Below are 227,392 nucleotides of genomic sequence, written 5' to 3' on the forward strand. Positions count from 1 at the left end.
CGGCTTCCGGTCCAGCCTGCAACAGGCGCTGAACATCAAGCGCCGCGAAGCCGGAGCGGTGGACGCCATCTTGGCCGAAGACATGGCCGACTTCCCCGATCAGAACCTGGCCGAAGCGATCCAGCGCCTGCCCGGCGTGACCATCGACCGCGTGAACGGCCAGGGCACCACCATCTCGGTGCGTGGTTTGGGTTCCGATTTCACCCGCACTCGCATCAACGGCCTGGAAGCCCAGGCTGCGTCTGGCGGCAACCGCAACCGCAGCTTCGACTTCTCAATGTTCGCGTCCGAACTGTTCAACAGCATCAAGGTTCGCAAGACGCAATCAGCCGAGATCGAAGAGGGCTCGCTGGGTGCCACGGTCGATCTGCAGACGGGTCGCCCCCTGGACTTCGGCGGCAGCGGCCTGAACTCTGCCTTCTCGGTGCAGGCCTCCTATAACGACCTGTCTGAAAAGACCGTGCCCCGGCTCGCCGGCCTGCTTAGTTGGTCGAACGAGGACCGCACCTTCGGCGCCCTGATCTCGGTCGCCTACTCCGAGCGTTCGCCCATTCTGGGCAGCTTCAACACGACGCGTTGGCAGTCTGGCGCGATCAATCCGCCCATCCCCGCCGGCAAGACTCGCGCCGACTATCCCAACTACCCCTACGGCCTGGGCCAGAACTTCGCGAGTTGCATCCCCTGCACCACAACGGCGCAGCGCGACGCCCTGCTCAGCGCCTATTACCCACGCATCCCGCGCTACACCTTGGGCAATACTCAGGAAGATCGCCTGGGCATGACGGGCGCGCTGCAATGGCGGCCGAGCGACCGAACCGAGGCCGTGCTGGACGTATTGTGGTCGCGCTTCAACTCGGAACTGGAAAGCCCGAACATCGAGGCCTGGGCTTTCAGCCGCGCCAACGTCAACAACGTAGTGGTGCGCGACTACGCGATCGACGCCGAGAAGAACATTCTGTCGTATGGCGTCTTCGACAACATGCTGGTTCGCGCCGAGAACGGCTTCACGCGCAACGAAAGCAACTTCTATCAGGCGTCGCTAAACGTGCGCCACGACTTCACCGATCGCATCCACGGCAATTTGAAGGTTGGCGCCAATCGGTCGGAAGCCCGCACGCCGCTGAACGTCGCCTACGCCTTCGAGGCCGCGGGCGTGAACGGCTACACGTTCGACTTCCGAGAGAATGATCGCGCGCCGCGCATCAATTATGGCTTCGACGTCACGTCGGGTCAGCGCTTCACCCTGGTCAATGCGACGCGCAGCAATGGCGGCGGCAACTTCGATAACAAGGTCGGCGCGGGCTCTCTGGCCTATGACTGGTCCGACTCGCTGACCTTCAAGGTGGGGGGTGAATATCGCACCTATGGCTTCGAGACCTTCGGCCTGACGCGCACCAAGACCAATCCGACCGGCGCGGATCGCTTGACGGGCGTCGACAGCATCGGCCGGGTCGTGAGCATCGGCGATGGGGTCAAGGCCGGCGCGGGCTCCGACCTCAGCTTCATCGCCCCGGACATCTCGAAGATCGCGAACTTCCTAAGCTTCTATGACGATCCGCTGGTGGCCAACCGCAGCGAGCGCGAGGTGGACGAAACGGACAAGGGCATCTTCGTTCAGGCCGACTTCAACACGACCGTCGCTGGCATGGTCCTGCGCGGCAACGCCGGCATTCGCTACGCCCAGACCGAGGTCACGGCCAAAGGCTGGCAAACCATCGCAGTGGGGACGCCGCCGGTCACGACCTATGACTATGTCACGACCGACAACGACTATGACGACGTCTTGCCGTCCTTCAACCTGGCGCTTGAGCCGCGTGACGACGTCGTGATCCGCCTGGGCGCCGCCAAGGTGATGTCCCGTCCAACCCTCGGCGATCTGACCCCGGGCGGCAGCGTCTCACCGACCACCCGCACAGTCTCCTACGGAAACCCGCTTCTCGACCCGTTCCGCGCCACCAACTACGATTTCTCCGTCGAGTGGTATTTCCAGACTGAGGGCCTTTTGGCCGCCGCCGTCTTCTACAAGGATATCGACAGCTTCATCACATCCGAGACGGTTGGGATCCCTTACAACCAGCTGGGTCTGCCCAACGAACTGCTTCAGGGCGCTGCAAGCCCGACCGATATCTTCCAGGTCACGCGCCGCCTAAACGGCGAAGGCGGCGCGCTGAAAGGGATCGAAATCCAGTATCAGCAACCCTTCACCTTCCTGCCCGGCCTTTGGTCCAACTTCGGCTTCACCGGAAACGTCACGTGGGTTGATTCCGAAGTCAGCTACGGCACGGCCGGCAAAAACCGCCTGACGGGCCAGTCGAAGAACACCGCCAACGCGACCCTGTATTATGAGGATGGCCCGTTCCAGGCCCGCGTCTCGATCGCACAACGCAGCCAGTATCTGCTGTCCTTCCCCGGCGCGAACGGCAACTCCGAAGAAGGCGTCAACGACACCACCAATGTCGATGCCTCCATGTCCTACGAGTTCACGCCGAACCTGACCTTCTCGCTCGAAGGCATCAATCTGACGGACGCCTACAACGACCGTTACGTCGACGTGACCAACCGCGTGTCCGACTACCGTCACACCGGCCGAGAGATCGCCGTGGGATTGCGCTGGAAGTATTGAGCTTCCCTCCCTGACGCCTCCAGCGTGACAAACTAAGGGCCCGGAGCGAACAGCTCCGGGCCTTCTTTTCCAGGTCAAGCGTGTAATGGTCGGAGTAAAATTCTTTTCTGTAGCAGGTTGGTATCCGCAACCAATCAAACACGAGGGTCGGCGTGCGCCAGCACTGTATATTCATCTACACGCGAAAATGTGAACTTTTACAACTTACCAACTTCACTCGTCAACCTGTGATAAGCTTTTTTCGGTATTGCCGCACCCTCTTACTCCGTTCAAATGAAGAAACGGAGGAGTTGCAATCTGAGTATTTCGCACAGCTCAACAGTAAACCAGACCCAGAGGGTGTGTCGCTTCATGCGCGTTTCAGGAGGGCCAATCGAAACGCAGATGAGCCGCAGCGACGTCCAAGTCGTTAGCAACTACTTGCGACAGCAGTGGTCATCAACACTAGGGCACGCTTGCACCAACGCTGGAGGGCGAATGAGCCGAATAGGTTTCAAGGCCACATTCCACTCGAAATTCAGGATCGAGTGTATTCGTCGGCAAACCCCGCACCGATTCAAAAACTGTTCGTAAAAATGCAACGTGGCGGACAGAGAGCCCGCAGAACGCTCGTCCAACGTTGTGCCGGATCGTCCGAATTCTTTTTAATAACTGTTGTTTATTCGGAATTTCGTCTGTGAGCGTCCACCGCCGTTGCTAGCAATCCAACCGGTTGTTTTAGGGTCGGACTTAGGGCCACGTCGCCCTCATGAGCACAACAAATCGCCTTACCGCACTCGCCGCCAAGTCCCTTGGCAATGGTTTTCACAATGATGGCAAAGGCCTCTACCTCCGCGTCGCTGAGCGTCGAAAAAGCTGGGTGTATGTGTACCAGTGGGAGGGACGTCGCCGTGAGATGGGCCTCGGCAGCTTCTCCGATACGTCATTGGCCGAAGCGCGCACTAAGTGCTCAGCCGCACGGGCACTGGTAAAATCTGGCGTTGACCCGCTAGCCAAGTCCGGCCAGCAAAGCTCCGCACCCTCGTTCAGCGCGATGGCTGAGAAATTCATCGCTCTTAAGGGCGGTGGCTGGCGCAACGAGAAGCATCGTCAGCAGTGGTCCAACACTCTCAGGGACTATGCGAAGCCGATTGCTGACACGCCGGTTGATGCCATCACCACCGAAGACGTGCTCGCATGTCTGGTGCCCATCTGGAAGGCGAAGCCAGAGACCGCATCACGGGTACGGATGAGGATCGAGAACGTTCTCGACGCAGCAAAGGCTCGTGGTTATCGGTCGGGTGAAAATCCGGCTACTTGGAAGGGGAATCTCGCCCATCTTCTGCCCGCTCGCTCCAAACTCAGCCGGGGGCATCAGCGCGCTCTCCATTACGACCACGTCCCTGCTTTCATGCAAAGCCTCAGGCAGCGTCAGGGCGTAGCCGCAAAGGCGCTGGAATTCACCGTTCTGAACGCGGTGCGTACATCTGAAACACTCAACGCCATGTGGTCTGAGTTCGATCTGGACGACAAGGTTTGGACCATTCCTGCCATCCGTACGAAAACGTCCACGCAGCTTCGCGTCCCGCTGACTGACGACGCCGTTTTGATACTTCGGGAGATGCGGGCCCTAGGTAGTGAGTGGGTGTTTCCTGCAACCTCGCTGGAGGGTCCGCTCTCCATCAACGCGATGCGTTCTGTGGTGATCCGCATGGGAATTGGAGAACAGGCGACAGTCCATGGCTTCCGTTCGTCCTTCCGGGATTGGGCAGGAGAGACCACCGACTTCCCGCGAGACATTGTCGAAATGTGCCTTGGACACGCAGTCGGTAGTGCCGTGGAGCGCGCTTATCGCCGTGGTGATGCTCTGGATCGGCGTAGGGCAATTATGAAGGCTTGGGCCAACTTCCTCGCCAATCACGAAAGAGTGATAGTTCCCATTGAGACACTAAGTATCTGATTGTACCTCGGAAAAACAACACGAAGCTAACTATCTGACTTAGTTGAGTGCTAAATAAGTCTCTGATTGTCCAACGAAAAAATGTGGCTAATCGGGTTGGTCCTCCCGGCGCAATCGTGCTCCCGGATTTGACTGGACCAACAATGACGACAAATACGCGCCTCAGCCTCTACAAGCTTTTCCGTGACACAACTGTATGGGTAAGCTTGTCCGAAGCAACCTATGACCATATTCTTGAATGGCTTGATCGCCACAAATCTGCACCTGACAACAGGAATGCAGTAAATGATCTCTATGAAACCCTTATCTGGTTTCCGACGGCTCACGCAGGGAGGGTCTGGGTGCCCCTTGGGCATATCATGCGGATGCTCGATCAGCTTGAACTGCGGACGCCAGCTAACGCCGTTGCGCACCCCAACATCACATTGGGGCGAAGCTTGCGGGGGCATGAAGGCACGCTGACCGGAACTGACGTGCTCACTATCAGGCTCGCCGCCATCTCTCGGAGGCGCGGTCAGTGAGCAGCATTGCACCAACCCATTCTCTGACGCTGACCATCTCTGAAGCGTGCGCCTACATGCGCGTCAGTCGGTCCACGATCTACAACCTTGCCAAGGACAATAAGCTGCCCATCCGCAAGGTTGCCGGACGCTCTCTGATTCTTCGCAGTGATATCCACTCCCTGCTGGGGGTGGGCTCATGATCAGCAGCGTAAACGAAGGCGATCTCACCGACACGACTGAATATCGTTCTCCGGTGCTGAGGGTTGTCTCGGCACCCAAACCGGGGCTTCTCTCTCTGTGCGCTGAACTTTACGCACTGATCAGAGCGGCTCATCCTCCGCGCAAGAAGCCTAGGCCTTCAGATGACGAAGCATTTCGGCAATCCCTCCTCGCGTTCGTGGACGCCATTGCAACATTTGCACTGCTGCGTGTTCGTCCCTCCAAAGTCCTAAATGTGGCATTTGGGTTCGGTAAGTACACGGGGTCCAAAATCAGCGCAGTCCACCTTAAGAATATTAGGGAAGCGATGGAGGCTTTTGGCCTTATTGAGGTGGAGCCGCATTTCTTCGACGACACCGGCAAGAAACAGTCCTATGCGACGCGCATTAAGCCAACGCAGTCTTTCGAGGTGCTTGCTCGGTCTCATGGCGTCGAACTGCCCTCGCTGTCGCCTCCAAAGCTGACCTACAAGGTCCATAAGCAGGAACATGGACTGGGCGCGGTGCCTGATGACGTGCTGGCGCTGGACGCCGTCCTTCAACGGTACAATGAGTTCACGCAGCAGTTTCGACTGACGCTGCCTGATGAGGCGTGGAGCGCCCTAGAGGCCTACATGATCGTTGCCGACTCGACGGGCAACACAACGAAGCTGCACTACGGCTTCGACGAGCGCCGCATCTTTTTGACACGCATCTTCACTGAAACATGGGAGCGCGGGGGTCGGATGTATGGGGGCTATTGGCAGGGCATGCCGAAACGCTTCCGCAATCAACTGCTGATCGACGGCCAGCCCACAATCGAACTGGACTATAGCCGCCTACACCCCACGATGCTCTTTAATGAGGTTGGGATGGCATTGCCTGACAATTTGGACCCTTACACGGTCCCCGGTTTCAATGTGGAGCTAGCGGGTGCCAAACAGACTTTCAATCGCCTCTTGAATCACGACAAGCAAATCACGTTCATTAAGGCCGAGCAGGGCGAGTGGTTTGATGATGCCAAATCATTCAATGCCTATCGCGACGCCATGGTTGATCACCTCGCGCCTATCGCGCACTATTTTCGAAACGACAAAGGGGCTCAACTTCAGAAGAATGACAGTGAGCTAGCCCTGAATGTCATTATGCGATGCATGAACGAGAACATCGCAGTTTACCCCGTACATGATAGCTTCATCGTTAGGCACGATAACGCTCCACGTTTGAAGCTAATTATGGAAGAGGAATATTTCACATTGATGGGATTTAGTTGCTTGGTAAAGTAAGCTAAATCCCGTTCCTTACCGTTTGCATAACTCTAGGCAATCGCGGCATTCGCTTATGCGTAGAGCTAGTGTGTAAGGCGTAGTAGCGAGAGTCCAGACTTGCTGTCCTCCATTATTAGCAGCCGTAACTATTGCAATAGTTGCAATGGAATAAGCATCTTTACCGTGCTAGATCGATTTGCATTGTGACAGAGCGTTTTATGAGTGAAGCCAAGACTGAACTCACTGTCCTAACAACCGAAATAATCGCCGCCTACGTTGAAAATAACCGGGGCGGGGCCGATGCCTTGCCGACTCTCATGAGGGCTGTGTACGGCGCTTTAAATGGCCTTGGCGTGGGCGTCGCGGGGGGCGAGGTGGAGCAGCCGAAGGCAACTGTGCCTCAAGTCCGGAAATCCATCACTGATGCTGGTTTGATCAGCCTCATTGACGGCAAGACGCATCAGACCCTCAAACGACACATCGGCCGTCTCCACACGACGCCGAGTACTATTGGACTCGCTACGGCCGTTTTGCCGACCAGCCCCACGTCGCCCCTGCCTATGCCGTTCGGCGCTCGGAACTAGCGAAACCTATTGGTTTGGGGGACGAAGTCGCGAGGGGCATTGATGTCGCGCCACCTAGGCTGACTTGTTAGATATCTGAGGGCTGAGACTCCCGAATGTGTCACAACCATGCTTAGCTCGTTCGGCAACTTTGGAGATTCCATGGCTACGCTCAGCGGTTCTGTTGTCGAAAGTCTATCGTCGGAAGGTCAGCTTCGGCTCGTCCGGTTCGAAATTGATGGACTGTTTGGCGGACCGAATTTGGTCATCGGGCTTCCCACGCCTGAAGATGACGATCCCAACCCCCAGATCATGATTTTATCGGGCGCAAACGGCGCAGGTAAGACAACAATCCTGAAAATGATCGGCGGAATGTTGGGGCTCGATTTCGAGATATGTCGGCAGGTTCCGTTCAACAGGGCGTCTCTGACGCTTTCGAATGGTGAGAGCCTCGTTGTCTATAAGAATCTCGACTTGCTCGAAGGGTTTGCCCGGGATGATGTTCGTTTGCGTAGAGCGTGCCTTCATATTTCTTACGGCAACTACTCCAGCTACTTAGGTAACAACGGAGTTGAGAACCAAGATTTTGAACCTAACGTCACTCGTTTTAGAAGCAGAGTGCTACCTATTTTGGCTGGCGTTAAATATGATCTTTTAACTGTAGATCGCGCTGCTGACCCGATCGAGGAAGAGCGATACTACAATCCAGCAAGACGTAAAGAACGCGTTGAAAGACCGCATCTCGCTTTACGAGTAAAAGGGTTTCTGTCTGAAGCGCAAGTCGACTATAGAAAATTTTTCAGAGCAACTGAGCTTGACTTGTTGCCACGCATATTGAAAGCGATCAGATCAAATGCCGATATACCTACTCAAAAAGCGCTTGTTGATCGCATAGAGGCTGTCCGTCGCCGTGCGGGGGACATGCGTCGATACGGCCTACAAACCGATTTGCTAGATATTCAGGCCCTATCTGACCTATTAAAGGACGAGAAAGAAGCGCAGGACTTAAAGGTCATATCGACATACGTCGAAATGCAGGAGAGCGTCAATGAAGAGCGTGAACTTATTGCTCGGCGCGTCATAGCATTTGAGGATATTATGGATGATTTTTTGACTGGCAAGTCCATTAGGGTGGACGCCAATCAAGGTATCATTATCACGACATCTATGGGTGTTGAAATTTCCGAGAAGCAACTAAGTTCTGGAGAATATCATTTCGTATACATGATGGTCTCAGCATTGCTCTGTCAGCGAACAGGAAGCGTAATTGCCATAGATGAACCTGAACTTTCGCTGCATGTGTCTTGGCAGAGGAAGCTCGTCTCCGCGCTTGCGAAATGTGCTTCAGGTGCGTCACCATTATTCCTTTTGGCTACCCACTCAATCGCAATATCCGCCCAACATCGATCGTCGGTGTACGAGATTTCGTCCATTGATTAGTCGCTGGAGTACCGAAGAATTATTTCACGAAATGCATGCTGACCCGATGCGGGTTGTTATGTTTGTCGAAGGAAATAAGGATGAAAGATTTTGGCTGAGGGTAGTTCCTATTATCGAGCGAAGAAATGCTGTTGTTTATACAATAGATAATGTCAGTATATTTGTGGATGCTGGCGGACAGAGAGAGCGGCTAATTAAGTTGGCTGAACTCGTATCGGAACAAAATTTGTCCCACCGGTTTCTATTTTTCGTAGACGCCGACTTCGATAGATTTACTGGACGTGCGCTCCCAGACAGCGTCATTATGACTGATTTTCGGGATTTGGAATCTTATGGCCTTGTCGATCATTGCACCGAAACTCTCTGCAGGGATCAGTTCGCAAAGCCCGATGCGTCCATTCAGGAGTTACGCGAACTGGTTGACGAAGTCGGACGCGCGCTTGCCGCCGTGCGACTTGCGTCACATCGCAATGGATTAAATCTGCCGTTCAGCGAGACCTTTAAAAGGGATGGCGGTAAGCGTTTCTCAGTTAAGGTCGCCGGATCGCCCGCCATGCGAAGGCTTGAAATACCCCGTCTGATCGCTGGCCTTCTGAATCCCCATGGAAGAATGGCAGACGCCCACGAAGTTACACGGTTTGTGGACGCTGAAGTTCGCGCAACATCACTCATGGATTTGAAAGACGTTGTGCATGGAAAGGATCTTTGCGCTATCCTTTCTTGGTATTTCGAAACGTCTTTCGATGTCGCTCAAGCCCTTCTTTTTGGCGCGATTTATGCCGATCTACCTCGATTACGTCTATTGCCTCGGCTCGCCGATACCGAAGCATGGGTGAGACAGTGAACCGCAGTTGAGTATTTGCAGCACACTCTTAGCGTTCATCTTTTAGCGCACTACACCGTGCTGCGAAATGCAGCCATCAGTTAGGCCTGACGGAGCTTCTCAATGCGCTCATGATCGAGTGGTCATGGCCGCGAACTCGTCATGTGAGGCTAGAAATTTTGTCGCCATCAGTCCTTCTGCCAGAAAGGGCCGGGGGGGGGCAAGATGGCTGAAACTCGACAATGTCATCAATCCAATGCCTCAGGTGAATCGAAAACGACCGGTTTCGATGCAGTCAGCCCGTATGTATCGTAAAATAGCTTGCTACCGGTTTCGATACATGTAGGATTTCGCTACAGATTTTCGATACAGGAACACAGCGATGAGCCGCGTCTTTGCCTACCTACGCGTCAGCACTGCTGATCAGACGACGGACAATCAGCTACGAGAGATCGAAGGCGCTGGCTTCAGCGTCGCGCCTCAACGAGCGGTATCGGAAACAATTTCTGGGTCGGTTGCCGCTGCCGAACGCCCGTCCTTTTCGAAGCTGCTTGACCGCCTTGAAGAGGGGGATGTGCTGCTCGTCACGAAGCTGGATCGATTAGGCCGAAATGCCATGGACGTAAGGTCCACTGTGGAGCGCTTAGATCGTTCGGGAGTGCGGGTCCACTGCCTCGCCCTAGGTGGTGTCGATCTGACCAGTGCAGCGGGAAAAATGACAACGTCTGTTATAGCGGCCGTCGCGGAGTTTGAACGCGATCTATTGGTGGAGCGGACGCAAGCTGGACTAGCGCGGGCAAAAGCAGAAGGACGAGCTTTAGGACGGCCCTCGGTCCTTGGGGGAGCCGAGTTGGCGGAGATAAAGAAACAACGCGAATCGGGGGCTTCACTGGGCGTATTAGCGAAAGCGTACGGCGTGACTCGCTCCGCAATCCAACGGGCGGAGAAGCGCGCAGTGGTGATTGGTGGCCCTAAGAGCGGGACTGCAATAGCGTAAGCGAAAATAGTGCAATCGCTGGCTGCGGCTGTTAACATCCCGGTTCCGTGAGGGTCCGGTATCGCCAATGAATAAAGCGGTCTGATGCCTATTCGAAAATCAAAACGTTGAATTAGAGGGGTTCTGAGGTTGGCTGAGAAGAAGCGGGAAGAGGCAACCTGTAGCTTTCATTCATTTGTCCGAGAAAAGCGGATAGACGATAATAATAGCGAGCAAATCCCATTTACTGCGGATGATTTCGCATCATTTTGCGACCACCTCATGTCCCAGCCAGAAGTGGACCTCCGAGATGAGCAAACACGCAATCGCATAAAAACGTCTCTGTATGCTCCTGTAGAACATTGTGAAATTATAGACGACAGGACGATCTTTGGTCGTTTCCGCGCGCCATATACGGGGCATTCGTATGAAAACACTGACGTGGGAGAGGTCCCGGAAAGCAGTGTGAGCTTGCGACCATTTTTCTTTATCGCGTATTTTGCGGAAGATGGTAAAATTTACGTAGGTAGCCAGTATTTAGGAACATTCGGAGGTTGGGGTAAGTTAGAGCGGACACTTCGCTCATTTTTCCCAAAAGACCACCGGGTAGTGTCCTACGCGTATAGGCACAGTGCTAGCTCGTATGCCGGGGCAAAACCAAAAGAAGTGCGCGTGAATTTCTCTCGTCGCCCCAGGGAAATTACTGGTAAAGCAGCGTTTGGGCAGCGCGGCGCGATGACATTCAAACAAATGTCAAATGAGGATTCTACGTTCAAAATAACTGTCACGGAAAGCATTCTTGCTAATATCGGTAAACCCACGGCGGTGATCAAAAAAGCTGTTTCAGACATGCTTTCGGATAATGAAATGCTGTCGCTACGTCAGGAAGATATCGAAGATTGCACTGTCGTGGCCACGGTAGACGGCAAAACAACGACCATTAACGTCATCGAAAGCGGGCATTTCGCGACCAGATTTCCTCTGGGTATAGTGGATTATATCAAAGGCCATCCAGACAAGAATAAGGCCAAGGCAGCAATGGCCGCGCTTTTGGACAGTCAAATCATATCGCGCTCTGAACGTGTTTAACGCCCGTCAAATTATTAGCGACAATAATTCGACCTTCTATGACTACGATAGTCAAAAGAAGAAGAGCCAAACCGCGCGCCTGATCGTCTGGCTTTTGTTGGCCCTCGGTTTGTCATTGGTATTTGCGGAGGTATCTGACAATTTTCTAGCCGGTTTTCTTGCCGTTCAATCGATACTCCTCGGCTTTACCGTAAATGTGATGTTTTTCTTGCTGGGTCGGAGGCCAGTCAGCGGGAGCGCGTCAAGTTCTCGTGAGTCAAAAGAAAGAAACAAGAGGTTAGCCCGGTTATACAAGGAGCTTTTTTACAACGTTTCTTACTTCAATCTGCTGGCAATTTATTCCATCATAGTTACAGCTATTAATCTTATGCCATCGCCAGAATTTCCAGTATTTAGTGAAAATGTTCCGTACATTCGAGCATTCTCAGACTGGGCCATGAAGTCTGATGCGATGGGGGGGCTTGCTGCATTCCTTCGGCATTTTGGGATGTTTGTGTTTTATCTTTTGGCTATTGAAGTGGTCTATTCAATTGCACGCGTAATTGGCCGCACGTCGTTTTACTTTGAGCGTACATTGGTTGAGACGCGCGGAGCGGAAACAAGCGATAGCAAATAGCCGCACGTAGTGCGCTGCCAACCGACGTGGCTACCGAGCCGGGGTTGCAAGAAGCGCGGTTGGCGATACGCCGAGTGCTTCACTGATCCGGGCGAGAACTAACAAGCTCGGATTGCGCTTGCCTCTTTCAATCCCGCCTAAATAGGTCAGGTCAAGTTCAGCTTCAAACGCAAGTTGCTCCTGCGTTAGCCCTCGGTCCTGCCTGAGAGCCCTAACATTTTTCCCTACCACCGCTCGCCAATCCATTTACAGGACAGGCCATGATCGGGCTTATATGCAACAGGGACTATATGCGACATGGACGGATTTGATGGCTTTGATTTCAATCGCTGCTGCGGTGTTTGCTTTTAGTGGGAGTGTCCAATCTCCTGCCCCTGTACAGCTAGTCGGACCGTGGAGCGTCCGGATTACACAGGACACTTTCACGCAAGAGGCCGTATGCGAAGTCTGGCAAGGCGACCCTTCGACCGGCCGCTACATCATCGTGAACGAGAACCGACACGTAAGAATAGGAAAGCTGAGAAATCCGCTTGCGGCTCAGTACCGGGTAGATGGCGGCACGCTTCACAACGCGGGTTACGAGATGTTCGGCACGGCATGGCACCGTGGAATAGACGTCAATGCCCGACGAGGTGAGGCCACGGTGAACGATTCAGTGTTTAAGCTGGGTAGTTCGCTAGCAATTCGCAGTGAGCTTGACGAGCCCGTTCTGACGTTCGACGTGAGCCAATATAGCGAAGTTCTGACCAAATTGCGCCAAGCCCAATGCCCGAACTCAGAATACGACTGAGGGGCTCTAGGGGAGGCGCTAGATACTAAAGTGCCGTTGCTCTCGCAGAGGAAACGATCTGTTTGCTGGTCTGTTCTAGCCTGACCTGATGCCCAGACGCAGAGTAATCCCGCCATTCCATAGGTCAAACTCGAGTGAGAGCGGGTTTAGAATGCGGAAGGACCGCTCCGGCCGATTCGTCAGTGCAATCTTTGCAATGATGACTGTGATTGTCGTGGCGGTGCTCCTTTGGCCTTCGCCCGAGCCCATCCAGATGGCAGGCGGCGAACCTCACTCCGAGAATGCTTCCCCTCTCGAAAAATCAGACAACCGGTTCTCCTGTCGGGTGGCGTATGTGAACGACGGTGACACGTTCAGGTGTGAGGACGGCACTAGGGTTCGTCTTCACGCCGTTGCCGCTCGGGAGAGCGACGAAACGTGTTCGCCGGGTCATCCTTGTCCACAAGCGTCGGCAGCTTCGGCGACCGCAACCCTGAGGGCTCTAGTGTCAGGCCACAGGCTCTCCTGTGAGGAAACAGGCACTAGCTATAACCGCATCACTGCCATCTGCTGGACGCCGTCAGATCAGGAAGTTAACTGCGCCATGGTTCGCAGCGGGACCACCGTGGTTTGGGATCGTTTCAATCGCCAGCGCGCGATCTGCGTCTGAGCCGCTTATGCACAGCAAAATACGCCCTTAGGGCCACGCTTAGGGCCGATACATCACGCCGATTTAAGTACTTGAAAATGCAATGCAATAGAGAGCAGGTGGCGGACAGAGAGGGATTCGAACCCTCGGTAGGCTTTCACCTACACACGCTTTCCAAGCGTGCGCGATCGACCACTCCGCCACCTGTCCGTTTCACGCTGCGTCTTGCGCGCCGCCGGAGGTCGATCCGGCGGGAGGCGGGCCTGATAGAACACACTCGCCCCCTCGGCAAGCGCCTGTCGCATCCCCATATGGACTTCAACGCCATTTTCCGATGAGAGAGCCGCAAATGCTGTTCAAGAAGACCGCCGAAATGCCCACGCCCGAGACCGCCCTGCCCGGCCGCGCCGAGCCGCTGGACACCGATGTGAACCACTATGTCAGCGGCCATCCGCTGAAGGGGCCCTATCCCGACGGCTTCCAGACCGCCATCTTCGGCATGGGCTGTTTCTGGGGCGTGGAGCGCATCTTCTGGCAGTTGCCGGGCGTCTGGGTGACCTCGGCCGGCTATTCCGGCGGGATTACGCCCAACCCGACCTATGAGGAAACCTGCACCGGCCGGACGGGTCATACCGAGGTGGTCAAGGTCGTGTTCGACCCGAGCGTCATCACCTACGCCGAACTGCTGAAGACCTTCTGGGAGAACCACGACCCGACCCAGGGCATGCGCCAGGGCAACGACATCGGCACCACCTATCGCTCGGCCATCTACACGCTGAACGCCGAGCAGCAGGCCGAAGCCGAAGCGTCGCGCGACGCCTATCAGGCCGCCCTGACCCAGGCCGGGCGCGGCACGATCACAACCGAGATCGAGCCGGCGGGCGACTATTTCTACGCCGAGGGCTATCACCAGGGCTATCTGGCCAAGAACCCGGCCGGATACTGCGGCATCGGCGGAACCGGCGTGGTCTGCCCGATCGGCGTCGGCGTCGACGCCTGACCCCTGCGACGGCCGCCGGGTTTCAACCGGCGGCCAGTCGGCCTATGGATCGGCGAAAAATGGGAGCGCTCATGTCCGCCTTCGTCCATTCTGACGAGATCCGCAGCCGGTTTTCGGCCGCCCTGTCCGCCATGTACCGGGCCGAAGTGCCGCAATACGGCGACCTGCTCACGCTGGTGGCGGACATCAATGCGCAGACGTTGAAAGCCGATGCCGGCGGTGCAGACCGGCTGGCGGCGTCCGGCGAACTGGCGCGTCTGTCAGAGGAACGCCACGGCGCCATCCGCGTCGGCACGGCCGATGAACTGGCCACGATCGCGCGCGCCTTTGCGGTGATGGGGATGGAGCCGGTCAGCTATTACAATCTGGCTCCCGCCGGGGTGCCGGTCCATTCGACCGCCTTTCGCCCCGTCGATCAGGCGGCGCTCGCGTGCAATCCGTTCCGGGTCTTCACCTCGCTGCTGCGGCTGGAACTGATCGAGGACGAAGCCTTGCGTGCGGAGGCGGCCGAGACCCTGGCCCGCCGCGACATCTTCACCCCCGGTGCGCGTGAGCTGATCGAGACGGCGCAGGCCGCCGGCGGTCTGGACGAGGCTCAGGCCGATCGTTTCGTGTCCGAACTGCTGGAGACCTTCCGGTGGCACGCCCAGGCGACCGTCAGCGCCGAGACCTACGAACGGCTGGTCGCCGCCCACCGACTGATCGCCGACGTGGTCAGCTTCAAGGGGCCGCACATCAACCATCTGACGCCGCGCACGCTGGATATCGACGCGGCCCAGGCGGCCATGCCCGCGCGCGGCATCAGCCCGAAGGAAACCATCGAGGGTCCACCTGGCCGCGCCTGTCCCATCCTACTTCGCCAGACCAGCTTCAAGGCGTTGCAAGAGGCGATCACCTTCCCCGGCGCCGACGGCCCCACGGCGGGCGCCCACACCGCCCGCTTCGGCGAGATCGAACAGCGCGGCTGCGCCCTGACCCCCGCCGGTCGCGCCCTGTATGACGAGGCCCTGGCGAAGAAGGACTTCTCCGCCCTGCCCGACGACTGGGACGCGCTTCGCCGTGCAGACCTGGCGTGGTTCCGTTATCGCGCGACGCCTGAGGGTCTCGCCGCCCGCGCCGAGACCGCCGATCTGGACGCCCTGATCGCCTCGGGCCACGTCGTCGCCGAACCCATCACCTACGAAGACTTCCTGCCGGTCAGCGCCGCCGGCATCTTCCAGTCCAACCTGGGCTCAGAGGCCCGCGAAACCGCCTACGCCGTCGATCCCGCCAAGGCCGATTTCGAACAGGCGCTGGGCCGTCCGGTCCAGGACGAGATGGCCCTGTACCGCGCCGAACAGGACGCCTCGATCGCAGCGACGCTGAGGGCCTTGGGCCTGACGGAGACGGTCTAGTCCCTTCAACCGGATGCGGGGCTGGCGGCGCCCCGCGTCCATCCGGCGTCTTGCCTGATGCGCAGACGCGGATCATAGACGCGGCCGTGAACCCATCCGCTTCCCCGACCCAGCGCCGTTACGATCTCGACTGGATCCGGGTCGGCGCCTTCGGCCTGCTGATCCTGTATCATGTGGGCCTGGTTTACGGGGTCTATGACTGGCACATCCACAGCGCCCACACCTTCGAGTGGATGCGTGAGGCGATCCTGGTCACCAATCCCTGGCGGCTGACCCTGCTGTTTCTGGTGTCGGGGGCCGCTCTGCGGTTCATGACCTTCCGGCGCACCCCGCGCGAGGTCGCCCGCGCCCGGTTCGAGCGGCTGGTCCCGCCCCTGATCTTCGGAGCCCTGGTTCTGGTGCCGATCCAGTCCTGGATCGAGTCGATGGACAAGGGCGGCTGGCCCGGCGGCGTCGTCGGCTTCGTCGCCTGGCTGGGTCATGAGTTCGGCTGGAGCGGTCTCGCCGACGGCGTGCCGGTCAACCATCTGTGGTTCATCGTCTATATCGCCGTTTACAGCCTGGTCGCCGTCGTCCTGTGGCGTCAGCCCGGCCTGATCGAGCGCTTGGGCAATGGGCTGGAAAAGGCGCTGACAGGCCCGCGTCTGCTGATCCTGCCGATCCTCTATCTCTTCGCCATCCGGTGGCTGCTCTTTCCCTGGTTTGGCCTGACCAACACCCTGCACAACGACTGGTATAATCACGCCCTATCGCTGGTCGCCTTCCTGTTCGGCTTCAGCATCGTGGGGCGCGAGAGCCTGTGGCGCACGATGGAGCGCTATCGCTGGATCGCCCTGGCCCTGGCGGCCGTCGCCCTGCCGATCATGATGGTCCAGGTCTGGCATCCCGGCGCGCGGGCCTTCTGGGGCGTGCCCAAGGCCGCCGTTTACGGCGTCGACCAATGGGCGGTGATCGTCGCCATCCTGGGCTTCGGCTATCGCCATCTGCGCGACCGAGGCGGCCCCGCGCTCAACTATCTGACCCAGGCGACCTTCCCCCTCTATCTGGCGCACCAGACGGTGCTGGTCGCGGCCGTCTGGATCATCCGGCCGGCGAACCTGCCGGCGCCGGTCGAACTGCTGTCCCTGATCGCCGTCACCTTCGTCGGCAGCCTGGCGATCTATGAGGTCGTGCGTCGCATCCCGGCCATTCGCCCATTGTGGGGGCTGAAGCCGCTGAACGGCCGGCCTTGGCCGCTGGACCTTCAGGCCCTGCTGAAGCCGCAGCTTCGCTATCACCGTCGTCGTCGTCTGCTGGGCGTTGGCGTCGCGGCCCCGCTTCTGGCCCTGACGGTGGTCGCCGTAGCCATCCTGGCCTACCCCGGCTTCAACAATGCCACCCAGTATCTGAGCGAACTGGGCGGGGCGACGGCCAAGGCGCCGATCATCTTCAACGGCGGGGTCTTCGTCGCCGGCGTCATGGCCGGGCTGGCGGGGATCGGCTTCGGCCTGGCCATCTACGCCCTGACCGGCGCGCGGGTCGCGGCCTGGGTCATTGCCATCGTCTTCATCCTGGCTGGCGGCGGCATGTCGGCCTCGACCCTGTGGCCCTGGCCCGATCCGCGCCACATGGTCATTAACCTGGCCCTGGGCATTCAGTTGGCGCCGATGCTGCTGCTGTGGGGCCTGGCCAAACGCCGCGACCTGCCGCGCCTGAAGCTCTTCCTCGTCGTCACCTTCGTCGTCATGGCGATCCTGACGGTCCTGACCAAGCACCTCGTCTTCCCCGGCACGGTCAATGACGCCAACGTCGGCTGGTGGGAGCGCCTGTACGCCATCGTCCTGGTCTGCTGGGTAGGGGTTGCAGCCTGGGTCCTGGATCGTAAACTGCTGTCGGTCGCCACGGAGTCGCCGCACGGTCGCCCGGCTGCCGCCGCGTTCGACGTTCCGGCCTGACTTCACCCCCACATTTTTTGGTTTCATCAACATTGCGTGATTGAAAATCGCGCGAATGTGATCGATTATGCAGGTCGTGTTGCAGTGCAGCACTCCGCGTCGTCCCCAGCCCTCGGGACGACATCCGGTTCACTCGGGGGCGTCCAGAGCGGCATGAACAAGCTGGCGATCCGGCCTGTCGAACAGGCTGAAATCGAGACGACGATCCACGGCGCGCAAACGCCGAGCTGGTCGTGGCTGCCCGACGAGGCGCCGCTGGCCATGCCGGTTCAGTCCCTGTCCGCGCCCGACGCCGTCGCCGACGTGACGCCCGCGACCTCGCCGCGCACGGTCGCCACGCGCCGCCTGGCCCTGCTGGCCGGCACCATCGTCCTGACCGGCCTGTCGGCCATCACGCCCTTCTACCTCTATGCCCGCAAGGGTTGGGACGGCACCGAGATCCTGGCCTTCGGCCTGTTCATGGTCTTGATCACCGCCATCTCCTGCTGGTTCGTCAGCGGCCTGATGGGCCTGTTCGTCATGCTGCGCGGCAAGGATCAGGCGGACCTCGCCTTCTCGCCGCATCCGCCGATGCCGCGCACCCGCACCGCCCTGCTGATGCCGCTGTACAACGAGGACGCCCGCTCGTCCTTCGCGCGCCTGTCCCAGATCGATTCCTGCCTGGCGCGTCTGGGCGCCTCGTCGGCCTTCGACATCTTCGTGCTGAGCGACTCGACCAAGGAAGACGCCGCCGCTGCCGAGCGTTCGGTCTTCCAGTCGTTCCGCATGGCCGCCAACTCCAAGGCCTTCTATCGCCGCCGCAACGACAATGCCGAGCGCAAGGCCGGCAATCTGGCCGAATGGGTCCGTCGTTTCGGCGGCGCCTATGAGAACATGATCGTTCTGGACGCCGACAGCACCATGGCCGGCGAGACCCTGCTGCGCATGGTCGACGCCATGGAGCGCAATCCCGGCGTCGGCCTGATCCAGACCGCCCCGGTCATCATCAAGGCCCGCACCATCTTCGCGCGCGTGTCGCAGTATTCGGTGCGCCTGTATGGCCGCGTCGCCGCTGCCGGCCTGGCCTACTGGACCGGTTCGGAGTCCAGCTACTGGGGCCACAACGCCATCATCCGCACGCGCGCCTTCGCCGCCTGCTGCGGCCTGCCGCATCTGAAGGGCAGGAAGCCCTTTGGCGGTCACATCATGAGCCATGACGTCGTCGAGGCCGCCCTGATGCGCCGCGCCGGCTGGGCCGTCCACGTCACCGCCTCGCTGGACGGATCGTGGGAAGAGACCCCGCCGTCGATCACCGACTTCATCCGCCGCGACCACCGCTGGTTCCAGGGCAACCTGCAGCACCTGGGCCTGATCACGGCCAAGGGCCTGTCGCCGATGAGCCGCCTGCAGCTGCTGATGGGCTGCATGGCCTATCTGTCGTCGCCCCTGTGGCTGGCGTCGCTGATGGTCGGCCTGTTCATCCAGATGTTCTATCCCGTCGACTGGACCAGCTTCTTCTACATCCTGAACCCCCAGTTCACGCCCTTCATGCTGGCCTCCTTCCTGTCCGGCGTGCTGCTGATCGGGCCCAAGTTCATGGGGGCCGCCCTGGTCCTCAGCCGTCCGGCCGAGCTGCGCGCCTTCGGCGGTCGTCGCGCCATCGCCAAGGGCATGGCGGCCGAGATCGCCCTGTCGGCCATCCTGGCCCCCATCCTGATGGTCGCCAACACCAAGGCCTTCATCCAGATCGTCTCGGGCCACGACACCGGCTGGTCGACCCAACAGCGCGAGGCCGACGGCCTGGCCTGGTCGGACGCTTTCCGCGCCATGCGCTGGCAGATGATCGCCGGCGTCGGCTTCCTGGTCCCGCTGGCCGTTCGTCCCGACCTGGCCACCTGGTTCGCCCCGATCGTCTTGCCGCTGCTGCTGGCCGCGCCGATCACCGTCTGGACCTCGCGCGTCCGCTCGGGCGACAAGCTGGCGGCCAAGGGCTATCTGGTCACCCCGGTTCAGGACGGCGTCAGCGTCTCCCCGGCCGTCCTGCACACGCCGCGCTCGCCACTGCGTGCGGTCGCCGGCGGCGTCCTGGCCCCCGTCGCTGCGCCTGCGATGGTCCCGGCCCGCGCGCCCGAGCGGTAATCGACCGATGCGTGGCGGCCACAGTGTCGCCACAACCGCTACGGCGGCGCTCGACGAAAACGCCAATCGGCCGCACTCTACTCCCCTGACCTTTGCGGGGAGACGTGATTCCATGGCCAAATCCACCGGTTCCGACGCCAAGCCTGACCTTCGGCTCGTCGCGGCCGAGGCCGAGATTTACGACCTGATGAAAGCGCCTGAAACCACCGCCGATCGCGTCAAACGCCTCCAGCTCGAAGCCCACGCCCTGGCGCTGGAAGAGATCGAAGGCCTTGAAAAGCTGTTGCTCGAAGCCGCCGCCAAGGCCAAGGCCATCGCGGACGGCGGCGACGCCTATCCCGTCGGCGCGCGCGAGATCGCCTCGCGCCTCGCCGCCGATCTGCCGACCAAGGCCGAGACCATCAAGACCATCGTCCACCGCGTCGGCTAAAAGCCGAAGCGGGGCCGTCGGAACGACCCGCCCGCCCGTCCGCTTTCCTGAAGACCCCCATCTTCAGGAGACGACATCCATGGACGACCGGACCCACGCGCGCGCCGAAGACATCGCCGACCAGGAACGCGCCATCCAGCGCGAAATCGACGCCAAGGACAAGGAGTCCGGCGATGACAAATCCTCCGGCGCGATGCAGGCCGGCGCCCGCCCCTACCCCGAACCGCCCTTCCCGAAACAACACCAGACCAAGCCGGGCGACGAGGCCGCGCTGGATCCCGCGCCCCTGTATGATGCGCCCTTCTGGAAGGGGTCGGGCAAGCTGGACGGGTTCGCCGCCCTGATCACCGGCGCCGATTCCGGCATCGGCCGCTCGGTCGCCGTCCTCTTCGCGCGCGAAGGCTGCGACGTCGTCATCTGCCATCTGGACGAGGACGCGGACGCCGAAACCACCAAGGCCGCCGTCGAGGCCGAGGGTCGCCGCGCCGTGGTGCTGAAGGGCGACGTCTCCGACCCCGCCTTCGCCGAGATGGCGGTCAAGGCCACGCTGGACGCTTTCGGCCGGCTGGACGTCCTGGTGCCCAATGCCGCCTTCCAGGAGCACGTCCCCGCCTTCGAGGACCTGACCTACGAGCATTTCGACCGCACGTTGAAGACCAATCTCTACGGCTATTTCAACATGACCAAGGCGGCGGTCCCGCACATGAAGGCCGGCGGCGCCATCGTCATGACCGGCTCGGTCACAGGTCTGATGGGCAATAAGGATTTGCTCGACTATTCGCTGACCAAGGGCGGCATCCATGCCTACGCCCGTTCGCTGGGCACGCATCTGGCGCCGCGCGGCATTCGCGTGAACGTCGTCGCACCCGGCCCGGTCTGGACCCCGCTGAACCCCGCCGACAAGGATGCCGAGGCGACCTCGAAGTTCGGCGCCGACACGGTGATGAAGCGCCCGGCCCAGCCCGAGGAGATCGCGCCCGCCTACGTCTTCCTGGCCTCGCCCCAGATGTCCAGCTTCATCACCGGCGAGATCCTGCCGATCATCGGGGGCTACGCCGGCGGCTGAATCGAAACCGCCGCCCTGCGATCGCAGGGCGGCGGCATCGCCTAGGCCAAGACGTCGTCGTAATCGGGATGCCGCTTGTGCCAGGCGACGGCGTAGCTGCAGCGGGGGAACAGCTTTAGCCCCGTCTGGCGCGCATGATCGGCCAGCGACTGCATGAACCGCCCCGCCGCGCCTGATCCGCGCAGCGACGGCTCGGCCTCGACATGCAAGATGATCCGGGCATCGCCCTTCACGGCATAGTCGGCCCAGACCAGGCCCGCGCCCTTGTCGTCGTCGAACGCCTGTTCAAACCGGTTGTCGCCTTCGACGTCCTTGAACTGTCCCATCGGGTTCTCCTTTGACGGATCAACAGCCAAGGCCGTCGGGACGTTCCGTCAGCGCCAGATCGGCCCTTAGATCGGCTTGTCGTTCAGCAGGTTCAGCAGGCCGATCACGCTCTTGATCGTGAACCAGACGCTGAGCAGGAACCAGACCAACAGGAATAGCAGCAGGAACGGAATGCCGATCAGCACCACCGACGCCACGGCGCTGACGAAGATCCCGACCCAGGCCGCGATGGTCCACCAGAAGACCGACCAGAACAGCCGGATCTGCGCCTCGATATGCTGGCGCGCCAAGCCCGTCGCCGTCCCGCGCGTCACATAAGACACCACCAGCCCGATCAGAACCAGCACATTGGCGCTGGGGATCGACAGGATGAACAGGGCCCAGGCGATCAGCGCCCCGACCTTGCCCTCGGACGGCTGTCCGGCGATGAAATTGGGTTCGTTCGTCATCGTCGGTCCTTCAGAACAATAGGCTGCGGGGGTGAGGAACGGCCTGCCCGCTCTTCAGTTTCAGCACCCCGAACGCGCCGCGCGCCAGAACCCAGATCGCCAGGGCGAACAGCACCAGCACACCGATGTTGACCACGATCAGAAGGGCACCGACGACCGCCGCCCCGACCGCGCCCACGATGGTGCGCTGCTGATAGACGGCGTGGCTGTGCTCCAGCTGATCCGTCGCCCCGTCGCGCCGCATCACTGCCAGCAGGGCGACCAGGCACGACACGCCCAGCGTCGGCACCGCCAATAGGATCAGCACATAGATCGCATACAGCCGCATCGGCACGACCGGGGCTTCGCGGCCCGAATCCTGAAGTTTGGGGGCGGTCTCTGCCGTCAGACGCTGGCGCACCGCGCGCACGGCCGGCGCCGGCTCGGCCTCGACGGGCTTCGGCTCGGACCGGGGCGGAAACGGCGCCGTCGGCCGCGTCGTCGGGCTAGACCGGTCGAAAGGCCCCGGCCCCGGCTCGGGCGGATCAAACAGGTCCGGTTCGGGCTCGTCTCTGGGAAACGGCTCCGGCTGGCACTCACGCGCACGGCCCGCCAGCGACGCGGGCGAGACGAAGCCGACCTCGGCGTCATGATCGTGGTCGTGATCGCGGGGCGCTGCTGGGTCTTTCGGATCGCCGGGTTCGGCCATGAACAACGCTTCTGTCACGCCGGACGCCCGGCTGGAATCTGCCGACGACAATGGCGGTCGGCGCGGCGCGAAGCAACCGCCCTTACCGCCCCAGCACGATCTCGCAGCCCGGCGCCGCCACCGCCGCCAGGGCGCCCGGCTTTTCGATCCGCACCGTGGCCCGCTGCACCCGGCCGTCCTCCAGGCACGCCCGCGCCAGCCGTTCGGCGAAGGTCTCCACCAGCCCCACATGCCCCTCGGCGGCGATGGCGCGCGCGGCGTCGGCCACGGTCTCATAGTTGATGGTGTCGCCCAGACGCTCGATGGGGCGTGGCGCCAGCTCCAGCGTCACATCGATCACCAGCCGTTGCAGCCGCCCCTGCTCGTGATCATAGACCCCGATCCCGGCCTCGACCTCCAGCCCGCGCACGAACACGCTCAGCCGCTCGAAACGCAGCGGCCCGAAACGCAGCCGATCGTCCGCCGGAACCGGCGTCGCCAGAGGAGAGGAAACCACGCGCTACTCCTGGATGTCGGGGGTGCGCCAGGCCAGGTGCTGGCCCCCGTCGACGGCGATCATCTGGCCCGTGACCATCCGGGCGTCAATCAGCCACAGCACCGCCTCGGCCACCGCCTCGGGGCTGCCGGGCGTTTCCAGCAGGGTGGCGCGCGCCTCGGCGGCGAATTCTTCGGGTGTCTGGTGGATGGACGGCAGGGTCGGCCCCGGCCCCACCCCATTGACCCGGATGCCCGGCGCCAGCGCCTGGGCCAGGGTCTGCGTCGCCCACCACAGGCCGTTCCGCGACAGGCTGTAGGAAAAGAAGCGCGGATCCGGCTTCAGCACCTTCTGGTCCAGCAGGTTGACGATGGCGCCCTCGACGGCTTGCGCCGCGAACGCCTCGGCCAGCACGATGGGCGCCCTCAGATTGGTGTCGAGATGCAGGTCCCAGCTGTCGCGCGTCAGGTCTCCGATCCGGTCGTCCTCGAACACCGAGGCGTTGTTGACCAGCACGCTGACCGGCCCCAGCGCCTCGACCGCCGCGGGGATCAGCGCCCGCACCTTGGCCTCGTCCGTCAGGTCCGCCTGCAACAGGCACGCCCGCCGCCCCAGGCCGGCGACCTCGTCGGCCAGGGTCCGGGCGTCGTCGCCCGACGCATGATGATGGATCGCCACGTCGAACCCGGCCTGGGCCAGCTTCAGACAGATGGCCCGCCCGATCCGCCGCGCCCCGCCCGTGACCAGGGCGACGCCCCGCTCAGAGCGAGCGGCCGCCTCAGTCAACCCGACCGAACTCGAACACGTTGAACGCCGCCAGAACGGCGATGAAGCCGAAGATGATGCCGAGAGCCAGCATGGAATGCTCCTGTTGTCGGTCTTGGCTTAGAGCGGGATGGGGCGGGGTTCAAGCGGGGGGTGGTTGTGGAAGATGGAGTTGAGGAAATTGAATCTACGAGAGAAGACCGGATCCTGCCGTTTTTAAGAGCGCGGTGTGGGCCTTCAGCGTTGGCACACGCTACAGGCGCATGTAGACAGCCTAAGGGAAGATCACTAAGTTCCTGTTTTGTTCTATACCGAGGCTGAACGATGAAGCGGTGGGCTTCTGTGATCGGGGTGATGGTGCTGTGTCTAATAGCTGGCGTCGTTGGAGCCGCGACAACGAGGCAGTTTGGCACAAGCGCCTATACAATGTCGTACGCGGATTTCATCTCAGTCATGCTGACTGCGATCTCGCTGCTGATGGCGCTGCTGGCCTTCTTCATCGCAATCCTCGCTTTCATCGGATGGAACTCGATCAGCGGAAAGGTGGCATCTGAGGTTAGTCGCTTTCTTGCCGACGGCTTCAAAGATGGTGAAACATTGCACCGGATGGTAGTCGACCAGGCCAATCGCGCGATGTACGAAGGTGTGTACACCGTAGACACAGATTTGAACGAAGAAGACACAGAAGTTAACGAGGCGTCTCGCCCCGAGGGCAAGCAATGAACAATGACCTTTGGAGCCGAATGGACCCTGAGGAGGCTGCCGTGGTCAGAAAATACACGGCTAGTCATCCGGTTCGAGTGGGTGAGCTTGCATCTGAGCTCGGACTGAAAGTCTTTAAGTCGCCATTGGCGCCCAATGTGTCAGGACTGATCCAGCCCGACCCATCCGGGAACGGCTATGAGGTTCGCATTAATAAGTATGAGGTTCCCGAGAGGCAGCGGTTCACGCTGGCTCACGAGATCGCTCACTTCCTCATTCACAAGAATGATATCAAGTCGGGTGTCGTCGATAACGTGATGTATCGATCGGCTTTGACGTCAAGAAAGGAAGCGGAAGCCAACCGACTCGCCGCTGATATAGTGATGCCGGTAGCCGCTGTTCGGAAAGAACTCCACGCGCACGGCGGGGTCGCGTCGGAAGATGTCGCATCACAACTTGCAAGCGCGTTTAAAGTGTCGCTTCCTGCGATGAGGGTTCGGTTGGGAGTCGCCTAAGGGCGAAGGTCTATGCTCGCAGGAAAGACTTATGCGCCCGTCCTTCACGCGCGGAATGTAGAGATCAAGGCGCTTTTGGAACTCCCGGACGCCACAAAAGACCTAATCTTCCCACTTATCGTCGGGCGCCCTTGGCCAAATGCCAAGCATCTCGGCATGACGTGGCGAAAGATCCAAGCCGCGCTTGGCTCGCGCAGGTTCGCGTTAGATCTCGACCCATTTAAGCGTCATTCAGGTTCGACTTCGCCTGCTGCGGCGGAGTTTGATCGGCTATTTGATCCCGCTGAAGGGTTCCGTGCCTACTTCGAAGAAGTGGCGTCTATCGATTCCGCAATTCCTACGCTTCAAATCCATCCAGAGGTAGGACTGGCGGACCAGCTAGTTCGTGCTCGTGAGCTTGATCGCGGCCTGGTGCTGCGTCTGCAACATGGTGTGACGCACGATCCAGTGACGTTAGTTCGCGACGTGATGAGGAACTTTGAAGACCTAGCGATCTTTATCGATTTGGGGTGGTCGCCTGACCTACTTTCCAGGGAGCTTTGGGCGTCGTCGATCCTTGAGGCGGTTGCGCAAGAGGAATCTGAGCGAGAGTTAGTTGTTGCTGGATCGAGCTTCCCAGACTCTTTCCGGTCTCTAGAGAGGGATGAACGTACAGCGGAGGAGAGGCTGGTTTTTGACAATCTTGTGCGTCGTCACAACTCAGTCGCCCTGACTTACGGAGACTGGGGCAGTACTCGCTTGCCCAAAGAACCTGTTCCGATGGGCTCGATACCTCCTCGCATTGATCTTCCCAATATGCGCGAGTGGATATGTTTTCGCAGGAACGAACAGGAGACATTCCAAGAGATTGCCGCTCGGGCTGTTAAAGACCGGGCTTGGCCTTCAGACCTTCTGATTTGGGGAACTTACCAAATCGCTGCAACGGCAGAAGGTGTGCCTGATAGTATAAAGGGGCAAACGAAAGCTGCTGCTGCGCGCGTGAACATCCATCTCCATCAGCAAGCGCATTTCGGATCGAGCGGAAACTTCTCCGACAGAGATGAACCATTCTCAGATGACTTCTAGCCCCCCTCGCCGGGAGCGAGAGTCTCCCCTTCCCTACCGTCCCCAAAGATGATCGAACGTCCAGCCAGACACTAAGGAACGGCGACGGACACACCCATGACCTGGCGCATCCACGTCGAGCCCTTCACCCGTCCGCTCTTCTTCGCCTGGTCGCGGCTGACGCGGGGCAAGACGTTGGGCGTTCGGGCGGTGGCGGTGGATGCGCGCGGGCGGGTGCTGATGGTGCGGCACACCTATCTCAAGGGCTGGTGGTTGCCGGGCGGCGGGGTGGACCGGGGCGAGACGACGCACGCCGCCGTGATGCGCGAACTGCGCGAAGAGGCCGGGCTGGTCGCGCGCGGGGTGCCGCGCCTGATCTCGATCCATTCCAACGAACGGTTCTTTCCCGGCGATCACGTCGCCGTCTTCCGCATCGACACCTTCGATGTGGGCCAGCGCACCAGCCACGGCGAGATCGCCGAGATTGGCTGGTTCTCGCCCTCCGCCCTGCCCGACGACGTGAACCGGGGCTGTCGCGCGCGCCTGGCCGAAATCTTCGACGGCGCCCCGGTCGATCCGGACTGGTGAGACGGAAATCGCCCCTCGCTCCGTTTTAGAACGGTCAAGCCTGTTCGGAAGGATCGCACCATGCCTCTCTCGCGTCGCCTGGCCCTTATCGGCCTGGCCGTCAGCGCCACCCTCCCCGCCCACGCCCTCGCCCAGACCCGCAGCGATCGTCGACAGGCGCCCACCGGCCCGGCCGTTGCGCCCGCCCACACCTTCACCTTCGGTCCCGATCCGCTTCAGGCCTACGATCTTTACGCGGACAGAGGGACGGGACCGATCCTGATGTTCGTACACGGCGGCGGCTGGTCACGGGGCGAACGGACCAATGTCGCCACCCTGCCTGACTATGCTCAGCGCCACGGCTTTACTCTGGCCTCGACCAGCTATCGGCTCGCTCCCGCCGTCAGCGCGCGCGAGTCGGCCCTGGATGTCGCCGCCGCTGTCGCCGATCTGAAGCGCCGCCTGCCCGGACGGCCGGTCTATCTGCTGGGCCATTCGGCCGGGGCCCATCTGGCCGCGCTGGTCGGAATCGATCCCGAATACCTCGGCGCAGTCGGGCTGAAGCCCTCGGATCTGGCGGGTGTGATCCTGCTGGACGGGGCCGGCTATGACGCCACGGCCCCGCGCGGGACCGGCCCGGTCGATCAGTGGCTGGGCCGAACATATGATCAGGCCTTCGGCGATCAGGCCGCCGCCTTGTCGCCTACTCTGCTTATCCGCCCCGGCGTGGTCTATCCGCCCTTCCTCATCTTCCACGTCACCCGCCGGCAGGATTCGACAGCCCAGAGCCGCGGGCTGGCTGAGGCCCTGATCCGGGTCGGCGGCCGCGCAGAGGTCGTTGCCGCCCCAGACGACAGCCACATGACCATCAAGCGCGACTTCGGCGTCGCCGGCGATCCGGAAGGGGAACGCGCCGCCCGCTTCATCCGGGGGTAGCAATCGGCGAGCGCCATGCTAGCCAAGGGCCATGAACCCGTCCCTGCTCGCCATCCTCGTCGTCATCCTGGCCGGCGGCGCCACCGCGCTTCAGGCCCCGACCAACGCCAAGCTGGCGACCGCCGTGGCCTCGCCGGTCAACGCCGCCTTCATCTCCTTTGCGGTCGGGACCACGGTGTTGGGGATCTTGGCGGCGATCCTGCACATCCGGCCGGACATGGCCGCGACGCGGACGCTGCCTTGGTATGCCTGGCTGGGCGGGGCCTACGGCGCCTGTTTCGTGGTCGCCGCCGCCTGGGGCGTGCCGCGCCTGGGCGTGGCCATGACCATCACCTTGATGGTCGGGGGCCAGCTGTTGCTCAGCCTGGCGCTGGATCATTTCGGGGCGCTGGGCGTGCCGCGCCAGCCGCTGAACATCGGCCGCATCGCCGGGGTGGGGCTTGTTCTGGCCGGCGTCCTTCTGGTCCGGCGCTCTTGACCCTATATCGGGCGCGATGACCGAGGAGACGCCTGATTCCCAACTGAAAGCCGCCGCCCTGATCGCCGACGAGGCGCGCCGGGCGCCGGACAAGCCGGGCGTCTATCGCATGTATGGCGAGGACGGGTCGTGCCTGTACGTCGGCAAGGCCAAGTCGCTGAAGAAGCGCATTATCCAGTATGCGCAAGGGCGTTTCCACACCCAGCGCATCGGCCTGATGGTGTCGCAGACCCGGTCGATGGAGCTGGTGGTCACCGCCACCGAGACCGAAGCCCTGCTGCTGGAATCCAACTTCATCAAGAAGCTGAAGCCTCGCTTCAACGTGGTGCTGCGCGACGACAAATCCTTCGCCGAACTGATGATCCGCCGCGACCACCGCGCGCCCCAGGTCAGGAAGCATCGCGGCGCTCACACGACGCCCGGCGACTATTTCGGCCCCTTCGCCTCGACCTGGGCGGTCAACCGCACGCTGAACACCCTGCAGAAGGCCTTCCTGCTGCGGTCCTGTTCCGACAGCGTCTATGAGACCCGCACCCGCCCCTGCATGCTGCATCAGATCAAGCGCTGCTCGGCGCCGTGCACCGGCCTGATCAGCCTTGAGGACTACGGCGAACTGGTCACCGAGGCCGAGCAGTTCCTGCGCGGCAAGTCGCGCGCCGTCATCAGTCGCCTGTCCAAGGAGATGCAGGCGGCGTCCGACGAGATGGACTTCGAACAGGCCGCCCGCGTGCGCGACCGCATCCGCGCCCTGTCGGCCATCGCCATGGAGAACTCCGTCAGCGCCGACAGCGTGGCCGAAGGCGACGTCTTCGCCCTGCATTCCGACGGGGGCCAGGCCTGCGTGCAGGTCTTCTTCTATCGCGCCGGCCAGAACTGGGGCGGCCGCGCCTATTTCCCGCGCGTGGACAAGACCGACACCGATCCCGAGATCCTGGCCGCCTTCCTGGGCCAGTTTTACGAGGACAAGCCGATCCCGCGCCTGATCCTGTCCAACGTCCGCCCGCACGAGCTGGAACTGCTGGAAGAGGCCTTCTCGATGAAGGCGGATCGCAAGGTCGAGATCGTCCGCCCGATGCGCGGCGAGAAGCTGGCCCTTGTCGACCACGCCCTGACCAATGCGCGCGAGGCTCTGGGCCGTCGCCTGGCCGAAAGCTCCGCGCAGGGCAAGATCCTGGACGAGGTGTGCGAGGCCTTCGGGCTGGAGAGCCGGCCCGAGCGGATCGAGATCTACGACAACGCCCACATCCAGGGGACGAACGCAGTCGGCGGCATGGTCGTCGCCGGCCCCGAAGGCTTCCAGAAGTCGCAGTATCGCAAGTTCAACATCCGGGGCGAGGATCTGACGCCCGGCGACGACTACGGCATGATGCGCGAGGTGATGCGCCGTCGCTTCTCGCGCCTGGTCAAGGACGAGGAAGAGGGCGAAGACGTCGTCCGCCCCGACCTGCTGCTGATCGACGGCGGCGCGGGACAGCTGGCCGAGGTGCTGGCGGTCATGGCCGATCTGGGCGGGCTGGACGACATCACCGTCGTCGGCGTGGCCAAGGGGCCGGATCGTGACGCGGGAATGGAGAAGTTCTTCATGCCCGGCAAGGCGCCCTTCATGCTGCCGCTGAAGTCGCCGGCCCTCTACTATCTGCAGCGGCTGCGCGACGAGGCCCACCGCTTCGCCAACGGCGCTCACGCCAAGCGTCGCTCGATGGACATCAAGAAGAATCCGCTGGACGAGATCGAAGGCGTCGGCCCCGGCCGCAAGAAGGCCCTGCTGCACGCCTTCGGCTCGGCCAAGGGTGTCAGCCGCGCCTCACTGGCCGACCTGGTCAAGGTCGACGGCATCAACCAACCCCTCGCCGAACGCATCTACGCCTTCTTCCGTAAAAGCTGAGCCGGAGCTAAGACACCGACCATGAGCGACATCGAAGACGAACTGACCGCCGGCTATCGCCGCTTCCGCGCCGAGCACTGGCCGACGGCCCGCGCCGAGTACGAGACCCTGGCGACAAAGGGCCAGAAGCCGCACACCCTGATCGTGGCCTGTTCCGACAGCCGCGCCGATCCGGCCCTGATCTTCGACGCCAAGCCGGGCGAGCTGTTCGTCGTGCGCAACGTCGCCAATCTGGTCCCGCCCTACGAGCCGGACGGCAAGCTGCACGGCGTGTCGGCGGCGCTGGAGTTCGGGGTCAAGGTGTTGGGCGTTAAGCGGATCGTGGTCATGGGCCACGCCCACTGCGGCGGGGTCAACGCCATGATCAACGGCGCCCCAGAAATCGTCGCCGACTTCGTCGCCCCCTGGATCGCCCAAGGCGCGCCAGTCGTCCAGCATGTCGCCGAAACCGTCGCCCCCGACCAACTGGAGCGCGCAGCCGAAGAAGCCATCGTGCGGCTGTCGATCCGGAACCTGCGCACCTTCCCCTGGATCGCCGAGCGCGAAGCCAAGGGCGAACTTCAGCTCAGCGGCCTGCATTTCGGCATCGCCGAGGGCGCGCTTACGGCCCTGACCGACAAGCCCCGGTTCGAACCGTTGGATTGAGCGGCGAACCGTGTCACACCCGGCGCGTTGCAACGGACATGACGATGACCTCCGCCCACCGCGCCAACCCCATTCCCAACATCCTGACCGGGCTGCGCCTGGCGGCCGGGGTGGTGATGTTCGCCATGATGGCCGGGGCCGCGCCGGGCGCGCTTGAGGCTTGGCTGTCGCCGGAAACCCAGGGGCGGTTCAGCGTCTGGGCCTTCTGGATCTTCGTCATCGCCGCCTCGACCGACTGGGTCGACGGCTACCTCGCCCGGCGCTGGAACGCGACCACGCGCTGGGGCGCCATTCTCGATCCCATCGCCGACAAGGTGCTGGTGACCGGCGCCATCCTGGGCGTCCTGGCCTCGGGTTCGCTGCCGGGCATCGCCCTGCCCTGCGGCCTGATCCTGTTCCGGGAATTCGCGGTTTCAGCCCTGCGCGAGACGATGGCCGGCCGCATCGAACTGCCGGTCACCCTGGCCGCCAAGTGGAAGACCACGGTGCAGATGGTGGCGCTCGCCGCGCTTCAACTGACCCTGCTGTGGGGCGCTCTGGGCCTGCAGAACGACGACGGATCGCCGCTGGCCTGGCAGCCGGCGTTCGAATCCTTCGCCATCTTCCTGATCTGGTTCGCCGCCATCATCACCCTGTGGACCGGCTGGCAGTATTTCAGCGAAGCCCGTCGCCAGATGCGCGACCTTTAGGGCCGTAGCGTCAGCCCGGCCGGCGTGGCGGAAAAGGCGGAAAGCCGGCCCAGATAGCTCATGCCCAGCAGGGAGTATTCCAGCCCCTGCTCCACCACCAGGGCCTCGACCCGGTCCACCCGCGCGCCCGCGACCGAGATCGTCTTCAGCTGAACCGGCGCGGCGCGCACGACGCCCGATGCGGTCTGGACCCTGCCGGTGAAGGCTTCGGGTTCGGGATCGACGCCCAGCCTCAGGGCGTCGGCGCGCGTCAGGGCGACCACGCTGGCGCCGGTGTCCACCAGCACCCGCACCGCCTTGCCGTCGATATTGGCCTCGGCCCAGTAGTGGCCGTCCGCGCCCTTGACCACCTGGGTGTCGGTCCCGGAGGCGCCCACCGCCGTCTCGACGACGGGCGTCGCCGCCTGGGCCATGCCGTCGCCTTCCAGATGGCGGATCGTCAGAGCCGTGCCGAACGACGCCATGAGAGCGAAGCCGAGGACGACGACAGACTGGGTATCGATGCGAACCATGCCTCTGTCTTAGAGGCTCGGCGTTTGGATGGGGTGAAACGACGTGGCTGACGAAAGCTTAAGCCGAGAACCGCGCTAGCCCAGCTTGGCCGGATCCACCTGACCACGGCGCGACGGCAGCTCAGCCATGACCGCCGCGCGCTCGGCGTCGCTCAGCGACCGCCAGCCGGCGATTTCCTTCAGCGTGCGAAAACAGCCGAGGCAAAGGCCGCTCTCGCCATCGACTGCGCACACCATGACGCAGGGCGTGGCGATGGCCTTGGGCGGTCCGGACCGGCTCGGGGTAGCTGCGCTCATTGTGACACAGTGGCGAAAATCACTCCGACTCCTGATGAATAAAGTTGCAAATTCACAAAACTGTCTTATATCGGCTGATGACGCGAAACGACTGACGGTGGAATCCCATTGGTACGACGCGTCTCTTTTCATCGTTCTGCGAAAGGAGACGCCAAGATGAACGATAAGGAGCGTAACCTCCAACACGCCATGATGTCCTTCGCCCTTTGGGGCGGGATGCTGGTCAACAGTCGGCATATGCCGTCGAACTCGGGCCGGGTGGTCAGCCATCCGTCCAACTTCGTACCCTATACGATCAAGAAACGCTGAAGGCCCGCTCGGCCCTCAGCCTGAAGAAGCCCCGGTCCCGCCGGGGCTTTTGCAATTCCGGGCTTGCCTGACGCGGCGTTCGCGGTCGATGACGGGCGCGAAGACGGAGACGATGCATGGGCCTGATCACGGAAGAGAAGCGGGGCGCGATCCTGATCTGGACGCTGGATCGCGAGGCGCGGCTGAACGCCCTGCCCGACCTGGGCGACGGCGACGAGGTCGCGGCGGCGTGCGAGCGGGTCAATGCCGATCCGTCGATCCGCTGCGTGGTCCTGACCGGCGCCGGGCGGGCGTTCTCGGCCGGCGGCGATCTGACGGCGATGCGGGACGGGCGCGACCTGTTCGAGGGTTCGGGCGCCGCCATCCGCGAACGCTATCGCCGCGTCGTCCACCGGATCGTGCGGTCTCTGTATGGGCTTGAGGTTCCCCTGATCGCCGCCGTCAATGGACCGGCGATGGGCCTGGGCTGCGATATCGCCGGTCTGGGCGATATCCGCATCGCGTCTGAGCGCGCCAGCTTCGGCGTGCCTTTCCTGAAGCTGGGCATCATTCCCGGCGACGGCGGATCGTGGCTGCTGCCGCGCAACATCGGCTATGCCCGCGCCGCCGAACTGCTGTTTACCACGCGCTCCATCGATGCCGCTACGGCCGCCGAATGGGGGCTGGTCAACCGCGTGGTCGCGCACGACAGCCTGATGGACGAAGCCCTGGCCGTCGCCGCCCAGGTCGCGGCCCAGCCGCCGCAGGCCCTGCGCATGGCCAAGACCCTGCTGCGTCAGGGTCGCGACACGACCTTCGACCAGATGCTGGAGATGTCGGCGGCGATGCAGGCGCTGGCCCACCTGACCGAGGACCATCAGGAAGGCGTCGCCGCCGTGCTGGAAAAGCGGCCGGGCAACTTCACCGGCCACTGATCCGAAGTACTATTTCGTCTTCATCGCCTCGTTGGGCCCGACGCCGGCGGCGACGGCGCGTTTGGCCCCGGCGGTCTCGCCCGGCTTCATGAACTTGACCAGCACCCGCTGTCCGATCAGCAGGGGCGCATCGCCGGCCGAAGCGACCACTTCCACCACCCGCTCGTCGCTGCGCTGCGAGGGGTCGTCAGAGGCCAGTTTGCGCGCGCCGAACACGGCGGCCCGACGCATGACGGCGCCGATATAGACCTTGCTGGCGTCGCCCTCGGGGCTGATCTCGACGGCCTGGCCGTCGGTCAGGTTCGGCAGGTCGCTTTCGACCACCTCGGCGCGGACGATGCGCGGCGCGTCGGGTTCCAGATCGAACATATTAGAGACGTTCAGGGTCGAGGCGCCGGCGCCGGGGTTGGCGTAACGGCGCACGATCCGGCCGTTGGTCGGGGCGCGGATGACCGTCAGTTCCTGATTGTAGCGGGCCTGATCCAGCTGAGCGCGCGCGGTCTGGACGGCGGCGACCTGCGACCCCAGGCGGGCCTGGGCGGTGGCGATGGCGTCCTGGGCCTGGTCCATGCGCTGGGCGGCGACGAAGTTGGTGGCGACGAGGCGTTGCAGACGCTCCTGCTCGCGCTGGGCGGTGCGGATGTCCACGCGGATCTGGGCCAGTTGGCTTTCGGCCTGGCTGACGGCGGCGGCCGCGGCCTGCACCGCCAGACGCGCCTCGTCGTCTTCCTGACGGGCCAGGATCTGACCAGCGACGACGCGATCGCCTTCCTGAACCAGAACATCACGGACGATGCCGCCGCGACGGGCCGCGATCTGGATGATGCCGCCCTCGACGTCCACCTTGCCGTTGGCGATGGCCGCATAGGGGCTGTCGACCTTGGCAGCCTCCTGCTTGGCCTGTTCTTCCTTCTTGGTCTTGGCGGCGGACTGGAACAGCATGAAGCCGACCGCCAGCACGATCACCAGCAGCAGGCCGATCCAGGTGCGTTTTTTCTTCAGAAAGCCGGGCATTGGCGTGTCGTCCTAAGGGAAATCGTCGTGTCGGTTAGTGGGACGCCAGGATGGCGTTCGGATCGGGGATGCGGCGCTGGTCGTCCAGGATCTTGCCGTCCTCGATGTGGATGACCCGGTCGGCCCAGGCCTCCAGGCGTGGATCGTGGGTCACGCAGATGACGGCGGCGCCGTGTTCGGTGGCGGCGCGGCGCAGCAGCTTGATGACCACCTGCCCGTTTTCGCCATCCAGGGCCGAGGTGGGTTCGTCGGCGAACAGGATCTTGGGATCCTTGGCCAGGGCGCGGGCGATGGCGACGCGCTGCTTTTCACCGCCCGACAAAGCCGCCGGCCGCTGGTGCAGACGGTGGCCCAGGCCGACCTCTTCAAGGGCGATGGTGGCGCGCTTCTTGGCCTGGCCCGCGGTCAGCCCCTGGAACTTCAGCACCGTCTCGACCTGCTGAAGCGCCGTCAGCGCGGGGAACAGGTTGAAGCCCTGGAAGATGAAGCCGCAGTTATCCAGGCGGAACTTGTCGATCCGACCCGAGGACAGCTTCCACAGATCGTCGACGTCCAACGCATCCACCCGACCCTCTTCAGGCTTCAGCAGGCCCGACAGGGCTGCGATCAGGGTGGACTTGCCCGAGCCGGAGGGGCCCATGACCATGGTCAGGTCGCCATGCCGCGCATCGAAATCGACGCCCTTCAGCACATCCACCCAGGCCTTGCCGGACTTGAACCGCTTGACCAGGCTTTTGGCCTCGATGGCGAAGTCGCCGTGCTTGCCGTGAACCTTTGTATGAACGTTCATCGCAGCAGGTCCGCCGGTTGGCTGTTCTTGAGGATGCCCAGCGACAGCAGGCCGGACACCATGGCGATGGCGATCAGGCCGATGCCGACGATGATCAGCAGCGACAGCGGCAGGGCGATGATCACCGCCCCCATCATCGCCAGCAGCGACACCAGCCAGGTCAGGACGATGGCCGCGATGACGCCGACGACGCCGACCCAGAAGCTGAGCTCGACCACGATCCGACGCAGGGACCCCATGCTGACGCCCAGGGCCCGCAGAGAGGCGAACTCCTTGATGTTGGCCATGATGGCGCCGCGCAGGGTCTGCCAGGTGATGGCCACGCCGATGATGATCCCCAAGACGACGCAGCCGCCGATGATGATGACCAGGATGCCTTCCTCGAACATGGCGCCGGCGTTGGCGTCGGCCAGTTGCTGCTTGGTCCAGGCCTTCCACTGACCGGCGCCCATGGCGTTCAGCTGGGCCACCACGATGGGCGCGCGGGCCGGATCACGCAGCTTGACCATCAACGGACCGACGCGCGGACCCGTGTCGGCCTGGCCCAGCATCCGCAGGGTGTCGCGCGACATGACCACGCCCGGCTGCATCATATTGGGATAGCCGCGCGTCACGCCGACGACGGTGACGGTCTGGCCGTTGTACAGGGCCTTGTCGCCCAGCTTCACGCCCAGGGTCGTCAGGGCCGTCTCGTCAACCGCCACGGTGTAGGGTTGGCGCAACGCATCGACCAGTTCCTGCGAATAGTCGGTCGGGATGGTCACCGAGCCAGGACGGGTGTCGATGATGCTGGCCTGAACGAACTTCTGACGCGGCGCGCCCTGCGAAGCATTGTCCGCCTGGCTCTTGGTCGGATCGACGTTCTTGATGTTCTGGAAGGTTCCGCCGGCGCCGTCCAGCGGCATGACCTCGACCACCTCAGGGTGATTGTAGGCCAGGGGGATGAATCGGCGCGGCACGCCCGACGGCCCGCCGATCAGGCTCTTGGCGCCGGGCTGCATGATGAAGATGTCGGCGTTCGACCGTTCGATGGTCGCGGTGAATCCCTTGCCGATGCCGATGAAGACGCCGGTCATCGCCAGGACCAGAAGCCCCGACAGGGCCAGGGCCATGACCGCCGCCATATAGCGACGCCACTCGAACAGCAGTGTTGATAGCGCAAGCGACATTGTCGTCGATAAACCCCCGGTACTTGCGCCTATCTGACCGTGCGCCCCCTCACCGCCAAGTTAAATCGGGGTAAGGCTTGTGAACCCTTGTCATTGCGAGTTCGAAATCAGGGGATTAAGGGCCTTACAGCCTCTTGGCGCCCGCCCTTCGTCGGCGCTAGTTACAACATAACAGATGGGACAGGCCGTCCCACGCTCTGGGAAACACGCCTTCATGTCCTTGCCCTCGCTTCGTCTCACCGCCTCTCTGGCCGCGCTCGGCGCCGCCACCGCCGTCCTGTCCGCGCCCGCGACCTCCGCGCGCGCCGACGAGGGCATGTGGACCTTCGACAACTTCCCCATCGCCACAGTGAACGAGAAGTACGGCACCAACATCGACCAGGCGTGGCTTGACCGCGTGCGCAACGCCGCCGTCCGCCTGCAGGGCTGCTCGGCCTCGCTGGTGTCGAACGAAGGCCTGGTGCTGACCAACCACCACTGCGTCGTGTCGTGCGTTCAAGACCTGTCCACGGCCCAGAACGACTACGTCAAGAACGGCTGGATGCCCGCCACCCGCGAGGAAGAGAAGAAGTGCCCCGGCCAGACGGCCGAGATCCTGACCGACATCGTCGACGTCACCGACCGCGTGACCGGCGCCGGCGCCGGTCTTGAGGGCGCCGCCTTCGTCCAGGCCCGCGCCGCCGAGATCGACAAGATCCAGAAGGAGACCTGCGGCGACGATCAAAAGCTGACCTGCCAGGTCATCAGCTTCTACCGCGGCGGTCAGTATAAGCTCTACAAGTTCCGCAAGTATGACGACGTGCGCCTGGTCTTCGCGCCCGAGTTCCAGGCGGCCTTCTTCGGCGGCGACCCGGACAACTTCAACTTCCCGCGCTACGCCCTGGATGCTGGCTTCCTGCGCATCTACGAGGACGGCAAGCCGGTCGCCACGCCGAACCACCTGACCTGGAACGCCAATGCGCCCAAGGAAGGCGACGTCACCTTCGTCGCCGGCAACCCCGGCTCGACCCAGCGCCTGCTGACCGTGGCCCAGCTGGAAACCCTGCGCGACCAGCAACTGCCGATCAGCCTGATCCAGACTTCCGAACTGCGCGGTCGCCTGCTGGAGTATTCGACCACCGGCGAAGAGGCCAAGCGCGTCTCGGTCGATCCGATCTTCGGCCTGGAGAACGGCTTCAAGGTCAACTACGGCCAGCAAGGCGCCCTGACCGACCCGGCCTTCATGGCCACCAAGCGCCGCGAAGAGCAGGAGCTGCGCCAGCGCGTCGCCGCCGACCCGGCCCTGGCCCAGCGCATCGGCGATCCGTGGGCCGATCTGGAACGCGCCTCGACCGCCCAACGCGACCTGTATCTGCCCTATCGCCAGCTGGAATCGGCGGCCGGTCAGCGCTCGTCGCTGTACAGCTACGCCAAGGCCATCGTCCGCGCCTCCAAGGAACGCGCCAAGCCCGTCGCTGAACGCCGCGCCGGCTATTCGGACGCCGACATCGCCGCGCTGGGCCGTCGCCTGGCGACCGAGACGCCGATCTCGAACGACCTGGAGAAGATCTATCTCGACTTCTGGCTGTCCAAGACCCGCGAATATCTGACGGTCGACAATGCGAACGTGAAGGCGCTGCTGGGCAAGGAAAGCCCCGAGCAGATCGCGGAGCGTCTGGTCGACGGCACGCGACTGGCCGATCCCGCCTTCCGCGCCCAAGCCTTGGCCATGACGCCGGAACAGTTGGCCGCCTCGGGCGACCCGCTGATCCAGTTCGTGCTGGCCAACGACGATGCGGCCCAGGCCGTCCGCACCCAGTGGGAATCGGCGGTGTCCGGCCCGACCAGCCGCGCCGGCGAAAAGATCGCCCAGGCCCGGTTCGCGGTCTATGGGACCAACCTCTATCCCGACGCGACCTTCAGCCTGCGCCTGTCCTACGGCCAGGTGAAGGGCTGGACCTATCGCGGCGTGACGGTCGAGCCCTTCACCCAGATCGGCGGCCTGTACGAGCGCAACACCGGCGCCGAGCCCTTCAACGCGGCCGAGGACTGGCTGGCGGCCGAGGGCAAGGTCAACAAGTCGACCGTCTATGACTTCGTCTCGACCAACGACATCATCGGCGGCAACTCGGGCTCGCCCGTGATCAACGCCAAGGGCGAAGTCATCGGCGCCGCCTTCGACGGCAACATCCACTCGCTGGGCGGAAGCTTCGGCTACGATCCCGAGCTGAACCGTACGGTGACGGTCTCGACCGCCGCCATCACCGAGGCCCTGCGCAACGTCTACAACCAGCCGCGCCTGCTGCGCGAACTGGGCGTGCGTCGCTAAGACGACAACGAAGAAGTCTCCTCCCCGCTGCGCGGGGAGGGGGACCGCGAAGCAGTGGAGGGGCTCTTCACCAACGCACGATCGCCTGTAAAGTGCCCAAGAGCCCCTCCGTCACGACGCTGAAGAAGCGCCGCGCCACCTCCCCGCCATGCGGGGGGAGACCTAAAGGACACCGCCCATGCGCCCTCTTCTCCTCGCCTCCGCCGCCGTTCTCGCTTTCGCCGCCGCCAGCTCGGCCGGCGCCGAGGAAGGCATGTGGACCTACGACAACTTCCCCATCGCCCGCGCCAACCAGACGTTGGGGACCAATATCGATCAGGCCTTCCTGGATCGGGTGCGGCTGTCGTCGGTGAAGTTCGGCGGCTGCTCGGCGGGGGTGGTGTCGGGCCAGGGTCTGGTGATGACCAACAACCACTGCGTCGCCACCTGCGTGGCCAACCTGTCCACGCCGCAACAGCAGTACGGCGAGACGGGCTTTACGCCCAAGACGCGTGAGGAAGAGCGCAAATGCCCCGGCGCCACGGCCGAGATCCTGACCGACATCTCCGATGTCACCGAGCGGATGCACAAGGCCGGCGAAGGGCTTGAGGGCCAGGCCTTCACCCAGGCGCGCGAGGCCGAGGCCGGGCGGATCGAGACTGAAGCCTGCGGCAACGATCCCAAGATCCGCTGCCAGGTCGTCAGCCTGTACCGGGGCGGCCAGTTCAAACTCTACAAATACCGCAAATACAGCGATGTGCGCCTGGCCTGGGCGCCGGAAGACCGCGCCGCGACCTTCGGCGGCGATCTGGACAACTTCTCCTTCCCGCGCTTCGCCATCGATGCGGCCTTCATTCGCCTGTACGAGGACGGCAAGCCGGTCGAGACGCCGATCCACTTCGCCTGGAACGCCGACAAGCCGACCGAGGGCGAGGCCGTCTTCATCACCGGCAATCCCGGCGCGACCCAGCGCCTGCTGACGATGGACCAGCTGGCGACGATCCGCGACGTGGTCCTGCCGCTGGATCAATTGATCGCATCGGAGCTGCGCGGTCGTCTGATCCGCTATTCCGAAGAGGGCGAGGATCAGGCCTTTATCGCCATGGACCCGATTGTGGGCGTGGAGAACACCTACAAGCGCGGCCTGGGCCGGATGCGCGCCCTGACCGACGCCCAGTTCATCCAGGCCAAGGCTGCGGCCGAGGTCGACTTCATGCAGCGCTACGCCGCCGCCAACGGCAATGGTCCCGATCCGTGGGGTGCGCTGGAAGCGGTCCAGCCCATCGCGCGCGAACTCTATGCCCCGACCGCCCTGCTGGAAGGCGGCACGGGCCTGGGCACCACCTCGGTCGCCGGCGGATCGCAGCTGTTCCAGTGGGCCAAGGCCATTGTGCGCGGTGCGCAGGAACGGGCCAAGCCGTCGGACCAGCGCTTGGCCGAGTTCGCCGACAGCCGTCTGCCGGGCGTCGAATCCGGTCTGTTCGCCGAGCGGCCGACCTATCCCGAGCTGGAGCAAATCCGGCTGGAATGGTGGCTATCCAAGACGCGCGAATGGCTGACGGTGGACAGCCCCTATGTGCGCTCCCTGCTGGGCAAGGAAAGCCCCGAGGCGTTATCGGCCCGCGTCGTCTCGGGCACCAAACTGGCCGATCCGGCCGTGCGTCGCGCCCTGTGGACCGGCGGCCTGGCGGCGGTTCAGGCGTCGGACGATCCGCTGATCCAGTATGTGCTGTCGATCGACGCCGACGCCCGCGCCGTCCGCACGGAATGGGAGAACAAGGTTAAGGCGCCGACCGACCGCGCGTCGGAACAGCTGGCGGCCGCCCGCTTCGCTGCCTATGGCGACGCCGTCTATCCCGACGCCACCGGCACCCTGCGCCTGACCTATGGCAAGGTCGAAGGCTCCGACGTGCCGGGCCAACGCTTCGGCGCCTTCACCACCTTCGCCGGCCTGTGGGACCGCGCCACCGGTGCCGAACCGTTCAAGGTCGCGCCCAAGCTGATGGCCGCCAAGGATCGGATCGATCCGAACGCGGTGATGGACATGGCCGTCTCGACCGACACGATCGGCGGTTCGTCCGGGTCGCCCGCGGTCAACGCCCGGGGCGAGATCATTGGGGCCAACTTCGATTCCACCGTCCTGACCCAGCGCAACGCCTATGGCTACGATCGCAACACCAACCGCAGCGTGATCGTCACCACCCAGGCCGTCACCGTGGCCCTGCGCGACGTCTATGGGATGGATCATCTGCTGACGGAGCTGGGCGTCAGCCGGTGACGCAGATCGCCATACGCGCGGCGACGCCCGACGACGTCGCCGCGCTGCATCCGCTGATCGAGCGCGCCTATCGCGGCGACACCGCCAAGGCCGGCTGGACGCATGAGGCCAACCTGCTGTTCGATGATCGCACCAGCGCGGCGGAGCTGTCGGCCCTGATCGCCGATCCCGACCGGGTCATCCTGCTGGCCCATCGCGACGGTGCGCTGATCGGCTGCGTCCAGGTCGCCCGCACCGGCGATGACCTGGCCTATCTCGGCATGCTGACGGTCGAGCCGACCTTGCAGGCGTCCGGCCTTGGCCGTCGTCTGCTCGCGGCCGCCGAAAGCGAAGCGGTCGCGCGTTTCGGCGCGCGCCGGATGGAGATGACCGTCATCCACCGCCGAACCGAATTGATCGCCTGGTACGAACGACGCGGTTACGCCCCGACCGGCGAGACCCGCCCCTTCCCCGTCGATCCGCCCCGGCCCGAGCTGGATTTCGCGGTGCTGGAAAAAGCGCTCTAGCCGCCCTTGCAAAACGGACAGTCGTGTCCATTTACGCGCCTCACCATGACGCGCCCTGCCGAAAAACCTGTCCGCAAGGACGCCGCTCTGAACCGGGCGGCGGTGCTGGAGGCCGCGCGCGCGGTCTTCGCCGACCAAGGGCTGGATGCGCCCCTGGATCTGATCGCCGAACGGGCCGGGGTTGGGCGCGGCACCCTGTATCGGCACTTCTCCGACCGCACGGAACTGGCCTTGGCGGTGCTGGAGGCCGACGTCGCAGACCTGGGTCGACGCACCGCCGAACAGGGCGATGATCCGCAGGCCTTCTTCTGGTTTCTGGACCGGCTGGCCGAGGACATGGTGCGCAATGCGGGACTGGCCGGCGTCGTGCGGAACGTGCGGTCGCCGGATGCGCTTACCCCCTTGCGGCAGAGCTTGATGGAGGCGGGCGCCGCACCGCTGAAGCGGGCCCAGGCCGCCGGCTTGGTGAGGGAGGATCTGCGGCCGATGGACATCCGTTTGATCGCCACCCTGCTGGGCGCCGGTTTTCAGGGCGCGGACGAAGCCGAGCGCCAGGCCGTGTCGCTGCGCACCCGCGCGCTTGTTCTTGACGGCCTAAGACCGCGCGGGGAGCCGCGCTGATGGCCCGCAACAACTGGCACCTGCCCTGGGAACAGTATGTCGAGACGCTGAAGCCGCACGAGCGGCCGATGATGCCCGGCTCGCCCGCTACGCCCGATCACGCCTGGCCGATGCGGATTCAGTACGCCCTGACCGGCCTGCTGGTCGCCATGGTCGGATCGCTGGGCAACGCCGCCGTCACCGCCAACATCCAGAACCTGCAAGGCTCGCTGGGGATCACGATCACCGAGGCCGCCTGGCTGCCGGTCGTCTTCGTCATGACCAACGCCTGCATGAACCTGATCCTCGTCAAGTTCCGGATGCAGTACGGCCTGCGCCTGTTCACCCAGATCTTCCTGGGCGCCTTCGTGCTGGTCTGCGCCGCCCACCTGTTCGTCGACAACTACCAATCGACCCTGCTGGTGCGGGCCATCGCCGGCATGGCGGGCGCGGGGCTGAGCAGCCTCGGCTTTCTCTACATCATCCAGGCTTTCCCGGCGGCGCATCGGCTGAAGGGACTGATTATCGGCATCGGCCTGGCCAGTTTCGCCGTGCCGATTTCGCGCCTGGTCATGCCCGGCCTGCTCCAGCTGGGCGACTGGCGCGCCTTCTATATGTTTGAGCTGGGCCTGTGCCTGGTCGCCTGGGGCGCGGTGCAGGTGGTCAAGCTGCCGCCGTCCGAGCGGCTGCGCGTATTCGACCGGCTGGACTTCCTGACCTTCGCCCTGTTCGCGCCAGGCGTGGCCCTGTTGTGCGCAGCCCTGGGCCTGGGGCGGATCGTCTGGTGGACGCAAGCCGCCTGGATCGGCTGGGCCTTGATCGGCTCCGTCATCCTGCTGACCGCCGCCTTCTTGGTCGAGCACAATCGCAAGAACCCGCTGATCAACACGCGCTGGCTGACTGGGCCAGACCTGCTGCGCCTGTTCGGAGCGATCCTGCTGATCCGCATCGTGCTGTCGGAGCAGACCTCCGGCGCGGTGGGCTTCCTGACCGTCGTCGGCCTGGGACCGGATCAGCTTCACGGCCTGTTCGTCGTCATCCTGCTGTCGATGATCGCCGGCACCCTGGTCAGCGCCTTCACCCTGAACATGGAGAAGCTGAACAAGCCGATCGCCATCGCCCTGGCGCTGATCGCGGTCGGCGCCTGGATCGACAGCCATTCGACGGTCCTGACGCGCCCGGCGCAGCTGTATTTCAGCCAGGCCCTGATCGCCTTCGCCTCGGCCATGTTCATCGGCCCGGCGCTGATGATCGGCATCGTCAAGGTGCTGACCCAGGGCAAGCAGAACCTGATCAGCTTCATCGTCATGTTCAGCGTGCTTCAGAACGTCGGCGGTCTGGCGGGATCGGCCCTGACCGGGACGCTGCAGATCATCCGCGAGAAATACCATTCCAACCAGCTGGCGGCCGGGATTTCGGCGCTGGACCCGCAGGTCGCCTTGCGGCTGCGTCAGCTGTCGGGCGCCTATGCCTCGACGATAACGGACCCCGCTCTGGCGAACGCCGAGGGCGCCGTGCTGCTGGGCCGACAGGTGACGCAGCAGGCCAATGTGCTGGCTTACAACGACGTCTTTTTGGTCATCGCCGTGATCGCGGCCCTGGGCTCCGCCTGGGTGACCGTCACCCACCTGCGGCCGCGCTGGAAGGCGCGCCGCGACGCCAAGAACAACAATGCAGACGCTGCGGTCCAGAGCGCCGCCGTCGCCGCCGCCGACTGAACCGAGACCCACAATGACCGACGCCGCCCCGCCCGCCCCCGCCTCATCCGCCCCCGCCGCCCCGCAAGCGCCCGCCGCTGCTCCACCTGCGCCTGCGCCGAAGAAGAACGTCATGTGGACCGTCATCGCCGCCGGTGTCGCCCTGCTGGGCGTCCTGATGGTGCTGTACGCCTGGCAGTTGCCGCCCTTCCGGGGCGCGATACAGCGCACGGACAACGCCTATGTGCGCGGCCAAGTGACGATCATCAGCCCGCAGGTGAACGGCTATGTCGTCCAGGTGCCGGTCCAAGACTTCCAGACCGTCCAACAGGGGCAGTTGCTGGCCCAGGTGGACGATCGCATCTATCGCCAGCGGCTGGAGCAGGCCGAGGCCAGCCTGCACTCGGCCCAGGCGGCCCTGTCCAACTCGGCCCAGACTCAGGCGTCGGCACGCGGATCGGTGGCCCAGCAGCGCGCCTCCATCGCCGCGGCCGAGGCGACGCTGACACGGGCTCAGGCTGACGCCAACCGCGCCCGCACCCTTAAGGCCGGCGGCTGGGTCGCCCAGGCCAATGTGGACGTCGCCGAAGCCGCCCTGCGCAGCGCCCAGGCCCAGGTCGCCCAGGCCCGCGCCGCCGAGGGCATCGCCCAGACCGGCGTCACCTCCGCCGTCGTCGGCCGCGACAGCCTGGCCGCCGCCGTCGAGAACGCTCAGGCCGCCGTGCGTCTGGCCCAGATCGACCTGGCCAACACCCGCATCGTCGCCCCCCGCGCCGGCCGTCTGGGCGAGATCGGCGTGCGTCAGGGCCAGTATGTGACGGCGGGAACCCAGCTGATGGGTCTGGTGCCGGACGTGGTCTGGGTCACGGCCAATATGAAGGAGACGCAGATGAAGAACATTCGCGTCGGCCAGCCGGTCGAGATCACGGTGGACGCCTTGGGCGGTCAGACCCTGCGCGGCCATGTCGAACGCATCGCCCCCGCCGCCGGGTCGGAGTTCAGCGTCATCCGCCCCGACAACGCCACCGGCAACTTCACCAAGGTGGCCCAGCGCATCCCGGTCCGCATCCGCATCGATCCGAACCAGCCCGCCGCGGAGCGTCTGGCGCCGGGCATGTCGGTGGTGGCGAAGGTGAATACGGCCGAGTGATTTAGGATTGTAACGAACGACCGAGACCATACCTGGGGTTGCTATTGAGCAATCCGCGATATAGGTCCCCGACTTCCAAAGGGGAAATATCTTGGCCGAAGAACTAGCACGCCATGCACTCAAACTCCGGTTCTCAGGAGCTACGGTCGATAAGCGCGGATTAGATTTGTATGACGGGTCCAGCTCTTTCTATGGATTTGCCCAAGCCATCCAGATTGCCGCCCACGCCTTCATGACGAAAGAAATTGTCACGCGTGCAACCGCACTAAGAGGAGCCGAGATTTATTTCGAAGCACCGCGACGGGGCAGCGTCCTAATCGACATTATAACAGTCATTGAGAAATATCCGGCAACAGCAGGCGTCGCAGGCGCTGCATTCTACGACTTCATGAAAATCGCTTTCTCGAAGGCTGTAGGAAAACTGAACGAAAAAGCAGAAAATCCTGCAATTCAAAAATTGGAGATTGATGAGACATTCTTCGATCAACTCGCCGAAACTTTGGAAGGCAGTCTTAGGCGCGCGCATAGAGCGATAGATCGAGGAGTCGATCAAGTAACACTCGAAAGGCCGCGCTCAGTCCTAGTGACATTTGATAGCTCAACGAGCGAATGGGTGAACACCCGCGACGAAAACCCCGAGGTTGAAGAGTTCACCGGCAACATCACTCGCTACAATGCGATCAGCGGGAATGGGCGAGCCTACGTGCGGGAGTTAGAAAAAGTCATCCCGTTTCGCCCAAGCGAAGCATTCCCAGCAAGCAAGCGTGGGCATTTGACGTGGTCGTTGCATGGCAACACGATAAAAGCTGGAAAGGAGCTTCGGTTTTGGGCGTCCAAGATCGAATCCGCTCGGGGTGAGGCGAAACGTCTTATCTTGGAGGATGTCGCTCAAGGTTAGAGGCGGTAGGAACTGGTATGCCGCCGCCGCGCTACCTCTCACATCAAGGGAGATCCTCATGGACCGTGAACAGACCGAAGGCCGGGAGAAGAACGGCGCCGGTCCGGCCGGCAAGCCGGACGCTCTGACCTCCGACAAGGCTGCCAAGGCGGTCGGTCAGGCCGAGCGCCAGAGCGCGGGACCGGACGGCCCGGATGCCGCTGAGATCGGCGACACGTTCAAGCGCAAGCCCTGACGCCGGATCAGGCCGATCGCGGCGACAGACTGGCGGCGAGCAGATGCACGTCGTGCGCCCGCATCCGCTCGAAATTCCCCAGCCCCAGGGCCAGGGCGCGCATGATCTCGGTCTGGCGCGTATGTTCGGGATGGGCGGGCAAGGACGGCTCCGCCCGCGCCAGTTCCGCATCCAGTTCGGCCATCATATGAGCCAGGATTCCGTCGTTCATCTGATCCTCCATCACACCGCCGACCGCCGCAGACCGTTAGAGCATGAATGGAACAAATGCAGAACACCCAGACAGTCGCCAAACTGTGGACGAACGAAAAAGGGCCGGGCGATGCATCGCCCGGCCCCCTTGTTTCAGCATCGCGACGCGATCAGCTGTCGGCTTGCCAACCCCCGGCCAGGGCGCGGAACAGGGCGATCTGATAGGTCGTGACCAGGGCGTCGGACTGGGCCAAAGCCGCGTCTGCCGCCGCCTGGGTGCGTTCGGCGTCGAGCACCAGCAGGAAGCTGTCGGCGCCGGCGTTGAAGCGCAGGCGCGACAGGTCGGCGGCGCGGGCGGCCTGGTCCCTGGCTTCGGTCAGGGCCGCACGGCGGTCCAGTTCGTTAGCGTAGTTGGACAGGGCCGTTTCCGTCTCCTGCAGGGCCGTCAGCACCGTCTGGTCGAAGTTCGCCAGGGCGGCGTCCGAACGGGCGCCGGCGGCCTTGATCTGGGCGCGGGCGGCGAAGACGTTGGGGAAGGACCAGCTGATCAGCGGACCAAAGCTGAAGCGGAAGTTCTGGTCGTCGCCCAGTTCATCCGAATCCAGCGCGGTGGATCCGAAAGAGCCGCCCAGGCTGATCTGCGGAAACAGGTTGGCGGTCGCCACGTTCACGCGCGCGGCGGCGGCGGCCAGTTCGGCCTCGGCCTGGCGCACGTCGGGACGGCGGACCAGAAGCGCGGCGCCATCGCCGACCGGAATAGGCTGGCTGAGCTGAGGCGGACGCACGCAGGCGGCGGCGGCCTGGCTGGCCTCGGCCGGGGTGCGCCCGGTCAGGGTCGCCAGGCGGAACAGCGCCTCGTTACGGGCCGCGCGCAGGGTCGGCAGGGTCGCCGCCGTCTGGGCCAGGGCCGCGCGGGCGCTGGCCACGTCTAGCCCCGTGCCCGCCCCGCCGTCGAGCAGGGTCTGTGTCAGATTGGCGGTGTTGCGTTGCAGCTCCAGCGTCCGTTCGGCGACCGCGATCTGCGCATTGGCCGAGCAGGTGTCGGCATAGGCGCGGGTCGTCTCGGCCGCGACCGTCACCTGGACCGTGGCCAGGGCGGCCTCGGCGGCGCGGGCGTCGGCGCGGGCGGCGCGGATGGTGGATTCCACCCGTCCGAACAGATCGACCTCATAGGCCGCCTGAATGCCGACGTCATAGGTGTCGATCTCGGGCGCATCCTCCCCGGCGGGCAGGCCCTGAACCGTGGCGGCCGAGGCGCGGCTGCGCTGGGCCTGGGCGCTGGTCGTCGTGGTCGGGAAACGGCCGACGCGGGCCTCTGACAGCGACGCCCGAACCGCGCGCAGATTGGCGAAGGCGGCCTCGAGCTGGTTGTTCTCGGCGAAGGCCTGCTGGATCAGGGCGTCCAGCGTGGGGTCTTCGTACAGCCGCCACCAGTCATCGCGCGCTGCGGCGGTCGAGACGGTGGGACTGGCCGAGCCGACGAAGGCGCCTGTGCCGGCGACGGGCAGGTCGGCGACCGGTGCCTTGGGCCCGACCGCGCAGGCGGCCAGCAGGGCGCTGGAGGCTGCGGCGGTCAGGAAGCTGAGGGTCTTGTTGCGGGTCATCAGATGTCCCCTCCCCGGCCGGTCGCGGGCGCAGGCGCGTTCGGATCGGTCAGGTCGCTGGTTTCGTCATAACGCACGGGCCGGTCCGAAGGACGGTCAGGCGTCGGGGTCGGTTTCTTGCCTTGCGGCAGTTTCGAGGACAGCCAGCGGCTGACCACATAGAAGACCGGAGTGAAGATCAGGCCGAAGAAGGTCACGCCCAGCATGCCCGAGAAGACGGACGTGCCCAGCGATTGCCGCATCTCCGCCCCCGGCCCAGAGGCCAGCATCAGCGGCACGACGCCGAGGATGAAAGCGAACGAGGTCATCAGGATCGGACGCAGGCGGGTCTTGGCCGCGGCGACCGCAGCCTCGAACCGGTTCATGCCCTGCTCTTCTTCGGCTTGTTTGGCGAACTCGACGATCAGGATGGCGTTCTTGGCCGCCAGGGCGATCAGAACGACAAGCCCGATCTGGACCAGAATGTTGTTGTCCAGGCCGCGCAGGTTCACCCCGATGATGGCCGCCAGCAGACACATCGGCACGATCAGAATGACCGCCAGCGGTAGCGTGAACGCTTCGTACTGAGCCGCCAGCACGAGGAAGACGAACACTACCGCCATCAGGAAGATGACCGTCGCGCCGGAACCCGCCGCCTTCTGCTGATAGGCCAGACCCGTCCATTCGTAGGAGAAGCCCTGCGGCAGGGTCTGGGCGGCCATGGTTTCCATGACCTGCAGCGCCTCGCCGGAAGAGACCCCTGCTGCGGCGTTGCCCTGAAGTTCGGCCGCCGGGAACAGGTTGTAGCGCACGATCCGCGCCGGGCCGGAATCGTTGACCAGATTGGCCACCGACCCGATCGGCACCATGGCGCCCGTGGACGACTTGGTCTTCAGATTGGCGATGTCGGCGATGTCGTCGCGCGCCGTCGGCTCTGCCTGCGCCGTCACCCGGAAGGTGCGGCCCAGCATGTTGAAGTCGTTGACGTAGGACGAACCCAGATAGACGCCCAGGGTGTCGAACACCGAGCTGGGTTGGACGCCCAACATCAGCGCCTTGTCACGATCGACGTCGGCGGTGATGCGCGGCGAGGCCGTGTTGTAGGTCGAGAAGACCTGGCTGACCTCAGTCGGCTTCTGGGCGGCGGCGCCCATCATGGCGAAGGTCGCGCCTTCCAGCGGACGATAGCCGGCGCCTTCGCGGTCCTGGATCATCATCGAGAAGCCGTTGCCGGTGCCCAGACCCTGGACCGCCGGCGGGGCGATGACGAAGATCTGAGCGTCCTCGATCTGTCCGGTCGCCTGGGTGATGGCGCCGGCCAGGGCCGTGGCGGCCTGTTCCTTGGAGCGTTCCTCGAAGCCGTTCAAACGCACGAAGATGGTGGCGGCGTTGGAGCCGAACGAGAAGCTGGAACCATCCAGACCGGCGAAGGCCACGGTGCCGTCCACCCCGGAAGTGCCCTGTATGATCTTGGTGGCGCGTTCCATCACCGCCTGGGTGCGGTCCAGAGATGCGCCGGCCGGCAGTTGGATGACGCCGATCAGGAAGCCCTGATCCTGTTCAGGAATAAAGCCCGAGGGGGTATCCACCAGACGCCAGGCGGTCAGGCCCAGCAGACCGGCATAGATGATCAGCACCAGACCGACCGTGCGCACCAGACGCGCGGTCAGGCGGCCGTAACGATCCGACAGCCAGTCGAAGCCCTCGTTGAACTTCCGCCCGGCCCAGCCGCCATAATAGACGACCGTGCCCAGGACGCCCGGCTTGCGAGCGTGCTCGTGATCCTTCTTGTGCGGCTTCAGCAGCAGGGCGGCCATGGCCGGCGACAGGGTCAGGGACACGAACAATGAGATGACTGAAGCCGAGGCGATGACGACCGCGAACTGGCGATAGAAGATGCCGGGGATGCCGGGCACGAACATCGTCGGCACGAACACCGACACCAGCACCAGGCCGATGGCGATCAGGGCGCCGGACACCTCCTGCATCGATCGATAGGCTGCCTCCTTGGGACTGAGCCCCTCCCCGATGGCCCGCTCCACGTTCTCGACCACGACGATGGCGTCATCGACGACGATGCCGACCGCAAGGACCAGGGCGAACAGGGACAGGGAGTTGATCGAATAGCCCAGCGCCAGCTGCACCGCGAAGGTGCCGACCAGGGCGACGGGAATGGCGACGATGGGGATGATGGCCGCGCGCCAGGTCTGCAAGAAGACCATGACCACGATGATGACCAGGATGACGGCTTCGACCAGGGTGTGCTGCACCGACTCCACCGAGGCGGCGACGAACTCGGTCGGGTTGTAGGGCACGTCCACCTTCATGCCGGCGGGCACTTCGGACTTCAGAGCCTCGACCTCTTTCAGGACGCGGTCGGCGGTGCCAAGGGCGTTGGCGCCCGGCTGCTGAACGATGGCGATGCCGACGCCGCGCTGGCCGTCAAAGAAGCCGCGGATGCCATAGTCCTGGGCGCCCAGTTCGATCCGCGCCACGTCGCGCAGATAGGTGACGCGGCCTTGGGCGTCCGTCTTCAGGACGACGTTGGCGAACTCATTGGGATCGCTGAGACGGCCCTGAACTTGGACCGGCAGCTGGAAGGCGGCCGCGCTGTTGGGGAACGGCGGCTGGCCGATGGAGCCGGCGGCGGCCTGGACGTTCTGGGCGCGCAGGGCGGAAACGATCTCGGGGCCCGTCAGACCGCGCTCGGCCGCCTTGGCCGGGTCGATCCAGACGCGCATCGAATAGTTGCCGCCGCCGAACACCTGAACCGCGCCCACGCCCTCGATCCGCAGCAGACGGTCCCGCAGCGTGGAGTTGGCGTAGTTGCCGACATAGTCGTTATCCAGGGTGCCGTCGGGCGACGTCAGGCCCAGGATCATCAGGAAGCCGCTCTCGGCCTTGTTGACCACGACGCCGGTCTGGCGAACCGCCTCTGGAAGGCGGGGTTCGGCCAGGGCCACCCGGTTCTGAACAAGCACCTGAGCGGAATCCAGGTCTGTGCCGGGCTGGAAGGTCACCGTGATGGCCACCGCCCCGTCCGATGTGGACGAGGAGGAGATGTAGAGCATGTTCTCGACGCCGTTCACCTCCTGCTCGATGGGGGCGGCGACGGTTTCGGCTAGGGTCTCGGCCGAGGCGCCGGGATAGGCGGCGTTGATGGTGATCGTCGGCGGCGCGATCTCCGGATACTGTGACAGCGGCAGCAGCGGATAGGCGGCGATGCCGATGATGGAGATCACCACCGCGATCACGGCCGCAAAGATCGGCCGGTCGATGAAGAAGCGGGAGATGTTCATGGCTTAGCCGGCCGGCAGGCTGTTGGCGAAGGAGGCGCTGGACGCGGGCGCCGCCTGGGTGACGGGCGCCTGGGACGCATCGCCGGCGACGGGTTCGATCTTGCCGTTCTTGGGCGTGACCTTGGAGCCCGGCTGGGCGGCGCGTTGCAGACCCGCGATGATGACGCGGTCGGTCGGAGCCAGGCCCGAACGAACGACGCGCAAGCCCTGCACGATCGGGCCGAGCTGGACGGCCTTGTTCGTCACGGTGCCGTCGGCGTTGACCACGGCGACGGTGCGGCGGGCTTGATCGGTGCCGATGGCCGAATCCGGGACCAGCAGGGCGTCATAGGCGCCGGCGCCCGCGACCTGGGCGCTTCCGAACATGCCGGGGCGCAGGAAGCCGTCGGCGTTGGGCAGGATGGCGCGCAGACGGATCACGCCCGAGGCGGTGTCCACGGCGTTGTCCGAGAAGTCGAGGCGGCCGGTGTGCTTGTAGGTGCTTTCGTCCTGCAGGCGCACATTGACGACCGCGCCCTGATTGGCGCCGCCCTGACGCAGGTATTTCAGCAGGACCGCTTCCGAGCCGTCGAAGACGAAGTGGATCGGGCCGCCCGAGATGATGGTGGTCAGGATGTCGCCGGCCGACGAACCGCCTGCGATGACGTTGCCCGGATCGACGCGGCGGTCGGACACGCGACCCGAGGTCGGCGCGGTGACGCGGGTGTACTCCAGGTTCAGACGCGCATTGCGGACGGCGGCGTTGCCGGCCGCCAGATTGGCCTGGGCCGCATCGACGGCCGCCTTGTTGGAATCATACTCGGCCTTGGACACCGCCTGCGAGGCCAGCAGGGCCTCGCTGCGGGCCAGGTTGGCGCGGGCCAGCGACAGTTGCGACTGGGCTTGGGCCACCTGAGCCTGAGCCTGGGCCAGGGCGGCCTGGGCCGGGCGCGGATCCAAGGTGAACAGCAGCTGGCCCTTTTGAACCATCTGACCGTCGCGGAAGTGAACCGCCTGGATATAGCCGCCGACGCGGGCGCGCACATCCACGCTCTCGACTGCTTCGAAGCGACCGGTGAACTCGTCCCAGTCCCGCACCTGCTGCTTCAGCGGCACGGCCACCGTCACGGGCGGCGCGCCTTGCGCCGGCGCCTCTGCCTTTGGGGAACAACCATAAAGCGCACCCGTCACCATGACGGATACCGCCGCAATCTTCAGCCCGCGCATCTGCGCATCTCCCTGTCGGAGGTAAATCCCTGTCGTGCGGACAGAGGCCGATGGGGAGTCGGCCTTGTCAACGCGTGGTGACTTAATGGTCGGAGCTGTGGCGCTTGTCAACAGGCGTTGACAAAGCCATATGTGATCTACGGTTATTGTCTGTGGAGTGTCATCACCTTGTTATGTCCCGGCCCACGCCCGAGAAACGCCGCCGCCACGCGCACGGCCATTCTCGATGCTGCGCGCGAGAGATTCGCGGCCGAGAGCTATGACGACGTGGGCATGCGCGACATCGCCCGCGATGTCGGCGTCGATGCGGCCCTGATCAGCCGCTACTTCGGCTCCAAGGACGACCTGTTCTTGGCCGCGCTGGACAGCTGCGGCGACGGCAGCGCCCTGATGCAGGGCGAAAAGGCCGACTTCGGCCGGCGCGTGGCGCACGAGATCGTCTTCGAACCCAAGAAGGCCGAAAAGCTGAAGGGCATGTCGATCATGCTGCGCTCCATCGGCTCGGCAAAGGCGTCGGAGATGGTTCAGAACACCTGCACCCAGCGCTTCTTCGGTCCGCTGGAGGAATGGCTGAGCGGGCCGGACGCCACCGTCCGCGCGCGGCTCCTGGCCGGCTTCATCATGGGCATGTCGGTCAGTCGTGAGCTGGGCGGCGGCAGCTTCAACATCGAACCCGCCCAATGTGAGGAAATGCGCGACCGACTGGCGCCCATTCTTCAGTCCCTGATCGACGGCTGATCCCATAGCCGAAATGAAAAAGGGCGCGGAGGCTGACCTCCGCGCCCTTTGTCTTGTCTGGCGACCGGCTCAGTGCGAGGCGGTCGAGGTCACTTCGGTACGCGCCTTGGTGCGGATGCAGCCGATGGCGAAGATGGTCAGGCCGACGTAGCCCAGCATCGGCACGATGAAGGCGGGCTGAAGCTTGCCGGCCGCATCGGCGATATGCGCCGCGACTTGGGGCAGCAGGGCGCCGCCGATGATGCCGAACACCAGCAAGCCCGACGTCGCAGAGGTCGGGGCGGTCGAGCGCTCCAGCGTCAGGGTGAAGATGGTCGGGAACATGATCGAGTTGAACAGGCCGATCGACAGGACGGCATAGGCCGCCGTCGGGCCGCCGATCTGGCTGACGGTCAGGCACAGGACGGCCGCCGCGACGGTGCAGAAGGCCAGAACGATGCCGGGGCGAACCTTGGTCAGGACGAGCGAGCCGATGAAGCGGCCCACCATGGCGCCGCCCCAGTACAGGGCGACCATCTTGCCCGCCGTCTCGATAGGGGCGTTCAGGATGTCGGGGCTTTCCAGGAAATTGGTCAACATGCCACCGATGGCGACTTCGGAACCGACGTAGAGGAAGATGGCCAGGGCGCCGAACACGGCCCACGGCGACGACAGCGCCTTCAGCGGCGAGACCGCGTTGTGGAACTCCGGCGCCGCTGCATTGATCTTCTTCCGGGCCGTGAAGATGAAGACGGCGATCAAGGCGAAGAAGGCGCCCATGCCCAGGAAAGCCATGTCGATGCTGCGCAGCGACTGGGTGCGGGTTGCGGCGGTCACCACGGCGCCGGCGGCGAAGACGCCGCCCGTCAGCAGGACGTGCGAGCCCAGCCACGGACCGACCGTCGTGCCCAACGAGTTGAAGGCCTGCGACAGGTTCAGTCGGCTGGAGGCGCCCTTGGGGCTGCCCAGTTCGGCAACCAGCGGGTTGGCCGCGACCTGCAGAAGGGTCACCCCCGAGGCGATGACGAACAGAGCGATCAGGACGCCGGGATACCAGTCGGCTGCGGTGGCGGCCGGCACGATCAGACAGCCCGCGACCATGACGATCAGGGCGCCGATGATCGAGCGGCTGTAGCCCAGTTTGCTGAGGACCGAGGCCGCCGGCAACGACATCAGCCCGTAGGCGATGAACCAGGCGAAGGTGGTCAGGAAGGCCTCAGCGTTGTTCAGGTCGAACACCCGCTTCACCGCCGCGATCAGCGGATCGATCAGCGAGGTCGCAAAGCCCCAGGCGAAGAACAGCGTGGTGACATAGGCGAAGGCCAGGCCCGCGCCCTGGCGTTTTCCGGTGTCCGGAACGGTCATGAATGATCCCCCAGTGAAATCGAACGGCCGCGCTGTGGTCGCGCGGTTCTCATCCTGCTTGGTTCGGCCATCGCGAAAGGCGCGTCCAGCCGAAAAGAGTGCTCTGTAACGAAACTTTTCCGCCGAGCAGGGTCGCAGGCAAAGAAAAGGGCCGCCTCGCGAACGCGGCGGCCCAAGTTTGCTCAGAAGAGAGGGGAAATCAGAACTTGTAGTTCAGCCCGACAGCGAAGGTGCGGCCGTAGTGCTGATAGTCGATGGTCCGGCGCTCATCGCCGTTCTCGAAGGTTTTGAACGGCTCGTCGGTCAGGTTGTTGACCTGAGCCAGAACCGACAGGCCTTCCAGCGGACCGGACTGGAACTCATAGCCGACCTGGGCGTCGACGACCGTTTCCGCCGCGACCGAACGCAGTGTGCGGCCGTTGCCGAAGCCGGCGACCTCGCCCAGATAATCCGAGCGATAGCGGGCCGAAATCCGCGATTGGAAGCCGTAGCGCTCATAGTAGAGCGAGCCGTTGATCACGTTCTCCGACAGACCCGGCAGGGCGGTCGGGGCCTGGGTCGGATCGGGCTGAACTTCGCTGTCCGTGGTCGAGGCGCTGAACTGGGCGCCGAAACCTTCCAGGGCCGGATGGAAGATGTCGAACGGCGCCGAGATCGACAGTTCAAGGCCCTTGATCCAGCCGCCCTCGCCATTGTCAGGCGCGCCGACCAGGCCTTGGCGCAAGGCTGGCTCGGGGTTCGTTGGCGAAATCACGCCGATCGGATAGCCGGTGAAGTCGAAGATCTGATTGCGATTAAAGACGTAGCTTTCCAGGTTCTTGTAGAAAGCCGCCAGCGAGATGTAGCCCTTACGGTTGGCGAAATACTTCTCGAACGACACGTCGATCACGTCCGCGATGTACGGCCGCAGTTCCGGGTTGCCGCCGCCGCCGCCCCAGGGGGAACGGTTGATGTCGGTCGATTGGGCCAAGCTGGGGTTATAGCTGTAGTTTCGCGAGGCGCGCATATCGTCCATGCGCGGACGGGCCAAGGTGCGCGAAACTGCCAGACGCGCGAACATGTCCTCGCCGGTTTCCAGGATGAAGTTCGCGCTAGGCAAAATCTCCAGATATTCGTCGCCGCCCGTCACCGCGATGGTCTCGGAGACGCCCGGTCCGACCTGCCGCGCCGAGAAGCCGCTGGAGCTTTGGTCGGTATAGACGAACTGCATGCCGACGTTGCCGGTCAGGGCCCGGCCGAACAGGTTGTGATCGATGTTGGCGCGGACGTAGGCGGTCGAGACCTTTTCCGTCACTTCCCAGTTGCCGGCCGTGACGTCGGCGTTCGGGTTGCGGACGCGGTTCAATGCGCCGCTATTGACCAGGCCGAGAGCGTCGTAGCTCAGCACGGCGCTGATGCCGAGATAGCCAAGGTCGGTCGGGTCCAGCAGGAAGGCTGAAGGCACGGTCAGATCGCCGCCGCCGGGGACGCCGAGATAGAACTGGTCGTTGACGAAGCTCTTTTGACGCTCGGTGTAGTTGGCGCCGAAGTCGATCGACTTAAACGGGCTCTGGTGCAGTTCACGCGTCACAGAGAAGCGAGCGGCCTTGATCTCGTCCTCGATGGACGGCGTGTTCATATAACCGGCCTGACCGCCAGGAATGACGTCGCCGCCCCAGCCTTGCGGGCTGGTGATGCGGATCAGGTTCGGATCGGCGTAGTTCAGACGGCTGGTGAAGCGGGTCACGCCATCGTCGGTCAGTTCAAAGCCCAGAGTGTCCAGCGCGCCGTTAACGTTGCGGCCGGTGCCGGCGTTGGTTTCCAGGATGATGTCGTTACGCTCGACCTTCGAATAGCTCAGGTCCAGGTTCGCCGACCAGTCGTCGCTGAGCGTGAACTCGGTGTTCCAGCCCAAGGCGGTGATGTTGCTGTCGCGCTTGTTCAGGTCGTTGCGGACCACACCCTTGATGTTGTCCCAGGTGCCGGCGACGATCAGGCCGTCCTGGACCGTGTAGCCAGGGCGCAGCGCGGGGCCGGGACGGCAGACCGCCGACGGGACGTTCACGGTGCAGTCACCAGAGGAACCACCCCACGCCAGCGGGAATTCGATGCCGCGAAGGACCTGGGTGTTCTTGAACTCGGAATAGAAGGCGTCGATCGTCGAGTGGATGCGATCGTTCGGGCGCCATTCCAGCACGCCCATATAGCCGTCGCGCTCCAGCTCCGACGACATCACATAGGGCTTCACACCGCCGGTCAGCAGATTGCCGTCCGTGTAGTTGGGATAGCCCCAGGCGTTGAAGCGCTCTGACTGATAGGGCGAACTCATGTGGGCGTAGCCCAGGGCCACGCCCAGCGTGCCGTCCAGGAACTGATCGATATAGGAGATGGTGTAGCGGTCGCCGTTGTCGGTCGTGCCCGAGTTCAGGGCGCCCAGCTCGTTCCACTCATGACGATAGTTCAGAGCGATGGCCTGACGGCCGTATGCTAGCGGGCGAACGGTGCGCAGGTCGACGGTGCCGCCCAGACCTTGACCAATCAGAGCCGCGTCCGGGGTCTTGTAGACGACGACGCTGTTCAGCAGTTCGGCGGGGAACTGGTCGAACTCGACGCCGCGGTTGTCGCCGGTGGTGACCAGTTCGCGCCCATTCAGCAGGGCGGTGGTGAAGTCGGGGCCCAAGCCACGGATGGAGATCGCCTGGCTGCGGCCGTCGAGGCGCTGCATGGTCACGCCCGGCAGGCGCGCCAGGGATTCGGCGATCGAGACGTCCGGCAGCTTGCCGATGTCTTCGGCCGAGATGACTTCGACGATCGAGGTGTTGTTGGCCTTGGCCGAGATCGCAGCTTCGATCGAACGACGAATGCCGGTGACGACAATCTCATCGACCTGCGTCGCCTGATCGTCGGCCTGCGTTGTCGCGGCGGCGGTTTGTGCGTGGGCCGAGCCGACCGCCATCAGGGCGGCTGCGCCGAAGGCGACGCCGGATAGCAGGCGTGCGCGCCGGTTGAGACGTTGGAACATGGTCATCCTCCCTGGGGCTGACCGCGATTCTGAACGTCGCGATCTGAAGCCGTCGCAAAAATATGCAAATCTTTTGGAATGTTGCAAGCAGTTAATGCGGGGGCCTGATTTCCGTCGCACTTGACGCCGGTTCATAGCTTGCCAAGGCACCGGAATGTGCGGTCTCGCGCTGTGTTTATGACGCATCGCAGCATTTCACCGACGCGTTGACAGCCCCGCACATTGCTGCAAAATCTTGCAAATCGATCTGGAAGGCTTTGCACTTTCCAGACGCAAGGGAGTGAGCGTCATGGCGAGGGGATCCTCCAAAGGGGCCGGACTGCACGCGGCGATGGCGGCGGCGGCCCTGCTGAGCGGCTTTGCAACGCCGACGACGGCGCAAACGCGCCAGGCCGAAGACGCCCTGTCAGCCCTACGTCAACGCCTTCCTCAGGACGAGGTGATCTACTTCCTGCTGCCGGATCGCTTCGCCAATGGCGATGCATCGAATGACCACGGCGGTTATACCGCTGACCGGCTGAAGAGCGGGTTCGATCCGGCCGATACCGATTTTTATCATGGCGGCGACCTGGCGGGGGTGACCCAACAGCTGGACTATATCCAGGGCCTTGGCGCGACGGCGGTCTGGCTGGCACCCGTGTTCAAGAACAAGCCGGTGCAGAGCCATGGCGACTACACCGGCGCGGCGCACCACGGTTACTGGATCACCGACTTCACCGCCGTCGATCCGCACTTCGGCGACGAGGCTGCGATGCGCGCCCTGGTCGAGGCAGCCCATGCGCGCGGCATGAAGGTCTATCTGGACATCGTCGCCAACCACACCGCCGACGTCATCCAGTATCGCGAATGCCCGGAGGGTCGCTGCGCCTATCGCAGTCGCGCTGACTATCCCTACACCCGTCGCGGCGGCGTCGATGGCGCGCCGATCAATGAGGGCTTTGACGGTCGCGACTTCTCGCGCCTGACCCAGCCCGACTACGCCTACACCCCCTATGTCCCGGCGGGCGAGGAGAACGCCAAGGTTCCGGCCTGGCTGAACGACCCGATCCACTATCATAACCGGGGCGAAAGCACCTTCACCGGCGAAAGCAGCCTGGACGGGGACTTCGCCGGGCTGGACGACCTGCTGACCGAGGACCCGGTGGTCATCCAGGGCATGATCGACATCTTCGGCGGCTGGATCGACAAATACGGGATCGACGGCTTCCGCATAGACACCGCCCGTCATGTGAACCCGGGCTTCTGGCAGGCCTTCATCCCCGCCATGATCGCCCGCGCCGAGGCCAAGGGCATCCCGAACTTCCACATCTTCGGCGAGGTCTATGATCCTGATCCGGCGGTGACGGCGCGGTTCACGCGGGTCGACGGCTATCCGGCGGTGCTGGACTTCCCGTTCCAGAAGCAGGCGACCGATGTGGCGTCTGGCAAGGTCGGGACCGACGCCCTGGCCAAGCTGTTCGACGCCGACACGATCTATGACAAGGGCGCCGAGACCGCCGCCATCCTGCCGACCTTCCTGGGCAACCATGACATGGGCCGGGTCGGCTTCTTCGTGAAACAGGCTAATCCGAACGCCGACGACGCCGAGGTGCTGGCGCGCATCAAACTGGCCCATGCCCTGATGATGTTCAGCCGGGGCGTGCCCACGCTCTATTACGGGGATGAACAGGGTTTCGCGGGCGCGGGCGGATACGGGAACTCGCGCCAGGACATGTGGCTCAGCCGCACGCCGGTCTATGCGAACGAGACGCCCGTTGGCGGTCGCCAGCCGGCCTATTCCACGGACGCCCCCCTCTACCAGGCGATCGCAGAGATGACCCGCATCCGCGCCGAGGAGCCGGCCCTGCGACGCGGCCGTCAGGTCGTGCGCGCCTATGGCGACAAGCCCGGCCTGTTCGCCCTGTCGCGCGTCGGCGAGGACGGATCGGAGATCCTGGCCCTGTTCAACAGCTCGACTACGCCCGTCGCCGCTCAAGTCGAGGTGGAGCCCGGTTCAATGCGGTGGCAAGCTCTGCGCGGCGATTGCGCACCCGAATCCTCCGCGCCCGCCAGCGTCGCCGTTCGCGTGCCCCCCCTCGATTACCTCGTCTGCAAGAGCGTGCCGTGACTGCCCTGCCCCTCGATCTTTCCGCGGCTGACGCCGCCCCCGCATTGGCGCACGACTGGTGGCGCGGCGCGGTGCTGTATCAGATCTATCCGCGCAGCTTCGCCGACTCCAACGACGACGGCGTCGGCGATCTGAAGGGGATCACCCAGCACCTCGACCACGTCGCCTCTCTAGGCGTCGACGGCGTCTGGCTGTCGCCCTTCTTCACGTCGCCGATGAAGGACTTCGGCTACGACGTGTCGGACTACTGCGACGTCGATCCGATCTTCGGCACATTGGCCGACTTCGACGCCCTGATCGCGCGCGCCCATGCACTGGGGCTGAAGGTCGTCATCGATCAGGTCTTCTCACACACCTCGGACGAACATCCCTGGTTCACCGATAGCCGCGCCAGCCGCAACGGTGACCACGCCGACTGGTATGTCTGGGCCGACGCCAAGCCGGACGGCTCGCCGCCCTCGAACTGGCAGTCGGTGTTCGGCGGCCCGGCCTGGACCTGGGACGCGCGGCGCGGCCAGTACTACATGCATAATTTCCTGGCCTCCCAGCCTCAGCTGAACGTCAGGAATCCAGCGGTTCAGGACGCCCTGATCGCAGCGGCGCGGTTCTGGCTGGATCGGGGGGTGGACGGCTTCCGTCTGGATGCGATCAACTTCGCCATCCATGACCCGTCCCTGCGCGACAATCCGCCGATCCAGGACGGCAAGAAGCGCACGCGGCCGTTCGATTTCCAGGACAAGATTTACAATCAGTCCCACCCGGACATCATCGGCTTCCTGAACCGCATCCGCGCCCTGACCGACAGCTATGAAGGCCGGTTCACGGTGGCGGAGGTCGGCGGCGATCACGCTGACCGCGAGATGAAGGAATTCACCGCCGGGAACGACCGCCTGCACTCAGCCTATGGCTTCCTCTATCTCTATGCCGATACGCTGAAGAGCGAACTGATCGGCCTCGGTGACGGCATGTGGCCGGATCAGCAGGGCGAGGGCTGGCCGTCCTGGACCTTCTCCAACCACGATGCGCCGCGCGCGGTGTCGCGTTGGGCCCAGGGCCGGGACGAGAAGGCCTTCTCGGAAATGGCCCTGCTGTTGCTGATGTGCCTGCGCGGCAATGTCTTCGTCTATCAGGGCGAAGAGTTGGGCCTGCCTCAGGCCGAGGTGCCGTTCGAGCGGCTGGTCGATCCCGAGGCCATCGCCAACTGGCCTGAGACTCTGGGCCGCGACGGCGCCCGCACGCCGATCCCCTGGGTGGCCTCGGCGCCCAACGCCGGCTTCTCGACGGTCGAGCCCTGGCTGCCGGTCGATCCGCGCCATCTGTCGCTGGCCGTGGATGCGCAGGAGGCGGACCCGACCTCGATCCTGCATGCCGCGCGCCGCATCATCGCCCTGCGTCAGGCCCATCCGGCGCTGCGGACCGGCGGGTTGGAGATCGAGAGCGCGGGCGACCTGGTGGTCTTCCGCCGGTTCGAACGGGCCGAGGGCGGCGAGCGTCTGCTGTGCGTGTTCAACTTGGGCTTCGAGGCCGTGGACTGGTCTGCGCCTGCCGGCGCGCGGCGGATCGCGGGGGTCAACTGGACCGAGGCGGACGAATCGACGCTGAGGCCGCTGGCTGGCCTGATCTTCGCCGACGCCGGATGACGGGTTCAGCCGCCGCAGGTCTCGCGAACGATCAGCTCGGTCGGAACGCGCTCGGAACGGCCTGCTGCGGCGCCGCCGTGATCCAGCAGTTTGGACACCATCAACCGGCCGGCCTTCATCGTGTCCTGGGCGATGGTGCTGAGCGCCGGGCGCGAGTAGCGGCTGAACGGCACATTGTCGAAGCCGATGACCGAGACCTGGCCCGGCACCTCGACGCCGGCGTGCAGCAGCGCCCTTACGGCTCCGAGCGCGATCTGATCGGACGCAGCCACGACGCCATCGAAATCCAGCCCGCGTCGGATCAGGGCGTCCACGGCGGCCTCGGCGGATTCGACCTCGAAATGCGCAGGCACGATCAGGTCGGCGTCCACGTCCAGCCCGCTCTGGCTCAAGGCGTCCAGATAGCCGCGATGCCGCTGCATGGCCTCGGGCGGATCCAGATCGCCCAGGAAGACGATGCGCTTTCGCTCCAGCCGCGCCAGATGCAGGGTCGCGCGGCGTCCGCCGGAGATGTTGTCCGAGCCGATGGAGCAATAGTCCTGGTCGGGCAGTTCTGCGCCCCAGACGACGAAACGATGGTCGGCGTCGACCAGACGGTTGAAGGCCGAATGCAGGCTGGATTGGCCCAGGAAGATCACGCCATCCGCCCGGCTTGTGTTCAGCGCCGCCGACAGCTCGTCATAGTTGGCGGGCGAGATATGGCTCATCAGCAGGTCGCAGCCGCGTTCGCGCGCCGCCTCGCCAACCCCAGCCAGAAGCTCCAGGAAGAAGGGGTCGCTGAGGCGCCCTTCGCGCCCCTGCGGGCGCGGCACCACCAGGGCGATGGTGCCTTGGGCGCCGATCGGGCCGGCGGGCATATGGCGGCGGAACGGATAGTCGTGTTCCTTGGCCAGCTTCCAGATCGTCTGTTTGGTGCGATCGTTGACGGCGGGGCTGTCGTTCAGGGCGCGCGAGGCGGTGGCGATGGACACGCCGGCCAGGCGGGCGATGTCTTCGAGACGGGTTGTCTTGCGGCTCAAGGTCGCGGGTCCTCACAGCAGCATGGTGAAGCTGCAAAATTTTCTGCAAATATTTCAGCCACCGTTCGCGGCGGTTGGCAAGAGGCGGCGTAACGGAGTTCCCATGATGCAGCGCAGATCCTTCCTGGCCCTTGGCGGCGTGTCGATCCTGGCTCTGGGGGCGACGGGCGCGCGCGCCCAGACCGCGCCGAACCATGCCCGCGCGTCGTCGCCCGGCGGCGTGCTGACGGTCGAGGCTTTCACCGACAACGACGGACGGCCGATGTATTCGGTGCTGCGTCAGGGCCGGGTCGTGGTGGCCCCGTCCAAGTTGGGTTTCCTCCTGACCGACGCGCCGGCCATCGAGCGCGGCCTGGCCCTGACGGCAGGGCAGCCGGTCACGGTCGACGACACCTGGGAGCAGCCGTGGGGCGAGCGGCAGTTCATCCGCAACCACTACAACGAATGGCGCGTCGCCTATGCCGAGACCGGCGGCCTGCGACGCCGCGTGGACGTGGTCTTCCGCCTGTACGACGACGGTCTGGGCTTCCGTTACGAGTTCCCGCAGCAGGCTGGCCTGACCACCGTCCGCATCGGTTCGGAAATCACCGAGTTCAATCTGGCCGAAAACGGCGAGGCCCTGTGGTGCCCGGCCTGGGAATGGAACCGCGAGGAATATCTCTATAGCCGCACGCCCATCGATGCGGTCGGCAGCGCCCAGACGCCAATGACGGTTCGGGGCCAGTCGGGCCTGCACGTCTCGATCCACGAGGCCGCCTGCATCGACTATGCGGGGATGAACCTGCGCCGGTCGGAGGAAACGAAGTTCCGCGCTCAGCTGACGCCGGGCCTCACCAATGCGGCGGTGGTGCGCGCGGCGCCGTTCAACACGCCCTGGCGGACCCTGCAAATCTCCGACAGCGCCGCTGGCCTGCTGGATTCCAGCCTGATCCTGAACCTGAACGAGACCAACAAGCTGGGCGACGTCAGCTGGTTCAAGCCGATGAAGTACGTCGGCGTCTGGTGGGAAATGCACCTGGACCTGAAGACTTGGAACTCCGGGCCCAAGCATGGCGCCACGACCGAGAATGCGATCAAACACATCGACTTCGCCGCCAAGCACGGCCTGGGTGGCGTTCTGGTCGAAGGCTGGAACAAGGGCTGGGACGGCCAGTGGTTCGCCAACGGCGCGGACTTCAGCTTTACCGAGGCCTATCCCGATTTCGACATCGAGGCGGTCTGCGCCCACGCGCGGTCGAGGGGCGTGCAGCTGATCGGCCACCACGAGACCGGCGGCAACGCCTTCCACTATGAGCAGCAGCTCGAACCGGCCATGGCGCTTTATGAGCGCCTCGGCGTCCATTCGGTGAAGACCGGCTATGTCGCTGATGCGCAAGGCGCCCGCGTCGCCGGGCCAGACGGACAGATGGTGATGGCTTGGCACGAGAGCCAGGCGATGGCCCAGCACCACCTGCGCGTGGTCGAGGCCGGCTATCGCCACAAGGTCGCCGTCAACGCTCACGAGCCGTTCAAGGACACCGGCCTTCGCCGCACCTATCCAAACATCATCAGCCGCGAGGGTCAGCGCGGCATGGAATATTCGGCCTGGGGCAATCCCGGCAATCCGCCCGAGCATGAGCCGAACCTGGTCTTCACCCGCCTCTTGGCCGGGCCGATGGACTATACGCCTGGCATTTTCGGCATGGAGACGCGCAGCCCCGGCGGCGTGCAGACGACCTGGGCCAAGCAGCTGGCGCTTTATGTCGTGATCTACAGCCCGATCCAGATGGCGGCGGACCTGCTGGTCAACTACGAGGCCAACCCTGGCCCGTTCCAGTTCATCAAGGATGTGCCGGTCGACTGGAGCGAGAGCCGCACGCTGGATGCCGCCTTGGGCGACTATGTCGTCACGGTTCGCAAGCAGCGCGGCACGGATGTCTGGGCCCTGGGCGCCGTCACCGACGAGCATCCTCGCGTGCTGAAGGCCCCGCTCGACTTCCTGGACGCCGGCCGTCGATATCGGGCCGAAATCTATCGCGACGGGCCGGACGCCGACTATCGCGGCAAGCGCGAGGACATCGTCATCGAGCAGCGCGAGGTCACGTCGTCTGACACCCTGACCCTGGCGCTGGCCCCTGGCGGCGGTCAGGCCATCCGGTTCGTGCCGGTCGGCCGGGCGCGACGCGGATGACCCTTCTCTCGCACCGCCCGCGCCTGTCCGGCCTGGCGATCTGGAACATGTGCGTCGGCTTCTTCGGCATCCAGATCGGCTTCGGCCTGCAGAACGCCAACACCAGCCGGATCTTCCAGACGCTGGGCGCCGAGGTCGACAGCCTGGCGATCCTTTGGATCGCCGCGCCGCTGACGGGTCTGCTGGTCCAGCCGATCATCGGTCATTTCAGCGACAAGACCTGGACCCGGTTCGGGCGTCGCCGCCCCTATTTCCTGGTCGGGGCCATCGCCACCACCCTGGCCCTTATCGCCATGCCCAACAGCCCCAGCCTGTGGTTCGCCGCGGCCATGCTGTGGATCATGGACGCCTCGATCAACATCACCATGGAGCCGTTCCGCGCCTTCGTCGGCGACAACCTGCCGGAGGAGCAGCGCACCGCCGGCTATGCGATGCAGAGCTTCTTCATCGGCGCCGGCGCGGTCTTCGCCTCGGTCCTGCCGTGGCTGTTATCCAACGTCTTCGACATCGCCTCGACCGCCGAGGCGGGCGTAGTGCCCCTGTCGGTCAAGATCGCCTTCTACGTCGGCGCCGCCGGCCTGTTCTCTGCCGTGCTGTGGACGGTGCTGTCGACCAAGGAATACAGCCCCGAACAGGTCGCGGCCTTCGAACGCGCCCGAGACGACGCGCCGACCGCGCCCGTCGAGGCCGAAGCGCCGGCCCGCAGCGTCCAGGGCTGGATGACGTCGGGCCTGGTGTGCGCCGTGCTCGGCGGACTGGGTTTTGTGCTGATCGGCGCGCTCGATCTGGAGAAGGAGCTGCTGATCCTGGCCGGCTTCTTCGCCGGGTTCGGCCTGCTCCAGATCGCCGTCGGCATGATGCAGCGTCGCCGCATCACCAACGCCGCGACCGAAATCCTGAACGACATCTTCCGCATGCCGGAGACCATGCGCGGCCTGGCTGTCGTTCAGTTCTTCAGCTGGTTCGCCCTGTTCGCCATGTGGATCTACACTACTGCGGCCGTGACCCGCGTCCATTACGGCGCGACGGACACCACCTCAGCCGCCTACGCCACGGGCGCGGACTGGGTGGGGGTTCTGTTCGGGGTCTATAACGGCGTGGCGGCCCTGGCGGCCTTCACCCTGCCGGCCATCGCCAAGCGGGTCGGACGCAAGGCGACCCACGCCCTGATGCTGATGCTCGGCGCCGCCGGCCTGTTCGGCGTCTTCGCCATCCGCGAGCCGGGACTGCTGTGGCTGCCGATGATCGGCGTCGGTTTCGCCTGGGCGTCGATCGTCTCCATGCCCTACGCCATCCTGTCGGCGGCGGTGCCGGACCGGAAGATGGGCGTCTATATGGGCGTCTTCAACATCTTCATCGTCGTGCCCCAGCTGCTGGCCGCGACGGTTCTGGGCCTGATCCTGAAGACCCTGTTCGATGGTCAGGCGATCTGGGCCCTGGTGCTGGGCGCCGTCTCCTTCGTCCTGGCCGCCGCCAGCGCGCTGATGGTCAAGGAGCATCGCGGATGAACCGTCGGGGTCTTCTGGCCCTCATGGCCGCCCTGCCCTTCGCCGGCGCGGCGCGCGCCGAGGGCGCCCTCGCGGGCGGACGGCTGGTGCGGCATGAGGCGGTCGCGTCGGCCCATGTGAAGGCGCGCAACGTCTCGGTCTGGCTGCCGCCCGGATATGAGGCGTCCGACGCCGCCTGGCCTGTTCTCTACATGCACGACGGCCAGAACCTGTTCGATCCGGCCACGGCCAACTTCGGCGAATGGGGCGTGGACGAGCATCTGACGCGGCTGATCGAAAGCGGTCAGGTGCGGGCGCCGATCGTGGTGGGGATCTGGAACACCGACCTGCGGCTGAGGGAATATGTCCCCGCCGACCTGATCGCCGCCCTGCCCGCCGACATGCGCGACGAGGTCCAGGCTATCTACGGCGGTCCGTCCTTGTCCGACGGCTATCTGCGGTTCCTGGTCGAGGAGTTGAAGCCCTTCATCGACAGCGCCTACCGCACCCTGACCGGCCCGCAGGACACGATGATCGCCGGCTCCAGCATGGGCGGCCTGATCTCCATGTATGCGGTGATGAAACGGCCGCAGGTCTTTTCCGCCGCCGCCTGTCTGTCCACCCATTGGCCGCTGAAGGTCGAAGGGCTCGAGCCCGGCACGACGCTGGACGCCTGGCGCGCACGCCTGGTCGCCGCCTGGACCGGCGTGATCGAACGCGGCCTGCCCGAACCGGGCGACCACTGCTTCTATTTCGACCGGGGCGACGAGACGCTGGATCAGTTCTACGCCGTCTTCCAGACCCAGGTGGATCAGACCTTCCGCCGTCGAGGCTATGGCCCCGGCGATTTCCGCAGCCTGGTCTTCCCCGGCGCCCAGCACAATGAAGCGTCCTGGAACCAGCGCCTGGACGTGCCTTTGACCTTCCTTCTTTCCCCCGCCCCCACGCGCAACCCGTGAGGACCACAATGCGTCACTTCCGTACCTTCTGCCTCGCCGGCGCCGCCGGCCTGGCCCTCGCTTCCGCCGCAAGCGCCCAGTCGGGCGTCGCCCCCGGCGCGCCCGGCGCACCGCCCGTCTGGTCCAGCGCGGCCAAGACCGGCGCCGGCGCATCCTACGAAGCCTATGTCGATGGCCAGTATCGCGACGGCGGCCCGACCGGCGCGGTGTCCAAGGTCTGGTATTCCATCGCCGACGGCGTCCTGACCGAGACCATGTACGGCCTGATCCATGAGGCTCAGATCAAGGCGCTGCGCTTCGCCGGCTTGACCCAGGACGGTCTGGTCGTCGAAGGCGACGACACCACCAGCCGCACCGAATATCTGCATGTCGATGCCCAAGGGCGTCCGCTATCGCCGGCCTATCGCGTCACGACGCACGACAAGAACGGCCGCTTCGAGATCGAAAAGCAGATCTTCAGCGATCCCGACCGCAACGCCCTGGTGCTGCGCGTCACCATCACGGCGCTGAAAGGCGATGTGACGCCCTATCTGATGCTGGAGCCGCACATCGCCAACACGGGCGTCGACGATCGCGGTCGGGTCACGCGTGACGGCTTCCACGCTTGGGAAGGCGACACCCACCTGTTCCTGAAGCCCAGCCAGGCCTTCGAAAAGGCCAGCGTCGGATTCGTGGGGACGTCCGATGGTCTGACCGATCTGAAGGACGGCAAGCTGGACTGGACCTACGCCTCGACCGGCGATCAGGCCGGCAACACCATGATGACCGGGGCTCTCCCGCGTCTGCGCCAAAGCCGCCGGATCACGCGCGACTTCGTCATCGGCTTCGGCGCCAGCGAAGCTGAGGCGCGCGCAGCTGCGGACGGTTCTTTCGCGACTGGTCTGGACGAAGTGCTGGCCCGCTTCAACGGCGAGGGCGAGCGCGTCGGCTGGGAAGACTATGTCGGCTCCCTGACCGAACTGCCGCGCATCGCCGAACAGGCGACCGACGGGGGCAAGCTGGCCTACGCCTCGGCTCTGATGCTGAAGGTGCAGGAGGATCGCACCCATGCGGGCGCCCTGATCGCCAGCCTTTCCAATCCGTGGGGCGACACGGTGGACGCGTCGAAGTCCTCGACTGGCTACAAGGCCGTCTGGCCGCGTGACTTCTATCAGGTGGCGATGGCTCTGGCGGCGCTGGGCGACAAGGAGACGCCGCTGGCGGCCTTCAACTATCTGCCGCAGGTCCAGGTCGGCCCGAACACGCCCGGCAACACCGGCGTCGGCGGCTGGTTCCTGCAGAAGACGCACGTGGACGGCGAGCTGGAGTGGGTCGCGGTTCAACTGGACCAGACCGCCATGCCGATCATGCTGGGCTATCGTCTGTGGAAAATGGGTTGGCTGTCGGACGCCCAGATGACGGAACACTATCGGTCCATGCTGAAGCCGGCGGCCGACTTCCTGGTCGACGGCGGCAAGATCGGGCTGATGTGGAATGACGCGGAGATCAAGCCGCCCTTCACCCAGCAGGAACGCTGGGAAGAGCAGCAGGGCTATTCGCCGTCCAGCACCGCCGCCGTGGTCGCGGGCCTGACTGTGGCTGCCGAAATGGCGCGCGCCTCAGACGACGCCGCCGGCGCGACGCGCTACCAGATCGCGGCCGACAGCTATGCGTCCAAGATCGAAGAGCGGATGTTCACCACCAACGGCGACTTCGGCGACGGCCGCTACTTCATCCGCATCTCTCAGAACGAGAACCCGAACGACAAGGCCCCGATCGGCGCCGCCAATGGCCAGATTGCGCCGGCGGAAGACCGTGTGGTGGACGGTGGCTTCCTGGAACTGGTGCGCTATGGCGTGCGCAAGGCCGACGATCCGCACATCCTGTCCACCCTGCCCGTCTATGACGATCAGTCGCTGGAGCCGCTCTATCGCGTCCGCTACGACTTCGGTCCTGAGGGCGACAAGACGCCGGGCTGGCGCCGTTATGGCGTCGATGGCTATGGCGAGGACCATCTGACGGGCGCCAACTATGGCGTCGGCGGGGAGATGAGCCCCGGTCAGCGCGGTCGTGTCTGGCCCTTCTTCACGGGCGAACGCGGTCACTATGAGCTGGCCCGCGTCAGCGTGAACGGCGCCCCCTCGGCCGCCGACATCGCCGCCATCCGCCAGACCTATGTGCGCGGCATGGAGCGGTTCGCCAACGGCGGGCTGATGCTGGCCGAACAGGTGTGGGACGGCGTCGGAAACCCGACGGCCAAGGACTACGCTGTGGGTCAGAATACGGACTCGGCGACACCATTGGCCTGGACCCACGCGGAATATCTGAAGCTGCTGCGGTCACTGGCCGACGGCAAGGTCTGGGACAGCTACGACCCCGTCCACGACCGCTACGCCCGCTGATACGAAAACGGCCCCGGAGATCGCTCTCCGGGGCCGTTGTTATTGAGTCTAGCCGGATCAGAAGGCGAACTTGACGCCCGCGACCACCCGGTCTTCAGCACCGGGAACGCCCTTGATGTCTGTGTCGTGATAGCGGACGTCGAAGCCGATGGCCGGATCGATGGCGTAGGTTACGCCAACGTTCCATGTCGCATAATCGTCACTGACGTCCAGAAATTGCTGACCTACCGCCCCGGAAATCGTTACCTTTTCGATCGGCGAAAACGCGCCGTTCAGTTCGACGTACGTCGCCGCTTCATCGACGCCGAAGAAATCCGGTGAGTAATAGACCGCCGCCCCGAACGTAGCCGGACCGATGGCGCGCGAGGCCGCCGCTTTGAACTCAACGTAGTTGTAATCTGCACCGTCAGGCTCCTTCGGATAAAGGTAGCCGATCACCCCGAAATCAAGCGCGTAGCCGGCGGCCTCGGTGCGGTACCCGCCGTAAGCATCGACCTCCGCGCCCGTGTCGTCACCGAAATCGACGGTGGACGCCCAAGCCCCGGCATAGAAGGAACCATAGGTGGCGTCTACGCCGCCCTGGATTGCAGCATTCTCGCTCGTCTGGCTAAAACCACGGAATACGTAGTCGCTGACCAAGCCGACGTTTGCCGACAGCTTGAGTTCCTCAGCGGACGCCGGAGCGGCCAGACAGATCAGGCCTGTGGCGAGAGCGGCCGCCGCCGTGCGGATCATGGAATTCTTCATAGTCTATCCCCTTGTTGGACTTGATCTCTTCAGGTCGAAACCGGGCGCGGGTTTGGGAGCCGCGCCCGATCTCAGCTCAGTGTTCCAGCGCCTCGCCATGCAGCGAGGTGTCCAGACCGGCGGCTTCTTCCGCTTCGCTCACGCGCAGGCCCGTGGTGAACTTGCAGATGAACAGGATGATCAGGGTGCCGACGGCGCTGTAGACGATGGTCCACAGCAGGCCCAGGGCCTGGGCGCCGACGTTGGCGCCTTCCGACAGGCTGTTGATCGCGGTCGTGGCGAACACGCCGGTCAGCAGGGCGCCGATCAGGCCGCCCGCGCCGTGGATGCCGAAGGCGTCCAGGCTGTCGTCGTAGCGCAGCAGCTTCTTGATCCACACCGACGAGGCGTAGCAGGCCGGACCGGCGATCAGGCCGATGATGACCGCGCCCTTGGGGTCGACGAAGCCGGCCGCCGGGGTGATGGCGACCAGACCGGCGACGACGCCCGACAGCATGCCGATCAGCGAAACCTTCTTCTTCTCGATATATTCGACGACCTTCCAGGTCAGGGCGGCGGCGGCGGCGGCCAGGATGGTGTTCAGCAGCGCCACGCCCATCAGATCGTTGGCGGCGCCCGCCGAACCGGCGTTGAAGCCGATCCAGCCGACCAGCAGCAGCGAGGCGCCGATCATGGTCAGGACGGGGTTGTGGGCGGTGATTGCCTCTGTGCCATAACCCTTACGGCGCCCCAGGAAGATGGCGCAGACCAGGCCCGCGACGCCAGAGTTGACGTGAACGACGGCGCCGCCCGCGAAATCCAGCACGCCCGCCGAACCCAGGAAACCGCCGCCCCAGACCCAGTGGCAGATCGGCGCATAGACCAGCAGCGACCACAGGGCGGTGAACAGCAACAGCGCCGAATATTTGAACCGCTCGGCGAAGGCGCCGGTAATCAGCGCCGGGGTGATGATGGCGAAGGTCATCTGGAAAGAGATGAACAGGAATTCGGGAATGCCCGGCAGCAGGGCGTTGGCGGTCTTCAGCGACACGCCGTTCAGGAACAGCATGTCCAGGCTGCCGATGAAGGGCTGAAGGCCGGCGCTCTCGTTCTTGCCGAAGGCCAGGCTATAGCCCGCGATGAACCATACCAGGGACACCACGGCGAAGACGCCGACGGACTGGGTGATGGTGGCGATGACGTTCTTCTTGCGCACCATGCCGCCATAGAACAGCGCCAGACCGGGGAGGGTCATCAGCAGAACCAGGGCGGTCGAGGTGCCGAGCCATGAGGCGCCGGCGCTGTCCAGCTCAAGCGCAGCCTGGTGGCCGAGCAAGGCGGGCGCGGCGTCCTGCGCATTGGCCGCGCCGGCCGCCATCAGACAGAGTGTGGGAAGAAGGAGCGCAGCCGCTCCCGTAAGTCGTTTCGTGGTCTGCGACATGAGCTAGTACCCCCTATGCAATTTCGCAGTTGCGAAGATTTTACCGCATTTGCGATAGGCGCAAGGGGCTAGACCGTGAACGGCGCAACTTTCTTGCAACGGTCACGAAGAAAAAGATCAGGGCCGCACGATCCTTCGATCGTGCGGCCCCTTATCGGATTCGCCATGCCGAAAAAGCCAAGCTCAGCGTCAGAATTTTCAGCGTCAGTTCAAGCCGTCAGGCCCAGTGCATCTGCACCCGGTGCGCGGCCGCCCAGTGGATGGCGCGGATGGCGTCGATGACGGCTTCGGTCGCCGCTCGCGTACCCAGCGCGCCGCCCAGATCGGCCGTCACGGCGCCGGCCGCCAGAACGGCGGCGACGGCGGCCTCGATGGAATCGGCCTCGTCCTCCAGCTTCAGGCTGTGACGCAGCAGCAGGGCCGCCGACAGGATGGTGCCGACTGGATTGGCCAGATCCTGACCGGCGATGTCCGGCGCCGAGCCGTGGATCGGCTCGAACAGGCCCGGCCCGCCCGCGCCCAGCGACGCCGACGGCAACAGGCCGATGGAGCCGCCCAGCACCGAAATCTCGTCCGACAGGATGTCGCCGAACATGTTTTCGGTCAGGATGACATCGTAGTCGCGCGGCTTGCGGATCAGGTGCATGGCCATGGAGTCCACCAGGGCGTGCTCCAGCGTGATGTCGGGGAACTCCTCGGCATGGATGCGGGTCACGACCTCGCGCCACAGACGGCTGGTCTCCATGACGTTGGCCTTGTCGACCGAGGTCACCTTGCCACGACGCTGTTGGGCGGTCTGGAAGGCGGCGCGGGTCACCCGCTCGATCTCCGGCACGGTGTATTCGCACAGGTCGGTGGCGCGATCGGCGGTGCGGGTCTTCTCGCCGAAGTAGACGCCGCCGGTCAGTTCGCGGAAGACGATCAGGTCGACGCCCTCGACGATCTCCTTCTTCAGCGGCGAGCGGTGCGCCAGCACCGGCGACACCTGCAACGGCCGCAGATTGGCGAACAGGCCCATCGCCTTGCGGATCGCCAGCAGCCCCTGTTCCGGACGCGCCTTGCCGCCATCCCATTTCGGCCCGCCGACGGCGCCCAGCAGCACGGCGTCGGACGCGACGCAGGCGGCGCGCGTGGCCTCGGGCAAGGGCTCGCCCGTCTCGTCGATGGCCGCGCCGCCGATCAGATGCTCGGCGAACTCGAAATGGTGACCATAGAAGTCGCCGATGACCCGCAGGACATCGCGCGCGGCCCGTGTGACCTCCGGTCCGACGCCGTCGCCGGGCAACAGGACGATGTTGTAGATCTTGGTCGCGGCGGTGCTCATCTTACGGTCTCTTTCGATCGCTCGTAGGCTTCGATTTCAGCCATGTTTGCTTGCAGCCAGCCGAGGGTGTCCACCCCGTCCAGCAGGCATTGGCGGGCGAAGGATTCGACCCCGAACGGCACGGGTTCGGCATTGCCGCGCTGGATCTGATTGGCCTGGAGGTCGATCGTGACCGGCTGGTCCGGCTGCGACGCCAGATCGTCCCAAACCGCTTGGCTGACGACGATGGGCAGCAGGCCGTTTTTCAGCGCATTCGATGTAAAAATGTCAGCGATCTCGGTCGAGATCACCGCCCGGAACCCATAGTCCAGCAGCGCCCAGGGCGCATGTTCGCGCGACGAACCGCAGGCGAAGTTCCGGCCCGCCAGCAGGATGCGATGCTCGGCCGGATCGATCCGATTCAGGGCAGCCTCGGGCTTTTCCGAGCCGTCGTCCTCGTAACGCCAGTCATAGAAGGCGGCCTTGCCCAGACCTTCGCGCGTGGTCGTTGTCAGGAAGCGCGCCGGAATGATCTGGTCGGTGTCGATATTGGCCTGGCTCAGGGTCACGGTCTTGGAGGTCAGCACCTGGAAGGGTTCAGACATGCTCGACCTCCTTCAGATAGACGCGCGGATCGGTCAGCACACCGGCGACCGCCGTCGCCGCCGCCGTCGCCGGGCTGGCCAGGATGGTGCGGGCGTCCTTGCCCTGACGCCCTTCGAAATTGCGGTTCGATGTGGATACGGCCAGTTGGCCCGGCGCGACGAAGTCGCCGTTCATGGCGATGCACATCGAACAGCCGGGAATGCGCCATTCGGCCCCGGCGGCGATGAAGACTTCGTGCAGCCCCTCCGCCTCGGCGTCGCGACGCACGGCCTCGGACCCCGGCACCACCAGCATGCGCAGGCCCGGCTTGACCTTACGGCCGCGCAGCACCTCGGCGGCGGCGCGCAGATCGGGCAGGCGCCCGTTGGTGCAGGATCCGATGAAGACCACATCCACCGGCTGGCTGGTCGTCGCCTCCCCGGCCGTGAAACCCATATAGGCGATGGCCTTGCGGTCTGAGTCCGACTGCGGCTGCGGCACGGGCGAGCCGATCGGCGCGCCCGCATCCGGCGTCGTGCCCCAGGTCGCCATGGGTCGGATGGCGGCGCCGTCGAGGGTCACTTCCTTGTCGAAGACCGCGCCTGCATCCGTCGCCAGTTTCAGCCATTCGGCGCTCGCCGCCTCATAGTCTGCGGGGACGTGCTTGCGTCCGCGCAGCCAGTCGATGGTCGTCTGGTCCGGGGCGATCATGCCCGCCCGCGCGCCGGCCTCGATGGACATGTTGCACAGGGTCATGCGCCCTTCCATGTCCAGCGACCGAACCGCCTCGCCGGCGTATTCGATGACATAGCCGGTGCCGCCGCCAAAGCCGATGGCGGCGATGACCGCCAGGGCGACATCCTTGCCCGAGACGCCGGGCTGCAGCTTTCCGTCCACCGTCACCCGCATGGCCTTGGCCTTGCGCTGCAACAGGCACTGGGTCGCCAGCACATGGCCGACCTCGGACGTGCCGATGCCGAAGGCCAGGGCCCCGAAGGCGCCGTGCGTCGCCGTATGGCTGTCGCCGCAGACCACCGTCATGCCCGGCTGGGTCAGACCCAGTTCCGGCCCCATGACATGGACCACGCCGCGATCATCCGAATCCCACCCCGCCAGCGGCACGCCGTGGGCGGCGCAGTTCCGCTCCAGCGTGTGGACCTGGGCCTCGGCCTGGGCCGTGACGTAGGGTTTCAGCCCGTTCAAACCCGCCGGCAGGGTCGGAGTCGAATGGTCTAGGGTCGCATAGGTCCGGTCGGGACGGCGCACCTTCAACCCGCGCGCCTCGATCTCGCTGAAGGCTTGGGGGCTGGTGACTTCGTGGACCAGATGCAGGTCGATATAAAGCACGCCCGGCGTGTCGGCCGTTTCCGACCGCACGACGTGGGCGTCCCACACCTTGTCGAACAGGGTCTTGGGATCAGGCATATTGGGCCACGATCTCGGACACGCCGTCGACGCGGTCGATGATGGCGATCAGTTCGGCGTCATTGATCTCGCCGATCTGATCCGCGCGCGACTTGAAGCCGGCGACCACCGCCGCCAGACGCTCGCCCTCGATGGGACGGCCGATGGTCTCGGCGCGCTTGGCGATGGCGTGACGGCCCGAATGCTTGCCCAGCACGAACCAGCTGCCCTCGAACCCGACGTCCTGGGGACGCATGATCTCATAGGTGCGGCTGTCGGCCAGCATGCCATGCTGGTGGATTCCCGCCTCGTGGGCGAAGGCGTTGATACCCACCACCGACTTGTTTCGAGCAATGACCGTCTCGGTGATCTCGCACAGGATCTTGGAGGCGCGCACCAGATGACGGCTGTCGGCGCCGGTCGTGACGCCATAGCGGTCCTCGCGGACCTTCAGCGCCATGATGACCTCTTCGATCGAGCAGTTGCCGGCCCGCTCGCCGATGCCGTTGATCGCGCCCTCGATCTGACGCGCGCCGCCTTCGACGGCGGCCAGGGAGTTGGCGACCGCCATGCCCAGGTCGTCGTGGCAGTGGGCCGAGAAGATCACGTGCGGATGCCGCTTCTTGATCCGTGCGGCCAGGGCGCGATAGGTTTCGCGCACCTCTTCCGGGGTCGCATAGCCGACGGTGTCGGGCACGTTCAGGGTGCGCGCGCCGGCGTCGGCGGCGGCCTCCAGCACATCGGCCAGAAACTCCGGCTCGGTGCGGAAGGCGTCCTCGGCCGAGAATTCGACATCGTCGAACAGGCTGCGGGCGTATTCCACCGACCGCACGGCCGTCGACAGCACCTCATTGGTGGACATCTTCAGCTTGGCGGAACGGTGGATCGGGCTGGTGCCGATGAAGGTGTGGCACCGACGGTGCGACTTCGGCGCCGGCGCCAGGGCGCGGAAGGTGGCGTCGATGTCCTTCTCGTTGGCGCGCGACAGGGAGCAGAAGATCGGGCCCTCGACCTCGCCCGCCACGCGGCGGATGCAGTCCTCGTCGCCGGGCGAGGCGGCGGCGAAGCCGGCCTCGATGACGTCGACGCCCAGGTCCCGCAGAACCTGGGCCATCTTCACCTTGGCCTGGGCGGACATCGAGAAGCCCGGAGCCTGTTCCCCGTCGCGCATCGTCGTGTCGAAGACGATGACGCGGTTGGGATCGGCGGCGATCTCCTCTGTGCGGGATACGCCCGATACGCGTACGCTTTCGGGGGTAATCATCACGCGGCCTCGGATTGAATAATGTCGTGGCTGATGCGGCGCACGCCGAACAGCCGGTCGATCTGGCGACCCAGGTTGTCCATGCAGCGGCCCGCGTCGCGGCCGCGCACAGTCAGGGCGATGCGGCGGAAGGCGCCCTCGTCCGCCAGGGCCATGCCGTCGATGTGGAAGCCGCGGCGCTCCACCAGACCGATGAGACGCTGAAGCGAACCGTCCGCACGGTCGATCTGGATGTGGATCGTGTTGCTCATCTCAGGAGCCCTCCATCATTTCAGCGTTGTTCTTGCCCGGCGGAACCAGCGGCCAGACATTGTCTCGGGGGTCGATGACCACATGGGCCAGGCAGGGACCGTCGGCAGCCAGCAGGCGCTGGATGCCGTCAGACACCTGATCGCGGCGATCGATGCGGAAGGCCTCGATGCCGAAGGCTTCGGCGACCTTCACGAAGTCCGGGTTGTCGGACAGGTCGATCTCGGAATAGTTCTCGGCGAAGAACAGCTCCTGCCACTGGCGCACCAGGCCCAGCGAGGAGTTGTCGATCAGCACGATCTTCAGCGGGATGCCGTAACGCTTCAGCGTCGCCAGCTCCTGGATATTCATCATGAAGCCGCCGTCGCCGGCGATCGTGACGACCGTCGCCGAAGGATCGGCCAGCTTCGCCCCGATGCCGGCGGGCAAACCAAAGCCCATCGCGCCCAGACCGCCCGAGGTGATGTGGGCTTCCGGCTTGGCGAAGCGGCAGTGCATGGCCGCCCACATCTGATGCTGGCCCACGTCGCAGGCGGCGACGAAGTCATCGCCCGCCGCTTCCGAGATTTCCTTCAGCAGGGCGGGCGCATAGACCCCCTCGCCCGGCGCATCATAGCGGTGAACGCCCGCTTTGGCCGCACCGGCGCAGTCGTCGGCCCAGGCCTGAATGTCCAGCGCCGCGCCCGACCGCATCCGCGCCGTCAGCGCCTCAATGCCTTCGCGCAGCTCGCCGACGACGGCGACATTGGCGCTGCGCAGTTTGCCGACTTCCGAGGCGTCGATGTCGAAATGGACGATCCTGGCGTTGGGCGCGAACTCGGCCAACTTGCCTGTCGCGCGGTCGTCGAACCGGGCGCCGACGACGATCAGCAGATCGCTGTCCTGCACCGCATGGTTGGCGGCGCGCGTGCCGTGCATGCCCAGCATGCCCAGCATGCCCGGCGCATCGGTCGGGATGGTGCCCAGAGCATTCAGCGTCGAAACTTGAGGGATGCCAGTGGCGGCGACGAAGGCGCGCAGGGCCTCGGTCGCGCCGCCGATCTTCACCCCGCCGCCGATATAGACCAGCGGCTTCCTGGCGGCGCGGATCGCAGCCTCCGCGGCGGCGATGGCGTCGTAATCGACGCGGGGCGTCTCGTTGGGAATGGAGAAACCGTAGTCGTCGCCGGTCGTCTCGAACTGCACGTCCTTGGGCAGGTCGACCAGAACCGGGCCGGGGCGACCCGAGGCGGCGATATGGAAGGCTTCCTCGATCGCGGCAGGCACCTCGGCGGCCGAGCGGACCAGGATCGAATGTTTCACGATGGGCAGGGTGACGCCCAGGATGTCGATTTCCTGAAAGGCGTCGGTGCCCATCAGGCCTTGGGCGACATTGCCGGTGATGCAGACGATCGGCACCGAATCCATCATCGCATTGGCGATGCCGGTGACCAGGTTGGTGGCGCCAGGGCCGGAGGTGGCCATGCAGACGCCGACCTTGCCGCTCTTCCTGGCATAGGCATCGGCCGAGAAGGCCGCGCCCTGCTCATGGCGGACTAGGATGTGCATCAGCTTGGAGCCAGCCAGGGCGTCATAGACTGGCATGATGGCGCCGCCCGGATAGCCGAACACCACCTCCACCCCCAGCCGCTCCAGGGTGGAGACCAGCAGACGCGCGCCCGACTGGGGAGCGGTCTCGGCTGAGGGTTTGAAGGCGGCGGCGGTCATCAGGGTCATCCGGTCGTTCAGGCGGCGATCAGGCCGCTTCGGCCTTGGGCGTGTTCAGCCAGGCCATGCGTTCGCGCAAACGCGCGCCGACCTGTTCGATCTGGCTCTCGCGGTCCGCCTTCAGCCAGGCCTCGTATTGCGGCTTGCCGGCCTCGTTCTCGGCGATCCAGTTGCGCGCAAAGGTGCCGTCCTGAATCTCGTCCAGAATGGTCTTCATGCGGGCCTTGGTCTCTTCGGTCACGACGCGCGGGCCGCTGGCGACGGCGCCGTATTTGGCCGTCTCGGAGATGAAGTGGTGCATCTTCGAAATGCCGCCTTCGTAGAACAGGTCCACGATCAGTTTCAGCTCGTGCAGGCATTCGAAATAGGCGATCTCGGGCTGGTAGCCGGCCTCGACCAGGGTGTTGAAGCCCTGCATGACCAACTCCTTGGCGCCGCCGCACAGGACGGCCTGTTCGCCGAACAGATCGGTCTCGGTCTCTTCTCTGAAGGTGGTCTCCAGCAGGCCGCCGGTCGCGCCGCCGTTGCCCTTGGCGTAGCCCATGGCCCGGTCGCGCGCCTTGCCGGTCGCGTCCTTCTCGACGGCGAACAGGCTGGGCACGCCGCGGCCGCGCTGGAACTCGCGGCGGACCAGATCGCCCGGTCCCTTGGGCGCGACCAGGATCACGTCCATGTCCTCGCGCGGGGTGATGCGCTCGTAGATGATCGAAAAGCCGTGGGCGAACAGCAGGGCCGAGCCCTCCTTGGCGTTCGGCTCGATGATGTCGCGATAGACGTCGCCCTGAACCATGTCGGGGGTCAGAATGGCGATGATGTCGGCGCCCTTGACGGCCTCGGCCGGCTCGGCGGTCGGCACGCCGTCGGCGGTGGCGTGTTTCCAGCCCGTGCCGCCGTGACGGACGCCGGCGACCACGTCGTGGCCGCTGTCCTTCAGGTTCTGCGCATGGGCGCGGCCCTGCGAGCCATAGCCGATGATGGCGATGCGCTGGCCGGCGATGGCGCCCGGCTTGATGTCTTCGTTGGTGTAGATGGTGATGGCCATGGTGGGTCAGGCGTCCTGAGCAGCAGCGGTTTTGTGAGACGCCGGGACTTGGGCCGGCGGCGGGTTGGGGATGGTGACGGCGCCCTGGGCGGCCGAGGCGACCGAGGCGCGGTATTTGGCGAAGACACCTCGCGCCGGGCGGACTACGTGGGGCGTAAAGCCCGCCCGGCGCGTCGCCAGATCGACGTTGACGTCGATGCGGCGGTTGGTGACGTCGATGGTGATGCAGTCACCATCGCGAATGAGAGCGATCGGACCGCCGACGGCGGCTTCCGGCGAGACGTGTCCGGCGACGAAGCCGTAGCTGGCGCCCGAGAACCGGCCGTCGGTCAGCAGCGCGACATTGTCGATCCTGCGACCCTTCAGGGCGGCGGTGACCTGCAGCATCTCGCGCATGCCCGGACCGCCCTTGGGCCCTTCGTAGCGGATGATGATCACGTCGCCCTCGCCGACCGATCCGTCCTGAACGGCGTGGAAGGCGTCTTCCTCGCTGTCGAAGACGCAGGCCGGACCCTCGAACGTATCGACCTTGTGACCCGTCAGCTTGATGACCGCGCCTTCGGGGGCGACATCACCATAGATGACGGCGAAGCTGCCGCGATCCATCACAGGGGCGTCAAACGTCGTGACAACCACTTGGCCGGGGGTCTCCTCGGCCTCGGCGGCCTCGGCGAACAGGCTGCGGCCGGTGACGGTGGGGGTGTTCACGATCTTGCCCGCCTCGGCCATCCGCTGGGTCACCAGACGGGTGCCGCCGGCGGCGAACAGGTGCGAGGCCAGAAAGCGGCCGCCCGGCTTCAGGTCGCAGATGACCGGCGCCTCGACGCAAGCCTGGTGGCAGTCCTCAACGCCGAACTCGACCCCGGCCTCCGCCGCGATGGCCGTCAGGTGCATGACCGCATTGGTCGACCCGCCCGAGGCCGAGACGGCGACGGCGGCGTTCTTCAGGCTGGCGCGGGTGATGTATTTGCGGGCCGTGTCGCCCGAGAAGACGCGCTCGACGATCAGGCGACCGCAGCGCTCGCCCTCGGCGGCCTTGTTCGGATCGACGGCGGGCACGTCGTTGGCGCCCATCGGCGAGATGCCCATGACCGACAGGGCCATGGCCATGGTGTTGGCCGTGAACTGACCGCCGCAGGCCCCGGCACCGGGGCAGACCGCCGTCTCGACCGCCTTCAGACCGGCGTCGTCCAAGGCGCCGGCCGAATGGGCGCCGATGGCCTCGAACACTTCTTGGACCGAGACCTCCTTGGTCCCGATCACGCCGGGCATGATGGTGCCGCCGTAATAGACCAGGCCGGCGATATCCATACGCGCCAGGGCCATGGCCGCCGCCGGGATCGTCTTGTCGCAGCCGACGATGCAGACCACGCCGTCCAGCTGATGGCCTTCGATGGCCAGTTCGATCGAGTCGGCGACGACCTCGCGGCTGATCAGCGAGGCCTTCATGCCCGCCGTGCCCATCGAGATGCCGTCGGTGACGACGATGGTGTTGAAATCGACCGGATAGCCGCCCGCCGCGATGATGCCGGCGCGCACGTCCTTGGCCAGTCGGTCCAGATGCATGTTGCACGGCGTGACCGTCGACCAGGTGTTGACGATGCCGATCATCGGCTTGTCGAAGTCGGCGTCCTGCATGCCGGCGGCGCGCAGATAAGAGCGGGCGGCCGCCCGGTTCGGGCCAGCCGTCACCGCCGCGCTGCGCGCATTGGGCTTTCTGGGCTGGGAGGTAGAATTTTGCGTCATCGGTCCGGTTCGTTTCGAACCGCCGCGCACTAAAAACCCCGCTTCCTTTCGGAGGCGGGGTGGTGCGAGGCGATCCTGAGTGTGTCTAAGGTCAGGTCGCGTGCATCCACGCCGCTTGCGTAAGCAGGCCGAGAAGTACGAGGGTAATAAGGAATACGGGGCTTTCCAGGCCGACCGGCGCGCGAACAGCTGCGACCGCCTTGGCGGTGCGTCCCTTCGTCATGTCGCGCGTCATCGTGGCCACGGGTGGCTCCCTGTTCTGACGCCAAGAAACCATAGCCGCTGGAGTCGCACAACCCCTGTCGCAATAATTTTGCGCGACGAAAGCAAAACGATCGAAAGAAGGGTGTTTCTTGCCGCCGCTACATTTGGGCGGCCGACGAAGCGTAACCGTCCATCACATCATGTTACGCGCACGGGGTTGAAACCCGTCCGCGACCGCTCCATTGAGACGCCAACCTATATGTAGCGCACAACACCCTACCGTTCAGAGGAGCTTCCCATGACCGTTCGCGTCGCCATCAATGGTTTCGGCCGCATTGGCCGTCTGGTCCTTCGCTCGATCATCGAGCACGGCCGCACGGACATCGAGGTGGTGGCGATCAACGATCTGGGTCCGGTCGAGACCAACGCCCACCTGTTCCGTTACGATTCGGTCCACGGACGCTTCCCCGGCACGGTGACCTCGGGCGAGGACTGGATCGACGTCGGCACCGGCAAGATCAAGGTCACGGCCGAGCGCGATCCCGCCAATCTGCCGCACGCCGAGCTGAAGGTGGACATCGCCTTCGAATGCACCGGCATCTTCACCTCCAAGGACAAGGCCAGCGCCCACCTGAAGGCCGGCGCCAAGCGCGTCCTGGTTTCGGCGCCCGCCGACAACGCCGACAAGACCATCGTCTACAAGGTCAACCACGAAACCCTGACCGCCGACGACATCGTCGTGTCGAACGGCTCGTGCACCACCAACGCCCTGGCCCCCGTCGCCAAGGTGCTGAACGACCTGTTCGGCATCGAGCGGGGCTATATGACGACCATCCACTCCTACACCGGGGACCAGCCGACGCTCGATACGATGCATAAGGACCTGTACCGCGCCCGCGCCGCGGCCCTGTCCATGATCCCGACCTCGACCGGCGCCGCCAAGGCGCTGGGCCTGGTCCTGCCGGAGCTTAAGGGCAAGCTGGATGGCTCTTCGATCCGCGTCCCGACGCCTAACGTCTCGGTCGTCGATCTTAAGGTCGTCGCCGGTCGCGAGGTCACGGTCGAAGAGATCAACGCGGCGCTTCAGGCCGCCGCCGACGGTCCGATGAAGGGCGTCCTGTTCACGACGACCGACCCGCTGGTTTCGCACGACCTGAACCACATCGCGGCCTCTTCCACCGCCGCCCTGCCCCAGACCCAGGTCGTCGACGGCAAGCTGGCCCGCGTGTTGAGCTGGTATGATAACGAGTGGGGCTTCGCGACGCGCATGAGCGACACCGCGCTGCAGATGGCGAAGTTCCTGTAGGATCGCAAAAGTCTCCTCCCCACACCGGGGGGAGGGGGACCACGAAGTGGTGGAGGGGCTCTTTCCATCGCACCGAACTTGGGGCCAAAGCCCCTCCGTCACGGCGCAAGCGCGCCGCGCCACCTCCCCATCGCTTTGCGACAGGGAGGAGACAGGAAACGATCATGACCTTCCGCACTCTCGACGACGCCAATGATCTCGCCGGCAAGACGGCTCTGGTCCGCGTGGACTTCAACGTCCCGATGGAGGGCGGCAAGGTCACGGACGACACCCGTCTGCGGGTCGCCCTGCCGACGATCCAGCGCCTGCGCGACGCGGGAGCCAAGGTCGCCCTGCTGGCCCATTTCGACCGCCCCAAGGGCCAGCGCGTTCCGTCGATGAGCCTGAAACCCGTCGTCCAGCCGCTGGAAGAACTGCTCGGCGCCCCCGTCCGCTTCGCCGACGACTGTATTGGTCCCGACGCAGTCGAGGCCATTCGCGATCTTGACGCCGGCGGCGTGGTCCTGATGGAAAACGTGCGCTTCCACGCGGCGGAAGAGGCCAATGATCCGGTCTTCGCCCAGAAGCTGGCGGATCTCGGCGATCTCTACGTCAACGACGCCTTCTCGGCCGCCCACCGCGCCCACGCCTCGACGGAAGGCGTCGCCCACCACATCCCCGCCTATGCTGGCGAATCCATGCGCCGCGAACTCGATGCGCTCGAGGCGGCGCTCGGCAATCCGCAGAAGCCCGTGGTCGGCATCGTCGGCGGCTCCAAGGTCTCGACCAAGCTGGACCTGCTGAAGAACCTGGTCGGCAAGCTGGACACGCTGGCCATCGGCGGCGGCATGGCCAACACCTTCCTTTATGCGCAAGGGATCGATATCGGCGGCTCGCTGGCCGAGAAGGATATGGCGGACACGGCGCGCGAGATCCTGGCGGAAGCCGAGGCGAAGGGCTGCGACATCCTGCTGCCCGTCGATGTCGTGGTGGCGACCGAGGTCAAGCCCGGCGCCGACGCCCGCACCGTCAAGACAGGCGAAGCCCTCTCGACTGAAGACAAGATCCTGGACGCCGGCCCCGACACCGTCGCGCGCCTGAACGCCGCCATCGACGCGTCCAAGACCCTGATCTGGAACGGTCCGCTGGGCGTGTTCGAGGTCCCGCCCTTCGACGCCGCCACGGTCGCGGCCGCCAAGCACGTCGCCGATCGCACCCAGGCCGGCGCCCTGATCGCGGTGGCGGGCGGCGGCGACACGGTTGCGGCCGTCGGCCATGCGGGCGTCGCGGCGGACCTGACCTTCGTCTCCACAGCCGGCGGCGCCTTCCTGGAATGGATGGAGGGCAAGCCTCTGCCCGGCGTCGAGGCCCTGCGCGCCTGAAGGCTCAGCGATGCAGGCGGATCACGCCTGCATCCTGTCTTCGAAATCGGCGTTGAAACGGCTGTAACACGGCGTGACTTCACGCTGTCCGGCGTCTAATCTCTCGCCCAACCAAAAAGACTATTCTGCTCAGGAGACTACCCCATGGCGCGCATCACGCTGCGACAGCTGCTCGACCACGCGGCAGAGAACGATTACGGCCTGCCCGCCTACAACATCAACAATATGGAACAGGGTCTGGCGATCATGGAGGCGGCCCACGAGGTCAACGCCCCCGTCATCATCCAGGCCTCGCGCGGCGCCCGGAACTACGCCAACGACATCGTTCTGGCCAAACTGATCGACGCCCTGGCCGAGCTCTATCCGCACATCCCAGTCTGCATGCACCAGGACCACGGCAACGGCCCAGCCACCTGCGCCACTGCCATCCAGTACGGCTTCACCAGCGTGATGATGGACGGCTCGCTGGAGGAGGACGCCAAGACCCCCGCCTCCTACGAGTACAACGTCGATGTCACCCGTCGCGTCACCGAAATGGCCCACGCCTGCGGCGTCTCGGTCGAGGGTGAACTGGGCGTGCTGGGTTCGCTGGAGACCGGCATGGGAGAGGCCGAGGACGGCCACGGTTTCGAGGGCAAGCTGGATCACTCGCAACTGCTGACCGACCCGGATCAGGCCGTCGATTTCGTCGCCGCCACCAAGGTCGACGCCCTCGCCATCGCCATGGGCACCAGCCACGGCGCCTACAAGTTCACGCGTCAGCCGGACGGTGAAGTCCTGGCCATGAACGTGATCGAGGAAATCCACCGCCGCCTGCCCAACACTCACCTGGTGATGCACGGCTCGTCGTCGGTGCCGCAGGATCTGCAGGACATCATCAACCAATATGGCGGTGAAATGCCCCAGACCTGGGGCGTGCCGGTCGAGGAAATCCAGCGCGGCATCAAACACGGCGTGCGCAAGGTCAACATCGACACCGACAACCGCATGGCCATCACCGGTGCCATCCGCAAAGCCCTGATGGAAAAACCGGGCGAGTTCGACCCGCGCTACTATCTGAAGCCCGCCAAGGAGGCGATGAAGAAGCTCTGCATGGAGCGCTACCAGCAGTTCGGCTGCGAGGGTCAGGCGTCCAAGATCCGCCCGCTGTCCACCGCCCAGATGGCCAAACGCTACGCCTCGGGCGACCTCGATCCGTCCTTCCGCGGCGCCGCCGTCAAGGCCGCCTAGGACCGTCGTCTAGACCGGGTGACGGCCGCTCAGTTCGCGCCGCACCCGGCGAACGTCCCATTCCGCCTGATCCAGCGCGTCGCGTGCCTCTCTAGCATTGCGACGCGCATCGCGGATTTCGCCTCTGACCTCTTGAATGCGGTCACGAATGCGCTCCCGCTCTTCGTCCGTCAGGCCTTCGCCGCGCAGTTCGCGTTCCTTGGCTTCCAGCTTGTCTTCGCGGTTCTCAATCCGGGCCTCTGCGCTGTTCAAGGCGCTTTCCGCCGTCTCGTAGGCGTCCTCGACCTCATGCAGCAGGCGGCCGTCACGATAGGCCGGCAGAAACGCCTGCTCCTCCTCCGGCCGACAGACGCCATAATAGGTATTGCCCGCCCGCCCCTCCTCCCAGCCGCGCTGCAAGGTGCAATAGGTCCGCAAGCCATCCTCACGCGCCGAGCCATAGGCGGCTGAATTGGGTGCGATCTGAAACTTGGCGCAGGCTTTGGCGTGGTCGTCCAGCCGCGTCATCGGATAGCCCGACGCCCCGTCCGCATAGCCCTTCTCGCCCCAGGCCCCGGCCAGGCATTCGTCCTTGCTCATGGTCGTGCAGCTGCTCAGCAGCGCCGCCGCGGCGAACGCTCCCCCAGCGATCATCAACCGCTTCATCGGATGTCCCCTACGCCCCCAAGCTTGACTATCGCCTCACCCGCGCCCCTCGCGCAAGCGACCGGTCGTGCTAGGGAGACGACGTGTCCGCCCAAGATCTGATCGACGAAGACGAAGACCCCGCGACCGGCGACCCCGCCGAGGTGCTGGAGGCCCGCATCGACGCGGCCGGAGTTCGCCTGGACAAGGCCCTGGCCGGCGCCTTCCCCACCCTGTCGCGCGCCCGGCTCCAAGCCCTGCTGGCCGAAGGCGCCGTCAGTCGCGATGGCGCGGTCCTGACCAGCGGTTCCGCCAAGGCCCAACCCGGCCTGTACGCCGTCGCCCTGCCGCCCGTCGCGCCGGCCACGCCCCAGCCTCAGGCCATCCCCCTGATCGTCCTCTACGAGGACGCCGACCTCATCGTCATCGACAAACCTGCGGGCATGGCCGCCCACCCCGCGCCTGGCACGCCGGACGGCACCCTGGTCAATGCCCTTCTAGCCCATTGCGGCGACAGCCTCTCGGGCATCGGCGGCGTCGCCCGCCCCGGCGTCGTTCACCGACTGGACAAGGACACCTCCGGCGTCATGGTCGCCGCCAAGACCGACCGCGCCCACACCGGCCTCTCCGCCCTGTTCGCTGCGCACGACATCGAGCGGACCTACATCGCCCTGACGCGCGGCGCGCCGTCGCCCGCGATCGGCCGCATCCACAGCCGCATCGGCCGCTCCACCGGCGACCGCAAGAAAATGGCGGTCCTCAAGGCCGGCGGTCGCGAGGCCATCACCGACTATGTCGTTCAGGCGACCTTCGGCGAGCCCGCGAAAGCTGGGGGTGCCCCCATGGCCGCGCGCGTCGCCTGCACGCTTCACACCGGCCGCACCCATCAGATCCGCGTCCACCTGTCGTCCAAGGGCGCGCCGATCCTCGGCGACGCGACCTACGGCTCAGGCAGTCCAGCCATTCCCGTTCGCACCGCCATCGCAGAAGCGGCCCTCGAGCGTCAGGCCCTCCACGCCGCCGTCCTGGGCTTTGTCCATCCTGTCACGGGCGAGGCGCTTCGCTTCGAGACCGCGCCGCCGTACGACATGCAGCGTCTCGAAACACGGCTCGCCGAACTCTGAACAGCCGCCCGTGTAGGCAGGTCTTGAATAGCAACTGACAAAGTTCTATATAGGACGTCGATCGGCGCGAGTGGCACCAGGGCCTCGGTCACGTTTTCGTGTGACGATCCGCCTCTAAAAATGGCGGCAACCCATCGCTACTTCACCGGTTGAGGGGTGAGACGTCGGCGCACACACCGTGGCCGATGACGAAGAGCCCGCTCGTTCAAGACGGTCGGAGGGACCTGTATATGGCTGCCAATAGTACGCTCGCGGTGATGTCGCCTGAACAAGGCCTGTCGCGCTATCTGACGGAAATCCGCAAATTTCCGATGCTGACCAAGGATGAGGAGTTCATGCTCGCCAAGCGTTGGTCTGAGCACCAGGACCCCGAAGCCGCCCACCGTCTCGTCACCTCGCACCTTCGTCTCGTGGCCAAGATCGCCATGGGGTATCGCGGCTACGGCCTGCCGATCGGCGAAGTGATTTCCGAGGGTAACGTCGGCCTGATGCAGGCCGTCAAGAAATTCGACGCCGATAAGGGCTTCCGCCTGGCGACCTACGCCATGTGGTGGATCCGCGCCTCGATCCAGGAATACATCCTGCGCAGTTGGTCGCTTGTGAAGATGGGCACCACCGCGGCGCAGAAGAAGTTGTTCTTCAACCTGCGCAAGGCCAAGAGCCAGATCTCGGCCTTCGAGGAAGGCGATCTGCATCCTGAACACCTCGCCGCCATCGCCACCAAACTGGGCGTGACGGAGGAAGAGGTCACCAACATGAACCGCCGTCTCGGCGGCGACGCCTCGCTGAACGCCCCTTTGCGCGCCGACGGCGAAAGCGAGTGGCAGGACTGGCTGGCCGACGACACGGCCGTGTCTCAGGAAACCCAACTCGCCGACGACGAGGAAAAGGGCATCCGCATGAGCCTCCTGCAAGAGGCCATGGAAGAGCTGACCGACCGTGAGAAGCACATCCTCACGGAACGTCGCCTCAAGGACGATCCGGTCACGCTGGAAGAACTCGCCGGCCAGTATGGCGTCTCGCGCGAGCGCGTGCGTCAGATCGAGGTCCGCGCCTTCGAGAAGCTGCAAAAGGCCATGCGCGCCGCCGCCGAAGAGCGGAACCTGGTCGACGCGTGAGCAACTCGGTCCGCTGCGCCTTCAACGGCGCGGCGGACCATTCATCACGACGCGCGCGCCACCGGCGCCGCTTCATTGGCCGCTCTCGCAGCCGTCACCACCGTGCCGATTGGCTGGGCCAGTCCCGCCTTCGTCACCTGACCGCTGGCCACATAGGCCTGCAATGTCGCCACAGCCATCGCCAGTCGGGCGTCAGCCGTCTTGATGGCCAGACCGTTCAGCGTCTCGGCCTGCTGGCGAATGGCGCGCGTCGCCTGCGACGGATCCTGCTCAAACTGCGACATGGCCGAAACCAGGATTCGCGACGCCTGATCGCGGATTTCGGCAGGGCCGCCTCCAGCCGCGCCATCGCTGCGGCGCTTGCGAGCGCCTGAATATTCACCTGAGTTGAACCGGCGACGATCCGGCCCGACGTAGCCGACGGCCTCGATCCAGGGTCGCGGCTTCAACGTCACATTCTCGACCCGCTTGAACAGGTCGCCCGTCGTGAACGGCTTTCTCAGGAACTCGTGGATGCCGGCGTCGCGCGCGCCCTTGATCGCCGCAGCAGTCGCCTCGCCCGTCACCATGATGATCGGCGACATGCGGCACGACATGCTGGAGCGCCGAATGCGCCGCGCCAGCGTCTCGCCGTTCAGCTTGTCTCCGGACCGTTCTGTGAAGATCACGCCTGGCTCGACGTCGCGCAGCAACTCCAGCGCCCGCTCCTCGTCGCCCTCGGAATAGACCTCGCGCGCACCCATGCCCTTGACGATGTCCGTCAGCAGTCGCGCCGACGACAGATTGGCGTCCACGATGACCACCCGACGAAGCGAAGGCTCCATGCGGCTTATGGTTCTGGCGTTTGCGGCGAACACATCAGACTCCGAAGTTGGAGCCATTATCCTTACCGCCCACGGGTTAAGACCTGTTGAATAGGTCTTTCTGCGTAGTCCACCGCCTCACGCCGCCCCCTCCAGGGCCTCAGCCCTGGAACGGATCGCGCATCAGAATGGTGTCGTCGCGCTCGGGGCTGGTCGACAGCAGCGCCACCGGCGCGCCGATCAACTCCTCGATCCGGCGCACATATTTGATGGCGTTGGCGTTGATGTCCTTGAAACTGCGAACCCCGGCGGTGCTTTCGCTCCAGCCTTCCAGCTCCTCGAACACCGGCTCGGCCGCGCCCTGGGCCTTCAGGCTCGACGGCAGATAGTCCAGCACCTCGCCATCGACCTTGTAGCCGACACAAATCTTCAACGTCTTCAACCCGTCCAGCACGTCCAGCTTGGTCAGGGCGATCCCGTCGATGCCGTTGATCGCCACGGACTGGCGCACCAGCACGGCGTCGAACCAGCCGCAGCGGCGGGCGCGGCCGGTGTTCACCCCGACCTCGCGGCCAACGGTCGCCAGATGCTCGCCGACCTCATCATCCAGTTCGCAGGCGAAGGGGCCCTCTCCGACGCGCGTGGTATAGGCCTTCACGATGCCCAGCACATAACCGACGCCGCGCGGACCGATGCCCGAACCCGCCGCCGCCTGGCCGGCCACCGTGTTGGAGCTGGTGACATAGGGATAGGTGCCGTGATCCACGTCCAGGAAGGCGCCCTGCGCCCCTTCAAACAGCACGCGCTTGCCGTCCTTCTGCGCCTGATCCAGCACACGCCAGGCCGGTTTCACATAGGGCAGGATCTTCGGCGCGATCTCCAACAGAGACGCCAGCAGCGCATCGGGATCGATCGGCTCCAGCCCCAGACCGGCGCGAAGCGGATCGTGGTGCGAGCGCAGCCGATCGATCTTGACCTTCAGATCGTCTTCATTGGCCAGATCGCAGACCCGAATGGCGCGACGCCCCACCTTGTCTTCATAGGCCGGACCGATGCCCCGCCCGGTCGTGCCGATCTTGGCGCCCGGCGCGCTGGCCGCCGCCTCGCGCGCCACGTCTAGCGCAGGGTGGATGGGCAGGATCAGACAGGCGTTGTCCGCAATGGTCAGGATCTCAGGGCTGATCGCCACGCCCTGGGCGGCGATCTTCTCGATCTCGCCGACCAGATGCCAGGGATCGACGACCACGCCGTTGCCGATGATCGACGGCTTGCCCTGCACGACGCCCGAAGGCAGCAGCGCCAGCTTGTAGACCTTGCCGTCCACGACCAGCGTATGGCCCGCGTTGTGACCACCCTGGAACCGCACGACCATGTCGGCGCGGTTGGACAGCCAGTCCACGATCTTGCCCTTGCCCTCGTCGCCCCACTGGGCGCCGACCACCGCTACGTTCGCCAAAACCGTCTCTCCGCACTGGAATGCGGGCGCAGCCTATAGCGAGGGAATCGTCTTATGTCGTCCCGTCAGGCGGATTTATCCGACTTCGCCGACCGCTGTCTCGAACGCCCATTCCAGCCAGGGCAACGCCGCGATCACATCGGCCGTCTCGACCGTGCAGCCGCACCATAGCCGCAGGCCAGGCGGCGCATTGCGGTGCGGCTCCATATCGAACACGGCCGCTTCGCCTTCCAGCAGGGCCTTGAACCGCATGACGAAGGCCTTTTGCGCCTTGTCGTCCAACGCGGCGATCCGCGCATCGGTGAACTTCAGGCAGACCGAGGTCGTCGATCGTATCTCCGGCCGATCCGGCAGGAAGGCGATCCAGTCTGTCCGCTCCATCCATTGCGCCAACGCGCCGTAGTTGGCGTCGGTCCGCCGGATCAATTCGCTCAATCCGCCGATGTCCTTGGCCCAGCCCAGGGCGTCGATCCAGTCTTCGATTGTCAGGATCGAGAAGGTATTGATCGCCACCCCGTCCGCCAGCGCCCGATCGAACCGTCCCTCTCCGTCGGTCAGCCGCAACAGCTTGGGAATTGCCCGATCCGGTCGGAACGTGTCCAGCCGCTCGACCGCGCGCGGCGACAGCACCATCACCCCGATGCCCGCCTCGCCGCCCAGCGCCTTCTGGAAGCTGAAGGTCACGACATCCAGCTTGTCGAACGGCAGCGGCATGGCGAAGGCGGCGGAGGTTGCGTCGCAGATCGCCAGCCCCTCGCGATCGTCGGCGATCCAGTCGGCGTCCGGCACGCGCACCCCCGAGGTCGTGCCGTTCCACGGGAAGACCACATCCTTGGACCAATCCGCCTGGCTCAGGTCCGGCAGCTCGCCCCACGGCGCCGTCAGAGCCTCGGGCTCCAGCCCCAGATGATCCTTCACGTCCGCCAGCCAGGTGAGGCCGAAATTCTCGAACGCTGCGACCTGCACCGGCCGCGCACCCAACATCCCCCACAGCGCCGCCTCGACCGCGCCTGTGTCGGAACCCGGCGTATAGAGCATCACATGGCTGTCGGGCACTTCCAGCACTTCGCGCGTCAGCCGAAGGCCATGCGCGAACCGCTCCACCACCTCTGGCGCGCGAATACCGCGTCCCAGCAAATCGGACGGCAATCCGCCCAGCGCATAGCCCAGCCGCTTCGCCGTCGGCCCTGCCGAAAACCACGGCCGCGCCGGCTTCACATCAGGCTTCGTGCTCATGCTCTTTTCCTTTGGCGCAACCGCGCTTCACGCGGCTTGAGCGCGCTCACCGCCCCGGCGTATAGGGCCGCTTGGCCCGCCAATCCTCGGCAAACTGGGTCAGTTCGGCGTCCGGCGCATCCGGCAGCGTCACCATTACCCGCGCCAGCAGATCGCCGCGCCTGCCTTGCGCAAACGCGCCGCGCCCCTTCAGCCTCAGCACCTTGCCCGAGTTCGATCCGGCCGGCAGCGTCATCTGCACCACGCCCTCCGGCGTCGGCACTCGCACCTTGGCGCCCAGCACCGCGTCCGGCACCGACACCGGCAGATCCATCGTCAGGTCCGCCCCGTCGCGCTTGTAGATCGGATGCGGTTCGATCCTCAGTTCGATCAGGGCGTCGCCGTTCTCGGCCCCACGCCCCGGCGATCCCTGGCCGCGCAGACGGATCGTCTGGCCTTCCGACGCGCCCTTGGGAATGGTCACGTCCAGGGTGCGGCCGTCCGAGAACTGGATCCGCCGCGTCGCCCCGGCGATGGCGTCTTCCAGACTGATGTCCAGCGTCGCCTTCACGTCCTGGCCGCGCGAGGTGAAGTCCCGCGCGCCGCGCTGACGCCCGGCCCCGCCGAACATGCCGAACAGGTCGTCCAGATCAACGCCTTCGAAGTTGGCGCGGCCGCCCGGCCCGCCGCCTTGTCCGAAGGGATTGCCGCCCTGGCCGAACGGGCTGCCGCCGGCGCGACCGCCCCCGCCGAAGCCGCGATACTGTTCGTTGCCGTCGCCGTCGATCTGGCCCGCGTCGTATTTGGCGCGCTTTTCCTTGTCGCCCAGGATGTCGAAGGCCGCCGTCACCCGCTTGAACTTGTCCTCGGTGATCTTGTCGCCGGGGTTCTTGTCGGGATGCAGCTCCTTTGCGAGCTTGCGATACGCCTTCTTGACCTCGTCCGCGCTCGCGCCCTTCGAAACGCCCAGTTCCTTGTAGGGGTCGCCTGCCACGTCCGTTGTCGCTCCAGCTGAAAAAGGTCGAGAGGCCGTCAGTTAAGCCATGCCCCGCCCCGCGCAAAGGGCTGGACCCGCCCTATTTCGTCAGACCCGCCGGATTTCCGCATCCACCTCTGCTTCTGAGCCCCACCCAAACCCCTCGCCCCACTGCGCCACGGCGATCCGCGCCGTCAATGTGACGCCTTCTGGGAAGTCCCCCGCAGTATATGATGCCGACACGCCCTCGACCTCCATCGTCCTCACCACGATCTCCCCATCCAGTATGCGCAGCCGGAACCGCATCGGATCGACCGTTGTCGGTTCCCCATCCCAGCCGTCGCCGAACAGCCGCACGCGCGGCGTCCATCGGATCGCCAGACCCTCGGCCGACGTCTCGACCGTCAGGCCAGACGGCGACCACGGCCGATCATGCACGCCCCTTGCCACGAACAGAGCTTCGCTGAACCCCGCACCGCCCGGCGCCGCGCCAGCCGGTCCCGCCCGACAGACCAGCGGCAGTCCTCGCTCGCCCCGCCCGATCTCCGCGCGCGCCAGCCGGTCGTCCAGAAACACCACGACCGCCCCCGCCCCGGCGCCCGCCCGCATCTCCACCTCGGTTCCCTGCTGCCCGCGCAACAGACCCGTCAGCCGCCACGTCCCAGGCCCGACCAGCGCCGCCGACCGATACTGCACGATCTCCCAGCCTACAGCGGTCTCGACCGCCAGCACATTGCCGCCGCCCAGCACCGCCGCCTCGACCGCGCTTTCCGGCGCCTCGCCCTCGACCCGCACCACCACCGCGTTCGCCTCGTCCCAGCGGTGCCGCACGCCCGGCCCCAGCGCGTCGACCAGCACCCCGACCGTCGCCGGCGTCTCGACATCACCCCTCGCCGTCAGGGTCTCTGCGGTCGGCCCCGCATGCAGCCGCATCGTCCGCCAAGGCTCCGCCGCCACGGCGATCAAGGGCCGCGCGTCCGCCTCGCTCCCGATCAAGGGCGGCAGGTCCAACACTTTCAGGAACGGCGCCCCGATCACCGCCGGCGTGTCGCCCCCGCGCCAGACGCCGTCATCCTCGACTGCCCGCCGGGCCGTCACCGGCTCCAGCACTGCCGACGGCGTCTCGTCCGACGCGACCCGCATCACCCGCCAGTCGTCCGATCGACCCTCCAGCCGCACCCCGTCCCCCGGTTCCAGTTGCAAGGCTTCCAGCGGCCCCAGCGCCAGCGTTCTCGCCTCCACGCTCTCGCCGTCCAACGCCCGCTGCGCCGCCGCCGTCGCCAGTCCGCCGCCGCACACAAGCGGCAAGTCCAGATCGACCCCGCCTGCCGTCGCCGCCGCATCGTCAGACCGCACGACCACCGCCCCGGTCTGATAGTCCGCCGTCTCGTCGATGAACCGCACCCGCGCCTCGCCCGCCCTGGGCTCCAGCGTCCGCGTCGCCGTCTCCGCCGCCCTGCCATCGGGCAGAGCCAGTGCCTCGCCCGCGATCTCGACCACCGTCTCCACCCGCCCCAGCACGGCGACCTTCCCGTCCCGCTCGGCCGCCACGGCGTCGAACGTCGCCAGCAAGGGCTCCAGCGCATCGCGCGTCCGCATCGGCCGGTCGATGACATAGCCGGCCGCCGCGCCCCCGACACCCTCGATCGCCACCTCGTCCGGCGACAACCCGCCTCGCGCCAGCACCGCCTCGATCAGATCGCGCCCGTCGCCGGCCAGCCGTCCGTTCAGCCAATGCCCGGCGCGCCACGCCCCGGCGTCGGCCCAGACATCACCCCGCGCGGGAAACGCCGGATAGGGCCGCGCGTCCCAGCACCAGGCGTCCGCCGCCTCCAGCATCCGCCCGCCATAGACTGCGGACACCGGATTGTTCTCAGCCGTCGCATAATGCCCCAGCACCGCCTCCAGCGCCGCCCGCTGCACGGCATCGTCGCGCGCGCCGGTCGATCCCGGCGGCAGGCGGCTCTCGCTGCTCTTCGCATCCTGAAACAGGTTCGGCGCATTGCCGCCCCGGTCCACCGCCGCGCAGCCGAACTCCGACAGCCGCACCGGCTTCATCCCCGGAATCCAGGCCGTCGATACAGCGCTCCGCACCCCGCCCGGTCGGTCATGGTGCCGGTTCGACCACCAGCCTTTCAGGTCCTTGGGCCGAAATACCCAGTCCTCGCCATGCGCCCCGTCGACGATGGGCGTTCTCACCTGCCCCGCCCGATCCGCCTCGCTGGCGTAGAACCAGTCGAACCCGTCGCCGCCCGCGACGCCCGCCGCCAGATAGGCCGGGTCCGCCGCGCTGCCGAAGGTCGCCGCATCTACCCCGCCGTCGCCCGCCTTCCAGTCCGTCAGGGGCGGGTACCAGTCGATCGACACATGATCGATGTTCGCATCGGCCCACAGCGGATCCAGATGGAACACCACCTCCCCGCCTGTCTGCCGCCCGAAATATTCGCTCCAGTCCGCCGCATAGGATAGTTTCACGCTCGGCCCAACCACCGCCCGACACTCCGCCGCCAGCGTCCGCAACTGATCGACCGCCGGAAAGCCCCCGGCCGCATCCCGCGTCCAGGTCACGCCCCGCATCTCCGACCCAATCAACAGGCCGTCCGCCCCAGCATCCGCCGCGATCCGGGCATAGTGCAGCGCCATCCGCCGCAAGCCCCAGTCGTCCGGCCCGCCGAACAAGGCCGCGATCTCCGCCGTCGCCCCGGCTCCGTCCACGCCCGCCACCCGTCCACGCCACGGATAGGCGAGGCAGTCCATGAAGACGAACGGATACAGGGTCACCTCAAGCCCCCGCGCCTTCAGCTCGCGGATCGCCTGACGCACGCTGTCGTCCGAAGGCGTCCCGCCATAGGCCGGCGCCCCATCGACCTGACTGACCTGATAGGCCTCATCGCGCGCGACGCCCGCCACGGACCAGACCAGCGGTTCGGTCGGCTTCTCGCGCCGCTCCACGCCCGGCCGCACCCGACAATGCCCGGCCCTCAGGTCGCTGCCGAACCACCCCGCCACCAGACTGACCCGCTTCAGGTTCGGCAGTTGCGCCTGAAGTTGATCCAGCGACACGACCAGGTCGGCCCGGCCCTCCCCATTGTGCACATTCTCCGCCGTCGTTCGCGTCAGTCCCTCGCGGCGCACCACCGCCTCGGTCGCCAGGGCGAACTCCCCCGCGCCGGGGATCAGACACACGCCTTCCAGCAGGTCCTCCAGCCGCGTCGTCTGTCCTCGCGGTCGCCGGAACACCTCGAAACTCAACTGCGGAACCCGATCCCCGAACGGCCCCAGCGGCAGGTCCTCGAACACCACATAGGCCGTCCCGCGATACGCCGGCGCATCCCCCTCGACCGCCTCGATCAGCGGGTCCGCCGTCTGGTCCTCGCCCCCGCGATGCACCCGCATCACCACGCCGGTCATGTCCATCAGCCGCCCGTCGGCCCAGACCCGCCCGACCCCGTCGATCTCGCCCTCGCAAAGCGCCACGGCGAAGCTCAGCGAATGGACATAGTCGACTGTCTTCGGACCGCCCTTGCCCGCACGGCCCTTGGTCTTGCCTTCCAGGAACCGCGCCGCCCAGATCACCTGACCCGTCACCCGCGCCCGCCCGAACACACAGGCCATCGGCGCCCCTTCCGCCGTGCCCTGGACCTTCAGTGTCTCCAGCCTGGGCCCCACCTGCCGCGCCGGACCCAGCGCGCCCACCACGCGATTGTCGATCGCCCGCCCAAGGGTCGCGCCGATCACCCGCCCGACCGGCCCGCCGACCGACTGCCCGACCGCGCTCAAAACGACTTGCGCCATCTACGCCTCCAAAAATCCTCCCCCGTTCACGGGGGAGGGGGACCACGAAGTGGTGGAGGGGGCGGACGCACCTCCGGCCTCTGATCCTGCTTCACCAAGACTCGTAGGACTTTCGCCCCCTCCACCACGCTGCGCGCGGTCCCCCTCCCCCGCTTCGCGGTGGAGGACAGGGAACCGGAACACGGCCGCCAGCCGTCTTCGCCACCACACGCCCATCCAGCTCTCGACCACCGCCCGTCCCCAATAGGCGTGGATCATCCTCGGCTCCGGCCCGCCGACGTCGCTCAGGATGGCGCAATGCTTCACCGCCGCCCCCGGCGACATGCGAAACAGCAACACATCCCCCGACCGCATCTGATCGACCGCAACCGGCCGCATCCACCGCCCCGCCGCCTCCAGCAGCGTCTCGCGCCCGCCGACTTCGGCCCAGTCGACCGAATAGGCCGGCAAGACCTCGGGCTCCTCGCCCACCACCTCGCGCCACACCCCGCGCACCAGTCCCAGACAGTCCGCGCCCACACCCTTCACGCTGGCCTGATGCCGATAGGGCGTGCCGAGCCAGGACCGGGCGGACATCACCACCGCGCTCCCGCTCACCGGCGGCTCCCGCCGTCGTTGCGCGCACTTCCGGCCGGATAGGCCGTCAGGAAGTCGTCCCCCGGCACATCCGGAAATCCGCGAAAGTTCGCCCCATTCCCGAACGTCCCGACACAGGTCGCCCACCGCTTGTCGCAGACCCGCCCCGCCGCCTCCGCGACCCCGCACCTCTGGTCCCCCAACCGCGCATCGCACGTCCGCCCATAGGTCCGCCCGACCACCCGCTCGAGCTTGGCCAGTGGTCCCTCAAGCTCGGCGACGAAACCATCCCCCTGACGTCTGATCCGCACCAGCGCTCCCGCCCACAGCCGCACCTTCAGATCCGGCCGCATCCAGTCCAGGCGCCACAGTTCGACCGTCGCCGCATCCAACAGACCCGCCGCCACATCCGCTTCCGTGATCGCCGCGTCGTCCAGCACGCCCGCCGCCGAAACCGACCCCGCCGCCAGCCCGACCGCGCTCTCGCCCGCCCCCGCCGTCCAGCCGCTCGCCGCCCGACAGACGACGCCGGCCACCACCAGGTCCCGGTCGTGATCGGTGAACCCCATCACCACGCCGTCGGCCCGCTGCAACCGCCAGACATGGCACAGCGTCGCCGCCCCGCTCTCGATGCGGGCGGCCATTTCATTCGGTATGTCGCGCATGGCTCAGACCCGAACCTCGATCAGCGGAACGGCCGCCATCCGCCCGGCCTCAAAGCTCTCCAGCGTCGTCTCGATCCGGTCCGAATCGAACCGCACCGGCGTGTCGAACCGAAACCCCGCCGTCACCGTGACACCCGCCTCCGGCGCGCGCTCCAGCGTCACCCGCCCGGTTGCGAAGTCGACCGCAAAGGCCGTCGTCTCGACACCACCCACCGCAACCCGCACCGATCCCTCGACCGGCTTGGCGACCGGCCGCTCCACATCGCCGTAGCGCTTCACCAGATCGAACGCGGTGCGCGTCCCATCCCCGACGCCCAGCACCTGATCCCCAGCCGAGACCACCCCGACCGGCGCGCACGATTTGCAATCGGCGAAGTCCTTGAACCGGAACCCGTACAGCCGCCCCCGCCGCGCCTCGAAGAAGGCGACCAGTTCGGCCATGTCGTCCAGCGATCTCAGGTTCGCCCCGATCAGATACCGCCTGCGCCCCAGCGCCCAGGGCGTGGAGCGCCGCTCGAACCCTGACGCCAGCGTCGTGATCTCCGTCCGACGCTCCACCCCGCCGGTCGAACCGAACGCCAGCCGCGCGGGCAGGCGCACCTCATGAAAGGCCATGCGAACCTTTCCTCCCTTTCACTTGTTCACTGATCGTCGCTCGTTCATGGTCGCATTGCGGCCAGCTTCGGCCGCATGCCCAAGGGGAGCGACACGTTTGCGCGGCGAGATTCTCAGCTACGACACCACCACCGGAATCGGTCTGATCAGCGGCGACGACGGCGCCCGTTACGACTTCACCTCGGCTGCGCTGCAATCGCCCGCCGTGCCCGCCGCCGGCGTCCGCGTCGACTTCGTCCCCGAAGGCGCCGCCGCCACCCAGATCCTGATCCTGGCGGGTTCGCCCACCACCACCGGCGTCGCTGGCGGCTACGCCAGCTCGACCTCGACCGCCGTCGCCGGCTTCGACTGGCAAAAGCTGTTTCTGTCCTTCGAGGGCCGCATTCGCCGCAGCCATTTCTGGATCGGCTGGCTGATCCTGCTGGGCGTCAACGTCGTCATCAGCTGGATCCCAATCATCAACCTGTTTGGCATCGTGCTGATCTGGCCGAACCTGGCCATTTCGGTGAAGCGCCTTCACGACATGGGCAAGACCGGCTGGCTGATCGCCATTCCCTGGGTCGGCTCGGTCATCGCCTTCGTCGCCGGCTTCGCCATGATGATCGCCGGCGCCGTCGCCAACGGCTATGCCGAGGACTATTACGAGAGCAATCCCGCCGCCGTCTTCGCCCTGATGGGCCCGGCCATCGGCCTGTTCGCCATCGCCGGCCTCTTGGGCTTGGCGTTCCTGATCTGGATCGGCGTCGTGGACAGCCAGAAGGGCGAGAACCGCTTCGGCCCGAACCCGAAGGGCGAATAGGCCTCATCGCCTGACCGACCTCAGCGCCGCCCCGTCCTCGACGGGGCGGCGTTTCTACATCCGCCTGGCGCCCAGGCTGACGGCCCGCGCCAGCATCTGGGCGATCTGCGCCTCGGACCGCAGCAGGGCGGGTGCCCCGCCGTCCACCGCCACATTGACCGTCACGCCCCCGCCGCCGACCGGCCCGATCTCGCCGCCCGTCGCCGGTCGAAACACCTCCGGCCCGCGCTCGCCGACCAGATAGGCTGCACCGCCCAGCACCGGCCCGCCGTCCGCCCGCGCCCCGCCGAAGCTGGACATCACCGACTGGATCGCCGCGCTCAGCCCGCCACCCTGCGATCCCGCCGCCGCATTGACCGCATTCAGCACCGCCCGCGCCAGTTCGGCCAGCGACACCTCCCCGTCCGCCGCCGCCCGCGCCAGCGATCGCGTCAGGCTGTCGCCCGCCCGCCCGAACGCCGCCTCGATGGCGTCGGCCGCCTCCTGCGCCGGCGCCTTCAGCGCCTCCAGCGCCGCCCCGGCTTCGGCCGCTCTCAGCGGGACCTGATCGATCCCGTCCCGCCCGAACTCATCCGCCATCCGGCCAACCTTCCATCAATCGCGCCAGCCCGTCGCGCCCTAAAGGCGCCGTCCCACGCGGGACTTGCGTCAACATCCGCCACTCCTTCAGCGACAGCCGCCAGAACGCCTCGGGCGCCACGCCCATCGTCGCCGCCAGTCGCAACATCTCGCTCCAGGGAGTCATCGTGCGGCGGCCGCGAACGCCTGCGCCACCGCGACCGCCGCCTCGCGCGGATCAACTGCCGCCACCTCCGGCTCGACCTCACCGCCGCCGCGCAACACCGCCGCCAGCACGATCATCAAATCCCGCGCCGACAGCGTCTTCATTCGCTCGGCGACCGCCGCCATCCCCTCTACGCCCAGCCCCGTCTCGATCTCCGCCAGCGCCCCCAGCGTCAGACAAGCTCGACGCCGCGCGCCGCCCAAGATTACCGCCGCCTCACCCCGCGCGCCGTTCATATCGCGCTGAACCCGATGGCCCCGGCGCTTGCCAGGCTCAGCGCGAACGTCGCCTCCCCCTCGTGCTCGCCGGCGTATTCCAGCGCCGCTACCAGGAACGGCCCCTCCAGCACCCCGAAGTCCGGTACGATCAGCCGCCACCGTTTCGCCGCCTGATCGAAGAAGGCCTCGCGCACCAGCGCGTCCGACGCCGCATCGCGAAAGATGCCCTGCCCCGACACCGCCGCCGACTTGACGCCTGCGCCGGCCAGCAGCTCGCGCCACCGCCCGGCGCTGTCGCCGTCGGTCGCATCCACCGTCTTGGCGTTCAGCGAGATCGTCCGCGCCCTCAACCCCGCCACCGTCGTGAACACGCCCGGAGACGCCACTGGGGCGCCCTCGATCTTCAGCAGCATGTCCTTGCCGGCCTGTGCCGTCATTTCTGTCTCTCCCTCTCGTCGTGAATTGTGACTCGTGACGGGTGATTGCGCGCCGGCGGGCGTCGTCGCCACTCACGACTCACGCGTCACCACTCACCTCTTCCGTCACCGCCCTCAGCCGCACGACCGCATAAGTTCGTCGCCCGTCGCCCGCGCGGAACACGTCCGCAAACGTCGCCCTCAGGGTCGCCGTCCGCACCCCGTCGGCCTCCAACACGGCCTCGTGCAGACAGGCCCGCACCGCCGCCGCCACCGCCTTGGCCTCTTCCGATCCCGCGAATCGCGACACGCCCGTCAGGGTCAGCTTCTGTTCAACCCCGCCCCCGTCCGCCGCCACCGGTCGGCTCTCGCACCGCCCGATCAACAGATGCGGGAACGCTGCCTCTTCCGGTGTCCGATCGAACACTCGCCCGCCCAGCAACGCCTGCACCGCCGCATCCCCCTTCAGCGCCCCCACGACCGCCTTCTGCAGCGCGCTCTCATGATCCCTCATCGCACCCGCTCCAGATCCAGCTTCGCCCGCCCCGGCCGCACATCCTCGACCGAGACGATCCGCCAGTCCGCCCCGCCGAACCTCAGCACGCGCCCGACCGTCAGCCGGGCATCCGCCCGCGCCTCCGCGCCCATCGTCTCGACCGCCCGCCTTTGATCGCCCTCGCCGCGTTCGGTGCGCCGACGCGCCCCGCACTTCAGCCAGGCCGACCCCACGGCCTCGAACGACACGCTGCGCCCGCCGTAAGGCGTCTCGGCCTCCACCGGCTGAAACAGCTCCGCCAGGATCCTCATATCGGCGCTCAAGTAGGCCGAAGGCCGATAGCGCCCAGTCAAAGTCGCACCACGCGGTATGGCGCGATCCAGCCCTCCACCGGCTCGATCTCCACCGCCTCACCCCGCTCATAGGCCCGCAGCACCAGCATCAGGATCGCCAGCCTCAGCGGCGCCGGCGAGGTGGACGTCAGGCTCAACCCGACATCCCCCTCCACCTTCGCCTGCGCCGCCGCGATTAGGGTCTGGATCAAGCCGTCCTCGACCTCATGCTCGACCCTCAGAAACAGCTTCGCCTCCGCCACCGTCACCGGCTGCGCCATGGCAATCTCCATTGTCAGAAATTCCGTCTCCTCCCCATGCAATGGGGAGGGGGGACCACGAAGTGGTGGAGGGGCTCTTCAACGCCCGCAGAGCCCCTCCGTCACGGCGCAAAGACGCGCCGCGCCACCTCCCCGTCGCTGCGCGACAGGGAGGAGACGACCGGATCAGCTCACGCTGAACCTCATCACCTTGATCGCGTCGAAGTTCTGCACCCCGCCGCCGACGCGCTTGGTCGTGTAGAACAGCACATAGGGCTTGGCCGAATAGGGATCGCGCAGCACCCGCACCCCGGCCCGATCCACGATCAGATACCCCCGCTGGAAGTCCCCGAATGCGATCGACAGACTGTTGGCCGCCACGTCCGGCATGGTCTCGATCTCGGTCACCGGATAGCCGAGCAAGGAAGCCGTCTCGCCCAGCCGCGTCGCCGGCTGCCAGATGTAGTTGCCGTCCGCGTCCTTGAACTTGCGCACGGCCGAGACCGTCTTTCGGTTCATCACGAACCGGCCGTTCGGTCGGTACTGGGCCTTGGGCGCATAGATCAGGTCGATCAGGCGATCCGCCGGACTGGTCGCCGCAAAGCCGCCCGCCGCGCCCGACGCGACAGAACCGATCTGGCCCCAGGTCTGGCCCGCGTCCGCCACAGTCGGATAGGACAGCAGACCCTTGGGCTTGTTCACCCCATCGCCGTTGATGAAGGCCTGGGTCTCCTGCGCCGCAAAGGCGTCCTCGACCTCGGCCGCCAGCCATTCGTCCAGATCGACCATGGCGTCGTCCAGCAACGCCTGCGTCGCCGCCGGATTGGCGTAGAGATCCGCCGACGGAAACTCCAGCAGGGCCAGGGTCGCCGGGTCCGTCTCGGGCCGCGCGGCCGTCTCCGCCACCCAGCCGCAGGCCACGCCCGCCGTCGACACCGGCTTTCTGAACACGCCGGCCGCCACGGTGCGCACCGTCGCGATCTCGCGCATCGGACTGGCCGCCATCAGACGCCGCTCGATGGCCCGCTCAGTCTCATACGGCACGACATAGCCGCCCGAGGTCGCCCCGCCCGACAGACCCGCCTTGACCTCCAGACCGCCCGCCAGATGAGGAGACTGACCCGTCTTCAAATAGCCGTCCCATGCCGCCTTCGCCTCTGGCGCTGACGTCGGCTCGGCAAGTTCGCCTCCAATCACCGGACGACGGCTCTGGCTCATCACCCGATCCAGTCGCGCCTGGGCCGAGACGACCGCCTGATCGATGCGCGCCACCTTCTCCTCCAGCAGCACATCGGCCGCCGCCTTCTTCTCGATCTCGCCCAGCCGGGCGTCGTTCGCCCCTTTGAACGCCTCGAACGCCGCCATCATCTCGCGCACGACATCGCGCGCCTCGGGCTGGCCCGAAGCCTGTTTGGTCTCTTTCATGGTGTCTCCGGTGAATGCGTCCCTAGACGACGCGACGATCCGGGCCTGCGCCCGAAACCTGTGATTGAACGGCTGGCAGGCCCGCGAAACCGTGCTACCGATCCTGCTCTCTCGAGGATCGCTTCACATGCTCACGCTTGCTCTGGCCCTTTCCGGCGCGCTTCTGGTTCAGTCGCAACCTGATGTTTCCAAACTGCCTCCCGAACAGGCGGCGCAAGTCAGCCAGGTCTTTGGCGGCATGACCCGAATGTTCGAGACGCTGGGAACCTGCGAGCGTCAGTTCCCGCCCGAAGTCGGCGCGCAGGTGCGAGCGGCGCTGGCGAACGAAACCGACCCGCAGAAGCGTGAGGCCTCGGCCTTCCTTCTGGCGGCCTATGACAAGGGCAAGGCGTCTGAACGGGCGACGACGATCACTCAGGAGCAATGCACCGCCGAGATGCAAGCCATCACCAACGAAATGCAGGCGCTCAAGGCCGAGATGGAAAAGGCAGTGGGCGCCCAGGCGGACTGACGCCCCATGTCCCACCTGACGCCCCTCGAAAGCGCCGTCATGGACGCCATGATTTGGCAGATGGGCGACAGCGTGCCGGATCTCCGCGCCCAGGTCGCCGCCAGTTCGCCGGGCCTTCGTCGCAACACCGGCGCCGGCCTCTATTCCCAGATCGTCGTCGATGCGGACCGCGCGATCGCCAACCCGGACGCCACCGGCCTGTTCGGCACGGTCCATGTCATGGTCGCCGGCCTGCCCGACCCCGTCGGCTTCCAGATCGAGCTGCGCCAAGGCCGGCTGACGGCCCTGCATGGCCAGAGCTATGGCCAGGACACCCGCGCCATCGACTTCTCGACCACCGCCTTCGAAGAGGTCTTCACCGTCGACGAAGCCGGCCGCTCGATCCTGTTCCGTCCCGCCCGGCGCACGCCGGACCCGATCCCGCCCAGGCCAAAACCCGCCCGACCGGCCGCTGCACCCGCCGCCCAGGCCACGCCGCAAAAGCAATCCAGACCCGCGCCCCAACCGGCATCCAAGCCCTCCGATCACGCCCTGCCGTCCGCCGCCACCTCGCCGGGCCTGGCCGAGATCATCGCCGGCCTGTCGAACCCCACGGCCTCGCGCGGCGGCCAGCTGGCCCTGGTCTATCTCGGCGCCTATGCGCTGGCGGCCGTCTTCATCCTGTTCGCCAACCTGGTGCTGCACGTCGGCTGGATCTTCGGCCTGGTGCTCGCCGGCTGGGCCTTGCGCTATCTCCACGGCAAGAAGGGCCGCGCCCAGATGGCCGCCCTCGCCGAAACCCTCGACCGCAATGGCGCTTTCCAGGCCCTCAAGCCAAACTGAACCGCGCCCCCGGCAGCATCGGAAACGTCACCAGCGACACCTCCCACAGCTCGACCGCGCTCAGCACGCGCAGCCGTCCCTGACGCCGGGCCCGCGCCGTGCGGTAGCCGATCGACAGCCCATCCAGCGCCCCGGCTCGGCTCAACGCCCCGGCGAACCGCGCCTCGGCCGACCAGTCCTCGATCCGACCGCGCACGAACAGGCCCCGCGCATCCTCGACGATTTGCTCCCAGACCCCGACCGGCGCCCGCGCATCGTGCTGGTTCAGCATCCGCACGCCCTCGGCGCCCGTCTTGGCCAGACTGTCCGCAAACGCCCCCGCCTGCACCACGTCCCCGTTCAGATCCGCCACGCCCCACAGCGAGGCGTAGCCTTCGATGGCCAGTGCGCTCATTTCCCCTCCAACCTACGCTCGATCCGCTCCACCGCCGCCGCCGTCGCCTCGCCTTGGACCTCTAGCCGCGCCAACCGTTCGGCGACCAGCCTCTGCTCCCCGACCCGCTGCTCCAGCGTCGCGATCCGCGCCGCGGCGCCCCCGGCCCAGACCAGGCCGCCCACCGTCTGCACCACGACGGCGATCAGCAGCGCCGTCGGCACGCGCCGGATATAGTGTTCGGTCATGCCCCCAATCCCGCCATCCGCCGACGCTCTTCGTCGGTCAGGAAGCTCGCCGCCTCCAGCCGCGCCCACAGGGCGTCACGCTCGGGCTGCAGCGCCGAGACTGCATCCAGGTCCGCCCGGATTTCGCACCCCGCGAACCGCTCGCCCAGCCAGCCCGTCATCGCGCCCGCCGCCTTTCTCACCAGCGGGATCACCGTCTGTCGCCAGAAGGCCGCATTGGCCTCGCGATAGTTGGCGTAGGTCGCATCGCCCGGTATCCCCAGTAGCTGCGGCGGAACCCCGAACGCCAGGGCGATCTCGCGCGCCGCCGCATGTTTGCCCGCCGTGAAATCCATTTCCGCCGGCGTCAGGCTCAGCGGCTTCCAGTCCATCCCGCCTTCCAGCAGGATCGGCCGCCCTGCGTTCGCCGCCCCGGCATAGACGTTAGACAGCTGATCCTTCAGCGCCTCGAACTGCCCGTCCGTCAGCCGCTCGCCGTTCCTCGCCCCATAGACCAGCGCCCCCGACGGCCGCGCGGCATTGTCCAGCAGGGCCTTGTTCCACGCGCCCGCCGCATTGTGCGCGTCCACCCCTTGCGCCGCCGCCTCCAGCGGCGACAGCCCGTACCAGTCGTCCAGCGGGTGCCACAGCTTCAGGTGCATCACCGGCGCCCAGCCGTCCGCCGCCCGCCCGATTCGCACCGACCGTCCGTCCACGGAATAATCCCACGCCTCGGGCCAGCCTGATCGGCCCGGAACCACCTTCACCCGGTCGGACCGCAGCGCCCACAGCTCGTCCGGCGCGCCGTCCCCGTCCGCATCGCCGGTCGCCTCGACATAGGCGTTGCCCGACACCTGCAGCGCGCCATAGACCGCCTCCATCAGCTCCGCCCCCGACTGCTCGGGATTGGGCCGACGCATCAGTTTCGCCAGCGGATGCGCCTCGTCGCGCGCCCCGTCCACGAACACCGCGAACGGCGCAGCCGCCGCCGCCTCTGCGATCATGCGGATGCAGCGATACGCCACGGCATTCCTCTGATACCCCTCGCGCGCCAGGCTGGCATAGTCGTTGGGCGTCCACCTGGGCCGCCCCACCCCCGACAAGGCGATCACCCCGCCCGCCCGGCTTTTCTTCGCCTCGGGCGCGCCCACGCGCCCCGTCTGGCCGAATGGCCACCGGATCGAAACCATCGCAGTCTCCTCAGATTTCTTGTCCCTTCTCCCAGTGGGAGAAGGTGGCTCGAAGAGCCGGATGATGGTCGTTTGGCGGGCCAATTCGCACCATCTGCCCCTCACCCTTTCGCGTTGACCGATCGCTATGCTCTCGGACGCTCAAGCCCTCTCCCGCCGGGAGAGGGACGCATAAATTTCAGAAGCGGCTGCTCCACCAACACATGCACGACCGCCCCCGCCGCGAGACTGGCGAGCACCGTCACCACCACCACCGCATCCCCCGGCAGGGCGACCATCCCGCTCTCGAACATCCGCCCCAGGGTCCGGATGACCAGCACATGGACCAGATAGATCGAGTAGGACGCATCCCCCATGAAGGCCGCCGCCCGCGCCAGCCGCCCCGGCGCCCGATCCGTCCGCTCCATCCGCACCACGCCGAACGCCAGCAGCGCGCTGGGCAGACCCCAGACCGCTGCCCGCCTCAACCCGTTCCACGGATCGTTCAGCGCCCGCACATCGTCGATGCCGCCATAGCCAAAGACCAGGCTCAACCCGAACCCGACCAGCGCCAGACCGACCGCCCACAGCCCCAACCGACGCGGCGCGAACCGCCACGCCGAGGCGATCCCGACGCCCAGCAGGAACTCCAGAATGATCGGCGCGCCCCAGAACCTCAGAACCGGCGCCGCCACGACCAATCCGACCGCCAGCATCACTGCATAGGCTTCGACCAGCCCCCAGCCGACCTGCCGGCCGCCCGCCATCGCCCTGCCCGCTATGGCCAGGCCGAACCCGGCGTAGAACAGCATCTCGAAACACAGGGTCCACCCCGGCCCCAGCGCCGGAAACGTCATCTCCAGTCCGCTGAACGGCCAGAACAGGAACGTCGCCGCCGCCACGTCCGCGCTCAGCGTCCCGCCCCGCGCCATACCGATCAGGATCGGCAGCGACAGCAGCCAATAGATCGGCGCCACCCGTCGAAACCGCCGCCACAGGAAGGCCCCGGCCGCGCCCACGCCCGTCTGACCGCGCGTCGTCGTGGCGATGATGAAGCCGCTGATGACGAAGAACACGTCCACGCCCACGGCGCCGAAATTCTCCAGCGTGCCGCCGCCCACCGCCGTCTCCAGCCCCAGCCGCGTCCCGGCCAGATCCACGGCGTGCGTGACGACCACCGCCGTCGCCGCCGCGAACCGCAGCGCCTGCACCCCGTAGAACCGCTCCCCCATCCGCCACGGTTACCATTGCGCGAGCGCGCGCGACAACCTCAGATCATCACACGCGCCCGCACCGCCTCGGCGATCCTCGCCTGGCCCGCCGCATTGGGATGGACGGAATCGAACATCAGCCCGCCGGCGAAACTGCCGCCGAACAGGGCCGTCCCGTCGATGGGCGCCGCCAACCCTCGCGTCGCCGCCACCTCGAACAACGCGTCCCGCAACGCGGCTTGCGCGGCATAACTCGCCTTGCCCTGGGCCGGATCCGACGGACATCCCGTCATCAGCAGCACGTCCCCTGTCGTCAGGCACCGATCCACCAGCGTCCCCAGCCCGGCCTTATAAGTCGCGACCGCCGTCCCCGCGTTCCAGTCGTTGATCGTCAGACACACGACCGACAGATCAGGCGCCGCCGCCAGGATCGACCCATACGCCCGGTACGGCTGATCCGTCGTGCTCCAGTCCGCGATCCTGGCCCCGCCCCAACCCGCATTGATCACCCGCGCCCGGCGCACGTCCGACCGTCCTGCGACTCCGCCCGCGATGAACACCGCCCCGCCCGAGGCCCAGCGCACGCTCACCGGCCCGGCGGTCTCGGGAAACGCCACGGTCGCAACCTCCATCGACGCCGCCTTGGTGGTGCTCACCGTCGCCCGCACCACCCCGTCCGTCTCGACCGTCAGCACCCCCAGCGCCGTATTGGTCACGGCCCACAGATCGAACCGATCGACCGGCCCGTTCGGCTGAAAACTCCAGACGCCCGTCGACGACGCCGCGCCCGAGAACAGCTTGCCGCCCATCCCTGTCAGGGTGTTGACGCCCCACCCGGCCCCCAGCGTCACGCGCGGATCATAGGCGGAGTAACCCCCGCTCGCCCCGTCCGCCGCCCCAGCGCCCGCGACCGACGCCGCCGAGGCCGGCAGGCCCCGACCAGTCATCATCGCCGCCAGCCGCTCGGGCCAGGCGCTCGCCCGACCGTTCGGCGTCCAGCCGCCGGAGACCGCACCATAGCCTTGGGTCACGCTGTCGCCGATGCACAGCAGCCGCGCCTCGCGCCCGCCCGCCTGCATCGTCCTGACCGCCGCCGACCAGACGGGCAGGTCGGGCGCGGCGAACCGCGCCCTCCCCAGAACCCCGCCCGGCGCCGCCGTCGCCGCTCCGATCTCGACCCCCGACATCAGTCGAAGGCCGCCACGATCTGCGTCGCCGTCGTCCCGGTCGCCAGCACCCGGCGAACCTGTACCGGCAACCACCCCACCGGATGGTTGGCGAAGGTCACGACATCACCGTCCTCGGCCCCGACCGTCAGCACACGGACATTGCCCGCCCCGCCGACGTACAACGCCTTGGCGTAGGTCGTCAGATCGGCCGCGTCGCTGGCCGTGACCGCCGCCGCGCGCCTCGCCGGCCCGCCCGCGTCGCGCCCATGGTTCAGCAATCCGTCCCGTTCGGGAATGGCCGGCATATCGTCTCTCCTGTCGTTGAAATCTTGAGGCTCTAAAGCCCCCGCAATCGCGGTCCCGCCGACTGCGGCCCCAGCATCAGCCGCGTGATCGCCCACACCAGGGCGTCGGCCCGATCCGGGCTGGGTCCGCCCTCGCTGCCCAGCGCCAGCATCTCTTCCTCCAGCGCCGGGAAGGCGTCGCAGTGGACCACCCGCCCCTGTTCATAGAGCAGGGCCACCGGCTCGGCCCGCGCCGCCTTGGACCGCGAGGCGTGGACCATCTCGATCCGGCAGGGACACGCGCTGATGGCCAGAACCGAGCGCACCATGTCGCCGCCCTGATTGCTCTCGGCGACCACCTCGTGCGCGCCGAACTCGCGTGCGGCCGCGCTGACCGCCCCGCCCCAGCTCTGGGGCGAGCGTCCCTGCACCGTCCGGTCGGCCAGCACGAAGGCTTGGCGACCTTTTCGCCCCACGACCACGATGCCGCAGGCGTCTCCGGTCGCGGTCGCCGGCGGATCCACCGCCACGACGATCCGGTCCAGTTCGGCCGGCCGCGCACCCCTGGCCCGTTTCAGGTCCGCGATGCGGAACAGGGCGCCCTCCCCCTCGACCACCACACCTTCCAGTTCCTGCGCCGCCAGCCGCGTCCCGCCATAGACGTCGTTCAGATGCGCCAGAAAGCCGGGCGACAGGTTCTGCGCGTTCAGCGCCGTCGCCGCCCGTTCCGTCACCGTCCCGGCCTCGGCCATCAGTCGTCTCAACGCCGGGATCGGCCGGGGCGTCGTCGTCACCGCCAGCAGCGGCTCTTCCCCCAGCCGCAGTCCGAATCTCAGGTTCGACAGCACCAGCTCCGGTCGTCGCCAGGCGCAGAACTCGTCCGCCCAGGCCGCATGAAACTGCGGCCCCCTCAGACTGTCTGGATCCTCGGCCGAAAACGCATAGGCGGCCGACTGATTGCCCCACACCAGCCGACGCCGCCCCGCTTCCCAACGCGGCCGGTCGCCCGGCTCCGCCAGCGCCTTGATCCCCGACGCCCCCTCCACCATCACCTCGCGCACGTCGTGCAGGGCGGGGCCGACCAGGGCCAGGGTGATGCCGGGCAGCTTTCGCGCCATCTTGTCGATCCAGACCGACCCGGCGAAGGTCTTGCCCGACCCCCGTCCCCCCAACAGCAGCCAAGTCCTAAGGTCGAGGTCACGCGGCTTGTGTTGGTGCTCCAGCAGCCGCGCATGATTGCGCTTCAGCCTTAGCGCGCGCCCGCTCAGCTGCTTCAGCATCCTTTCTCTCGATGATGCTGTCGATCCGCTCGTATTCGACGAGCAGTTCTCTTCGGATTCGCTCGTCTTCGGCGGGGTCGTAGGTTCGTCCACCCATCTCGTCCTCTTCGTTGTCGCTCAGGCACAGCAGTCGCATCGCCTCGACCGCCTTGGCCGACCGCGCGATCACCCCGATCTGGCGCGCGACCTTTTCGGCGACGGCGGCGTCCTTGACGTCCGTCTCGCAGACGCTCTTGGCCGTCTCTTCGATCTTGCCATTCATCATCAGGAACAGGGGCTCCATCCACCCGGCGCAGGACGCAGCCGTCTCGCGCGCGCCGCCGCAGCCGCCCTCTTCGTCATCCCGATTTCCCGTCATGCCCAAACCATAGCGGACCAGCGTCCTCAGGCCGGAAGAACGCCCACATAATTCGCCAATGGCTTGTTTTCGCAGCCTTTCAACCAGCGTCATTGCGCTGGCTAGGGGGTGCTACCCTATCGCTCCCGGCCCCGTTCGACCGTCCATTCCGGCGCCTCGAAGTCCAGCGCATCTTCCGGCTCGGCCAGCGCCAGCTCCGAAATCGTCTGGCCCCGCACCGACACGCCCGCCGTATGGACCGTCTCGCGACTGCCCGAGATCAGATGATGCCATTTCGCCAGCGGCCGCCCCTCGTGCAGCCGGCGATAGGCGCACGACTTGGGCATCCACTCCAACGCCTCGATGTTTCCGGGCGTCAGCTTGATGCAGTCCGGCACCTGGGCCTTGCGGTTCGCATAGTCCGAACAGGCGCAGGCGTTCGGATCGAACAGCTTGCAATGCACCCGTGTTGGAATGACCTCGCCCGTATCCTCGTCCTCGAACCGGATCACGCAGCACAGCCCGCACCCGTCGCACAGCCCCTCCCACTCTGAAGGCGACATCTCGGCCAGGGTCTTGGTTTCCCAGTAGGGCTGCATGGCGCGCCTCATACGCGCCGCGCCGCCGCTTGTCACAGCCTCAATGCCCGACCGTCTTGGAGAACAGGTTGATCACCACCACTCCGCCGACGATCATCGCCAGCCCGACCATCGCCGGCAGGTCCAGCCTCTGGCGGAACACCACCGTCCCGATCACCGAGATCAGCACCACCCCCAACCCGCTCCAGATCGCATAGGCGATCCCCACCGGCATCTGCCGCAAGGCGATCGACAGCAGGTAGAACGCCAGGCCGTAGCAGACCGCCATCCCCGCCGTCGCCCAGGCCCGCGTGAACTGCTGCGAGGCCTGCAGCATCGTCGTGCCCGCGACCTCCAGCGCGATGGCGCCCAGCAGCGCGGCCCAGGTAAGCGGGCTCACAGATCGTTGGCCGTGATCGTGTGCCCTGGCGTCAGCAGACACAACAAGGCCTTGCGCTGCTCGGTCGAGACGTGATGCATCCCGAACAAATCCGACACCCACAGACCATCGGCCAGAAGGCGCAGCATCAAGGCGTCGTCGGCTCCGACGGGATCCTCGGGATCGTCGATCTTGATCCGGTCCATCCAGGCCTTCCAGCGCAGAACCAGGCTGGGCTCGATGGCGAAGGCGGCCAGAACAACACGGCCGATGCTCACGTCCTGCGGCGTCACCGGCTCATTGACCGTGACCCTCAGATAGGCGCGGGCGCTTCGACCATAGGGTTCGGGATCACGCGCCGCCTCCGCAAGCACGCTGTCGACATGCATGGCCCCCAGATGATCGACCATGCCTTCCAGCAGGGCGGTCTTGCTGGGGAAGTGATGCAAAAGCGCGCCCTTGCTGACACTCGTGCGCGACGCAACGGCATCCAGGGTGAAGCCTGGCGCCCCCAGTTCGGCGGCGACTTCCAAGGCCTTTTCGATGATCTCGGCGCGGGTGTCGTCAGGCGCGCGGCGGCGTGTAGTGCTGTCCATTCGCGTTACATACCAACCGGACGGTAACTGTCAAATGTCAAAGGTCGTGGCGGTTCGCCCGGCCCTCCTCTATATGGCCGCCCATGGCAGCCAGACCCCCTCTCGTCGCACTCAAGGACGTCCGTCTTCAGGACGGCCAGCGCCCCCTCTTCGACGGCGTCGACCTCGCGGTCGAACCGCGCAGCCGCGCCGCCCTCGTGGGGCGCAATGGCGCGGGCAAGTCCACCCTGATGAAGGTCGTCATGGGCCTGATCGAACCGGACAGCGGCGACCGCTCGATCCAGTCCGCCGTGCGCTTCGCCTATGTGCCGCAAGAGCCGGTCATCACTGGCGAAACTCTGCTGGACTATGCGTCATCGGGCGAGGCCGAGACCTGGACGGCCGAAAGCTGGCTGGAGACCTTCGGGCTAAATCCGGCGAAGTCGACCCAAGGCCTGTCCGGCGGCGAAACCCGCCGCGCGGCGCTCGCCAAGGCCTTCGCCGAAGAACCCGACCTGCTGCTGCTGGACGAGCCGACCAACCACCTCGACATCCTGGCCATCGAACTGCTGGAGAACGAGCTGATTCAGGCCCGGTTCGCCCTGCTGGTCGTCAGCCACGATCGCGCCTTCCTGAACCGCGTCACCAACACCGTCCACTGGCTGGAAGGCCGCCGGGTCCGCACTCTGAACAAGGGCTTCGTCGAGTTCGACGAATGGTCCTCCAAGGTGCTGGAGGAAGAGGCCGAATCCCTGCGCCGCCTGACCAAGACCATCGAGCGCGAGACCGCCACCTTCTACTCCTCCATCACCGCCCGCCGCAGCCGCAACGAGGGCCGCGCCCGCTCACTTCAGGCGCTGCGCGCCGAACGCGCCGAGAAGATGAAGGATGTGCCGCGCGAGCTTTATCTCGGCGTCGATTCCGGCTCGACCTCGGGCAAGCTGGTCGCCGAGATCAAGCATGTCTCAAAGGGCTTCAACGGCCGCACCCTGTTCAAGGACCTGACCACCCGCATCATCCGCGGCGACCGTCTGGGCATCGTCGGTCCCAACGGCGCGGGCAAGACCACCCTGGTCAAGACCCTGCTGGGCGAACTCGTCCCCGACGAGGGCACGGTGCGCATGGGCGCGAACCTCGAGCCGGTCTATCTGGATCAGTCGCGCGAGGGGCTGAAGTCGGACATGACCCTGTGGGACGCCCTGACGCCGGGCGGCGGCGACAGCATTCTGGTGCGCGGCGTTTCCAAACACGTCGCCGCCTATGCCAAGGACTTCCTGTTCTCCGAGGCCCAGTTGCGCCAGCCGATCTCGACCCTGTCGGGCGGCGAGCGCAACCGCCTGCTGCTGGCCAGGGCGTTGGCGAAGCCCGCCAATATGCTGATCCTCGACGAACCGACCAACGACCTGGACATGGACACGTTGGACAAGCTGGAAGAGCTGCTGGAGGGCTATGACGGCACCCTGATCCTGGTCAGCCACGACCGCGACTTCATCGACCGCCTGTCCACCTCGACCCTGGCCCTAAACGGACGGGGCGACATCGTCGAGACCCCCGGCGGCTGGACCGATTTCATCCGCCAGAACCCCGGCTTCCTCCAGCCCGGCGCGAACCCCCGCCCCCAGGACAAGGCCGCCGCCCAGCGCGCCGCCGAGGCGCCGCCGCCCGCCGTCGCCCCCAAGAAGACCGCCAAACTTTCCTTCAAGGACGCCCACCGCCTCAAGGAGCTGGAAGCCCTGATCGACACCTTGCCCGCGACCATCGCCAAACACGACGCGACCCTGGCCGACCCCGGCCTCTACGCCCGCGACCCCAAGGCCTTTGACGCCGCCATGAAGTCCGCCGAGAAAGCCCGCGCCGAGCTGGAATCCGCCGAACTGGAATGGCTGGAGCTGGAAGAGAAGAAGGCGGCCTTGGCCGGGTAGAGACCGAACGGCTCGTCACTCTGGCGAGGACGGCTTTAGGGCCTAACCCTGACTTTCCGGATCCCCGGGCGGCGTCTTCGCCGCGCCCCGGTTCTGCATCACGCTGACGGCGATGCAGGCGACCAGGCCGAACGCAAACCACAGGCCGAACTTGCCCGTCAAAAGCCCGATCAGGCCAAAGATCAACAGGACGCCGAAGGGGGTGAGCCGTTTCATGGGGCGGACGATAACCGGCTTTGTCGTGGCTGACGAGGCTGCGCCAAAGGCCCGGACTTGAAACCAAACCCGCCGCTGCACACTCAAGCTTCATGACCCTGCGCAGCCATCTCGTCGAATTCGCCCCGCCCCAGCAGGCGGCGGTGCGGCGGACCAACGCCGTCCTCGCCCGCGCGCCGCGTCTGCGCACCGACGGCTGGCGGATTGACGCCGGCCAGCGGCTGTCGCTGTGGCTGGACGCGGCCGCCGGGCGGGGCACCACCCCGCGTCTCAGGAAGCGCGGCGTAACCGTCGAGATCGTCCACACGGACGGCGACCACCCCGTTCCCTTGCGCATCCTGCATCCGACGGGCACGCCGCGCGCCGTCATTCTGGACATCCACGGCGGCGGCTGGGTGCTGGGCAGCGCCGGGCTGAACGACCGACTGAACGCCCATCTGGCGCATCACGGCTTCTGCGTCGTCTCGGTGGATTATCGCCTGCTGTCCGAGCGGCGTCAGATCTATATCGACGCCGCCATCGCCGACTGTCTGGCCGCCGCCTATTGGACGGTCACGAATGTCGATCGACTGGGCGCCTCAACCCTGTTTCTGGCGGGCGAATCCGCCGGCGGACATTTGGCCGCCCTGACCGCCGTCGCCCTGCGCGACCAGGGGCTGATCGACCTGGTGAAGGGCTGCGTCTTCACCTATGGCGTCTTCGACTTGTCGGGCACGGAAAGCGTGCGCTCTGCGGGGCCAGAAACCCTGCTGTTCAATGGCCCGACGATGCAGGCCGATCTGGCGCGTCTGGCGCCGGATCGCGACGAGGCGGCCTTGCGCCAGCCCGACGTCTCGCCCCTGTATGCCGACTTGACCGGCCTGCCGCCCGCCCTGTTCCTCGCCGGCGAGCAGGACCCTCTGTTCGAAGACAGTCTGTTGATGGCCACGCGCTGGGGTGAGGCGTCGGACGCGGACCTGATCCGTGTGCCCGAGACCCCGCACGGCTTCCTGCATTTCGGCGGCCCGGCCGCGCGCGGCGCGCGCAAGGCGATCCGCACCTGGCTGAACGCCCGCCTCTAGCTCGCCTCGATCAGTTCGCGGATCCGACTGCCCAGCGCCTCCATGGCGAACGGCTTGGTCATGACGTGCATGCCGGGATCCAGGTGCCCGTTGCCGACCACCGCATTCTCGGCATAGCCGGTGATGAACAGCACCTTCAGGTCCGGCCGATCGATCCGCGCCGCATCCGCCATCTGACGCCCGTTCATCCCGCCCGGCAGACCCACATCAGTCACGAGCAGGTCGATCCGCGCGCCCGATTGCAGCAGCTTCAGCCCCGCCACGCCGTCGGACGCCTCGATGCACTGATAGCCCAGTTCATGCAGGATTTCGGCGACCAGCATCCGCACCGTCGGCTCGTCGTCCACGACCATGACCGTCTCGCCGGCCTGGGCGCGCGGGGCCTGTTCGACCTCGGGGATCAGATCGGCGTCGTCCACCTCGCCGAAGTGGCGCGGCAGATACAGGCAGATCATCGCCCCCTCGCCCGCCTCGGAATAGATCCGCACCTGCCCGCCCGACTGGCGCACGAAGCCATAGATCATCGACAGGCCCAGGCCCGTCCCCTCGCCCAGCGGCTTGGTGGTGAAGAAGGGCTCAAACGCGCGCGCCGCCACCTCCGGCGCCATGCCCGTGCCGGTGTCGCTGACGCAGATGGAGACATATTGGCCGGGCTCCAGATCCTGGGCCTTGGCCGTGCGCGCGTCGATCCAGCGATTGCCGGTCTCGATCGTCAGACGTCCCCCGCTCGGCATGGCGTCGCGCGCATTGATGCACAGGTTCAGCACCGCGTTTTCCAGCTGGTGCGCGTCGATCAACACGGGCCACAGGCCAGCGCCGGCGACCACCTCGACCTCGACGCCCGGCCCGGTCGTGCGCCGCACCAAATCCTCCATCCCGCGGATCAGGCGGTTGGGATCGGTCGGCTTGGGATCCAGGGTCTGACGCCGCGAGAAGGCCAGCAGCCGGTGCGTCAGGGCCGCCGCCCGTTTCGCCGCCCCCTGCGCCGCCACCGTGAACCGCTCCACCTCGGCATGACGCCCCTGCGCGATCCGGTTGGTGATCAGTTCCAGGCTGCCGCTGATGCCGGCCAGCAGATTGTTGAAGTCGTGGGCGATGCCGCCGGTCAGCTGTCCGACCGCCTCCATCTTCTGGCTTTGGCGCAGCGCCTCCTCGGCCTGCATCAGGGCGCTGGTGCGTTCGGCGACCTGTTCTTCCAGCGTCTCGTTGAACCGCGCCAGTTCGGCCGATTGGCGGCGCAGGTCCTCGATGTCGGTGTTGGACCCGACCCAGCGCAGGATCCGCCCCTCTTCGTCATGGACGGGCTCGGCCCGCACCATGAAGGTGCGATAGACGCCGTCGTGGCGGCGGATGCGGAACTCGTTCTCATAGACCTGGCCGCTGGCCAGGGCCTGGACCCATCGCTCGGACGCCCAGTCCAGGTCGTCCGGATGAACGATCTTGCCCCACCCGGTCGTGCCGTCCAACGCGCCCTCTGCAAGGCCGGAGTAGGCATAGACCTGGGGGTTGAACCAATACAGCGACCCGTCCGCCCAACTGGCCCATATCTGGATCGGCGTGGCCTGGGCGAAGACCCGGAACTGGGCCTCGCTGTCGCGCAGGGCCGCCTCGCTTCGGGCGCGCTCGGTCGCCGTGCGAACCCGTTCGGCCACCTCGCGCATCAGGCGCAGGTCGCTGTCGGTATAGTGACGCGCCGTCGCATGGTTGACGAACACCATCGCCACGACCCGCCCCTGTTCCATCAGCGGCATGTTGACGAACGACCCGGCGCTGATGGCCTTCAGAGCCTCGGCCGTATCAGCCGTGCGCGGATCGAGGGCGACGTCGTCGATCGCCACCGTCTCGCCGCGCTTGATGTCCTCGATATAGGACCCGTAGTCGCGGAATGACAGGACGCCGGCGATGCTGCTCACCCCCGGCTGGTTGAAGTCGCGGGCGATGGTGATGGTTTCGGCGACCGTGTCCACCGTGCCGTATCCGGCCCGGCTCACGCCCATGGTGCGGGCCAGAACCTGGGCGGAGGCCTGGGCGATGTCGCCGGCGTCGGTCAGGTCGCGGATCGCGTCGTTCAGCTCCAGCAGCGCGTTCTGACGTGTCTCGCTCTGTTTGCGCTCGGTGATGTTGTTGAACAGGATAGCGACCTGCCACGCGCCCGGCTGGCCGATCCGCAGCGCCTGAACGTCATACCAGCGACCAAAGATGTCGGCCGGGTTCTCGAAACGGACCGGCTCGCCCGTCCGCGCCACCCCGCCGTAAAGATCGAACCAGTGCTGCTCCAGCCCCGGCGCGATCTCGCTGACCCATTTGCCGTAAGGGTCGACCAGGCCGGTCATCTCCTCGAAGGCCTTGTTGCCCTCGACGATCCTGTAATCGACGGGCCGATCGGCCGCGTCGAACTTCATCTCGATGACGCAGAAGCCTGTCGCCATCGCCGCGAACAGGGCGCCGTATCGCGCTTCGCTCAGCGCCAGCGCCTGGTCCGCCCGGTGGCGATCCGACACATCCATCCCCTGGATGAATACGCCCCAGACCCGACCGTCCGCCTTCAGCGGCTGGAAGACGAAATCGACGTAACGGTCCACGACCTCGCCGCCCGGCTCGGCCTGAACGGCGTACAGGGCGCTGTCGGCCCGGTGCGCCTCGCCGCTGCGGTAAACCTGGTCCAGCAGATCCAGATAGCCTTGCGCCACCGCATCGGTCAGCACCTCGCCCACCGTGCGCCCGATCACCTCGCGGTGGCCGATCACCTTCTGGTAGTTGGGATTGGTCAGCTCGAACCGATGGTCCGGCCCCGTGACCAGCGCCATGAACCCCGGCGCATGGGCGAACATCTGGGCCAGCTGGCTGCGATTGATGCCGATCGACAAGGCGTGGTCAGAGCCGGTGTTGGACAACGAATTCCCCCAAGGACTTTTGTCCGTTGATCACAGAACCCAAAGCGCGCCGCACGGTTGCAGCGCAATGTGTCCGACGCCGGACATAGCGCTCTATCGCCGCGTTTCTGTGGACAAGACAAGACGCTGATCCGCAATCGCGAATTTGATCCGTCCACCGATGTTCACAGGCTTGTCCACCGCCGCCGGGCCAATCGTGCACATCGGGGCGAGTTCGGGCGCTTGCCTCATAGCCGGTTTGGTCCGAACGTCAACAGGCCAAGGGACACGGGGCAGCGGAAATCCAGGGAGACCTGGACCTCCAGCGAACCGGCCCGGCTCTCCGACCCGGCGCTTCGGGCGATCTTCGGATCGTAACGTGCGACAGGCGGGATCCAGGCTCCAGCCCTCGACGGTCTTCGGATCGACGACAGACAGGAGAACCGGATCGGGATCGACGGACGACGCGGACTAAAATGCCGCGGAACGCCGAAGACCAGGAGCGCGACAGGATACAGCCGACCGCCCTTTCGGGTTCGCCCGAAACGACGCTGACGCCGAGGTCCAGACCCGAACGGCCAAGTCCAACCCGGACTTGGCGAGGGGACGAAGAGCACGGGTCCGCCCGCACGCTTCGTCCCCTCGCTCAATTGTGGCGCCGACGACATGAAGTCGCACTAGACAGCCGCTGCGCCAGATGCACCCCTGAGGTGCAGTCGGAGACACCCATGCGCGCGATCCTGTTCGGCCTCGGCCTGACCCTGACGATTAACGCGCCCGCGTGGGCGCAAGCGCCGGTCGTGCGCCATCAAAGTGCGACATCGCCGGATCAGGCCGTGTTTCGGATACCCTCGACCGACATCCAATGTGACGGCCAGGCGGTTCAGCCGACCTATTCCGACGACCTTCGCTTGGAAACCACCGGCCCATCTCGACGGGATCGGACGGCCGTTTCCCTGCTCTTCAGCGTCGATGACACGGGTCGCACCTTCGACATTCGCTCGCCTCAGACTACGACGCCCGGTCCTATCCGTGTCATCATTCCGACCGATATCGCCTCGCAGCAAGAACAGGCCGCCCTCGCCGCCTGGCGCTTCGAGGGCCCTCGTCGTGACTGCATCCTAACGATCCGCTACGCCTTCCAGCCCCTCGTGGAGGCGACGACCAGCGATCTGCTGCGATATTTCGCAGTCACGAGGACCCGCGGCCCCATCCGCGACGCCGTGGCTGCTCGTCTCGCCGGGCCAAACGCCAACTGCGGAGGAGAGCGCAGAGGCGGTCGCGCCCCTCGCGTCGTCAGCTATCCGGACTACAAGATCGGACAGCGTCCACCGCCAGGCGGCCAATCCTGGACGGTCGTTCGCTGGGACGTCGAAGCCGATGGACGCGCCGTCGATGTCGAGACCTTGGGTTCAGCGGGCGATACGGCCTTTGACGCCGAAACGCGACGGGCCGTATCGGAAACCGTGGTCGAGAGCGGAGGGCCCCTGAAAGGATGCGTGTTCAACTTCTATCGCAACGGCGAAAACTTACCTGCCCCGGTAATGCGGCAGATCAGCGACGATCCACTGCAGAATTGCCCCCCCGAAGTCGGCGCGCGCTTCCAAGCTCGCGCGGCGTCCGAAACCTACCCTCAAGCTTTCAGGGATCGCGGAATCGAGGGTTGGGCGCGTGTGCGCTTCGATCTCACCAGCTGGGGTGAGGTGGGCAACGTAACGCTCATTGACGCCCAGCCTGCTGCCGCATTCGGCGACGGCGGCGTTCGCCTCGTTCGTACTGGTCGGGCCGACTCCGGGTTCGACGCGGGCATTCGCTGTGTCGCTCCCATCCGCTACGTCCTTTCCCAAAGTCCCGGCTCCTAGGCCTCCTCGACATCAGACAACGCGGCCGACTGACGCCCCGCCTTCCCAAGGCCCCTATCGCCCCGTAAGTCAGGGGCATGAGCTTGTTGGGGAATCGCCTGCTGACCCGTCGCCGTGCGCTGATCGCGGGCGGGGCGGCTGTGGCGGCGGGGGCGATCGGGCTTAGGGCCTGCGGGCGGGCCGAGGCGCCGGTCGACGAACAGGGTCGCGTGCGGCTGCGTTTCGCCACCGACTGGCGCGCCCAGGCCGAACAGGGCGGCTTCTATCAGGCCCTCGCCAGCGGGGCCTATGAGAAGCGGGGGCTGAACGTCCAGATCGTCCAGGGCGGCCCCGGCGTGAACGTGCCGCAACTGCTGGCCTCGGGCGCGGTCGAACTGGGCATGGGTTCCAACAGCTTCATCCCCCTGAACCTGGTCGCGTCCGGCGCGCCGGTGAAGGCGGTCGCCGCCTTCTTCCAGAAGGATCCGCAGGTCCTGATGGCCCATCCGGACGAGGCGTTGGAGACCATCGCCGATCTGGCTGGCCGGCCCTTCCTGTTGTCCGAGGCCGGGATCAGCACCTTCTGGGTCTGGCTGAAGGCCAAATACGGCTTTACCGACGAGCAGCTGCGCCCCTTCGCCTATGACCCCGCCGCCTTCATCGCCAATGCGCGGGCGGTGCAGCAGGGCTATCTGACCAGCGATCCCTACGCCATCGAACAGGCGGCCGATTTCGATCCGCGCGTCTTCCTGCTGGCCGACGAGGGCTATCCCTCCTATGCCGCCATGGTCCTGGCGCCAAACGCCTTCGCCCGCGACAATGCGGCGGCGCTGCGCAGCTTCATCGCCGCCTCGGCGGAAGGGTGGCGCGACTATATTCGGGGCGACGCCTCGGCCGCCGACGCCCTGATCCGCAAGGACAACCCGGACATGACCCAGGCTGTGCTGGATCAGGCCCGCGAACGCCTGCGCGACTACGCCATCGTCGATGGCGGCGACGCGGCGCTTTACGGCCTGGGCGCCCTGACCGAGGAACGCTGGCAGGCCTTCTTCGACGTGACCTCGAAAGCGGGGGTTTACGAGGCCGGTCTGAACTGGCGCGACGCCTTCACCGACAACTATCTGCCCGGTCGCGGCTGACACGCGGTCGTTGTCGAATCCTGGCTTCACATTAGCGCGGGATTAAGGGTCCGAGCCCTAGTGTGTGCGCTGGAATTCCTCTCCGGAGAGCCGCCGTGCGCCGCGCCCTCGCAGTTTCGATCGTCCTGACCGCCGTCAATCTGGCGGCCGGCGCCGCCGTGGCGCAACAGGCGCCGACCAACGCGTCGGGTCTGCGCTACCTGTCCTGGCCCGGCAAGCCGGCGGTCGCCGCCCGTGCGACCCCGACGCCCGCCGTCATTCAGGCCGAGGCGCCCGCCCCGACCGTGACCGCCGCCAATCGCTCCCTGCCCGGCGCCATTCCCCTGGCCCGCCTGTCGCCCGCGCCTTCGGTCACCCCCTCGATCTCCACGCCGCGCAGCAACGGCCTGACGCCCGCCAGCGCCTGGATGCCCCAGCGTGCCCCGACGCCGGCCGAGCCTGCGCATAGTGCACCCGTAGAGGCCGCACCCGTAGAAACCGCACCGCCGCAGGCGACGGCGACGCGCGTCGCGCCCTCGCCCTATGTTCCGGAACAGCAAGCCTCCGCGCCTCAACCTGAGCCTGAACCTCAGAGGCAGGCCGAGCCGGCGCCCATCCCGCAACAGGCCGCGCAGGCCGAGCCGCAACCCGCGCCCCAGCAGGCTCAGGCGGCCGTCGCCGATCCGATGGCCCCGCGCCGCGACGCCCCCATCTATCGCCTGCAACGGCCCCAGGCCGGCGCGCCGCTGGACGCCGCCGCCGTCGCCGCCAGCGGTCAGGCCGCCCCGACGCCCACAGCCGGCGACAACAGCGCCCGCTACTATTCGGTCCACCGCCAGGCCGGCCGTCACCCCGACGCCATCCCTGCGCCGCAGCAGACCTACCTCGACGCCCTGCCCGTCCAGATGGCCCAGACGCCGCAATCCAGCGACCTGGCCCAGCCGGACGGTCCGCCTGCCCTGATCCGCAACGCCAACGGCGCCCTGCGCGCCGTGCCCCAGACCGAAGCCGACAACCTGCCATGAACGATCGCGCCGTGATCGAACCTGCCGAGATCAAGGGCTCGCGCCTGCCCGAACTCATCGCCCTGGCCAGCGAGGAGTCCAGCGAGAAGCGTCGTCTGCTGCTGCGCGAACTGACGGCCCACTTCTTCGGCGCGCCGGCGCCCAACGCCAATGAAACCGCGCTCTACGGCACGGTGTTGGCCAAGTTGTCGGCCGAGATGGAGGTCGCGGTCCGCGCCGAACTGGCCGCCCGTTTCGCCCAGGCTCCCAACGCCCCCCACAGCCTGATCCGCCGTTTCGCCGACGACGAGATCGAGGTCGCCGAACAGGTTCTGCGCGCCTCCACCGTCCTGACCGACGAGGATCTGATCCAAGTCGTGCGCAAGCGCAGCCAGGGCCATCTGCGCGCCGTCTCGGGCCGCGCGACGGTGTCCGAGGCGGTTTCCGACGTCATCGTCGAGCACGGCGACGACGACACCTTGAACACCCTGCTGCGCAACGACGGCGCCCAGCTGTCGCGCGCCGCCTCCGAAACCGCCATCGAGCGCGCCAAGGCCAATCCGGCCCTGCACGCCGCCACGGTCGAGCGCCAAAGCCTGCCCGCCGACCTGCTGAACGAGATGTATTTCGTCGTCGAGGCGCGGCTGCGTCACCAGATCCTGGAACAGAACGCGCGCATGGATCCGGCCCTGCTGGAGGCGGCGCTTGCGGCCGGCCGCACCCGCGTCGCCACCGACGACGGCGCCCTGCCCGCCGACTATGCCGAGAACCTGGCCTATATCGACGAGCTTCAGGCCGCCGGCCAGCTGACGCCGCAGACCCTGATCCGCTTCCTGCGCTCGAATGGTCGCACGCCCTTCCTCATCGCCCTGTCGAAGCTGGCCGACATCGACTTCCACACCGCGCGCGGCATTGTCGAGCGCAAGGACCTGGACGCCCTGTCGGTGGTCTGCAAGGCGGCCGACATGGACCGCGCCGTCTATCTGACCTACGCCGTCGCCGTCCTTGGCGCCGAGGACAATCCGATGGGCAAGGCCGCCGCCTATGGCCGCATGTACGGCGAACTGACCCGCGACGCGGCCCTGCGCACCCTGCGCTTCTGGCGCATGCGCCGGACCGCCCAGGCGGCCTGAAGCAGTAATGATTTCTCCCTCCTCCCTGCGGGGGAGGGTGGTCGCGCAGCGACCGGGTGGGGCGGCCCGGCACGGGCGCACTCATCAGATCAAAGACAAATCCGTGGGACGTCTCCCTGCCGTCCCCACCCGGCTGCGGCTGCGCCTCAGCCACCCTCCCCGCTACGGGGAGGGAGAATGCTCGTGCGCCCCAAAAGAAAAACGCCCGCCTCCTGATGGAAGCGGGCATCTCCAGACCGAAAAACCTCGGCTTATTTCTTCGCGCGGGTTCCGGCGGCGCGGGCGGGTTTGCGGCCGCCCTGGCCCAGACCCATCGACTTGGCCAGTTCCGAACGCGCCTTGGCGTAGTTCGGGGCGACCATCGGATAGTCTTTCGGCAGACCCCATTTGGCGCGGTATTCTTCGGGGCTCATGTCGTATTTGGTGCGCAGGTGACGCTTCAACGACTTGAACTTGCGGCCGTCTTCCAGGCAGATCAGGAAATCGGGCGCGATCGACTTGCGGATCGGCACCGCCGGTTCCTTGGGTTCAGGTTCGGCCTCGACCGGACCGTTCGACACACCCGACAGGGCGGCGTGAATATTGGCGATAAGCGCAGGCAGGGCCTCTGCCGAGACCGAGTTATTGCCGACATAGGCCGACACGATGTCTGCGGTCATCTCCAGCAGTTCGGGCTTATCTTCCATTATCGGCTTCGCTTTCCTGATTTATTGAGTTCGGCTGATTCTCCAACCGAACGACCCCAATAGCGTCATAGGGTTGTTTCGCCGTGAAAGCAAACACGCGTATAAGCGGTGCGATATGCACGTCTATGCATTCGACTTTAGTGATCAGACCTATCGACCGAAGTCTTCGGCCAGCACCATCATCGCCGCCCGCTCCGGCGCCGAATATTCATCGACGGCGTCATCCTCACCGTCGCGAATGGCGCGCAACAGCGTGGGCGTCAGGGCCGACGACAAAGACCAGTTCCAGTAACGCAGCACCGTCTGGGCGCGATCGACGGCCAGCATTTCATAGGTGATCTGCACACGCTCCCAGTCGGGATGGATCTTGCCGTCCGCCGTCGTTTCGGGCCGCCGCATCGAGCGCCATAGATTGGTCAGATCGACGCGCGACATCCCGGTCGCCTTGCACAGGATCGCCAGCGGCTCGCCGCCGGGATCGCCCAGAAGCTTGGCCCCCGTCAGCGGCTTGATCCCGGCCAGGAAGGCGATCTCGGACGCCGTCTCGCGCGTCAGGCCATCGCTGGCGGCGACCATGACGGCGTGTTCCAGATTGTCGAACGGGCTCTTTTCGATGGCGGCGCGATTGCGCTGGCGGCGCTCGATAAACTGAAGCGCCTTGCGCGCGACAGGATCGGACCAGCTTTCGTCATTGGCGATGACGAAGACGTCTTCCGACGCCTCCTGCATGACTTCGCGCGATACGGCGAACCGTTGCAGGATGGTGCGGCGATCCTCGGGCGCGCACCACCAGAACATGACATAGGCGCCCGAGGGTCTCAGCTCGGGCCGTTTCAGCAGGGGGCTGCACAGGCTCGGCGACTGGCGGCTCAGGCCCACCACCGTCTCGATGCCCAGCTGCGACAGGCGGGCGGTCGTGTTGCGCAGCACCGCCTCGATCACCTCCATCTCGCCGAAGGAGAACAGGGTCTCGGTCACGATTTCCGACAGGCCCCGGCGCACGGCCAACAGCATCCGATGTTCGAAACTGGCGTCGCGCGCACAGCCGACGATGTCCGCATCGCTCAGCGAGGCGCATTGTTCGATCAGCAGGCCGGCGATGTCCGGATCGTCGCGCAACAGGATGCGCGCCACGCTGTTGGGCAGTTCGGCCAGCGGGGCCAGACGTGCAGCCACGCGCTTGCGCTCATCGTGCGAGGCCAGCCGCAGCATCTCGACCAGCAGGTCGCCCGTCACCGCCCGCTCGAAGGCGTTGATGCGGCTGGCGGGCAGCGACACGACGTCGGCCAGACGCTTCAGCAGCGCCCGGCGCGCACGCAGCGGCGGCGGCGTCGCCTCTTCCCCGATCATGGCTGCCAGATCGCCCATCCCCCCACCTTAGAAGCGAGCGGTTAACCGGGCGTGAGCCGGATCAGCTCTTGTTGACCACCACCACGATGGCCAGGATCACGAAGGCGATGACCGCCAGCACCCGCGCGATCCACGGCGCGGCGACGAAGACGCCTAGGACGGTGATCCCGCTCTTGACCGCATCGGGTCGTGTCAGCGCCTCCTTGAACGTGCCCGACGGCCGCGCCGCGTCGCCCACGATCGGATGGCCGCAGTTAGGACATGCGACGGCCGCCTCAGACACCTGACGCCCGCAGGCGGGGCAAGGGATCAAGGTCATGCTCAGCCTCCCGCGCGTGGCGTGATGCGGATCTCGACGCGGCGGTTCTTCTGGCGCCCCTCGGGATCGTCGGAGCCGTCCGGCTTGACGTTGGGGGCCACGGGGCTCCGCTCGCCAAAGCCCTCGGCGCCCAGGCTGCGCCCGGCCTCGCGTTGCAGCCGCGCCGCCACCGCACGCGCGCGGCGCAGAGACAGGCCCTCGTTATAGGCGTCGTCGCCCTTGGCGTCGGTATGGCCGCCGATGCTGACCTGGGCCTGCGGATAGCTTTTCAGCAGTTCCGCCGCCCGCGTCAGGGCCGGCTCGGCGTCCGTCCGGATCGTCGCCTTGTCGAAGTCGAACAGAACATCGGCCGGCAGGTCGATCACGATCACCCCGTCGGTACGCCGCGCGTTCAGTTCGCTGAGCAGGCTGCGGGTGGTCTCGACCCGTTCGGGCGCGACCTCGGACGAGACGAACACGCTTTCCAGCGCGCTTTCCGGCCCCGACTTGGCGAAGGTGGACCGGGGCGCGGCCATGTCCTTTTCGAAGGTTGAGCGCAGGCCGATGGCGCTGCCGCTCATCAGCCGCACCGTCAGGGCCGAGGCGACGCAGGGCGTCAGTCCTGCGGCCAACAGCGCCGCCGCCATGGCGGGCGCGTGTCGTCCCGTCATCCGGCCGCTCCGTTCGTCGGGTTTTGGGCGGCCTGGGCGGTCAGCGGAATGGTCATGCGCAGGAACGGACCGATGATGCTGTCCGACGTCGAGCCTTCGTTAAATACGACCGAAATCTGGTTCACGCCGGCCGGCACCGCGCCCATGAAGACCAGGCGGCCGTTCATGGTGTCGCCCTTGACGATGTTCATGTTCGGATTGCCCTCGGGCGGCTTCAGACGCAGCTTCTGGCCGTTGGGCAGTTCGATATAGGTGGCGTTGGTCGCCATCTGCACATTGTTCGTCATGTCGCTGGCGAACGAGATGCTGACGTCCAGGATGGTCGCGTCTTCGGCCAGATCGACGTTCTTGACCCGCACCGTGGCGCCCACGTCGGTCACGCCCTGCACATTCACCGGCACATTGCGGATCTGGCGCGGCTGGGCGGTGACGGGGGTGTTGGCGGCGGCGGCGGCCTGTTGCTCGGGCGACATCGACGGATCGACCGCCGCCTTGTCGTCATTGTTGGAACAGGCGGCGAGCGCCAGGGCCGAGACCCCGGCGACGGCGATCAGGCGAAGTGCGGCGACAGACATGAAACGCTCCGGCGTTGTTGATCCGCCGCGCGTCGCCCCTCATCCCAAGCGGAGCCGCACGCGCGTCCGTTATCGAACACGCGAACGGCCTAAAGGCTCCGCTTACAAGCCTTCAAAAAGGGCCGTGGACAGGTAGCGTTCGGCGAAGGACGGGATGATCACCACGATGGTCTTGCCCGCATTCTCTTCGCGCGCGGCGATGCGGAAGGCGGCTGTCAGGGCCGCGCCCGAGCTGATGCCGACGGGGATGCCCTCGACCCGCGCGGCCTTGCGCGCCATGTCGAAACTGTCGTCGTTGGACACCTGCTCGACCCCATCGACCACCGACGGATCATAGATGGCGGGCACGAAGCCGGCGCCGATGCCCTGGATCTTGTGCGGGCCGGGCGCGCCGCCGGACAGCACCGGAGAGGCCTCGGGCTCGACGGCGATGAACTGCACCGACGCCTTCTTCGCCCTCAGCGCCTGGCCGACGCCCGAGATGGTGCCGCCGGTGCCGACGCCGGCGACGACGATGTCCACCGCCCCGGCCGTGTCGTTCCAGATTTCCTCGGCCGTCGTGACGCGGTGAATGGCGGGATTCGCCAGGTTCTCGAACTGCGACGGGCTGATCGAGTTCGGCGTGGTCGCCAGCAGTTCCTGCGCCCGCGCGATCGCGCCCTTCATCCCCTTTTCGGCCGGTGTCAGCTCAAGCCGCGCGCCCAGCAGGGCCAGCATCTTGCGCCGCTCGATCGACATGCTTTCGGGCATGCACAGCGTCAGCTTCAGCCCCTTAGCCGCCGCCACGAAGGCCAGGGCGATGCCGGTGTTGCCGCTGGTCGGCTCGATCAGCACCGTGTCCTGATCGATCTTGCCCGCCTCCTGCAACGCCTCGACCATGGCCACGCCGATCCGGTCCTTGACCGAGGCGATCGGGTTGAAGAACTCCAGCTTGGCCAGAACCGTCGCCTTCGTATCGTACTCCGCCGACAGACGCGGCAGACGCACGATGGGCGTGTCGCCGATGGTGTCGACGATCGAGTCATAGACCTTGCCCCGGCCCTTCTTCAGGTGGCGGGACGCGTCATAGCTGAAGTCGGTCATGGAAAAGGTCTCCTCGAATGCTGGCGCACAACAGATAAGGCCTTGCCGCCCCACGCAAGGGGTGACGCGCGATGATTTCTGCGAACGACCGTCAGAACCCTTTACCTAAAGCCAGCCGGCGGCCCGCAGATTGGCCACCCGTGCGCGGGACACCGGCGCCGTCAGACCACCAGTCAGGGCCATACGCAGGTTACGGCCGTCCTCGACGACCCCGACGATGGCCGCGCGCGCCACCCACCACGAGCGATGGGTCTGAAGCCCCTCGACGCCCTTCAACGCCGAGACGGCCTGCGACAGCGACATCAGAACAAGCTGCGAGCCGCGCGTCGTGTGCACGCGCACATAATGGTCCTCCATTTGCAGGCAGATCAGGTCGCGCCCCAACCCGGCGGGCAGGGTGCGCGCGAAGCCCGGATCGCCTTCATCCGATCGCGTCGCCGTAGCGGACGTCCGCATCCGCAACAGGGCGTAGAGCGCTACATAGACGGCCCCGATCAGCAGGGCCTGCCCATACCATTCGACCCAGCCGACACGCTGGCGAATGCCGGGCCACAGGACCACGGCGATGATCCGGCTGATCACGGCGGTCGGCCCGCTGGCGACGACGATCAGCATGGGCAGCCAGAACCGCATGGACACGCGTCTGCGGCGCATCCTGGGCCAGGCCCAGCGGATCGCAGCGCCGAACACCGCGCCGCTGATCACCAAAACCGCCGTCCAATAGCCGATCCGCACCGCCAGCCCGTCGTTGAAGAAGCTGCCGAAGGGACCGACCGCGCCCAACACCGCCCCCGTCAGGGCGCAGGCCGCCAGATCGACGGCCCAGGCGCGCGGCGTATTCAGTCTGTCAGCGGCGTTCTGCGTCATCGTCCCTTCCCTCGTCAGCCCACTATCGTCGAACCCTTCGCCCGTCCACGCACCCGTTCGCCCATTGGCGAAATGCGGCTGGCGTTCGCTCGGTCTCGCCCCGAACAGCGGGTCGTCTCGACCAACGGAAACCGACATGCCCCATCGCTCACCGCCGCAAAACCTGATCGCCGGCTTCGGCCTGGCCCTGATGCTTCTAGCCGGCGCCGCCTCGCCCGTGCAGGCGACCGCGCCACAAGCCGAAGGCCCGGCGCGCGCCCAGATCGATCCGCAGGCGCCCGATCAGGTCTTCACCTTTCCCGGCGGACCGGACGGCGCGGTCGAGGCCGCAGTCTGGCTGCCGGCGCGTCCCGCCGATGGCCGGCCCGCGCCCCTGGTCGTCATCTCGCACGGCAACGGCGGCGGCTTGCGCAGCCATGCCGACACCGCCAGAGCCCTGGCCGACGCCGGCTTCGTGGTCGCCGCCCTGACCCATCCCGGCGACAACTATCGCGACATGAGCCGCTCCACCCAACTGACCAATCGCGCGCCCCAGCTCAGCCGCCTGATCAACTATATGACCGGCGACTGGCGCTCGCGGCCGGGCGGCGTCGCCGTCGATCCGAACCGCATCGGCGCCTTTGGTTTCTCGGCGGGCGGGTTCACGGTCACCTCGGCCATCGGCGGGGTTTCGGACGCGGCGGCCATCGGCGACCATTGCGAGGCCCATCCCGGCTTCTTCGCCTGCCGTCTGCTGGACGTGATGGGGATCGACCTGTCGACCTGGCGTCCGCGTGCGAAGGACGACCGGATCAAGGCCGCCGTCATCGCCGCCCCGGCCCTGGGTTTCTCCTTCACGTCCGACAGCCTCGCCGCCGTGCGCATTCCGGTTCAGCTGTGGCAGGCGGGCGCCGACGACATTCTGCCCGCGCCCTACAACGTCGAGCCGATCCGCGATCATCTGGGCGCCGCGCCCGAATACCACCGCGTCGAAGGCGCAGGTCATTACGACTTCCTGCCGCCCTGCTCTCCGGCCCTGGCGGCCGAGGCGCCGCAGATTTGCACGCCGACGCCACACTTCAACCGCGCCGATTTTCACAAGGATCTCAATCGCGAGATTGTCCGCTTCTTCCAGCGAACGCTGTAGCGCCGCGGGGACCGGCCTAGGCGAAACAGATACGGATGACCATGGCTCTTGCCGCCCCACGCAAGGGGTGACGCGCGATGATTTCTGCGCAAACCTTTCAGAGCGGCTATGTCAGCCTATATGTCGCCGTCGCGCGAACCGAGATTTCCGTCCTTGCCCCACACCCGCCCGCCCTCCGACCCCGGCCTGACCCCGGAGATCGCCGAACTGGTCGCCGAGGTGTGGGCCGACACGGCCTCTCAGACCCAGATCCAGATGGACGATCCGGTCGCGCCCAAGGTCGAGGATGCGCCGACGCCCGAGACCCGTTCCATCGCCGACGAGCTGCGCTATCGCCTGAAGCAGCAGTCGCTGCTGGCGCGCTTCGGCGAGGTGGCCCTGCGCGAACGCGATCGTCAGGCCCTGCTCGACGCCGCCTGCGTGGTCTGCGCCGACGGCTTGGAGACGCCCCTGTCCAAGGTGCTGATCCACAATGAAAGCCGCGACCGGCTGGTCTTGGTCGCCGGCGTGGGCTGGAGCGGCGAGGTCGAGGGTCACGCCTCGCTGGGCGTCGAGCTGGATTCGCCGGCCGGCTACGCCTTCCAGACCGGCAAGCCGCTGATCTCCAACCATCTGGAGAACGAACAGCGCTTCCATACGCCCAAGCTTCTGGCCGACCACGGCGTGCGGCGCGCCATCAACGTCCTGATCCGGCCCGAACTGGACGGCGAACCCTGGGGCGTGCTGGAGGTCGACAGTCCAGACGAGGGCCAGTTCGACGCCCGTGACGCCCTGTTCCTGGACGCCTTCGCCGCCGTCGTCGGCGCCGCCATCGCCCGCCAGCAGACCGAGCAGCGGCTTCTGGCCGCCATCGAACATCAGGCCCTATTGACGCGAGAGGTCAGTCACCGGGTCAAGAACAGCCTGTCTCTGGTCTCCAGCCTGCTGTCGATGCAGGCGCGCGGCGCGGCCTCCGACGAGGTGCGCGCCGCTCTGGCCACGGCCGGATCGCGCATCCAGGCCATCAGCGAAGTCCACGACCAGCTGTGGCGCGGCGCCGACGTCCAGACCGTGATCCTGTCCGACTTCCTGTGCCAGCTATGCGAGGCCATCGACGCCGGCAGCGACCGCCATGTCGTCACCTGCGAGGCGTCCGATGCGCCGCTGGGCGCCGACATCGCCATCCCGCTCGGTCTGATCGTGAACGAGCTGGTCACCAACGCCATCAAATACGCCTATGGCCCCGAGGGCGGCGGCGTCTCGGTCACCGGCCGCATCGCCGACGGACGCCTGACCGTCACCGTGGCGGACCAGGGCAAGGGCTTCGACCTGATCGCCGCCCGCAGCGACCGCAGCCTGGGCATGCGCGTAATCGACAGCCTGGTCCGCCAGATCGGCGGCACGATCGAGAACCGAACCCAAGGCGTCGGCGCGATCCTGGTGGTCGAGGCCCCGGCGACCTAGCGCTCCAGCACCGCGCGCCCCGGATCGAAGCCGACGACCTCGCGGATGACGATCATGCTCTTGAAGCCGCGCACGCCCTTTTCGGGGACCAGTTCGCGGATGCCGAAGGCTTCATAGTCCTGCATGGAGCGGACGGCGACGGTCAGCAAATAGTCGGTTTCGCCCGTCACGTCCCAAGCGCCTTGCACCTCCGGGCTGGCCTTCATGGCGCGCTGGAAGGCGTCCATGACCTTACGATCCTGGGTGTTCATCTCGACCTGGACATGCAGGACGATGCGCGGCTCGACCCGGGCGGGATCAATGACGGCGACGTCGGCGGCAATGACGCCCTCGGCCCGCAGGCGACGCAAGCGGCGCAGGACGGCGGATTCCGATAGGCCCACCGCCTCGGCCGTCACCCGCGCCGGCTCCAGATTGTTGCGCCGGACCCGCATCAGCAGCTTATGGTCGAAATCGTCGAGCGTGACGAAATTCGTCATTACAGGGTCTCCATTGACGATTTCCGTCGCATTCAAGCGGAAACTCGCCGGGAAGCGCAAGCGGCGTTACGCTAGCTTTACGCCATGACGTCGCTGGCCCTGAAAACCCATCTGAACTCGCCGCTGGCGGCGCGCCTGATCCCCTATCTGGCGCTGTTTGCGGGCATGGTGACGCTGGCGTGCGGCACCTCCTTCGCCAAGACCCTGTTTCCGGTCATCGGGGCGGAGGGGACCTCGGCCTATCGCGTTGGGATTTCGGCCGTTCTTCTGGTCGCCGTCTTCCGGCCCTGGCGGTTCCGCCTGAACCGCGCGGACCCGGGGCGCCATCGCGCTTTACGGCGTCGTGCTGGGGGCGATGAACCTCAGCTTCTACATGGCCCTGCGCACCATTCCGCTGGGTCTGGCCATCGCCATCGAGTTCATGGGGCCCCTGACCCTGGCCCTGATCCATTCGCGTAAGCCCATCCATTTCGCTTGCATTGGTCTGGCGGTCATCGGCTTGGGCCTGCTGTTGCCGCTGAAGGCCGGGGCCGGCGCGCTGGATCCCGTCGGCATGGCGCTGGCGGCCTTCGCCGGCCTGTGCTGGGCGCTGTACATCGTCTTCGGCAAGCGGCTGTCGCACCTGCACGCCGGTCAGTCGGTGGCGCTGGGCATGAGCGTGGCGGCCATGGTCGTCGTGCCGTTCGGCGTGGCCCATGCGGGCGCCGCCTTGCTGAACCCCGCCATCATCCTGGCGGGCGTGGCGGTGGCGATCTTCTCCAGCGCCCTGCCGTATTCGCTGGAAATGGTCGCCTTGCGCAGCATCCCCAAACGCACCTTCGGCGTGGTGCTCAGCGCCGAGCCGGCGGTCGGCGCCCTGGCAGGGCTTGTGATCCTGCACGAGCATCTGACCGGCCAGCAATGGCTCGCCATCGCCGCCATCGTCGCCGCCTCGGTCGGCGCGATCGCGACGACGCGGGATGCGAAAATCGAGCTGGAGCCGAGCGCGCCCTAGAACTCTTCCCAGCCCGCGTTCGATGCCGCCGCCGCAGCCGCGCCGCCGCTGGCGAAGGCCCGGATGCGGGCGCGTTCGCGGGCCAGGGGGACGGGGGCGGCGGCCTGCGACAGGTCATGGATGCGGGCCTGAGCCGGCGCTTCGCCCGTCTCGAAGCGTTCGACCAGCAGGGCCAGTTGCTCGGTCTCGGACTTCAGGCTCATGGCGGCGGCGGTCGTCTGTTCGACCATGGCCGCGTTCTGCTGGGTCACCTGATCCATTTGGTTGACGGCCGTATTGACCTGGCTCAGCCCCGTCGCCTGTTCCTGAGCCGAGGCGGCGATCTCGCTGACCAGGGCGTCCATCTCCGCCACCTTGACCGCAATGGCCGACAGGGCGGCGCCGGTCTCGTCGACCAGCTTGACCCCTTGCGCCACCTCCTGGCCCGAGGTGGTGATCAGGGTCTTGATCTCCTTGGCGGCTTCCGCCGAGCGCTGCGCCAGAGCCCGCACTTCGGAGGCGACGACAGCGAAGCCGCGCCCCGCTTCGCCCGCCCGCGCCGCCTCGACCCCGGCATTCAGGGCCAACAGATTGGTCTGGAAAGCGATCTCGTCGATCACCGCCGATGATGTCGCTGATCTGGGTCGAGCTGCGCTTGATGCCGTCCATGGCCGCGATCGCCTGGCGCACCACCTCGCCCGATCGGTCCGCCTCGGCGCGAGCGCCCAGGGCCGCCGCGGAGGCCTGTTTGGCGCCGTCCGCGCTGCGTTTCACCGTGGCGGTGATCTGGTCCAGCGCCGCCGCCGTTTCTTCCAGACTGGCGGCCTGCTGTTCGGTGCGGCGCGACAGGTCGTCGGACGCGCTGGAGATTTCGCCCACCCCGCCCCGCAGACCCGACACGGCCCGCAGCGCCTGGCCCATCGTCTGGCGCAGGCTTTCGACTGCGGCATTATAATCGTCGCGCACCCGCACATGGTCGCCCTTCACCGGCGCATCAATCCGCGCGGTCAGGTCGCCGGCCGACAGCTTGTTCAGCACCCCCGCCAGAGCGTCGACCAGCAGGGTCTGGGCGCTTTCCGCCTCGACCCGTTCGGCCTCGCGGCGCGCGGCTTCCTGCTCGTCGGCGGTGATGTCAATCGCCAGTTTGATCACCTTCACCGGCCGCCCGTCGGGGCCGAACACCGGATTGTAGGAGGCCTGCAGCCACACCTCGCGCCCGCCCTTGGCCAGCCGCCGGAACTTGCGCGCCAGGAACTGACCGGCGTTCAGCTCGCGCCAAAAGGCGGCGTAGTCGGGCGAAGCCGCCTCGGCCGGGTCCATAAAGGTCCTGTGGTGGGCGCCCCGGATCTCGTCCAGACTATAGCCCATCGTGGTCAGAAGGTTCTGGTTGGCGTCGATGATGGTGCCGTCCAGGTTGAACTCGATCACGGCCTGCGACCGGCCGATGGCGGCCATCTTGCCGTCCAGATCGATCAGCCGATCCTGCATGTCCGATGACTTCGGTTTACGCGCGAACATAGGTTGCAACCTCTTCGCTGTCGGCCGGCCCCCGCCCGCCTCGGTTGCAAGATTAGCCGCCTAATTAGTTGAAAAACCGTTTCACGTTTGAGTTGCAATCGAGACGCAGTAATCGCGGCCTTATCCCCCGCGTTGCAGCAGCGCTTCATCGGTCGTTAACCACGTTGCCGCATCTGTTGAGACCTGTTCCTGGGGTCTGATTTTTGCGCAATCTCGTCGCCGCCGTCGAAGCGATCGATCCGCTGGTCGTGACCGGCAAGGTCGCGGGCGTGTCGGGCCTGCTGATCGAGTCGCGCGGCGGCCTGTCGCGCCTCGCCGTCGGCGCCCGGGCCGAGATCGGTCGACGCGGCCACGATCCCCTGCCCGCCGAGGTCGTCGGCTTTCGCGATTCCAAGGCCCTCCTGATGCCCTTCGGTCCGGTCGAGGGCGTGGCCCCCGGCGCCGATATCCGCATCATCGATCAGGCCGCCAGCGTGCGCCCGACCACCGCCTGGCTGGGCCGCATCATCGACGCTTTCGGCCAGCCGATCGACGGCAAGGGTCCGCTGCCCCAAGGCCCCGCCCCCTATCCTTTGCGCGCCCCGCCCCCGCCCGCCCATTCGCGCGGCCGGGTGGGCGAGCGGCTGGATCTGGGCGTGCGGGCCATGGATGTCTTCACCACCACCTGCCGGGGCCAGCGCCTGGGCATCTTCGCCGGGTCGGGCGTGGGCAAGTCGGTGCTGCTGTCCATGCTGGCCAAGGAGGCGACGTGCGACGCCGTCGTCGTCGGCCTGATCGGCGAACGCGGCCGCGAGGTGCGCGAGTTCGTGGAAGAGACCCTGGGCGAAGAGGGGCTGAAACGCGCCGTCGTCGTGGTCGCCACGTCGGACGAACCGGCCCTGAAACGCCGTCAGTCGGCCTATATGACCATGGCCATCGCCGAATTTCTGCGCGACCAGGATCTCGAAGTTCTGTGCCTGATGGACAGCGTCACCCGCTTTGCGATGGCCCAGCGCGAGATCGGGCTGGCGGCCGGCGAGCCCCCGACCACCAAGGGCTACACCCCCACCGTCTTCACCGAACTGCCCAAGCTGCTGGAGCGCGCCGGTCCCGGACCGATCCGGCCCGACGGCACGACGGCGGCGCCGATCACCGCCCTGTTCACCGTGCTGGTGGACGGCGGCGACCATGACGAGCCGATCGCCGACGCCGTGCGCGGTATTCTGGACGGCCACATCGTCATGGATCGCAAGATCGCCGAGCGCGGGCGCTTCCCCGCCATCGACGTGTTGAAGTCCGTCAGCCGCACCTTGCCCGGCTGTCAGACCCCGCCCGAGCGCGAGTTGAACAAGCGCGCCCGCCAGTGCCTGAGCGCCTACGCCAATATGGAAGAGCTGATCAAGATCGGCGCCTACCGCACCGGCGCCGACCCCATCGTGGACCGGGCCATCGCCCTGAATCCGGCGCTCGAAGATTTTCTGGGACAAGACAAGGACGATGCGACGCGTCTTTCCGATTCCTTTACCCGGCTGGAAGCAATCCTGAACCAAGGCATGATCAGGGAGTGATGATTTAGATGACCGCTTGGGCCCAATCCCTGATCCGCATCTCCAACTATGAGGTCGAGACGCTGCAGAAGCGCTTGGCCGAGATCGCCGAACGCCGCGCCGGCGCCGAACTCCGCATCGCCGTGCTGGACGCCGAGGCCGAGGGCGAACGCAACCGCGCCCGCATGGACGCCGAGGCCGGCATGATGCTGGGCGCCTATCTGAACGGCTGGAAATCAAGGAAGGCCGCCGCCGAAGGCGACCTGTCGGTGCTGGACGCCGAGGAAGCCGGCGCCCGCGACGCCCTGACTGGCGCCTTCGAAGAGCTGAAGAAGTTCGAACACGTCGCCGAAACCACCAGGCTGAACCAGCTGATCGCCCTCGCCAAGCGCGAAACCGCCGCCTTCGACGAGCTGGGCCTGCGGAAGCGTGCGGTCTGACGACCCGCAGCCTTCTACGTCTGCCTTCGCTGGAGGGAGACGCATGACGCCGACCCGCCGCGGTATCCTCGCCGCCCCGCTCGCGCTTGCCGCCTGCGACCGCTTCGCCTCGGCGGAACCGTCGCCGCCCAACGTCCCCCCGCTGAAGTCCATCGCCCCCGCCCCCTTCGGCACGGCGATCAAGGCCAGCCAGATCGACGACCCGGACTGGGTCTCGCTGGCCCGCGCCAACGTCTCCCAACTCACGCCCGAGTGGGAGATGAAGATGGAGTACATCCTGGCCGACGGCCTGGACCGGCCCAACTTCGACCGCTCGGACCGTATCGCCGCCTTCGCCCGGGCCGAGGGCATGGCGATGCATGGCCACACCCTGATCTGGTACGCCCAAGGCCAGGAGGCCTTCGCCGGCCTGTCGGGCGCCGGCTTCGACCGCGCCTTCGACGGCTATATCGCCACGGTCGCCGGCCGCTATCGCGGCAAGGTCCGCAGCTGGGACGTGGTCAATGAGCCGATCCTGGACGACGGGTCGGGAATGCGAGACTGTCACTGGTCGGCGCGATACGGCCACGACGGCTATATCCTGCGCGCCTTCGAAAAGGCCCGGATCGCGGATCCTGACGCCATCCTGTTTCTCAACGAATACAATCAGGAGAGCGTGCCGGCCAAGGGCGCGCAGTTCCTGAAACTGGTCGAGCGCCTGCTGAAGGCGGGCTGTCCGCTGCAGGGCCTGGGCCTGCAATCCCACCTTTGGATCGACATCCCCGAGGGCGTCATCGCCGCCTATATGCGCGAGATCAGCCAGTTCGGCCTGCCGATCCATGTGTCGGAGCTGGACTGCACCCTGCGCACCGAAAACCGTCTGGACCTCCGTAGTCAGGCCGACCGGATCGCGGCCCAGGGCGCGCGCGTCACCGAACTGGCCTCGGCCTTTGCGGCCCTGCCCAAGGCGCAGCAGTTCGCCTTCACCGTCTGGGGCCTGCGCGACACCGACAGCTGGTATCGTCAGGGCGACAAGGACGACGGCCGGGACAAGCCCCTGCTCTTCGACAGCTTCGGTCGCCCCAATCCGATGGCGGCCGCCCTCGCGGCGGGCTTCAAGACACCCGCCTGACGACAGGCATCTGAATACGGAAACGCCCGGCCGTCTTGCGACAGCCGGGCGTTCCTGTGCGAACCGGAGGGGGCGGCCGGTTTACTTCTTCTTGGCGGTCACGGTCGCCGGCGCCTGGACCGAGGTCTGGGCCTGGGCTTGATGACCCCGGCGGTGCGCACGCGGGGCGCGGGCCGACGGCGCAGGGGTCGTCGCCGAAGCGGTCGCGGCCGGACGGGCGGTCATGGCGGTCGAGGGCGCCGGGGTCGTGCCGGCGAAGGCGGCGCCGCTGGTCAGGGCGACGAAGGCGACGGCGGAAACGGCGGCGGCGGTGCGGAAGGATTTCATGTCGATGTCTTTCTTTTGAAGGTCGAAGTCTCAGGAGTGTCGGGGATCCTGCCGGCCGGGGACGCCGGCAGGACCAGCAAGGCGTCGGGCCTTACTTCTTCTTGGCGGGCGTCACGGCGCGATGGGTGCGGGCGTGGCTGACCCGATGATGCGCACGGGCGGAGGCGGCGGGGCGGGCGTGAGCGCCCGACGACGGGGCCGAAGGCGTGCCGGCGAAGGCTGCGCCGCTGGTCAGGATCACCAGGGCGGCGGCGCCGAAAGCGGCGGTGGAACGGAAGGACTTCATGGCGGGTCTTTCTGTGTGTTTGGCGTCCGGCCTCGTGTCGGACAGTCACTGTTTCGGACCCGCGTCCGGCCGGTTCGGGGCCGGTCGGTGTCGCCGCGTATCGTCGGCGAAGAGAGTTGTGTCAGACTGTATCCGCCGCGCTTTAGCCATGAGACAGGACGACAGATCGCACGTCTTGCCGCTCGCCGAACGCCAATGTCCCAGACCTCCTCCGCCCCCGTCCTTCTGGTCGTCGACGACGACCGCGAGATCCGAAACCTGTTGTCCGACCATCTGGAACAGCACGGGTTTCGCACGGTGAAGGCCGCCGACGGGCGAGCCATGAAGGCAGCGCTGGAGGCCGGGCCGGTCGATCTGGTGGTGCTGGACCTGAACCTGCCGGACGAGGACGGCCTGTCGCTGTGTCGCGGCATTCGGGCGGCGTCGAAAACGCCGGTCATCATCCTGACGGCGCGCGGCGATCCCATCGACCGCATCGTGGGGCTGGAGATGGGCGCGGACGACTATATGGCCAAACCCTTCGAGCCGCGCGAACTGGTGGCCCGCATCCGCACCGTCCTGCGGCGCACCGGCGGCGAGGCGACGACGAGCGAGGGACGACACGCCGACTTCTCCGGCTGGTCGCTAGACATCGCCACGCGGGCGCTGACGGCGCCGGACGGACGGCTGGCCCCGCTGTCGGGCGCCGATTTCGACCTGCTGCACGCTCTGGTCAGGAACGGCGGCAAGCCCCTGTCGCGCGAGCGGATCCGCGCCCTGTCCACCGTCGCCGACGCTGACGACCGCGCCGTCGATCTGAGGGTCAGCCGCCTGCGCCAAAAGCTGGGCGACGACGCCAAGGCCCCGGCCCTGATCCGCACGGTGCGCAGCCTGGGCTATATGCTGGCGGGGCCTGTGACATGGCGAGCGTGAGAACCCGCCAAGGCCGGGCCGAGGCCGAGACCACGCGGCTGTTCCTGCTGCTGGTGGTCGGCGCCCTGCTGGCGGCGGGCGTGACCTTCGCCGCCCTGGGCCTGAACCATCGTCATCGCCTGTCCCAGGCCCATGACTTCACCACCGCCGAACGGATTGTGGACTTGGCCGGCTCCAGCGATGATCCCGCCGTCGGCCTGACCGACGGCCTGCCGGATGCGGCGGGCCAAAAGCTGGGCGCGCCCGATCCGTCGCTGACCCATGCGGTCGCCGAGGCCCTGAAGCGGCGGGGCGTGGATAGGGTTTCGGTCAAGGCGTTCGAGGCCTCGGCCGGGGCGTGCGGCGCGGCGACCGATCGTCTGAGATGCCGCATCCTGGTCCTGCGGCCGGTCAATGGCGCGCCTGTCCCGGTGGCGATCAGCCTGCCGCCCGCCCCGCGCCCGTGGACGCTCAGCCGCGAGGCCGCCGCCCTGCTGTTTGCGGGTCTGGCCGCCGTGCTGCTGACCGGCTGGATGGCCTCGCGGCTGGCGGCCGGTCCGCTGAACCGCCTGTCCCAGGGCGCCGTCGCCCTCAGCCACGATCTGGATCGCCCGCCCCTGGTCGAGGAGGGCGCGCTCGAGGTCCGCGAAGCCGCCGCCGCCCTGAACGCCATGCAGACCCGGCTGAAGGCCCTGATCGAGGATCGCATCCGCGTGCTGGCCGCCGTCGCCCACGACCTGCAGACCCCCCTGACTCGGATGCGGTTGCGTGTCGAAAAGATCGAGGACGAGACCCTGCGCGCCCAGTTCATCAGCGACTTGGCCGGCATGCAGCATCTGGTCCGCGAAGGGCTGGACCTGGCCCGGATCGAAACCACGCTCGAAGCCGTGACCCCCGTCGATCTGGACGCGCTGCTGTCCGCCATTTGCGAGGACGCGGCCGAGGCGGGCCAGCCGGTCGTCTTCACCGATGGCTGCAACGCCGTCGTGCCGACCCGGCCTCAGGCGCTGCGCCGCTGCCTGACCAATCTGATCGACAACGCCGTCCGCCACGGCGGCGATGCGGCCGTCAGCGCCGTGCACGACGCCCATGCCGTGCGCCTGATCGTGCGCGACCACGGTCCCGGCGTGGCGCCCGACCAGTTGGAGCGCTTGTTCGAGCCCTTCTACCGCCTCGATCCGTCCCGTTCGCGCGACAGCGGCGGCTCCGGCCTGGGCCTGACTATCGCGCGCCGCATGGCCGAACGCGCCGGCGCCCATCTGACGCTCGCCAACGCCGACGGCGGCGGGCTGGAGGCGACCCTGACCTTTCCGCAGTCCTGACGAAAAGGTCGCGGCGCCTGCATCCGAACGCCGCGCTCGCCGCCTCTTCCTGAAAGCGTTAGCGTGACGCGTTCAGGAGACCGCCCCTTGCCTCAATCGCCCCTCGCCCGCCGTCGCTCGACGCTCCTGCTGCTGGCCGCCAGCGCCCTGGCCCTCACGCTCAGCCCGCTCGCCAGCCGCCCGGCCGCCGCCCAGGATGCCGCGCGCATGGACCAGGTGATCCGCGCCTCCAGCGAGGCCGGCGCCTTCTCCGGCGCCGTCCTGGTCGCCCGCGACGGCCGCATTCTTCTGGATCAGGGCTACGGCCTGGCCAACCGCGAGTGGAACATCCCCAACAACGGTGATGTGAAGTTCCGCCTCGGCTCCCTGTCGAAACAGTTCACCGCCGTCGCGGTCATGCTGCTGAACCAGCAGGGCAAGCTGGATCTGGATGCGCCGATCAAGACCTGGCTGCCCGACGCCCCGGCCGCCTGGGACGCCATCACCCCGCGCCATCTGCTCAGCCACACGGCGGGCGTGCCCAACTTCACCGCCTTTTCCGACTTCGAGGCCCAGAAGACCCGGCCCGCGACGCTGCCGCAGCTGATCGCCCGGTTCCGCGACCGTCCGCTGGACTTCGCGCCGGGGTCCCGGTTCGCCTATTCCAACTCGGGCTATGTGCTGCTCAGCGCCATCGTCGAGGCGGCCAGCGGCCAGACCTACGCCGACTTCGTCACCGCCAATCTGTTCCAGCCGCTGGGCATGGGCGACAGCGGCTATGACCGCCACGACGTGATCCTGCCCCGCCGCGCCTCGGGCTATGCGCCGGGCGCCGACGGCGTCGTCAACGCCGACTATGTGGACATGAGCATCCCGACCGGGGCCGGCGCCCTGTATTCGACCACCCACGACCTGCTGAAGTGGGAACAGGGCCTGTTCGGTGGGCGGCTGCTGAACGCCCAGTCCATGACCGCCCTGACCACGCCGGTCCGCAACGGCTACGCCATGGGGCTGATGGTGTCCGAGGCCGACGGCAAGCGTCTGGTCTGGCACAACGGCGCCATCGAGGGCTTCAACACCTATATGGCCTATGATCCGGGCGATCGGACCGCCGTCATCGTCCTGGGCAATCTGAACGGCGAGGCGCCGGACAAGCTGGGCGCGGCCCTGGTCACCCTGGCGCGCGGCGGAACCGTCACCCTGCCCAGCGAACGCCGCGCCGTCGCCCTCTCGCCCGAGGTGCTGAAGGCTTATGAGGGCGTCTACAATCTGGCCCCGACCTTCGCCCTGACGATCTCGGTCGTGGACGGCAAGCTGATGGCCCAGGCCACCGGCCAGCCGGCCTTCGCACTGACGGCGGAGGCTGAGGACGCCTTCTACCTGACCGCCGTCGACGCCCAGATCACCTTCACCCGCAACGCCGCCGGCGCCGTCGAAGGCCTGGTCCTGCACCAGGGCGGCCGCGACATGCCGGCCAAGCGTCAGTAGGCTCCCAACGCAAAACGCCCGCCGTCACCGGCGGGCGTTTCGAAATCGCGGATCGAAGGTCGATCAGGCGGCGACGGTGACGACGCCCTCGGCCGGGTCGCGCAGGACATAGCCGCGTCCCCAGACGGTTTCGATATAGTGTTTGCCGTCGGCTGCGGTGGCCAGCTTCTTGCGCAGCTTGCAGATGAAGACGTCGATGATCTTCAGCTCGGGTTCGTCCATGCCGCCGTACAGGTGGTTCAGGAACATTTCCTTGGTCAGGGTCGTACCCTTGCGTAGCGAGAGCAGCTCCAGCATCTGGTATTCCTTGCCCGTCAGGTGGACACGGTGACCGTTCACCTCGACCGTCTTGGCGTCCAGGTTCACGGCGATCTCGCCGGTGTGGATGATCGCCTGGGCGTGACCCTTGGAGCGGCGGACCACGGCGTGGGTGCGCGCGATCAGTTCGTCCTTGTGGAAGGGCTTGGTCATGTAGTCGTCGGCGCCGCCGCCGAAGGTCTTGACCTTGGTTTCGATCTCGTGGCTGCCCGACAGGATCATGACCGGGGTGTTGACCTTGCCGACGCGCAGCTGGCGCAGGACTTCCAGGCCGCTCATGTCCGGCAGGTTCAGATCAAGAAGAATGAGGTCGTAGTCATAGATCTTGCCCAGATCGATGCCTTCCTCGCCCAGGTCCGTCGTATAGACGTTGAAGCCTTCCGACTTCAGCATCAGTTCGATGCTTTGGGCGGTTGCGTGATCGTCTTCAATCAACAGGACGCGCATACGTGCCCCTCCAGGCAAAAGCTTTGCGGTAACCACCCTGACACACGGCCGGGTAACCTTGTTCGCAAGTTAAGACGTGAAAACCTTAAGAAGGGTTAACGCCATCCAATTGAGGCGAATCTAGGCTGATTTGCGAATCGGCGTCGAGAGGCTGGAGTCAACGATTCGAAATTTATTAACCATGTTGGACCCGCGCCCCGTGTTTCGGCCGACATACCGCCCGTCCTCTCACCTCCCTCACGCACGACGTGCTGCCCGCAACCTCAAGGCGGTTAAGCCGCCACGACCGATTTTGGCGCACAGTAGGATGATATTCCTATCGCGACGTCGCAGCCGCCTATGATGCCGGCGTCGAGAGTTCGTGAGAGGGAGACGTTTCGTGCTGGAGGACTACAGGGTGCCGGTCACCGAGGAGGATCAAGTCAAGGCCGGGCTGGCCATTCATCTGATCGCGGCGCGCACCGGCGCCCATCCGTCGCAGATGACCGGTCGGGGCCGGATGAACCCGCGCGCGGCCCGCCCGCGCTGGCTGGCCATGTACCTGTCGCACGTCGCCTATGGCTGGACGATGGAGCGGGTCGGCCACGTCTTCGGCGTCAATCGCGCCAGCGTCGGCGCCGCCTGCCGCTGGGTCGAGGACGAGCGCGAACAGCGCAGCATCGACGATCTAATGAACGACCTCGAAGGCTGCATTCAGGGTCTGTATCAGTCGCCCCGCCTGGAGCTGCCGCAATGAGCCGGCTTCTGGAACGCGCGCGCGATCTGATGGCCAAGCCCGGCGCGTGGCTGTCGGCCGAGGGCGGCGCCTATGCCCTGCGCCTGTCGCCGGATCGCCGCAGCCGCATCAGCCTGACCCTGACCGAGACCGAGTTTCGCGCCCTGATCGACCAGCCCGGCCTGCGCGTGCGGCCCGGCGGCGGCTGGTCGGGACGCGCCCAGCCGGACCCGACGCCGTCCCCCGCCCCCGGCCGTCCCGGCTTCGTGGCGGGCGAGCGCGACCTGATGCAGCCGGACGGCCGCATGGTCCGCGCGCGGGCCAATCTGGGCGAAAGCCCGATCGCCTGGCTGGCGCGGCGCAAGGATGCGTCCGGCCGCCCCTGGCTGACCCCGGCCGAGGCCGCCGCCGGCGAACGGCTGCGGCGCGAGGCGGAACAGGCGACGAAGGGCGCGTCGGTCACCATGCGTTGGGACGCCCTGCCGACCTCAGGCTCGGGAACCGCCGCGCGGATGGAGCCGACCGACCGCGCTTTGTCAGCCGCGCGCAGGGTCGAGCTGGCCCTGACCGCCGCCGGCCCGCGCCTTCGCCCCATCCTGACCCGCATCTGCATCCACGGCGACAGCCTGCAACTGGCCGAAACGGGCCTCGGCCTACGCCGCCGCCAGGGCAAGACCGTCCTGAAACAGGCGCTTCAGGCGTTGGCGGATCATTATGGGATCGGGTGAGGTTCGCAGATCGCACTGGATTTTTACTGCGGGGAACGGACGCGGCAAATGTCGGCTTTGGGTGGAAAGCGCACATTGCCAAACGCCGTTTTCCAAGCCTTGACTGCTCATCCTAGGCACCATCTGATGGGTGATCTAGGGGAGGGTGTCATGATCCAAAAGATTGCAGCGCTTACGCTTGTCGTCGCGCAAGCGACGGCACCTGATCCGCTAACTGAAGCGGCCCTGAACACTCTGCGCGCCAGCATCGCGGAAGCAAAAGGCGCTCAGAGCGCATTGCCTCCACCACAGACGGATCAAGAACGCCTGGAGCGCATGGGGGCTATCGACCAGGCCGCTCGACAAGGTCTTTGGAAGGCTATGGCGAACGTGCCGCCGCCCGAACGCGGGCGAGTTCGACGCGCGCTTTGGCCAGAGGTACGGGCGATCGACCTCGAAAACCAAGAGCAGTTATTGACGATGGTTCCAGAGGAGGGGTGGTTCAGAAAAAGTCGCTACGGCGACAACGCAGCCGCGTCGGCGTTTCTCGTTGTGCAGCATGGCGATGAGACGCTGTGGGAGCGCTTTCTGCCTATTCTCGCCGACCTTGTGCCTAGCGGGGAAGTCGCCGGTTCGGAGTACGCCATGATGTATGACCGGCTGCAGATGACGAGGGATCAACCTCAGAGATACGGGACACAGATGACCTGCCCTTACGGCACCGGTCAGTGGACGCTTTGGCGGCTTGAGGATGCGGAGCGCGTCGACGAATTTCGAGCTTCGGTTGGTCTTGGGCCGGTTGCCGAATATGTCGACAGCTTCAAAACGGGCGCTCCTCCGACCTGCTGATCAGCTCGCCGACGAAGGTCCGCTAAGGGTCGGACCACGACATCGGCACTAGGCCGGAAACCGGGCATTCGGCCCAAGGCCCGGAAGCAGACCTTCCGAACCACCGTGTGGGGTGGGAAGCGGACCTCGGCGACCCTTGCCGTGAGCGAACGTTCCAAACATCGGCTAGGGGTGGACAGCGTAAGTTACGCATCATTATCTTCAACGCAGGGTGGAGAGCCAATGGTTGATCTGCAGGAAGGTCGAGGACCTAAACCGAATGGCGTATCGCGGGCCGTGACCTGGGGAGGGCTGGTGTTACTAGCCGCTCGATTGCCAGCGGAGATGCTTGGCGCCGCTCCCATAATACAGGACGCCCTCTTTCTCGTAGGCCTACTCGCTGTCTTCGGCGGCGTCGCTTGGCAGGAGCGATCAGCGCGTAAGGCGAAGCGCTAACGAACGTCAGCAACGGGTCGAAATCCGCAATGGCCATCGCGCCGGCAAGCAGACCTCCGCTTAAATTTCGCGCTGCGCTGACAAGAGCGCCCTCATTGCACCCTGTGTTGTCCGCTCAGATCAGGGCCAAGGGGATCAGGACGGCCAGGAGGTAGGTCAGCGCCCGGATCAGGGCCAGGACGGCGATCACGGCGCCGCGCGCCTTTGACACGTTCAGCCGCCGGGCGAACCAGCGGGACTGCACGACGACGAACCAGGCCGCGCCGACGATCATGATCGCCGCGCCGATCGCATTGGGCAGTTCGGGCCGCTGGAAGATGGTCCCGCCCGCCGAGACGAAGGCGGCGCAGACGGCGGCGAGATAGCATTGCGCATAGAAGGGCGCGCGCAGGGTCTCGCGGGCGATGCGCTTCTTCTCGTGGCGCAGCAGGGTGACGGCGGCGACCAGCGGGATCAGGCTGAAGGCGAGCGAGCGGAACAGGATCAGGTTCTGCTGGGACGCATAGACCATGCGGCTGAGGTCGGTCGCCTCGGGCGGCTGTGGCACATGCAGCGCCATCGACAGCAGATTGGTCAGGACGATGGTGGCCAACAGGAACAGCGGCGGGCTTAGCGCGTCGTCATAGCGACGCTCCTCGCTGTCGCTTTGCTCGCGGTCCGAATAGTCCATCGCCGCCAGCGGCCCGCGCAGGATGCGCCACAGGGTCAGGGGATAGAAGACCAGCCAGCTGACCGCCTCGAAGAGAAACTCCTCGAAACTGCGCAGGATCTTCAGCAGGTCCATTCGCGCCCCCGGTTACGACCCCGCGATCGTGGGTCGCCGGGCCGGCGGTTGCAACCCCCGACTACTGAACCGCCAGCGCCGCCTCGCGGATGCGGCCGACCATGCTGTTCAGGCCGTTGGCGCGCTGGCGCGTCAGGGCCGAGGGCAGGCCCAGCCGATCCAGCGCCGCGCGGGCGTCGAAGGCGACGATCTCCTGCGGCGTGCGGCCGGAATACAGTTTCAGAAGCAGGGCGATATTGCCCTTGGACAGGGCGCTGTCGCTGTCGGCGGCGAACCACAGACGCCCGTCGTCCTGCGTCGTCGCCAGCCAGACCTGGGCCGCACAGCCCGGCACCTTGTTGGCCTCGATGCGGTCGGCCTCGTCCAGCGGGGCCAGCCCCTTGCCCAGTTCGATGACATATTCGATCCGCTGCTCCCAATCGCCCAGCAGGTCAAAATCCTCGGCCAGTTCGGCCAGGGTCTGGTCCAGGGTGTCGGTCGGCGGCGTGCGGTCGGTCATGCGCCGCCAGATAGGCCGCGCGGCCGTTAACGACAACCGGCCGTTTTGTCCCCCGATATTCATGGTGAACGCCGCAATGGGGTTCGCCTCAGGGGGGAGCGGCCTCGCACCGACTCAGCCGCAGCCCTAGTCTGGGCGCAGACGAAACCCATGGCCCGCCCTTCTTGAAACCCGACGCCCACGCCAGATTCGAGGACGACCCGACGCACGACGCGGCGTTAGGCGCCCCGCTGGTCGCCTTGTGGCATGCCATCTGGGCGGTGGCGGTGGCCCTGACGGCGCTGGCGGCCCAGATGATGGACGGGCTGAAGGACGCGCCGCTGGCCGCCCTGCTGCTGATGGCCTTCCCCGGCGTGTTCGGCGTCGTGCTGATGGTGCGCGACAGCGTGGGGCTGAGGCTGGCCGTTATGGGCGGGTGGATTTTGGCCGCCACCGCTTCGGCCGGCCTGACCGGCGGCGTGACCGGCGCCCTGCCCGGCCTGATCCTGACGCCGCTGGCGGCGGGGATCGCCCTGGATCACGGCGTGCATCATGCCCGCGTCGGCGCCGATCGTCTGACCCGGGTGGGCGCCTTTGCGGTGACCCTGCCGCTGCTGGCGGGGCTGACCTCGACCTGGCTGAACGGGGCGGAGGCGCAAGGCCCCTTGCTGGCCGCCGTCTCGGGCCTGCTGGCCATGGGCGCGATCATCGCCGCCATGCGCCTGACCTGGAGCGCGCGCCAGCGTCGCCTGGACGAGGCGGAAGGACAGGCCGCCCGCATCGCCGCCCTGCTGGAGGATCAGCCGGCCCTGACCCTGCTGCTCGATCCGTCGGGCCGCGCGGTCGCCACCTGGGGCACGCCGCCGCCCGCCCTGTCGGTGCTGGCCCTGACCGAGCAGGGCCTGATCTCGGCCGTTCATGCGCCGGATCGCCCGGCCGTGTCCGCGGCCCTGGCCCGCGCCCTGTCGGGCCAGTCGGTCGAGGTCCAGTTCACGCCGCGCATCGCCCTGGACCGCCGGGTCGTCATGATCCTGGGCCCGTTCCAGCACGAGACGGACCGCCCGCGCCTGATCGCCCAGGCGTTCGACGGCACGGCCCAGTTCGCCCGCGAGCTAGGGCTGGAGACCGCCCGCGTCGAGGCCGAGGCCCAGTCGGCCGGCAAGACCCGCTTCCTGGCCAATATGAGCCACGAGCTGCGTACCCCCCTGAACGCCGTGCTCGGCTTTGCGGACATCATGCGCCAGAAGCTGTTCGGCCCCCTGCCCGAACGCTACGCCGGCTATGCCGACGCCATCCATCAGGCGGGCGGCCACCTGCTGGATCTGATCAACGACGTCCTGGACCTGTCCAAGATCGAGGCCGAGCGCTACCAGCTGGCGATGGAGACGTTCGACGCCCGCGACGCCGTGTCCGCCGCCGTCGCCCTGGTCCGGCTGCAGGCCGACGACAAGGGGGTCGAACTGGCCGCCGTCCTGCCGTCCGAGCCGATCACGGTCCGCGCCGACGCCCGCGCCCTGAAGCAGATGGCGCTGAACCTGCTGTCCAATGCGGTCAAGTTCACGCCCGCCGGCGGCTCCGTCACCATCACTTTGGACGCCGACGGGCCGGACCTGGATCTGGCCGTCTCCGACACCGGCGTCGGCATCGCGCCGCAGGACCTGCAACGCCTGGGCCGCCCCTTCGAACAGGCGGGCGGCGCCGACCAGAAGGCGCAAGGCACCGGCCTGGGCCTGTCCCTGGTCCGCAGCCTGACCGAACTGCACGGCGGCCGCATGACCATCGACAGCACCCTGGGCGAAGGCGCGGCGGTGATGATCCGGTTGCCGGTGATGGTGGCGGAGACGAGCGAGACGGCTGTCGACGCGACGCCGGTCACGGTCGAAGCCTAACCGCTCCATCAATCGCGATTTACTCAATCTCAGCGGCTGTTTGACACTGTCGGATAAAGGCGTCCGCCAGCTCTCTTGGCGGAGGCGGATATCGTATCGCTCCACCGCCATCAGCGTAGACCTCGCTCACCTCGAACCATGGCCCGCGTAGCAGCTGATTGAGCTCGGCTTGCGAAGGGTGCAGGACATAGTGCGCCGACTTGCTGAAGCCCCCATATTCCCATATCGGCTCGGCCAACAGCGACACGTCTCGGCTTCGAAGACCGAACATCGGCATCAAACGCGGCGGCCCGCCGACATCGGTGGCGAACTCGTAGGCGCTTCCCCAGACCGTCAGGCTCCTGTCTGCCTTGCATGAAAGCAGAACTTTGACGTCAGGGACTGACGGGTACAGGCTGTCTCTCTCGGCGATCACCAATGTCGGCGTGTTCGCCCATATCGCGGGTGCGCGGTCCCAGACATAGAGGCGGTCGAAGTCGTGTTGGGCGAACACCATCACTGGCGGTCGCGACGGCTCGTCTCCTGAACAGGCTGTGATTAGAGCTGCAACGACGACGACTGACAAGACATTGCGCATAGCCCGAGGGATGCACGTCAGACGAATGCCGACAATCGAAACCTAAACCTGCCCCATCGCCAGGAAGGCCCTACCCGCCGCGAAGTCGCCGGCCTCGAAGGTGGAGCGGGCGATGCTGCCGTCGCGGAACAGGAAATCGACGGTGAAGACCTCGCGCGGGTCCAGGGCCGACAGGGCGTCGGCGGCGGCGGCGGGGAACAGCCAGGCCTGACCGGCCGGACGGCCTTCGGGCAACAGCATCGTATCGGCGCTGGTCACGCCGGCGGCCCAGAAGGCGCGGCGTTGCGCGGCGGGCGGCAGGTCATGCGACAGCCACGGACGCGGCGCCACCGTGTGGTCGCGCATCACCACCCGCACCCCGGTCGGCCGCGAGCGGCCCTGCCAGGACACCACGGCGGCCAGTTGATCGGGCCGGTCCATGCCGCCCACCACGCCGAACCGCACGGGCGAGGCGCCGGTCACGGTCGCCTGCATCAACCGCCAGGTCGGGCGCGCATAGGCGGCGCGGTCCGCGCTCCACTTTCGGCGATCGCCGGGAAACTCCATCCGCGTCGTGCGCGACCAGCCGGAAAAGGCTGTCTGGACCCGGCCCTGAACCGTCTTCAGATCGGTCGAGCCGCACGGCGTCGTGTTCGCCCGCGCACGCGCCCGCTGGGCCGTCTCGGCCAGCTGCCGGTCGCTGGATCCCGCGCGCAGGGCCGCGCCGCGCGCCTGCCAGGCGGCGGCCGTCAGGGCGGCGGTCAGCTGCGGTTCGAACAGGCCGCAGCGGTCGTTGGCGGCCAGCACGAAGCTGCGCTCATAGAAGCGGTCCTGCGGCGCGGCGAAGGCGGCGACGGGCGTCGCGGCGATCAGCACGGCCGACAGGAAACCTCTGGCTTGCCGGGGGGAAAGGCCTATCCTCATGCCCCGACCCTAGCGCGCCAGGGTTGGGGTTCCGTGTTCGAGCAGGGTTAGCGAATTGCTTCTTTCCAGCGACCTGTGGGTCAGCGCCCTGATCCGCCGCGCCCAGATCGAGGGCGCCTATGCCACCGTGGTCAAAAAGGGCGACGCCCGCGCCGGCTCGGTCATCGTCAAGGCTTACGACACCTCCACCCGCACCGCCCGACTGTTCACCGAAGCCTTCGGCGCCGACGGCGACCGCTTGTGGATCCAGCCCGTCACCTCCGACAGCGAAAGCGAACTGGACGCCTATATCGCCCGCCAGCGCGGGTATGACCCGGACCTGTGGGTGGTCGAGATCGAGGACCGTCAGGGCCGGCATTTCATCACGGAGACGGTGCAGGGGTAAGGTGGCTCAAGAGACCGCCACGCCGTCTCGCTCTAACCTAGGGCCACATCGCGCTCCGCCCTTGCCTTGATGATGCTGAGCACATTGTCATGGATGTCGCCCATCATCAGTTCGCCCCAAATTCTCGCGTACGGATTCACGTGCGTTTTGGCGACATAGCGAGTCGTGAGGGTCAACTCGGTCTGATGGGGCGAAATGCGGCGCAGCACATAGTCTCCGGATTTGATCGTCAGAAACTCACCGTCCGGCGAGATGTGCTTGTCGGTGTAGTCCTGAACCGAACTATTGGTGAAGTTGAAATCCCAGCCCAGTTTACGGCCCGGCGCCCAGGCGACGATCCGCTCCTCGAAGTTGACGTGGTCGCCCCAATAGGCCGTTCTGACCGCTCCCACGCCGGAGCCGACAACGCGGGACTCCGTCGGGCGTGGAATGCCGATCAAGTCGTGGCTGATGGTCCAGCGTCCCTCGTCTGCTCGAATGTCATGGCTGGCGACGGCGTAGGGCCAGATGTCCTCAGGCGCGGCGCGCACGATAACCGTGCGGCTGACGGCGACAGCCTCATGGGGCGTCGGAAGCTGCGCCTCCACCATAGCCGCCGCCAAGGGAATGATCAGAAAGCTGGATTGCAGCGTCTTGCTCTTACGATGGCGTTGAGAACGCATGATGAAGGCCCCCGCCCAGCCGCTGACGAGCCAGACGGGCGACAGCATGACGATGCAGATGACGCCTTCTTGCAGGACGAAATAGGAAGCCAGGCAGACTAAGACCCCCAGCAGACAGGGGACCAGCCAGTAGAAGCTGGTCGTTCGGGTTCGATCCGGATCGCCGATGTAGCAGATCAAGGCGCACAGGACGGCCGGAAGCAGCGCCAGAAACCAGATGCTGGCGAACCAGATCGAGCCTGATTTCGATGCGGACAGCAGCAGAAAGGCGCTCAGCGCGATCGCCAGCGCAAGGCCGAAGCCAGACAGAAGGCGTTTATGCAGCCTATGCTTCTGCGTCGTCACGTTGTCGTCGACCACGACCAGCTCCGTCTTTTGTTTCTGTAAAAAGAGAAATCACAGGCCAAATGAGTCAAGATCCGCGATCTTTCGGCCCAACAAACTTGAGAAGGCTCACGACTTTCGACCCCATGCGGATCAGTCGCATCAGTGTTTCGGGGGGGACGCCGAGCATCTGTTGATACCAGCCGTCGACCGTGTTGACGAACCCCTGGAGCCGTTCCAAACGCGCACGCACCTCCGGACTTATACCTGCCCCCTGGCCATCGACGCTCGCCACGGCGTCGTTGATCGCCGCGACCATCGGGTCGATCTCACGGGCCTTGCGACCCTGCGCCACCTTGGTGGCCATCTGCCAAAGGTCAGTTTCAGCCTCGTAATGATCACGGCGGTCACCCAAGACCGGAACACGGTGGATGAGCTTCCACGTCAGAAGTTCTTTGAGGCTATTGGACACATTCGACCGCGCCAAGCCCAAGGTCGTGGCGATGTCTTCGGCAGTGAGAGGCTTCTCGCTAAGATACAGAAGCGCCTGGATCTGAGCCACGGAACGGTTCACCCCCCACTGACCGCCAAGGTCGCCCCAGCGCAACACGATCTGCTCAACGGCAAGCGGCAACGACCGGTCATTCGTTTCTGTCATGACAGAAATAAACGACGAACGGCGTTTTGAGTCAACTGTCGAATCCCTTGCCCTATCCCTTTCGCCCGTCAAAGTCCGCGCGCGCCGCCTCGATGCGGTCGATGTTTTTCTCGGCCCACATCCAGACGCCGCAGAAGGCTTCGGCCAGGGTGAAGCCCAGGTCGGTCAGGCGGTATTCGACCTTGGGCGGGATGACGGGGTGGACGGTGCGGATCACCAGGCCGTCGCGCTCCATCTGGCGCAGGGTCTGGGTCAGCATCTTCTGGCTGATGCCCCCGACCAGTTCGCCGACGCGGGTGAAACGGGTCTCGCCGTGCTCGGCCAGAACCTCCAGGATCAGCATAGTCCATTTGTCGGCGACGCGGCCGATCACGTCATTGACCAAGGCCTCCACGCGCGGATCGGCGACCTCGCCGGTCTCGGGATGAGCAATTCTTGCGGGCGGAAGCGCGGTCATAGCCATTTCTTTCCGGTGGGTAAGTAGGGCAGTTTCAAGTGCCTACTTTCGATTGGAGAGTGACCGTCATACCTCGCTTTCATCGCTGACGCATCCCGAGGAGACGATCATGAACATCAACGGCAACACCATTCTGATTACCGGCGGCGGCACAGGCATCGGCCGCGCCCTCGCCGAGGCGCTGCACGCGCGCGGCAATCAGGTCGTCATCACTGGCCGTCGCGAAAGCGTGCTGAAAGAGACGGCGGACGCCAATCCCGGCATGGCGTGGGCGACGCTGGACATGGAGGACGCGGCCGCCGTCGCCGCCTTCGGCGCCCAGGTCGTCAAGGACCACCCCGCCCTGAACGTGGTCATTCTGAACGCCGGCATCATGAAGACAGAGGACCTGAAGGCCCAGCCGGTCGACCTTGCCGTCGTGGAAGCGACCATCGCCACCAATCTGCTGGGGCCGATACGCCTGACGGCCGCCCTGTTGCCGCATCTGACGGCCCAGCCGAAGGCGACGGTGATGACGGTGACCTCGGGCCTCGCCTTCGTCCCGCTGACGGCGACGCCGACCTACAATGCGACCAAGGCGGCGATGCATTCGTGGAGCCAGTCCCTGCGGCATCAACTGACGGACACCGGGGTCGAGGTGCTGGAACTGGCCCCGCCCGGCGTGGCCACCGACCTGATGCCGGGCCATGCGGAAAACCCCGCCTCCATGCCGCTGGCCGACTATACGGCCGAGGTGATCGGTCTGATCGAACGCGGCGAGACCCCGCGCGACGAAATCCTGGTCGAACGGGTCAAGCCGCTGCGGTTCGCGGAAGCGAACGGCTACGACGCGGTGTTCGAGCAGTTGAACGGCGCGCACTGAGGCGGCGTAAACGGCTATCCCTCCCCCGTGCCGGGGAGGGATAGGTCGTCGCTAGCCGATCAATCCTCGTCCATCTTCAGGGCGGCGATGAAGGCTTCCTGCGGGATTTCGACCTTGCCGAACTGGCGCATGCGCTTCTTGCCGGCCTTCTGCTTTTCCAGCAGCTTCTTCTTGCGGGTGGCGTCGCCGCCGTAGCATTTCGAGGTCACGTCCTTGCGCAGGGCGCGGACGGTCTCGCGGGCGATGATCTTGCCGCCGATGGCCGCCTGGATCGGGATCTGGAACAGGTGGGGCGGGATCAGTTCCTTCATCTTCTCGACCATGCCCCGGCCGCGCGTCTCGGCGCGGGCGCGGTGGACCAGCATGGACAGGGCGTCGACCGGCTCGGCGTTGACCAGGATGGACATCTTCACCAGGTCGCCGACCTTGTATTCGGTGATCTCGTAGTCGAACGAGGCGTAACCCTTCGAGATCGACTTCAGCCGGTCGTAGAAGTCGAACACCACCTCGTTCAGCGGCAGCTCATAGACCACCATGGCGCGGTTGCCGACGTAGGACAGTTCGATCTGCTGGCCGCGACGGTCCTGGCACAGCTTGATGACGCCGCCGAGGTATTCGTCCGGCGTCAGGATAGTGGCCTTGATCCAGGGCTCGGCGATGGTCTCGATCTGCATCACGTCGGGCAGGTCGGCCGGGTTGTGCAGGTCCATTTCGGAGCCGTCGCGCAGGCCGATCTTGTAGACGACGGACGGCGCCGTGGCGATCAGGTCGAGGTTGAACTCGCGGCTCAGGCGCTCCTGGATGATCTCCAGGTGCAGCAAACCCAAAAAGCCGCAGCGGAAGCCGAAGCCCAGCGCCGCCGAGCTTTCCATCTCATAGGTGAAGGAGGCGTCGTTCAGGCGCAGCTTGCCGATCGCGGCGCGCAGGTCCTCGAAGTCGGCGGCGTCCACCGGGAACAGGCCGCAGAAGACCACCGACTGGACTTCCTTGAACCCCTTCAGCGGCTCGGCGGTCGGCTTCTTCTCGTCGGTGATGGTGTCGCCGACGGCGGCGTGGGCGACTTCCTTGATCTGGGCGGTGATGAAGCCGACCTCGCCGGGGCCGAGCTGATCGACCGGCGTGTTCTTGGGCAGGAAGACGCCGACCCGGTCGATCAGGTGGGTCGAGCCGTTGCGCATCATCTTGACCCGCATGCCGGTCTTCAGCACGCCGTCGAAGACCCGCACCAGGACAACGACGCCGAGGTAAGGATCGTACCAGGCGTCGACCAGCATGGCCTTCAGCGGCGCATTCACATCGCCCTTGGGCGCCGGAAGCTTGGTGACGATGGCCTCCAGCACCTCCTCGATGCCGATGCCGGACTTGGCGCTGGCCAGGACCGCTTCGGAGGCGTCGATGCCGATCACGTCCTCGATCTGGGCGCGCACGCGGTCCGGCTCGGCGGCCGGCAGATCGACCTTGTTCAGGACCGGCACGATCTCGTGGTTGTTGTCGATGGCCTGATAGACATTGGCCAGGGTCTGGGCCTCGACCCCTTGCGAGGCGTCCACGACCAGCAGCGAGCCTTCGCAGGCGGCCAGGGAGCGGCTGACCTCATAGGCGAAGTCCACGTGGCCCGGCGTGTCCATCAGGTTCAGGACATACTCCTCGCCGTCCCTGGCCTTGTAGGTCAGGCGCACGGTCTGGGCCTTGATGGTGATGCCCCGTTCCTTCTCGATTTCCATATTGTCGAGCACCTGCTCGGACATCTCGCGCGCGGTCAGGCCGCCGGTGTGCTGGATCAGGCGGTCGGACAGGGTCGACTTGCCGTGGTCGATGTGGGCGACCACGCTGAAGTTGCGAATGTTCGAGATCGGGGGAGTCGTCATCCGCGCGCCCCTATCACGCGCGGGCGCCGGGGACCAGACGCGGCACGATCCGCCGCCAGCACGGCCGCGTATTACAGCTTGGCAATGATGGCGTTTGTCTTTGAGCGCGGCCCTTGGACCCTATAAGGGAAACAGCCATCGCCTGATCGCTCTTCAAGGACGTTTTTCCGTGCTCCAGACGACCCGACCCACACTTCTGGCCGGTGCGGCCGTTCTGGCCGTCCTGCTGCTGGCCGGCTGCGGCGGCGGAGACGACAAGAAGGCCGACGGCAAGGAGGCGGCCGGCGCGCGCCAGACCGTGACCGCCGCAACCGTGACCCAGATCAACCTGGCCCGCACCGTCAACGCCTCTGGCTCCGTCTCCGCCTGGGAAGAGGTGCCGGTGGCGGCCGAGACCGGCGGCCTGACCGCCGTCGCCGTCTATGTGGATGAAGGCTCCTACGTGCGTCAGGGCCAGCCGCTGGTGCAGATGAACGACGTCCTGCTGCGCGCCCAGCTGCGCCAGCAGCAGGCCCAGGTGCAACTGGCCGAGGCCAATGTGGCGCGCGACAACGCGGCGCTTGATCGCGCGCAGCAGCTGAAGGAACGCGGCTTCCTCAGTCAGGCGTCGCTGGATACGGCCCTGGCGAACCAGCGCAGCTCGAACGCCAATCTGGCCGCCGCCCGCGCGGCCCTGAGCCAGACCCAGACCCAGTTGTCACAGGCGACCATCCGCGCGCCCGTCAGCGGCCTGATCATCAGCCGCAGCGTCACCAAGGGCCAGATCATCGCCGCCGGGACCGAGCTGTTCCGCATGGTGCGCGACGGCCGGCTGGAACTGGACGCCCAGGTGCCGGAAACCGAACTGTCCCTGGTCCGCGCCGGTCAGTCCGCGGTCGTGACCTCCAGCGAGGCAGGCCAGACCACCGGCTCGGTCCGCATCGTCACGCCCGAGGTCAATGCGCAGACCCGCCTGGGCCTGGCCCGCATCTCCCTGGCGCCCGGCGCCCAGCTGCGGCCCGGCATGTTCGCCCGCGCCGAGATCGCCGTCGGCGATCAGCCCGCCCTGGTCGTGCCGTCCTCGGCGGTCGTCTATCGCGAGGCCAAGGCCGGCGTCTATGTCGTGGGTCAGGGCGATGTCGTCCGCTTCGTCCCGGTCACGACCGGCGTTCGCAGCGGCGACCGCGTCGCGGTCACGGGCGTCCAGGCCGGTCAGCGCGTCGTGGTTCAGGGCGCAGGCTTCCTGGGCGAAGGCGACCATGTGACGGTGGCCCCGGCGACCGCGGCGCCCCAGCCAGCGACGCCCGCCGCCCCTGCCCCCGCCGCTGCAGCCGCGCGCTAGGATCGGACCGATGGGCTTTCAGAACATCTCGTCCTGGTCGATCAGGAACCCGATCCCCATCGTCCTGCTGTTCGTCGTCCTGACGATCGCGGGGACGATGAGCTATTTCAAGCTCAGGACGAACAACTTCCCCGACGTCGACCTGCCGGTCGTCGCCGTCACGGTGGTCCAGGCCGGCGCCGCCCCGACCGAGATGGAGACGCAGGTCACCCGCCTGGTCGAGGATGCGGTGGCGGGCCTGGGCTCGGTCAAGCACATCACCTCGGTCGTCAACGAGGGGGTGTCCACCACCTCGATCGAATTCCAACTGGGCGTGAACCTGGAGAAGGTCACCAACGACGTCCGCAACGCCGTCAGCGGCATCCGACAGAACCTGCCCGCCGACGTGCAGGAACCGATCGTCCAGCGCATCGAATTCACCGCCATCCCCTTCGCCAACTATGTGGTGCGGGCCCCGGGCATGAGCCCCGAGGAGCTGAGCTGGTTCGTCGACAACACCGTGGCCAAACGCCTGTTGTCGGTGCGCGGCGTCAGCCAGATCAGCCGTGACGGCGGAGTCAGCCGTGAAATCCGCATCAAGCTGGACCCCGCGCGGCTCGCTGCCTCGGGCGTGACGGCGGCCCAGGTGTCGAACCAGCTGCGCGCCTCCAACATCAACCTGCCGGGCGGCCGCGGCGAGATCGCGGGCGAGGAACAGGCCATCCGCACCGTCGGTTCGGCCAAGTCGGTCGAACAACTGCGTGAGACCCTGATCCCCATCGGCAGCCGCAGCGTGCGGCTGGGCGACCTGGGCCAGATCACCGACGAATGGTCCGAGCCGCGCGGCCGCGCCCGCTTCAACGGTCAGGAAGTCGTCGGCTTCGGCGTCTCGCGCGCCATCGGCTCGTCCGAGGTGGACGTCTATGACCGCGTCAAGGCCGAGATCGAAAAGCTGGACCAGGAGCGGGGCGACGTCGCCATCGAGGAGGTGGCCAACACCACCGAGGACGTCGTCAACAACTTCCACGCCTCGGTCGAGACCCTGGTGCTGGGCGCCCTGCTGGCGATCGCGGTCGTCTTTATCTTCCTGCGGGACTGGCGCGCGACCCTGATCGCGGCGGTGGCCATGCCGCTGTCGCTGATCCCGACCTTCTGGGTGATGGACCTGACGAACCAGTCGCTGAACGTGGTGACGCTGCTGGCCCTGTCCCTGACCATCGGCATCCTGGTCGACGACGCCATCGTGGAGATCGAGAACATCGTCCGGCACATACGCGACGGCAAGGCCCCCTACCCCGCCGCCATCGAGGCGGCCGACGAAATCGGCCTGGCGGTCATGGCGACGACGGCGACCCTGATTGCGGTGTTCGCCCCCACCGGCTTCATGCCCGGGGTCGTGGGCCAGTTCTTCAAGAGCTTCGCCATCGCCACCTGCGTCAGCGTTCTGTTCTCGCTGCTTGTGGCGCGGACCCTGACGCCCCTGATGGGCGCCTATCTGCTGAAGCGCGACCAGGGCAAGGAGCACAAGGAGCCCTTCTGGATGGGGCCCTATCTGAAGGCCCTGAACTGGGCGCTGGGCGACGACTGGCGCAAGCGCCGGGCCGACCACCATCCGCGCGCCAGCTGGTTCCGCCGCAAGGTCGCAGACCGGATGTTCGATCACCGGCTATGGGTGCTGGGGATGGGGATCCTGTTCTTCTTCCTGTCGATCTTCATGGCGACCAAGCTGCCGGGCGAGTTCATTCCGGTCGAAGACATCTCGCGCTCCACCGTGACGGTGCAGTTGCCGCCGGGCGCGACCCTGGCGGAGACGGATTCGGCAGTGCAGCGCATCAACCGCGCACTGATGAAGCGGCCCGAGGTCGAGTCGGTCTATTCGTCCGTCGGTTCGGCGACGACCAGCTTCGGCCCCGGCGGCGGCGGATCGGCCGGCGAGGTGCGCAGCGCGAACCTGACCGTCAATCTGGTCGGGCGCTGGGATCGCAAGCTGAGCCAGCAGGCGTTCGAGCGCGACATGGGACCGGTATTGCGCCAGATCCCCGGCGCGCGGATTCAGTTCGGCGCCGCGGGCGGCGGCGGCGGGTCCAGCCTTCTGACCATCGCCCTGGTCGGGGACGATCCCAATGTGCTCGAGCCCGCGGCGGCCAAGGTCGAGCGCGAGATGCGCAGCATTCCCGGCCTGTCCAATGTGGTGTCCTCGGCCTCGCTCGTGCGCCCCGAAATCCTGGTCACGCCGCGCGCCGACGTCGCCGCCCTGCAAGGGGTGTCGACCCAGGACATCAGCCAGGTGGCGCGCGTCGCCACCCTGGGCGACGCCGACCAGCTGTTGCCCAAGTTCAATCTGGGCGACCGCCAGGTGCCGATCCGGGTCATGCTGACGGAACAGGCGCGCTCGGATCTGGGCGTGCTGGAGAACCTTCAGGTGCCGACGGCGTCGGGCGCGACGGTGCCCCTGTCTGCGGTGGCGGACATCAGCTTCGGCGCAGGCCCCAACCAGATCAATCGTCTAGACCGACTGCGCGTGGCCAACATCACCGCCGAACTGACCGGCCTGACCCTGAGCCAAGGCACGCAGGCGGTGAACGCCCTGCCCGCCATCAAGTCCCTGCCGCAGGGCGTCAGCCAGAAGCCGTCGGGCGACGCCGAAAGCTTCCAGGAACTGGGCATGGGCTTCGCCTTCGCCATCGTGACCGGCATTCTGCTGATGTATGTCGTGCTGGTCCTGCTGTTCAAAAGCTTCTTCCACCCGATCACCATCCTGGCGGCGCTTCCGGTGTCGTTCGGCGGCGCCTTCTTCCTGCTGCTGGTGACGGGCAAGTCGCTGTCCATGCCGGCATTGATCGGCATCATCATGCTGACCGGGATCGCGGCGAAGAACTCCATCCTGCTGGTCGACTACGCCATCATGGCGATGGAGAAGGGGATGGGCCGACACGACGCCCTGATGGACGCCGCCCACAAGCGGGCGCGGCCGATCATCATGACGACCATGGCGATGGGGCTGGGGATGCTGCCGATCGCGGCGGCGTTCGGCGAAGGCACCGCCTTCCGCTCGCCCATGGCCATCGCGGTCATCGGGGGGCTGATTACCTCGACCGCCCTGTCGCTGCTGTTCGTGCCGGTCGTGTTCAGCCTGATCGACGGGGTCAAGCGCCGCCTGGAAGGCCGACTGGACAAGATGTTCCACGGCCAGCACGGGCACGAGGAGCCGGCGGCGGAGGATCGCCCGGCCTGATCCGTCCACGGCTGAAACAACCGAGGCCCGGCGGAGCAATCCGACCGGGCCTTTCTTTTGGCGCTGTGGCGTCTGCGATCTAGTACGCGACGGGCGCGCTGGGCCAGGACAGGCGGGCGATCGCGCCGGGCGATGAGGGCTGCAGGGACCATTCTCCGCCCAGCTGGCGGGCCAGGGCGGTGATGATCCGCAGGCCCAGGCTGGTCGGTTCGGCGGCCGTATCCTCGGCGACGCCCACGCCGTCGTCGGCGACGGTCAGGGTGCGCACCGCGCCGTCGTCGCACAGATCAATCGTGATCCGGCCGGGCCGATCGGGAAAGCCGTGCTCCAGCGCGTTGTTGACGCATTCCAGCATGATCAGCACCACGGGCGTGGCCTCCTCGGCCGACAGGACCACATCGCCGCCGGAGATGGAGACGACCACGTCATCACGCGCGGCCGCCGTCAGCGCATCGTCGACGATCGATCGCGCCACATCGTGAAAGGCCGTCTTCTTCTGATCGGCATCGGCCAGACTGCGCTGGATGCGGGCGACCAGACCGGTTCGGGCCGAGGCGTCGGTCAGGGCCTTTTTCGCGCCCGGATCGACGGTAGTGCGCGCCTCCAGCTTCAGCAGGGCGCTGACCATCTGAATGTTGTTCGACACCCTGTGCTGCACTTCTCTGAGCAGAATGTCGCGGCTTTCCGCGAGCGCGGCGTTGCGCTCGACTTCGCGCGCCAACTTTCCTGACGCCTTATCCATGCCGACGATGAAGAAGATGTCGACGGCGACGACGAAGGCATAGAAGCCGATGGCGACGAAGGTCGCGACGCTGAGGTCGAAGCCAGCCGGGCCGATCCAGAACCACCAGGCCGACAACCCCGACAGGGTCGCTGTCAGGACCGCCGGGCGCAGGCCCGCATAGAAGGCGACCAGCACGACGGCCGGAAAAAAGGTCAGATAGGGAAAGCCCGGCGGAAACCAGTGCGCCAGGCCGTAGCGAATAGCGAAGGCGACCAGCCAGGCGGCTATGGCGAAGGCATAACCGCGCCAGACGGGCGTTCGAAACTTCTGATGACGCATTCGCTTCCTCAATGGACGCAGTGCGTCGACAAAGCCTTGTATCGGGCAGTGGAACGTCCGCGTCCAGCATGGCTTGACGAGAGAAACCGGTCGATCGGCGAAAAGTCGATAACGAGAGCCTGCTGTGACAACGCGAGGTCGCGCCCGCCAACGGGCTTGATTGCAAAGAAAAAGGGCCGGCCGGTTTCCCGGTCGGCCCTTGGTCGGTCAGCCTTGAGGGCTGGCGATCAGTATTTGACCTTCAGCGTCACGCCGTAAGTGCGCGGGGCGCCGAGGTAGGCGTTGTAGGTCGCCGTGTCGGTGGCCTGGTTGTAGAAGGTGCCGTTGGCTTGCGGCGTCGTGGTGTTGGTGAAGGCCGTACCCTGCAGCGGCGCGGCGAAGCCGACCTGGGTGTATTCTTCTTCCAGCAGGTTCTGGCCCCAGACCTCCAGCGTCCAGCGCTCATCCGCCGAACCGATCGAGACCCGGCCGTTGACGACGGTGAAGGCGTCCTGGTTCTTGTACGGCAGCAGGTCCGAGCCGGTGTTGTATTCGGTCGAATATTTGGCCGACAGGTTGAAGCCGCCGCGCAGGCCGCCGCCCAGTTCGCGGTCGAACGCCAGGGCGCCGGTCAGCGACCATTCCGGAGCGAAGGACGCACGCGCGCCCGGCAGCAGCGACAGCTGCGGGAAGCGGCCGGGGCTGGACAGGTCGCCGGCGCCGAACTGGCCGTATTTCGCGTCGGTGTAGGTCACGCCGCCCTGGAAGCTCAGGCCCTCGACCGGGGTGAACCAGACCATATCGGCGTCGACGCCGCGCGAGGTCAGTTCCGGGATCGATTCGACCACGAAGGCGGTGCCCAGGAAGGTGTTCAGCTGGAAGTTCTCGAACTTCTGATCGAAGTAGGTGACGTTCAGCAGCATGGTGCGGTCGAACAGGGTCGTCTTAACGCCCGCTTCATAGCTGTCGACGGTCTCGGCCTTGAAGAACAGCGAGGCGTCCGGCGTCACGCCCGTTTGCACCCGGTCCATATTGTAGCCCGCGCCCTTGTAGCCGCGCGCGTACGAGCCATAGACCATGATCGACGGATTGAAGCGGTAGGACGCCTTGATCGTGCCCGACAGGTCGGTGTCGCTGAACTTCTCCTGGATCCGGCGACCATCATACAGCGGGTTGGACCAAGGCAGGCACAGCAGGCCGAGCGCAGCGGCCGGCGTGGCGACGTTGGCGGTGCCGGGGATCGGCGACACAGTGCGGTTGGCCGCGATCTGGTTGGCCAGGGCGCCGCCGCAGGCCGCGCCGTTGGTGCCCAGATTGTCCTGAATCCCGAGCAGGCGCTTGCTGTCATAGGTGTAGCGCAGACCCAGGTTGATATCGAAGGCCTCGGTCACCCGGTAGGTGTTGTTGGTGAAGACGGCGACCGATTCCGAACGCTGCGAATAATGGTCCTCATACGCCTTGCCGGCCGCGAAGGTCGGAGCCGCGGCGCTGGGCGGCACCGCGCCGATCACGCACAGCGGCTGGCCCGCGGCCGCGCCGGCGGTGCCGACCAGGAAGCCGTTCGGATTGGTGAAGCAGCCCAGGCGCGACGGGCTGGGGCCGCCCACGGATGCCGGCAGCGTGGCCGTCAGCAGAAGGGAGGCGAAGGCGTTGTAGTCCGAGCCATAGACATAGCTGTCGTCGCGATAGACGCCTTCCTTGGTGGCGAACAGACCGACCAGCCAGTCCAGCTTGTCCGAGGTGCCGGCCAGGCGGAACTCTTGCGTCAGATTGTCGACGCCGTAGCCGTTCGAGCCGTCGTTGGCGCGGTACAGGATGTCGGCGCCGGTGTAGTCCAGGTCCATGCCCTGCTGGAACGACCAGTCGCGCCACGAGGTCTGCGACGTCAGGGTGGCGTTGATGCTGGGGAAGTCGATGGTCGCTTCCGCCGACAGACCCATGTCCTCGATCTCTTGCGGCGTCTCGCGGTTGGAATAGGCCAGACGCGAGAAGGGCACCGTGCCGAAGCCGGCGACCGGCGGACGCTGGCCCGGGCCGTTCGGCGCCGTCAGCGCGGCGATGAAGGCCTGGGTCGGGCCGACGCGCGTCTGCACGGCGACGCAGCAGTATTCCTCGCGCTTGGTGTAGTCGGCGATCAGGCGCACCGAGACGTCGTCGCTGGGCAGGATCAGCAGTTGACCACGCGTGGTCCAGTAGTCCTGGGTCTGGTCGTCCTTGCGGGTGTTGGGTCCGTCGCCGTTGTTGACGTCGTAGAAGCCGTCACGCTCGCGGTGAGCGACGAACAGGCGGCCGGCGATCTGGTCGGTCAGGCCGCCGGTGACGGAAACCGAACCGCCGACGGCGCCGAAGTTGCCGCCGGTCAGTTCGCCCGCGATCGAGGGATCGAACGAGGGGCGCTCGGTGATGATGTTGATGACGCCGGCCGAGGTGTTCTTGCCGAACAGGGTGCCTTGCGGGCCCTTCAGGACCTCGATGCGGCTCAATTCGCCCAGGTCGCCGAAGCCGACCGAGTTGCGCGAGCGATAGACGCCGTCGATCACCACGCCGACCGAGCTTTCCAGGCCGGGGTTGTCGCCGACGGTGCCGGCGCCGCGGATGCGCACGGTGGTGGAGGCTTCCGATTGGGTCGAGGTGACGGTCATGCCCGGCGTCAGGATCTGCAGATCCTTGATGTCCTGCACGCCGGCGCCGTCCAGCAACTCCTGCGACAGGGTCGTGACCACGATCGGCACGTCCTGCAGGCTCTGCTCACGCTTCTGGGCGGTGACGATGATGTCGTCGACGGTCGCCGGGGCTTCCTGCGCGGCGGCGACGCCGGCAAAGCCGAACACGACAGCGCCAACGACGGCGGCGGACACGGTGGTCCTGAGTTGAAGATTGCGGCGCATAGCGTCCTCCCGGCTGAAGCCGCGATGCTTTGAGCGATCGCAGCGTTTCCTGTTCCCTCGACGTCCCCTACGTGGGGGATCATTCGTTAGGGACAGGCTAAGCGCGGTTCGGGCCGACCGACAAGCGAGCGTTGTTCGCCGCGACGATTTTTCGCCGCGGATTCGCCTTTGTGTGTCAGGGAAGCGACAGAAAACGCTGACGCTAGGTCAGTTTTTGCCCGTCTTTCGGCCCCAGAGGCTCGACCTCAGGGTGCAGGGCGGCGGGATCCACCTGGCGGGCCCGACCGGCGAAACTCAGCACCAGGGCCGCCGCGATCGCCGACAGGATCGAGCCGCCGATAACGCCCAGTTTGACCTCGACCTGTTCGGGCGAATCGACCGCGCCGGGGAAGGCCAGGACGCCGATGAACAGGCTCATGGTGAAGCCGACCCCGCACAGCAGGGAGACGCCATAGACTTGCAGCCAGCTGGCGCCCGTCGGCCGCGCGCCGATCCTCAGCGCCGAGGCCAGCCAGGCGGCGCCCAGGACGCCGATCTGCTTGCCGAAGAACAAGCCCAGGGCGATGGCGATGACCAGGGGCGCGAACGCCTGCTCCATCGACAGGCCGGCGAAGGAGACGCCCGCCTTTGCGAAGGCGAACAGCGGCAGGACCAAAAAGGCGTTCCACGGATGCAGATCGTGCATCGCCTCCTTCAGCGGGCTCTGGCCGTCTTCGGCGCGCCCCTTGATCGGCACGATCATGGCGAAGGCCACGGCGGTCAGGGAGGTGCTGAGGCCCGACAGCACCGTCAGATACCAGACCAGGGCGAACCCCAGCACCCAGAAGGGCGCAGGGATGCGGATGCGGTGAGCCGCGACCGCACCGACGGCCAGCGCGCCCAGCGCCCAGAACAGCGGCGTCCAGTTCGCGCCCTCGCTGAACAGCACGGCGATCAGGGCGATAGCCCCAAGGTCGTCGACGATGGCCAGGGTCAGCAGGAAGACCCGCAACGACGAGGGCAAGCCCTTGCCGACAAAGCCGAAGATGGCCAGGGCAAAGGCGATGTCGGTCGCCAGCGGAATGGGCCAGCCCGCATGGGGTGCCCCGATGGCGCCGGACAGCAGCAGATAGACCGCCGCCGGCCCCGCCATGCCGCCAAGCGCCGCCAGCACCGGCGTCGCCAGCTTCTTCGGGTCGCTGAGTTCGCCGCGCACGATCTCGTATTTGATCTCCAGCCCCACGACGAGGAAGAAGATCGCCATCAAACCTTCCTTGATCCAGTCGGAGATCGTCTCCTCCAGCCGGATCGGGCCGATCTGCAAGACGTGGTAGCTCTTCAGCCAGGCGAAATAGTCGGCCGACCAGGGCGAGTTGGCGATCGCCACGGCGGCGATGGCGGCCAGCGCCAGGGCGGAGCCGGATGCGGCCTCGGTCTTGAGGAAATCAAGTGTCAGTTTGCGCGCCACGGCGGCCTCCAAGCGAACGGAAGTTTCGTCGTGACGCCAGGTTATCGACGGGCGTCGGACCGGATTCGTCGCTCGAGCGTCGAGCGCGCCAGCCTGGCCGCGCGGAGCGACCTGATCTCTGGGCACAAGAATACGGAACCCGGAAGAAGGTTCAACCCCAACCGTCGCCGTAAGACGACTTGCGAAATCGGCGCGGCCGCCGCACCTAGCCTGCCATGCCCGTTTCTTCCGACTATCGCCCCGAACCGCGTTTCTTTGACTTAGGCGCGGACTATGCCGATGCGGTTCAGGCCGCAGACTTTCCACAGACGATCCTGCGGTTTCGCAACGACCGCGCGGCGGCCGAGGTCGGGCTGGAGGGGCTGAGCGAGGCGGAATGGATCGCCGCCTTCGGACGGTTCGAGCCTTTGTCGGGACAGCCCGGTCCGATCGCCATGCGTTATCACGGGCATCAATTCCGGCACTACAATCCCGATCTGGGCGATGGGCGGGGGTTCCTGGCGGCGCAGATGCGTGATGCGTCGGGCCGACTATTGGATCTGGGGACCAAGGGCTCTGGCCAGACGCCCTGGTCGCGGGGCGGCGATGGGCGGCTGACGCTGAAGGGCGGGGTGCGCGAGGTGCTGGCGGCGACGATGCTGGAGGCGCAAGGCGTCCCGACCAGCCGCGCCTTCTCGCTGATCGAGACCGGCGAGGCGCTGGAGCGCGGGGACGAGCCGTCGCCGACGCGGTCGGCCGTTCTGGTGCGGCTATCGCATAGCCATGTGCGGTTCGGAACGTTCCAGCGCGCGGCCTATCTGGGACGCAAGGATCAGATCGAGGTGCTGATCGAACACGTGCGCAGCCTGTATCATCCGGACGTCGACAGCAGCGATGCGCCCGGTCTGCTGCGGGCTGTCGTCGAGGCCTCGGCGAAACTGACCGCCCGCTGGATCGCGGCCGGCTTCGTGCATGGGGTGCTGAACACCGACAATCTGAACGTCACGGGCGAGAGCTTCGACTATGGCCCCTGGCGGTTCCTGCCCGAATACGACCCGGCCTTCACCGCCGCCTATTTTGACCAGACAGGCCTTTACGCCTTCGCACGCCAGCCGGAAGCGGTGTTCTGGAACCTGACGCAACTGGCCGGCTGTCTGAAACTGGTCGCCGAGGTCGAGCCGTTGACGGATGCGCTAAACGGCTTCGGTCCCGCCTATATCCGCGAACTGCGCGCCGCGTTCCTAATGCGGCTGGGCGTCCACAGCCTGGGCGAGGCGGCGGATCAGCGGCTGGTCGATACGACCTTGGCCCTGTTGAGAGAAGGCGGCGCGGCCCTGCGGTGGGAGCCGCTGTTTTTCGACTGGTTCGGCGGTTTCGCCTCTTCGGCCCGCGCCCTGTCGGGACCGCGCGCGAAACTCTATCAAGGCGAGGCTTTCGACGCCTTCCGCTTTGCGTTGATGGAACACGAACCGGACCGGATCGAACGGCTGGAACACCCGATGTTCGCCGCCCGTGAACCGGAGGAGATGCTGATCGACGAGGTCGAGGCGATCTGGGCCGCCATCGCGGACGCCGACGACTGGACGCCCTTCCAAGCCAAGCTGGATCGACTGGAGGCGACGCGTCTGGCCTGGGGCTTCACCGCCTGAAGCCGAACCTTAAGAAAGCTTCATCTCGTTTATCGATAATGTTCTTGCCCGTTTATCGATAAATCCATATCGATAGTCACCAAGGCGGTCGCGGAGGGCGACCCGAAGGGAAGGGCTTTCGAGATGAAACTGATCGGCAAATATTCAATCGCAAGCGCCCTGCGCTGGTGCCTGGGGTTCGCAAACGTCTTCGTCATGTTGGCGACGATCGTCATGGCGATCTGTTTGCTGGGCAGTGTCATATCGCCGGACTTCGCAGCAGGCTTCATCGACGGAATGAAGGATCTGGACAACAGCACAGCCCGCGACCTGCACTGGCCGGAGCGTCTGACGCTGTTGGGCGCCTTCCTGGCCTGCGGCTTCACCTGGTGGATCATCAACCGGTTGCGACGCATCCTGCTGTCGGTCAATCAGGGCGACGCCTTCGAGTTCGCCAACGTCAAACGGCTGCAAGGCGTGGGGCTGGGCCTGATCGGCATTCAGCTGACGGCGCTGCTGCTGGTCTTCGTCGCCCCGCAGAGCATCGGCCAGTCGCCAGCCGACTATGACTTCGACCTGGGCTCCTGGCTGGGCATTCTGGTGGTCTTCATCCTGGCCGAGGTGTTCCGGCAGGGGTCGGCCATGCGCGACGAACAGCTGACCACGGTCTGAGGAGCGCGCGCCATGATCATGATCCAACTGGACCGGCTGCTGCTCGAACGCCGGATGTCCCTGACCGAACTGTCCGACCGCGTCGGCGTCACCCTGGCCAATCTGTCGATCCTGAAGACCGGCAAGGCCCGCGCGGTGCGCTTCTCCACCCTGGACGCCCTGTGCCGCGAACTGGACTGCCAGCCCGGCGACCTGATCGTCCAGACGCCGGGACCGCAGCCGGAAGACTGAAATCGCGCGTCGCAAATCCTTGTGGGGCATTGGGAATCGGCCCAATGCCCCCGCCCCGTAACAGAAAGTCATCAGCTGATGTCATCAGTTGATGTCATCGCATGATGACAACTATCTGAAGCCCCGCTATATAGGCTTCAGCGAACGGCTCCTGAGGTCGGATCGCAGCCGTTCATGACCTTCAGGCGTCCTCCCCGATGACCACCTCGACCTTCACCACCGCGCCGTCGCGCAACCGCGCCGCTTACGCCAACATCGCCCTTTGGACGCTGCAGGGCTGGATCGCGATGTTCTTCATCGCCGCCGGCTACGCCAAGCTGACCGAGCCGATGACCAACCTGATCAATCTGATGGGCTGGCCCGCCGTCGCGCCCGAGAACATGGTGCGCGGCCTGGGCGTGGTCGAGATCGTTCTGGCCATGGGCGTGCTGAGCCCGCTGATCTCGTGGCGAGTGGGTCGCCCCCTGTTGCTGACGGCGGCGGTCGGCCTGATCGTCATGGAAGCGACCATGATGACGATCCACGCGCTGAGCCAGGACTTCGGACTGGCGGCGGTCAACGCCGTCCTGCTGGCCATCACCGTCCCGGTGCTGCTGGGTCGCCGCAGGGCCTGATTGAAAGAGATCGAACGCCGGACCCCTCTCCCCCCCTGCAGTCCGGCGTTTGCGCCCGGAGCTTCCCCCCAGGCTCCGGGCTTTTTCATGCCTGATCGTTGGGAAAGGCGAAAAGCTTACCCTTACGTGCGCGTAAGCCTCTTCCCTTTACGCGCACGTCAAGTTATGAAGGCGTATGGCCACCGCCGACGACCACCGCACCTACTCCATTCGCCAGCTGTGCCGCGAGTTCGGCGCCACGGCGCGCGCCCTGCGATTCTATGAGGACAAGGGCCTGCTGACGCCCGCGCGCAAGGGCCAGACTCGCGTCTATGACGCGCGCGACCGCGCCCGGTTGAAACTGATCCTGAGGGGCCGCCGCATCGGCTTCACCCTTCAGGAGATCCAGGACATGATGGATCTCTATGATCAGAAGGATCACAACGTCCACCAGATGGCCGTGGCCCTGGTGCGGCACCGCGCCCAGATCGCGGCGCTGAAACAGCAGCTGGAAGATATCGAAGGCGCCATCGAGACGGCCGAACAGGCCTGCGCCTGGATGGAGTCCAAGTTGTCCGAACACCGCCCCGACCTTCTGCCGGGCGCCGAAGACTATGAGAAGCTGCTGCGCGCGCGTCTCAACCACGACCACCACCACCCCTTCAAAGCAAGAGCGTAATCCATGGCCTACAAGGCGCCTGTCCGCGACTTCACCTTCATCCTGAATGAAGTGCTGGAAATCGATCGCTACACCAACCAGCCGGGCTTCCAGGACGTCTCTTCGGATCTGGTCAGCCAGATCCTGGAAGAAGGCGCCAAGTTCGCCGACGAGGTCATCGCCCCGATCAACAATCCGGGCGACAAGGAAGGCTGCCATTGGGCCGAGGGCGGCGTCGTGACCGGACCCAAGGGCTGGAAGGAAGCCTACAAGGCCATGTCCGAAGCCGGCTGGATGGCGCTGGCCGCCGACCCGGCGTACGGCGGTCAGGGCATGCCCAGCGTGGTGGCCTCGGCCTTCGGCCAGATGACGGCCGGCGCCTCGGCCGCCTTCTCGATGTATCCGGGCCTGACGGCAGGCGCCTATGCCGGCATCCACGCCAATGCGTCCGAAGAGCTGAAGCAGAAGTATCTGCCCAAGATGGCGACCGGCGAATGGTCGGGCACGATGAACCTGACCGAGCCGCAGTGCGGCACGGACCTGGGCATGGTGCGCACCAAGGCCGTGCCGAACGGCGACGGCTCCTATTCGATCACCGGCCAGAAGATCTGGATTTCGGCGGGGGAGCACGACTTCGCCGACAACATCATCCACACGGTGCTGGCCCGCGTCGAAGGCGCGGTTCCGGGCATCAAGGGCCTGTCGCTGTTCGTCGTGCCCAAGTTCCTGGTCAATGAGGACGGTTCGCTGGGCGAGCGCAACAGCCTGGAATGCGCCGGCCTCGAGCACAAGATGGGCATCCACGGCAACGCCACCGCCGTCATGCAGTACGACGGCGCCAAGGGCTGGCTGATCGGCGAAGAAGGCCGCGGCATGAACAATATGTTCGTGGTGATGAACGAGGCCCGCCTCGGCACCGGCCTGCAGGGTCTGGCCATCGGCACCGCCGCCTATCAGGCCGCCGTCGAGTTCGCCAAGGACCGCCTGCAAGGCCGTTCGCTGACCGGACCGAAGAACCCGGACGGCCCGGCGGACAGCATCATGGTCCACCCCGACGTGCGCCGCATGCTGCTGGAGTCCAAGGCCTTCGTCGAAGGCGGCCAGGCCTTCATCCTGTGGACCGCGCTTCACGCCGACCTTGAGAAGTCCGAGGACGCCGCCGTGGCCCAGAAGGCCAAGGATTACATGGGCCTGCTGACGCCGGTGCTGAAGGCCTATCTGACCGACAAGGGCTTCCACGTCGCCTCGCTGGGCATGCAGGTGCATGGCGGTTCGGGCTACACCGAACACTTCACCGCCTCGCAGTATCTGCGCGACGCCCGCATCACCATGATCTACGAGGGCACCAACGGCATCCAGGCGCTGGACCTGGTCGGCCGCAAACTGCCCGCCAACGGCGGTCGCGCCATCATGACCTGGTTCGGCGAGATTGACGCCTTCGTCGCCGAGAACAGCGGCAATGAGGCCATCAAGCCCTTCGTCGATGGCCTGGCCGACGTAAAGGCCAAGCTGCAGGACGGCACCATGTGGCTGATGCAGAACGGCATGGCCAATCCGGACAATGCTGGCGCCGCCTCGACGGACTATCTCAACGTCTTCGGCCTGACGGCGCTGGCCTATATGTGGGCGCAGATGGCCAAGGTCGCTCAAGCCCAGGTCGAGGCCGGTTCGACCGACCCCTACTATGCCAACAAGCTTCAGACCGGCCGCTACTTCGTCGAGCGCATCCTGCCCGACGCCGAAGCCCATCTGAAGAAGATGAAGACCGGCGCCGACGTGCTGATGGCCATGCCGGCCGAGGCGTTCTGATCTCAAACTGACGACGAAACGGGTCGGCGATCTCGCCGGCCCGTTTTTCTTACCGACCAGACGGGCAAAAGCCCGCGAACCTCAGGGACGAAACCGATGAACGTGCTGGGCAGCCCCGATCCCGATTTCATGCGTGAAGAAGAGATCACCCTCTTCTCCGACAGCGTCGGCAAATGGATCGACGAGCACGCGCCGCTTGAGAAGGTGCAGCAGTGGATCGCCGATTCCTCGGTGCCGCGACAGCTGTGGAACGACGCGGGCGAGGCGGGCCTCTTGGGCCTGTCGTTGCCGGAAGAGGATGGGGGTTTCGGCGGCGACTATCGGCACGAGGTCGTCCTGATGCGCCAGCTGGGCTGGAAGGGCGCGGACCACTTCGGCATTTCGCTGCACAATGCGATCGTCATGCCCTACATCTGGCATTACGGCACCGAGGAGCAGAAGCAGCGCTGGCTGCCGCGCCTGCAATCGGGCGAACTGGTCGGCGCCATCGCCATGACGGAACCGGGCGCCGGCTCGGACCTGCAAGGCGTCAAGACCACGGCGGTCAAGTCGGGCAACGGCTATGTCGTCAACGGCTCCAAGACCTTCATCACCAACGGCCAGCTGGCCAACTTCCTGATCGTGGTCGCCAAGACCGATCCGGCCGAGGGCGCCAAGGGCACCTCCCTGATCGTGGTCGAGACCGATGGCGCGGAAGGGTTCGAGCGTGGTCGCAACCTGCACAAGATCGGCATGGAGGCCAACGACACCTCCGAACTGTTCTTCAACGACGTGAAGGTGCCGGGCGACAACATCATCGGCGGGACCGAAGGCCAGGGCTTCGTTCAGCTGATGCAGCAGCTGCCCCAGGAGCGGCTGAACATCGCCGTCCAGGGCGTCGCCGCCGCCGAGCGCGGCCTTGAGGCGACGCTGGCCTACGTCAAGGAGCGCAAGGCGTTCGGCAAGCGGGTCATCGACTTCCAGAACACTCAGTTCAAACTGGCCGAGGTCAAGACCAAGCTGACCGTCGCCAAGGTCTTCACCGACCACTGCATCGGCCTGCATCTGCAGGGCAAACTCGACGCCGCCACCGCCTCCATGGCCAAATATTGGGTCACGGACATCCAGGGCGAGACCATTGACGAGATGCTCCAGCTCCACGGCGGCTATGGCTATATGAACGAATATCCGATCGCCCAGCTGTACAAGGACGCCCGCGTCCAGCGCATCTATGGCGGCACCAACGAGATCATGAAGCTGCTGATCGCGCGGACGCTCTGACAGGCCGCTTGCCCAAATGTACAGAATTCTGTACATCCGGGCCATGAACGCGATGTCCGTCACCGAACTGCGCAAGAACCTCGCCGCGGCCATCGACCGGGTGACGGCGGATCATGACTACACCATCATCACGCGCGAGGGCGGTAAGCCGGCGGCGGTGCTGATGTCGTTGGAGGACTTCGCCTCCTGGCAGGAGACGGAGTATCTACTGCGCAGCCCGGCGAACGCCGCGCGGCTGCGTGAGGCGATCGCCGAACTCGATGCGGGCGGCGGTCAGGTTCGCGAACTGATCGAAGAATGAAGCTGACCTTCCAGACCTACGGTTGGGAGGATTACCTTCACTGGCAAGACCATGATCGAAAGATGCTGCGAAAGCTCAATCGGCTGATCATGGAATGCCTGCGGACGCCTTTTTCCGGGACTGGAAAGCCAGAACCGTTGAAGGGCGATTTTGCGGGATGGTGGTCGCGACGCATCGACCAGGAACATCGGCTCGTCTATCGCGTGACGGACGATGGGCTTTTGATCGCCCAATGCCGCTATCACTACGACCGATGATCCGCCTTTACGTCACATCGCCGCTCGCCGCCGCCGCTCCGGTTGCGCCCACGCTGGACCAATCGCGTTATCTGACCCAGGTCATGCGATTGAAGGTCGGGGACGACCTGCTGGTATTCAACGGGCGCGATGGGGAGTGGCGCTGCACTGTCGCGGAAGTGCTGAAGAAGGGCGTGATCCTGCGCGCCGAGGAACAGGTGCGACCCCAGACCTTTGGTCCTGATCTGGAACTGATCGTGGCGGTGGTGAAGAAGGCGCGCGTCGAGACCATTGTGGAGAAGGCCGCCGAGCTGGGCGCGCGCCGGGTGCGGCTGGTGCTGACAAAACGCACCAACGCCGACCGCATCCGCCTGGACCGGTTGGACGCCATCGCCGAGGAAGCCGCCGAACAGACCGGGCGGATGGACGTGCCTGTGGTCGATGATCCGATCAAGCTGGACACCCTGCTGAACGGCTGGGAGACCGGACGCCGGCTGATGTTCTGCGACGAGACCGGGGGCGCGCCCGCCGTCTCGTCCCTGCGCGACGCAGGCGAAGGCCCCTGGTCCATCCTGATCGGGCCGGAGGGCGGGTTCTCGCCGGAAGAGGGCGAGCGGCTGCGGTCCCTGCCCTTCACCACCGCCGTGTCGCTGGGCCCGCGCATCCTGCGCGCCGACACCGCCGCCATCGCCGCCATGACCCTGTGGCAGGCGGCCGTCGGTGATTGGGAACGATAAGTCCGCCCCTCAGGCACGAGCCGACGCGCGACGAGCGTCAGGGAAAGACGAAAGCCCTCTTGAGCCTTGCCGCAATCTTGCCCATCTAGCCGCGACACACGGTCGCTTACGATGCGCCCGCAGGGGACTGACGCATGACCGACAACGCGCCGCTGACCCGGACCGACCTCATCGAGGCCATGTCCAAGGGGATCAAGCCCAAGGACCAGTGGCGCATCGGCGCCGAACACGAGAAGTTCGGCTTCGACAAGACCACCCTGGCGCGCCCCGCCTATGACGGCCCGAACGGCATCAAGGCCATGCTGGAGGGGCTGCAACGCTTCGGCTGGTCGCCCGTCGAGGAAAACGGCTTTCTGATCGGACTGGAACGCAGGAACAGCGAAGGCTTCGTCGCCTCCGTCAGCCTGGAGCCGGGCGGTCAGTTCGAGCTGTCGGGCGCGCCGCTTTCGACCATCCACGACATCTGCAACGAGACCGGCCAGCACCTGATGGAGGTCAAGCAGGTCGCAGACCAGATCGGCGTCGGCTTCCTGGGCGCCGGCTTCGACCCGCTGTGGACCCGCGAACAGGTGCCGGTCATGCCCAAGGGCCGCTACGACATCATGCGCGCCTATATGCCCAAGGTCGGCACCCTGGGCCTGGACATGATGCTGCGCACCTGCACCATCCAGGCCAACCTCGACTTCGATTCCGAAGTCGACATGGTGATGAAGTTCCGCACCTCCCTGGCGCTGCAACCCATCGCAACCGCCCTGTTCGCCTGTTCGCCGTTCACCGAGGGCCGCCCCAACGGCTTCCTGTCGGCGCGGGCCAATGTCTGGACAGACACCGACGCCGATCGCACGGGCATGCTGGGCTTCGTGTTCGAGGAAGGGTTCGGCTTCGAGCGCTACGCCGACTATGCGCTGGACACGCCGATGTATTTCGCCAAGCGCGACGGCCATTATGTCGACGCCTCGGGCCAGTCGTTCCGCGATTTCCAGGCCGGCAAACTGCCCGCCCTGCCCGGCCAATATCCGACCCTGAAGGACTGGAACGACCACCTGACCACCCTCTTCCCCGAGGTGCGGTTGAAGGCCTATCTGGAGATGCGCGGCGCCGACGGCGGCCCGTGGAGCCGGATCTGCGCCCTGCCCGCCCTGTGGGCCGGGGTTCTGTATGACGCGCCGTCGCTGGCCGCCGCCTGGGACCTGGTCAAGGACTGGGACATCGCCGACCACGAACGCCTGCGCCGCGACGTGACGCGCCTGGGTCTGAAGGCCGAGGTGGCGGGCCGATCGGTGCGCGACATCGCCGTCGATCTGGTGAACATCGCCAAACAGGGGCTGAAGAACCGCGCCAAATTCTCGGGCGGCATGGTGGACGAGCGCGGCTATCTGTCGGAACTGGAAGACATCGCCGACAGCGGCGTCACCCCGGCTGAGCGCCTGCTGGACCTGTATCACGGCGCCTGGCAGGGCGACGTGAAGCGCATCTACGCCGACTTCGCCTACTAGGGCGTGGTGTAGTCCGAGCAGTCGGGCAGCGGGCTGTCCGGCCGGTATTCGCCGGCCTTGGCGTCAAAGGTGAACCGGCGAATGACGCTGCATTTCGGATCGCGAGCGGCGACCAGGTCGGCGGGCTTCAGCGGCGGCTTCTCCAGCGAATCCTCGGATCGCGAGGCGCCGCGCGGATAGGTCGTCGCCGTCGTCTCATAGGTCAGGACCGGCATCGCATCCGCTGCGTCGCTCGCGGTCAGGGTCGCAGCGAAACTGTATTCGTCGTGACAGGCGCCGGCGCGCTGGGTCATGTCCTCCTCGCTGAAACAGGCGCGGATCATCAGCGAACCCTGGATCGGCACGGTCAGCACCGGCGCGGCGCCGGCCTCGCCTTCCGCATCCAGCCGATAGAGCCGCAACTCGGTCGCCTGTCCCCCGCCGCCGGAATAGATGCTGCGGCTTTCCATCTCGACCCCGGCCAGAAAGCCGCCGTCCGCCAGCCGGATCAGGCCAGCCCAGGGCTTGTAATTTTCGACCTCGCCCGACGCTTCGTTCGGCGCGGCCGGCAGGGCTTCAGGCGCTCGAACAACCGGAGTGAAGACCGGCTCGCCGTCACGCGCCTGCGGGTGCAGACCGACGCACAGGGCCCCGTCGTCCGTGCAGGCCCGATCCTCAGCCAGGGTCAGGGGTTCGATCCCGTCCCCTGATGGCGAGAATTGCAGCATGGCGATCGCGGCGAGGAGCAAGATCATGCGCCGATCCTAGCCGAGACGGCGCACGACGCCATCGGCTCTTTTCGACCCGCCGCAAAGGCGAGCTTAACGGATGCGCCGTAACATGGGTTTGAGTTCGAGAGAGTGCGCAATGACCTGTTCGCCCGTTGCGGCCCTGGCCTTCCCCACAGCCGATGTCGATCTGGACACCTTCTTCGATGTGTCGCTGGATCTGCTGGTGGTGCGCGAGCTGGATGGGCGCGTGGTCAAGGCCAGCGCTTCGTGGTTTACGGTGCTGGGCTATCGCCCCGACGAGATCGAAGGCCAGGGCCTGCTGCGCCTCATCCACCCCGACGACCACGCCGCGACCCGCCAGAGCATCGTCGAGGTCGAAAACCGGCGGCCGGGCGATCCGGTCATCGGCCAGATCAACCGCTATCGCCATAAGGCGGGCCACTACGTCACCGTCGAATGGCGCGCCCATCGTCAGGGCGACCGCATCTATGGCATCGCGCGCGACGTGACCGAAAAAGTCGCTGCCGAACGCGCCCTGCGCGAGGCCACCGCCGCCGCCGAGGCCGCCAACCGCGCCAAGTCCGACTTCCTGGCCAATATGAGCCATGAGATCCGCACGCCCCTGAACGGCGTGATCGGCATCGTCGACGCCTTGTCGCGCACCGAGCTGACGCCCGAGCAGGCCGAGATGGTGACCCTGATCGCACGATCCGGCGTGACGTTGGAACGGCTGGTGTCCGACATTCTGGACGTGTCCAAGATCGAGGCGGGGCATCTGGACCTGGAAAGCCGACCCTTCGATCTGGACGAGGCCATCGCCGCCCCGCTGGACGTCATGCGGTTGAAGGCCGAGGCCAAGGGACTGACCTTCGACATCCGCCGCGACGCCAATGCGCGCGGAATGTTCGTCGGCGACAGCACCCGCATCCGTCAGGTGCTCGACAATCTGCTGTCCAACGCCATCAAATTCACCCATCAGGGCTCGGTCGGCGTCGCCCTTGCGGTGGACGAGGATTCCGACGGCCTGACCCAGCTGACGCTGCGGGTCGAGGATACGGGCGTCGGCTTCTCTTCCGACCACGCGGCCCGTCTGTTCGATCGGTTCAGCCAGGCGGACAGCACCATCACGCGCCGGTTCGGCGGCACTGGCCTGGGCCTGTCGATCTGTCGTTCGCTGGTCGAGTTGATGGGCGGGCGGATTTCCGCCGCCTCCACCCCGGGCGTCGGCAGCCGGTTCACCGTCGAGATCCCCCTGACGCGCGCCGCCTCCCTGACCGAACACGATGCCCAACGACGCGCGCGTGCGGCCGAGGCCGACCGCCCCCTGGCGCCCCTGCGCGTGCTGCTGGCCGAGGATCACCCGGTCAATCAGCGCGTCGTGCAGTTGATCCTGGCGGCCCACGCCATGCAGATCGTCACCGTCGCAGATGGCGAACAGGCCCTGGCCGCCTTCCAGTCCGAGACCTTCGACCTGATCCTGATGGACATGCAGATGCCGGGCATGGACGGCCTGACCGCCACCCGCGCCATTCGTCAGGTCGAGGCCGCCCGTCCCGACCGGGCTCGTACGCCGATCATCATGCTGAGCGCCAACGCCATGAGCGAGCACCGCGACCAGGCGCGCGACGCCGGCGCCGACCTGCACGTCCCCAAACCCATCACCGCCGCCAGCCTGCTGGCCGGCATCCAGGCGGCGACTGCGCCCTGATCCGATGTTGACAAAGTTTGCCATGCGCCCATTCTCCTTGAGAGGAGGCCGACCATGGCGACGATGAACATTTCCCTGCCCGATCCAATGAAGGCCTGGGTCGAGGAACAGGCGAAATCCGGGCGCTACGCCAGCACGTCGGACGTGGTGCGCGACCTGATCCGCCGCGAGCAGGTCAAGGCCGAGAAGATCGCGCATTGGCAAAGGCTGATCGTAGAGGCCGACGCCTCCGGTGTTTCCGACCAGTCGCCACGTGAAGTGATCGAAGAACTGCGCGCCCAGTTGCGTCGCGCCTCCTGATGCTTCGCCTAAGCCGCGCGGCGCGGGCGGACTTGCAGCAGGTCTATCTGCAAGGCCTCGAGCTGTTCGGGAGCCGTCAGGCCGATGACTATATCGAGGGTCTGTTCGCGAAACTGGACTTGCTTGCGGATTTTCCACGTCTTGGGGCGGCTCGACCGGAGTTGAGCGCGGACGCCCATGTGATCTTCTACAAAAGCCACGCCATTCTCTATCGAATCGATGATGCAGACGTGTTCGTCCGACGCATTCGGCACGAGCTGGAAGACTGGCAGTCCGACACAACTGGCGTCGGATCGAGCGACGAACGGAGCGAACCATGACCCATTCCATCCATGTCGGCATCGGCGGCTGGACGTTCGAGCCGTGGCGCGGGGTCTTCTATCCGGACGGCTTGGTTCAGAAGCGCGAGCTGGAATATGCGGCGTCGAAACTGACCTCGATCGAGATCAACGGCACCTATTATTCGACCTTCAAGCCCGACAGCTGGAAGAAATGGCGCGACGAGACGCCGGACGGCTTCGTCTTTTCGGTCAAGGCCAGCCGCTATTGCACCAATCGCAAGATGCTGTCCGAAGGCGCCGAGAGCTTCGACAAGTTCCTGAGCCAGGGCCTGACCGAACTGGGCGACAAACTGGGCCCGATCAACTGGCAGTTCATGGGCACGAAGAAGTTCGACGCCGAGGACTTCGAGGGCTTCCTGAAGCTGTTGCCCAAGGAGAAGGACGGGGTGCGGCTGCGGCACGCGCTTGAGGTTCGCAACCCGACCTTCGCCACCGAACAATTCTATGACCTGGCCCGCAAATACGGCGCGGCCATCGTCTATGCGGTCGATGACGAGGAGCCGACCTGGCCCCAGATCGACGAGGCGACCGCCGATTTCAGCTACGCCCGGCTGATGTCCAGCCGCGAGGACGAGCCGACCGGCATGACGGCGACCGAACTGGAGGCGGTGGCGGATCAGGCGAAAACCTGGGCTGAACGCGGGCCGGTCTTCGCCTATTTCATCTCGGGCGCGAAGGTGCGAAACCCGGCGGCGGCTCAGGCGCTGATCGCCAAGCTGAAATAGCGGTCCGTACGCTTGCGGACCTGCAGCCGTCCCCACATCTGAGGCCGGCTCAATGCAAAGCCTGAAGGACTATTCCCATGCCGATCGCCACACGCGCCTTCGCCGCGACCGCCGCCGACAAGCCGCTGACGCCCTACAGCTTCGAGCGCCGTGATCCGGGTCCGAACGATGTGCTGATCGACATCAAATATTGCGGCGTCTGCCACTCCGACCTGCATGCCGCGCGCGGCGAGACGGGCGGCACAGCCTTCCCCTTGGTGCCGGGTCATGAGATCGCGGGCGTGGTCAAGGCGGTCGGATCGAACGTCACCCGCTTCAAGGAAGGCGACCGCGTCGGCGTCGGTTGCATGGTCGACAGCTGCCGTGAATGCGCCTCCTGCCAGGAAGGCGTCGAACAATATTGCATCCCCGGCTTTACCGGCACCTACGGCGGCAAGGACAAGAAGGGCGGCACGTCGGAAGCCATCACCCAGGGCGGCTATTCCGACCACATCACCGTCGATCAGCATTTCGTCCTGTCCATCCCCGACAGCCTGGCGCTGGACGTCGCCGCCCCCCTGCTGTGCGCCGGCATCACCACCTATTCGCCGCTGAAGGAATGGGGCGTGGGCCCCGGTTCCAAGGTCGCGGTCATCGGCCTGGGCGGCCTGGGCCATATGGCGGTCAAGCTGGCGGCGGCGATGGGGGCGGAAGTCACCGTCCTGTCCACCTCGGACCGCAAGAAGGCCGACGCGGAGCGGATGGGCGCCAAACACTTCCTGATCAACTCCGACAAGGATGCGATGAAGGCGGCGGCCGAGAAGTTCGACCTGATCATCAATACCGTCTCGGCCACGCACGAGATCGCCAGCCACATTCAGCTGCTGGCGCGCGACGGCACCATGATCATGCTGGGCCTCACTACCGAGGGCCTGCCGGTCTTCGCCCTGCCCCTGCTGTGGCGTCGTCGCCGCATCGCCGGCTCGTTGATCGGCGGCATTCGCGAAACGCAGGAGATGTTGGACTTCTGCGCCGAGCACGGCATCGCCTGCGACATCGAGACGATCGCTCCGGATCAGATCAACGACGCCTATGAGCGGATGCTGAAATCCGATGTCCGCTACCGCTTCGTCATCGACATGGAAAAGCTGGCCGCCTGATCGCCTGAGGCGAAGATCAACGAAACGCGACGGAGGCATGAAACTTCCGTCGCGTCAGATTCCCGCCTTGCGCGCTCGCGCTCGCACGTTAATCCTGAGCTGCGACAAGGCCTTCTGAAGGGTCTGCACAGGGACAGGAGACGATATGGCGCGCGTAGCTTTCGTGACGGGCGGGACCCGGGGCATCGGCAAGGCGATCGTCCAGCGCCTGCATGAGGACGGTTTCAAGGTCGCCGCCGGCTATTCCGGCAACGACGAGGCGGCCAAGGCCATCGCCGATGCGCTGGACGTCATGGTGGTCAAGGGCAACGTCGGCAGCTTCGACGACTGCGCCCGCGCGGTGAAGGAGGTCGAGGAACAGCTCGGCCCCATCGACATCCTGGTCAACAACGCCGGCATCACCCGCGACGGCTTCTTCCACAAGATGAGCCACGACCAGTGGTCCGACGTGATCCGCGTCAACATGGACAGCGTCTTCAACATGACGCGCCAGGTCATCAACGGCATGCGCGACCGGGGCCACGGGCGCATCGTCAACATCTCCTCGATCAACGGGCAGAAGGGTCAGATCGGCCAGACCAACTATTCCGCCGCCAAGGCCGGGATGATCGGCTTCACCAAGGCGCTGGCGCTGGAAAATGCGCGCAAGGGCGTGACCGTGAACTGCATCGCGCCGGGCTATATCGACACCGAAATGGTCGGCGCCATGGACCCCAAGGTGCTGGAAGGCATCATCAGCCACATCCCCGTCGGTCGCCTGGGCAAGGGCGAGGAGATCGCCGACATGGTGTCCTGGCTGGTGGGCGAGCGTGCCGGATATGTCACAGGCTGCACACTGTCGCTGAACGGCGGTCAGTACCTGGTGGGTTGAGGCGGGCTTCGCCCAAAATCCGCCGCGCGCGGGTTTCATCAAGTCTGTCATGAAGTTGTTGGGATCGGTCAGGGCGAAAAAATCGCCACGCGTGACCGCGATGGCGGTCGCCGCCATCGCGGTCATCGGCGTGGGCGTCGCCGCGCCCGTGGTCGTCCCGACCGAAAGCCAGGCCCAGTCCCGCCGGACCGTGCCGCCGACCGCCCGCTACGTCAGCAGCAATGGCCAGGGGTTCATCCTAGACACCTCCGGGTCGCGGCCTCTGATGCGGCTGGAACGCTCGACCGAAATCTGGGTCTTGCGGCCGACGCCCGCGCCGCGCGGCGACATCATCTATCGCAACGACAATGGCGATCAGGTGCTGAAGGTCACGCCCGACGGCGCGATCACCCTTTACACGACCACCGCGCCCCAAGGCTCGCCCGCCTCTCGGGTGGGCGAGGCGCAGGGCCTGGCCAGCGCGGCCATGACCGGAGCGCAGCTGGTCGATTATTTCATGCGTCAGAGCTACCGCGCCAGCCAGGCGATGGGCCGGCTGATCGTCATCGACGTCGATATCCAGCCCGGCTCTGAACAGGTTGCCGCCGACACCGTCTCGGCCGCCAGCGACGCCATCGTGCGCATGGCCAGATCCTCCAACCTGCGCGCCCAAGTCGAGCGGGTGCGCCGCGTCGTCGTATCGGATCAAGGACGTCCGGGCGTCAGCCTGGTCCAGGGCACGTTGAGGATCGTCATCGACGCCGACGCCGGCATCGCCGGCCGACCGTCGTCGGCCCGGATCGTGCGAGTCGTGGGCGGAGACGCCCTGAACCGCTAACCCTGGAAGCTGTCCTTGGCTGCCCGGCGCGCGGCGAACTGATCCGCGTCCGTGGCGGTCATGAACGGGTTGAACCTCTTCTCCACCCCCAGCGTCGTCGGCACGGTCGGTTCGCCCCGCTCACGCGCCGCGAAGATCGCCTCGGCATGGGCGGCGACCTCGGGCCGGTCATCCAGGCTCAGGGTGAAGCGCGCGTTCGAGGCCGTATATTCGTGCGCGCACCAGATCACGGTCTGGTCGGGCCAGGCCTTCAGCCGCTGCAGGCTGTCGAACATCTGCTCCGGCGTACCCTCGAACAACCGGCCGCAGCCCAAGGCGAACAGGGTGTCGCCGGTAAAGGCCAAGCCGTCCGCCGGCGCATGAAACACCACATGGCCGAGGGTGTGACCCGGCGTTTCGGTGACCTCGAACCGCGTCTCGCCCACCATCACCACATCGCCGTCAGCGATCACCCGGTCCAGCGGCGCGACCTTGCGCACCTCTTCCGGCCCGACGATTTCGCAAGCCCAGTCGGCCTTCAGCCGCGCGTTGCCCTCGGTGTGATCGGGGTGCCAGTGGGTGTTCAGGATCAGGTCCAGACGCCCCCAGCCCAGGCCTTCCAGCTCCTCCAGAATGCGCGCTGCATCCGGCGTATCGACCGCCGCGACCACGCCGGTCGCGGCGTCGCGGATCAGGAAGCCGTAGTTGTCGGCGCGGCAGGGAAACAGATGCACATCCAGAGTCATGCGCCCATCCTAGCAGCAGGGCCGCCGACAGGCCTATAGTGGGGCCATGCGGCGCAGCATCGACGAGCTTCGAACCTTCTACGGCGAGCCGACCGGAGCGCTGGCGCGACGGCTGGTGGCGCGACGGCTGGACGACGCCTGGGGCGAGGCGGCCGATTGCGACGTGCTGGGCATCGGTTACGCCACCCCTTGGCTGGACTCCTTCGTCGGCGCGCGGCGTGTCGTCGCGGCCATGCCGGGCGGGCAAGGCGTCGAACACTGGCCTACGGTCGGGCGCAACCGCACCCTGCTGGTTGACGACCGCCGCCTGCCCTTCCCCGCCGGAGCGTTCGACCGCATCCTGCTGGTCCACGCCCTGGAAGAGGCCGACGATCCCGCCGCCCTGCTACTGGAAGCGGTGCGCGCGCTTTCGCCGACCGGGCGCATCATCCTGGCGGCGGCGGCGCGCGGCGGCCTGTGGGCGCGGGCGGACAACACCCCCTTTGGTCATGGCCGACCCTTCACCCGGCGCCAGTTGGAACGACTGGTGCGCGATGTCGGGCTGGAGCCGATGGCCTGGTCCCAAACCCTGTATGTCCCGCCTTGGGGGCCGATGCTGCCCCTGGCCGAAGGATTCGAACAGGTCGGGCGCCGGGTCTTTCCCGGAACCGCCGGGCTGATCCTGCTGGAGGCCTCGCGCCACAGCTACGCCCGCATCCGCCCCAGCGGCCATGCCCAGCGCGTCGCCGCCCCCGTCCTGGCGCCCCAACCCGCCGCCTCCGTCTCTTCGCGGGGCGAACATCGCGACTGACGGGGAGTTGACCGTCGCTCCATCTGGCGGGGCGGGCGAAACCGCCTTATGGCGAAGGCCATGCACCGACTGATCCTGATGCGGCACGCCCAGGCCGAAGCCTCCGCTCCCTCCGGCGGCGACGAAGCCCGTCCCCTGTCGGCCGCCGGCCGCGCCGAGGCTCTGCTGATGGGGCGCGCCCTGGCCGAGCGGGGGCTGAAGCCGGACTTGGCGCTGGTGTCCACCGCCGTGCGCACCCGCCAGACCTGGGAGCAGATGCACGACGCTTTCGGCGATGTGGAAGTCCGCGACGAGGACGCCCTCTACAACGCTCCCTCCGACGTGATCCGCCGCTTCGTCGAGGCCAGCGAGGACGAGGCCGGCTGCCTGTTGATCCTGGCCCACAATCCGGGCGTCCATGTGCTGGCCGCCGAATATCTGATCGAAAGCGCCGCCTCGCCGGCCGTGGTGGACAAGCTGTCGGCCGGCTTCCCGACCGGCGCCGCCGCCCTGTTCAGTGTCGATGTCGCGGGGCGCTGCACCTACGAAGGCTTCCTGACGCCGCGATCGCTGGGCGCGCCATCCGCATGACAGACGTCGCCTACAAGATCGTCGATGCCGCCGAATGGCGCGCCGCCGTCGCCGAGGGCCGCTATGACGGCGCGCCCGTCGATCTGGCCGACGGCTACATCCACATGTCCACCCAGGCGCAACTGGCCGAGACCGCGCGACGGCACTTCGCCGGGCGCGGCGACCTGCTGCTGCTGACCGTCGATCTCAGCGGGTTCGGCGACGACCTGATCTGGGAGCCGTCGCGCGGCGGCGATCTGTTCCCGCATCTTTACGCCCCCCTGCCCGTCGCCGCCGTTACGGCATCGCGCGCCTTCTCGGTCACGGCCGAGGGCGAGATGGCGTTCGAGAACGACCGATGAGCCTGGTTGATGTGGGCGCCGCCCTGCTGCGTCGGCTGGACCCGGAGCAGGCACACCAGTTGGCGATCAAGGGTCTGGCCCTCGCCCCCCTGCCCGTCCCGCCCGCCGACGATCCGATCCTGAGAACACAGTTGGCGGGACTGGATCTGCCCAATCCGGTCGGTCTGGCGGCGGGTCTGGACAAGAACGGCGAGGCCCTGCGCGGCCTGTCGCGCCTCGGCTTCGGCTTCGTCGAATGCGGCTCGGTCACGCCCCGGCCCCAGCCCGGCAATCCCAAGCCCCGCCTGTTCCGCCTCAGCGAGGACCGGGCCATCATCAACCGGATGGGGTTCAACAACGCCGGGCTAGACGCCTTCGCCGAGCGGCTGGACCAGCGCCCGACGGGCGTCGTCGTGGGCGCCAATCTGGGGGCCAACAAGGACACCGAGGACAAGGCGGCCGACTACGTCGCCGGTCTGCAACGCCTTGCCGGCCGCGCTTCCTACTTCACCGTCAACATCTCCTCGCCCAATACGCCGGGCCTGCGCGCGCTTCAGGGCCGCGAGCAGTTGGACGACCTGTTGGGCCGCATCGACGCCGCCCGTCCCGTCGCCGCCCCTGACCGCGTGCCGGTCTTTTTGAAGATCGCGCCCGATCTGATCGCCGACGAGATCGGCATGATCGTCGAGGCCTCGCTGGCCCATCGGATCGACGGCCTGATCGTATCCAACACCACGCTGGAACGTCCCGAGACCCTGCGCTCGCCGGACGCCCGCGAGACGGGCGGCCTGTCCGGCGCGCCCATCCGTCCGTTCGCGGAAAAGGCCCTGCGCGCGGCGGCCGAGGCCGCCGCCGGTCGTCTGCCCCTGATCGCCGTCGGCGGCATCGACAGCGGGGCCGAAGCCTATGCCCGCATTCGCCTGGGGGCATCGGCGGTCCAGATCTATTCCGCCCTGATCTACGAGGGGCCCGGCCTGGTCGCCCGCATCACGCGTGACCTGGCCGCCCGCCTGCGCGCCGACGGCTTTTCCGCAGTAACAGACGCGGTCGGCGCGCCCCGTTGACGGAGCGTTAGTGTCGACACGTCTAGGGTGACCGATGCGAGCGATCTGCGTTCGTCATCCGAGAGCCTGAATGAAATCGACCGCCGTCGATATCGCTGAAAGCAGCTGGACCGCCGCCGTTCGCCAACGCTCGGGCGCTGCGGTGCAACGGCTCGTGGCGGCGGCGGCTGTCGCCCTGGTGGTGACGCCGATGGTCGGGGTGCGGTTCACCTTCGGCTGGGTCGTGCTGTATCTGGCGGTTCAGGCCATGGAGATGGTCGTGTATCGACCGATCCTGGAGGCGCCCGGAGAGCTTTCCAGCGGCCGAAAGCTGGCCGTCCTGACCGTCGTTGCGGTCAGTTCTACCGTCTTCGCCGCCCTGTCGCTGGTGATGTGGAAGATCGGCGGTGCCATCGGCGGCGTCAGCGCAGCCCTAATGCTGAGCGCCTGCATGTTGACGGCCATGCTGAATGCGAACCGCTGTCAGGCCGTGATGATCGCCGGCCTGGCCCCTCAGACCGGCTTCCTGCTGGCTACGCCTGTCTTCGTTTACGCTCTGGACGCCTCCGGCCCGCTGGTCATGTCGGCGGCCGCTGCGGTCGTGCTGTTCACCTTCTATGTCGCCATCACCGGCCAGCGCATGGTCGAGGCCAGCGCCAACGTCGTGCGCGCCCATGCCCTGGCCGAGGACTCCCGGCTCAAGGCAGAGCGCAGCCTGGCCGACCACACCACCTTCCTGGCCGCGATCAGCCATGACCTGCGCACCCCGATCGGCGCGATCCTGGCCGGCGCCGCCGAGTTGCGCTCGCCCGACGCCCAGTCGCGCAACAGCGCCAATCTGATCACCGACGCCGGCCTGATGATGAAGGCCCTGCTGGACGACCTGCTGGACCACACCCGGATCGGCGCCGGACGGATGACGGTGGAGGCCAAGGACTTCGACCTGCGGCAAATGCTGGCCCAGACCCTGATGCTGTGGCGCGGTGTCGCCGACGCCAAGGGGCTGAAGCTGCGCATCGAAGGCGCCTCGGCCATGCCGCGCCACGTCAAGGGTGACGTCATGCGCATCCGTCAGGTGCTGAACAACCTGCTGTCCAACGCCATGAAGTTCACCGAGCAGGGCCAGATCACCCTGCGGGTCCAGGCCTGGCCCGAGGAGCCGTCGGGATACGCGCTGCTGTTCGAAATCGTGGACACGGGTCCGGGCATGACGACCGACCAACTGGCCCGCCTGTTCACCCCGTTCGACCAGACCGCCGAGGGCGTCTCCGCCCGCTATGGCGGCTCGGGTCTGGGGCTGGCGATCAGCCGCAATCTGATCGACCTGATGGGCGGTCGGCTGACGGTGCGCAGCGCGTCGGGTCAGGGCTCGCGCTTCACCGTCTCCCTGATCCTGCCCCGCGGCGACGAGGCGGCGCAGATCGTCGAGGTCGTCGATGAAAGCCGCCTGGACATCGCCCGCTCGCTGACGCCCTCGGTCGCGCCCACGCCCCAGCCCGCGTACGTCGCCCCTTCGCCCGCACCTGAGCCCGAGCCGGTGGCTGCGACGCCTGCGGCCGCCGACGAGGCCGAAGACCAACCGCTGCGCCTGCTGGTCGTGGACGATCACGACATCAACCGCCGCGCGGTGCAGTTGATCCTTCAGCCGCTGGGCTGCGAGATCACGACCGCCGCCGACGGCATGGTCGCCCTTGAACGCTGCAGTGAAGCGGTGTTCGACGTCATCTTCATGGATGTGCGCATGCCCGAGCTGGACGGGCGCGAGACGACGCGTCGGCTGCGCGCCGGCGGCGGACCCAACGCCGCCACCCCGGTCGTCGCCGTCACCGCCGACACCGCGCCCGAGGACGTCGCGGCCTGTCAGGCGGCCGGTATGGCCTATTTCGTCTCCAAGCCCCTGACGCCGCCCGCCCTGATCGGCGCCTTGCAGCACGTCCTGAACGACACCGCCGCTCAGGCCGCGACCGAGGCCGCCTGACCCCGGACGCCCGCGACAAGGCGCGCGGCGAAATCAGGCTGTTTCATCTCGCATTCCCAGACGACGACCACGCGCCAGCCCGACGCCTCCAACGCCGTTACGGCGGCGGCGTCGCGCGCGCGGTTGCGGTCAATCTTGGCGATCCAGTAATCGGCGTTGGTCTTGGGCTGGCGTGATCCACGGGCGCAATCATGGCCGTGCCAGGAGCAGCCGTGGACGAACAGGGCGACCTTGCGGCCCTTCATCACCACATCCGGGCGACCCGGCAGGCCCATGCCGCCCAGCCGATAGCCGATCCCGGCCGCACGCAGGATCCTGCGCACGGCCAGTTCCGGCGACGTGTTCCGCCCCTTCACGCGACGCATCACAGCGCTGCGCTTCTCGGGGCTGAACACATCCGAACTCACGATCAATCCACGCTCAAGTAGCGAAGCGTTAGCGTGGATTGATCCAATTTAGAGCTGCGCCAGCAGATGCTCGGCCGAGGACACCTTGAACTCGCCGCCCTGTTCGATGTTCAACTGCTCGACCACGCCGTCCTTGACCAGCATGGAATAGCGCTGCGAGCGCTCGCCCAGGCCGAAGCCAGAACCGTCCAGCACCAGACCCAGGGCGCGGGTCAATTCGCCGTTGCCGTCGGCCAGCATGACGATGCTGTCGTCGGTAACGCCTTGGCTTTCGCCCCAGGCCTTCATGACGAAGGCGTCGTTGACCGAGATGCAGGCGACCGTATCGACGCCCTTGCCCTGGATGTCGGCCAAGTGATCCTTGAAGCCCGGCAGGTGGCGCGCCGAGCAGGTGGGGGTGAAGGCGCCCGGCACGGCGAACAGGGCCACGGTCTTGCCGGCGAAGATGTCGTCGGTGCTGACGGGCTTGGGGCCCTCGGCGGTCGCTTGGGCGAGGGTTGCGTTCGGGATGCGATCGCCGATCTGAATGGTCATGTCTGTCTCGCTGAGGTTTGAGGCCGGCGCGTTTGAACGGCCGTGTGCGACACATAGACACCACGGGCGACACCGCAAGCGCCGGTTCGGCTTGCTTGCGCCGCTTTCCGGACGGATGATGTGAAGATCATGAGCGAAGCCTCCACCCTGACCGGCCGACTGCTGGTCGCCATGCCCGGGATCGACGACGCCCGGTTCGAGCACGCCGTCATCCTGATCTGCGCACACGGGCCCGATCACGCCATGGGCCTGCGGCTGGATCGACCGGCGCCGGGCGTGGATCTGAAGACGGTTCTGGACAAGCTGGATGCGCCGGCGCCGGATCAATCCATCGGTCGCGCGGTCCTGATGGGCGGACCGGTCGAGCGCGAGCGCGGCTTCGTCCTGCACACCGACGACTGGACGGTCGGCGACGACACCCTGGCCTTCGGCGACGGTCTGGCGATGACCGGCACGCGCGAGGCGCTGGCCGCCATGACCGACGAGATCGCCGGTCCGCGCCGCTCGGCCCTGTTGCTGGGCTACGCCGGCTGGGGCGAGGGGCAGTTGGAGGAGGAGTTGGCCGACAACGTCTGGCTGACCGCCGACGCCGATCTGGACCTGATTTTCGACGGCGAACACACGTCGAAATGGACGCGCGCCCTCGCCCAGCTGGGCGTGGACGCGGCCATGCTGTCAAGCCAGGGCGGCCGGGCCTGAAGCCAGACCGCCCCGTTTGACGATTAGAAGCGGTAGTTCATGCCGATGCGGAACATGTGGGTTCCGAAGCGACCGTTGCCGCGCACCATGTCCGTGCCCGTCGTGTTCGGGGCCAGGACGAACGGGTTGGTGGCGGGCGCCGTGCCACGGCCGACGCGGATGACCGGGCTGTCGACGTCCAGCGAGGTGTAGAGGTATTCGCCGCTGACCGTCAGACCGCGACCCAGGGCGTATTCTACGCCGCCGCCGGCCTGCCAGCCGTCGCCGTCATCGCCCTCGCTGGTTTCAGTGAAGCTGTTGGCCAGGTTCGAGGTGCGGAACTTGTTCTCGAACTTGCCGTAGGCGTAACCGCCGGTGCCGTAAATCAGCGCCGGGCCGACCGCATAGCCCAGCTTCAAACGGGCGGCCGCCGTGCTCTGCAGCTCGCGCGTGAAGGTGTAGAAGGCCGGGGTGGTCGAAAAGCCGGTCACCGAATCCTGAACATTGTTGACGCTGTATTCCGCCAGGGCGCCGACGACGAAGTTGCCGAACTGCATGTCGTAACCGGCGCGAACGCCCGCCTCGACACCATCGTTGTCATCACGGCAGCCGGTTCCCGGCGCGGTGCTGGTCGCCATGCCGCCGCAGAAGCCGGGGCTGAAGGCGTTGGTTCCGACGGTGGCGGGGGCGACAGGCGCAGTGGTGACCTGGTCGCCATAGTTGCCGTCCAGATTGCGGTCGAAGCGCAGGATCTCGTCGCCGTCGTCGTTCGACTGGTTGTAGCCGCCGAAGATGCCGATGTAGGGGCCGGACCAGTCGGGGGCCACGGACTGGGCCAGGGCGGGGGTGGAAACCATGGCCAGGGCCAGGGCGCTGGAGGCGAGGGTCTTGATCATTTGGGGAGGCTTTCGTGCCGAAAGTGCGGGCGCGACATCCCCGCTCGCCGTCACAAAAGCCGAAGGCGGCCACAGGTTCCCTACAGTTCCCATCGCCAAATGTCGCACATCCAAAGGCTTCGGTTGAACGTAGGCCGGCCTAGCGCGTCGCCATCGACACCAGAAAAGCGATCAGCAGGACCAGGCTGATCCCCTGCCAGAACCGCACCGGATCACGCTCGATCAGGGACAGCTGGCGCGGCGGCGGAGCGGCGACAGCGCTGCCGGTCTCCAGCACATGGATCAGTTCCTCGACATCCTCGAACCGCTCGTTCGGGTCGATGGCGACGGCGCGCATGATGGCCGCCTCCAGCCAGGCGGGCATATCCGGCCGGTGTCGCGTCGGCGGCGCAGGCGCCCGATCGAAACGCGGCGCATCGGTCGGATCCACCTCGCCCCACGGATAGGTGCGCGTGAACAGACGATATAGCGTCACCCCCAGGGCGAACTGATCCGTGGCGGCGTCGCCGCTCTCGCCGGCATACATTTCCGGCGCCTTATAGCCGGCGGTGCCCGGCGCCTCGGCCTCGGCGAACTCCTCGGCCAGCCGCAGGCGCGCAACGCCCAGATCGACCAGTTTCAGCCCGCCCTGTGTCTCCAGGATCACATTGTCCGGCTTGATGTCGCGGTGCGTCACCCCCGCCCGGTGCAGGGCCGAAACCGCCCGCGACAGACGCAGGGCCACGCCGATTCCTTCGGCGATCTCGAACGGCCCCTCCTGCGCCAACCGCGCATGCAGGGTCTGACCAGCATGAAAGGGCTGGGCGATATAGAGACGGCTCTGGCGACCCGCATCCAGGCTCAGCACCTTGCCGACGAAGGGGCTGTCGATGCGCCGTCCGATAAAGGCCTCGCGCAGAAAGGCGGTGCGCGCCCCGCGCTCGGACACCACGGCGGGCTTGGGAAACTTCAGCACCACCATGCCTGCGTCGCCTAGCGTATCCTTGGCCAGGAACAGGGTCGTGTACCGCCCGTCCGCCACGACCCGCTGAAGCGCGAAGCCGTCAACGTTGTCGCCGACGGCCGGCGGCGGCAGGATGGCGAGGCCTTCCGCCTCGGCCGTGATCGCCTCCCAGTCGGGCGCGCCGGTGCGGACCACGTCGATGACGATGGCCGTTGCGTTGTCGCGCTGCCCCGCCGCCTCGACCTCGGCCAGGATCGCCTTGGCGTCCGCATCGGGCGAACTGCGCCGTCCCAACAGGCCGGCGATCACCGCATCGGCCAGCACCCCATGCACCCCGTCGGTGGTCAGCAGCAGCCGGTCGTGCGGCTCCAGCCGCACTTGCCGGACGTCCAGCTTCACATCCGCCTCGATGCCCACGGCGCGATACAGAACATGGCTCAGCCCCTGCTGGGCGCGCGTGTGGTCCTCCGTCAGCCGCGTCAGAACGCCATCGCGGAAATGCCAGGCCCGGCTGTCGCCCACATGAAGCGCCGTCGCCTCGCGCCCACGCAGGATCAGGGCCGTGAACGTCGTCGCCGCCCCCTCCATGGCCGGATCGATCCGTCCCCGCGAATGGAGCCAGCGGTTGAAGCCCCGCAGCGCCTTGATGCCGTTGGCGGCGATCCCGTTCAGCGGGTTCTGATCCAGATAGCCGTCGATGAAGCTGCGCGTCGTCAGCTCGGCGGCCATCCGCCCGGCCTTGGACCCCGACACCCCGTCGGCGATCACCGCCACGACCCCGTGTTCGCGCTGCTCGGCCGCCGTGCCGATGTGGACGCCGCCGAAATCCTGATTATCCGCCTTGGGCCCCTGCAAGGTCGCAAAGCCGGCGGCGATCTCCAGTCTGGCGTCGGTCATGGGCGGAACTGTCGTCGAAAGACGGCCCGCTGAACAGAGGTCTCAGAGCGCCAGGATCGCGCGCACCGCGACATAGGCGGAGACCACCAGGATCAGGCTCGCAAACAGGATGCGCCCAAGCCGGGCGTTCGACCCCAGCCGGCGCGCCAGCGGCAGACCCGCCGCCGTCCCGGCGACCCCGCCGACCGCCATGGCCGCGACCAGGCCCGGATCGACCCAGCCCGACAGCGCATAGTTGCCCGCCGTCGTCGCTCCGAATGCGGCGACGCTGAGCAGCGAGGTCGCCTGGGCGGTCGCCAGGCTCATGCCCGTCGACGCCATCAGGCCGGGCACGATCAGAAAGCCGCCGCCGATGCCGAAGAAGCCGGCGGCCGAGCCGACGCCGGCGCCCGCCATGCCGGCGCGCGGCGACATGGACCAGTTCAGCCGGGGCTCGTCCCGCGCGACCGCCGCCTTGGGACGCAGCATCGACACGCCCACGGCCGCCATGGCCACGGCGAAGATCAGCAGCAGCTGATGGCCGTCGATCATCTTGGCCAGGGACGAACCGAACCAGGCCCCGGCCGCGCCGGTGATGGCGAACAGGGTCGCGCAGGGCCAGCGCACCCGCCCTGCCCTGGCGTGACCGGCCAGAGCCGTCAGGGCGTTCAGCGCCACCCCCGCCGCCGACACGCCGATGGCGACATGGGGATCGGCGACGCCGACGACATAGAGCAGCAGCGGCACGGCCAGAACCGACCCGCCGCCGCCGAACAAGGTCAGCAGCAGGGCGACGACGACGCCGCTGAAGGCGGTCAGAACCAGCGGGGTCAGTTCGGTCGTCACCGGATCACGCCGCTCTCGTCACGGGCCGGCTCGCGGCTCTGTTCCAGGGCATCACGGCCAGCAGCCGCGCCATGCCGCAAAATCCCGTCGCGCCCGCGACGAACAGGCCCGCGCCGACGAAGGTCGAAAGACCCCAGAAGGCTGGATGCACCAACGTCCCCAACGCCGCACCGATCAGGATCAGGCCGCCCGCGACCGTCTGCACCTGACGCATCAGTTCGATCGGCTTTGAGCGGTCGGCGTGGATGGCCAGGCCCTGCGCCTTCCATGCGTCCAGCCCGCCTTCAATGACAAAGGCTTGGCCCGTCGTCTTCGCCGCCAGACGGTAGCAGTTGACGCCCGTCCGATTGCCGGTTCGGCAGGTGAAGATGACGTCGCGGCCGTCGGCGCCAGCCGGCGTGTAGGCGTCGAAGGCCGACAGCGGCGCATGGACGGCGCCGACGACATGCTCTCTGGCGAACTCGTCGGGCTCGCGAATGTCGACCAGCACGGCCGTGTTCTGCTTCAGCCGGCGCGAAACCTCGGCGGGGGACAGGGGGGTCAGGACGCTCATCGGGATCATGCCTTTTCGGAGGAAACAGGAGGACAATAGATTTCAGCCAGCACGGCGATGACCTTCAGAACGGCCGGATCGGCGATGCGGTAGAAGATGGTCGTGCCCTCCCGACGCGTGCTCACCAGCGCCTCATCGCGTAGCTTGGCCAGGTGCTGGGACAGGGCCGATTGCGACAGGCCGACGTGGGGCAGCAGCTGGCCGACGGACATCTCACCTTCGCCCAACTGACACAGGATCATCAGCCGCTTCTCGTTGGACAGGGCGCGCAGCAACGCCGCCGCCTCGCCTGCGCTGGCCTGGAATCGCTCAAGTCCGATGGTCTGAAGGTCAATCATGGAGCGCAATATATGCGCACTTGCTAAATAAGCAATACCTAATATATTGGACTGCGAAAAGAGCTTCCTCCATGGCCCAATCCCCCGACGTCCGCGGCTTTTTCGATCCCGCGACCCACACCATCACCTATCTGGTCAGCGACCCCGCGACGGGTCAGGCGGCGATCATCGACCCCGTCCTGGACTTCGACGCGCCCTCGGCCCGCACCTCGACGCGGTCGATCGACGCCGTCATGGCGGCGCTGCGGTCGGAGGGGCTGACGCTGGCCCTGGTGCTCGAAACCCACGCCCACGCCGACCACCTGACGGCGGCGGCGCACCTGCGTACGATGACGGGCGTGTCCATCGGCATCGGCGGACGGATCACCCAGGTTCAGTCGGCCTTCGCCCCCCTGTTCGGCGCCGACGACGTGCGCCCGGACGGGGCCGTCTTCGATCATCTGTACGCCGACGGCGACGCCTTCACGCTGGGCGATCTGACGGTCGAGGTGATCCACACGCCCGGCCACACCCCCGCCTGCGTCAGCTACCGGATCGGCGATGCGGTCTTCACCGGCGACACCCTGTTCATGCCCGACTACGGCACGGCGAGAACGGACTTTCCCGGCGGCGACGCCCGGACCCTTTACCGCTCGATCCAGCGCCTGCTGGCCCTGCCCAACGAGACCCGCATCTTCGTCGGCCACGACTATCTGCCCCAGGGCCGCACCGACTTCCGGTTCGAGACCACCGTGGCCGAACAGCGCGCGCAGAACATCCACATCGGCGGCGGCGCATCGGAGGACGCCTTCGTCGCCATGCGAGAGGCCCGCGACGCCACCCTGGGCGCGCCGCAGCTGATCCTGCCCTCGCTTCAGGTCAATATCCGCGCCGGCGACCTGCCGCCCCCGGACGCCAACGGCCAGCGCTACCTGCGCCTGCCGCTAAACGCGATCTGAGCCCTAAGCCGACCGCTGCTTCAGCGGCGCGGTGCCATCGGCCAGGCTTTCGGCCAGATAGACCTCGGCCTCCTGCGCCGGCAGGGCGGGCGCATAGCCGAAGCCCTGGCCGTAGTGGCATTGGGCGTCCAGCAGCAGGCGGGCCAGTTCGGCGTTCTCCACGCCCTCGGCGACGACTTCCAGCGACAGGTCGCGGCCCAGATTGACCACCGACTTGACGATCTTGGCCGAGCCTTCGTCCTTGTTCATCGTCAGCACGAAATAGCGGTCGATCTTCAGCGTATCGAACGGCAGGCGCGCCAGATAAGACAGTGACGAGAAGCCGGTGCCGAAGTCGTCCAGCGCCAGCGAGGCCCCGACGTCCTTCAGCGATTGCAGCACCTCGGCGGCCCGCGCGGTGTCGCGCATGATGTCGCCCTCGGTGACTTCCAGCTTGAGCGCGCCCTTGGGCAGGCCTGTCTCCTTGATGATTCGCGCCACGTCCTCGCACAGGTGCGGGCGCTCGATCTCGCCGACCGACAGGTTGACGCTGCAGAACAGCTTGCCGGCCAGCGGATGGCGTTCGATCCATTCGGCCAGCTGACGCGCCGATTGGGTCATCATCAGCAGGCCCAGGTCGTTCATCATGCCCAGGTCGGCCGTCAGGCCCAGGAACTCGTCCGGCGGCACCAGACCCCGGCGTGGGTGACGCCAGCGCGCCAGGGCCTCGAAACCGGCGACGGCCCCCGTGTTCAGGTTCACGATCGGCTGGAAGAAGGGCACGATCTCGCCGCGCACGAAGGCGTTCCTCAGATCCGCCTCCAGCGCCAGACGGCTCAAGCTGTCGCTTTCCAGCGCCCGGCCATAGGCGGCCGATCCGCCGCGCCCGGCGCCCTTGGCCGATTCCACCGCCAGCTCGACCCGGCGCAACAGTTCGGCGGCGTCGGGCGCATCCGGCCCGCCCTCCACCATCACCGCCCCGATGGAGACGGTCGGATAGATGTCGAAGCCCGCGACCCGCAGCGGCTGTTCCAGCGCGTCGCGCACGCGGTAGCTGGTGTGCGAGGCGGTCTTGGGGACGATGATGGCGAACTCGTCCTCGCCGATCCGTGCGGCTGAGGCGTCCTTGTTGAAGGCGGCGGCCAGACGTGAGCCTAGGGCCGACAGCACCAGGTCGGTCCGCTCGTGCCCTAGCGCCTCGTTCAGACGCCGCAGCCGGTCCACGTCGCCGACGACGATCTCGTATTCGCCAGGCTGGGTCAGCACCTCGCTGACGCGGGCCAGAAAGGCGCGACGATCCAGAAGGCCCGTCAGAGTATCGCGGTCCGATCCGGCGAACTTGGTCTCCAGCGCCACGACGCCGGCGGCGCGCAAGCCGTCTTCGAGCCAGACGCCGCGCCACAGACAGGTCTCGGACCCGCGCATGCGCAGACGCACGGCGATCTCGGCACCCTCGTCCTGGGGTTTGAGCATCCGCTCGGCCAGACTGCGATCTTGCGGCATCGCCAGGGCGACGAATCCGGCCGCCGTGCATTCCGGCGCAAGCGGCCCCAGGCCCAGCGATCGCGTAGCCCCGGTGAACCGCAGCTCGTCCGCCGCGGGCGTCCAGACCCACAGGGCCGTTTCGGCGGCGGCCAGCGCCTCGATGGCGGTCGTGGCGTCCCAGGCCAGCGATCGGGATCGTGGTGTCACGCGTCTCGCCCTTCCAGACGGCCCCCGGCCGTCAACGCTCGTCCTCGACCAGGCCGAACAACAAATGGTCTGCCCACTCGCCGTTAATTTTCAAATAAGCGCGAGCCCGACCTTCGTTGCGAAAACCGGATTTCTCCAGCACCCGTCGCGACCCGTGATTGGTGGGCAGACAGGCCGCCTCCAGCCGGTGCAGCTTCAGCTTGTCGAACGCGTATCCGACCACGGCCCGGACGCCCGCCGTCGCCACCCCCTGACCGGAAAACGGCTGACCGATCCAGTAGCCCAGCGTCCCCGTCTCGGCGACGCCGCGCCGCACGTTCGACAGGGTCACCGCCCCCGCCAGGGCCTTGCCGTCCTGCACGAAGACGAAGAAGGGCCAGGCGTTGCCCAGCTCCATCTCGCGCGCATAGATCGACAGCCGGCGCCGGAAGGCCGCCTTGGTCAGGTCGTCCTCGGGCCAGGCCGGCTCCCACGGCTGCAGATAGTCGCGCGAGCCGTCGCGCAGCGTGGACCAGGCGGCGTAGTCGGCGGCACGCGGCGGACGCAACAACACGCCGTCCCCCCGGATCACGGGTCCGGCCACATCGCTCATCCAGTCCAGAAGCGCCATCGATGGAGACTATAGCATTAAGATTCGGCTCTGAACCTTACGGTTCGGCCAAAAGTGTCGCGGTCAGCTTCAGCGCCAGGTCGCGGCCCAGTCCCTCGGGCGCGCCCAGCATCGGCGTCAGGATGTCCCCGATCAGCCCCTCGGCGAAGGCCATATAGGCCGCCGTCACCACCAGGGCCTTGGCCCGCTCGGCCGCCCTGGGATCATCGGGCGCCATGGCCGCCAGCCGCTCGGCCAGATCGCGCACCACTTCGGCGAAGCTCTCCGCTCGGTCCTGCTCGCGCGCCAGCGCCAGCCAGGCCGCCATCTGCGAGGCGCCGCCCGGCCCAAAAGCGTCGAACACGACGCTCATCAGCCGCCCCGGCTCGACGCCGTCGCGCCCTTCTCCCAAGCCCTCGTTCAGGCCAGCCTCGATCCGCTGCGCCAGATCGCGCACCATCGCATCCATCAGCGCGCCCTGCAGCCCGGCCGCCGAGCCGAAATGGTGGATCAGGTTGGCGTGACCCACGCCCATCCGCTCGCCCACCGCCTTCAGCGTCACCGCCGCCGGCCCGCCCGAAAGCAGCAGGTCCCGCGCCGCCTCCAGCGCCTCTTCGCGCGCCACCGCCCCGCGGCGTCGCTTCACCGGACCATTAGTTGACATTGATGTCAGTTAACTCCATCCTCTGCTCGAAATCGAGGAGCAGAACCATGGCGAAATCCGCCACCCCCGCCGACCTCCAGATCAAGCCGCGCGACCTGCATATCGACCGCGAGGCTCCGACGCCACGCTGGTGGCTGAACGGCGACCCGTTCGGCACCGCCGTGATGAACGCGCTCAGCCTGACCTTCCCCGACGGCGAGCGGTTCTTCATCCAGTCGGTCAAACGGTTCGCCAAGGACGCGCCCCCGGCCCTGGCCGCCGACATCCGCGCCTTCACGGTCCAGGAGGGCGCCCACACCCGCGAACACATGGCCTTCAACGCCATCACCGAACGCGCCGGCTACGACACCGCCGAGATCGAGGCCTATGTCACAGCGCGGCTCGACATCGCCCGCGCCCGTCCGGCCCTGGCCCAGCTGGCGGCGACCATGGCGCTGGAGCATTTCACCGCCGCCTTCGCCCATCGGCTGCTGGCCGATCCGGAGCTGCTGAAGGGCTCGCCCCACGACCTGGCCCGCCTGTGGCGCTGGCACTCCATCGAGGAGATCGAGCACAAGGGCGTGGCCTATGACGTCTTCCTGCACGCGACCCGGGACCTCAGTCCGCTGAAGCGCTGGCGCATCCGGCGCTGGGCCATGTTCCTGACGACCCTGCTGTTCACCCGCACGGTGCGCGAGACGACCTTCATGCTGCTGAAGCAGGACGGCATCGTCGGCTGGCGCGCGCGTCTGGGCCTCTTCCGCTGGCTGTGGCTGAAGCCGGGCCTGTATCGCCGGATGATCGGCGACTACCTGGCCTTCTACAAACCCGACTTCCATCCTTGGCAGATCGACGACCGCGACCTGATCGCGGACGCGGAGGCCGGCCTGGCCCAACCGGCCTGACTCTCAAATCCGACCCCGCGACGGAGTTTTCGCCCGAAGGCGTTACAATGTGCGGGGGACGGACGAGGAGAAGGCCATGGCTTCATCACCGACCGACGCCGCCGTCGCCCTGACGCGCCTGGGTCTGGGCGCCCGGCCGGGCGAGATCGACCGCGTCGCCGCCGATCCGCGCGGCTGGGCCATGGGCCAGATTCGGCCCCAGGGCGCGCCCCAGCCGTCTGGCCAGTTCGCCGACACCGCCGAACGCGTCGCCCAATATATGGACTATCAGAGCGACGCCGGCCTGGTCCGCCGCGACCGACGCGCCGCCGCTTCGGCGACGGCCGACGCCGCGCCCGCTCCCTCGCCAGCCCCCGCTCCCGGCATGCCGGACGCCGCCGATCCGCAAGCCGTCGCCCGGCGCGAGGCCCGTCAGACCGCCCGCCGCGACATCACCCAGGACACGGCGCAGGAGTTCCTGGCCCGCGCCCAGCTCGGCGCGACCACCGACGACGGCTTCGCCGAGCGCTGGGCACTGTTCTGGTCGAACGCCCTGACCGTCTCGGCCGCCAAGTTCGCCAGCGGCGCCTTCGTCGGCCAGTACGAGCGCGAGGCCATCCGCCCCCACGTCTTCGGCCGGTTCGAGGATCTGGTCTTGGCCGCCGAACAACATCCCGCCATGCTGCTTTATCTGGACCAGGCCCGCTCGGTCGGTCCCGACAGCCTGGCCGGCGCCCGCCGCAACGCCGGGCTGAACGAAAACCTGGCCCGCGAGATGATGGAGTTGCACACCGTCGGCGCCGACGGCGGCTACACCCAAGGCGACGTCACCGAACTGGCGCGCGCCCTGACCGGCTGGTCGATCCCTGCCGCCCGCGACCAGCGTCAGCCGGGTCGCTCTCAGCGAGCCCGCAGGATCGCCGCCCAGGCCGAGCCCGGCCCCGCCGGCTTCGTCTTCCGCGCCAATGTCCACGAACCCGGCGCCCGCACGGTGATGGGCAAGACCTATCCCGCCGCAGGCCTGGCCCAGGGTCAGGCCATCCTGCGTGACCTGGCGCGGCATCCGGCGACGGCCAAACGCCTGTCGCGCCGTCTCGCCGCCCATTTCGTCGCCGACGATCCGCCGCCCGCTCTGGTCGCCCGGCTGGAAGCGGCGTGGACCGGCTCCGGCGGCGATCTGGCCCAGGTCGCCCGCGCCCTGGTCGACGCGCCCGAGACCTGGACGCCCCAGCCCGCCAAGATCAAGACGCCCTACGACTTCATCGTATCGACCCATCGCGCGCTGGGAACCCGGCCTCAGCGGATCCAGCCGTTGCGCCAGGCCCTGCTCGACATGGGCCAGCCGCCGTTCTCGCCCCCGTCGCCCGAGGGTTGGCCCGACACGGCCGCCGACTGGGCCGGTCCCGACGCTCTGGTCAAACGGCTGAACTGGTCGCGCACCGCCGCCGATCTGGCCCAGGCGGCCAACCCGAACGCGGTCGCCGCCGCCGCCCTCGGCCCGCGCCTCGGCGAACGCACGCGGCTCGCCGTGGCCCGCGCCGAAAGCAGGCCGGAGGCCCTCACCCTTCTGTTCATGTCGCCGGAGTTCCAACGCCGATGACCGCCCTCAATATGAACCGCCGCCATCTGCTGGCCGCCGCCTCCGCCGGGGTCGGCCTGGCATTCGCCGGCCGTGTCGCCGCCCAGACCGCCGGCCCCGCCAACAAGCTGGTCGTCGTCATTGCGCGCGGCGCCATGGACGGCCTGTCCGTCACTGTGCCTTACGCCGATCCGAACTACGTCTCCTTGCGCGGCGGTCTGGCCATCGCCGCGCCCGGCGAGGCGAGCGGCGCCCTGGCCCTGAGCGAAGGCTTCGGCCTGCATCCGGCGCTCGCCGGCCTGCACGCCCTTTATGGTCAGGGTCAGATGCGGTTCGCCCCCGCCGTCGCCCTGCCCGTGCGCATCCGCTCGCACTTCGACGCCCAGGACGTGCTGGAGAACGGCGGCGAAGGTCTGCGCCAGCAATCCGACGGCTGGCTGAACCGCGCCATCGTCGCGGCCGGCGGGACGTCGCTGAAAGGCCTGTCCATCGGCGCCCAGACGCCCCTGATCCTGCGCGGCGACGCCCCGGTGTCCAGCTGGGCCCCCGGTGGTCTGGTGCGCGACGGCGACCGCATCGCCTCCCTGCTTCAGGATCTCTATGTCGAAGATCCGATGCTGGGCCAGAACCTGGCGCGCGGTCTCGCGACCGAGCAACTGGTCAGCATGGAGGGCGGCGACCAACGCCTGCGTCGCAACGACGTCCAGGGCCTGGGCCAGGCCGTCGCCAAGCTGATGAACGGACCGGAGGGCGCCGACATCGTCGCCGTCTCGCTGGACGGCTGGGACACACACGCGGGTCAAAGGGCGCAGCTCCAGACGCGGCTGACGGGCCTCGATCAGCTCGTCATTGGCCTGAAGGACGGCATGGGCGACGCCTGGTCTCGCACGGCGGTCATCGTCGCCACGGAATTCGGCCGCACCGCCCGCGCCAACGGCACCCAGGGCACTGATCACGGCACCGGCTCCTCGCTTCTGCTGGCGGGCGGCGCGGTGAAGCGCGGCGGCCCCATCGGCGACTGGCCGACTCTGGCCGACAACCGCTTATTCGAGAACCGCGACCTGGCGCCGACCCTGGATCTCCGTTCGGTGTTCAAGGGCGTGTTGCGCGATCACATGGGCCTCGACCGCGCCGCCCTGGACGCCCGCGTTTTCCCCGGCAGCGCCGCCGAAGCGCCGGCCATGGATGGACTGGTCTAGCCGTCACGCTTGCTTTACGCGGCGCAACATCGCATCAGGACGGCATCACCTTGGACCCGGCCCTGTTCGCAGGCGACGGGTGGCTATCCCCGCCGCCGATCCGCTGGGAAACCGAGCCGCCAGAAACCGAAGCATCGGTAAGGCTCATCCAGATGAAATCCTGAAATGTCCATTATCGCCTCCGCGCGCCAGCAATGGCTCGCCAATCCTGGCCGCGATCTTCTGGCGGGGACCGTCGTGGCCCTGGCGCTGATCCCCGAAGCCATCGCCTTTTCCATCATCGCCGGCGTCGATCCCGCCGTCGGCCTCTACGCCAGCGTGGTCATCGCCGTGACCATCGCCTTCGTGGGCGGCCGGCCGGCCATGATCTCGGCCGCGACCGGCGCCATGGCCCTGCTGATGGTCACGCTCGTGCGCGACCACGGCCTGGAATATCTCTTCGCCGCCTCGCTGCTCTGCGGCGTGTTCCAGATCGTCATCGGCCTGCTGAAGCTGGGCCGCTACATCAAGTTCGTCAGCCGCAGCGTCATGACCGGCTTCGTCAACTCGCTGGCCATCCTGATCTTCCTGGCCCAGATGCCCGAGCTGATCGGCCGGGGCTGGATCACCTACGCCCTGGTCGCGGCGGCTCTTGTCGTCATCTACGGCTTCCCCCGCCTCACCAAGGCCGTGCCCTCGCCCCTGGTCGCCATCGTCGCCATCAGCGCCTTGGTGATCGTGCTGAAGCTGGACGTGCGCACCGTCGGCGACATGGGCCAGATGCCGACCAGCCTGCCGATGTTCCATCTGCCCGCCGTCCCCCTGACGTGGGAGACGCTGGTCATCATCACTCCGATCTCGGCGACCCTGGCCTTCGTCGGTCTATTGGAAAGCCTGCTGACCGCGAATCTGATCGACGACATCACCGACACCCCGTCGGACAAGGATCGCGAGACGCGCGGCCAAGGGATCGCCAACGTCCTGTCGCCCCTGTTCGGCGGCATGGCCGGTTGCGCCATGATCGGCCAGTCTATGATCAACGTCACCTCCGGCGCGCGCGGGCGTCTGTCCACCCTGTGGGCCGGCTTGTTCCTGCTGTTTTTGATGTTGGCGCTTCAGACCTGGGTCGCCCAGATCCCGATGGCGGCGCTGGTCGCCGTCATGATCATGGTCTCGATCGGCACCTTCGACTGGTCGTCGGTGATGAAGCTGCGCTCCACCCCGCTTCAGTCGTCCATCGTCATGATCGCCACGACCGTGACGGTCGTCGCCACCCACGATCTGTCCAAGGGCGTCATCCTGGGGGTGCTGCTGTCGGCCATCTTCTTCATGCGCAAGGTCGGCAAGACCATCGCCGTGACCGAGGTTTCGACGCCGGAACCGGGCGTCCTGCGCTACCGCGTCTCAGGCCAGCTGTTCTTCGCCTCGGCCGATCTGTTCGCCGCCAGCTTTGAGCATCACGGCCAACCCACGCGCGTCGAGATCGATCTCAGCGACGCCCATCTGTGGGATCTCACCGGCGTCGCCGCCGTGGACAAGGTCGTCTTCCGCTACCGCCGTCAGGGCGCGGACGTGCAGGTCTTGGGCATGAACGACGCCGCCCGCACCCTGGTCACGCGGGTGGGGCGGTTCGAGAAGATGCATCTGCCGGACGGCACCGGCGCGCATTGAGCCGTCAGGCGGCGTTGGAGGTCGGTTCGAGGTCGGGCTTGGGCATCTTGCAGATGCGGTTCAGGTCGGCCCGGATCGAGCTGCCCTGGAAGTGCGAGATTTCGGCGCCCGAATAGCCCTCGCCCGACAACGCTTTGACGACATCGCCGGTGTTTAGACAATCGTTGGTTCGAGCGAGCTGGTAGGCGCGCTCCACGACGTGGGTGCGGTTCATGTTGGAAGCCTTTCGTGCCTTCCAACAACACGCGCCAAGCTAAACCGTTCCCATTATTGGATTTTCGGCCGGCTTGGCCCGCGCTTGCATCTGTCATGAATATCTGCGCACATAGAGCTCGTCGATCTCTCTGCGTAACGCCCACTCTCTCTGCGAACGCACGAGTCAAGGCCGCTCCCATTCAGACCCGACAGGCCGCAGGGACGTTCCCTCGGTCAATTTCTAACGGAGGTCTCAAAATGGCTACCGGCACTGTCAAATGGTTTAACCCGACCAAGGGTTACGGCTTCATCCAACCCGACGACGGCGGCAAGGACGTCTTCGTCCACATCTCGGCTGTCGAAGGCGCTGGCCTGCGCGGCCTGGATGAAAACCAGAAGGTTTCCTACGAGCTGGAACGCGACAAGCGTTCGGGCAAGGAATCGGCTGGCCAGCTGCAAACCATCGGCTGATTTCAGCTTCACGGCTGATCTGGCGACGGCGGCTCCTCACGGAGCCGCCGTTTTCAATTGGGGTTCGGCTGGATGCCGAAAACGGACGCCTCGAACTTCTGCTACGGGTGGGAAGCGGTCTCTGCGGGCCTAAGAGAAGTAGCCAGACATGAGCAGGGAGAGCACGGGTCTACCTCCGATCTCGACACGTCGGTAGTTGACGAACGCGATGCATTCCAACAACGCCTTGAACTGCTCAGGACAACGAACTGCGAAGTTTGAGGTATCGTCGATTTGGAGGGTCAATAGCTCGCCGGGACGTACCGGTCTCGCCAGCATCCGCGCTTCTGGATCGTCCGCATATGTCATGCAATCGATCCACGCATCCATGTTCGCGTCATAGAAAGGGGGAAAGCCAAGAACCTCCGCGAAGACTTTATGGAAGGAAGGCCAATCTGAAATCAGGTTGGTTGGAATCGAGACAATAGTAGTGTTCATGAGCGCACCATACCCGTAAGGCCGACAAGCTCCGCAACGGGTCAGGATCAAAAGATGAGCAAGGAACCTCAGCGTATCTGATTGAGTGCAGTCCTGATCCGGCTCAAGGTCTGCTTCGCGATCGCTCTGTCCATGCCCATACGAGCTTGGAACTCCCATTCAGGGATTGCATCAGGCCCATGACAGACCTCGTTGAGGGCATTGTTGATCGCGACGAGATCATCGGCGGTTAGCTCGACACTGAGCGTATTGTCGGAATTCATGATCGCTACCCTCTCGGACACCATAGCGTGCCTCCCAGCTCGGATGTCCGCAATAGGTCCAAGGCCTCCACGTTGGGATGCGTCATTTCCCTGGTAAAAGAAGTTCGATTTAGAAAAATACGCAGGTTTGCAATCAAGATGCGAAACAAGAATCTGAAGCTGTTCTTCAGCCTGATATACTTATTTTACGTCGCATCTGTACTGTTCCAGTACGGTTTTCCCCGTATAATTTCTGAATTTACCGCGATGTTTATTGTTCCTGCAATGTCAGTTGCCTTTCTGTACCTATTTTACGGAAGCATAAACAATGCACGGAATCGAAAATAAGGCACGCCTTTCTCCCGCACCAAAGGGCGTTGAGTCTTCAGCGTCAGGGTCCGCTTTAGGTCGGACCACGACATCGATACAGGCGCGGAGAGCTGACATTGGGCCGATAGCTCGAGAACGGACCCGCTGAACTGTGGTTAAGGTTGGAAAACAGCCCCAAAAACATCAACATGGTCAGGGCCAGGTTTCTCGGCGAGTGGGCGGAGCGGCAGGTTCAGCGAACAGTCAAAAGGTTAGCGTCGATTGCACGTTCGCCATTGCGCACATCCGATATCACCGTGGGAAAGCGCTCTGAGTGGACCCTGCAACGAACCTTCGTTTGATTAAGGTGAGCACGGTACGCGCGTCGAATATCAGAACGTGTCAAACCGGTGAAGTCGAAGAGAATTTTGATGTCCGCTCGTTCCAACTCCCTGCCTTGATCATAGGCGGCTTGGTAATTCTCGGCTGTCCATCCATCTAGAGCCGCTCTTGCTTCAAAACCATCCACGACTTCACGGGCAGCTGTCTCGTCCACACCGTAGCCGTACTCACGACAGATAGCGACGGCGGTTGAGAGCCGGCCTAACCATACGCCCTCCTCAGCCAAAGGAGCAGCTTGTGATGCAACCTGGGCGGCAGCGAACATGGCGACGAAAAGCACGACTATTCTCCCTCGACTGAGTAGAGGATCACGCCAAGTTGCGAGTGTCGAGCGTTCGGCACTCGGCTAGGGGCAATTTCCGATCCAGGGCTTCGCCGCCGATAGCGGCGTGTCGCGCGGATCGTGGCTGCGGCCAATGTCGACTACGGATCGACAACAGAAACAACTCCCGCTCCTTCCACCCGTCTTTGAGTTTCCACCCTACCCCTTCGTCTTGTCGATCCAGGCGGCGAAGGCGTCGGTGAAGCTTTTCAGGAAGGCCTTGGTGTCGTCCTTCTTCAGCTTGCCGTGCTCGTCCAGCAGGTCGGCGACATTGCCGATATAGGCCTCGGGCTGCTGCATCGTCGGCATGTTCAGGAACACCAACGGCTGGCGCAGGTGGTGGTTGGCGCCGAAGGCCGCGACGGCGCCGGGCGAGACGCTGACGATGGCGGCGGGCTTGCCCTGCCAGATGCTGTGGCCATAGGGGCGAGAGCCGACGTCCAAGGCGTTCTTCAGCGCGCCGGGGATGGAGCGATTGTATTCAGGCGTGACGAACAGCACCGCCTCGGTCGTCGCCACCTCCTCGCGGAAGCGTTCCCAGGCCGGCGGCGGGCTGTCGGTTTCCAGATCGGGGTCATAGAGCGGCAGGTCGCCGATCTCGACCGGCTCGATCTCCAGTCCCGGCTCGGCTAACGCCTTCAACTCCATGCCGATGGCGCGCGAATAGGAGCCTTTGCGCAGGCTGCCGACGATCAGGGCGACGCGGACGGTCATGAAAGGTCTCCTGGCTGGACGGGTTCAAGCGCCGGCATAACCGATCCGCGCGCCGCCGCGTTCCATGCCTAAGAAGACTGTGGCTGACGACGCTAGCTAACCTTATGCTAGGCTTCACTCACGCGGGATGTACAGCCACAGCAAATGATAGACGGCGATCTTGTAGATGACGAACGACTAAAATCCTAAAATGCCTCAGAAGGGCGCAAGCGACGTCTAAAGGCAGCAATCTATTCGATCCGATAGAGATTCGCTGATAAAAGCTAACATCACAGCTAAGTCGCCATTGTCGTAGCACGTGCCCGAGCTGCGTCAGGCGGCCCGGCTGGGCGAAGTCATCAGCAGCCGAACCGCCACTGTGCCGTCGCCTTGCGTGAAATTTTTTGGGTCGAGGTCCACTCCCAATCAGATTCCCTATGACCGATTCTACGTCGAAGAATAGCCGATCGAACTTGGACTAATTAGAGGGTGGTGGCGCCGATTTTCAGGGACATAGACAGGGCCTTGCCGGGCTCCAAGCAAACCAAGCCGCAGTCTTCACCGTCTGGCGCGTTGTGGGCGTCCGGGCGGTGGGTAACGGGCTCAACGCAGAAGAAATCGCCATCGGCAGGGGCGTAAATCTGGGTCCAGCGGGCTGGTGTTGTAGCGCGAAGCGTCACCCGGCGACCACCACCATCTACCATCGCTTCACCTGTCCAGCCGACGTAGGCGTGATCGACGAATGGCGCGTCAGCGAGGGTCAGGCCGTTCGACCAGTCCGCGATCTCGGTGGGCGGCGCCAGGCGTTCGGGAATCTCTCGTACATCGGTGATCCAGACACCCTCAGCCGACAAAGTCAGGCGGCTGTCTGCATGGCGATGGAAATAGGGATGCAGGCCGAGGCCGGCGGGCATAACCGCATCGCCGAAGTTGGTCACGGACAAGGTGATCGTCAGGCCCCGGTCGCTTAATTCGACAGTCTGGCTAGCGCGCCACGGCCAGGGCCAACCCTGTGCATCAGCGTCGGCCTTGGGGAACCATTCCAGCGTCATCTCGACCCGGTTGGTCGTCTGGCTTTCGACGGTCCAGGGCAAGAGCCAGCCGTCGCCGTGCAGGGCGTGGGGGGCGAACCGTTCCAGTGTCTGCAAGCGGACCTCACGCCCCTCGAAAACGAATCGCCCGTCCGCGATCCGGTTGGCGTAGGGGACCAGAGGGAAACAGGCTGTCTCCAGAATATCGGTCGCGCCTTCGGGCGTGGAGCGAAACACCGGCCGGCTGCGCCAGTCCAGGCTCAGCACCGCCCCGCCCCGCTCCGGGGCCAGGGTCGCGCGCCAGTCGCCGGCCTCCAGCAGGATCATAGCTTGATCCGGTTCTGCGGCAGGCCCGGCGTCTCGACGCGGACGCGATAAAGCCCGCCCAGGGCCGGCTGCTCCGCGCGCTTGTCGGCGTTCCCCAACCAGGCTGTGGTCATATAGAGATCGCGCAGGTCGGAGCCGCCGAACGCAGCCTTGGTCACGGTCTGGACCGGCATGTCGATCTTGCCGATGCGCGTCCCGTCGGGCGCGAAAAGCGCGACGCCCCAGCCGTTGAACAGGCCGACGTGCAGCACGCCCTCCGCGTCCATGCTGGGGCCGTCGGCATAGCCGTCCTCGGTCACGGCGAAGACGCGCCGGTTCGAGATCGCGCCGTCCGCATGGTCGAAGGCCAGGACCGTCTTCTTCAGCGTGTCGTGGTGATAGAGGGTGCGGCCGTCGGGGCTGAGGCACGGGCCGTTGGTGACGCCGTAACCGTCGTCGTGCCGCGTCAGCTCGCCCCGAAACCAGCGGTAGAGAGCGCCGGTCTCGACCTGTTCGCTGTCGTCCATTGAACCGAACCAAAGCGAGCCGTCCGGCGCGACGAAGCCGTCGTTCAGCCTGTTCTGGGGTCGGTCCTCCTCGACCGGCTGGAAGCGGGAGAAGTCGCCCTCCTCCGGGTCGAAACGATAAAGACCGCCCCTCACGCCACAGACCAGCGAACCGTCCTCGGCGGGCAGGGCGAAGCCGGTCTGATCGGGCGTGTCCCACGAGCGCTTATCGCCGGTCGCGGGGGTGTAGCGATGCAGCTTTCGCCCCTTGATATCGACAAACCACAGCGCAGCGCGCGCGGCGTCCCAGACCGGGCCTTCGCCCAGCTCCGCCTGCACGTCCCAGATCAGTTCCGGCTCACTCATCAATCAGCTCGCCGAGTAGCTGGTTTTGATCTGGGTATAGAATTCCACAGCCGCAAAGCCCTGTTCGCGCGAGCCGTAGGAGGACTTCTTGGAGCCGCCGAACGGGACGTGATAGTCGACGCCGGCGGTGGCCAGATTGACCATGGTCATGCCGGCCCTGGCGTTCTTCTGGAAGTCGCGGGCGTGCTTCAGCGACTGGGTGACGATGCCCGCCGACAGGCCGAACTCAACGCCGTTGGCGACGGCGAGCGCCTCTTCGTAGCTGGCGACGCGGATGGTCGAGGCGACGGGGCCGAAGACCTCTTCGTTGTTGATGCGCGCGTCGGCGGCGGTGTCGGCGATCAGGGTCGGCTGGACGTACCAGCCGGGGGCGTCGAGGTTCAGACGCTCGCCGCCGGTGACGATGCGGCCGCCGGCCTCGCGGGCGATGTCGATGTATTTGTAGGAGACCTCGCGCTGGGCCTCGGTCACGGCCGGGCCCATCTGGGTATTGGAATCCAGAGCGTGGCCGACGCGAAGCGCCGCGACCTTCTCGGCCAGGGCGGCGACGAACCGGTCGTGGATGCCGTCCTGAACGATCAGGCGGCTGGAGGCGGTGCACCGCTGGCCGGTGGCGAAGAAGCTGCCGTCCAGCGCGATGTTCACCGCCCGATCCAGATCGGCGTCGTCCAGAACGATCAGGGGGTTCTTGCCGCCCATCTCCAACTGGACCCGCGCCTGGCGCTTGACCGCGCCCTCGGCGACGCCCGCGCCTACGGCCTGCGAGCCGGTGAAGGAGATGCCGTCGATGCCCGGGTGGGCGACGATGGCGCGGCCGACGTCGCCGTCGCCGATGACCATATTGACCACGCCCGTGGGCAGGCCGGCCTCATGCAGAATGGCGATCAGAGCCTCGGCCGTCGCCGGGGTCGGGCCGGCGGGCTTGATGACGACCGTGTTGCCGAAGGCGATGGCCGGGGCGATCTTCCACGCCGGAATGGCGATGGGGAAGTTCCACGGCGTGATCAGGCCGAACACGCCGACGGCCTGGCGATAGGTCTGGATCTCGACGCCCGGCCGTGTCGAGGCCAGGTTCTGGCCGTGGACGCGCAGGGCCTCGCCGGCGAAATATTTCAGGATGCGGGCGGCGCGCATGGTCTCGCCGATGCCCTCAGGCAGGGTCTTGCCCTCTTCGCGAGACAGCAGGCGACCGATCTCGGCGGCCCGTTCCATGATCAGCGAACCGGCCTTGTCCAGCACGTCGAAGCGGACCTCGGGCGAGGCGTCGGACCAGCCGGGGAAGGCGGCGCGGGCGGCGGCGACGGCCTGATCCACCTCGGCGGCCCCGCCCTTGGGCGTGCGGGCCACGACGTCGCGCGTATCCGACGGGTTCAGGCTCTCGCCCGCCAGGGCTCCCGCGACCTTCTCGCCGCCGATCCAGTGCGAAAGTTCAAGCGTGTCGGTCATGGGACGTCCTTTTCATAAGGCTGACGGGCGGCGGGGGAGCGCCGCCCGTTTCGGGGAGATGGGTATGGGAGGCGAAAATCAGCCCGTCATGTCTTCCAGTTCGCGACCGCGCGTTTCCTTCACCCAAGCCTGGACCAGGAAGAAGGAGATCAGGGCGCTGACCGCGTAGAAGCCATAGGTGAAGACCAGCCCCAGGGTGGCGGCCATCCACGGGAAGCTGACCGAGATGGCGAAGTTGGCGATCCACTGTGCAAAGCCGGCGACGGCCAGGGCCGAACCGCGCATCTGGTTGGGGAACATCTCGCCCAGCATGACCCACATGACCGGGCCCCAGCTGAAGTTGAAGAAAACCACATAGGCATTGGCCGCGATCAGGGCGATCAGGCCGGTCTGGTCGTCCAGGTGCAGCGATCCGTCGATCAGAGCGGCCTTGGAGAAGCACCAGGCGACGACAGCCAGGGTCACAAACATGCCGGCCGAACCGATCAGCAGCAGAGGCTTTCTGCCGATCTTGTCGATGACGGCGATGGCGGCCAGGCAGGCGGCGATCGACAGGACGCCGGACAGGATGTTGATCTGCAGCGCGTCGTTCTCGGAGAAGCCGACCGACTGCCACAGCACCGCGCCGTAGTAGAAGACGATGTTGATACCGACGAGTTGCTGGAACACGGCAAGGATCAAGCCGGCCCAGACGATCGGGCGCACCTTCTTGGTCGCGGGGTCCAGCAGATCGGCGAACTTGGGCTTGTGGTCGGCCGCCAGCGAGGCGCGGATTTCCTGAACCTTACGCGCACCGGCGCCCGCACCGAACAGTTTGGACAGCACGGCCTCGGCCTGGGCGTCCTTCTTCTTGACGACCAGAAAGCGCGGGCTTTCTGGGATGACCAGGAGGGCGATCAGATAGACGGCGGCGGGGATGACCTGCAGCCAGAACATCCAGCGCCAGGCGGGGAAGCCCAGCCAGAACTCTGCCGTCGATCCGCCGGCGGTCTTGGCCAGGGCGTAGTTGGCCACGAACGCGCCGGTCAGGCCGGTGATAATCATGATCTGCTGCACCGACGACAGTCGGCCGCGGATTGAGGCTGGCGTCACTTCGGAGATATAGGCCGGCGACAGGACCGAGGCCGCGCCCACGCCCAGGCCGCCGATGAAGCGGGCGATTATGAAGTGGGCCGAACTGTCGGCCGCGCCGGCCCAGAAGGCTGAAATGATGAACAGGACGGCGGCGATCTGCATCACCGTGCGACGGCCGATGGCGTCTGCCAGGCGTCCCGCGATGAAGGCGCCGAAGGCGCAGCCCAACAGGATCGCGCCGACGTTGAAGCCGGTGCCCAGCGCCGACAGGTTGAAGGCCGCCTCCAATCCGTCCTGGGTGCCGTTGATCACGCCGGAATCATAGCCGAACATGAAGCCGCCGATGGTGGCGACCGCCACGATCAGGGCGATGAAGGCCATGTTGACGCGGTCATCGCCCGCGATGTCGGGGCCTGAGCCCCCCGTCGGTCCTGCCATCTCGATATTCCCTCCGAAAGCCCATCTGACGCGGGCGTGAAACTCAGAAAACCCTATCGCCAGCCAGCGTCCACGAAATACTCGTGGCCTGTAATCAAACGTGCATCGTCGGATGCGAGGAACAGGCCGAGCGCCGCGACATCGTTGGGCTGGAGACGACCGGGCAGGCATTGCGCCGCCACGATCTCGGCCTCGCCTTCCGGCGTGTACCATTTCATCTGACGCGGGGTCTGGACATTGCCCGGCACGATGCAGACGACACGCACGCCGTCGCCGCCCAGCTCGCGCGCCAGGGCGCGGGTCATGCCCTCGATGCCCGCCTTGGCGGTTTCGTAAAGCGACAGATCCGGCAGCCCCAGGTGCCAGCTGATCGAGCCAAGGTTGATGATGACCCCCCTGCCCTGCTCGCGCATGCCGGAAGCCACAGCCTGAGCCGCGAAATAGAGGTGGCGCAGATTCACGTTGATCCGGTTGTCCCAGTAGTCGGGCGTCACCTCCGCCAGCGTATGACGGTCGTCGTTGGCAGCGTTGTTGATCAAGACATCGATGGGACCATGTTCGGCGACGATTTCCCCCAAGCAGGCCTGCAAGGCGGTCACGTCCATAAGGTCGCACTGGTGGAATTTTGGAGCCGGTGACAGTTCGGTTAGCGACGCCTCCAACGCCTTGGAGTCCGCCTCGGCGATGTCAAAGAAGATGACGCGAGCGCCTTGGCGCGCGAAAGCCTCGGTAAAGCCTGCGCCGATGCCCGAACCGCCCCCGGTGATGACAACCAGACGGCCCTTTAGCGACGGATAGATGGCGCCGCTCATGCGGAGACTCCCAGAAGGCCGCGACCGGCCAGATTCCGCATCAGCTCCAGCACCCCGAACTTCCAGGGCGGGGCCTGGTCGCAGGTCGCGACGATGTTTTCCAACACGCCCAGTTTCTCGGACGAGACGCGGACCCGGTCGCCCATCTTGTGGGTGAAGCCCTTGCCCGGCGCATCGCGGTCGTCGATCGGCGCGAACATGGTGCCGAGGTACAGGGCGAAACCGTCGGGATACTGATGCGCGCTCAGGGTCTGACGCACCAGTTCCTCGGGATCGCGACTGATCAGGCTCATCGAGCTTTCGCCCGTCATGACGAAGCCGTCCGTCCCCTCGACCTCCAGACGGACAGTGGCGGCGCGCACGTCATCCATGCTGAATCCGTCGTCGAACAGGCGGATGAAGGGGCCGACCGAGGCCGACGCGTTATTGTCCTTGGCCTTGCCCAGCAGCAGAGCCGAGCGCCCCTCGATGTCGCGCAGATTGACGTCGTTGCCCAGGCTGGCGCCGACTGGCCGGCCGGCGGGATCGCAGATGACCACCACCTCCGGCTCCGGGTTGTTCCAGGCCGAGTCCGCTCGTACCCCGACCTCGGCGCCCCAGCCGACCGAGGCCAACACGGGCGCCTTGGTGAAGATCTCGGCATAAGGGCCGATGGCGACTTCGAGATATTGCGACCACAGGCCGTCGGTGATCAGCTGGGCCTTGACGGCTTCCGCCTCATCCGAGCCCGGACGCAGATCCTTCAGGTCCCCGCCGATCCGGTCGAGGATGGACTGGCGCACCAGGTTGGCGGCGTCGGCGTCGCCTCGCGCGCGCTCCTCGATCACCCGTTCCAAAGCCGATACGGCGAAGGTAACGCCCGAGGCCTTGATGCACTGCAGGTCCAGCGGCGAAAGCAACTTCACCCCACCGGGCGACCAGGCCGAGGCGACCGTCAGTTCGTCCAGCGGCCCCATGTCCACACCCGCCATATCCAAATCGTCCAACGCGACCGCCTGGGCCGTGGTCGCGACATGGTTCGAAAGATCGTAGAGCCGCCCGCCGCGCGCCAGCACGGGCGAGGGGCCGACCTCCGTCAATGCGCGTCCGAGCAGGCGCGCGTCGCGCCAGTCCGCCGGCAGGCACTCAGCAAGCAACACGATCTCATCCTCCCCACGTTCTCAGACGTGTTAGCGCTAACATCTTTGAGCGAAGGACGGATGTCAATCGTGCGGAGGCGCCGTGCTTTCTCTGGCGATGAACTGGTGGGGGACAGCACCCTCCGCCTCACCATCCCGCCCCAAGATGACGGCGGCCGACCGGGCCATTTCGGCGACCGGCTGGCGAATGGTGGTCAGAGTGGGCCAGACGCTCGCGGCCAGATAGGTGTCATCGAAACCCGCTACCGAAATATTGCCCGGCGTCGACAGGCCTGCCGCATGAACGGCCGCCAGCACCCCGGCGGCCATGTCGTCGTTGCTCGCGAAGATGGCCGTCGGTCGGGGCGAACGAGCCAGCAGCCTCTGGCCGGCCTCAAAACCGGAACGATAGGTGAAGTCGCCCGCCTCGGCCCACATCTTGGCGCCCGCAACCGCATCGACGGCGGCCTGAGCGCCTTGGCGGCGATCGGCGCTGGCGCTCTGGTCGCGATGGCCCTCGACAAAGCCGACCACGCGGTGGCCCAGTCCCAGCAGATGCCGCGTCATCTCATGCGCTGCGCCTTGGTCGTCCACCCGCAGTGAGATCAGACCCTCACGAAGCGCGGGCGCGGCCAGGACCACTGCCTTCATGCCGCTCTGGGCGATGGCGTCCAGTGTCGCCGCTGATTCGCCCAGAGGCGGCGGCACGATCACCCCTTGGGCCCCGCCGGCCGCAAGCCTCTGCACGGCCTCACGCTCCTCGTCCGGCGCGCCCGGTCGAGACGGTTCGATCAGCAGCAGCAGCCCCACCGACCGCGCCCCGTCCAGGGCGCCGGACAGCAGTTCGGCCAGATAGGCGCTGGACGGGTTGGCGTAGAGCAGACCGATCCGCCCGCCCCCGGCCCGCGCCAGGATCCGCGCTGCCGGATCGGGCACATAGCCGGTCTCGCGGATGATGGCCTCGACACGCTCGCGCGTCGCCTCGCGTACCCGCGCATCGCCGTTGACCACCCGCGATACGGTCATGGGCGATACACCGGCGAGACGCGCAATGTCGCCCATGGTGTGATTGCGGCGAGGAGTCTGTTGATCGGTCACGGCAAGGACAGCAGCACGCTCAACACGGCGCGTCCACCGTTCCCGCGCCCATCGCGCGATGTTCGCCGAAACCCGCTTGCGATCATAGGCAGATCGCTGCTGCCCGCACCGACGTCAGACACGCTCGCGCTCAGTGATCGGACGCCGCGCCGATTTCGACCAGCACCACATCCTGGACACGCATCGGCAAATCCACCTGCGCCGTTCCGTCAGCGCCAGCGGTGATTGTGACGGTCTGGGGCTCGTCCAGGGTCAAGGTTTGCAGTGTCCCCAACTGCTCTTCGGACAGCGTCGCAGGCGAACCCATCTCGAGATAGCCGGTGTAGGCGTCATTGGATTTGAAGCCGACGCGTCGGACCGAGGCGGAGTGGACGCCCGGACGAAGACCGCTCAGTGCGATCCGCAGCGGCGCGGCCGCCGCCGGCTCGCGCACCTGGCGGAAGAAGGGCCGATTGCTGACCGGCTGATCCGGCAGTTCATAGCGCCAGGCCAACACCTGAACCGTGTCGCCCTTCAGCGTGGCGATGCTCTGAGCGTCACCGGTCGACAGTTCGCGGTCGCCCAGGCTGTTCAGATATTTGTAGGCGAACCAGGTCGGCTTGCGCACCCCCTGGGGCGTCATCAGACCGAAGCCGCCGTCGAACGGCTTCGTCTGCGGGCCCGGCTCCTCGAACAGGTCGCTGTAGGCCCAGTAGCTCATACCTTGCACCAGACCTTCGCTTCGACGCAGCTTGTCCAACACATAGGCCGCACCGAAATAGTCGTCGTGGATCGGATCGCGCGGATTGTAGCTGGTGCTCCATTCCGTGAAGAACAGTGGCAGCCCCGGACGCGTCGAAGCCTCGATCTCGGCCCGGACCTTGCGCACGTCGGCGACCACGGCGTCAGGATTGCGCGACAGCTTGTTGTCCCCCTCCCCCTTCTCGTCCAGGAACCCGCCCTCGACGCCATAGGTATGGGTGGTGACGAAATCGACCGGCGCCCGGTGTTGATCGGCGTAGGCGAGGAACTCTGGAACCCAGGCCGCCCCGGCCGTCGCCGGCCCGCCGACGCGAAGCGCGGGATCGATCGCCTTGATCGTCTGCGACGTCCGTACGTAGTAGTCAAAGTAGGCGGCCTGGTCCGCCCGCTCCCAGAATCCGTCCAGGTTCGGCTCGTTCCAGAACTCGAAATACCACGACCGAACCTCGTCGATACCGTACCGGTCGATCAGATGCCGCACGAAGGCGTCGACCAGCCCAACCCATTTTTCGGGCTGCGGGTGCGAAGTGTTGCCCTTCCAGTAGAAGAGCGTCTGGTCCGACGTCTTCATCGCATCGGGGGTGAAGCCCAGTTCGATGAACGGCTTGATGCCGATGGCCAGGAAGCTGTCGTAGAGATGGTCGATCTTGGTCCAGTCATAAACGGGACGGCCGTCCACCTCGCGATAGACGCCCATATCGTCATGGAAGATGTCGTGAAAGCGGATGTAGCGGAAACCCAGCTCGTCGCGCGCCGTCTTCAGCTGCGCCAGGGCCTCGGACCGGATCGTGGTCCCCGGATAGTCGGCGCCGACGGAAAATTCGGCCATCCGATCGCGCGCCGTAAAGGGGCCGCCGACATCAATCGCGAGCACGCGGGGCTGCGATGGCGCAACCGGCGTCGAAGCCTCTGACGTCGTGGCGATCAGGGCGCCGAACATCGCCGTCGCAAGAGCGAAGTTCCGAGTGCGTGATCGTGCCGGCTGCATAGTCATCCCTATTGATATTGTTTCGCGGTGGCGGCGGAGCGAAGACACGCCCGCCGCGGTTTGAGGCGACGCCTCGGCTACAAGCTTGCGACCGCTGCCCCCTCAGGATCGCCCAGTTCGCCGCGGGCGCGGGCCTTCCGGCCGTAAACCCACTCGAACAGAGGTGAGGCCATCAGGGTGGTGATGATGGCCATCAGCACCAGGATGGAGAACAGGGCCGGGCCGATGATCCCGCGCTGCAGGCCGATGTTGATGATGATCAGCTCCATCAGACCGCGCGCGTTCATAAGGGCGCCGATACCCATGGCCGTAGCGTTGTCCTGACCCGTCAGGCGCGCGGCGGCCCAGCATGCGCCACCCTTGGCCAGGATGGAGCCCAGCAGGATGACGACGGTGACGGCCATCAGCCCCAGGCTGTTGACCATGGTCAGCTGGGTGTTGAGCCCCGAGAAGGTGAAGAACATCGGCAGCAGCACCAGCACAGCGAACGGCTCCAGCTGACGCCGGATTTCCTCGCCCAGCAGGCCGCGCGGCATGGCGACGCCCAGGATGAAGCCGCCGAAGACGGCGTGAATGCCGACTGCGTCCATGGCCCAGGCGCTGAGCATGAACAGGATCAGCACGACCCCCAGCACGGTCGGGCTAAGCCGCCCCTCCCGCTCTACGATCCGTCCCAGCGGGGCCAGCATTTTCGGGCCCAGCGTCAGCATGAACAGGGCGAAGGCGCCGCCTCCGGCGATGGCTGTCACAGCCACCATCGGTCCCGCGCCGAAGCTGGCCAAAACGACGGCCAGGACGCACCAGGCGCCGGCGTCGTCGATGGCGCCCGCCGCCAGCGACAGCGAACCCAGCCGCGTGCCGCTGAGCCCCCGCTCATGGATGATGCGCGCCAGCATGGGAAAGGCCGTGATCGAGATGGCCGCGCCCATGAACAGCATGGCCTGCCAGGTCTGGATGCCCCGTCCGAAAAGTCCCTCAGCGACCAGCCAGGGCGCAATGGCGACGGCGACCAGGAAGGGCGCGGCCATGCCGGCCAGCGACACGGCGGCGGCGCTCTTCGCATTGGCGCGGAAGTGGTCGCGACGGAAGCCCAGCCCGACCAGGAACATGTAGAGGCCGACGCCCAACTGGGCGCCGACGAACAGGATCGATCGCGAATCCTTTGGGAACAGGGCCGCCTGCAGATCGGGGGTCAGCAGGCCGAACAGCGACGGGCCTAGGATCACACCGGCGATCATCTCGCCCACCACCTGCGGCTGGCCGAGATAGCGTTTGGCTAGCCAGCCCACGATGCGGCAGGCGGCGATGATGATCGCCATCTGCAGGAAGAAGGCCACGCTCAGTTCAGCATTGGTCATGCGGCCGGTTCCCCCTTGGCGAGCGCCAGCCTACTGCGTCGGACAGACGGCGTCGCCCTCGTTCGACGCCAGGCGGATGTCCTCGACCGTGACCGCGAAGTCGGCGTTGGTGCGCAGGCCCCAGGGTTGGTCGACGGCGGCGATGTCGGCGCCGCGATCACGCAGGCACGAGAGCCGCACCTTCAGCGTGCGCCATTCGCCGACGGGGGCTGCGCCGATCAGGCTGGAGATATCGACCGAACCGGCGCCGAGCGTCAGGAACACGGGACCCTTGGGCCGCGCGTCCACGCGGTAGCGGAAGGCGATGGCCATCTCGCCGTTCGACTGGCGCGTCAGATCGACCGGCTGGGCCGCGATGATGGCCTGCCCCCCGCCCTGCGAGAAGGTCAGGGCGCGCGCCGATTCCTGGCCGGCGCCGTCGGTGGAGCGCACCGAAACGCCGCCGCGCGGACTGGCGCCGCTCTTTTCAGCACCCAGACGGAACTCGCCGCCCGCGTCGCGCAGCATCAGCGACCAGGGAGCCACGAAGCGGCCATCGACGAAATAGCGATCCAGATTGCTGCCGGACCCGACCACGCCGCTGTCTTCGGACAGGGCGCCGACACGCGCCGGGCGCGCATAGGTCAGGCCGTAGCCATAGGCGAACTGCGGGTCATAGCCGGGCTGGCCGACGTTCAGGGGTTCGCCTTTGGCGGTCTTGGGCCAGCTGAAGGACAGGGTTCCTGTGAAGTCGTTGCGCGGCTTGCCCGCCGCATCGCCGATCAGCACATCGGCGATCCCGCCGCCCTCCGTGCCCGGCAGCCAAGCGGCGACGAAGGCGTCGGATGCATTGATCTCAGGGTTGGTCCACATCGGGCGGCCCGACAGGAAGACCGAAACGGTCGGAATGCCCGCCGCCTTCAGGCGCTTCAACGTCTCCAAGGGTTCGGTCGGCAGGAAGTCCAGCGTGTCCACATCGCCCTGGAACTCGGCATAGGGCGTTTCGCCGAAGACGACGATGGCCACGTCGGGCTTCTGGGTGAAGGAGCCGTCGGCGCTGAGCGTCGCCTGACCGCCGCCGGCGGCGACCGCCTCGCGGATGCCGCCCCAGATCGACTGGCCGTTGGGGAAGTCAGCGTTCGAGTTGCCCGTGCCCTGCCATGTCAGGGTCCAGCCGCCCGAGGCCTGGCCGATATCGTCGGCGTGACCGGCGACCAGCACCCGCGCGCCCGAGCGGATCGGCAGGACCGAGCCCTCGTTCTTCAGCAGCACCAGTGACTTGCGCACCGCCTCGCGCGCCAGGGCGCGGTGGGCGGGCGAGCCCAGTTCGTTCAGATGCCCCTCGACCGGGCGGCTGTCGTTGAACAGGCCGGTCTTGACCTTCACGCGCAGGATGCGACGCACCGCCTCGTCCAGGCGCGCCATCGGGATTTCGCCCGACTTCACCTGGGCCAAGGTCGAGGCGTAGAGCGGCTTCCAGCTGTCGGGCGCCATGAACATGTCGATGCCGGCGTTGAAGGCCAGGGCGCAGCTTTCGTTCGAACAGCCCGGCAGCTGGCCATGGGCGTTCCAGTCCGACACGACGAAGCCGTCGAAGCCCAGCGGGCCACGCAGCACGTCGGTCAGAATGGTCTCGTTGCCCGAGTGTTTGACGCCATTCCAGCTGGAGAAGCTGGCCATGATCGACAGCACGCCGGCGTCGATGGCCTGGGGATAGCCGGACAGGTGGGTGCGGATCAGCTCCTGTTCGGACCCGGCGAAGTCGCCCTGGTCCTTGCCGCCCGTGGTGCCGCCGTCGGCCAGGAAGTGTTTCGCAGAGCCGGCGATGTGGCCCGCGGCCAGCGGACGATCGGCCGACAGCGCGCCTTGCAGGCCGAGCGTCATCGGACCGGCGTAGCTTTTGGCGACCTCGGGGTTCTCGGCATAGCCTTCATACGTCCGGCCCCAGCGGTCGTCCTGGGGCACGGCCAGGGTCGGGCCGAAGGTCCAGTCGGCGCCGGTCACCGCCACTTCCAGCGCCGTCGCTTCGCCGATGCGGCGGATCAGGTCTGGGTCACGCGCGGCGCCCAGGCCGATGTTGTGCGGAAAGATGGTGGCGCCGACGATGTTGTTGTGCCCGTGCACGGCGTCGATGCCGTAAATCAGCGGGATCCTGGCGCCCGGCCGCTGGGCCGCCGCCGCACGGAAGGCTCGGGCCAACTCCACCCATTTGTCGGCCGAGGCGCGCTCGTCCCCGCCCGGCGAGGAGTTGCCGCCCGCCAGGATCGAGCCCAGCGGATAGGTCAGCAGGTCCTCAGGCTTGATCGAGCCGATATCGGCCTGGATCGTCTGCCCGACCTTCTCCTCCAGCGTCATCCGGCTCATCAGTTCGGTGACGAACGCTTCCGTCGCCGCATCGGTCATCGCAGCCGGCGAGGCCGCTCGGGGCCAAAGCGCGGGATGGGCGCGCGTGGCGTCGGTTACGATGGAGGCCTGGGGCGTGACGGCCTGAACCGGCGACGTTCGGGTCGCTCCGGTTGCGGCGCAGGCGCCGGTTGCGAGCGCGACGCCCAGTGCGAGGGCGGAAACAGCGCTGCGGCGCGCGTTCGGGATACGGAGGGTCATGTCGGGTCCGTCAGGCTGTCGGCGAAACTATGTGACGAAAAACCCGGCGCGACCATTCAGGCCGCACCGGAAGTTCGCTCAGGGTGTGAAAAAATCCAGGCGTCGCCCTGCGCGCCGAAAGCGGCGAAATCCGTTTGAACCCGAGGTTCGCTCCCGAAACGTCGTTGACCGACGCCCTGATTTTTACAGACGCAACTTGATGCACCTATGACAATGATGTCAACTGCCGAAGTTAGCGCTAACATTGAGCGATGAAGCAACGTCGCCGGTGAGGGAGGAACGGCGGCATGACGACAGGCCTGACACGACGCACAGCCGGCCTGATGGCGTTTGCCGCCGGCGCCATGGCGACAGCCGGCCAGGCGTTGGCGATCGGGGCCGCACCCTATGTGTGGCGCAATGTCGTCGTGGGCGCAGGCGGCTTCATTCCCGGCATCGTCTTCAGTCCGATCGAACGAGGCTTGGCCTATGCGCGATCCGACATGGGCGGCGCCTATCGGTTCGACGCGGCCGCCGGTCGCTGGTCGCCGCTGATGGACTCCAGTCCCCTGTTCGGCGATTTCGGGATCGAGAGCATCGCCGCCGATCCGGTCGATCCCGACATCGTCCACGCAGCAGCGGGCGTTCACAGGGACGACCCCGGCGTGATGCTGCGCTCGACCGATCGTGGCGAGACATGGCGGCGAACCGAAGTTCCCTTTCGCATGGGCGGAAATGAAGACGGCCGTGGTCTGGGCGAACGGCTGGCGATCGATCCGAACGACAACCGCATCCTCTATTTCGGATCCCGCCACGATGGCCTGCAGCGTTCCACCGACGGCGGCGCAAGCTGGCGCAAGGTGGACGGGTTTCCGCTCAAAGGCCTGGGAACGCCCAGCGACCGCACCACCCACGGCGGACTGAGCTTCGTCGTCTTCGATCCGCGCAGCGGTCGGCGCGGTCAGGGTTCGAAGACTCTGTTCGTCGGCGTCGCCGATCCGCACGAACACGCCCTCTATCGCTCCGACGACGCCGGACGTACCTGGCAGGCCGTGGCGGGCGGGCCGCGCGCCGAACTGTCGGCGGTCAAGGCGGAGTTGGACGACCGGGGTGTCCTCTATGTCACCTGCACCCTGGGCATCGGACCGAACGGGGTGACGCACGGCGCGGTCTGGCGGCTGGATACGAACACCGGCGCCTGGACCGACATCAGCCCGCCCCGGCCGTCCGGCGGCTTCATGGGGATCGCGCTGGATCGCAAACGGCCGGGCGTGATCATGGTGTCGACGCTCAACCGCTGGCGGCCGGGCGACACCATCTGGCGCAGCACCGACGACGGCCGAAGCTGGATCAGTCTGCGAGAAGCGGCCCGCCACGACGTCAGCGCCACCCCCTATCTGAACTGGGGCAACGATCGGCCGGACTTCGGCTGGTGGATCGCCGCCCTGGCGCTGGACCCGTTCGATAGCGACCGGCTGGTCTATGCGACCGGGGCCACCGTCTATGAGACGCGCAACCTGTCCGACGCCGACCGCGAACAGCCGACAGACTGGACCCCATGGGTCGAGGGGATCGAGCAGACGGCCGTCATCACCCTGGTCAGTCCGCCCAAGGGACCGCAACTGCTGACCGGCTTCGGCGACATATCCGGCTTCGCCCATGAAGACCTGAGCCGTTCGCCCCAGCGCCAGTTCACCACCCCCGTCTTCGCCAACACCAACCAGATCGACTATGCGGGCGCCGCGCCCGACATCGTGGTGCGCAGCGGCACGCCGCACGAGGGCGTCGCCTCGGAGGGGCACGACGGCTCGACCCTGGCCTGGTCGGACGATTCTGGGCTGACCTGGAAGCCGCTAGGTCGTCCCCGGCCGGCTTCGGGCGAGACGCCGGTGGTCGCCGACAATCCGCGCATGGACCTGTATCGCGACGCCCCGATCACGGTGTCGTCGGACGGATCGACGTTCGTGCTGGCGACACCCCAGGTCGTCTGGTCGCGGGATCGGGGACGGACGTGGAAGCCCACGGCGGGCCTGCCGCCTCTGCTGCGGCCGGTGGCCGACCGCAAGGATCCGATGCTGTTCTACGCCTTGGATTTCCGCACTGGCGCCTGGTTCGTCAGCGTGGACGGCGCCGAGAGCTTCGCCGCCGTGCCGTCGCGCGGCCTGCCTGCGAACACCGCCGACGATCGCCCGACCTGGCGCGAGACCGCCTTCCCGCTGAAGGCGACGCCCGATCACGAGGGCGATCTGTGGTTGGTATCGCGCAGCGGGCTTTATAACAGCCGCGACGGCGGTCAGCGGTTTAACCATGTCGATGGGGGGCTGAGCGTTGAGATGATGGACTTCGGCAAGCCGCCCGCCGGTTCGACCTACCCTGCCCTGTTCGCCATTGGCACGCAGGGTCCGGTGCGGGGCGTGTTGCGTTCCGACGACAAGGGACGGACGTGGATGCGCGTCAACGACGACCGCCATGAATATGGGCGCCGCTTCAGGGCCGTGGCCGGCGATCCGCGCATCTTCGGCCGGGTCTATGTCGCCACCGACGGACGCGGCGTCGTCTATGGAGAACCCGCATGACCCTGTCTCGACGCGGACTTCTGGGCGCCGGCGCGTCCGCTTCCATGCTGGGGGCGTGCGCCACCATGCCGGGCGCGACGACGGCCGGGCCGTTCAAGCCGACGTGGGACAGTCTGGCGGCGGGCTACAAGACGCCGGAGTGGTTCAGGGACGCAAAGTTCGGCATCTGGTCGCACTGGGGGCCGCAGTGCGTGCCGGAGTTCGGCGACTGGTACGGCCGCCAGATGTATATCCAGGGCAATCCCTTCTACGAGCACCACGTCGCTACCTACGGCCACCCCAGCCGGTTCGGCTTCATGGAGTTGATCGACCAGTTCAAAGGCGACCAGTGGGATCCCGAAGGCCTGCTGGACCTCTATCAGGCGGCGGGCGCCCGCTACATCATGTCGATGGCCAACCACCACGACAATCTGGACCTGTTCGACAGCGCCCATCACGAATGGAACGTAATGCGGGTGGGGCCCAAGCGCGACATCGTCGGCACCTGGGAGAAGGCGGTGCGGGCGCGGGGCCTCCGGTTCGCCGTATCGAACCATGCGGCCCACGCCTGGCACTGGTGGCAGACGGCCTACGGCTATGACGCCGAGGGGCCGCTGAAGGGCGTGCGTTATGACGCGGCGCGCCTGACCAAGGCCGACGGCGCCGGCAAATGGTGGGACGGGCTGGACCCGCAGGAGCTCTACACCGGCCCGACCTTCGCCCCGCCTGAGGGGATCAGCTCCATCCCCGAGATGAACGCCTGGCACGATGCGCGCGACGGTCAGTGGATCGAGACGCCGCCGGCGAACAACCCGGCCTTCGTGCGGTCCTGGGTGGCGCGTCAGCGGGACCTGATCACCAAATACAAGCCGGACATGGTCTATTTCGACAACTACGGCCTGCCGCTGGGGCGGTACGGGTTGGAGGCGACGGCCGAGTTCTACAACGCCTCCATCGCCTGGCGCGGCGAACTGCCCGTTGTGAACGGCAAGCGGCTGGACGACCGGCAGCGCAAGGGCATCGTGGAGACGGTCGAGCGCGGCTTCTCCGACAGCCTGAAGCCCGAGCCGTGGCAGACCGACACCTGCATCGGCGACTGGCACTACAACCGCGCCCGCTTCACCGGCCACTACTATGTCCCGGCCCACAGCGTGGTGCAGCGGCTGGTGGATGTCGTCTCCAAGAACGGCAACCTGATGCTGAACATCCCCCAGCGCGGCGACGGATCGATCGACAGCGACGAGCGGCAGATCCTGACGGAGATCGCCGCCTGGATGACCGTCAACGGCGAGGCCATCTTCGACACCCGGCCCTGGCGCATCTATGGCGAGGGGCCGACGGCGGTCGTGGGAGGTATGCATGGCGAGGGCGCGGCGCGGCCATGGACCGGCGAGGACATCCGCTTCACCACCAAGGGCGAGGTCCTCTACGCCTTCGCGCTGGACTGGCCGCAGGACCGGAAGATGGTCGTGCGGGCGCTGACCCCGCAGGTGGGGCGTGTCGAGGCGGTCGAACTGCTGGGCGGCGGCGCCCTGCCCTTCCGTCAGACGGCCGAGGGTTTGACCATCGACCTGCCGGCCCAACGGCCCGTCGCCACAGCGCCCGCCATGCGGCTGAGGGGCGCGGGGCTAGTCTGACCGCTTAGCGGATCTCCGCCTCGAACGGGACCGCCGGGAGACCGGCGGGGCCGTAGAGGTTGCAGATTGGGCTGTCGGCCCAGCAGAAGCGAACCCTGAGGTCGCTCGCCATCACGGACGACAAGACGACCTCGTCCCCTGAAAGCGTCGCATCGACGAAGCGGCACGCGTTGTCGGACCCACATAGCTCGAAGCCTACCGGGCGGTTCGAACCATAGGCGACCAATTGAGCCGAAGCGGAATAGCGAATGTGGACGCCGTCGGCGGCGCGGGTCACGGACACCGGCTGCGGCGAGACGGGCGGGGTCTGACCGTCCAGACGACGAGCCTCCAGCGCTAGACGGCGGCCCACCTCCAGCTTGTTGGTCGGGTGTATGTCGTAGCGGTCGCCGATATCGATGGCCACAGCGAGGCCTGCCAGAGGGTCGGCATTGACCACGGTGCGCTGGCTTTCGCGCAGGGCCGCCCAATAGGAGTTGGTCGGTTGGCTGGCCATGGGGCCGAAGTTCGCCAGTTGCACGACCAGCATCCGCATCTCGGGATTCTCGAACCGGGCGCGCCAGTCGGCGAACAGGGCCGGCAGCAGGCGACGATAGCCGACATAGTCGCCAATGTTCGACTCGCCCTGATACCAAGCCATGCCCTTCATGCCATAGGCGCCCAAGGGTTCGATCATCCCGTTATACAGGGTGGTCGTGCCGCTGCCGCCGATCCAGGGGGTGCGCGGCGGATTGGGCAGGTCGCCCAGCGGCGCGGCGACGCGGTGACGCCAGCCCGAAGACAGGCTGACGGCCGTACCGTCCGCAAGCACCAGCCGCTTGTTCGCCGCCGGTCCCCAGGCGCCGCCGCCGCCATTGGTGTCCAGCACGCCGACCGCGATCAGATTGCGACCCGCCTTCAGCGTACCGGCAGGTACGGCGTAGGTGCGCGGCGTATCCCAGCCCTGCTGGCCGCCAATGTATTGGCCGTTGATCCAGGTGACGTCGGCGTCGTCCACGGGCCCCAGCTCCAGCGTCGCGGCCTGACGGGCCTGGGCGGCGGTCAGTTCGACCTCCTTGCGCAGCCAGACGATGCCGTCGAAGGTGGCCAGCCCCGGCACGGTGGACTCCCAAAAACCCTCGGCCAGGATCGGCGCCCAGTCGGCGTCGTTCGTGCGCGCCAAGTGCCAGCCCTGTTTCGTGCCGGGATCGTTGGTCCGCCACCAGTCCTGGGTCACACGACGCCAGATCGCGTCGCCTTGGCCCGGATCACGGGCGTAGGCGTCCAACGCCTTCAACGCCTCCTGATGCCCGCCCAGCTTTTCGACGGCGTCGCGGCTCAGCCAGTCCTCGATGATCGACCCGCCCCAGGAGGCGGCGATCAGGCCGACCGGCACGTCTTCGGCACGACGCAGGTCGCGGCCCATGAAGTAGCAAGCGGCCGAGAAGTCGCGCACGCTTTGCGGGCTGGTGACGCGCCACTGGCCGACGGCGCGCGGAGCGGCGGACGGCGCCGGCAGGCTGGAACGACCGACCAGGAAGAGGCGGATCTTGGCGTCGTTCGCGGCGCCGATCTCGCTCTCTGCGTTCGTGGCCTGACGGACGGCGAACTCCATGTTCGACTGGCCCGAACACAGCCAGACATCCCCAATCATGATGTCGGAGACGCTCTGGCTCGCGCCGGCCGACCGGGCCGTCAGGACATAGGGGCCGCCGGCGGTCAGGGTCGGAAGGGTCGCACGCCAGACGCCGTCGGCGCCGGCCGTCGCCTGGATCTGCGCTTGACCCAGGCTGACCGAGACGGCGGCGCCGGGCGCGGCCCTGCCCCACACCTTGATCGGACGGCCGCGTTGCAGGACGGCGTGGTCCTGGAACATGGCGTCGAAAAGAGCGGGCGTGACGACCGTCTGGGGCTGGACCTGCGCCTGGACGGGCGAAGCCCCTGTGAGCGCGGCGACAGCCGCGGCGGCAAGCAAGAACGAGCGCATCCGCGCCTCCTGTCTGTCCGCCGCAGCGGAAGGTTCGAAATTGCACTGCACCCCGAAATGGCGTGCAAAGTGCAAGACAGTGCAATTTCCGGCCGTCCGACCATCAGCCGGAAGGCCGAGTGAATTCTTCGCCGCCGTCGGGATCGGGGGCCGAGGATCTCAAAGATCAGGTCCCGATCATAAGGCCGCTGGACACCCTGTATGGGAAGCGCCCCGATCTTTCTTCAAAGTCTCGTCAAGACAACAGGTTGAGCATCGACATCGTGTCCGATATCGATGCTCTGTCTCGATCTAGCGCCGAACCTCCACAGCCTGGCCATTGTATTGGATCGTCCTGGCCGGAGCCGCATCGAAGTTTCCGACATCAGCGCCCGGCCCGCTGACGAAACGCACATTAATGGTGCGATTGGCCGGCATGGTCGGATACGAACCCGTCCGCGCGCCGATGGTCAGGACGCCGGTCGCGTCGTTCCAGGTCATGGGGATATTCGAGAACTCGCCCCGCTCGTACGCGTAGGTCGTGCCCTGATCCTCATACAGGGAGAAGGAGCCGTTCGCGCCGGTGTAGACGATCAGCGTCAGCGGGCCGTCCAGCTTCTCGGCCGTGTACTGGATCGCCGGGCCGGTGGGCAGGATGGAGCCGGCGCGCACGAAGACCGGGATCTTGTCCCCGGGCGCCTGGACCGTCGCCGACCGGCCGCCGGTGTATTTCTGGCCCGTCAGCATGTCGTACCAGTCGGCCCCTTGCGGGAAATAGACCGAACGGCTGCGCGCCTTGTATTCCGTCACCGGAGCCACCAGCAGGGCATGGCCGAACAAATACTGGTCGTTGATGTCGCGCGCCTTGAGGTCGGAGGGGAAGTCCATGACCAGGCCGCGCATGATGGTGCCGTCACGCTGATAGACGTCGCCGGCCAGGCTGTAGATGTAGGGCATCAGTCGGTAGCGGGTCCGCAGCTGGGCGGCGTAGGCGTCGTAAAGCGGCGTGCCGGGCTGGGCCAGGTTATAGACCTCACGCAGCGGGAACTCGCCGTGCGAACGGAAGATCGGCGACCAGGCGCCGAACTGGAACCAGCGGAGCTGAAGCTCGTCCCACTCGGCCTTGTCCTCGGGCTTCATCCCGGCGGGGTTGGAATAGCGGGCCTCCACCGAGAAGCCGCCGATGTCATGGGTCCAGTTGGCAAGGCCCGACAGGCCGGTGTTCACGCCCGCCGAGATCTGGTCCTTCAGATTGTCCCAGCGCGCCACCACGTCGCCCGACCACAGGGTCGAGCCGGTGCGTTGCAGACCGCCCCAGGCCGAACGGGTCAGGATGTAGGTCCGCTCGTCGCCCTTCTCGCGCCGGAAGTTGTTGTAGACGTTCTCGGCGTTGACCAGCGGATAGGAGTTGAAGACATAGGCGCCCGGACCGATGGCGGTCGGTCCCATCCGCAGGGTCCGCTCGGGGATGTCCAGATTGGAGTGCATGTCCGGCTCGACCGAATCCAGCCACCAGCCGTCGAAGTTCATGCCCTTGAAGCTGTCGGACATCTGCTTCCAGTACAGGTCGCGGGCGGCGGGCAGATAGGGGTCGTAGAAGCTGTTGGCGTAGCCGGGTCCCACCCAGTCGCGCGCGCCGACATCGACGTTGCGGGTATACATGCCGCCGATCGCGTCCAGCTGCTTGTAATGCTCGGTCGTCGGATAGAACTTCGGCCAGACCGAAATGATGATGTTGGCGTTCATGTCGTGAACGTCCTTGACCATCTGGGTCGGGTTCGGGAAGCGCGCGGGGTCGAACTGGTGTGAGCCCCAGGCGTTTTCAGGCCAGTAGAACCAGTCCTGAACGATGTTGTCGATCGGCAGACCCAGCTCGCGATAGCGCCGTACGACGCCGGTCACCTCGTCCTGGGTGTTGTAGCGCTGGCGGCTCTGCCAGAAGCCGTAGGCCCAGCGGGGCAGCATCACCGACTTGCCAGTCAGACCGCGATAGTTCGAGATCACCCCGTCCAGATCGTCGCCGCCGATGTAGTAGTAGTCGATAGCGGTCCCGACTTCCGACGCCAGGCTGAGCGCGCCCTGATCGGCGGCGGGCAGCGGGTCCTGGTGGCGCAGCGATATATAGCCGTCTTCGGGGATCCATTCGATCTTGATCGGCACGCGCGTATTGGCGGCCATCTGGACCTGGAAGTCGTGATCGAACGGGTTCCAGTTCTGGCGCCAGTTCTCCTCGACCATCCGCCCGTCGATCCAGACCTTGGCATAGCCCGAGGAGTAGAGGCGGAACTTGTGCAGGCCGGTGGTCGCGGTTTCCAGCGTGCCTTCCCAGACCACCTTGACGCCTGCCTGGCCCGGCTTGCCCATGTCGCCGGTCTGGACAGGCTGGCCGGGCTGCGACTTGAAGCCCTCAGGCCAGCGCGACCATTCGCGGATGAACTCGTAGTTCACCTCGGTTTCCTGGCGCTGAACCTTGAGCTCGTTGTTCTGATAGTAGCTGGCGGTCAGACCGCCGAACCGGCCGGTGGCGTCGCGGACGATGAACTGGTCGGCGATCATGCCGTAGGGGCGCGGGTCGCCGAAGCGGGTGATCGAGTTGTTGTCCCACAGGACGCCGTAGTTGCGGCTGGACACGACCAAAGGAATACCGACGTCGATGTTGTGCTGGGCCAGCTGAACGTCGTGACCCTTGTAGTTCATCACGCCCTGCTGGTGCTGACCCAGGCCGTAGAAGGCCTCGTCGTCGGGGCTTTCCCACACCTGACGCGTGGCCAGGAAGCGGTGATCGCCCTTCTGGTCCTCGACCGTGACGGGGCTGAGCTCGCGGCTGCCGGGACGCTCCTTCAGCACCTCTTGGCCGTTCTCGTCGAGGAAGCGAACGGCGCCGGTCTGGCGCGAGACTTCCGCCGTCGCCTCGGCGGTCTTCAGCACGACCAGGTCGCCGCGGGTCTCGACCTGGAAGGGCGTCGTGGTCGAGGGCTGGGCCGTGACCATCAGGCTGGCCGGCAGGTCGAAGTTCGCGTTCTCGGTCGCGGTGACGCGGATCGTCTCGGGACCATAGACCTCAAGCCGGACGCGGCG

Annotated in this window: 216 protein-coding genes, 1 tRNA gene, 2 pseudogenes and 1 other annotated feature (2 of these 220 only partly in view); of the genes and pseudogenes, 107 read left to right on the forward strand and 112 right to left on the reverse strand. The window is 66.3% G+C overall.

From position 1 onward, the window contains the following. The 11 genes from ABIC32_RS05725 to ABIC32_RS05775 form a co-directional block, all read left to right on the forward strand. A protein-coding gene (locus ABIC32_RS05725) for a TonB-dependent receptor (RefSeq protein ID WP_354073032.1) crosses the window boundary here: on the forward strand, positions 1–2,623 show its 3' portion. 158 nt of this gene lie to the left of the window's left edge; the window shows 2,623 of its 2,781 coding nt (coding positions 159–2,781); its start codon lies beyond the left edge, outside the window; it ends in the stop codon at positions 2,621–2,623. 748 nt (positions 2,624–3,371) lie between these two features. Further along, complete coding sequence (locus tag ABIC32_RS05730) at positions 3,372–4,562, forward strand: tyrosine-type recombinase/integrase (RefSeq protein WP_354073034.1); 1,191 nt, start codon at positions 3,372–3,374, stop codon at positions 4,560–4,562. A gap of 143 nt (positions 4,563–4,705) precedes the next feature. Continuing rightward, a complete protein-coding gene (locus ABIC32_RS05735) occupies positions 4,706–5,083 on the forward strand; it encodes a hypothetical protein (protein ID WP_354073036.1) in 378 nt (125 codons plus the stop codon). Next, the gene (locus tag ABIC32_RS05740) at positions 5,080–5,265 is read left to right on the forward strand and encodes a helix-turn-helix domain-containing protein (protein WP_354073038.1); all 186 of its coding nucleotides are present in this window, start codon (positions 5,080–5,082) and stop codon (positions 5,263–5,265) included. The genes ABIC32_RS05735 and ABIC32_RS05740 overlap by 4 nt, the downstream gene beginning before the upstream one ends. Further along, positions 5,262–6,548 carry a hypothetical protein gene (locus tag ABIC32_RS05745; protein WP_354073040.1) on the forward strand — a complete coding sequence of 429 codons (1,287 nt, stop codon included), beginning with the start codon at positions 5,262–5,264 and terminating at the stop codon, positions 6,546–6,548. Before ABIC32_RS05740 ends, ABIC32_RS05745 begins: the two co-directional genes overlap by 4 nt. 200 nt (positions 6,549–6,748) lie before the next feature. Beyond that, positions 6,749–7,114, forward strand: a complete 366-nt coding sequence (locus ABIC32_RS05750; protein WP_354073042.1) for a MucR family transcriptional regulator — start codon at positions 6,749–6,751, stop codon at positions 7,112–7,114. Positions 7,115–7,255: 141 nt separating this feature from the next. After that, a complete protein-coding gene (locus ABIC32_RS05755) occupies positions 7,256–8,533 on the forward strand; it encodes an AAA family ATPase (RefSeq protein ID WP_354073044.1) in 1,278 nt (425 codons plus the stop codon). A 31-nt stretch (positions 8,534–8,564) separates the two neighbouring features. Continuing rightward, positions 8,565–9,377, forward strand: coding sequence for a DUF4435 domain-containing protein (locus ABIC32_RS05760; RefSeq protein WP_354073046.1), 813 nt, complete (start codon positions 8,565–8,567; stop codon positions 9,375–9,377). A 361-nt stretch (positions 9,378–9,738) separates the two neighbouring features. After that, the gene (locus ABIC32_RS05765) at positions 9,739–10,353 is read left to right on the forward strand and encodes a recombinase family protein (protein ID WP_354073048.1); all 615 of its coding nucleotides are present in this window, start codon (positions 9,739–9,741) and stop codon (positions 10,351–10,353) included. 129 nt (positions 10,354–10,482) lie between these two features. Beyond that, positions 10,483–11,421, forward strand: coding sequence for a hypothetical protein (locus ABIC32_RS05770; protein WP_354073050.1), 939 nt, complete (start codon positions 10,483–10,485; stop codon positions 11,419–11,421). Further along, positions 11,414–12,037, forward strand: a complete 624-nt coding sequence (locus tag ABIC32_RS05775) for a hypothetical protein (protein WP_354073052.1) — start codon at positions 11,414–11,416, stop codon at positions 12,035–12,037. Before ABIC32_RS05770 ends, ABIC32_RS05775 begins: the two co-directional genes overlap by 8 nt. 30 nt (positions 12,038–12,067) lie before the next feature. Here the strand turns inward: ABIC32_RS05775 and ABIC32_RS05780 are convergent, their stop codons facing one another. Beyond that, the gene (locus ABIC32_RS05780) at positions 12,068–12,283 is read right to left on the reverse strand and encodes a helix-turn-helix domain-containing protein (RefSeq protein WP_354073054.1); all 216 of its coding nucleotides are present in this window, start codon (positions 12,281–12,283) and stop codon (positions 12,068–12,070) included. A gap of 64 nt (positions 12,284–12,347) precedes the next feature. Between ABIC32_RS05780 and ABIC32_RS05785 the strand changes: the two genes are divergently transcribed. Next, on the forward strand, positions 12,348–12,827 hold the full coding sequence (locus ABIC32_RS05785) for a hypothetical protein (RefSeq protein ID WP_354073056.1): 480 nt from the start codon (positions 12,348–12,350) through the stop codon (positions 12,825–12,827). Positions 12,828–13,575: 748 nt separating this feature from the next. Here ABIC32_RS05785 and ABIC32_RS05790 read toward each other — a convergent pair. Further along, a tRNA-Ser gene (locus tag ABIC32_RS05790) sits at positions 13,576–13,665 on the reverse strand. A gap of 139 nt (positions 13,666–13,804) precedes the next feature. Between ABIC32_RS05790 and msrA the strand changes: the two genes are divergently transcribed. The 6 genes from msrA to ABIC32_RS05820 all read left to right on the forward strand — a co-directional run bounded on the left by msrA (position 13,805) and on the right by ABIC32_RS05820 (position 21,397). Then, positions 13,805–14,455, forward strand: a complete 651-nt coding sequence (gene msrA, locus ABIC32_RS05795) for a peptide-methionine (S)-S-oxide reductase MsrA (RefSeq protein WP_039248158.1) — start codon at positions 13,805–13,807, stop codon at positions 14,453–14,455. Between the two features lie 71 nt (positions 14,456–14,526). Then, complete coding sequence (locus ABIC32_RS05800) at positions 14,527–15,849, forward strand: VOC family protein (protein WP_354073058.1); 1,323 nt, start codon at positions 14,527–14,529, stop codon at positions 15,847–15,849. An 86-nt stretch (positions 15,850–15,935) separates the two neighbouring features. Further along, positions 15,936–17,783: an acyltransferase family protein gene (locus ABIC32_RS05805; RefSeq protein ID WP_354073060.1), complete on the forward strand. Its 1,848-nt coding sequence runs from the start codon at positions 15,936–15,938 to the stop codon at positions 17,781–17,783. A 153-nt stretch (positions 17,784–17,936) separates the two neighbouring features. Then, on the forward strand, positions 17,937–19,901 hold the full coding sequence (gene mdoH, locus ABIC32_RS05810) for a glucans biosynthesis glucosyltransferase MdoH (RefSeq protein ID WP_354073062.1): 1,965 nt from the start codon (positions 17,937–17,939) through the stop codon (positions 19,899–19,901). A 112-nt stretch (positions 19,902–20,013) separates the two neighbouring features. Beyond that, a complete protein-coding gene (locus tag ABIC32_RS05815; protein WP_039248149.1) occupies positions 20,014–20,331 on the forward strand; it encodes a hypothetical protein in 318 nt (105 codons plus the stop codon). Between the two features lie 79 nt (positions 20,332–20,410). Continuing rightward, a complete protein-coding gene (locus ABIC32_RS05820) occupies positions 20,411–21,397 on the forward strand; it encodes an SDR family oxidoreductase (RefSeq protein ID WP_354073064.1) in 987 nt (328 codons plus the stop codon). A gap of 41 nt (positions 21,398–21,438) precedes the next feature. Here ABIC32_RS05820 and ABIC32_RS05825 read toward each other — a convergent pair whose 3' ends face one another. The 5 genes from ABIC32_RS05825 to ABIC32_RS05845 all read right to left on the reverse strand — a co-directional run bounded on the left by ABIC32_RS05825 (position 21,439) and on the right by ABIC32_RS05845 (position 24,122). Further along, on the reverse strand, positions 21,439–21,723 hold the full coding sequence (locus ABIC32_RS05825) for a GNAT family N-acetyltransferase (protein WP_052689639.1): 285 nt from the start codon (positions 21,721–21,723) through the stop codon (positions 21,439–21,441). Positions 21,724–21,789: 66 nt separating this feature from the next. Further along, the gene (locus ABIC32_RS05830) at positions 21,790–22,173 is read right to left on the reverse strand and encodes a hypothetical protein (RefSeq protein WP_354073066.1); all 384 of its coding nucleotides are present in this window, start codon (positions 22,171–22,173) and stop codon (positions 21,790–21,792) included. 10 nt (positions 22,174–22,183) lie between these two features. Then, the gene (locus tag ABIC32_RS05835) at positions 22,184–22,861 is read right to left on the reverse strand and encodes a hypothetical protein (RefSeq protein ID WP_354073068.1); all 678 of its coding nucleotides are present in this window, start codon (positions 22,859–22,861) and stop codon (positions 22,184–22,186) included. 82 nt (positions 22,862–22,943) lie between these two features. Beyond that, positions 22,944–23,357: a dihydroneopterin aldolase gene (folB, locus tag ABIC32_RS05840; RefSeq protein WP_354073070.1), complete on the reverse strand. Its 414-nt coding sequence runs from the start codon at positions 23,355–23,357 to the stop codon at positions 22,944–22,946. 3 nt (positions 23,358–23,360) lie between these two features. Next, entirely contained in the window at positions 23,361–24,122 is a 762-nt protein-coding gene (locus tag ABIC32_RS05845; protein WP_354073072.1) for an SDR family oxidoreductase, read from the reverse strand. Between the two features lie 432 nt (positions 24,123–24,554). Between ABIC32_RS05845 and ABIC32_RS05850 the strand changes: the two genes are divergently transcribed. From ABIC32_RS05850 to pgsA, 9 genes are all read left to right on the forward strand, one after another. Continuing rightward, positions 24,555–24,824 carry a hypothetical protein gene (locus tag ABIC32_RS05850; protein WP_354073074.1) on the forward strand — a complete coding sequence of 90 codons (270 nt, stop codon included), beginning with the start codon at positions 24,555–24,557 and terminating at the stop codon, positions 24,822–24,824. Then, positions 24,821–25,318, forward strand: coding sequence for an ImmA/IrrE family metallo-endopeptidase (locus ABIC32_RS05855; RefSeq protein WP_354073076.1), 498 nt, complete (start codon positions 24,821–24,823; stop codon positions 25,316–25,318). The genes ABIC32_RS05850 and ABIC32_RS05855 overlap by 4 nt, the downstream gene beginning before the upstream one ends. A 12-nt stretch (positions 25,319–25,330) precedes the next feature. Continuing rightward, positions 25,331–26,383 (forward strand): beta family protein, encoded by a 1,053-nt coding sequence (locus ABIC32_RS05860; protein WP_354073078.1) that lies wholly within the window; start codon positions 25,331–25,333, stop codon positions 26,381–26,383. A gap of 96 nt (positions 26,384–26,479) precedes the next feature. After that, positions 26,480–26,950 (forward strand): NUDIX domain-containing protein, encoded by a 471-nt coding sequence (locus ABIC32_RS05865; protein ID WP_354073080.1) that lies wholly within the window; start codon positions 26,480–26,482, stop codon positions 26,948–26,950. Between the two features lie 60 nt (positions 26,951–27,010). Then, positions 27,011–27,865: an alpha/beta hydrolase gene (locus tag ABIC32_RS05870; RefSeq protein ID WP_354073082.1), complete on the forward strand. Its 855-nt coding sequence runs from the start codon at positions 27,011–27,013 to the stop codon at positions 27,863–27,865. 31 nt (positions 27,866–27,896) lie between these two features. Next, positions 27,897–28,343 (forward strand): DMT family transporter, encoded by a 447-nt coding sequence (locus tag ABIC32_RS05875; RefSeq protein WP_271041659.1) that lies wholly within the window; start codon positions 27,897–27,899, stop codon positions 28,341–28,343. A 16-nt stretch (positions 28,344–28,359) separates the two neighbouring features. Next, complete coding sequence (uvrC, locus tag ABIC32_RS05880; RefSeq protein ID WP_354073084.1) at positions 28,360–30,228, forward strand: excinuclease ABC subunit UvrC; 1,869 nt, start codon at positions 28,360–28,362, stop codon at positions 30,226–30,228. A 21-nt stretch (positions 30,229–30,249) separates the two neighbouring features. Beyond that, the gene (locus ABIC32_RS05885) at positions 30,250–30,873 is read left to right on the forward strand and encodes a carbonic anhydrase (protein WP_055753092.1); all 624 of its coding nucleotides are present in this window, start codon (positions 30,250–30,252) and stop codon (positions 30,871–30,873) included. Positions 30,874–30,917: 44 nt separating this feature from the next. Continuing rightward, positions 30,918–31,562: a CDP-diacylglycerol--glycerol-3-phosphate 3-phosphatidyltransferase gene (gene pgsA / locus ABIC32_RS05890; protein WP_026108402.1), complete on the forward strand. Its 645-nt coding sequence runs from the start codon at positions 30,918–30,920 to the stop codon at positions 31,560–31,562. Here pgsA and ABIC32_RS05895 read toward each other — a convergent pair. Continuing rightward, on the reverse strand, positions 31,559–32,074 hold the full coding sequence (locus ABIC32_RS05895) for a retropepsin-like aspartic protease family protein (RefSeq protein ID WP_354073087.1): 516 nt from the start codon (positions 32,072–32,074) through the stop codon (positions 31,559–31,561). The two genes, pgsA and ABIC32_RS05895, sit on opposite strands and share 4 nt — an antisense overlap. Before the next feature lie 75 nt (positions 32,075–32,149). Then, entirely contained in the window at positions 32,150–32,371 is a 222-nt protein-coding gene (locus ABIC32_RS05900; RefSeq protein ID WP_354073089.1) for a DUF1289 domain-containing protein, read from the reverse strand. A 156-nt stretch (positions 32,372–32,527) separates the two neighbouring features. On the opposite strand from ABIC32_RS05900, the gene ABIC32_RS05905 reads away from it, so the two are divergent. Together ABIC32_RS05905 and ABIC32_RS05910 are read left to right on the forward strand one after the other, a co-directional pair. Beyond that, the gene (locus ABIC32_RS05905) at positions 32,528–32,680 is read left to right on the forward strand and encodes a hypothetical protein (protein WP_017505113.1); all 153 of its coding nucleotides are present in this window, start codon (positions 32,528–32,530) and stop codon (positions 32,678–32,680) included. Between the two features lie 116 nt (positions 32,681–32,796). Beyond that, positions 32,797–33,594: a crotonase/enoyl-CoA hydratase family protein gene (locus ABIC32_RS05910; RefSeq protein ID WP_354073091.1), complete on the forward strand. Its 798-nt coding sequence runs from the start codon at positions 32,797–32,799 to the stop codon at positions 33,592–33,594. A 9-nt stretch (positions 33,595–33,603) separates the two neighbouring features. Here ABIC32_RS05910 and ABIC32_RS05915 read toward each other — a convergent pair whose 3' ends face one another. The 3 genes from ABIC32_RS05915 to ABIC32_RS05925 are packed head-to-tail and all read right to left on the reverse strand — an operon-like array spanning position 33,604 to position 36,567. After that, complete coding sequence (locus ABIC32_RS05915) at positions 33,604–34,608, reverse strand: HlyD family secretion protein (RefSeq protein WP_055805770.1); 1,005 nt, start codon at positions 34,606–34,608, stop codon at positions 33,604–33,606. 34 nt (positions 34,609–34,642) lie between these two features. Next, positions 34,643–35,398, reverse strand: a complete 756-nt coding sequence (locus ABIC32_RS05920; RefSeq protein ID WP_055805773.1) for an ABC transporter ATP-binding protein — start codon at positions 35,396–35,398, stop codon at positions 34,643–34,645. Further along, positions 35,395–36,567: an ABC transporter permease gene (locus tag ABIC32_RS05925; protein ID WP_055805778.1), complete on the reverse strand. Its 1,173-nt coding sequence runs from the start codon at positions 36,565–36,567 to the stop codon at positions 35,395–35,397. The genes ABIC32_RS05920 and ABIC32_RS05925 overlap by 4 nt, the downstream gene beginning before the upstream one ends. A 214-nt stretch (positions 36,568–36,781) precedes the next feature. Here ABIC32_RS05925 and ABIC32_RS05930 point away from each other — a divergent pair, with 214 nt between their 5' ends. From ABIC32_RS05930 to ABIC32_RS05965, 8 genes are all read left to right on the forward strand, one after another. Further along, positions 36,782–38,875, forward strand: a complete 2,094-nt coding sequence (locus ABIC32_RS05930) for a S46 family peptidase (RefSeq protein ID WP_039248118.1) — start codon at positions 36,782–36,784, stop codon at positions 38,873–38,875. Positions 38,876–39,053: 178 nt separating this feature from the next. Further along, entirely contained in the window at positions 39,054–41,132 is a 2,079-nt protein-coding gene (locus ABIC32_RS05935) for a S46 family peptidase (RefSeq protein WP_354073094.1), read from the forward strand. Further along, the gene (locus ABIC32_RS05940) at positions 41,129–41,638 is read left to right on the forward strand and encodes a GNAT family N-acetyltransferase (RefSeq protein WP_354073096.1); all 510 of its coding nucleotides are present in this window, start codon (positions 41,129–41,131) and stop codon (positions 41,636–41,638) included. The genes ABIC32_RS05935 and ABIC32_RS05940 overlap by 4 nt, the downstream gene beginning before the upstream one ends. A gap of 45 nt (positions 41,639–41,683) precedes the next feature. After that, positions 41,684–42,259 carry a TetR family transcriptional regulator gene (locus tag ABIC32_RS05945; protein WP_284876719.1) on the forward strand — a complete coding sequence of 192 codons (576 nt, stop codon included), beginning with the start codon at positions 41,684–41,686 and terminating at the stop codon, positions 42,257–42,259. After that, positions 42,259–43,956 (forward strand): MFS transporter, encoded by a 1,698-nt coding sequence (locus ABIC32_RS05950; RefSeq protein ID WP_354073099.1) that lies wholly within the window; start codon positions 42,259–42,261, stop codon positions 43,954–43,956. The genes ABIC32_RS05945 and ABIC32_RS05950 overlap by 1 nt, the downstream gene beginning before the upstream one ends. 13 nt (positions 43,957–43,969) lie before the next feature. Further along, positions 43,970–45,085: an HlyD family secretion protein gene (locus tag ABIC32_RS05955; protein WP_354073101.1), complete on the forward strand. Its 1,116-nt coding sequence runs from the start codon at positions 43,970–43,972 to the stop codon at positions 45,083–45,085. 91 nt (positions 45,086–45,176) lie between these two features. Continuing rightward, positions 45,177–45,983 (forward strand): DUF7946 domain-containing protein, encoded by an 807-nt coding sequence (locus ABIC32_RS05960; protein ID WP_354073103.1) that lies wholly within the window; start codon positions 45,177–45,179, stop codon positions 45,981–45,983. Between the two features lie 58 nt (positions 45,984–46,041). After that, complete coding sequence (locus tag ABIC32_RS05965) at positions 46,042–46,218, forward strand: hypothetical protein (RefSeq protein WP_354073105.1); 177 nt, start codon at positions 46,042–46,044, stop codon at positions 46,216–46,218. A 7-nt stretch (positions 46,219–46,225) separates the two neighbouring features. Here the strand turns inward: ABIC32_RS05965 and ABIC32_RS05970 are convergent, their stop codons facing one another. From ABIC32_RS05970 to ABIC32_RS05985, 4 genes are all read right to left on the reverse strand, one after another. Further along, on the reverse strand, positions 46,226–46,429 hold the full coding sequence (locus ABIC32_RS05970) for a hypothetical protein (RefSeq protein WP_228763748.1): 204 nt from the start codon (positions 46,427–46,429) through the stop codon (positions 46,226–46,228). Between the two features lie 151 nt (positions 46,430–46,580). Next, complete coding sequence (locus ABIC32_RS05975) at positions 46,581–48,014, reverse strand: efflux transporter outer membrane subunit (RefSeq protein WP_354073107.1); 1,434 nt, start codon at positions 48,012–48,014, stop codon at positions 46,581–46,583. Further along, positions 48,014–51,292, reverse strand: a complete 3,279-nt coding sequence (locus ABIC32_RS05980; RefSeq protein ID WP_354073109.1) for an efflux RND transporter permease subunit — start codon at positions 51,290–51,292, stop codon at positions 48,014–48,016. Before ABIC32_RS05980 ends, ABIC32_RS05975 begins: the two co-directional genes overlap by 1 nt. 3 nt (positions 51,293–51,295) lie before the next feature. After that, on the reverse strand, positions 51,296–52,498 hold the full coding sequence (locus ABIC32_RS05985) for an efflux RND transporter periplasmic adaptor subunit (RefSeq protein ID WP_039244573.1): 1,203 nt from the start codon (positions 52,496–52,498) through the stop codon (positions 51,296–51,298). Positions 52,499–52,630: 132 nt separating this feature from the next. On the opposite strand from ABIC32_RS05985, the gene ABIC32_RS05990 reads away from it, so the two are divergent. Further along, a complete protein-coding gene (locus ABIC32_RS05990) occupies positions 52,631–53,236 on the forward strand; it encodes a TetR/AcrR family transcriptional regulator (protein WP_240893620.1) in 606 nt (201 codons plus the stop codon). A 69-nt stretch (positions 53,237–53,305) separates the two neighbouring features. On the opposite strand, the gene ABIC32_RS05995 is transcribed toward ABIC32_RS05990, so the two are convergent. Then, entirely contained in the window at positions 53,306–54,580 is a 1,275-nt protein-coding gene (locus tag ABIC32_RS05995) for a sugar MFS transporter (protein ID WP_354073112.1), read from the reverse strand. Positions 54,581–54,779: 199 nt separating this feature from the next. After that, entirely contained in the window at positions 54,780–57,581 is a 2,802-nt protein-coding gene (locus ABIC32_RS06000) for a TonB-dependent receptor (protein WP_307510238.1), read from the reverse strand. A gap of 289 nt (positions 57,582–57,870) precedes the next feature. On the opposite strand from ABIC32_RS06000, the gene ABIC32_RS06005 reads away from it, so the two are divergent. Both ABIC32_RS06005 and ABIC32_RS06010 read left to right on the forward strand, forming a co-directional pair. After that, on the forward strand, positions 57,871–59,688 hold the full coding sequence (locus ABIC32_RS06005; protein ID WP_354073115.1) for an alpha-amylase family glycosyl hydrolase: 1,818 nt from the start codon (positions 57,871–57,873) through the stop codon (positions 59,686–59,688). Then, entirely contained in the window at positions 59,685–61,328 is a 1,644-nt protein-coding gene (locus ABIC32_RS06010; RefSeq protein ID WP_354073117.1) for an alpha-amylase family glycosyl hydrolase, read from the forward strand. The genes ABIC32_RS06005 and ABIC32_RS06010 overlap by 4 nt, the downstream gene beginning before the upstream one ends. Positions 61,329–61,333: 5 nt before the next feature. Here ABIC32_RS06010 and ABIC32_RS06015 read toward each other — a convergent pair whose 3' ends face one another. Next, positions 61,334–62,347, reverse strand: a complete 1,014-nt coding sequence (locus tag ABIC32_RS06015; RefSeq protein ID WP_354073119.1) for a LacI family DNA-binding transcriptional regulator — start codon at positions 62,345–62,347, stop codon at positions 61,334–61,336. A 103-nt stretch (positions 62,348–62,450) separates the two neighbouring features. On the opposite strand from ABIC32_RS06015, the gene ABIC32_RS06020 reads away from it, so the two are divergent. From ABIC32_RS06020 to ABIC32_RS06035, 4 genes are read left to right on the forward strand one after another with little or no spacing between them, the layout of a single operon-like run. After that, positions 62,451–64,517 (forward strand): glycoside hydrolase family 97 protein, encoded by a 2,067-nt coding sequence (locus ABIC32_RS06020; RefSeq protein WP_354073121.1) that lies wholly within the window; start codon positions 62,451–62,453, stop codon positions 64,515–64,517. Then, on the forward strand, positions 64,514–66,025 hold the full coding sequence (locus ABIC32_RS06025) for an MFS transporter (protein ID WP_354073123.1): 1,512 nt from the start codon (positions 64,514–64,516) through the stop codon (positions 66,023–66,025). The genes ABIC32_RS06020 and ABIC32_RS06025 overlap by 4 nt, the downstream gene beginning before the upstream one ends. Further along, the gene (locus ABIC32_RS06030; RefSeq protein WP_354073125.1) at positions 66,022–66,963 is read left to right on the forward strand and encodes an alpha/beta hydrolase; all 942 of its coding nucleotides are present in this window, start codon (positions 66,022–66,024) and stop codon (positions 66,961–66,963) included. The genes ABIC32_RS06025 and ABIC32_RS06030 overlap by 4 nt, the downstream gene beginning before the upstream one ends. Positions 66,964–66,971: 8 nt before the next feature. Beyond that, positions 66,972–69,344 carry a glucan 1,4-alpha-glucosidase gene (locus ABIC32_RS06035; protein WP_354073127.1) on the forward strand — a complete coding sequence of 791 codons (2,373 nt, stop codon included), beginning with the start codon at positions 66,972–66,974 and terminating at the stop codon, positions 69,342–69,344. Positions 69,345–69,401: 57 nt separating this feature from the next. Here the strand turns inward: ABIC32_RS06035 and ABIC32_RS06040 are convergent, their stop codons facing one another. From ABIC32_RS06040 to ABIC32_RS06090, 11 genes are all read right to left on the reverse strand, one after another. After that, on the reverse strand, positions 69,402–70,079 hold the full coding sequence (locus ABIC32_RS06040) for a TorF family putative porin (protein ID WP_354073129.1): 678 nt from the start codon (positions 70,077–70,079) through the stop codon (positions 69,402–69,404). 88 nt (positions 70,080–70,167) lie between these two features. Next, positions 70,168–71,448, reverse strand: coding sequence for an ammonium transporter (locus ABIC32_RS06045; protein WP_354073131.1), 1,281 nt, complete (start codon positions 71,446–71,448; stop codon positions 70,168–70,170). Between the two features lie 280 nt (positions 71,449–71,728). Further along, the gene (leuB, locus tag ABIC32_RS06050) at positions 71,729–72,814 is read right to left on the reverse strand and encodes a 3-isopropylmalate dehydrogenase (protein WP_502909328.1); all 1,086 of its coding nucleotides are present in this window, start codon (positions 72,812–72,814) and stop codon (positions 71,729–71,731) included. A 17-nt stretch (positions 72,815–72,831) separates the two neighbouring features. Beyond that, on the reverse strand, positions 72,832–73,419 hold the full coding sequence (leuD, locus tag ABIC32_RS06055; RefSeq protein ID WP_354073137.1) for a 3-isopropylmalate dehydratase small subunit: 588 nt from the start codon (positions 73,417–73,419) through the stop codon (positions 72,832–72,834). After that, positions 73,412–74,824, reverse strand: coding sequence for a 3-isopropylmalate dehydratase large subunit (gene leuC, locus ABIC32_RS06060; protein ID WP_354073139.1), 1,413 nt, complete (start codon positions 74,822–74,824; stop codon positions 73,412–73,414). Before leuC ends, leuD begins: the two co-directional genes overlap by 8 nt. After that, the gene (locus ABIC32_RS06065) at positions 74,817–76,067 is read right to left on the reverse strand and encodes a 2-isopropylmalate synthase (RefSeq protein ID WP_295194541.1); all 1,251 of its coding nucleotides are present in this window, start codon (positions 76,065–76,067) and stop codon (positions 74,817–74,819) included. The genes leuC and ABIC32_RS06065 overlap by 8 nt, the downstream gene beginning before the upstream one ends. Further along, on the reverse strand, positions 76,067–76,318 hold the full coding sequence (locus ABIC32_RS06070; RefSeq protein WP_295194490.1) for an ACT domain-containing protein: 252 nt from the start codon (positions 76,316–76,318) through the stop codon (positions 76,067–76,069). Before ABIC32_RS06070 ends, ABIC32_RS06065 begins: the two co-directional genes overlap by 1 nt. Position 76,319: 1 nt before the next feature. Next, the gene (gene ilvG, locus ABIC32_RS06075; protein WP_354073141.1) at positions 76,320–78,032 is read right to left on the reverse strand and encodes an acetolactate synthase 2 catalytic subunit; all 1,713 of its coding nucleotides are present in this window, start codon (positions 78,030–78,032) and stop codon (positions 76,320–76,322) included. 19 nt (positions 78,033–78,051) lie between these two features. Next, a complete protein-coding gene (gene ilvC, locus ABIC32_RS06080) occupies positions 78,052–79,065 on the reverse strand; it encodes a ketol-acid reductoisomerase (protein ID WP_354073143.1) in 1,014 nt (337 codons plus the stop codon). Between the two features lie 6 nt (positions 79,066–79,071). Continuing rightward, positions 79,072–80,811: a dihydroxy-acid dehydratase gene (ilvD, locus tag ABIC32_RS06085; protein WP_354073145.1), complete on the reverse strand. Its 1,740-nt coding sequence runs from the start codon at positions 80,809–80,811 to the stop codon at positions 79,072–79,074. Positions 80,812–80,902: 91 nt separating this feature from the next. Continuing rightward, entirely contained in the window at positions 80,903–81,055 is a 153-nt protein-coding gene (locus ABIC32_RS06090; protein WP_156494693.1) for a hypothetical protein, read from the reverse strand. Between the two features lie 258 nt (positions 81,056–81,313). Between ABIC32_RS06090 and gap the strand changes: the two genes are divergently transcribed. The 3 genes from gap to fba all read left to right on the forward strand — a co-directional run bounded on the left by gap (position 81,314) and on the right by fba (position 84,912). Then, on the forward strand, positions 81,314–82,321 hold the full coding sequence (gene gap, locus ABIC32_RS06095) for a type I glyceraldehyde-3-phosphate dehydrogenase (protein WP_045810439.1): 1,008 nt from the start codon (positions 81,314–81,316) through the stop codon (positions 82,319–82,321). A gap of 164 nt (positions 82,322–82,485) precedes the next feature. After that, a complete protein-coding gene (locus tag ABIC32_RS06100; RefSeq protein ID WP_354073148.1) occupies positions 82,486–83,682 on the forward strand; it encodes a phosphoglycerate kinase in 1,197 nt (398 codons plus the stop codon). 144 nt (positions 83,683–83,826) lie between these two features. After that, positions 83,827–84,912, forward strand: coding sequence for a class II fructose-bisphosphate aldolase (fba, locus tag ABIC32_RS06105; protein WP_039244618.1), 1,086 nt, complete (start codon positions 83,827–83,829; stop codon positions 84,910–84,912). A 9-nt stretch (positions 84,913–84,921) separates the two neighbouring features. On the opposite strand, the gene ABIC32_RS06110 is transcribed toward fba, so the two are convergent. Then, on the reverse strand, positions 84,922–85,545 hold the full coding sequence (locus ABIC32_RS06110; RefSeq protein ID WP_354073150.1) for a DUF2799 domain-containing protein: 624 nt from the start codon (positions 85,543–85,545) through the stop codon (positions 84,922–84,924). A gap of 95 nt (positions 85,546–85,640) precedes the next feature. Between ABIC32_RS06110 and ABIC32_RS06115 the strand changes: the two genes are divergently transcribed. Together ABIC32_RS06115 and rpoH are read left to right on the forward strand one after the other, a co-directional pair. Then, positions 85,641–86,660 carry an RluA family pseudouridine synthase gene (locus tag ABIC32_RS06115; protein WP_354073152.1) on the forward strand — a complete coding sequence of 340 codons (1,020 nt, stop codon included), beginning with the start codon at positions 85,641–85,643 and terminating at the stop codon, positions 86,658–86,660. A 230-nt stretch (positions 86,661–86,890) separates the two neighbouring features. Next, entirely contained in the window at positions 86,891–87,778 is an 888-nt protein-coding gene (gene rpoH, locus ABIC32_RS06120) for an RNA polymerase sigma factor RpoH (RefSeq protein WP_026108409.1), read from the forward strand. Positions 87,779–87,822: 44 nt separating this feature from the next. On the opposite strand, the gene ABIC32_RS06125 is transcribed toward rpoH, so the two are convergent. The 8 genes from ABIC32_RS06125 to ABIC32_RS06160 all read right to left on the reverse strand — a co-directional run bounded on the left by ABIC32_RS06125 (position 87,823) and on the right by ABIC32_RS06160 (position 97,879). Then, positions 87,823–88,602 (reverse strand): response regulator, encoded by a 780-nt coding sequence (locus tag ABIC32_RS06125; RefSeq protein ID WP_184278879.1) that lies wholly within the window; start codon positions 88,600–88,602, stop codon positions 87,823–87,825. Positions 88,603–88,741: 139 nt separating this feature from the next. Further along, the gene (locus ABIC32_RS06130; protein WP_354073155.1) at positions 88,742–90,037 is read right to left on the reverse strand and encodes an adenylosuccinate synthase; all 1,296 of its coding nucleotides are present in this window, start codon (positions 90,035–90,037) and stop codon (positions 88,742–88,744) included. Positions 90,038–90,112: 75 nt separating this feature from the next. Beyond that, positions 90,113–91,273, reverse strand: coding sequence for a phosphoserine transaminase (locus ABIC32_RS06135; protein ID WP_354073157.1), 1,161 nt, complete (start codon positions 91,271–91,273; stop codon positions 90,113–90,115). 46 nt (positions 91,274–91,319) lie between these two features. After that, positions 91,320–92,246: a DnaJ C-terminal domain-containing protein gene (locus ABIC32_RS06140; protein WP_271042697.1), complete on the reverse strand. Its 927-nt coding sequence runs from the start codon at positions 92,244–92,246 to the stop codon at positions 91,320–91,322. 90 nt (positions 92,247–92,336) lie between these two features. Then, positions 92,337–96,023 carry a baseplate multidomain protein megatron gene (locus tag ABIC32_RS06145; RefSeq protein ID WP_354073160.1) on the reverse strand — a complete coding sequence of 1,229 codons (3,687 nt, stop codon included), beginning with the start codon at positions 96,021–96,023 and terminating at the stop codon, positions 92,337–92,339. Continuing rightward, the gene (locus tag ABIC32_RS06150) at positions 96,024–96,599 is read right to left on the reverse strand and encodes an NlpC/P60 family protein (RefSeq protein ID WP_354073162.1); all 576 of its coding nucleotides are present in this window, start codon (positions 96,597–96,599) and stop codon (positions 96,024–96,026) included. Positions 96,600–96,616: 17 nt separating this feature from the next. Then, positions 96,617–97,264, reverse strand: a complete 648-nt coding sequence (locus ABIC32_RS06155) for a phage/gene transfer agent baseplate hub protein (RefSeq protein WP_354073164.1) — start codon at positions 97,262–97,264, stop codon at positions 96,617–96,619. 3 nt (positions 97,265–97,267) lie between these two features. Continuing rightward, the gene (locus tag ABIC32_RS06160; protein WP_354073166.1) at positions 97,268–97,879 is read right to left on the reverse strand and encodes a phage distal tail protein, Rcc01695 family; all 612 of its coding nucleotides are present in this window, start codon (positions 97,877–97,879) and stop codon (positions 97,268–97,270) included. Between the two features lie 97 nt (positions 97,880–97,976). On the opposite strand from ABIC32_RS06160, the gene ABIC32_RS06165 reads away from it, so the two are divergent. After that, on the forward strand, positions 97,977–98,678 hold the full coding sequence (locus tag ABIC32_RS06165; RefSeq protein WP_354073168.1) for a DUF805 domain-containing protein: 702 nt from the start codon (positions 97,977–97,979) through the stop codon (positions 98,676–98,678). Positions 98,679–98,732: 54 nt separating this feature from the next. Here the strand turns inward: ABIC32_RS06165 and ABIC32_RS06170 are convergent, their stop codons facing one another. From ABIC32_RS06170 to ABIC32_RS06205, 8 genes are all read right to left on the reverse strand, one after another. After that, positions 98,733–99,257, reverse strand: a complete 525-nt coding sequence (locus ABIC32_RS06170) for a phage tail tape measure protein (protein WP_354073170.1) — start codon at positions 99,255–99,257, stop codon at positions 98,733–98,735. Then, positions 99,247–99,423 (reverse strand): phage tail assembly chaperone, encoded by a 177-nt coding sequence (locus ABIC32_RS06175; RefSeq protein ID WP_354073172.1) that lies wholly within the window; start codon positions 99,421–99,423, stop codon positions 99,247–99,249. Before ABIC32_RS06175 ends, ABIC32_RS06170 begins: the two co-directional genes overlap by 11 nt. Beyond that, positions 99,420–99,698 carry a GTA-gp10 family protein gene (locus ABIC32_RS06180; RefSeq protein ID WP_354073174.1) on the reverse strand — a complete coding sequence of 93 codons (279 nt, stop codon included), beginning with the start codon at positions 99,696–99,698 and terminating at the stop codon, positions 99,420–99,422. Before ABIC32_RS06180 ends, ABIC32_RS06175 begins: the two co-directional genes overlap by 4 nt. After that, positions 99,695–100,117: a phage major tail protein, TP901-1 family gene (locus ABIC32_RS06185; RefSeq protein WP_137721056.1), complete on the reverse strand. Its 423-nt coding sequence runs from the start codon at positions 100,115–100,117 to the stop codon at positions 99,695–99,697. The genes ABIC32_RS06180 and ABIC32_RS06185 overlap by 4 nt, the downstream gene beginning before the upstream one ends. A 79-nt stretch (positions 100,118–100,196) precedes the next feature. Next, positions 100,197–100,610 (reverse strand): DUF3168 domain-containing protein, encoded by a 414-nt coding sequence (locus ABIC32_RS06190; RefSeq protein ID WP_354073177.1) that lies wholly within the window; start codon positions 100,608–100,610, stop codon positions 100,197–100,199. Beyond that, positions 100,607–100,903: a head-tail adaptor protein gene (locus tag ABIC32_RS06195; protein WP_354073179.1), complete on the reverse strand. Its 297-nt coding sequence runs from the start codon at positions 100,901–100,903 to the stop codon at positions 100,607–100,609. Before ABIC32_RS06195 ends, ABIC32_RS06190 begins: the two co-directional genes overlap by 4 nt. A 38-nt stretch (positions 100,904–100,941) precedes the next feature. Then, entirely contained in the window at positions 100,942–101,205 is a 264-nt protein-coding gene (locus ABIC32_RS06200) for a head-tail connector protein (RefSeq protein WP_066624542.1), read from the reverse strand. Positions 101,206–101,370: 165 nt separating this feature from the next. After that, a complete protein-coding gene (locus tag ABIC32_RS06205) occupies positions 101,371–102,609 on the reverse strand; it encodes a phage major capsid protein (protein WP_354073181.1) in 1,239 nt (412 codons plus the stop codon). A gap of 127 nt (positions 102,610–102,736) precedes the next feature. On the opposite strand from ABIC32_RS06205, the gene ABIC32_RS06210 reads away from it, so the two are divergent. Both ABIC32_RS06210 and ABIC32_RS06215 read left to right on the forward strand, forming a co-directional pair. Continuing rightward, entirely contained in the window at positions 102,737–103,120 is a 384-nt protein-coding gene (locus ABIC32_RS06210; protein ID WP_354073183.1) for a hypothetical protein, read from the forward strand. Positions 103,121–103,126: 6 nt separating this feature from the next. Next, positions 103,127–103,942: a hypothetical protein gene (locus tag ABIC32_RS06215; RefSeq protein WP_354073185.1), complete on the forward strand. Its 816-nt coding sequence runs from the start codon at positions 103,127–103,129 to the stop codon at positions 103,940–103,942. Here the strand turns inward: ABIC32_RS06215 and ABIC32_RS06220 are convergent. The 11 genes from ABIC32_RS06220 to ABIC32_RS06270 all read right to left on the reverse strand — a co-directional run bounded on the left by ABIC32_RS06220 (position 103,929) and on the right by ABIC32_RS06270 (position 111,545). After that, positions 103,929–104,336: an HK97 family phage prohead protease gene (locus ABIC32_RS06220; RefSeq protein ID WP_153926103.1), complete on the reverse strand. Its 408-nt coding sequence runs from the start codon at positions 104,334–104,336 to the stop codon at positions 103,929–103,931. The genes ABIC32_RS06215 and ABIC32_RS06220 overlap by 14 nt on opposite strands. Continuing rightward, complete coding sequence (locus tag ABIC32_RS06225) at positions 104,333–104,563, reverse strand: hypothetical protein (RefSeq protein WP_354073187.1); 231 nt, start codon at positions 104,561–104,563, stop codon at positions 104,333–104,335. The genes ABIC32_RS06220 and ABIC32_RS06225 overlap by 4 nt, the downstream gene beginning before the upstream one ends. Next, positions 104,560–105,732, reverse strand: a complete 1,173-nt coding sequence (locus tag ABIC32_RS06230) for a phage portal protein (protein WP_354073189.1) — start codon at positions 105,730–105,732, stop codon at positions 104,560–104,562. Before ABIC32_RS06230 ends, ABIC32_RS06225 begins: the two co-directional genes overlap by 4 nt. 125 nt (positions 105,733–105,857) lie before the next feature. After that, the gene (locus tag ABIC32_RS06235; RefSeq protein WP_354073191.1) at positions 105,858–106,943 is read right to left on the reverse strand and encodes an acyltransferase family protein; all 1,086 of its coding nucleotides are present in this window, start codon (positions 106,941–106,943) and stop codon (positions 105,858–105,860) included. Between the two features lie 38 nt (positions 106,944–106,981). Then, positions 106,982–108,109 carry an SGNH/GDSL hydrolase family protein gene (locus ABIC32_RS06240; RefSeq protein WP_354073193.1) on the reverse strand — a complete coding sequence of 376 codons (1,128 nt, stop codon included), beginning with the start codon at positions 108,107–108,109 and terminating at the stop codon, positions 106,982–106,984. After that, a complete protein-coding gene (locus ABIC32_RS06245; RefSeq protein WP_354073195.1) occupies positions 108,109–108,396 on the reverse strand; it encodes a spike base protein, RCAP_Rcc01079 family in 288 nt (95 codons plus the stop codon). Before ABIC32_RS06245 ends, ABIC32_RS06240 begins: the two co-directional genes overlap by 1 nt. 32 nt (positions 108,397–108,428) lie before the next feature. Next, positions 108,429–109,655 carry a DNA-packaging protein gene (locus tag ABIC32_RS06250; RefSeq protein ID WP_354073196.1) on the reverse strand — a complete coding sequence of 409 codons (1,227 nt, stop codon included), beginning with the start codon at positions 109,653–109,655 and terminating at the stop codon, positions 108,429–108,431. Then, positions 109,573–110,013: a hypothetical protein gene (locus ABIC32_RS06255; RefSeq protein ID WP_354073198.1), complete on the reverse strand. Its 441-nt coding sequence runs from the start codon at positions 110,011–110,013 to the stop codon at positions 109,573–109,575. Before ABIC32_RS06255 ends, ABIC32_RS06250 begins: the two co-directional genes overlap by 83 nt. A 116-nt stretch (positions 110,014–110,129) precedes the next feature. After that, entirely contained in the window at positions 110,130–110,591 is a 462-nt protein-coding gene (locus ABIC32_RS06260) for a YcgN family cysteine cluster protein (protein ID WP_091749164.1), read from the reverse strand. 40 nt (positions 110,592–110,631) lie between these two features. Beyond that, the gene (locus ABIC32_RS06265) at positions 110,632–110,970 is read right to left on the reverse strand and encodes a DMT family transporter (RefSeq protein ID WP_354073200.1); all 339 of its coding nucleotides are present in this window, start codon (positions 110,968–110,970) and stop codon (positions 110,632–110,634) included. Next, positions 110,967–111,545, reverse strand: coding sequence for a TetR/AcrR family transcriptional regulator (locus ABIC32_RS06270; RefSeq protein WP_354073202.1), 579 nt, complete (start codon positions 111,543–111,545; stop codon positions 110,967–110,969). The genes ABIC32_RS06265 and ABIC32_RS06270 overlap by 4 nt, the downstream gene beginning before the upstream one ends. An 83-nt stretch (positions 111,546–111,628) precedes the next feature. Here ABIC32_RS06270 and ABIC32_RS06275 point away from each other — a divergent pair, with 83 nt between their 5' ends. Next, positions 111,629–113,446 carry an ABC-F family ATP-binding cassette domain-containing protein gene (locus ABIC32_RS06275; protein ID WP_354073204.1) on the forward strand — a complete coding sequence of 606 codons (1,818 nt, stop codon included), beginning with the start codon at positions 111,629–111,631 and terminating at the stop codon, positions 113,444–113,446. A 42-nt stretch (positions 113,447–113,488) separates the two neighbouring features. Here ABIC32_RS06275 and ABIC32_RS06280 read toward each other — a convergent pair whose 3' ends face one another. Next, entirely contained in the window at positions 113,489–113,662 is a 174-nt protein-coding gene (locus tag ABIC32_RS06280; RefSeq protein WP_354073206.1) for a hypothetical protein, read from the reverse strand. A 92-nt stretch (positions 113,663–113,754) separates the two neighbouring features. On the opposite strand from ABIC32_RS06280, the gene ABIC32_RS06285 reads away from it, so the two are divergent. Next, positions 113,755–114,723 (forward strand): alpha/beta hydrolase, encoded by a 969-nt coding sequence (locus ABIC32_RS06285; protein ID WP_354073207.1) that lies wholly within the window; start codon positions 113,755–113,757, stop codon positions 114,721–114,723. On the opposite strand, the gene ABIC32_RS06290 is transcribed toward ABIC32_RS06285, so the two are convergent. After that, entirely contained in the window at positions 114,720–117,617 is a 2,898-nt protein-coding gene (locus ABIC32_RS06290; RefSeq protein WP_354073209.1) for a PAS domain S-box protein, read from the reverse strand. The two genes, ABIC32_RS06285 and ABIC32_RS06290, sit on opposite strands and share 4 nt — an antisense overlap. 890 nt (positions 117,618–118,507) lie before the next feature. Here ABIC32_RS06290 and ABIC32_RS06295 point away from each other — a divergent pair. The 4 genes from ABIC32_RS06295 to ABIC32_RS06310 all read left to right on the forward strand — a co-directional run bounded on the left by ABIC32_RS06295 (position 118,508) and on the right by ABIC32_RS06310 (position 122,692). After that, positions 118,508–119,458: a hypothetical protein gene (locus tag ABIC32_RS06295; protein WP_354073211.1), complete on the forward strand. Its 951-nt coding sequence runs from the start codon at positions 118,508–118,510 to the stop codon at positions 119,456–119,458. 77 nt (positions 119,459–119,535) lie between these two features. Then, complete coding sequence (locus ABIC32_RS06300; RefSeq protein ID WP_153925769.1) at positions 119,536–120,576, forward strand: ABC transporter substrate-binding protein; 1,041 nt, start codon at positions 119,536–119,538, stop codon at positions 120,574–120,576. Positions 120,577–120,671: 95 nt separating this feature from the next. Beyond that, positions 120,672–121,580, forward strand: coding sequence for a hypothetical protein (locus ABIC32_RS06305; RefSeq protein ID WP_354073213.1), 909 nt, complete (start codon positions 120,672–120,674; stop codon positions 121,578–121,580). Next, on the forward strand, positions 121,577–122,692 hold the full coding sequence (locus ABIC32_RS06310; RefSeq protein WP_039244673.1) for a DUF2336 domain-containing protein: 1,116 nt from the start codon (positions 121,577–121,579) through the stop codon (positions 122,690–122,692). Before ABIC32_RS06305 ends, ABIC32_RS06310 begins: the two co-directional genes overlap by 4 nt. 251 nt (positions 122,693–122,943) lie before the next feature. Here the strand turns inward: ABIC32_RS06310 and ABIC32_RS06315 are convergent, their stop codons facing one another. The 7 genes from ABIC32_RS06315 to ABIC32_RS06345 form a co-directional block, all read right to left on the reverse strand. Further along, complete coding sequence (locus ABIC32_RS06315) at positions 122,944–123,378, reverse strand: Ros/MucR family transcriptional regulator (RefSeq protein WP_055753018.1); 435 nt, start codon at positions 123,376–123,378, stop codon at positions 122,944–122,946. A gap of 150 nt (positions 123,379–123,528) precedes the next feature. Continuing rightward, entirely contained in the window at positions 123,529–124,746 is a 1,218-nt protein-coding gene (locus tag ABIC32_RS06320) for a DUF2336 domain-containing protein (protein WP_354073216.1), read from the reverse strand. 43 nt (positions 124,747–124,789) lie between these two features. Continuing rightward, positions 124,790–125,047: a zinc-ribbon domain-containing protein gene (locus tag ABIC32_RS06325; protein ID WP_354073218.1), complete on the reverse strand. Its 258-nt coding sequence runs from the start codon at positions 125,045–125,047 to the stop codon at positions 124,790–124,792. 2 nt (positions 125,048–125,049) lie between these two features. After that, positions 125,050–125,697 (reverse strand): OmpA family protein, encoded by a 648-nt coding sequence (locus ABIC32_RS06330; protein ID WP_354073219.1) that lies wholly within the window; start codon positions 125,695–125,697, stop codon positions 125,050–125,052. Beyond that, entirely contained in the window at positions 125,694–126,272 is a 579-nt protein-coding gene (locus ABIC32_RS06335) for a hypothetical protein (RefSeq protein WP_354073221.1), read from the reverse strand. The genes ABIC32_RS06330 and ABIC32_RS06335 overlap by 4 nt, the downstream gene beginning before the upstream one ends. A gap of 102 nt (positions 126,273–126,374) precedes the next feature. Beyond that, on the reverse strand, positions 126,375–127,355 hold the full coding sequence (gene cysK, locus ABIC32_RS06340; RefSeq protein WP_354073223.1) for a cysteine synthase A: 981 nt from the start codon (positions 127,353–127,355) through the stop codon (positions 126,375–126,377). Between the two features lie 105 nt (positions 127,356–127,460). Next, positions 127,461–128,222: a LytTR family DNA-binding domain-containing protein gene (locus ABIC32_RS06345; RefSeq protein WP_354073225.1), complete on the reverse strand. Its 762-nt coding sequence runs from the start codon at positions 128,220–128,222 to the stop codon at positions 127,461–127,463. A 136-nt stretch (positions 128,223–128,358) separates the two neighbouring features. Between ABIC32_RS06345 and ABIC32_RS06350 the strand changes: the two genes are divergently transcribed. Continuing rightward, positions 128,359–129,348: an alpha/beta hydrolase family protein gene (locus tag ABIC32_RS06350; protein WP_354073227.1), complete on the forward strand. Its 990-nt coding sequence runs from the start codon at positions 128,359–128,361 to the stop codon at positions 129,346–129,348. Between the two features lie 153 nt (positions 129,349–129,501). Further along, positions 129,502–130,791, forward strand: coding sequence for a sensor histidine kinase (locus ABIC32_RS06355; RefSeq protein ID WP_354073229.1), 1,290 nt, complete (start codon positions 129,502–129,504; stop codon positions 130,789–130,791). Here the strand turns inward: ABIC32_RS06355 and ABIC32_RS06360 are convergent. Continuing rightward, positions 130,788–131,270, reverse strand: coding sequence for an Lrp/AsnC family transcriptional regulator (locus tag ABIC32_RS06360; protein WP_284877767.1), 483 nt, complete (start codon positions 131,268–131,270; stop codon positions 130,788–130,790). The two genes, ABIC32_RS06355 and ABIC32_RS06360, sit on opposite strands and share 4 nt — an antisense overlap. Before the next feature lie 84 nt (positions 131,271–131,354). Between ABIC32_RS06360 and ABIC32_RS06365 the strand changes: the two are divergent. Continuing rightward, positions 131,355–132,264, forward strand: a pseudogene (locus ABIC32_RS06365) (EamA family transporter). Here the strand turns inward: ABIC32_RS06365 and ABIC32_RS06370 are convergent. Continuing rightward, positions 132,261–133,761, reverse strand: a pseudogene (locus ABIC32_RS06370) (methyl-accepting chemotaxis protein). The pseudogenes ABIC32_RS06365 and ABIC32_RS06370 sit on opposite strands and share 4 nt — an antisense overlap. 203 nt (positions 133,762–133,964) lie before the next feature. On the opposite strand from ABIC32_RS06370, the gene fliI reads away from it, so the two are divergent. Genes fliI through ABIC32_RS06385 form a run of 3 tightly spaced genes read left to right on the forward strand, consistent with a single transcriptional unit; the run spans position 133,965 to position 136,838 of the window. Then, complete coding sequence (fliI, locus tag ABIC32_RS06375; RefSeq protein WP_292181470.1) at positions 133,965–135,308, forward strand: flagellar protein export ATPase FliI; 1,344 nt, start codon at positions 133,965–133,967, stop codon at positions 135,306–135,308. Between the two features lie 8 nt (positions 135,309–135,316). Continuing rightward, positions 135,317–135,727, forward strand: a complete 411-nt coding sequence (locus ABIC32_RS06380; RefSeq protein ID WP_055803572.1) for a flagellar export protein FliJ — start codon at positions 135,317–135,319, stop codon at positions 135,725–135,727. A gap of 43 nt (positions 135,728–135,770) precedes the next feature. Continuing rightward, positions 135,771–136,838 carry an endo-1,4-beta-xylanase gene (locus ABIC32_RS06385; RefSeq protein ID WP_354073232.1) on the forward strand — a complete coding sequence of 356 codons (1,068 nt, stop codon included), beginning with the start codon at positions 135,771–135,773 and terminating at the stop codon, positions 136,836–136,838. Between the two features lie 81 nt (positions 136,839–136,919). Here the strand turns inward: ABIC32_RS06385 and ABIC32_RS06390 are convergent, their stop codons facing one another. Together ABIC32_RS06390 and ABIC32_RS06395 are read right to left on the reverse strand one after the other, a co-directional pair. Beyond that, positions 136,920–137,165 (reverse strand): hypothetical protein, encoded by a 246-nt coding sequence (locus tag ABIC32_RS06390; RefSeq protein WP_055753007.1) that lies wholly within the window; start codon positions 137,163–137,165, stop codon positions 136,920–136,922. A gap of 91 nt (positions 137,166–137,256) precedes the next feature. After that, entirely contained in the window at positions 137,257–137,451 is a 195-nt protein-coding gene (locus ABIC32_RS06395; RefSeq protein WP_017505846.1) for a hypothetical protein, read from the reverse strand. A gap of 195 nt (positions 137,452–137,646) precedes the next feature. Between ABIC32_RS06395 and ABIC32_RS06400 the strand changes: the two genes are divergently transcribed. The 3 genes from ABIC32_RS06400 to ABIC32_RS06410 all read left to right on the forward strand — a co-directional run bounded on the left by ABIC32_RS06400 (position 137,647) and on the right by ABIC32_RS06410 (position 141,131). Then, positions 137,647–138,363, forward strand: a complete 717-nt coding sequence (locus ABIC32_RS06400) for a response regulator (RefSeq protein WP_354073235.1) — start codon at positions 137,647–137,649, stop codon at positions 138,361–138,363. Beyond that, positions 138,351–139,664 (forward strand): sensor histidine kinase, encoded by a 1,314-nt coding sequence (locus ABIC32_RS06405; protein ID WP_354073237.1) that lies wholly within the window; start codon positions 138,351–138,353, stop codon positions 139,662–139,664. Before ABIC32_RS06400 ends, ABIC32_RS06405 begins: the two co-directional genes overlap by 13 nt. 87 nt (positions 139,665–139,751) lie before the next feature. Continuing rightward, entirely contained in the window at positions 139,752–141,131 is a 1,380-nt protein-coding gene (locus ABIC32_RS06410) for a serine hydrolase (RefSeq protein WP_354073239.1), read from the forward strand. A 63-nt stretch (positions 141,132–141,194) separates the two neighbouring features. Here ABIC32_RS06410 and ctrA read toward each other — a convergent pair whose 3' ends face one another. Beyond that, positions 141,195–141,896 (reverse strand): response regulator transcription factor CtrA, encoded by a 702-nt coding sequence (ctrA, locus tag ABIC32_RS06415; RefSeq protein WP_017505852.1) that lies wholly within the window; start codon positions 141,894–141,896, stop codon positions 141,195–141,197. Positions 141,897–142,275: 379 nt separating this feature from the next. On the opposite strand from ctrA, the gene ABIC32_RS06420 reads away from it, so the two are divergent. The 3 genes from ABIC32_RS06420 to ABIC32_RS06430 all read left to right on the forward strand — a co-directional run bounded on the left by ABIC32_RS06420 (position 142,276) and on the right by ABIC32_RS06430 (position 144,167). Continuing rightward, complete coding sequence (locus ABIC32_RS06420) at positions 142,276–142,632, forward strand: chromosomal replication initiator DnaA (RefSeq protein ID WP_271042661.1); 357 nt, start codon at positions 142,276–142,278, stop codon at positions 142,630–142,632. Beyond that, positions 142,629–143,339: a DUF6456 domain-containing protein gene (locus tag ABIC32_RS06425; RefSeq protein WP_354073242.1), complete on the forward strand. Its 711-nt coding sequence runs from the start codon at positions 142,629–142,631 to the stop codon at positions 143,337–143,339. Before ABIC32_RS06420 ends, ABIC32_RS06425 begins: the two co-directional genes overlap by 4 nt. Positions 143,340–143,489: 150 nt before the next feature. Beyond that, positions 143,490–144,167: a DUF6624 domain-containing protein gene (locus ABIC32_RS06430; protein ID WP_295172848.1), complete on the forward strand. Its 678-nt coding sequence runs from the start codon at positions 143,490–143,492 to the stop codon at positions 144,165–144,167. A 550-nt stretch (positions 144,168–144,717) separates the two neighbouring features. Here ABIC32_RS06430 and ABIC32_RS06435 read toward each other — a convergent pair. Together ABIC32_RS06435 and ABIC32_RS06440 are read right to left on the reverse strand one after the other, a co-directional pair. Then, positions 144,718–145,386 carry a hypothetical protein gene (locus ABIC32_RS06435; RefSeq protein WP_354073244.1) on the reverse strand — a complete coding sequence of 223 codons (669 nt, stop codon included), beginning with the start codon at positions 145,384–145,386 and terminating at the stop codon, positions 144,718–144,720. A gap of 61 nt (positions 145,387–145,447) precedes the next feature. Continuing rightward, positions 145,448–145,885: a SufE family protein gene (locus ABIC32_RS06440; RefSeq protein ID WP_055754061.1), complete on the reverse strand. Its 438-nt coding sequence runs from the start codon at positions 145,883–145,885 to the stop codon at positions 145,448–145,450. A 164-nt stretch (positions 145,886–146,049) separates the two neighbouring features. On the opposite strand from ABIC32_RS06440, the gene ABIC32_RS06445 reads away from it, so the two are divergent. Beyond that, the gene (locus tag ABIC32_RS06445; protein ID WP_354073247.1) at positions 146,050–147,753 is read left to right on the forward strand and encodes a sensor histidine kinase; all 1,704 of its coding nucleotides are present in this window, start codon (positions 146,050–146,052) and stop codon (positions 147,751–147,753) included. A gap of 19 nt (positions 147,754–147,772) precedes the next feature. Here the strand turns inward: ABIC32_RS06445 and ABIC32_RS06450 are convergent, their stop codons facing one another. Beyond that, positions 147,773–148,249, reverse strand: a complete 477-nt coding sequence (locus tag ABIC32_RS06450) for a hypothetical protein (protein WP_354073249.1) — start codon at positions 148,247–148,249, stop codon at positions 147,773–147,775. 123 nt (positions 148,250–148,372) lie between these two features. After that, the gene (locus ABIC32_RS06455) at positions 148,373–149,233 is read right to left on the reverse strand and encodes a hypothetical protein (RefSeq protein WP_354073251.1); all 861 of its coding nucleotides are present in this window, start codon (positions 149,231–149,233) and stop codon (positions 148,373–148,375) included. Between the two features lie 55 nt (positions 149,234–149,288). Between ABIC32_RS06455 and ABIC32_RS06460 the strand changes: the two genes are divergently transcribed. Continuing rightward, positions 149,289–149,618, forward strand: a complete 330-nt coding sequence (locus ABIC32_RS06460; RefSeq protein ID WP_354073253.1) for a DUF1491 family protein — start codon at positions 149,289–149,291, stop codon at positions 149,616–149,618. A 32-nt stretch (positions 149,619–149,650) separates the two neighbouring features. On the opposite strand, the gene ABIC32_RS06465 is transcribed toward ABIC32_RS06460, so the two are convergent. From ABIC32_RS06465 to ABIC32_RS06475, 3 genes are read right to left on the reverse strand one after another with little or no spacing between them, the layout of a single operon-like run. Continuing rightward, complete coding sequence (locus ABIC32_RS06465) at positions 149,651–150,640, reverse strand: SRPBCC family protein (protein ID WP_354073255.1); 990 nt, start codon at positions 150,638–150,640, stop codon at positions 149,651–149,653. A gap of 52 nt (positions 150,641–150,692) precedes the next feature. Further along, positions 150,693–151,262, reverse strand: coding sequence for a GbsR/MarR family transcriptional regulator (locus ABIC32_RS06470; protein WP_295225813.1), 570 nt, complete (start codon positions 151,260–151,262; stop codon positions 150,693–150,695). Between the two features lie 52 nt (positions 151,263–151,314). Then, complete coding sequence (locus ABIC32_RS06475) at positions 151,315–151,719, reverse strand: winged helix-turn-helix transcriptional regulator (protein ID WP_295167390.1); 405 nt, start codon at positions 151,717–151,719, stop codon at positions 151,315–151,317. Between the two features lie 109 nt (positions 151,720–151,828). Between ABIC32_RS06475 and ABIC32_RS06480 the strand changes: the two genes are divergently transcribed. Next, positions 151,829–152,581: an SDR family oxidoreductase gene (locus ABIC32_RS06480; protein WP_354073258.1), complete on the forward strand. Its 753-nt coding sequence runs from the start codon at positions 151,829–151,831 to the stop codon at positions 152,579–152,581. A gap of 59 nt (positions 152,582–152,640) precedes the next feature. On the opposite strand, the gene lepA is transcribed toward ABIC32_RS06480, so the two are convergent. Beyond that, a complete protein-coding gene (lepA, locus tag ABIC32_RS06485) occupies positions 152,641–154,449 on the reverse strand; it encodes a translation elongation factor 4 (protein ID WP_306002189.1) in 1,809 nt (602 codons plus the stop codon). Between the two features lie 169 nt (positions 154,450–154,618). Here lepA and ABIC32_RS06490 point away from each other — a divergent pair, with 169 nt between their 5' ends. Beyond that, positions 154,619–155,770 carry an efflux RND transporter periplasmic adaptor subunit gene (locus tag ABIC32_RS06490; RefSeq protein ID WP_354073261.1) on the forward strand — a complete coding sequence of 384 codons (1,152 nt, stop codon included), beginning with the start codon at positions 154,619–154,621 and terminating at the stop codon, positions 155,768–155,770. Between the two features lie 10 nt (positions 155,771–155,780). Further along, positions 155,781–158,984 (forward strand): efflux RND transporter permease subunit, encoded by a 3,204-nt coding sequence (locus tag ABIC32_RS06495; protein ID WP_354073263.1) that lies wholly within the window; start codon positions 155,781–155,783, stop codon positions 158,982–158,984. A gap of 79 nt (positions 158,985–159,063) precedes the next feature. Here ABIC32_RS06495 and ABIC32_RS06500 read toward each other — a convergent pair whose 3' ends face one another. The 3 genes from ABIC32_RS06500 to nhaA all read right to left on the reverse strand — a co-directional run bounded on the left by ABIC32_RS06500 (position 159,064) and on the right by nhaA (position 164,361). Beyond that, positions 159,064–160,047: a sensor histidine kinase gene (locus ABIC32_RS06500; protein ID WP_316409373.1), complete on the reverse strand. Its 984-nt coding sequence runs from the start codon at positions 160,045–160,047 to the stop codon at positions 159,064–159,066. A 227-nt stretch (positions 160,048–160,274) separates the two neighbouring features. Next, entirely contained in the window at positions 160,275–162,914 is a 2,640-nt protein-coding gene (locus ABIC32_RS06505) for a TonB-dependent receptor (RefSeq protein ID WP_354073265.1), read from the reverse strand. A 202-nt stretch (positions 162,915–163,116) separates the two neighbouring features. Further along, on the reverse strand, positions 163,117–164,361 hold the full coding sequence (gene nhaA, locus ABIC32_RS06510; RefSeq protein WP_354073267.1) for a Na+/H+ antiporter NhaA: 1,245 nt from the start codon (positions 164,359–164,361) through the stop codon (positions 163,117–163,119). A gap of 215 nt (positions 164,362–164,576) precedes the next feature. Between nhaA and ABIC32_RS06515 the strand changes: the two genes are divergently transcribed. The 11 genes from ABIC32_RS06515 (at position 164,577) to ABIC32_RS06565 (ending at position 173,961) form a co-directional block, all read left to right on the forward strand. Then, positions 164,577–165,989 (forward strand): protein adenylyltransferase SelO, encoded by a 1,413-nt coding sequence (locus ABIC32_RS06515; protein WP_354073269.1) that lies wholly within the window; start codon positions 164,577–164,579, stop codon positions 165,987–165,989. A gap of 123 nt (positions 165,990–166,112) precedes the next feature. Further along, positions 166,113–166,640, forward strand: a complete 528-nt coding sequence (locus ABIC32_RS06520) for a DUF2975 domain-containing protein (protein ID WP_199059547.1) — start codon at positions 166,113–166,115, stop codon at positions 166,638–166,640. A gap of 12 nt (positions 166,641–166,652) precedes the next feature. Then, positions 166,653–166,871, forward strand: a complete 219-nt coding sequence (locus tag ABIC32_RS06525) for a helix-turn-helix domain-containing protein (protein WP_039244779.1) — start codon at positions 166,653–166,655, stop codon at positions 166,869–166,871. 197 nt (positions 166,872–167,068) lie between these two features. Then, entirely contained in the window at positions 167,069–167,485 is a 417-nt protein-coding gene (locus tag ABIC32_RS06530) for a DoxX family protein (RefSeq protein WP_055806164.1), read from the forward strand. Positions 167,486–167,660: 175 nt separating this feature from the next. Continuing rightward, the gene (locus ABIC32_RS06535) at positions 167,661–168,143 is read left to right on the forward strand and encodes a MerR family transcriptional regulator (RefSeq protein ID WP_039244783.1); all 483 of its coding nucleotides are present in this window, start codon (positions 167,661–167,663) and stop codon (positions 168,141–168,143) included. A 3-nt stretch (positions 168,144–168,146) separates the two neighbouring features. Then, positions 168,147–169,931, forward strand: coding sequence for an acyl-CoA dehydrogenase C-terminal domain-containing protein (locus ABIC32_RS06540; protein ID WP_045809789.1), 1,785 nt, complete (start codon positions 168,147–168,149; stop codon positions 169,929–169,931). 96 nt (positions 169,932–170,027) lie between these two features. Next, positions 170,028–171,191, forward strand: coding sequence for an acyl-CoA dehydrogenase family protein (locus ABIC32_RS06545; protein ID WP_055806174.1), 1,164 nt, complete (start codon positions 170,028–170,030; stop codon positions 171,189–171,191). A 16-nt stretch (positions 171,192–171,207) separates the two neighbouring features. Next, positions 171,208–171,492 (forward strand): type II toxin-antitoxin system Phd/YefM family antitoxin, encoded by a 285-nt coding sequence (locus tag ABIC32_RS06550; protein WP_354073273.1) that lies wholly within the window; start codon positions 171,208–171,210, stop codon positions 171,490–171,492. Beyond that, complete coding sequence (locus ABIC32_RS06555; protein ID WP_354073275.1) at positions 171,489–171,749, forward strand: Txe/YoeB family addiction module toxin; 261 nt, start codon at positions 171,489–171,491, stop codon at positions 171,747–171,749. The genes ABIC32_RS06550 and ABIC32_RS06555 overlap by 4 nt, the downstream gene beginning before the upstream one ends. Continuing rightward, complete coding sequence (locus tag ABIC32_RS06560) at positions 171,746–172,465, forward strand: 16S rRNA (uracil(1498)-N(3))-methyltransferase (protein WP_354073277.1); 720 nt, start codon at positions 171,746–171,748, stop codon at positions 172,463–172,465. The genes ABIC32_RS06555 and ABIC32_RS06560 overlap by 4 nt, the downstream gene beginning before the upstream one ends. A gap of 134 nt (positions 172,466–172,599) precedes the next feature. Then, positions 172,600–173,961, forward strand: coding sequence for a glutamate--cysteine ligase (locus ABIC32_RS06565; protein WP_354073279.1), 1,362 nt, complete (start codon positions 172,600–172,602; stop codon positions 173,959–173,961). Here ABIC32_RS06565 and ABIC32_RS06570 read toward each other — a convergent pair. Next, a complete protein-coding gene (locus ABIC32_RS06570) occupies positions 173,958–174,695 on the reverse strand; it encodes a hypothetical protein (RefSeq protein ID WP_354073281.1) in 738 nt (245 codons plus the stop codon). The two genes, ABIC32_RS06565 and ABIC32_RS06570, sit on opposite strands and share 4 nt — an antisense overlap. A gap of 112 nt (positions 174,696–174,807) precedes the next feature. On the opposite strand from ABIC32_RS06570, the gene ABIC32_RS06575 reads away from it, so the two are divergent. From ABIC32_RS06575 to ABIC32_RS06605, 7 genes are all read left to right on the forward strand, one after another. Continuing rightward, the gene (locus ABIC32_RS06575) at positions 174,808–176,379 is read left to right on the forward strand and encodes an ATP-binding protein (protein WP_354073282.1); all 1,572 of its coding nucleotides are present in this window, start codon (positions 174,808–174,810) and stop codon (positions 176,377–176,379) included. Between the two features lie 54 nt (positions 176,380–176,433). After that, positions 176,434–176,679 carry a type II toxin-antitoxin system ParD family antitoxin gene (locus tag ABIC32_RS06580; RefSeq protein WP_354073283.1) on the forward strand — a complete coding sequence of 82 codons (246 nt, stop codon included), beginning with the start codon at positions 176,434–176,436 and terminating at the stop codon, positions 176,677–176,679. After that, positions 176,679–176,999: a type II toxin-antitoxin system RelE/ParE family toxin gene (locus ABIC32_RS06585; RefSeq protein WP_354073285.1), complete on the forward strand. Its 321-nt coding sequence runs from the start codon at positions 176,679–176,681 to the stop codon at positions 176,997–176,999. Before ABIC32_RS06580 ends, ABIC32_RS06585 begins: the two co-directional genes overlap by 1 nt. Continuing rightward, positions 176,996–177,745 (forward strand): DUF72 domain-containing protein, encoded by a 750-nt coding sequence (locus ABIC32_RS06590; RefSeq protein WP_354073287.1) that lies wholly within the window; start codon positions 176,996–176,998, stop codon positions 177,743–177,745. Before ABIC32_RS06585 ends, ABIC32_RS06590 begins: the two co-directional genes overlap by 4 nt. Before the next feature lie 77 nt (positions 177,746–177,822). Further along, a complete protein-coding gene (locus ABIC32_RS06595; RefSeq protein WP_307509992.1) occupies positions 177,823–178,884 on the forward strand; it encodes an NAD(P)-dependent alcohol dehydrogenase in 1,062 nt (353 codons plus the stop codon). A gap of 145 nt (positions 178,885–179,029) precedes the next feature. Next, the gene (gene phbB, locus ABIC32_RS06600; RefSeq protein WP_039244832.1) at positions 179,030–179,755 is read left to right on the forward strand and encodes an acetoacetyl-CoA reductase; all 726 of its coding nucleotides are present in this window, start codon (positions 179,030–179,032) and stop codon (positions 179,753–179,755) included. Between the two features lie 100 nt (positions 179,756–179,855). Next, positions 179,856–180,572 (forward strand): DUF4908 domain-containing protein, encoded by a 717-nt coding sequence (locus tag ABIC32_RS06605; protein ID WP_354074110.1) that lies wholly within the window; start codon positions 179,856–179,858, stop codon positions 180,570–180,572. On the opposite strand, the gene gloB is transcribed toward ABIC32_RS06605, so the two are convergent. Further along, a complete protein-coding gene (gene gloB / locus ABIC32_RS06610) occupies positions 180,569–181,297 on the reverse strand; it encodes a hydroxyacylglutathione hydrolase (RefSeq protein WP_354073289.1) in 729 nt (242 codons plus the stop codon). The genes ABIC32_RS06605 and gloB overlap by 4 nt on opposite strands. Positions 181,298–181,343: 46 nt before the next feature. Between gloB and ABIC32_RS06615 the strand changes: the two genes are divergently transcribed. From ABIC32_RS06615 to ABIC32_RS06635, 5 genes are all read left to right on the forward strand, one after another. Continuing rightward, positions 181,344–182,087: a methyltransferase domain-containing protein gene (locus tag ABIC32_RS06615; RefSeq protein WP_307509983.1), complete on the forward strand. Its 744-nt coding sequence runs from the start codon at positions 181,344–181,346 to the stop codon at positions 182,085–182,087. 60 nt (positions 182,088–182,147) lie between these two features. Then, positions 182,148–182,657 (forward strand): SixA phosphatase family protein, encoded by a 510-nt coding sequence (locus ABIC32_RS06620; RefSeq protein ID WP_026108519.1) that lies wholly within the window; start codon positions 182,148–182,150, stop codon positions 182,655–182,657. Beyond that, positions 182,654–182,998: a DUF952 domain-containing protein gene (locus ABIC32_RS06625; protein ID WP_307509979.1), complete on the forward strand. Its 345-nt coding sequence runs from the start codon at positions 182,654–182,656 to the stop codon at positions 182,996–182,998. The genes ABIC32_RS06620 and ABIC32_RS06625 overlap by 4 nt, the downstream gene beginning before the upstream one ends. Then, positions 182,995–184,041: a quinone-dependent dihydroorotate dehydrogenase gene (locus tag ABIC32_RS06630; RefSeq protein ID WP_091749754.1), complete on the forward strand. Its 1,047-nt coding sequence runs from the start codon at positions 182,995–182,997 to the stop codon at positions 184,039–184,041. The genes ABIC32_RS06625 and ABIC32_RS06630 overlap by 4 nt, the downstream gene beginning before the upstream one ends. Before the next feature lie 70 nt (positions 184,042–184,111). Beyond that, on the forward strand, positions 184,112–185,998 hold the full coding sequence (locus tag ABIC32_RS06635) for an ATP-binding protein (protein WP_354073293.1): 1,887 nt from the start codon (positions 184,112–184,114) through the stop codon (positions 185,996–185,998). Here the strand turns inward: ABIC32_RS06635 and ABIC32_RS06640 are convergent. Both ABIC32_RS06640 and ABIC32_RS06645 read right to left on the reverse strand, forming a co-directional pair. Continuing rightward, positions 185,974–186,405 (reverse strand): very short patch repair endonuclease, encoded by a 432-nt coding sequence (locus ABIC32_RS06640; protein ID WP_354073295.1) that lies wholly within the window; start codon positions 186,403–186,405, stop codon positions 185,974–185,976. The two genes, ABIC32_RS06635 and ABIC32_RS06640, sit on opposite strands and share 25 nt — an antisense overlap. Before the next feature lie 48 nt (positions 186,406–186,453). Next, positions 186,454–186,939 carry a peroxiredoxin gene (locus ABIC32_RS06645; RefSeq protein ID WP_091749764.1) on the reverse strand — a complete coding sequence of 162 codons (486 nt, stop codon included), beginning with the start codon at positions 186,937–186,939 and terminating at the stop codon, positions 186,454–186,456. 129 nt (positions 186,940–187,068) lie between these two features. Between ABIC32_RS06645 and ABIC32_RS06650 the strand changes: the two genes are divergently transcribed. Next, a complete protein-coding gene (locus ABIC32_RS06650) occupies positions 187,069–187,638 on the forward strand; it encodes a YqgE/AlgH family protein (RefSeq protein ID WP_174085350.1) in 570 nt (189 codons plus the stop codon). 23 nt (positions 187,639–187,661) lie between these two features. On the opposite strand, the gene ABIC32_RS06655 is transcribed toward ABIC32_RS06650, so the two are convergent. The 5 genes from ABIC32_RS06655 to ABIC32_RS06675 all read right to left on the reverse strand — a co-directional run bounded on the left by ABIC32_RS06655 (position 187,662) and on the right by ABIC32_RS06675 (position 192,069). After that, a complete protein-coding gene (locus tag ABIC32_RS06655; protein WP_091749766.1) occupies positions 187,662–188,513 on the reverse strand; it encodes an outer membrane protein in 852 nt (283 codons plus the stop codon). A 139-nt stretch (positions 188,514–188,652) separates the two neighbouring features. Then, positions 188,653–190,353 carry a bifunctional protein-serine/threonine kinase/phosphatase gene (locus tag ABIC32_RS06660; protein ID WP_091749769.1) on the reverse strand — a complete coding sequence of 567 codons (1,701 nt, stop codon included), beginning with the start codon at positions 190,351–190,353 and terminating at the stop codon, positions 188,653–188,655. 42 nt (positions 190,354–190,395) lie between these two features. After that, on the reverse strand, positions 190,396–191,178 hold the full coding sequence (locus ABIC32_RS06665) for a sulfite exporter TauE/SafE family protein (RefSeq protein ID WP_091749772.1): 783 nt from the start codon (positions 191,176–191,178) through the stop codon (positions 190,396–190,398). A 4-nt stretch (positions 191,179–191,182) separates the two neighbouring features. After that, positions 191,183–191,731 carry a rhodanese family protein gene (locus tag ABIC32_RS06670; RefSeq protein WP_354073299.1) on the reverse strand — a complete coding sequence of 183 codons (549 nt, stop codon included), beginning with the start codon at positions 191,729–191,731 and terminating at the stop codon, positions 191,183–191,185. A 5-nt stretch (positions 191,732–191,736) separates the two neighbouring features. Continuing rightward, complete coding sequence (locus tag ABIC32_RS06675) at positions 191,737–192,069, reverse strand: ArsR/SmtB family transcription factor (protein ID WP_091749779.1); 333 nt, start codon at positions 192,067–192,069, stop codon at positions 191,737–191,739. A gap of 71 nt (positions 192,070–192,140) precedes the next feature. Between ABIC32_RS06675 and ABIC32_RS06680 the strand changes: the two genes are divergently transcribed. After that, complete coding sequence (locus tag ABIC32_RS06680) at positions 192,141–193,007, forward strand: MBL fold metallo-hydrolase (protein ID WP_354073302.1); 867 nt, start codon at positions 192,141–192,143, stop codon at positions 193,005–193,007. 3 nt (positions 193,008–193,010) lie between these two features. On the opposite strand, the gene ABIC32_RS06685 is transcribed toward ABIC32_RS06680, so the two are convergent. From ABIC32_RS06685 to ABIC32_RS06695, 3 genes are read right to left on the reverse strand one after another with little or no spacing between them, the layout of a single operon-like run. Further along, complete coding sequence (locus ABIC32_RS06685) at positions 193,011–194,678, reverse strand: putative bifunctional diguanylate cyclase/phosphodiesterase (protein WP_045809768.1); 1,668 nt, start codon at positions 194,676–194,678, stop codon at positions 193,011–193,013. A gap of 31 nt (positions 194,679–194,709) precedes the next feature. Beyond that, the gene (locus ABIC32_RS06690; protein ID WP_295172030.1) at positions 194,710–195,288 is read right to left on the reverse strand and encodes a GNAT family N-acetyltransferase; all 579 of its coding nucleotides are present in this window, start codon (positions 195,286–195,288) and stop codon (positions 194,710–194,712) included. Positions 195,289–195,325: 37 nt separating this feature from the next. After that, positions 195,326–195,913 (reverse strand): TetR family transcriptional regulator, encoded by a 588-nt coding sequence (locus ABIC32_RS06695; protein ID WP_354073305.1) that lies wholly within the window; start codon positions 195,911–195,913, stop codon positions 195,326–195,328. Between the two features lie 65 nt (positions 195,914–195,978). Between ABIC32_RS06695 and ABIC32_RS06700 the strand changes: the two genes are divergently transcribed. The 4 genes from ABIC32_RS06700 (at position 195,979) to ABIC32_RS06715 (ending at position 201,222) form a co-directional block, all read left to right on the forward strand. Beyond that, on the forward strand, positions 195,979–196,815 hold the full coding sequence (locus ABIC32_RS06700; RefSeq protein ID WP_199059570.1) for a metal-dependent hydrolase: 837 nt from the start codon (positions 195,979–195,981) through the stop codon (positions 196,813–196,815). 76 nt (positions 196,816–196,891) lie between these two features. Then, complete coding sequence (locus tag ABIC32_RS06705; RefSeq protein ID WP_354073308.1) at positions 196,892–198,394, forward strand: DUF1800 domain-containing protein; 1,503 nt, start codon at positions 196,892–196,894, stop codon at positions 198,392–198,394. Next, a complete protein-coding gene (locus ABIC32_RS06710) occupies positions 198,391–199,572 on the forward strand; it encodes a DUF1501 domain-containing protein (RefSeq protein ID WP_354073310.1) in 1,182 nt (393 codons plus the stop codon). Before ABIC32_RS06705 ends, ABIC32_RS06710 begins: the two co-directional genes overlap by 4 nt. A gap of 49 nt (positions 199,573–199,621) precedes the next feature. Continuing rightward, positions 199,622–199,685 (forward strand) — a sequence feature (sul1 is cis-regulatory element that is thought to sense ions involved in sulfur or methionine metabolism; They are found in Alphaproteobacteria). Positions 199,686–199,737: 52 nt separating this feature from the next. Further along, positions 199,738–201,222 carry a SulP family inorganic anion transporter gene (locus ABIC32_RS06715; RefSeq protein WP_502909311.1) on the forward strand — a complete coding sequence of 495 codons (1,485 nt, stop codon included), beginning with the start codon at positions 199,738–199,740 and terminating at the stop codon, positions 201,220–201,222. Positions 201,223–201,226: 4 nt separating this feature from the next. On the opposite strand, the gene ABIC32_RS06720 is transcribed toward ABIC32_RS06715, so the two are convergent. Further along, on the reverse strand, positions 201,227–201,436 hold the full coding sequence (locus tag ABIC32_RS06720) for a hypothetical protein (RefSeq protein WP_055753991.1): 210 nt from the start codon (positions 201,434–201,436) through the stop codon (positions 201,227–201,229). A 239-nt stretch (positions 201,437–201,675) separates the two neighbouring features. Between ABIC32_RS06720 and ABIC32_RS06725 the strand changes: the two genes are divergently transcribed. Beyond that, positions 201,676–201,888 (forward strand): cold-shock protein, encoded by a 213-nt coding sequence (locus tag ABIC32_RS06725; RefSeq protein ID WP_008260410.1) that lies wholly within the window; start codon positions 201,676–201,678, stop codon positions 201,886–201,888. Positions 201,889–202,017: 129 nt separating this feature from the next. On the opposite strand, the gene ABIC32_RS06730 is transcribed toward ABIC32_RS06725, so the two are convergent. From ABIC32_RS06730 to ABIC32_RS06795, 14 genes are all read right to left on the reverse strand, one after another. Further along, positions 202,018–202,365, reverse strand: coding sequence for a barstar family protein (locus tag ABIC32_RS06730; RefSeq protein ID WP_354073313.1), 348 nt, complete (start codon positions 202,363–202,365; stop codon positions 202,018–202,020). A 68-nt stretch (positions 202,366–202,433) separates the two neighbouring features. Beyond that, positions 202,434–202,628 (reverse strand): hypothetical protein, encoded by a 195-nt coding sequence (locus ABIC32_RS06735; protein ID WP_199059576.1) that lies wholly within the window; start codon positions 202,626–202,628, stop codon positions 202,434–202,436. A gap of 541 nt (positions 202,629–203,169) precedes the next feature. After that, positions 203,170–203,598 carry a hypothetical protein gene (locus ABIC32_RS06740; RefSeq protein WP_307509915.1) on the reverse strand — a complete coding sequence of 143 codons (429 nt, stop codon included), beginning with the start codon at positions 203,596–203,598 and terminating at the stop codon, positions 203,170–203,172. Between the two features lie 201 nt (positions 203,599–203,799). Next, complete coding sequence (locus ABIC32_RS06745) at positions 203,800–204,354, reverse strand: NADPH-dependent FMN reductase (protein WP_354073316.1); 555 nt, start codon at positions 204,352–204,354, stop codon at positions 203,800–203,802. 461 nt (positions 204,355–204,815) lie between these two features. Then, positions 204,816–205,691: an aldose 1-epimerase gene (locus ABIC32_RS06750; protein WP_354073318.1), complete on the reverse strand. Its 876-nt coding sequence runs from the start codon at positions 205,689–205,691 to the stop codon at positions 204,816–204,818. Continuing rightward, the gene (locus tag ABIC32_RS06755; protein WP_354073320.1) at positions 205,688–206,542 is read right to left on the reverse strand and encodes an SMP-30/gluconolactonase/LRE family protein; all 855 of its coding nucleotides are present in this window, start codon (positions 206,540–206,542) and stop codon (positions 205,688–205,690) included. Before ABIC32_RS06755 ends, ABIC32_RS06750 begins: the two co-directional genes overlap by 4 nt. Before the next feature lie 3 nt (positions 206,543–206,545). Next, positions 206,546–207,988: an aldehyde dehydrogenase family protein gene (locus ABIC32_RS06760; RefSeq protein ID WP_354073322.1), complete on the reverse strand. Its 1,443-nt coding sequence runs from the start codon at positions 207,986–207,988 to the stop codon at positions 206,546–206,548. A 78-nt stretch (positions 207,989–208,066) separates the two neighbouring features. Next, positions 208,067–209,500 (reverse strand): sugar porter family MFS transporter, encoded by a 1,434-nt coding sequence (locus ABIC32_RS06765; protein WP_354073324.1) that lies wholly within the window; start codon positions 209,498–209,500, stop codon positions 208,067–208,069. Between the two features lie 53 nt (positions 209,501–209,553). Then, a complete protein-coding gene (xylB, locus tag ABIC32_RS06770; RefSeq protein ID WP_354073326.1) occupies positions 209,554–210,312 on the reverse strand; it encodes a D-xylose 1-dehydrogenase in 759 nt (252 codons plus the stop codon). Continuing rightward, on the reverse strand, positions 210,309–211,451 hold the full coding sequence (locus ABIC32_RS06775; RefSeq protein ID WP_354073328.1) for a fumarylacetoacetate hydrolase family protein: 1,143 nt from the start codon (positions 211,449–211,451) through the stop codon (positions 210,309–210,311). Before ABIC32_RS06775 ends, xylB begins: the two co-directional genes overlap by 4 nt. A gap of 63 nt (positions 211,452–211,514) precedes the next feature. After that, positions 211,515–212,528 (reverse strand): LacI family DNA-binding transcriptional regulator, encoded by a 1,014-nt coding sequence (locus tag ABIC32_RS06780; protein WP_354073330.1) that lies wholly within the window; start codon positions 212,526–212,528, stop codon positions 211,515–211,517. A 130-nt stretch (positions 212,529–212,658) separates the two neighbouring features. Next, complete coding sequence (locus tag ABIC32_RS06785) at positions 212,659–214,098, reverse strand: GH39 family glycosyl hydrolase (RefSeq protein WP_307509897.1); 1,440 nt, start codon at positions 214,096–214,098, stop codon at positions 212,659–212,661. A gap of 236 nt (positions 214,099–214,334) precedes the next feature. Then, the gene (locus ABIC32_RS06790) at positions 214,335–215,615 is read right to left on the reverse strand and encodes a cation:proton antiporter (protein WP_354073333.1); all 1,281 of its coding nucleotides are present in this window, start codon (positions 215,613–215,615) and stop codon (positions 214,335–214,337) included. Between the two features lie 30 nt (positions 215,616–215,645). Then, positions 215,646–218,198, reverse strand: a complete 2,553-nt coding sequence (locus tag ABIC32_RS06795) for a glycoside hydrolase family 3 protein (protein ID WP_354073335.1) — start codon at positions 218,196–218,198, stop codon at positions 215,646–215,648. 287 nt (positions 218,199–218,485) lie between these two features. Here ABIC32_RS06795 and ABIC32_RS06800 point away from each other — a divergent pair, with 287 nt between their 5' ends. Both ABIC32_RS06800 and ABIC32_RS06805 read left to right on the forward strand, forming a co-directional pair. After that, the gene (locus tag ABIC32_RS06800) at positions 218,486–220,753 is read left to right on the forward strand and encodes a beta propeller repeat protein (protein WP_354073337.1); all 2,268 of its coding nucleotides are present in this window, start codon (positions 218,486–218,488) and stop codon (positions 220,751–220,753) included. Then, complete coding sequence (locus ABIC32_RS06805; RefSeq protein ID WP_091749228.1) at positions 220,750–222,369, forward strand: alpha-L-fucosidase; 1,620 nt, start codon at positions 220,750–220,752, stop codon at positions 222,367–222,369. The genes ABIC32_RS06800 and ABIC32_RS06805 overlap by 4 nt, the downstream gene beginning before the upstream one ends. 4 nt (positions 222,370–222,373) lie before the next feature. Here ABIC32_RS06805 and ABIC32_RS06810 read toward each other — a convergent pair whose 3' ends face one another. Then, complete coding sequence (locus tag ABIC32_RS06810) at positions 222,374–224,335, reverse strand: sialate O-acetylesterase (protein ID WP_354073340.1); 1,962 nt, start codon at positions 224,333–224,335, stop codon at positions 222,374–222,376. A 291-nt stretch (positions 224,336–224,626) separates the two neighbouring features. Next, positions 224,627–227,392, reverse strand: partial view of a TIM-barrel domain-containing protein gene (locus tag ABIC32_RS06815; protein ID WP_354073342.1) — the 3' portion only. It continues 171 nt past the right edge of the window; 2,766 of the gene's 2,937 nt are visible here — the last part of the coding sequence; its start codon lies beyond the right edge, outside the window; its stop codon occupies positions 224,627–224,629.

Source organism: Brevundimonas sp. 1080 (assembly GCF_040545985.1).
In the GTDB taxonomy this organism is placed as follows: domain Bacteria; phylum Pseudomonadota; class Alphaproteobacteria; order Caulobacterales; family Caulobacteraceae; genus Brevundimonas.

Bases quoted from the DNA above. Each gene is read 5' to 3' on its own strand.
- ABIC32_RS05730 (WP_354073034.1), top strand. From the start codon at position 3,372: ATGAGCACAACAAATCGCCTTACCGCACTCGCCGCCAAGTCCCTTGGC.
- ABIC32_RS05735 (WP_354073036.1), top strand. From the start codon at position 4,706: ATGACGACAAATACGCGCCTCAGCCTCTACAAGCTTTTCCGTGACACA.
- ABIC32_RS05745 (WP_354073040.1), top strand. From the start codon at position 5,262: ATGATCAGCAGCGTAAACGAAGGCGATCTCACCGACACGACTGAATAT.
- ABIC32_RS05750 (WP_354073042.1), top strand. From the start codon at position 6,749: ATGAGTGAAGCCAAGACTGAACTCACTGTCCTAACAACCGAAATAATC.
- ABIC32_RS05755 (WP_354073044.1), top strand. From the start codon at position 7,256: ATGGCTACGCTCAGCGGTTCTGTTGTCGAAAGTCTATCGTCGGAAGGT.
- ABIC32_RS05760 (WP_354073046.1), top strand. From the start codon at position 8,565: ATGCATGCTGACCCGATGCGGGTTGTTATGTTTGTCGAAGGAAATAAG.
- ABIC32_RS05765 (WP_354073048.1), top strand. From the start codon at position 9,739: ATGAGCCGCGTCTTTGCCTACCTACGCGTCAGCACTGCTGATCAGACG.
- ABIC32_RS05780 (WP_354073054.1), bottom strand. From the start codon at position 12,283: ATGGATTGGCGAGCGGTGGTAGGGAAAAATGTTAGGGCTCTCAGGCAG.
- ABIC32_RS05785 (WP_354073056.1), top strand. From the start codon at position 12,348: ATGGCTTTGATTTCAATCGCTGCTGCGGTGTTTGCTTTTAGTGGGAGT.
- msrA (WP_039248158.1), top strand. From the start codon at position 13,805: ATGCTGTTCAAGAAGACCGCCGAAATGCCCACGCCCGAGACCGCCCTG.
- ABIC32_RS05800 (WP_354073058.1), top strand. From the start codon at position 14,527: ATGTCCGCCTTCGTCCATTCTGACGAGATCCGCAGCCGGTTTTCGGCC.
- mdoH (WP_354073062.1), top strand. From the start codon at position 17,937: ATGAACAAGCTGGCGATCCGGCCTGTCGAACAGGCTGAAATCGAGACG.
- ABIC32_RS05815 (WP_039248149.1), top strand. From the start codon at position 20,014: ATGGCCAAATCCACCGGTTCCGACGCCAAGCCTGACCTTCGGCTCGTC.
- ABIC32_RS05820 (WP_354073064.1), top strand. From the start codon at position 20,411: ATGGACGACCGGACCCACGCGCGCGCCGAAGACATCGCCGACCAGGAA.
- ABIC32_RS05825 (WP_052689639.1), bottom strand. From the start codon at position 21,723: ATGGGACAGTTCAAGGACGTCGAAGGCGACAACCGGTTTGAACAGGCG.
- ABIC32_RS05830 (WP_354073066.1), bottom strand. From the start codon at position 22,173: ATGACGAACGAACCCAATTTCATCGCCGGACAGCCGTCCGAGGGCAAG.
- ABIC32_RS05835 (WP_354073068.1), bottom strand. From the start codon at position 22,861: ATGGCCGAACCCGGCGATCCGAAAGACCCAGCAGCGCCCCGCGATCAC.
- ABIC32_RS05850 (WP_354073074.1), top strand. From the start codon at position 24,555: ATGCTGACTGCGATCTCGCTGCTGATGGCGCTGCTGGCCTTCTTCATC.
- ABIC32_RS05855 (WP_354073076.1), top strand. From the start codon at position 24,821: ATGAACAATGACCTTTGGAGCCGAATGGACCCTGAGGAGGCTGCCGTG.
- ABIC32_RS05860 (WP_354073078.1), top strand. From the start codon at position 25,331: ATGCTCGCAGGAAAGACTTATGCGCCCGTCCTTCACGCGCGGAATGTA.
- ABIC32_RS05865 (WP_354073080.1), top strand. From the start codon at position 26,480: ATGACCTGGCGCATCCACGTCGAGCCCTTCACCCGTCCGCTCTTCTTC.
- ABIC32_RS05870 (WP_354073082.1), top strand. From the start codon at position 27,011: ATGCCTCTCTCGCGTCGCCTGGCCCTTATCGGCCTGGCCGTCAGCGCC.
- ABIC32_RS05875 (WP_271041659.1), top strand. From the start codon at position 27,897: ATGAACCCGTCCCTGCTCGCCATCCTCGTCGTCATCCTGGCCGGCGGC.
- uvrC (WP_354073084.1), top strand. From the start codon at position 28,360: ATGACCGAGGAGACGCCTGATTCCCAACTGAAAGCCGCCGCCCTGATC.
- ABIC32_RS05885 (WP_055753092.1), top strand. From the start codon at position 30,250: ATGAGCGACATCGAAGACGAACTGACCGCCGGCTATCGCCGCTTCCGC.
- pgsA (WP_026108402.1), top strand. From the start codon at position 30,918: ATGACCTCCGCCCACCGCGCCAACCCCATTCCCAACATCCTGACCGGG.
- ABIC32_RS05895 (WP_354073087.1), bottom strand. From the start codon at position 32,074: ATGGTTCGCATCGATACCCAGTCTGTCGTCGTCCTCGGCTTCGCTCTC.
- ABIC32_RS05900 (WP_354073089.1), bottom strand. From the start codon at position 32,371: ATGAGCGCAGCTACCCCGAGCCGGTCCGGACCGCCCAAGGCCATCGCC.
- ABIC32_RS05905 (WP_017505113.1), top strand. From the start codon at position 32,528: ATGAACGATAAGGAGCGTAACCTCCAACACGCCATGATGTCCTTCGCC.
- ABIC32_RS05910 (WP_354073091.1), top strand. From the start codon at position 32,797: ATGGGCCTGATCACGGAAGAGAAGCGGGGCGCGATCCTGATCTGGACG.
- ABIC32_RS05915 (WP_055805770.1), bottom strand. From the start codon at position 34,608: ATGCCCGGCTTTCTGAAGAAAAAACGCACCTGGATCGGCCTGCTGCTG.
- ABIC32_RS05920 (WP_055805773.1), bottom strand. From the start codon at position 35,398: ATGAACGTTCATACAAAGGTTCACGGCAAGCACGGCGACTTCGCCATC.
- ABIC32_RS05925 (WP_055805778.1), bottom strand. From the start codon at position 36,567: ATGTCGCTTGCGCTATCAACACTGCTGTTCGAGTGGCGTCGCTATATG.
- ABIC32_RS05930 (WP_039248118.1), top strand. From the start codon at position 36,782: ATGTCCTTGCCCTCGCTTCGTCTCACCGCCTCTCTGGCCGCGCTCGGC.
- ABIC32_RS05935 (WP_354073094.1), top strand. From the start codon at position 39,054: ATGCGCCCTCTTCTCCTCGCCTCCGCCGCCGTTCTCGCTTTCGCCGCC.
- ABIC32_RS05945 (WP_284876719.1), top strand. From the start codon at position 41,684: ATGACGCGCCCTGCCGAAAAACCTGTCCGCAAGGACGCCGCTCTGAAC.
- ABIC32_RS05950 (WP_354073099.1), top strand. From the start codon at position 42,259: ATGGCCCGCAACAACTGGCACCTGCCCTGGGAACAGTATGTCGAGACG.
- ABIC32_RS05955 (WP_354073101.1), top strand. From the start codon at position 43,970: ATGACCGACGCCGCCCCGCCCGCCCCCGCCTCATCCGCCCCCGCCGCC.
- ABIC32_RS05965 (WP_354073105.1), top strand. From the start codon at position 46,042: ATGGACCGTGAACAGACCGAAGGCCGGGAGAAGAACGGCGCCGGTCCG.
- ABIC32_RS05970 (WP_228763748.1), bottom strand. From the start codon at position 46,429: ATGAACGACGGAATCCTGGCTCATATGATGGCCGAACTGGATGCGGAA.
- ABIC32_RS05975 (WP_354073107.1), bottom strand. From the start codon at position 48,014: ATGACCCGCAACAAGACCCTCAGCTTCCTGACCGCCGCAGCCTCCAGC.
- ABIC32_RS05980 (WP_354073109.1), bottom strand. From the start codon at position 51,292: ATGAACATCTCCCGCTTCTTCATCGACCGGCCGATCTTTGCGGCCGTG.
- ABIC32_RS05985 (WP_039244573.1), bottom strand. From the start codon at position 52,498: ATGCGCGGGCTGAAGATTGCGGCGGTATCCGTCATGGTGACGGGTGCG.
- ABIC32_RS05995 (WP_354073112.1), bottom strand. From the start codon at position 54,580: ATGACCGTTCCGGACACCGGAAAACGCCAGGGCGCGGGCCTGGCCTTC.
- ABIC32_RS06000 (WP_307510238.1), bottom strand. From the start codon at position 57,581: ATGTTCCAACGTCTCAACCGGCGCGCACGCCTGCTATCCGGCGTCGCC.
- ABIC32_RS06005 (WP_354073115.1), top strand. From the start codon at position 57,871: ATGGCGAGGGGATCCTCCAAAGGGGCCGGACTGCACGCGGCGATGGCG.
- ABIC32_RS06020 (WP_354073121.1), top strand. From the start codon at position 62,451: ATGATGCAGCGCAGATCCTTCCTGGCCCTTGGCGGCGTGTCGATCCTG.
- ABIC32_RS06025 (WP_354073123.1), top strand. From the start codon at position 64,514: ATGACCCTTCTCTCGCACCGCCCGCGCCTGTCCGGCCTGGCGATCTGG.
- ABIC32_RS06030 (WP_354073125.1), top strand. From the start codon at position 66,022: ATGAACCGTCGGGGTCTTCTGGCCCTCATGGCCGCCCTGCCCTTCGCC.
- ABIC32_RS06035 (WP_354073127.1), top strand. From the start codon at position 66,972: ATGCGTCACTTCCGTACCTTCTGCCTCGCCGGCGCCGCCGGCCTGGCC.
- ABIC32_RS06040 (WP_354073129.1), bottom strand. From the start codon at position 70,079: ATGATCCGCACGGCGGCGGCCGCTCTCGCCACAGGCCTGATCTGTCTG.
- ABIC32_RS06045 (WP_354073131.1), bottom strand. From the start codon at position 71,448: ATGGCGGCCGGCGCGGCCAATGCGCAGGACGCCGCGCCCGCCTTGCTC.
- leuD (WP_354073137.1), bottom strand. From the start codon at position 73,419: ATGTCTGAACCCTTCCAGGTGCTGACCTCCAAGACCGTGACCCTGAGC.
- leuC (WP_354073139.1), bottom strand. From the start codon at position 74,824: ATGCCTGATCCCAAGACCCTGTTCGACAAGGTGTGGGACGCCCACGTC.
- ABIC32_RS06065 (WP_295194541.1), bottom strand. From the start codon at position 76,067: ATGATTACCCCCGAAAGCGTACGCGTATCGGGCGTATCCCGCACAGAG.
- ABIC32_RS06070 (WP_295194490.1), bottom strand. From the start codon at position 76,318: ATGAGCAACACGATCCACATCCAGATCGACCGTGCGGACGGTTCGCTT.
- ilvG (WP_354073141.1), bottom strand. From the start codon at position 78,032: ATGACCCTGATGACCGCCGCCGCCTTCAAACCCTCAGCCGAGACCGCT.
- ilvC (WP_354073143.1), bottom strand. From the start codon at position 79,065: ATGGCCATCACCATCTACACCAACGAAGACATCAAGCCGGGCGCCATC.
- ilvD (WP_354073145.1), bottom strand. From the start codon at position 80,811: ATGACGCAAAATTCTACCTCCCAGCCCAGAAAGCCCAATGCGCGCAGC.
- gap (WP_045810439.1), top strand. From the start codon at position 81,314: ATGACCGTTCGCGTCGCCATCAATGGTTTCGGCCGCATTGGCCGTCTG.
- ABIC32_RS06100 (WP_354073148.1), top strand. From the start codon at position 82,486: ATGACCTTCCGCACTCTCGACGACGCCAATGATCTCGCCGGCAAGACG.
- fba (WP_039244618.1), top strand. From the start codon at position 83,827: ATGGCGCGCATCACGCTGCGACAGCTGCTCGACCACGCGGCAGAGAAC.
- ABIC32_RS06110 (WP_354073150.1), bottom strand. From the start codon at position 85,545: ATGATCGCTGGGGGAGCGTTCGCCGCGGCGGCGCTGCTGAGCAGCTGC.
- rpoH (WP_026108409.1), top strand. From the start codon at position 86,891: ATGGCTGCCAATAGTACGCTCGCGGTGATGTCGCCTGAACAAGGCCTG.
- ABIC32_RS06125 (WP_184278879.1), bottom strand. From the start codon at position 88,602: ATGGAGCCTTCGCTTCGTCGGGTGGTCATCGTGGACGCCAATCTGTCG.
- ABIC32_RS06135 (WP_354073157.1), bottom strand. From the start codon at position 91,273: ATGAGCACGAAGCCTGATGTGAAGCCGGCGCGGCCGTGGTTTTCGGCA.
- ABIC32_RS06145 (WP_354073160.1), bottom strand. From the start codon at position 96,023: ATGGCGCAAGTCGTTTTGAGCGCGGTCGGGCAGTCGGTCGGCGGGCCG.
- ABIC32_RS06150 (WP_354073162.1), bottom strand. From the start codon at position 96,599: ATGTCCGCCCGGTCCTGGCTCGGCACGCCCTATCGGCATCAGGCCAGC.
- ABIC32_RS06155 (WP_354073164.1), bottom strand. From the start codon at position 97,264: ATGCGCGACATACCGAATGAAATGGCCGCCCGCATCGAGAGCGGGGCG.
- ABIC32_RS06160 (WP_354073166.1), bottom strand. From the start codon at position 97,879: ATGGCCTTTCATGAGGTGCGCCTGCCCGCGCGGCTGGCGTTCGGTTCG.
- ABIC32_RS06170 (WP_354073170.1), bottom strand. From the start codon at position 99,257: ATGGCGGATGAGTTCGGGCGGGACGGGATCGATCAGGTCCCGCTGAGA.
- ABIC32_RS06175 (WP_354073172.1), bottom strand. From the start codon at position 99,423: ATGACTCCCTGGAGCGAGATGTTGCGACTGGCGGCGACGATGGGCGTG.
- ABIC32_RS06180 (WP_354073174.1), bottom strand. From the start codon at position 99,698: ATGAACGGCGCGCGGGGTGAGGCGGCGGTAATCTTGGGCGGCGCGCGG.
- ABIC32_RS06185 (WP_137721056.1), bottom strand. From the start codon at position 100,117: ATGACGGCACAGGCCGGCAAGGACATGCTGCTGAAGATCGAGGGCGCC.
- ABIC32_RS06190 (WP_354073177.1), bottom strand. From the start codon at position 100,610: ATGAGGGATCATGAGAGCGCGCTGCAGAAGGCGGTCGTGGGGGCGCTG.
- ABIC32_RS06195 (WP_354073179.1), bottom strand. From the start codon at position 100,903: ATGAGGATCCTGGCGGAGCTGTTTCAGCCGGTGGAGGCCGAGACGCCT.
- ABIC32_RS06200 (WP_066624542.1), bottom strand. From the start codon at position 101,205: ATGGCGCAGCCGGTGACGGTGGCGGAGGCGAAGCTGTTTCTGAGGGTC.
- ABIC32_RS06205 (WP_354073181.1), bottom strand. From the start codon at position 102,609: ATGAAAGAGACCAAACAGGCTTCGGGCCAGCCCGAGGCGCGCGATGTC.
- ABIC32_RS06210 (WP_354073183.1), top strand. From the start codon at position 102,737: ATGCTCACGCTTGCTCTGGCCCTTTCCGGCGCGCTTCTGGTTCAGTCG.
- ABIC32_RS06215 (WP_354073185.1), top strand. From the start codon at position 103,127: ATGTCCCACCTGACGCCCCTCGAAAGCGCCGTCATGGACGCCATGATT.
- ABIC32_RS06220 (WP_153926103.1), bottom strand. From the start codon at position 104,336: ATGAGCGCACTGGCCATCGAAGGCTACGCCTCGCTGTGGGGCGTGGCG.
- ABIC32_RS06225 (WP_354073187.1), bottom strand. From the start codon at position 104,563: ATGACCGAACACTATATCCGGCGCGTGCCGACGGCGCTGCTGATCGCC.
- ABIC32_RS06230 (WP_354073189.1), bottom strand. From the start codon at position 105,732: ATGGTTTCGATCCGGTGGCCATTCGGCCAGACGGGGCGCGTGGGCGCG.
- ABIC32_RS06235 (WP_354073191.1), bottom strand. From the start codon at position 106,943: ATGGGGGAGCGGTTCTACGGGGTGCAGGCGCTGCGGTTCGCGGCGGCG.
- ABIC32_RS06240 (WP_354073193.1), bottom strand. From the start codon at position 108,109: ATGTCGGGGGTCGAGATCGGAGCGGCGACGGCGGCGCCGGGCGGGGTT.
- ABIC32_RS06245 (WP_354073195.1), bottom strand. From the start codon at position 108,396: ATGCCGGCCATTCCCGAACGGGACGGATTGCTGAACCATGGGCGCGAC.
- ABIC32_RS06250 (WP_354073196.1), bottom strand. From the start codon at position 109,655: ATGCTGAAGCAGCTGAGCGGGCGCGCGCTAAGGCTGAAGCGCAATCAT.
- ABIC32_RS06255 (WP_354073198.1), bottom strand. From the start codon at position 110,013: ATGACGGGAAATCGGGATGACGAAGAGGGCGGCTGCGGCGGCGCGCGC.
- ABIC32_RS06260 (WP_091749164.1), bottom strand. From the start codon at position 110,591: ATGCAGCCCTACTGGGAAACCAAGACCCTGGCCGAGATGTCGCCTTCA.
- ABIC32_RS06270 (WP_354073202.1), bottom strand. From the start codon at position 111,545: ATGGACAGCACTACACGCCGCCGCGCGCCTGACGACACCCGCGCCGAG.
- ABIC32_RS06275 (WP_354073204.1), top strand. From the start codon at position 111,629: ATGGCAGCCAGACCCCCTCTCGTCGCACTCAAGGACGTCCGTCTTCAG.
- ABIC32_RS06280 (WP_354073206.1), bottom strand. From the start codon at position 113,662: ATGAAACGGCTCACCCCCTTCGGCGTCCTGTTGATCTTTGGCCTGATC.
- ABIC32_RS06285 (WP_354073207.1), top strand. From the start codon at position 113,755: ATGACCCTGCGCAGCCATCTCGTCGAATTCGCCCCGCCCCAGCAGGCG.
- ABIC32_RS06300 (WP_153925769.1), top strand. From the start codon at position 119,536: ATGAGCTTGTTGGGGAATCGCCTGCTGACCCGTCGCCGTGCGCTGATC.
- ABIC32_RS06310 (WP_039244673.1), top strand. From the start codon at position 121,577: ATGAACGATCGCGCCGTGATCGAACCTGCCGAGATCAAGGGCTCGCGC.
- ABIC32_RS06315 (WP_055753018.1), bottom strand. From the start codon at position 123,378: ATGGAAGATAAGCCCGAACTGCTGGAGATGACCGCAGACATCGTGTCG.
- ABIC32_RS06320 (WP_354073216.1), bottom strand. From the start codon at position 124,746: ATGGGCGATCTGGCAGCCATGATCGGGGAAGAGGCGACGCCGCCGCCG.
- ABIC32_RS06325 (WP_354073218.1), bottom strand. From the start codon at position 125,047: ATGACCTTGATCCCTTGCCCCGCCTGCGGGCGTCAGGTGTCTGAGGCG.
- ABIC32_RS06330 (WP_354073219.1), bottom strand. From the start codon at position 125,697: ATGACGGGACGACACGCGCCCGCCATGGCGGCGGCGCTGTTGGCCGCA.
- ABIC32_RS06335 (WP_354073221.1), bottom strand. From the start codon at position 126,272: ATGTCTGTCGCCGCACTTCGCCTGATCGCCGTCGCCGGGGTCTCGGCC.
- cysK (WP_354073223.1), bottom strand. From the start codon at position 127,355: ATGACCGACTTCAGCTATGACGCGTCCCGCCACCTGAAGAAGGGCCGG.
- ABIC32_RS06345 (WP_354073225.1), bottom strand. From the start codon at position 128,222: ATGACGCAGAACGCCGCTGACAGACTGAATACGCCGCGCGCCTGGGCC.
- ABIC32_RS06350 (WP_354073227.1), top strand. From the start codon at position 128,359: ATGCCCCATCGCTCACCGCCGCAAAACCTGATCGCCGGCTTCGGCCTG.
- ABIC32_RS06360 (WP_284877767.1), bottom strand. From the start codon at position 131,270: ATGACGAATTTCGTCACGCTCGACGATTTCGACCATAAGCTGCTGATG.
- ABIC32_RS06380 (WP_055803572.1), top strand. From the start codon at position 135,317: ATGACCGCTTGGGCCCAATCCCTGATCCGCATCTCCAACTATGAGGTC.
- ABIC32_RS06385 (WP_354073232.1), top strand. From the start codon at position 135,771: ATGACGCCGACCCGCCGCGGTATCCTCGCCGCCCCGCTCGCGCTTGCC.
- ABIC32_RS06390 (WP_055753007.1), bottom strand. From the start codon at position 137,165: ATGAAATCCTTCCGCACCGCCGCCGCCGTTTCCGCCGTCGCCTTCGTC.
- ABIC32_RS06395 (WP_017505846.1), bottom strand. From the start codon at position 137,451: ATGAAGTCCTTCCGTTCCACCGCCGCTTTCGGCGCCGCCGCCCTGGTG.
- ABIC32_RS06400 (WP_354073235.1), top strand. From the start codon at position 137,647: ATGTCCCAGACCTCCTCCGCCCCCGTCCTTCTGGTCGTCGACGACGAC.
- ABIC32_RS06405 (WP_354073237.1), top strand. From the start codon at position 138,351: ATGGCGAGCGTGAGAACCCGCCAAGGCCGGGCCGAGGCCGAGACCACG.
- ctrA (WP_017505852.1), bottom strand. From the start codon at position 141,896: ATGCGCGTCCTGTTGATTGAAGACGATCACGCAACCGCCCAAAGCATC.
- ABIC32_RS06425 (WP_354073242.1), top strand. From the start codon at position 142,629: ATGAGCCGGCTTCTGGAACGCGCGCGCGATCTGATGGCCAAGCCCGGC.
- ABIC32_RS06430 (WP_295172848.1), top strand. From the start codon at position 143,490: ATGATCCAAAAGATTGCAGCGCTTACGCTTGTCGTCGCGCAAGCGACG.
- ABIC32_RS06435 (WP_354073244.1), bottom strand. From the start codon at position 145,386: ATGGACCTGCTGAAGATCCTGCGCAGTTTCGAGGAGTTTCTCTTCGAG.
- ABIC32_RS06440 (WP_055754061.1), bottom strand. From the start codon at position 145,885: ATGACCGACCGCACGCCGCCGACCGACACCCTGGACCAGACCCTGGCC.
- ABIC32_RS06450 (WP_354073249.1), bottom strand. From the start codon at position 148,249: ATGGTGTTCGCCCAACACGACTTCGACCGCCTCTATGTCTGGGACCGC.
- ABIC32_RS06455 (WP_354073251.1), bottom strand. From the start codon at position 149,233: ATGAGGATAGGCCTTTCCCCCCGGCAAGCCAGAGGTTTCCTGTCGGCC.
- ABIC32_RS06470 (WP_295225813.1), bottom strand. From the start codon at position 151,262: ATGACAGAAACGAATGACCGGTCGTTGCCGCTTGCCGTTGAGCAGATC.
- ABIC32_RS06475 (WP_295167390.1), bottom strand. From the start codon at position 151,719: ATGACCGCGCTTCCGCCCGCAAGAATTGCTCATCCCGAGACCGGCGAG.
- ABIC32_RS06480 (WP_354073258.1), top strand. From the start codon at position 151,829: ATGAACATCAACGGCAACACCATTCTGATTACCGGCGGCGGCACAGGC.
- lepA (WP_306002189.1), bottom strand. From the start codon at position 154,449: ATGACGACTCCCCCGATCTCGAACATTCGCAACTTCAGCGTGGTCGCC.
- ABIC32_RS06495 (WP_354073263.1), top strand. From the start codon at position 155,781: ATGGGCTTTCAGAACATCTCGTCCTGGTCGATCAGGAACCCGATCCCC.
- ABIC32_RS06500 (WP_316409373.1), bottom strand. From the start codon at position 160,047: ATGCGTCATCAGAAGTTTCGAACGCCCGTCTGGCGCGGTTATGCCTTC.
- ABIC32_RS06505 (WP_354073265.1), bottom strand. From the start codon at position 162,914: ATGCGCCGCAATCTTCAACTCAGGACCACCGTGTCCGCCGCCGTCGTT.
- ABIC32_RS06515 (WP_354073269.1), top strand. From the start codon at position 164,577: ATGCCCGTTTCTTCCGACTATCGCCCCGAACCGCGTTTCTTTGACTTA.
- ABIC32_RS06520 (WP_199059547.1), top strand. From the start codon at position 166,113: ATGAAACTGATCGGCAAATATTCAATCGCAAGCGCCCTGCGCTGGTGC.
- ABIC32_RS06525 (WP_039244779.1), top strand. From the start codon at position 166,653: ATGATCATGATCCAACTGGACCGGCTGCTGCTCGAACGCCGGATGTCC.
- ABIC32_RS06530 (WP_055806164.1), top strand. From the start codon at position 167,069: ATGACCACCTCGACCTTCACCACCGCGCCGTCGCGCAACCGCGCCGCT.
- ABIC32_RS06535 (WP_039244783.1), top strand. From the start codon at position 167,661: ATGGCCACCGCCGACGACCACCGCACCTACTCCATTCGCCAGCTGTGC.
- ABIC32_RS06540 (WP_045809789.1), top strand. From the start codon at position 168,147: ATGGCCTACAAGGCGCCTGTCCGCGACTTCACCTTCATCCTGAATGAA.
- ABIC32_RS06545 (WP_055806174.1), top strand. From the start codon at position 170,028: ATGAACGTGCTGGGCAGCCCCGATCCCGATTTCATGCGTGAAGAAGAG.
- ABIC32_RS06550 (WP_354073273.1), top strand. From the start codon at position 171,208: ATGTACAGAATTCTGTACATCCGGGCCATGAACGCGATGTCCGTCACC.
- ABIC32_RS06555 (WP_354073275.1), top strand. From the start codon at position 171,489: ATGAAGCTGACCTTCCAGACCTACGGTTGGGAGGATTACCTTCACTGG.
- ABIC32_RS06560 (WP_354073277.1), top strand. From the start codon at position 171,746: ATGATCCGCCTTTACGTCACATCGCCGCTCGCCGCCGCCGCTCCGGTT.
- ABIC32_RS06565 (WP_354073279.1), top strand. From the start codon at position 172,600: ATGACCGACAACGCGCCGCTGACCCGGACCGACCTCATCGAGGCCATG.
- ABIC32_RS06570 (WP_354073281.1), bottom strand. From the start codon at position 174,695: ATGATCTTGCTCCTCGCCGCGATCGCCATGCTGCAATTCTCGCCATCA.
- ABIC32_RS06575 (WP_354073282.1), top strand. From the start codon at position 174,808: ATGACCTGTTCGCCCGTTGCGGCCCTGGCCTTCCCCACAGCCGATGTC.
- ABIC32_RS06580 (WP_354073283.1), top strand. From the start codon at position 176,434: ATGGCGACGATGAACATTTCCCTGCCCGATCCAATGAAGGCCTGGGTC.
- ABIC32_RS06585 (WP_354073285.1), top strand. From the start codon at position 176,679: ATGCTTCGCCTAAGCCGCGCGGCGCGGGCGGACTTGCAGCAGGTCTAT.
- ABIC32_RS06590 (WP_354073287.1), top strand. From the start codon at position 176,996: ATGACCCATTCCATCCATGTCGGCATCGGCGGCTGGACGTTCGAGCCG.
- ABIC32_RS06595 (WP_307509992.1), top strand. From the start codon at position 177,823: ATGCCGATCGCCACACGCGCCTTCGCCGCGACCGCCGCCGACAAGCCG.
- phbB (WP_039244832.1), top strand. From the start codon at position 179,030: ATGGCGCGCGTAGCTTTCGTGACGGGCGGGACCCGGGGCATCGGCAAG.
- ABIC32_RS06605 (WP_354074110.1), top strand. From the start codon at position 179,856: ATGGCGGTCGCCGCCATCGCGGTCATCGGCGTGGGCGTCGCCGCGCCC.
- gloB (WP_354073289.1), bottom strand. From the start codon at position 181,297: ATGACTCTGGATGTGCATCTGTTTCCCTGCCGCGCCGACAACTACGGC.
- ABIC32_RS06615 (WP_307509983.1), top strand. From the start codon at position 181,344: ATGCGGCGCAGCATCGACGAGCTTCGAACCTTCTACGGCGAGCCGACC.
- ABIC32_RS06620 (WP_026108519.1), top strand. From the start codon at position 182,148: ATGCACCGACTGATCCTGATGCGGCACGCCCAGGCCGAAGCCTCCGCT.
- ABIC32_RS06625 (WP_307509979.1), top strand. From the start codon at position 182,654: ATGACAGACGTCGCCTACAAGATCGTCGATGCCGCCGAATGGCGCGCC.
- ABIC32_RS06630 (WP_091749754.1), top strand. From the start codon at position 182,995: ATGAGCCTGGTTGATGTGGGCGCCGCCCTGCTGCGTCGGCTGGACCCG.
- ABIC32_RS06635 (WP_354073293.1), top strand. From the start codon at position 184,112: ATGAAATCGACCGCCGTCGATATCGCTGAAAGCAGCTGGACCGCCGCC.
- ABIC32_RS06645 (WP_091749764.1), bottom strand. From the start codon at position 186,939: ATGACCATTCAGATCGGCGATCGCATCCCGAACGCAACCCTCGCCCAA.
- ABIC32_RS06650 (WP_174085350.1), top strand. From the start codon at position 187,069: ATGAGCGAAGCCTCCACCCTGACCGGCCGACTGCTGGTCGCCATGCCC.
- ABIC32_RS06655 (WP_091749766.1), bottom strand. From the start codon at position 188,513: ATGATCAAGACCCTCGCCTCCAGCGCCCTGGCCCTGGCCATGGTTTCC.
- ABIC32_RS06660 (WP_091749769.1), bottom strand. From the start codon at position 190,353: ATGACCGACGCCAGACTGGAGATCGCCGCCGGCTTTGCGACCTTGCAG.
- ABIC32_RS06670 (WP_354073299.1), bottom strand. From the start codon at position 191,731: ATGAGCGTCCTGACCCCCCTGTCCCCCGCCGAGGTTTCGCGCCGGCTG.
- ABIC32_RS06675 (WP_091749779.1), bottom strand. From the start codon at position 192,069: ATGATTGACCTTCAGACCATCGGACTTGAGCGATTCCAGGCCAGCGCA.
- ABIC32_RS06680 (WP_354073302.1), top strand. From the start codon at position 192,141: ATGGCCCAATCCCCCGACGTCCGCGGCTTTTTCGATCCCGCGACCCAC.
- ABIC32_RS06690 (WP_295172030.1), bottom strand. From the start codon at position 195,288: ATGGCGCTTCTGGACTGGATGAGCGATGTGGCCGGACCCGTGATCCGG.
- ABIC32_RS06700 (WP_199059570.1), top strand. From the start codon at position 195,979: ATGGCGAAATCCGCCACCCCCGCCGACCTCCAGATCAAGCCGCGCGAC.
- ABIC32_RS06705 (WP_354073308.1), top strand. From the start codon at position 196,892: ATGGCTTCATCACCGACCGACGCCGCCGTCGCCCTGACGCGCCTGGGT.
- ABIC32_RS06710 (WP_354073310.1), top strand. From the start codon at position 198,391: ATGACCGCCCTCAATATGAACCGCCGCCATCTGCTGGCCGCCGCCTCC.
- ABIC32_RS06715 (WP_502909311.1), top strand. From the start codon at position 199,738: ATGTCCATTATCGCCTCCGCGCGCCAGCAATGGCTCGCCAATCCTGGC.
- ABIC32_RS06720 (WP_055753991.1), bottom strand. From the start codon at position 201,436: ATGAACCGCACCCACGTCGTGGAGCGCGCCTACCAGCTCGCTCGAACC.
- ABIC32_RS06725 (WP_008260410.1), top strand. From the start codon at position 201,676: ATGGCTACCGGCACTGTCAAATGGTTTAACCCGACCAAGGGTTACGGC.
- ABIC32_RS06730 (WP_354073313.1), bottom strand. From the start codon at position 202,365: ATGAACACTACTATTGTCTCGATTCCAACCAACCTGATTTCAGATTGG.
- ABIC32_RS06735 (WP_199059576.1), bottom strand. From the start codon at position 202,628: ATGAATTCCGACAATACGCTCAGTGTCGAGCTAACCGCCGATGATCTC.
- ABIC32_RS06745 (WP_354073316.1), bottom strand. From the start codon at position 204,354: ATGACCGTCCGCGTCGCCCTGATCGTCGGCAGCCTGCGCAAAGGCTCC.
- ABIC32_RS06750 (WP_354073318.1), bottom strand. From the start codon at position 205,691: ATGATCCTGCTGGAGGCCGGCGACTGGCGCGCGACCCTGGCCCCGGAG.
- ABIC32_RS06755 (WP_354073320.1), bottom strand. From the start codon at position 206,542: ATGAGTGAGCCGGAACTGATCTGGGACGTGCAGGCGGAGCTGGGCGAA.
- ABIC32_RS06760 (WP_354073322.1), bottom strand. From the start codon at position 207,988: ATGACCGACACGCTTGAACTTTCGCACTGGATCGGCGGCGAGAAGGTC.
- ABIC32_RS06765 (WP_354073324.1), bottom strand. From the start codon at position 209,500: ATGGCAGGACCGACGGGGGGCTCAGGCCCCGACATCGCGGGCGATGAC.
- xylB (WP_354073326.1), bottom strand. From the start codon at position 210,312: ATGAGCGGCGCCATCTATCCGTCGCTAAAGGGCCGTCTGGTTGTCATC.
- ABIC32_RS06785 (WP_307509897.1), bottom strand. From the start codon at position 214,098: ATGGCCGAATTTTCCGTCGGCGCCGACTATCCGGGGACCACGATCCGG.
- ABIC32_RS06790 (WP_354073333.1), bottom strand. From the start codon at position 215,615: ATGACCAATGCTGAACTGAGCGTGGCCTTCTTCCTGCAGATGGCGATC.
- ABIC32_RS06795 (WP_354073335.1), bottom strand. From the start codon at position 218,198: ATGACCCTCCGTATCCCGAACGCGCGCCGCAGCGCTGTTTCCGCCCTC.
- ABIC32_RS06800 (WP_354073337.1), top strand. From the start codon at position 218,486: ATGACGACAGGCCTGACACGACGCACAGCCGGCCTGATGGCGTTTGCC.
- ABIC32_RS06805 (WP_091749228.1), top strand. From the start codon at position 220,750: ATGACCCTGTCTCGACGCGGACTTCTGGGCGCCGGCGCGTCCGCTTCC.
- ABIC32_RS06810 (WP_354073340.1), bottom strand. From the start codon at position 224,335: ATGCGCTCGTTCTTGCTTGCCGCCGCGGCTGTCGCCGCGCTCACAGGG.